Origin of the sequence: Acetanaerobacterium sp. MSJ-12 (genome assembly GCF_018917875.1) — a bacterium.
GTDB classification, from domain to species: Bacteria; Bacillota; Clostridia; order Oscillospirales; family Ruminococcaceae; genus Bittarella; species Bittarella massiliensis.
Map to the genome: position 1 here is coordinate 1 of NZ_JAHLPK010000001.1, position 228,688 is coordinate 228,688.

At 63.8% G+C, this 228,688-nt stretch carries 208 protein-coding genes, 1 tRNA gene and 3 pseudogenes; 103 read left to right on the top strand and 109 right to left on the bottom strand.

The features are described 5' to 3' along the window. Both KQI11_RS00005 and KQI11_RS00010 read right to left on the bottom strand, forming a co-directional pair. Positions 1-1,031, bottom strand: a 1,031-nt coding sequence (locus KQI11_RS00005) for a hypothetical protein (protein ID WP_216400619.1), incomplete at its 3' end; no start/stop codon positions are given. A 530-nt stretch (positions 1,032-1,561) separates the two neighbouring features. Then, positions 1,562-1,789 (bottom strand): hypothetical protein, encoded by a 228-nt coding sequence (locus KQI11_RS00010; protein WP_216400620.1) that lies wholly within the window; start codon positions 1,787-1,789, stop codon positions 1,562-1,564. On the opposite strand from KQI11_RS00010, the gene KQI11_RS00015 reads away from it, so the two are divergent. The 4 genes from KQI11_RS00015 to KQI11_RS00030 all read left to right on the top strand — a co-directional run bounded on the left by KQI11_RS00015 (position 1,772) and on the right by KQI11_RS00030 (position 6,206). Next, a complete protein-coding gene (locus KQI11_RS00015) occupies positions 1,772-2,938 on the top strand; it encodes an RNA polymerase sigma factor (protein WP_216400621.1) in 1,167 nt (388 codons plus the stop codon). The genes KQI11_RS00010 and KQI11_RS00015 overlap by 18 nt on opposite strands. A gap of 159 nt (positions 2,939-3,097) precedes the next feature. Further along, entirely contained in the window at positions 3,098-4,027 is a 930-nt protein-coding gene (locus KQI11_RS00020) for a DUF1848 domain-containing protein (protein ID WP_216400622.1), read from the top strand. Positions 4,028-4,292: 265 nt separating this feature from the next. Continuing rightward, a complete protein-coding gene (locus KQI11_RS00025; RefSeq protein ID WP_216400623.1) occupies positions 4,293-5,243 on the top strand; it encodes a nucleoside hydrolase in 951 nt (316 codons plus the stop codon). Positions 5,244-5,261: 18 nt separating this feature from the next. Next, a complete protein-coding gene (locus tag KQI11_RS00030) occupies positions 5,262-6,206 on the top strand; it encodes a nucleoside hydrolase (RefSeq protein ID WP_216400624.1) in 945 nt (314 codons plus the stop codon). 79 nt (positions 6,207-6,285) lie between these two features. Here KQI11_RS00030 and KQI11_RS00035 read toward each other — a convergent pair whose 3' ends face one another. The 10 genes and pseudogenes from KQI11_RS00035 to nifJ (KQI11_RS00080) all read right to left on the bottom strand — a co-directional run bounded on the left by KQI11_RS00035 (position 6,286) and on the right by nifJ (KQI11_RS00080) (position 24,213). Beyond that, entirely contained in the window at positions 6,286-6,636 is a 351-nt protein-coding gene (locus tag KQI11_RS00035; protein WP_216400625.1) for a DsrE family protein, read from the bottom strand. A gap of 456 nt (positions 6,637-7,092) precedes the next feature. Next, on the bottom strand, positions 7,093-9,402 hold the full coding sequence (locus KQI11_RS00040; protein WP_243164325.1) for a vitamin B12-dependent ribonucleotide reductase: 2,310 nt from the start codon (positions 9,400-9,402) through the stop codon (positions 7,093-7,095). A 581-nt stretch (positions 9,403-9,983) separates the two neighbouring features. Continuing rightward, positions 9,984-11,378: an NADPH-dependent glutamate synthase gene (gltA, locus tag KQI11_RS00045; protein ID WP_216400626.1), complete on the bottom strand. Its 1,395-nt coding sequence runs from the start codon at positions 11,376-11,378 to the stop codon at positions 9,984-9,986. Between the two features lie 2 nt (positions 11,379-11,380). Continuing rightward, positions 11,381-12,223: a sulfide/dihydroorotate dehydrogenase-like FAD/NAD-binding protein gene (locus tag KQI11_RS00050; protein ID WP_216400627.1), complete on the bottom strand. Its 843-nt coding sequence runs from the start codon at positions 12,221-12,223 to the stop codon at positions 11,381-11,383. 208 nt (positions 12,224-12,431) lie between these two features. Next, positions 12,432-13,622, bottom strand: a complete 1,191-nt coding sequence (locus KQI11_RS00055; protein ID WP_216400628.1) for an iron-containing alcohol dehydrogenase — start codon at positions 13,620-13,622, stop codon at positions 12,432-12,434. A 233-nt stretch (positions 13,623-13,855) separates the two neighbouring features. Further along, the gene (locus KQI11_RS00060) at positions 13,856-14,788 is read right to left on the bottom strand and encodes a LysR family transcriptional regulator (RefSeq protein WP_353653894.1); all 933 of its coding nucleotides are present in this window, start codon (positions 14,786-14,788) and stop codon (positions 13,856-13,858) included. A gap of 168 nt (positions 14,789-14,956) precedes the next feature. Beyond that, positions 14,957-15,214, bottom strand: a pseudogene (locus tag KQI11_RS00065) (DUF6514 family protein); the annotation flags it as partial. Next, on the bottom strand, positions 15,144-15,401 hold the full coding sequence (locus tag KQI11_RS13380; RefSeq protein WP_185915350.1) for a helix-turn-helix domain-containing protein: 258 nt from the start codon (positions 15,399-15,401) through the stop codon (positions 15,144-15,146). The gene KQI11_RS13380 and the pseudogene KQI11_RS00065, both read right to left, overlap by 71 nt. A gap of 403 nt (positions 15,402-15,804) precedes the next feature. Continuing rightward, positions 15,805-19,350, bottom strand: coding sequence for a pyruvate:ferredoxin (flavodoxin) oxidoreductase (gene nifJ, locus KQI11_RS00075; RefSeq protein ID WP_216400631.1), 3,546 nt, complete (start codon positions 19,348-19,350; stop codon positions 15,805-15,807). A 1,317-nt stretch (positions 19,351-20,667) separates the two neighbouring features. Continuing rightward, positions 20,668-24,213 (bottom strand): pyruvate:ferredoxin (flavodoxin) oxidoreductase, encoded by a 3,546-nt coding sequence (gene nifJ, locus KQI11_RS00080; RefSeq protein WP_216400632.1) that lies wholly within the window; start codon positions 24,211-24,213, stop codon positions 20,668-20,670. Positions 24,214-24,834: 621 nt separating this feature from the next. Here nifJ (KQI11_RS00080) and KQI11_RS00085 point away from each other — a divergent pair. Together KQI11_RS00085 and KQI11_RS00090 are read left to right on the top strand one after the other, a co-directional pair. Beyond that, positions 24,835-26,190, top strand: coding sequence for a hemolysin family protein (locus KQI11_RS00085; RefSeq protein ID WP_216400633.1), 1,356 nt, complete (start codon positions 24,835-24,837; stop codon positions 26,188-26,190). A gap of 14 nt (positions 26,191-26,204) precedes the next feature. After that, positions 26,205-26,630, top strand: coding sequence for an acyl-CoA thioesterase (locus KQI11_RS00090; RefSeq protein ID WP_256135452.1), 426 nt, complete (start codon positions 26,205-26,207; stop codon positions 26,628-26,630). Between the two features lie 87 nt (positions 26,631-26,717). On the opposite strand, the gene KQI11_RS00095 is transcribed toward KQI11_RS00090, so the two are convergent. Continuing rightward, a complete protein-coding gene (locus tag KQI11_RS00095) occupies positions 26,718-27,251 on the bottom strand; it encodes a methylated-DNA--[protein]-cysteine S-methyltransferase (protein WP_216400634.1) in 534 nt (177 codons plus the stop codon). 361 nt (positions 27,252-27,612) lie between these two features. Here KQI11_RS00095 and KQI11_RS00100 point away from each other — a divergent pair, with 361 nt between their 5' ends. From KQI11_RS00100 to KQI11_RS00110, 3 genes are all read left to right on the top strand, one after another. Continuing rightward, positions 27,613-29,136, top strand: coding sequence for a hypothetical protein (locus KQI11_RS00100; RefSeq protein WP_216400635.1), 1,524 nt, complete (start codon positions 27,613-27,615; stop codon positions 29,134-29,136). Between the two features lie 138 nt (positions 29,137-29,274). Further along, positions 29,275-29,802 carry a GNAT family N-acetyltransferase gene (locus tag KQI11_RS00105; RefSeq protein ID WP_216400636.1) on the top strand — a complete coding sequence of 176 codons (528 nt, stop codon included), beginning with the start codon at positions 29,275-29,277 and terminating at the stop codon, positions 29,800-29,802. A 13-nt stretch (positions 29,803-29,815) separates the two neighbouring features. After that, a complete protein-coding gene (locus KQI11_RS00110; RefSeq protein WP_216400637.1) occupies positions 29,816-30,589 on the top strand; it encodes a GNAT family N-acetyltransferase in 774 nt (257 codons plus the stop codon). A gap of 50 nt (positions 30,590-30,639) precedes the next feature. Here the strand turns inward: KQI11_RS00110 and KQI11_RS00115 are convergent, their stop codons facing one another. Continuing rightward, the gene (locus tag KQI11_RS00115; RefSeq protein WP_216400638.1) at positions 30,640-32,166 is read right to left on the bottom strand and encodes an FGGY-family carbohydrate kinase; all 1,527 of its coding nucleotides are present in this window, start codon (positions 32,164-32,166) and stop codon (positions 30,640-30,642) included. 106 nt (positions 32,167-32,272) lie between these two features. Further along, positions 32,273-33,133: a BtpA/SgcQ family protein gene (locus KQI11_RS00120; protein ID WP_353653873.1), complete on the bottom strand. Its 861-nt coding sequence runs from the start codon at positions 33,131-33,133 to the stop codon at positions 32,273-32,275. A gap of 245 nt (positions 33,134-33,378) precedes the next feature. Here KQI11_RS00120 and KQI11_RS00125 point away from each other — a divergent pair, with 245 nt between their 5' ends. After that, complete coding sequence (locus tag KQI11_RS00125) at positions 33,379-34,488, top strand: M42 family metallopeptidase (RefSeq protein ID WP_216400639.1); 1,110 nt, start codon at positions 33,379-33,381, stop codon at positions 34,486-34,488. Positions 34,489-34,571: 83 nt separating this feature from the next. On the opposite strand, the gene KQI11_RS00130 is transcribed toward KQI11_RS00125, so the two are convergent. The 16 genes from KQI11_RS00130 to KQI11_RS00205 all read right to left on the bottom strand — a co-directional run bounded on the left by KQI11_RS00130 (position 34,572) and on the right by KQI11_RS00205 (position 48,803). Continuing rightward, positions 34,572-35,489, bottom strand: coding sequence for a hypothetical protein (locus KQI11_RS00130; protein WP_216400640.1), 918 nt, complete (start codon positions 35,487-35,489; stop codon positions 34,572-34,574). 5 nt (positions 35,490-35,494) lie between these two features. After that, positions 35,495-36,202, bottom strand: a complete 708-nt coding sequence (locus tag KQI11_RS00135; protein ID WP_216400641.1) for a hypothetical protein — start codon at positions 36,200-36,202, stop codon at positions 35,495-35,497. Between the two features lie 24 nt (positions 36,203-36,226). Beyond that, positions 36,227-36,910 carry a hypothetical protein gene (locus KQI11_RS00140; RefSeq protein WP_216400642.1) on the bottom strand — a complete coding sequence of 228 codons (684 nt, stop codon included), beginning with the start codon at positions 36,908-36,910 and terminating at the stop codon, positions 36,227-36,229. Then, on the bottom strand, positions 36,907-37,404 hold the full coding sequence (locus KQI11_RS00145) for a signal peptidase I (RefSeq protein WP_216400643.1): 498 nt from the start codon (positions 37,402-37,404) through the stop codon (positions 36,907-36,909). Before KQI11_RS00145 ends, KQI11_RS00140 begins: the two co-directional genes overlap by 4 nt. A 69-nt stretch (positions 37,405-37,473) precedes the next feature. After that, positions 37,474-38,175, bottom strand: coding sequence for a SipW-dependent-type signal peptide-containing protein (locus tag KQI11_RS00150; RefSeq protein ID WP_216400644.1), 702 nt, complete (start codon positions 38,173-38,175; stop codon positions 37,474-37,476). A gap of 41 nt (positions 38,176-38,216) precedes the next feature. Further along, positions 38,217-38,828, bottom strand: coding sequence for a hypothetical protein (locus tag KQI11_RS00155; protein WP_216400645.1), 612 nt, complete (start codon positions 38,826-38,828; stop codon positions 38,217-38,219). A gap of 77 nt (positions 38,829-38,905) precedes the next feature. Next, the gene (locus KQI11_RS00160; protein ID WP_216400646.1) at positions 38,906-39,424 is read right to left on the bottom strand and encodes a signal peptidase I; all 519 of its coding nucleotides are present in this window, start codon (positions 39,422-39,424) and stop codon (positions 38,906-38,908) included. Between the two features lie 19 nt (positions 39,425-39,443). After that, positions 39,444-40,031, bottom strand: a complete 588-nt coding sequence (locus KQI11_RS00165; RefSeq protein WP_216400647.1) for a hypothetical protein — start codon at positions 40,029-40,031, stop codon at positions 39,444-39,446. Positions 40,032-40,049: 18 nt separating this feature from the next. After that, positions 40,050-42,731, bottom strand: a complete 2,682-nt coding sequence (locus KQI11_RS00170) for a DUF7601 domain-containing protein (protein ID WP_216400648.1) — start codon at positions 42,729-42,731, stop codon at positions 40,050-40,052. 52 nt (positions 42,732-42,783) lie between these two features. Beyond that, a complete protein-coding gene (locus KQI11_RS13070) occupies positions 42,784-43,251 on the bottom strand; it encodes a hypothetical protein (RefSeq protein ID WP_243164326.1) in 468 nt (155 codons plus the stop codon). A gap of 170 nt (positions 43,252-43,421) precedes the next feature. Further along, a complete protein-coding gene (locus KQI11_RS00180) occupies positions 43,422-44,579 on the bottom strand; it encodes an AfsR/SARP family transcriptional regulator (RefSeq protein WP_216400649.1) in 1,158 nt (385 codons plus the stop codon). 586 nt (positions 44,580-45,165) lie between these two features. Next, complete coding sequence (locus tag KQI11_RS00185; RefSeq protein ID WP_216400650.1) at positions 45,166-45,891, bottom strand: PHP domain-containing protein; 726 nt, start codon at positions 45,889-45,891, stop codon at positions 45,166-45,168. Continuing rightward, on the bottom strand, positions 45,891-46,229 hold the full coding sequence (locus tag KQI11_RS00190; protein WP_256135438.1) for a DRTGG domain-containing protein: 339 nt from the start codon (positions 46,227-46,229) through the stop codon (positions 45,891-45,893). The genes KQI11_RS00185 and KQI11_RS00190 overlap by 1 nt, the downstream gene beginning before the upstream one ends. After that, the gene (locus KQI11_RS00195) at positions 46,226-47,536 is read right to left on the bottom strand and encodes a [Fe-Fe] hydrogenase large subunit C-terminal domain-containing protein (RefSeq protein WP_021659028.1); all 1,311 of its coding nucleotides are present in this window, start codon (positions 47,534-47,536) and stop codon (positions 46,226-46,228) included. Before KQI11_RS00195 ends, KQI11_RS00190 begins: the two co-directional genes overlap by 4 nt. A 56-nt stretch (positions 47,537-47,592) precedes the next feature. After that, a complete protein-coding gene (locus KQI11_RS00200) occupies positions 47,593-48,015 on the bottom strand; it encodes an ATP-binding protein (RefSeq protein ID WP_021659027.1) in 423 nt (140 codons plus the stop codon). A gap of 437 nt (positions 48,016-48,452) precedes the next feature. Next, the gene (locus KQI11_RS00205; RefSeq protein WP_044992276.1) at positions 48,453-48,803 is read right to left on the bottom strand and encodes a DRTGG domain-containing protein; all 351 of its coding nucleotides are present in this window, start codon (positions 48,801-48,803) and stop codon (positions 48,453-48,455) included. Between the two features lie 309 nt (positions 48,804-49,112). Between KQI11_RS00205 and KQI11_RS00210 the strand changes: the two genes are divergently transcribed. The 7 genes from KQI11_RS00210 (at position 49,113) to KQI11_RS00240 (ending at position 56,111) form a co-directional block, all read left to right on the top strand. Beyond that, complete coding sequence (locus KQI11_RS00210; protein ID WP_185915371.1) at positions 49,113-49,613, top strand: NADH-quinone oxidoreductase subunit NuoE family protein; 501 nt, start codon at positions 49,113-49,115, stop codon at positions 49,611-49,613. 1 nt (position 49,614) lies between these two features. Then, complete coding sequence (locus KQI11_RS00215) at positions 49,615-50,169, top strand: ATP-binding protein (RefSeq protein WP_216400651.1); 555 nt, start codon at positions 49,615-49,617, stop codon at positions 50,167-50,169. Then, positions 50,166-50,540 carry a (2Fe-2S) ferredoxin domain-containing protein gene (locus KQI11_RS00220; protein ID WP_021659022.1) on the top strand — a complete coding sequence of 125 codons (375 nt, stop codon included), beginning with the start codon at positions 50,166-50,168 and terminating at the stop codon, positions 50,538-50,540. The genes KQI11_RS00215 and KQI11_RS00220 overlap by 4 nt, the downstream gene beginning before the upstream one ends. 17 nt (positions 50,541-50,557) lie before the next feature. After that, positions 50,558-52,345 carry an NADH-quinone oxidoreductase subunit NuoF gene (nuoF, locus tag KQI11_RS00225; RefSeq protein ID WP_059003068.1) on the top strand — a complete coding sequence of 596 codons (1,788 nt, stop codon included), beginning with the start codon at positions 50,558-50,560 and terminating at the stop codon, positions 52,343-52,345. An 18-nt stretch (positions 52,346-52,363) separates the two neighbouring features. Further along, positions 52,364-54,100 carry an NADH-dependent [FeFe] hydrogenase, group A6 gene (locus tag KQI11_RS00230; RefSeq protein WP_185915373.1) on the top strand — a complete coding sequence of 579 codons (1,737 nt, stop codon included), beginning with the start codon at positions 52,364-52,366 and terminating at the stop codon, positions 54,098-54,100. A 196-nt stretch (positions 54,101-54,296) separates the two neighbouring features. Then, on the top strand, positions 54,297-54,638 hold the full coding sequence (locus KQI11_RS00235) for a magnetosome magnetite crystal formation protein family (RefSeq protein WP_021659018.1): 342 nt from the start codon (positions 54,297-54,299) through the stop codon (positions 54,636-54,638). A 213-nt stretch (positions 54,639-54,851) separates the two neighbouring features. Continuing rightward, a complete protein-coding gene (locus tag KQI11_RS00240; RefSeq protein WP_216400652.1) occupies positions 54,852-56,111 on the top strand; it encodes an MDR family MFS transporter in 1,260 nt (419 codons plus the stop codon). Positions 56,112-56,259: 148 nt separating this feature from the next. Here the strand turns inward: KQI11_RS00240 and KQI11_RS00245 are convergent, their stop codons facing one another. Next, complete coding sequence (locus tag KQI11_RS00245; RefSeq protein ID WP_216400653.1) at positions 56,260-56,802, bottom strand: hypothetical protein; 543 nt, start codon at positions 56,800-56,802, stop codon at positions 56,260-56,262. A gap of 104 nt (positions 56,803-56,906) precedes the next feature. On the opposite strand from KQI11_RS00245, the gene KQI11_RS00250 reads away from it, so the two are divergent. Next, a complete protein-coding gene (locus KQI11_RS00250) occupies positions 56,907-57,593 on the top strand; it encodes a Crp/Fnr family transcriptional regulator (protein ID WP_216400654.1) in 687 nt (228 codons plus the stop codon). Between the two features lie 165 nt (positions 57,594-57,758). Here the strand turns inward: KQI11_RS00250 and KQI11_RS00255 are convergent, their stop codons facing one another. After that, positions 57,759-58,472, bottom strand: a complete 714-nt coding sequence (locus KQI11_RS00255; RefSeq protein ID WP_216400655.1) for a tRNA 2-thiocytidine biosynthesis TtcA family protein — start codon at positions 58,470-58,472, stop codon at positions 57,759-57,761. A 625-nt stretch (positions 58,473-59,097) separates the two neighbouring features. On the opposite strand from KQI11_RS00255, the gene rplM reads away from it, so the two are divergent. From rplM to KQI11_RS00270, 3 genes are all read left to right on the top strand, one after another. Beyond that, a complete protein-coding gene (gene rplM, locus KQI11_RS00260; protein ID WP_044992274.1) occupies positions 59,098-59,526 on the top strand; it encodes a 50S ribosomal protein L13 in 429 nt (142 codons plus the stop codon). Between the two features lie 17 nt (positions 59,527-59,543). Continuing rightward, complete coding sequence (rpsI, locus tag KQI11_RS00265; RefSeq protein WP_021659011.1) at positions 59,544-59,945, top strand: 30S ribosomal protein S9; 402 nt, start codon at positions 59,544-59,546, stop codon at positions 59,943-59,945. A 481-nt stretch (positions 59,946-60,426) separates the two neighbouring features. Then, complete coding sequence (locus KQI11_RS00270; protein WP_185915379.1) at positions 60,427-61,479, top strand: resuscitation-promoting factor; 1,053 nt, start codon at positions 60,427-60,429, stop codon at positions 61,477-61,479. A 123-nt stretch (positions 61,480-61,602) separates the two neighbouring features. Here the strand turns inward: KQI11_RS00270 and KQI11_RS00275 are convergent, their stop codons facing one another. Both KQI11_RS00275 and KQI11_RS00280 read right to left on the bottom strand, forming a co-directional pair. Beyond that, the gene (locus tag KQI11_RS00275) at positions 61,603-62,307 is read right to left on the bottom strand and encodes an ATP-binding cassette domain-containing protein (RefSeq protein WP_216400656.1); all 705 of its coding nucleotides are present in this window, start codon (positions 62,305-62,307) and stop codon (positions 61,603-61,605) included. 69 nt (positions 62,308-62,376) lie between these two features. Beyond that, positions 62,377-63,489: a DUF3048 domain-containing protein gene (locus KQI11_RS00280; protein WP_216400657.1), complete on the bottom strand. Its 1,113-nt coding sequence runs from the start codon at positions 63,487-63,489 to the stop codon at positions 62,377-62,379. 225 nt (positions 63,490-63,714) lie between these two features. On the opposite strand from KQI11_RS00280, the gene KQI11_RS00285 reads away from it, so the two are divergent. Together KQI11_RS00285 and KQI11_RS00290 are read left to right on the top strand one after the other, a co-directional pair. Continuing rightward, a complete protein-coding gene (locus KQI11_RS00285) occupies positions 63,715-64,443 on the top strand; it encodes an ABC transporter ATP-binding protein (RefSeq protein WP_185915382.1) in 729 nt (242 codons plus the stop codon). Then, positions 64,440-65,765 (top strand): ABC transporter permease, encoded by a 1,326-nt coding sequence (locus tag KQI11_RS00290; RefSeq protein ID WP_216400658.1) that lies wholly within the window; start codon positions 64,440-64,442, stop codon positions 65,763-65,765. Before KQI11_RS00285 ends, KQI11_RS00290 begins: the two co-directional genes overlap by 4 nt. A gap of 73 nt (positions 65,766-65,838) precedes the next feature. Here the strand turns inward: KQI11_RS00290 and KQI11_RS00295 are convergent, their stop codons facing one another. Beyond that, positions 65,839-66,828: a 3-oxoacyl-ACP synthase III family protein gene (locus tag KQI11_RS00295; protein WP_216400659.1), complete on the bottom strand. Its 990-nt coding sequence runs from the start codon at positions 66,826-66,828 to the stop codon at positions 65,839-65,841. 35 nt (positions 66,829-66,863) lie between these two features. Next, a complete protein-coding gene (locus tag KQI11_RS00300; protein ID WP_216400660.1) occupies positions 66,864-67,697 on the bottom strand; it encodes a phosphatase PAP2 family protein in 834 nt (277 codons plus the stop codon). Positions 67,698-68,096: 399 nt separating this feature from the next. Here KQI11_RS00300 and KQI11_RS00305 point away from each other — a divergent pair, with 399 nt between their 5' ends. The 3 genes from KQI11_RS00305 (at position 68,097) to KQI11_RS00315 (ending at position 70,070) form a co-directional block, all read left to right on the top strand. Beyond that, complete coding sequence (locus KQI11_RS00305) at positions 68,097-69,236, top strand: iron-containing alcohol dehydrogenase (protein WP_286172429.1); 1,140 nt, start codon at positions 68,097-68,099, stop codon at positions 69,234-69,236. Positions 69,237-69,412: 176 nt separating this feature from the next. After that, positions 69,413-69,676 (top strand): helix-turn-helix transcriptional regulator, encoded by a 264-nt coding sequence (locus KQI11_RS00310; RefSeq protein ID WP_216400662.1) that lies wholly within the window; start codon positions 69,413-69,415, stop codon positions 69,674-69,676. Then, positions 69,660-70,070 carry a hypothetical protein gene (locus KQI11_RS00315; protein WP_216400663.1) on the top strand — a complete coding sequence of 137 codons (411 nt, stop codon included), beginning with the start codon at positions 69,660-69,662 and terminating at the stop codon, positions 70,068-70,070. The genes KQI11_RS00310 and KQI11_RS00315 overlap by 17 nt, the downstream gene beginning before the upstream one ends. 152 nt (positions 70,071-70,222) lie before the next feature. On the opposite strand, the gene KQI11_RS00320 is transcribed toward KQI11_RS00315, so the two are convergent. The 4 genes and pseudogenes from KQI11_RS00320 to KQI11_RS00340 form a co-directional block, all read right to left on the bottom strand. Further along, complete coding sequence (locus KQI11_RS00320; RefSeq protein ID WP_216400664.1) at positions 70,223-71,011, bottom strand: alpha/beta fold hydrolase; 789 nt, start codon at positions 71,009-71,011, stop codon at positions 70,223-70,225. Beyond that, positions 71,008-71,547, bottom strand: coding sequence for a PadR family transcriptional regulator (locus KQI11_RS00325; RefSeq protein ID WP_216400665.1), 540 nt, complete (start codon positions 71,545-71,547; stop codon positions 71,008-71,010). The genes KQI11_RS00320 and KQI11_RS00325 overlap by 4 nt, the downstream gene beginning before the upstream one ends. A 110-nt stretch (positions 71,548-71,657) precedes the next feature. Continuing rightward, positions 71,658-72,031, bottom strand: a pseudogene (locus KQI11_RS00335) (TnpV protein). 427 nt (positions 72,032-72,458) lie between these two features. Then, positions 72,459-73,211, bottom strand: coding sequence for a MerR family transcriptional regulator (locus tag KQI11_RS00340; RefSeq protein ID WP_216400666.1), 753 nt, complete (start codon positions 73,209-73,211; stop codon positions 72,459-72,461). 219 nt (positions 73,212-73,430) lie between these two features. Between KQI11_RS00340 and KQI11_RS13385 the strand changes: the two genes are divergently transcribed. Continuing rightward, positions 73,431-74,579, top strand: coding sequence for a GGDEF domain-containing protein (locus KQI11_RS13385; protein ID WP_216400667.1), 1,149 nt, complete (start codon positions 73,431-73,433; stop codon positions 74,577-74,579). A 56-nt stretch (positions 74,580-74,635) separates the two neighbouring features. Here KQI11_RS13385 and aspS read toward each other — a convergent pair whose 3' ends face one another. The 13 genes from aspS to KQI11_RS00410 all read right to left on the bottom strand — a co-directional run bounded on the left by aspS (position 74,636) and on the right by KQI11_RS00410 (position 88,980). Further along, positions 74,636-76,420, bottom strand: a complete 1,785-nt coding sequence (gene aspS / locus KQI11_RS00350) for an aspartate--tRNA ligase (RefSeq protein ID WP_243164327.1) — start codon at positions 76,418-76,420, stop codon at positions 74,636-74,638. Positions 76,421-76,432: 12 nt separating this feature from the next. Beyond that, entirely contained in the window at positions 76,433-77,698 is a 1,266-nt protein-coding gene (gene hisS, locus KQI11_RS00355) for a histidine--tRNA ligase (protein ID WP_286172408.1), read from the bottom strand. A 386-nt stretch (positions 77,699-78,084) separates the two neighbouring features. Beyond that, a complete protein-coding gene (locus tag KQI11_RS00360) occupies positions 78,085-78,486 on the bottom strand; it encodes a methylglyoxal synthase (RefSeq protein ID WP_185915391.1) in 402 nt (133 codons plus the stop codon). Positions 78,487-78,512: 26 nt separating this feature from the next. After that, complete coding sequence (locus KQI11_RS00365; protein ID WP_216400668.1) at positions 78,513-79,244, bottom strand: nucleotide-binding protein; 732 nt, start codon at positions 79,242-79,244, stop codon at positions 78,513-78,515. A 147-nt stretch (positions 79,245-79,391) separates the two neighbouring features. Further along, positions 79,392-81,473, bottom strand: a complete 2,082-nt coding sequence (locus KQI11_RS00370) for a penicillin-binding transpeptidase domain-containing protein (protein ID WP_216400669.1) — start codon at positions 81,471-81,473, stop codon at positions 79,392-79,394. 42 nt (positions 81,474-81,515) lie between these two features. Then, positions 81,516-82,034, bottom strand: coding sequence for a rod shape-determining protein MreD (gene mreD / locus KQI11_RS00375; RefSeq protein WP_216400670.1), 519 nt, complete (start codon positions 82,032-82,034; stop codon positions 81,516-81,518). A 60-nt stretch (positions 82,035-82,094) separates the two neighbouring features. Next, complete coding sequence (gene mreC, locus KQI11_RS00380) at positions 82,095-82,922, bottom strand: rod shape-determining protein MreC (protein WP_216400671.1); 828 nt, start codon at positions 82,920-82,922, stop codon at positions 82,095-82,097. Positions 82,923-83,082: 160 nt separating this feature from the next. Beyond that, a complete protein-coding gene (locus KQI11_RS00385; RefSeq protein ID WP_021658302.1) occupies positions 83,083-84,102 on the bottom strand; it encodes a rod shape-determining protein in 1,020 nt (339 codons plus the stop codon). A gap of 242 nt (positions 84,103-84,344) precedes the next feature. Next, entirely contained in the window at positions 84,345-84,929 is a 585-nt protein-coding gene (locus KQI11_RS00390) for a Maf family protein (protein ID WP_216400672.1), read from the bottom strand. A gap of 24 nt (positions 84,930-84,953) precedes the next feature. Further along, the gene (gene dut, locus KQI11_RS00395) at positions 84,954-85,403 is read right to left on the bottom strand and encodes a dUTP diphosphatase (RefSeq protein WP_216400673.1); all 450 of its coding nucleotides are present in this window, start codon (positions 85,401-85,403) and stop codon (positions 84,954-84,956) included. A gap of 28 nt (positions 85,404-85,431) precedes the next feature. After that, positions 85,432-87,543, bottom strand: a complete 2,112-nt coding sequence (locus KQI11_RS00400; protein ID WP_216400674.1) for a U32 family peptidase — start codon at positions 87,541-87,543, stop codon at positions 85,432-85,434. Next, positions 87,543-87,887 carry a cell division protein ZapA gene (locus KQI11_RS00405; RefSeq protein WP_059003115.1) on the bottom strand — a complete coding sequence of 115 codons (345 nt, stop codon included), beginning with the start codon at positions 87,885-87,887 and terminating at the stop codon, positions 87,543-87,545. Before KQI11_RS00405 ends, KQI11_RS00400 begins: the two co-directional genes overlap by 1 nt. A gap of 190 nt (positions 87,888-88,077) precedes the next feature. After that, on the bottom strand, positions 88,078-88,980 hold the full coding sequence (locus KQI11_RS00410) for a M14 family zinc carboxypeptidase (RefSeq protein ID WP_059003117.1): 903 nt from the start codon (positions 88,978-88,980) through the stop codon (positions 88,078-88,080). 98 nt (positions 88,981-89,078) lie between these two features. Between KQI11_RS00410 and KQI11_RS00415 the strand changes: the two genes are divergently transcribed. Further along, positions 89,079-89,630: an NUDIX domain-containing protein gene (locus KQI11_RS00415; protein WP_216400675.1), complete on the top strand. Its 552-nt coding sequence runs from the start codon at positions 89,079-89,081 to the stop codon at positions 89,628-89,630. After that, entirely contained in the window at positions 89,627-90,298 is a 672-nt protein-coding gene (locus KQI11_RS00420; RefSeq protein ID WP_216400676.1) for a rhomboid family protein, read from the top strand. The genes KQI11_RS00415 and KQI11_RS00420 overlap by 4 nt, the downstream gene beginning before the upstream one ends. A 1,050-nt stretch (positions 90,299-91,348) precedes the next feature. Here KQI11_RS00420 and KQI11_RS00425 read toward each other — a convergent pair. Next, positions 91,349-91,729, bottom strand: a complete 381-nt coding sequence (locus KQI11_RS00425) for a RidA family protein (RefSeq protein ID WP_185915403.1) — start codon at positions 91,727-91,729, stop codon at positions 91,349-91,351. Between the two features lie 584 nt (positions 91,730-92,313). On the opposite strand from KQI11_RS00425, the gene deoD (KQI11_RS00430) reads away from it, so the two are divergent. The 9 genes from deoD (KQI11_RS00430) (at position 92,314) to KQI11_RS00470 (ending at position 100,485) form a co-directional block, all read left to right on the top strand. Continuing rightward, positions 92,314-93,018: a purine-nucleoside phosphorylase gene (deoD, locus tag KQI11_RS00430; protein ID WP_044991917.1), complete on the top strand. Its 705-nt coding sequence runs from the start codon at positions 92,314-92,316 to the stop codon at positions 93,016-93,018. A gap of 28 nt (positions 93,019-93,046) precedes the next feature. Continuing rightward, positions 93,047-93,751 (top strand): purine-nucleoside phosphorylase, encoded by a 705-nt coding sequence (gene deoD / locus KQI11_RS00435; RefSeq protein WP_185915404.1) that lies wholly within the window; start codon positions 93,047-93,049, stop codon positions 93,749-93,751. A 567-nt stretch (positions 93,752-94,318) separates the two neighbouring features. Further along, a complete protein-coding gene (locus KQI11_RS00440) occupies positions 94,319-94,813 on the top strand; it encodes a YbhB/YbcL family Raf kinase inhibitor-like protein (RefSeq protein WP_216400677.1) in 495 nt (164 codons plus the stop codon). Then, positions 94,806-96,026 carry an FUSC family protein gene (locus KQI11_RS00445; RefSeq protein WP_216400678.1) on the top strand — a complete coding sequence of 407 codons (1,221 nt, stop codon included), beginning with the start codon at positions 94,806-94,808 and terminating at the stop codon, positions 96,024-96,026. The genes KQI11_RS00440 and KQI11_RS00445 overlap by 8 nt, the downstream gene beginning before the upstream one ends. Before the next feature lie 111 nt (positions 96,027-96,137). Next, on the top strand, positions 96,138-96,713 hold the full coding sequence (locus tag KQI11_RS00450) for a hypothetical protein (RefSeq protein WP_216400679.1): 576 nt from the start codon (positions 96,138-96,140) through the stop codon (positions 96,711-96,713). 2 nt (positions 96,714-96,715) lie between these two features. After that, on the top strand, positions 96,716-97,276 hold the full coding sequence (locus KQI11_RS00455) for an ATP-binding protein (RefSeq protein ID WP_216400680.1): 561 nt from the start codon (positions 96,716-96,718) through the stop codon (positions 97,274-97,276). Next, complete coding sequence (locus KQI11_RS00460) at positions 97,273-97,749, top strand: GNAT family N-acetyltransferase (RefSeq protein WP_353653875.1); 477 nt, start codon at positions 97,273-97,275, stop codon at positions 97,747-97,749. Before KQI11_RS00455 ends, KQI11_RS00460 begins: the two co-directional genes overlap by 4 nt. Positions 97,750-98,070: 321 nt before the next feature. Next, the gene (gene serC / locus KQI11_RS00465; protein WP_216400681.1) at positions 98,071-99,168 is read left to right on the top strand and encodes a 3-phosphoserine/phosphohydroxythreonine transaminase; all 1,098 of its coding nucleotides are present in this window, start codon (positions 98,071-98,073) and stop codon (positions 99,166-99,168) included. Positions 99,169-99,312: 144 nt separating this feature from the next. Next, positions 99,313-100,485, top strand: a complete 1,173-nt coding sequence (locus tag KQI11_RS00470; protein ID WP_216400682.1) for a phosphoglycerate dehydrogenase — start codon at positions 99,313-99,315, stop codon at positions 100,483-100,485. A gap of 96 nt (positions 100,486-100,581) precedes the next feature. On the opposite strand, the gene KQI11_RS00475 is transcribed toward KQI11_RS00470, so the two are convergent. Continuing rightward, positions 100,582-101,853, bottom strand: a complete 1,272-nt coding sequence (locus KQI11_RS00475; protein ID WP_216400683.1) for an FAD-dependent oxidoreductase — start codon at positions 101,851-101,853, stop codon at positions 100,582-100,584. Positions 101,854-102,114: 261 nt separating this feature from the next. On the opposite strand from KQI11_RS00475, the gene glpK reads away from it, so the two are divergent. After that, on the top strand, positions 102,115-103,611 hold the full coding sequence (gene glpK / locus KQI11_RS00480) for a glycerol kinase GlpK (protein WP_216400684.1): 1,497 nt from the start codon (positions 102,115-102,117) through the stop codon (positions 103,609-103,611). Between the two features lie 35 nt (positions 103,612-103,646). Here glpK and KQI11_RS00485 read toward each other — a convergent pair whose 3' ends face one another. Further along, positions 103,647-105,317, bottom strand: a complete 1,671-nt coding sequence (locus KQI11_RS00485; RefSeq protein ID WP_216400685.1) for a 6-pyruvoyl-tetrahydropterin synthase-related protein — start codon at positions 105,315-105,317, stop codon at positions 103,647-103,649. A 239-nt stretch (positions 105,318-105,556) separates the two neighbouring features. On the opposite strand from KQI11_RS00485, the gene KQI11_RS00490 reads away from it, so the two are divergent. Then, positions 105,557-106,504: a 2-hydroxyacid dehydrogenase gene (locus KQI11_RS00490; protein WP_216400686.1), complete on the top strand. Its 948-nt coding sequence runs from the start codon at positions 105,557-105,559 to the stop codon at positions 106,502-106,504. Between the two features lie 66 nt (positions 106,505-106,570). Here the strand turns inward: KQI11_RS00490 and KQI11_RS00495 are convergent, their stop codons facing one another. The 5 genes from KQI11_RS00495 to KQI11_RS00515 all read right to left on the bottom strand — a co-directional run bounded on the left by KQI11_RS00495 (position 106,571) and on the right by KQI11_RS00515 (position 110,446). Continuing rightward, positions 106,571-107,848, bottom strand: a complete 1,278-nt coding sequence (locus tag KQI11_RS00495; RefSeq protein ID WP_216400687.1) for an HD-GYP domain-containing protein — start codon at positions 107,846-107,848, stop codon at positions 106,571-106,573. 194 nt (positions 107,849-108,042) lie between these two features. Beyond that, the gene (locus KQI11_RS00500; RefSeq protein WP_216400688.1) at positions 108,043-108,717 is read right to left on the bottom strand and encodes a hypothetical protein; all 675 of its coding nucleotides are present in this window, start codon (positions 108,715-108,717) and stop codon (positions 108,043-108,045) included. A gap of 405 nt (positions 108,718-109,122) precedes the next feature. After that, positions 109,123-109,199, bottom strand: a tRNA-Met gene (locus KQI11_RS00505). A gap of 89 nt (positions 109,200-109,288) precedes the next feature. After that, positions 109,289-109,588: a hypothetical protein gene (locus KQI11_RS00510; protein ID WP_216400689.1), complete on the bottom strand. Its 300-nt coding sequence runs from the start codon at positions 109,586-109,588 to the stop codon at positions 109,289-109,291. Positions 109,589-109,675: 87 nt separating this feature from the next. After that, a complete protein-coding gene (locus KQI11_RS00515) occupies positions 109,676-110,446 on the bottom strand; it encodes a TatD family hydrolase (protein WP_216400690.1) in 771 nt (256 codons plus the stop codon). Between the two features lie 501 nt (positions 110,447-110,947). Here KQI11_RS00515 and pyrB point away from each other — a divergent pair. From pyrB to carB, 7 genes and pseudogenes are all read left to right on the top strand, one after another. Beyond that, positions 110,948-111,862, top strand: a pseudogene (gene pyrB, locus KQI11_RS00520) (aspartate carbamoyltransferase); the annotation flags it as partial. 209 nt (positions 111,863-112,071) lie between these two features. Next, positions 112,072-113,262 (top strand): dihydroorotase, encoded by a 1,191-nt coding sequence (locus KQI11_RS00525; RefSeq protein WP_216400900.1) that lies wholly within the window; start codon positions 112,072-112,074, stop codon positions 113,260-113,262. Positions 113,263-113,318: 56 nt separating this feature from the next. After that, the gene (gene pyrF, locus KQI11_RS00530) at positions 113,319-114,197 is read left to right on the top strand and encodes an orotidine-5'-phosphate decarboxylase (protein ID WP_502757121.1); all 879 of its coding nucleotides are present in this window, start codon (positions 113,319-113,321) and stop codon (positions 114,195-114,197) included. Then, positions 114,172-114,915 (top strand): dihydroorotate dehydrogenase electron transfer subunit, encoded by a 744-nt coding sequence (locus KQI11_RS00535; RefSeq protein WP_216400692.1) that lies wholly within the window; start codon positions 114,172-114,174, stop codon positions 114,913-114,915. Before pyrF ends, KQI11_RS00535 begins: the two co-directional genes overlap by 26 nt. 5 nt (positions 114,916-114,920) lie before the next feature. Then, positions 114,921-115,826 (top strand): dihydroorotate dehydrogenase, encoded by a 906-nt coding sequence (locus KQI11_RS00540; RefSeq protein WP_216400902.1) that lies wholly within the window; start codon positions 114,921-114,923, stop codon positions 115,824-115,826. Positions 115,827-115,872: 46 nt separating this feature from the next. Continuing rightward, the gene (locus KQI11_RS00545) at positions 115,873-116,991 is read left to right on the top strand and encodes a carbamoyl phosphate synthase small subunit (RefSeq protein ID WP_216400693.1); all 1,119 of its coding nucleotides are present in this window, start codon (positions 115,873-115,875) and stop codon (positions 116,989-116,991) included. 3 nt (positions 116,992-116,994) lie between these two features. Then, positions 116,995-120,186: a carbamoyl-phosphate synthase large subunit gene (gene carB, locus KQI11_RS00550; protein ID WP_216400694.1), complete on the top strand. Its 3,192-nt coding sequence runs from the start codon at positions 116,995-116,997 to the stop codon at positions 120,184-120,186. 72 nt (positions 120,187-120,258) lie between these two features. On the opposite strand, the gene KQI11_RS00555 is transcribed toward carB, so the two are convergent. Both KQI11_RS00555 and KQI11_RS00560 read right to left on the bottom strand, forming a co-directional pair. After that, positions 120,259-121,494 carry an RNA polymerase sigma factor gene (locus KQI11_RS00555; RefSeq protein WP_216400695.1) on the bottom strand — a complete coding sequence of 412 codons (1,236 nt, stop codon included), beginning with the start codon at positions 121,492-121,494 and terminating at the stop codon, positions 120,259-120,261. A gap of 41 nt (positions 121,495-121,535) precedes the next feature. Further along, positions 121,536-121,754, bottom strand: a complete 219-nt coding sequence (locus KQI11_RS00560) for a hypothetical protein (RefSeq protein WP_185915423.1) — start codon at positions 121,752-121,754, stop codon at positions 121,536-121,538. Between the two features lie 697 nt (positions 121,755-122,451). On the opposite strand from KQI11_RS00560, the gene KQI11_RS00565 reads away from it, so the two are divergent. The 5 genes from KQI11_RS00565 (at position 122,452) to KQI11_RS00585 (ending at position 127,928) form a co-directional block, all read left to right on the top strand. After that, positions 122,452-125,661 (top strand): Ig-like domain repeat protein, encoded by a 3,210-nt coding sequence (locus tag KQI11_RS00565; protein ID WP_216400696.1) that lies wholly within the window; start codon positions 122,452-122,454, stop codon positions 125,659-125,661. Beyond that, positions 125,648-125,830, top strand: coding sequence for a hypothetical protein (locus KQI11_RS00570; protein WP_216400697.1), 183 nt, complete (start codon positions 125,648-125,650; stop codon positions 125,828-125,830). Before KQI11_RS00565 ends, KQI11_RS00570 begins: the two co-directional genes overlap by 14 nt. 243 nt (positions 125,831-126,073) lie before the next feature. Continuing rightward, the gene (locus tag KQI11_RS00575; protein WP_216400698.1) at positions 126,074-126,592 is read left to right on the top strand and encodes a nucleoside 2-deoxyribosyltransferase; all 519 of its coding nucleotides are present in this window, start codon (positions 126,074-126,076) and stop codon (positions 126,590-126,592) included. Next, positions 126,593-127,198 carry a nucleoside 2-deoxyribosyltransferase gene (locus KQI11_RS00580; RefSeq protein ID WP_216400699.1) on the top strand — a complete coding sequence of 202 codons (606 nt, stop codon included), beginning with the start codon at positions 126,593-126,595 and terminating at the stop codon, positions 127,196-127,198. Positions 127,199-127,322: 124 nt separating this feature from the next. Then, positions 127,323-127,928, top strand: a complete 606-nt coding sequence (locus tag KQI11_RS00585; RefSeq protein WP_216400700.1) for a nucleoside 2-deoxyribosyltransferase — start codon at positions 127,323-127,325, stop codon at positions 127,926-127,928. An 86-nt stretch (positions 127,929-128,014) separates the two neighbouring features. On the opposite strand, the gene KQI11_RS00590 is transcribed toward KQI11_RS00585, so the two are convergent. Continuing rightward, a complete protein-coding gene (locus KQI11_RS00590; protein ID WP_216400701.1) occupies positions 128,015-129,013 on the bottom strand; it encodes an NAD-dependent epimerase/dehydratase family protein in 999 nt (332 codons plus the stop codon). Positions 129,014-129,242: 229 nt separating this feature from the next. Between KQI11_RS00590 and KQI11_RS00595 the strand changes: the two genes are divergently transcribed. From KQI11_RS00595 to abc-f, 3 genes are all read left to right on the top strand, one after another. After that, entirely contained in the window at positions 129,243-130,175 is a 933-nt protein-coding gene (locus KQI11_RS00595; protein WP_216400702.1) for a nucleoside hydrolase, read from the top strand. Positions 130,176-130,195: 20 nt separating this feature from the next. After that, entirely contained in the window at positions 130,196-131,143 is a 948-nt protein-coding gene (locus KQI11_RS00600) for a nucleoside hydrolase (protein WP_216400703.1), read from the top strand. A gap of 319 nt (positions 131,144-131,462) precedes the next feature. Next, positions 131,463-133,124: a ribosomal protection-like ABC-F family protein gene (abc-f, locus tag KQI11_RS00605; protein ID WP_216400704.1), complete on the top strand. Its 1,662-nt coding sequence runs from the start codon at positions 131,463-131,465 to the stop codon at positions 133,122-133,124. A 357-nt stretch (positions 133,125-133,481) separates the two neighbouring features. Here the strand turns inward: abc-f and KQI11_RS00610 are convergent, their stop codons facing one another. The 4 genes from KQI11_RS00610 to galE form a co-directional block, all read right to left on the bottom strand. Next, positions 133,482-133,961, bottom strand: a complete 480-nt coding sequence (locus tag KQI11_RS00610) for a hypothetical protein (protein WP_216400705.1) — start codon at positions 133,959-133,961, stop codon at positions 133,482-133,484. Between the two features lie 62 nt (positions 133,962-134,023). After that, on the bottom strand, positions 134,024-134,368 hold the full coding sequence (locus KQI11_RS00615) for a PAS domain-containing protein (RefSeq protein WP_185915434.1): 345 nt from the start codon (positions 134,366-134,368) through the stop codon (positions 134,024-134,026). A gap of 29 nt (positions 134,369-134,397) precedes the next feature. After that, positions 134,398-135,090 carry an AAA family ATPase gene (locus tag KQI11_RS00620; protein WP_216400903.1) on the bottom strand — a complete coding sequence of 231 codons (693 nt, stop codon included), beginning with the start codon at positions 135,088-135,090 and terminating at the stop codon, positions 134,398-134,400. 647 nt (positions 135,091-135,737) lie between these two features. Continuing rightward, positions 135,738-136,751, bottom strand: coding sequence for a UDP-glucose 4-epimerase GalE (gene galE, locus KQI11_RS00625; RefSeq protein WP_216400706.1), 1,014 nt, complete (start codon positions 136,749-136,751; stop codon positions 135,738-135,740). A gap of 230 nt (positions 136,752-136,981) precedes the next feature. Here galE and KQI11_RS00630 point away from each other — a divergent pair, with 230 nt between their 5' ends. The 10 genes from KQI11_RS00630 to KQI11_RS00675 all read left to right on the top strand — a co-directional run bounded on the left by KQI11_RS00630 (position 136,982) and on the right by KQI11_RS00675 (position 147,176). Further along, positions 136,982-138,022, top strand: coding sequence for a glycosyltransferase family 2 protein (locus KQI11_RS00630; protein WP_216400707.1), 1,041 nt, complete (start codon positions 136,982-136,984; stop codon positions 138,020-138,022). Between the two features lie 41 nt (positions 138,023-138,063). Continuing rightward, positions 138,064-138,939 (top strand): LicD family protein, encoded by an 876-nt coding sequence (locus KQI11_RS00635; RefSeq protein WP_216400708.1) that lies wholly within the window; start codon positions 138,064-138,066, stop codon positions 138,937-138,939. Between the two features lie 3 nt (positions 138,940-138,942). Next, positions 138,943-139,656 (top strand): IspD/TarI family cytidylyltransferase, encoded by a 714-nt coding sequence (locus tag KQI11_RS00640; RefSeq protein WP_216400709.1) that lies wholly within the window; start codon positions 138,943-138,945, stop codon positions 139,654-139,656. Then, positions 139,649-140,662 (top strand): zinc-binding dehydrogenase, encoded by a 1,014-nt coding sequence (locus tag KQI11_RS00645; RefSeq protein ID WP_216400710.1) that lies wholly within the window; start codon positions 139,649-139,651, stop codon positions 140,660-140,662. The genes KQI11_RS00640 and KQI11_RS00645 overlap by 8 nt, the downstream gene beginning before the upstream one ends. 34 nt (positions 140,663-140,696) lie before the next feature. After that, positions 140,697-141,692 (top strand): glycosyltransferase family 2 protein, encoded by a 996-nt coding sequence (locus tag KQI11_RS00650; RefSeq protein WP_216400711.1) that lies wholly within the window; start codon positions 140,697-140,699, stop codon positions 141,690-141,692. An 18-nt stretch (positions 141,693-141,710) separates the two neighbouring features. Beyond that, positions 141,711-142,799 (top strand): glycosyltransferase family 4 protein, encoded by a 1,089-nt coding sequence (locus KQI11_RS00655; RefSeq protein ID WP_216400712.1) that lies wholly within the window; start codon positions 141,711-141,713, stop codon positions 142,797-142,799. Further along, positions 142,772-144,322, top strand: a complete 1,551-nt coding sequence (locus KQI11_RS00660; protein WP_216400713.1) for an O-antigen polysaccharide polymerase Wzy family protein — start codon at positions 142,772-142,774, stop codon at positions 144,320-144,322. The genes KQI11_RS00655 and KQI11_RS00660 overlap by 28 nt, the downstream gene beginning before the upstream one ends. Further along, complete coding sequence (locus KQI11_RS00665; RefSeq protein ID WP_185915443.1) at positions 144,301-145,101, top strand: GumC domain-containing protein; 801 nt, start codon at positions 144,301-144,303, stop codon at positions 145,099-145,101. Before KQI11_RS00660 ends, KQI11_RS00665 begins: the two co-directional genes overlap by 22 nt. Before the next feature lies 1 nt (position 145,102). Then, entirely contained in the window at positions 145,103-145,594 is a 492-nt protein-coding gene (locus tag KQI11_RS00670; protein WP_216400714.1) for a P-loop NTPase family protein, read from the top strand. A 163-nt stretch (positions 145,595-145,757) separates the two neighbouring features. Further along, positions 145,758-147,176 (top strand): lipopolysaccharide biosynthesis protein, encoded by a 1,419-nt coding sequence (locus KQI11_RS00675; RefSeq protein WP_216400715.1) that lies wholly within the window; start codon positions 145,758-145,760, stop codon positions 147,174-147,176. Positions 147,177-147,246: 70 nt separating this feature from the next. Here the strand turns inward: KQI11_RS00675 and gpmI are convergent, their stop codons facing one another. The 7 genes from gpmI to KQI11_RS00710 all read right to left on the bottom strand — a co-directional run bounded on the left by gpmI (position 147,247) and on the right by KQI11_RS00710 (position 154,054). Beyond that, entirely contained in the window at positions 147,247-148,761 is a 1,515-nt protein-coding gene (gene gpmI, locus KQI11_RS00680) for a 2,3-bisphosphoglycerate-independent phosphoglycerate mutase (protein ID WP_216400716.1), read from the bottom strand. A gap of 82 nt (positions 148,762-148,843) precedes the next feature. Further along, entirely contained in the window at positions 148,844-149,611 is a 768-nt protein-coding gene (tpiA, locus tag KQI11_RS00685; protein ID WP_216400717.1) for a triose-phosphate isomerase, read from the bottom strand. Positions 149,612-149,752: 141 nt separating this feature from the next. Beyond that, positions 149,753-150,943, bottom strand: a complete 1,191-nt coding sequence (locus KQI11_RS00690) for a phosphoglycerate kinase (protein WP_279287183.1) — start codon at positions 150,941-150,943, stop codon at positions 149,753-149,755. Positions 150,944-151,119: 176 nt separating this feature from the next. Continuing rightward, positions 151,120-151,989: a DegV family protein gene (locus tag KQI11_RS00695; protein ID WP_185915448.1), complete on the bottom strand. Its 870-nt coding sequence runs from the start codon at positions 151,987-151,989 to the stop codon at positions 151,120-151,122. A 44-nt stretch (positions 151,990-152,033) separates the two neighbouring features. Further along, a complete protein-coding gene (locus KQI11_RS00700; protein ID WP_216400718.1) occupies positions 152,034-152,540 on the bottom strand; it encodes a tRNA (cytidine(34)-2'-O)-methyltransferase in 507 nt (168 codons plus the stop codon). 27 nt (positions 152,541-152,567) lie between these two features. Next, positions 152,568-153,131 carry an ECF transporter S component gene (locus tag KQI11_RS00705; RefSeq protein WP_216400719.1) on the bottom strand — a complete coding sequence of 188 codons (564 nt, stop codon included), beginning with the start codon at positions 153,129-153,131 and terminating at the stop codon, positions 152,568-152,570. 56 nt (positions 153,132-153,187) lie between these two features. Then, on the bottom strand, positions 153,188-154,054 hold the full coding sequence (locus tag KQI11_RS00710; protein ID WP_216400720.1) for a pyridoxamine kinase: 867 nt from the start codon (positions 154,052-154,054) through the stop codon (positions 153,188-153,190). Positions 154,055-154,233: 179 nt separating this feature from the next. On the opposite strand from KQI11_RS00710, the gene KQI11_RS00715 reads away from it, so the two are divergent. Beyond that, positions 154,234-154,413: a hypothetical protein gene (locus KQI11_RS00715; protein WP_185915451.1), complete on the top strand. Its 180-nt coding sequence runs from the start codon at positions 154,234-154,236 to the stop codon at positions 154,411-154,413. Between the two features lie 88 nt (positions 154,414-154,501). Here the strand turns inward: KQI11_RS00715 and KQI11_RS00720 are convergent, their stop codons facing one another. Then, the gene (locus KQI11_RS00720) at positions 154,502-154,999 is read right to left on the bottom strand and encodes a DNA-deoxyinosine glycosylase (protein WP_216400721.1); all 498 of its coding nucleotides are present in this window, start codon (positions 154,997-154,999) and stop codon (positions 154,502-154,504) included. 154 nt (positions 155,000-155,153) lie between these two features. Between KQI11_RS00720 and KQI11_RS00725 the strand changes: the two genes are divergently transcribed. The 7 genes from KQI11_RS00725 to KQI11_RS00755 all read left to right on the top strand — a co-directional run bounded on the left by KQI11_RS00725 (position 155,154) and on the right by KQI11_RS00755 (position 160,012). Then, complete coding sequence (locus tag KQI11_RS00725; protein ID WP_216400722.1) at positions 155,154-155,912, top strand: NAD-dependent protein deacylase; 759 nt, start codon at positions 155,154-155,156, stop codon at positions 155,910-155,912. Beyond that, the gene (locus KQI11_RS00730; RefSeq protein ID WP_185915454.1) at positions 155,909-156,118 is read left to right on the top strand and encodes a YwbE family protein; all 210 of its coding nucleotides are present in this window, start codon (positions 155,909-155,911) and stop codon (positions 156,116-156,118) included. The genes KQI11_RS00725 and KQI11_RS00730 overlap by 4 nt, the downstream gene beginning before the upstream one ends. After that, positions 156,111-156,698 carry a hypothetical protein gene (locus KQI11_RS00735; RefSeq protein WP_216400723.1) on the top strand — a complete coding sequence of 196 codons (588 nt, stop codon included), beginning with the start codon at positions 156,111-156,113 and terminating at the stop codon, positions 156,696-156,698. The genes KQI11_RS00730 and KQI11_RS00735 overlap by 8 nt, the downstream gene beginning before the upstream one ends. A 158-nt stretch (positions 156,699-156,856) precedes the next feature. Beyond that, a complete protein-coding gene (locus tag KQI11_RS00740) occupies positions 156,857-157,288 on the top strand; it encodes a zinc-ribbon domain-containing protein (protein ID WP_216400724.1) in 432 nt (143 codons plus the stop codon). 63 nt (positions 157,289-157,351) lie between these two features. Beyond that, positions 157,352-157,849 (top strand): CD225/dispanin family protein, encoded by a 498-nt coding sequence (locus KQI11_RS00745; protein ID WP_185915457.1) that lies wholly within the window; start codon positions 157,352-157,354, stop codon positions 157,847-157,849. 182 nt (positions 157,850-158,031) lie between these two features. Further along, positions 158,032-158,529 carry a GNAT family N-acetyltransferase gene (locus KQI11_RS00750; RefSeq protein WP_216400725.1) on the top strand — a complete coding sequence of 166 codons (498 nt, stop codon included), beginning with the start codon at positions 158,032-158,034 and terminating at the stop codon, positions 158,527-158,529. Positions 158,530-158,563: 34 nt separating this feature from the next. Further along, complete coding sequence (locus KQI11_RS00755) at positions 158,564-160,012, top strand: alanine/glycine:cation symporter family protein (protein ID WP_216400726.1); 1,449 nt, start codon at positions 158,564-158,566, stop codon at positions 160,010-160,012. A 55-nt stretch (positions 160,013-160,067) separates the two neighbouring features. Here KQI11_RS00755 and KQI11_RS00760 read toward each other — a convergent pair whose 3' ends face one another. Continuing rightward, positions 160,068-161,441 (bottom strand): glutamate synthase-related protein, encoded by a 1,374-nt coding sequence (locus tag KQI11_RS00760; RefSeq protein ID WP_216400727.1) that lies wholly within the window; start codon positions 161,439-161,441, stop codon positions 160,068-160,070. 232 nt (positions 161,442-161,673) lie between these two features. On the opposite strand from KQI11_RS00760, the gene KQI11_RS00765 reads away from it, so the two are divergent. From KQI11_RS00765 to KQI11_RS00775, 3 genes are read left to right on the top strand one after another with little or no spacing between them, the layout of a single operon-like run. Then, a complete protein-coding gene (locus tag KQI11_RS00765) occupies positions 161,674-162,270 on the top strand; it encodes a P-loop nucleotide/nucleoside kinase family protein (RefSeq protein ID WP_216400728.1) in 597 nt (198 codons plus the stop codon). Between the two features lie 30 nt (positions 162,271-162,300). Next, entirely contained in the window at positions 162,301-163,731 is a 1,431-nt protein-coding gene (locus KQI11_RS00770; protein WP_216400729.1) for a glycoside hydrolase family 1 protein, read from the top strand. Between the two features lie 44 nt (positions 163,732-163,775). After that, complete coding sequence (locus KQI11_RS00775; protein ID WP_216400730.1) at positions 163,776-164,429, top strand: HAD family hydrolase; 654 nt, start codon at positions 163,776-163,778, stop codon at positions 164,427-164,429. Between the two features lie 349 nt (positions 164,430-164,778). On the opposite strand, the gene KQI11_RS00780 is transcribed toward KQI11_RS00775, so the two are convergent. Further along, positions 164,779-165,600, bottom strand: a complete 822-nt coding sequence (locus tag KQI11_RS00780; RefSeq protein ID WP_216400731.1) for a MerR family transcriptional regulator — start codon at positions 165,598-165,600, stop codon at positions 164,779-164,781. A 107-nt stretch (positions 165,601-165,707) separates the two neighbouring features. Here KQI11_RS00780 and KQI11_RS00785 point away from each other — a divergent pair, with 107 nt between their 5' ends. Both KQI11_RS00785 and KQI11_RS00790 read left to right on the top strand, forming a co-directional pair. Next, positions 165,708-166,634: a nucleoside hydrolase gene (locus tag KQI11_RS00785; protein ID WP_216400732.1), complete on the top strand. Its 927-nt coding sequence runs from the start codon at positions 165,708-165,710 to the stop codon at positions 166,632-166,634. Between the two features lie 54 nt (positions 166,635-166,688). Next, on the top strand, positions 166,689-167,636 hold the full coding sequence (locus KQI11_RS00790) for a nucleoside hydrolase (protein WP_216400733.1): 948 nt from the start codon (positions 166,689-166,691) through the stop codon (positions 167,634-167,636). A gap of 151 nt (positions 167,637-167,787) precedes the next feature. Here the strand turns inward: KQI11_RS00790 and KQI11_RS00795 are convergent, their stop codons facing one another. Together KQI11_RS00795 and KQI11_RS00800 are read right to left on the bottom strand one after the other, a co-directional pair. Then, the gene (locus KQI11_RS00795) at positions 167,788-168,588 is read right to left on the bottom strand and encodes a nucleoside phosphorylase (RefSeq protein ID WP_185915467.1); all 801 of its coding nucleotides are present in this window, start codon (positions 168,586-168,588) and stop codon (positions 167,788-167,790) included. 169 nt (positions 168,589-168,757) lie between these two features. Then, positions 168,758-170,176 (bottom strand): MATE family efflux transporter, encoded by a 1,419-nt coding sequence (locus tag KQI11_RS00800; protein ID WP_216400734.1) that lies wholly within the window; start codon positions 170,174-170,176, stop codon positions 168,758-168,760. 313 nt (positions 170,177-170,489) lie between these two features. On the opposite strand from KQI11_RS00800, the gene KQI11_RS00805 reads away from it, so the two are divergent. Further along, positions 170,490-171,443 (top strand): CPBP family intramembrane glutamic endopeptidase, encoded by a 954-nt coding sequence (locus KQI11_RS00805; protein ID WP_216400735.1) that lies wholly within the window; start codon positions 170,490-170,492, stop codon positions 171,441-171,443. 59 nt (positions 171,444-171,502) lie between these two features. On the opposite strand, the gene KQI11_RS00810 is transcribed toward KQI11_RS00805, so the two are convergent. Both KQI11_RS00810 and KQI11_RS00815 read right to left on the bottom strand, forming a co-directional pair. Further along, positions 171,503-172,516 carry a hypothetical protein gene (locus tag KQI11_RS00810; protein ID WP_243164330.1) on the bottom strand — a complete coding sequence of 338 codons (1,014 nt, stop codon included), beginning with the start codon at positions 172,514-172,516 and terminating at the stop codon, positions 171,503-171,505. Between the two features lie 270 nt (positions 172,517-172,786). Next, positions 172,787-173,524: a M48 family metallopeptidase gene (locus KQI11_RS00815; protein ID WP_216400736.1), complete on the bottom strand. Its 738-nt coding sequence runs from the start codon at positions 173,522-173,524 to the stop codon at positions 172,787-172,789. 130 nt (positions 173,525-173,654) lie between these two features. Between KQI11_RS00815 and KQI11_RS00820 the strand changes: the two genes are divergently transcribed. Together KQI11_RS00820 and KQI11_RS00825 are read left to right on the top strand one after the other, a co-directional pair. Continuing rightward, positions 173,655-174,878 (top strand): MFS transporter, encoded by a 1,224-nt coding sequence (locus KQI11_RS00820; protein ID WP_216400737.1) that lies wholly within the window; start codon positions 173,655-173,657, stop codon positions 174,876-174,878. 71 nt (positions 174,879-174,949) lie between these two features. Beyond that, positions 174,950-175,156 carry a DUF896 domain-containing protein gene (locus tag KQI11_RS00825; protein ID WP_185915472.1) on the top strand — a complete coding sequence of 69 codons (207 nt, stop codon included), beginning with the start codon at positions 174,950-174,952 and terminating at the stop codon, positions 175,154-175,156. A 64-nt stretch (positions 175,157-175,220) separates the two neighbouring features. Here KQI11_RS00825 and KQI11_RS00830 read toward each other — a convergent pair whose 3' ends face one another. Next, the gene (locus KQI11_RS00830) at positions 175,221-176,117 is read right to left on the bottom strand and encodes a LysR family transcriptional regulator (RefSeq protein WP_216400738.1); all 897 of its coding nucleotides are present in this window, start codon (positions 176,115-176,117) and stop codon (positions 175,221-175,223) included. Positions 176,118-176,266: 149 nt separating this feature from the next. On the opposite strand from KQI11_RS00830, the gene KQI11_RS00835 reads away from it, so the two are divergent. The 3 genes from KQI11_RS00835 (at position 176,267) to recQ (ending at position 181,220) form a co-directional block, all read left to right on the top strand. Beyond that, the gene (locus tag KQI11_RS00835) at positions 176,267-177,556 is read left to right on the top strand and encodes an amidohydrolase (protein WP_216400739.1); all 1,290 of its coding nucleotides are present in this window, start codon (positions 176,267-176,269) and stop codon (positions 177,554-177,556) included. 171 nt (positions 177,557-177,727) lie between these two features. After that, on the top strand, positions 177,728-179,233 hold the full coding sequence (locus tag KQI11_RS00840; RefSeq protein ID WP_216400740.1) for a polysaccharide deacetylase family protein: 1,506 nt from the start codon (positions 177,728-177,730) through the stop codon (positions 179,231-179,233). Between the two features lie 175 nt (positions 179,234-179,408). Further along, positions 179,409-181,220 carry a DNA helicase RecQ gene (gene recQ / locus KQI11_RS00845; protein WP_216400741.1) on the top strand — a complete coding sequence of 604 codons (1,812 nt, stop codon included), beginning with the start codon at positions 179,409-179,411 and terminating at the stop codon, positions 181,218-181,220. A gap of 1,328 nt (positions 181,221-182,548) precedes the next feature. On the opposite strand, the gene KQI11_RS00850 is transcribed toward recQ, so the two are convergent. The 3 genes from KQI11_RS00850 to KQI11_RS00860 form a co-directional block, all read right to left on the bottom strand. Continuing rightward, complete coding sequence (locus tag KQI11_RS00850; protein WP_216400742.1) at positions 182,549-183,739, bottom strand: hypothetical protein; 1,191 nt, start codon at positions 183,737-183,739, stop codon at positions 182,549-182,551. Positions 183,740-183,831: 92 nt separating this feature from the next. After that, positions 183,832-185,190: an MATE family efflux transporter gene (locus KQI11_RS00855; RefSeq protein WP_185915478.1), complete on the bottom strand. Its 1,359-nt coding sequence runs from the start codon at positions 185,188-185,190 to the stop codon at positions 183,832-183,834. A 112-nt stretch (positions 185,191-185,302) separates the two neighbouring features. Then, on the bottom strand, positions 185,303-186,115 hold the full coding sequence (locus KQI11_RS00860; protein ID WP_216400743.1) for a BtpA/SgcQ family protein: 813 nt from the start codon (positions 186,113-186,115) through the stop codon (positions 185,303-185,305). 212 nt (positions 186,116-186,327) lie between these two features. On the opposite strand from KQI11_RS00860, the gene KQI11_RS00865 reads away from it, so the two are divergent. From KQI11_RS00865 to KQI11_RS00885, 5 genes are all read left to right on the top strand, one after another. Then, a complete protein-coding gene (locus KQI11_RS00865) occupies positions 186,328-187,041 on the top strand; it encodes a M24 family metallopeptidase (RefSeq protein WP_185915480.1) in 714 nt (237 codons plus the stop codon). Further along, complete coding sequence (locus KQI11_RS00870; RefSeq protein ID WP_216400744.1) at positions 187,041-187,754, top strand: M24 family metallopeptidase; 714 nt, start codon at positions 187,041-187,043, stop codon at positions 187,752-187,754. Before KQI11_RS00865 ends, KQI11_RS00870 begins: the two co-directional genes overlap by 1 nt. Positions 187,755-188,861: 1,107 nt before the next feature. Next, a complete protein-coding gene (locus KQI11_RS00875; RefSeq protein ID WP_185915482.1) occupies positions 188,862-189,827 on the top strand; it encodes a nucleoside hydrolase in 966 nt (321 codons plus the stop codon). A gap of 13 nt (positions 189,828-189,840) precedes the next feature. Then, positions 189,841-190,824, top strand: coding sequence for an ornithine cyclodeaminase family protein (locus KQI11_RS00880; protein ID WP_216400745.1), 984 nt, complete (start codon positions 189,841-189,843; stop codon positions 190,822-190,824). Between the two features lie 145 nt (positions 190,825-190,969). Continuing rightward, a complete protein-coding gene (locus KQI11_RS00885) occupies positions 190,970-191,392 on the top strand; it encodes a DUF2871 domain-containing protein (RefSeq protein WP_185915484.1) in 423 nt (140 codons plus the stop codon). Positions 191,393-191,489: 97 nt separating this feature from the next. Here KQI11_RS00885 and KQI11_RS00890 read toward each other — a convergent pair whose 3' ends face one another. From KQI11_RS00890 to KQI11_RS00905, 4 genes are all read right to left on the bottom strand, one after another. Beyond that, positions 191,490-192,239, bottom strand: coding sequence for a BtpA/SgcQ family protein (locus KQI11_RS00890; protein ID WP_216400746.1), 750 nt, complete (start codon positions 192,237-192,239; stop codon positions 191,490-191,492). A 142-nt stretch (positions 192,240-192,381) separates the two neighbouring features. Then, positions 192,382-194,115 carry a proline--tRNA ligase gene (locus tag KQI11_RS00895; protein WP_216400747.1) on the bottom strand — a complete coding sequence of 578 codons (1,734 nt, stop codon included), beginning with the start codon at positions 194,113-194,115 and terminating at the stop codon, positions 192,382-192,384. A gap of 221 nt (positions 194,116-194,336) precedes the next feature. Next, positions 194,337-196,538 (bottom strand): sensor histidine kinase, encoded by a 2,202-nt coding sequence (locus tag KQI11_RS00900; RefSeq protein ID WP_216400748.1) that lies wholly within the window; start codon positions 196,536-196,538, stop codon positions 194,337-194,339. Beyond that, positions 196,513-197,211, bottom strand: coding sequence for a response regulator transcription factor (locus KQI11_RS00905; RefSeq protein ID WP_044993066.1), 699 nt, complete (start codon positions 197,209-197,211; stop codon positions 196,513-196,515). Before KQI11_RS00905 ends, KQI11_RS00900 begins: the two co-directional genes overlap by 26 nt. A 285-nt stretch (positions 197,212-197,496) precedes the next feature. On the opposite strand from KQI11_RS00905, the gene sfsA reads away from it, so the two are divergent. Continuing rightward, positions 197,497-198,195, top strand: a complete 699-nt coding sequence (gene sfsA / locus KQI11_RS00910; protein WP_185915488.1) for a DNA/RNA nuclease SfsA — start codon at positions 197,497-197,499, stop codon at positions 198,193-198,195. 78 nt (positions 198,196-198,273) lie between these two features. On the opposite strand, the gene KQI11_RS00915 is transcribed toward sfsA, so the two are convergent. Next, positions 198,274-198,624, bottom strand: coding sequence for a helix-turn-helix domain-containing protein (locus KQI11_RS00915; protein ID WP_216400749.1), 351 nt, complete (start codon positions 198,622-198,624; stop codon positions 198,274-198,276). An 81-nt stretch (positions 198,625-198,705) separates the two neighbouring features. Next, positions 198,706-198,831 carry a hypothetical protein gene (locus KQI11_RS13085; protein WP_286172413.1) on the bottom strand — a complete coding sequence of 42 codons (126 nt, stop codon included), beginning with the start codon at positions 198,829-198,831 and terminating at the stop codon, positions 198,706-198,708. 723 nt (positions 198,832-199,554) lie between these two features. On the opposite strand from KQI11_RS13085, the gene KQI11_RS00920 reads away from it, so the two are divergent. Further along, complete coding sequence (locus tag KQI11_RS00920) at positions 199,555-199,785, top strand: helix-turn-helix domain-containing protein (RefSeq protein ID WP_052537707.1); 231 nt, start codon at positions 199,555-199,557, stop codon at positions 199,783-199,785. 4 nt (positions 199,786-199,789) lie between these two features. Here the strand turns inward: KQI11_RS00920 and KQI11_RS00925 are convergent, their stop codons facing one another. From KQI11_RS00925 to KQI11_RS00985, 13 genes are all read right to left on the bottom strand, one after another. Beyond that, on the bottom strand, positions 199,790-200,056 hold the full coding sequence (locus KQI11_RS00925; protein WP_216400750.1) for a chorismate mutase: 267 nt from the start codon (positions 200,054-200,056) through the stop codon (positions 199,790-199,792). 42 nt (positions 200,057-200,098) lie between these two features. After that, positions 200,099-201,169 (bottom strand): chorismate synthase, encoded by a 1,071-nt coding sequence (aroC, locus tag KQI11_RS00930; RefSeq protein WP_216400751.1) that lies wholly within the window; start codon positions 201,167-201,169, stop codon positions 200,099-200,101. Next, positions 201,159-202,436: a 3-phosphoshikimate 1-carboxyvinyltransferase gene (gene aroA / locus KQI11_RS00935; protein WP_216400752.1), complete on the bottom strand. Its 1,278-nt coding sequence runs from the start codon at positions 202,434-202,436 to the stop codon at positions 201,159-201,161. Before aroA ends, aroC begins: the two co-directional genes overlap by 11 nt. Further along, a complete protein-coding gene (aroB, locus tag KQI11_RS00940) occupies positions 202,433-203,491 on the bottom strand; it encodes a 3-dehydroquinate synthase (protein ID WP_216400753.1) in 1,059 nt (352 codons plus the stop codon). Before aroB ends, aroA begins: the two co-directional genes overlap by 4 nt. Further along, positions 203,454-204,317, bottom strand: a complete 864-nt coding sequence (locus KQI11_RS00945; protein WP_216400754.1) for a prephenate dehydrogenase — start codon at positions 204,315-204,317, stop codon at positions 203,454-203,456. The genes aroB and KQI11_RS00945 overlap by 38 nt, the downstream gene beginning before the upstream one ends. After that, positions 204,314-205,330 carry a 3-deoxy-7-phosphoheptulonate synthase gene (gene aroF, locus KQI11_RS00950; protein ID WP_216400755.1) on the bottom strand — a complete coding sequence of 339 codons (1,017 nt, stop codon included), beginning with the start codon at positions 205,328-205,330 and terminating at the stop codon, positions 204,314-204,316. The genes KQI11_RS00945 and aroF overlap by 4 nt, the downstream gene beginning before the upstream one ends. Positions 205,331-205,654: 324 nt before the next feature. After that, on the bottom strand, positions 205,655-206,794 hold the full coding sequence (ytvI, locus tag KQI11_RS00955) for a sporulation integral membrane protein YtvI (protein ID WP_216400756.1): 1,140 nt from the start codon (positions 206,792-206,794) through the stop codon (positions 205,655-205,657). A 191-nt stretch (positions 206,795-206,985) separates the two neighbouring features. Next, the gene (locus tag KQI11_RS00960) at positions 206,986-208,155 is read right to left on the bottom strand and encodes a M20 metallopeptidase family protein (protein WP_185915497.1); all 1,170 of its coding nucleotides are present in this window, start codon (positions 208,153-208,155) and stop codon (positions 206,986-206,988) included. Positions 208,156-208,279: 124 nt separating this feature from the next. After that, on the bottom strand, positions 208,280-209,446 hold the full coding sequence (locus tag KQI11_RS00965) for a M20 metallopeptidase family protein (RefSeq protein WP_216400757.1): 1,167 nt from the start codon (positions 209,444-209,446) through the stop codon (positions 208,280-208,282). Positions 209,447-209,508: 62 nt separating this feature from the next. After that, positions 209,509-210,675 carry a M20 metallopeptidase family protein gene (locus tag KQI11_RS00970; RefSeq protein ID WP_353653895.1) on the bottom strand — a complete coding sequence of 389 codons (1,167 nt, stop codon included), beginning with the start codon at positions 210,673-210,675 and terminating at the stop codon, positions 209,509-209,511. 498 nt (positions 210,676-211,173) lie between these two features. Next, positions 211,174-211,911 (bottom strand): RsmE family RNA methyltransferase, encoded by a 738-nt coding sequence (locus tag KQI11_RS00975; RefSeq protein ID WP_216400759.1) that lies wholly within the window; start codon positions 211,909-211,911, stop codon positions 211,174-211,176. Between the two features lie 48 nt (positions 211,912-211,959). Beyond that, entirely contained in the window at positions 211,960-212,877 is a 918-nt protein-coding gene (gene prmA / locus KQI11_RS00980) for a 50S ribosomal protein L11 methyltransferase (protein ID WP_216400760.1), read from the bottom strand. 59 nt (positions 212,878-212,936) lie between these two features. After that, entirely contained in the window at positions 212,937-213,599 is a 663-nt protein-coding gene (locus KQI11_RS00985) for an HAD family hydrolase (protein ID WP_216400761.1), read from the bottom strand. Between the two features lie 275 nt (positions 213,600-213,874). Between KQI11_RS00985 and KQI11_RS00990 the strand changes: the two genes are divergently transcribed. The 12 genes from KQI11_RS00990 (at position 213,875) to KQI11_RS01045 (ending at position 226,078) form a co-directional block, all read left to right on the top strand. Continuing rightward, on the top strand, positions 213,875-215,305 hold the full coding sequence (locus KQI11_RS00990; protein WP_021660751.1) for an amidohydrolase: 1,431 nt from the start codon (positions 213,875-213,877) through the stop codon (positions 215,303-215,305). A gap of 70 nt (positions 215,306-215,375) precedes the next feature. After that, positions 215,376-216,113 (top strand): DUF5058 family protein, encoded by a 738-nt coding sequence (locus KQI11_RS00995; RefSeq protein ID WP_185915504.1) that lies wholly within the window; start codon positions 215,376-215,378, stop codon positions 216,111-216,113. 21 nt (positions 216,114-216,134) lie between these two features. Continuing rightward, entirely contained in the window at positions 216,135-216,869 is a 735-nt protein-coding gene (locus tag KQI11_RS01000; protein ID WP_021660753.1) for a hypothetical protein, read from the top strand. A 160-nt stretch (positions 216,870-217,029) separates the two neighbouring features. Continuing rightward, on the top strand, positions 217,030-218,178 hold the full coding sequence (locus KQI11_RS01005; protein WP_021660754.1) for an aldo/keto reductase: 1,149 nt from the start codon (positions 217,030-217,032) through the stop codon (positions 218,176-218,178). A 3-nt stretch (positions 218,179-218,181) separates the two neighbouring features. Beyond that, positions 218,182-218,676: an HNH endonuclease gene (locus KQI11_RS01010; RefSeq protein WP_216400762.1), complete on the top strand. Its 495-nt coding sequence runs from the start codon at positions 218,182-218,184 to the stop codon at positions 218,674-218,676. Then, complete coding sequence (locus KQI11_RS01015) at positions 218,673-219,224, top strand: pyruvate kinase alpha/beta domain-containing protein (protein WP_021661014.1); 552 nt, start codon at positions 218,673-218,675, stop codon at positions 219,222-219,224. The genes KQI11_RS01010 and KQI11_RS01015 overlap by 4 nt, the downstream gene beginning before the upstream one ends. A gap of 429 nt (positions 219,225-219,653) precedes the next feature. Beyond that, complete coding sequence (locus KQI11_RS01020) at positions 219,654-220,736, top strand: BMP family ABC transporter substrate-binding protein (RefSeq protein WP_216400763.1); 1,083 nt, start codon at positions 219,654-219,656, stop codon at positions 220,734-220,736. Between the two features lie 360 nt (positions 220,737-221,096). Further along, positions 221,097-222,179 carry a BMP family lipoprotein gene (locus tag KQI11_RS01025; protein WP_216400764.1) on the top strand — a complete coding sequence of 361 codons (1,083 nt, stop codon included), beginning with the start codon at positions 221,097-221,099 and terminating at the stop codon, positions 222,177-222,179. Positions 222,180-222,287: 108 nt separating this feature from the next. After that, a complete protein-coding gene (locus KQI11_RS01030) occupies positions 222,288-222,986 on the top strand; it encodes a formylglycine-generating enzyme family protein (protein WP_021661007.1) in 699 nt (232 codons plus the stop codon). A 1-nt stretch (position 222,987) separates the two neighbouring features. Then, on the top strand, positions 222,988-224,814 hold the full coding sequence (locus KQI11_RS01035) for an alpha-amylase family protein (protein ID WP_216400765.1): 1,827 nt from the start codon (positions 222,988-222,990) through the stop codon (positions 224,812-224,814). Positions 224,815-225,012: 198 nt separating this feature from the next. Continuing rightward, positions 225,013-225,675 carry a tRNA (guanosine(46)-N7)-methyltransferase TrmB gene (gene trmB / locus KQI11_RS01040; RefSeq protein WP_216400766.1) on the top strand — a complete coding sequence of 221 codons (663 nt, stop codon included), beginning with the start codon at positions 225,013-225,015 and terminating at the stop codon, positions 225,673-225,675. Positions 225,676-225,697: 22 nt separating this feature from the next. Beyond that, a complete protein-coding gene (locus tag KQI11_RS01045) occupies positions 225,698-226,078 on the top strand; it encodes a cytidine deaminase family protein (protein WP_216400767.1) in 381 nt (126 codons plus the stop codon). Between the two features lie 190 nt (positions 226,079-226,268). On the opposite strand, the gene KQI11_RS01050 is transcribed toward KQI11_RS01045, so the two are convergent. From KQI11_RS01050 to KQI11_RS01060, 3 genes are all read right to left on the bottom strand, one after another. Continuing rightward, positions 226,269-226,583, bottom strand: coding sequence for an ABC transporter permease (locus tag KQI11_RS01050; protein WP_216400768.1), 315 nt, complete (start codon positions 226,581-226,583; stop codon positions 226,269-226,271). A 250-nt stretch (positions 226,584-226,833) separates the two neighbouring features. Further along, positions 226,834-227,619: a BtpA/SgcQ family protein gene (locus KQI11_RS01055; RefSeq protein WP_185915515.1), complete on the bottom strand. Its 786-nt coding sequence runs from the start codon at positions 227,617-227,619 to the stop codon at positions 226,834-226,836. Beyond that, positions 227,620-228,603 carry an IF-2B domain-containing protein gene (locus KQI11_RS01060; protein WP_216400769.1) on the bottom strand — a complete coding sequence of 328 codons (984 nt, stop codon included), beginning with the start codon at positions 228,601-228,603 and terminating at the stop codon, positions 227,620-227,622. Positions 228,604-228,688 lie beyond the last annotated feature (85 nt).

The window sequence follows — 228,688 nt, forward strand, 5'->3', positions numbered from 1 at the left end:
TTGGTGGAGACGGCGCCGGTGCTGGTGTCCTTGGCCTGGTAGGTGGTGGGGCTGTAGATCTGCTCCTGGTCGTAGAGCTGGCTCTCCCGGTCCGCCAGGGTGACGGCGGAGCCGGTCTGGGGGGTAATGGTGAACTGGTCGAAGTCCCCGGCGAAGAACTGCACCGTCACGTCGTCTTTGTTCCAGCCGTTTTCGTTGGCTTTGGGCAGCCGGGTGTAGTGGTAGTCGCTGCCGGGGGCCTGGGTGTTCGAGGCGGGGTCGTCCGGGTCCAGCGGCTCCAGGGGCCGCTCGTTGAGGAGGGTCTTGCCCATATAATCCTTGTTTTGGAAGACATCGTCCTCCAACATCTGGCCCAGCTTCACCGCCTGGCCGTTGCTCTCGGTGACCTTGACATAGTAGACCACCTTGTACTCGGTGTTCCCCACCATGGTCAGGGGGATGCCGCCGCTGCCGTTGATTGCCTGGCCGACTTTGGTGCCGTTGACGGTCACCGGGTAGGTGCTGTCGTTGAGAAAGTTGATGCCCTGGGTGGGGTAGTTTTGGGCGTCGTCCGAGTTCTTGAGGTGCAGATTGAACGTCTGTCCGGCACAACTGCTGCTCTTGTTTTTGATAACCGATTCCACCCGCAAGACCGTGCCCGGAGCGACCACCGCATTCGGTGTGACCACCGTGTTGCTCGTCCCGTCGTAGAGGGTCATATTGACCAACTGGGGGTCAAAATCGTTGTATTGAAATGCGTCAAAGGAAGCCGATATCTGCAGGTTATCGGGCATATCGTTGGTCATGGCAGGGTCCCAGCAGATACTGCCGAGAAACCCCAGGTAGAATGAAGTACCCCCCATGGTGGCTGCCATGTTTTGGCGAAACGGCGTTTCCTGAATGGAGTAGCCCCCCACAGTGAACGTCATGGTGTCGCTGGAATAGTCGTATGAGCAGGAGATGCTGCCGCTGTTAAAATTGAGATACCAAGAGGCCAGTGGTTCTTGGTGTAGCGGTAGGTTGTTGCCACTGGTGGGCATATAGTCGCTCATCATGGTGGCCGTCGAAGTATTAAACTCGCGTTGGAAGCGGAACCATACATACGGTTTTGTATCACACGGCCCGGGTTTGGAATTGAAAGAAAAGCCACAGATATAGGCAAAATACCGGTTGGAGGGGTCTTGATAGGGAGCGGAGGTGTAATATGTGCCCTCGAGGGTCCAGTCACAGAGGAGAGAGACCTTTTGCTTGCTCTGGATCCCTCCCCAACTCAGGTAGTGCCCGAATTGGTCTGTCCCATAGTAAGAGGGCGAGCTATTTCGCCCAAAAATGATGTTGCTCCCGTTGAATGCCGCCGGACTGCCGCAGCACTGGTGAATATTGAAAATTTTGCTGTAATCGGTGGTCCCTATCGACCGCAGGGGACCCTCGCCCGCCGCTACGCCGGTTACGGCCCCTCGAGGTATCGCGGCCAGTGCGATCACCGCCGCCAGCAGTAGTGCGGATATGCGAATGGATACCCGCCTCTTTTTCTGTCTCATAAAATATACCTCCCTTTATTTGGCACTTTGCACAGTGCAGTTCAATCCTCATCGGCAAAAATGTGAACAGCTCTACAAATAAAATCCCACTCAAAAGGGTAAGGGTCGCCACCCCCAAAAAGTCTGTCATCTTTTTTGGAAATATTTATTTCTCCCAAATATTCGACAAAAAATGCTAAAATACCATTAGATGATACCGCATATTTGCTGTTAAAAGAAGCTTCTTTTGACAGGAAAAAGGAGGAAATTTTGTGCAGCTTTTGTCCCACCAGCAATTGGGAAAGCTCCTCGTGCGCGCCCAACAGGGCGACAGCGCCGCTTTTGACGCCCTCTACCGCGCCACCGCTCCGAGCCAGATCTGTCTGTATATGGGCACCTCGCAAGGGGTGGAGGACCTCTTGCAAGAGGTCTACCTCACCCTCTGGAAGCACCTGCCCGAGATCCAGCGCCCCGAAGCGCTGGTGGCCTACCTCAACCGCACCACCTACCACCTCTGCCAAAACCAGCGCCGCCTGCAGGGGCGGCGACAGGCCATTGCTCCCCAATACGCCCTGCGGGAAGACGACCTCCCACCCGCCGAGGACCCGGCCGCCCAAAAGGACTGGGAGATATCTCTGCAAGTGGCCCTGAAAACCCTCTCCCCCGCCCAGAGGCGGGCGGTGGAGCTGCGCTATTTTCAGGGAAAGACCATTCGGGAAATCTGCGAGGAGACCCACCAGTCCGCCAGCACGGTGCACCGCCTTCTCCGGGCGGCGCTGGAAAAACTCCGCCTGACGGTGTTGCCGGCAGTGGTGCCCGTCCTGGCGCTGCCCCATACAGGTGCTTTGCCCGCTGCCGTCGCCCCCCGGCGGCCCCGTCCCGCGCGCCGGGTGGGGATCGGGGCGGCCGTCACCTGCGCGGCGGCGGTGGCGGCTGTCTCACTGGCTGCCGTGCCGGTGGAGATCGCTGGGGTGGAGGTGGGGACGGAGCCCGCACGGGAGCAGACGATCTCTGTTCGGGTCGAGAGCTCCCTCCCCCTGCGGCAACTCGCCCTCACCGGCCCCGAGGGGGAGGCTGTGGCCCTGGTGAGGGACGGCAAACACTACCGGGGAACGGTCACCCGCAATGGCCTCTACCTGCTCACTGCGGTGGGGGTCACCGGTGCGCGGGCGGAAGAGACCTTTTCGGTGGAGGAGGTGGACCGGGAGGGCCCCGCCCTCGCCCAGTGCCGGCAGGAGGGGGAGTACACCTGGCTGGTGATGGAGGACCCGGCGGGGGTGGCCTCCCTGGTCTGCGGGGAGGAGGGGGCAGAGTATGCCCCCCTCCGGCGGGAGGGGGACGCCTTTGCCTTCTCCCTCCCCGCTGGGAACCACCGCATCCGGGCGGAAGACCGGCTGGGCAACCGCTCCAGCGGCACCGTCGCGGTGGAGGAGCGGTAAAGCGTTTCCCCTCTTTTCTAAAAAAGGAGACTGTTTTCTGTTTTTTCTGGCAAAAGCGCTAGCATCTGTTCCCTTTTTTGCGGTACAATGGGGGTAGAAAATAAACGTTTTGCCGTCGCGGGCCTTTTCCCGCCGCCGGCCGTCAGGAGGTGCAGAGCCGTGATCGTCAGCGCCAGCCGCCGCACCGATATTCCCTGCTATTACAGCCGCTGGTTCATCAACCGCATCAAGGCCGGCTCGGTCTGGGTGCGAAACCCCTTTCACCCCCGCCAGATCAGCGAGATCTCCCTCTCCCCCCAGGTGGTGGACGGGGTGGTGTTTTGGAGCAAAAACCCCGCCCCCCTCCTCCCCCTGTTGGGGCAGGTGCCCTACCCCTTCTACTTTCAGTTCACCCTCACCCCCTACGGCAGGGATCTGGAGCCCGGCCTCCCCGAAAAGCGGCAGCTCATCGACCTGTTTTGGCAGCTCTCCCGGGCCACCTCCCCCAAACAGGTGGTCTGGCGCTACGACCCCATCCTTATCAGCCCCACCTACACGGTGGCCTACCACCTGCGCTCCTTTGACGCCATGGCCCGCCGGCTGGCCGGGGCCGCCGACAGCTGTGTCATCAGCTTTCTCGACTCCTATCAAAAGACCGGCCGCGCCGGCCGCGACCTGGGGCTGCGGGCCCCCAACCGGGCCGAGATCGAGCAGCTGGCCCCCGCTTTTTCGGAGACGGCCGCCGCCTGCGGCTTTGCCCTCTCCACCTGCTGCGAGAGCGTCGACCTCTCCCAATGGGGCATCTCCCACGGCCGCTGTGTGGACGCGGGCCGACTGGCCGCCATCTCCGGCATCCCCCTGCGCCACCTGCCCGACCGGGGACAGCGCCCCGGCTGCGGCTGCTGTGAGAGCGTGGATGTGGGCGTCTACGACAGCTGCCTGAACGGCTGCCGCTACTGTTACGCCGGCGGGGGCGGCCAGTCGGCCCTGCGCCGGTACGAGCGCTACGACGAGTACAGCCCCCTGCTCTGCTCCGCCCTTGCCCCGGGCGACCAGGTCGCCAAGAGGGAGGCCGTCTCGCTGGTGGACGACCAGCTGCGGTTTTTCTGACGCCCGACAGTGGGCGCTCTGCCCGCCGTTTTGTCCTGAAACACATTCTTTCGGCCGGCCCGAATGGGCCGGCTCTTTTTATGGCCATTCGCTTTTTCGCGATAACAGGGCAAAGTTTAGCCCCTGGAAATTGTTCACATCTCACAGAAAAAGGGGGAAAACTTCTATTTGCCAACCCCCGGGGGGTAGGGTACAATGATTTTGTAATATGCGGATCTATGTGCAAAACGCCGTATCAAAATAGAAGATGGAGGTATCCGAAGTCATGGAAAACACCAAGAAAATCCCCATTATCATCGACTGTGACCCCGGCATTGACGACGCCATCGCCATCATGCTGGCCCACTCCACCCAGAAGTTCGACATCCTGGGCATCACCCCGGTGGCCGGCAATGTCGAGGCCAAACACACCCGGCGCAACGCCCGCGACCTGTCCGAGTACCTGGGCATCAACTGCCCGGTGGCCTACGGGGCCGAGAAGCCCCTCCTCTCCTACGACATCTATCGCCCCGCCTCCGGCACCCACGGCGTCAACGGCCTGGGCCCGGTCACCCTGCCCCCGGCCAAAAACCCGGTCTACCCCAAGCCCGCCTGGGACTTTATCTATGAAAAGGCAGTCGAGTGCAAGGGTGAACTGGTCATCGTCGCCACCGGCCCCCTGACCAACATCGCCATCGCCCTCCTCAAATACCCCGAGCTGCCCAAGATGATAGGGGGCTTTTACATCATGGGCGGGTCCACCACCACCGGTAACGCCAACCCCACGGCCGAGTTCAACATCCTGGTGGATGTGCACGCCGCCGACATCGTCTTCAAATCCGGCCTGTTGGTCAACATGGCCGGCCTCAACGTCACCCTCAAAACCGGCCTGCCCCTGGACTTTCTGGCCGAGCTCTCCCAGATGGAGAGCCGGGTCAGCGACGTGCTCGCCGGGCTGGTGGAGGGCTACAAGGACGTCAAGCCCGACCGCAACGGCAAACTCTCCAGCATCATCCACGACGCCATCCCCTTTCTGATGCTCATCGACCCCGACATGGTCACCTACAAGCCCTGCCACATCGACATGGAGTGCCAGAGCAAGATGGGCGGCTACGGCGCCACCCTGCCCAACTACGTCATCAGCGAAGAGGCCCCCCACAACTGCAACGACATCCAGGACGTGGATATGGAGAAGTACATGCAGCTGTGCGTGGACATGGTCAAATTCTACAAATAAACGGGAGGGAAAACGAACATGAGCAAGATTCCTGTCATCATTGATTGCGATCCGGGCCACGACGACTTTATCGCCCTGGCCCTGGCCCTGGCCAGCGACAAGCTGGACGTCAAGGGCATTGTCACCGTCGCTGGCAACCAGACGCTGGAGAAGGTCACCGTCAACGCCCTCAAGGCCGTTGAGCTGATGGGCCGCACCGACGTGCCGGTGGTGGCCGGCAGCGCCAAACCCATGCGCAAGGCCCATGTGCCGGTGCCCCAGGTGCACGGCGAGTCGGGTCTGGACGGCCCCTCTCTCCCCGCCCCCACCACCCAGGTGCTGGACAAAAACTTCGTCGATTTCTACGCCGACATCCTGCGCGAGAGCAGCGAGAAGGTCACCATCCTCGCCGTCGGCCCCCTGACCAACATCGCCACCCTCTTTTACTGCCACCCCGAGCTGGTGGAAAAGGTGGCCGCCATCAACGTCATGGGCGGGGCCAACCGCGCCGTCGACTTTAAGGACTACCCCTGCAAGGGGGCCGAGTTCAACATCTGGCAGGACGCCGAGAGCGCCCACTTCGTCTTTGATTTAGACGTGCCGGTGACCATGTTCGGCCTGGACATGACCTACCAGACCTGCGTCACCCCGGCCGAGTTTGAGCGTTTTGCCGCCGAGGGCGGCAAGGTGGGGAAGGTGGTCTCCCAGCTGCTGACCTTCTTCTACCGCTGCCAGGAAAAAAACGGCATGAAGGCCTGCCCCATCCACGACGCCTGCCCGGTGGCCTACACCATCGCCCCCGAGATGTTCCAGGTGGAGCACCGCGACATCACCGTCGAGTACGAGGGCGAGCACACCTACGGCTTTACCTACGTGGACATGCGGGTCTACAAGGAGCCCAGCAAGAAAAACTACTGGTGCGTCTCCACCGACCGCGACGCCTTTGTCGAGATGCTCATCAAGGCCTGCAAGTCCTACGACTAGGAGAGACGGGCGCTGTACTCAAAGAAAAAAAGAGAGCCGCCGGACCGAAGTCCGGCGGCTCTCTGCCGTATATGTAGCCCTAGGGGCGAATGTAGGCGTATCCCTCGCTCTGCCTGCGGGTCAGTTCCAGAGCTGTTGACAGCACCACCACCGCGTAGGAGGGGATGTCTTTGTTCCCCAGTCCCAGGTGACGGAGGGTGTTTTGGCTGATCGCCACATTGACCCCCCGCTTTACCAGGTCCTGCAGGGCGGTCCGTATCGGCTCTCCCGTCTCGTCGTGCAGGTTCAGCGGGGTGACAGCCGGTCCGTTGACCATGAACTCAATGACAATGTCGGTCTTGGTATCCTTCCCGTAGTTGAGCATGTGGATGGCATTTTTGATTGCCAGTTCCCACTTGGACGCGTCGCTCACATGAAAAATCGTGCGCATACTTCCCTCCTGACCCAATCGATGGATGGCTTCTATCTTTAAGATATATGAACAATATGTCTGTATTTGTGTTATATAGTGAATAATATATAAACACTATTTTTAAATTTTTGTTTTTCAACAGGGTTTTCCACAGGTGTTGAAAACTGCCCTGTTGGGTGTTTGGGGAAAATGGAGAAAAGGGGAAAAAGCCCATGGAAAAAGCGTTTTGACAGCGTGATGAGTCGAAAAGAGAGAAGGCATTTCCAGGGCGTTTGGCAAGAAATCCACATTGGCTATGTGGAAAAGGTTGAAAACCCGGCGTCCCTTGTCCAATTACAGGGAAAAGCGGCCTGCGCACCGATTTCTCGAGTGCGCGGGCCGCTTTTCTTTTGCAGAGGTTTTCCCCCCGCCGTCAGAGGGGGGAAAGGGGCGAAGTTGCCATCACAGCTTCTCCGGCGGTGAAATGCCGCGGCATCAGCCGCACTTGGAGAAGCCGCAGTTGCGGCAGGTCACGCAGCCGCCCTCATGCTCCAGGGCGCTGCCGCACTCGGGGCAGGTGCGCAGGGCGTGGGTGGGCAGGTGGTAGCCGATCCAGGCCTTTTCGGCGTGGGGGGTCTCGGTGCGCTTGGCGGGGGCCTCCGGGTGCCGGGTGGAGCTGGGGATGGTGGCCCCCTGCTCCGCGCCGCCGCTCTTCAAGAAGTCGTCCACCTTCTTGACGATCTTGGCGATGGCGTCCGGGCAGGAGGTGCAGCTCATCCCCTGCTGGCGGATGGTGGAGGGGCAGCGGATCCCCTTGAGCTGGTCGATGATCTCGTCCGCCGAGATGCCGGAGCGCAGGGCAATGGAGGTGAGGCGCGCGGTGGCCTCCGACTGGCTGGGGCAGCCCCCCGCCTTGCCGGTGTTGGTGAACACCTCCACGATCCCCTCTTTGTCGTAGTTGACGGTGATGTAGAGGTTGCCGCAGCCGATCTTCATCCGCTCGGTGAAGCCGTTGACCACCTCCGGCCGGGGCCGGGGCCCGATTTGACGGGTGGGCAGGGCGGGGACCTCCTCCTCTTTGGAGCCGTCGTTGACCTTGCCGATGTTGAGCACCTGGCTGTCCCGGCTGCCGTCGCGGTAGATGGTCACGCCCTTGCAGCCCAGGCGGTAGGCCAGCATGTACACCTGGGAGACGTCCTCCAAAGTGGCGGTGTGGCCGAAGTTGACCGTCTTGGAGACGGCGTTGTCGGTGTACTCCTGGAAGGCGGCCTGCATCTTCACGTGGTATTCAGGGGTCACGTCGTGGGCGCAGACAAACACCCGGCGGATGTCCTCGGGGATCTCCTCGATGTGGGCGATGGTCCCCTCCTTGGAGATGCGCCGCATCAGCTCGTCGGAGTAGAGGCCCCGCTCCTCCAGCAGCTGCTTGAGCACCGGGTTGACCTCGATGAGCTCGGTCCCGTCCATCACGTTGCGGATAAAGACATAGGCGAACACCGGCTCCACCCCCGAAGAGCACCCGGCGATGATGGAGAGGGTGCCGGTGGGGGCGATGGTGGTGACGGTGCCGTTGCGGCGGGCCGCCCCGTCTTTGAGGATGCTCTCTTCAAACAGGGGGAATGCGCCCCGCTGTTTGGCCAGCTCCTCGCTGGCTTCGTGCCCCACCCGGTTGATGAAGGACATGATCTCCCGAGCGGCCTCCACCCCCTCGTCGGAGTTGTAGGAGATGCCCCGCAGCAGCAGCATGTCGGCAAAGCCCATCACCCCCAGGCCGATCTTGCGGGTGGCCTTGGTGGTCTCGTCGATCTTGTCCAGGGGGTACTTGTTCACGTCGATGACGTTGTCCAAAAAGTGGACGGCGGTGCGTACCGTCTTCTCCAGCTTCTCCCAGTCCACCTCGCAGCCGTTTTTGTCTTTGCCCTGTTTGAGCATCTTCACCAGGTTGATGGAGCCCAGGTTGCAGCTCTCGTAGGGCAGCAGGGGCTGTTCGCCGCAGGGGTTGGTGCTCTCGATCGGCCCCTGGCCGGGGACCACGTTGTCCCGGTTGAGCCGGTCCAGGAAGATGATGCCGGGCTCGCCGTTTCTCCAGGCTCCCTCCACGATCTTGTCGTAGACCATCTTCGCCCCCAGGGAGCCCACCACCTTTTTGGTGGAGGGGTCGACCAGGTCGTACTCGCCGTCGGCGATCACCGCGGCCATAAACTCCTCGGTGATGCCCACGCTGATGTTGAAGTTGGTGATGTCGGCATTGTTCTTCTTGCAGTCGATGAACTCCAGGATGTCCGGGTGGTCCACCCGCAAGATCCCCATGTTGGCCCCCCGCCGGGTGCCGCCCTGCTTCACCGCCTCGGTGGCCATGTTGAACACCCGCATAAAACTGATGGGGCCGCTGGCCACCCCGCCGGTGGACTTGACGGCGCTGCCGCAGGGGCGCAGCCGGGAAAAGGAGAAGCCGGTACCGCCACCCGATTTGTGGATCAGGGCCGCCTGCTTCACCGCCTCGAAGATGTCCTCCATCGAGTCGGCCACCGGCAGCACAAAGCAGGCCGACAGCTGGCCCAGGGGGCGCCCGGCGTTCATCAGGGTGGGGGAGTTGGGCAGGAACTCCAGGTTGGTCATCGCCTCGTAGAATTCCTTTTCCAGCGCCTCGGTGGAGGCGCCGCCGGTATAGGGCTTGTCCGCGCCGGCGATGGAGCCGGCCACCCGGTGAAACAGGCCCTCCACCGTCTCGGTCACCTTCCCGCTCTCGTCGCGTATCAAATACCGCCGCTCCAGGACGGTCTCTGCGTTCTTTGAAACTGGCATCTCGCTTCTCTCCTCTTTTTTCGATCCGGGGCTTTGCCGCCCCGCAGAAAACCGCCGGCCGGCCATAACACCATATATTGTATCACTGCTGGGGTACAGGGGCAATATCTGTTACCGATCTGGCGGTCCGAAAAACAGAGAAGATTCTCTCCCCCTTTTGTGCAGAAGGGAAAATATTCAGTTTCCAATATTTTCTTGACCGGTTTTGCCCGCGGGCGAGGATGGGAAAGAGAGACAGGGCCGCGCCGGTTTGGGCGGGCCGGTGGCGGCGAGGAGGGCGCAAGGGAGGGCGGAAGGGGTGGAGAGAAGCGATGGAAGGGGGTGGCGAGGAGGCGTTCCGGCAAACCCGGTCCTGCGCGGCGTAGGGCCCCCTGAACTGCCCACCCAACTTCGCCTGTCAATGGCCTGGGGGAGGAGAGGCCGCTGGGGGAGAAAGGGGCGCTCTTCCGGCAGCTCCCCTCCAGCCTCTTTTCTCAAAAAGTGCCCTTCCCCTCCTCCCTGCCCCCTTTTGCGGCAAAAAGAGAGGGCGCGGCCTCCTCTCCCAGGAAGTCGCGCCCTCTTCTATTTCTTGCGGGGGAAACTCAGCTGTTTTTCCCCTGGATGTACTCGTCAATGGCGGTGGCGGCCTTTTTGCCCGCCCCCATGGCCAGGATGACGGTGGCTGCACCGGTCACCGCGTCGCCCCCGGCGTAGACCCCCTCGCGGGAGGTGAGGCCGGTCTCCTCGTCGGCGATGATGCCGCCCCACTTCTGGGTCTCCAGCCCCGCGGTGGTGGACTTGATCAGCGGGTTGGGGGAGGTGCCGATGGCCATGATCACGCAGTCCACGTCCAGCACGAACTCCGAGCCCTCTTTTACCACCGGGCGGCGGCGACCCGACTCGTCGGGCTCGCCCAGCTCCATCTCCACGCACTCGATGCCGCCCACCAGCTTGTTCTCGTCGGGCAGGATCCGCACCGGGTTGCACAGCAGCTTGAAGATGATGCCCTCTTCCTTGGCGTGCTCCACCTCTTCGCGGCGGGCGGGCAGCTCCACCTCAGAGCGGCGGTAGACGATGTAGACCTCTTCGGCGCCCAGCCGCTTGGCGCAGCGGGCCGCGTCCATGGCCACGTTGCCGCCGCCCACCACGGCCACCTTTTTGGCGTGCTCGATGGGGGTGTCGGCCCCCTCTTTGTAGGCCTTCATCAGGTTGACCCGGGTCAAGAACTCGTTGGCCGAGTAGACCCCCTTCAGGTTTTCCCCGGGGATGCGCATGAACCGGGGCAGCCCCGCGCCCGAGCCGATAAAGACCGACTCGAAGCCCTGCTCGAACAGCTCGTCGATGGAGAGCACCTTGCCGATGACCATGTTGGTCTCCACCTTGCAGCCCAGGGCCTTCAGGCCGTCGATCTCCTTTTGTACGATGGCCTTGGGCAGCCGGAACTCGGGGATGCCGTAGACCAGCACCCCGCCGGCCAGGTGGAGGGCCTCAAACACGGTCACGTCATAGCCCTTTTTCACCAGGTCGCCGGCGCAGGTCAGGCCCGAGGGGCCCGAGCCGATGACGGCCACCTTGTGCCCGTTGGGGGCGGGGCGCTGGGGCGCCTCGGTGCTGTGGCTGTTGTGCCAGTCGGCCACAAACCGCTCCAACCGGCCGATGGCCACCGGCTCCCCCTTGATGCCCCGCACGCATTTCCCCTCGCACTGGGTCTCCTGGGGGCAGACCCGGCCGCAGACGGCGGGGAGGGAGCTCTGCCGGGCGATCACCTGGTAGGCCCCCTCAAAATCCCGCTCCTTCACCTTGTCGATGAAGGCGGGGATGTCGATGGCCACCGGACAGCCGCCCACGCAGGGGGCGTTTTTGCAGTGCAGGCAGCGGTTTGCCTCGTCCACGGCCTGCTCCTCGGTGTAGCCCAGGGCCACCTCCAAGAAGTTTTTGTTGCGCACGTCGGGCGCCTGGGAGGGCATTTCATTTTTCTTTAAAGACATGTTGGGCACGGTCACTGCACCTCCTTGGCAAACAGGTTGCAGGTCTCTTCCCGGGCCTGCTTCTCAAAATCGCGGTACATGCTCGAGCGCTCGATGGCCTCGTCAAAGTCCACCAGGTGGCCGTCAAAGTCGGGCCCGTCCACGCAGGCGAACTTGGTCTCGCCGCCCACCGTCAGCCGGCAGCCGCCGCACATCCCGGTGCCGTCGATCATGATGGGGTTCATGCTCACCACCGTCTTGATGCCGTAGCCTTTGGTGAGGGCGGCGACGAACTTCATCATCACCAGGGGGCCGATGGCGATGACCTCGTCATACTGCTCCCCGCTCTCGATGAGCTCTTTCAGGGCGTCGGTCACCAGCCCCTTGCGGCCGCTGGAGCCGTCGTCGGTCATGATGACCAGCTTGTCGCTGACCGCCTCGAACTCCTCCTGCAAAATCACCAGGTCGGTGTTGCGAAAGCCCACCACCGAGTGGACCTCCGCCCTCTGCTGGTGCAGTTTCTTGGCGATCGGGTAGGCGATGGCGCAGCCCACCCCGCCGCCGATGACGGCGACCTTGTGCAGCCCGTCGGTGTGGGAGGGGGTGCCCAGGGGGCCCACAAAGTCCTGCAGGCACTCGCCCTCTTCCAGGTGGTTCAGCTTTTCGGTGGTGGCCCCCACGATCTGAAAGATGATGGTGACCGTCCCCTTTTCGCGGTCGTAGTCGGCGACCGTCAGGGGGATGCGCTCCCCTTCGGCGTCCACCCGCAGGATGATGAACTGGCCCGGCTGGGCCTTTTTCGCCACCAGCGGCGCGTCGATCTCCATCCGGGTGACGGTGGGGTTGAGCACCTCTTTTTTGACAATTTTGTACATAGGTGTGTCGCTGCTCCTTTCGCGGGCCCCGGCAGTTGGCCGGGCGCGGCAGATTGGTTGGCTCTTCTCACTTCTAATACTATACACGATATCGGCAAAAAAACAAGGTGCGGCCCTCCGGGGCAGCAGGCGAGGGGGACTTTTGCCAAGCCCCCCTCGCGCCAGCGCGCGCCCCGCCGAGGGGCCGCCCTTTTTCTGTGTGCAGTTGTTAGAAGTCGATCTCCAAATCGTAGTAGCAGGCCTTCAGCAGCTTCTCCATCTCCTCCTGGGTGGGGATGCGGGGGTTGGACCCGGTGCAGGCGTCGCTGATGGCCAGGGCCGCCACGTCGGCCAGCTTGTCGTTAAACTCCTTCTCGTCGATGATACCGCCCTCGTAGTCCTTGATGCAGGTGGGGATGTTCAGAGAGGCGTTCATGGCCTTCAGTTCGGCGATCAGGGCGTCGGTCAGGGCGCAGTCGCTCTCCCCCTGCAGGCCGATGAAGCGGGCAATCTCGGCGTAGCGGGCGCAGGCCTCGGGGTTTTTGGCGTTGTACTTGATGACCTTGGGCAGGTACATGGCGTTGGCGCAGCCGTGGACGATGTGGCCGCCGCTGTAGGCCGCACCGGTCTTGTGGGCCATGGAGTGGACGATCCCCAGCAGGGCGTTGGAGAAGGCCATCCCGGCCAGGCACTGGGCGTCGTGCATCCGGTCGCGGGCTTCCATGTCGCCGTCGTAGGACTTTTTCAGGTCCTCGTGGATCATCTTGATGGCGTGCAGGGCCAGGGGGTCGGTGTAGTTGCAGTGCAGGGTGGAGACGTAGGCCTCAATGGCGTGGGTCATGGCGTCCATCCCGGTGTGGGCGGTCAACTTCTGGGGCATGGTCTCGGCCAGATCCGGGTCGACGATGGCCACGTCGGGAGTGATGTTGAAGTCGGCCAGGGGGTATTTGATCCCCTTCTGGTAGTCGGTGATGACGGCGAAGGCGGTCACCTCAGTGGCGGTGCCGGAGGTGGAGGGGATGGCGCAGAAATGCGCTTTCTGCCGCAGGGTGGGGAAGGAGAAGGGGGTAATCAGGTCCTCGAAGGTGATCTCGGGGTACTCGTAAAAGGCCCACATGGCCTTGGCGGCGTCGATGGGGGAACCGCCGCCCATGGCGACGATCCAGTCGGGCTCGAACTCCCGCATCATGGCGGCGCCCTTCATCACCGTCTCCACCGAGGGGTCGGGCTCGACGCCCTCAAAGAGCTTGACCTCCATCCCGGCCTCGTTCAGGTAGGAGACCGCCCTGTCCAAAAAGCCGAAGCGCTTCATGGAGCCGCCGCCGACCACGACGATGGCCTTGTTTCCCTTCAGGTTTTTCAGCTCTTCCAGAGCGCCTTTTCCGTGATACAGGTCCCGGGGCAGTGTAAACCGTGCCATAAAAAATACCTCCTTGAAATAGGTGGATCAAATTGGTTGGTTAAAAGCAAGGAAGAGGGGTGGTCAGGGGTGATGGCCTGCTCCCGGCCGCCCCTTTCTCGCTTCGTTAATAGTTTAACACTCCGCCCCTCAAATGGGAAATGAATTCGTGGCATGGCGGTATGCCTTCCGGTGCATAGGCCCGTAGCGCAGAGAAGACCCCGTCGCACAGCGACGGGGTCGGTCCCTCTTTTTCAGTGGTATTCGGTCTCCCCCAGCTCCCGGATGGTGGCGGTGAGCTTGGCGATAAAGGCGCGGTCCAACTCGCTGAAGCGGTAGCCCTTGGCGTAGACGATCAGGTCCTTGTAGCGCTCACTCTTGCGGTGGCAGCGCCGCTGCACCAGGCGGCAGCGGGACAGCACATCCTGGGGGACGGGGGAGGCCCAGATGTAGGAGGAGGGGACGGCCTGCAGCAGGTCAAACTGGCTCCCCCGCTCGTAGAGGGCGATCCGCCGCGCGGGGAGGGGCTCCCCCTCTCTTCCCGCCGACCGGACGGCGGTGGGATGGCTCAAGTCCCCGTGTTCCAGCAGGATGGAGGAGGCCAGATCCCGCTCGTAAATGGTCTCCTGCCGGGCCAGCGGGTGGTCCTGGGAGAGGAGGAGCAGGGGTTCAAACTCCCAGAGGAGGTGGTGCTGCAGTTCCCGCTCGTAGAGCAGGCGGAGAAAGTACTGCTCCTGCTCCGGCGAGGTGCGCAGGATGCCCAGCCGGTAGTCCCGCCCCGCCACACAGCCGACGGCGTCCAGGGAACCGGTCTCTTTGAAGTCGATCTCCATCCCCCCGGTGCTCCCCAGGGAGTGGACGAACTTGGTGAAGGCGTGGGTGATATAGCTGGCCCGGGGCACTGCTACGCTAAAGGAGATGCGCTCGGTCTCCCCCGGGCGGTAGCGGGCCTCCAACTGGTCCACCTGTTCCAAAATCGAGCGGGCCCGCTCCAAGAAATCGGCCCCCTGCTTGGTGGGGAGCAGCCCTTTGGGGGTGCGCTTGAAGATGGCCATCCCCAGGTCGGCCTCCAACTTTTTCACGGCTTTGCTCAAGTTGGGCTGGGTGGTGTAGAGGTTGTCGGCCGCCTGGGTCATGGAGCCGGTCTTCTCCACCTCGAGCGCGTAGCGAAGATGCAGCAGGTTCAGTCAAATCGCCCCCTTCCAGCAGATCGTCTTACCCTACCAGTATACCACAGCCGTCCCGATTTTCACCCGCGCGGGGCCGATATTTTTCCCCGATTTGCCGCTGTATCCCCGCGCAGAAAATAAAAAGACCCCGGCAGAACCTGCCAGGGAAAGGGAGAGACCGGCCGGTCAGGAGATGGCGTCGAGCACGACGTCATACAGATGACAGGAGTACAGCTGCAACTGGGTGCAGAGCGCGGCCAACTGCTCGACGAACGCCTGCTCACAGGAGACGTCCGAGACAAAGGCCACCTCCTCGCTCCCGCTGGAAGAGACCTTCATCGCCCGGATGCCGTAGCCGGTGTAGGGACCGATTTCACAGTGTTGTAGGGTCTCTTTGACCACTGCGTACTGGAACACGCAAACCCACCTCCTCCCGGAACACCTCGACGTCGAGTTGCAAAAACAGAATCAGCCGAAGCAGGATTTCAGAGTTGGGAAGGGCGATCCCCTTTTCAATTTTTTGGTACCACCGCACAGAGATGCAAACGGCCTCTGCGACCTGCGCCTGGGTGAGGCGTCGCTCGCTGCGGGCGTGCAGGATTTGGGTCGAAAAGGCAGATTTCAAAGACAAAACGACGACCTCCCCTATAAAGGAAGTTTATATTTGTTTTTCCGCCTTTACCACGAACTATGCGTTCACCTTGTGAGAAGTGTGCTTCTCCCCTTTCGCCCGTTTTAAGAAATGGTGTAATCTGTCTAGCAGGTTTTGTCGAATGGTGTCAAAATAAGCTCTACCGCACTTCTGGTGGAAAAGAATACCCGGCGGGAAAACCCAAAGCCCCTTCCCTTTTATTGTACTTGATGGGTGGAGAAAAGAGACGCGCTCTCAACATATAGAACAGAAAATGTCGAGATACGATCAAGAAAAAAAGGGGAACAATAAATTTTTTTTATTGTTCCCTAGTCTCTGTTTTCTCTCAAAAGCAGAGGGAGCTGCGCCGGTCAGCGCAGCTCCCTCTGTCGGGAAAGACGGTTTAGTTTTTGGGCGCATAGAGCTCTCGCAGCCCTAGCAGGCGGCGGTATTTCTCCCCGGCGGCCGCCCCGGCCCGCTCAAACAGGGCCTCCGCCCGCTCGGGAAAGGCTTTTTGCAGGGCAGTGTAGCGGATCTCCCCCTCCAAAAAGTCGCGGTAGGTGAGGGTCGGCTCCTTGCTGTCGAGCGCGAAGGGGTTCTCCCCCACCGCCCGCCGGCGGGGGTCAAAGCGAAACAGCTGCCAGTACCCAGTCTCCACCGCCCGCTTGATTTCGCTCTGGGCGTTCACCAGCCCGCCCTTGATGCCGTGGCTGATACAGGGGGCGTAGCAGATGACCAGCGAGGGGCCGGGGTAGCTCTCCGCCTCCACCAGGGCCTTGACGCACTGGTTGTAGTCGGCCCCCATCCCCACCTGGGCCACGTAGACGCTGCCGTAGCTCATGGCCATGGCCGCCAGATCCTTTTTCTGGGCCTCTTTTCCAGCGGCGGCAAATTGGGCCACCGCCCCGGTGGGGGTCGCCTTGGAGGCCTGGCCGCCGGTGTTGGAATAGACCTCGGTGTCAAAGACCAGCACATTTACATCCGCGCCGGAGGCCAGCAGGTGGTCCAGCCCCCCGAAGCCGATGTCGTAGGCCCAGCCGTCGCCGCCAAAGGCCCAGCAGGACTTTTTGCCCAGAAAATCCCCCTCGGCCAAAATGGCCTTGGCCAGTTCGCTCTCCTCCCCCTGCAGGGCCTTTTGCAGGGCGCGGGCCGCGGCCGCGTTTTCCGCCCCCTGCTCCAGGGTGGACAGATAGCGCTCGCAGGCCTCTGCCAGCGGTCCGGCGGCCTGCTGCCGCAACTGCTCCACCCGGCTGATCTGGCGGCGGCGCACCGTGTCCAGGGCCAGGTAGATGCCGTAGCCGAATTCGGCGTTGTCCTCAAAGAGGGAGTTGGCCCAGGCCGGGCCCCGCCCCTCCTCGGTCACGGTGTAGGGGGTGGCGGGATAGCTGCCGCCCCAGATGGAGGAGCAGCCGGTGGCATTGGCGATCACCATCCGCTCCCCGAAGAGCTGGGTCACCAGCTTGGCGTAGGGGGTCTCCCCACAGCCGCCACAGGCCCCCGAAAACTCCAGCAGAGGGCGCCGGAACTGGCTGCCCTTGACGGTGGTGGGCTTAAACTTCTCCAACACCTCCGGCTTGGGGGACAGCTCCTGCCCGTAGTCGAAATAGGGCTGCTTTTCCCGCTGGCTGTCCAGAGGGCGCATCACCAGCGCCTTCTCCCCCTTTTTGCCGGGGCAGACGTTGGCGCAGGAGCCGCAGCCGGTGCAGTCCAGCTGGGAGATGGTCACCGCAAAGGAGAGCCCCGGCATCCCCGTCATGGGCACCGCCTCCATCCCCTCGGGGGCCGCTTCCAGCTCTTGGGCGCTCATCACCGCCGGGCGGATGACGGCGTGGGGGCAGACGTAGGAGCAGAAGTTGCACTGGATGCAGTTTTCCGGCACCCAGGTGGAGACGTCCACCGCGATCCCCCGCTTTTCAAAGGCGGCCGACCCCTGGGGCAGGGTGCCGTCCTCCCGCCCGAGGAAGGCCGACACCGGCAGGGAATCCCCCCGCTGGGCGGCAATGGGGTCTTGGATGTCCCGCAGGTAGCGCTCCATCTCCGCCCCGGCGTGGTGGCTGTTTTGGTCCCTCTCCTCCCCTGCGGCCTGTGCCCAGTGGGAGGGAACCTCGACGCGGCGCACCGCAGCAAAGCCCTGGTCGATGGCCGCCTGGTTCATGGCCACCACCTGTTCCCCCTTGCGGCCGTATGAGGCCTCGGCAGCGGCCTTCATGTAGCCGATGGCCTCCTCGGCGGGGATGATTTCGGTCAGCTTGAAAAAGGCCGCCTGCAGGATGGTGTTGATCCGCCCCCCCAGGCCGATTTCCCGGGCAATCTTCACCCCGTCGATGGTGTAGAGGGCGATGTTGTGCGCGGCCATATACCGCCGGTCGGCGGCGGGCAGGTGGCGCTCTAACTCCTCGGGGCCCCAGCTGCAGTTGAGGAGGAAGGTCCCCCCGTCGGCCAGGTCCTCCACCATGGGGTAGCGGCCCAGGTAGGCGGGGTTGTGGCAGGCCACAAAATCCGCCTTGCGCACCAGATAGGTGGACTTGATGGGTGCCTTGCCGAAGCGCAGGTTGGAGATGGTCAGCCCGCCCGATTTCTTGGAGTCGTAACTGAAATAGGCCTGTACCCGCAGGTCGGTGTGGTCGCCGATGATTTTGATGGCATTTTTGTTGGCCCCCACCGTCCCGTCGGAGCCCAGCCCCCAGAACTTGCAGTTGACCGTCCCCTGGGGAGTGGTGTCGGGCAGTTCGATCTCCCGGAGGGAGAGGTGGGTCACGTCGTCCTCAATGCCGATGGTGAAGCGGGGCTTTTCCCCCCGCTTGCCGTTGGCGAACACGGCGGCGATCTGCCCGGGGGTGGTGTCCTTGGAGCCCAGGCCGTAGCGCCCCGAGTAGAGGGGGATGTGGGCAAAAGGGCTTTCCCGCAGGGCGGCGGCCATGTCCAGCCAGAGGGGCTCCCCCACCGAACCGGGCTCCTTGGTGCGGTCCAGCACCGAAATGGCCTTCACCGTCTCCGGGATGGCCGCCACCAGCCGGTCGGGACAGAAGGGGCGGTAGAGCCGCACCTTCACCACCCCGGTCTTTTCCCCCTGGGCGTTCAGGTAGTCCACCGTCTCCTCGGCGGTGTCGCAGACCGAGCCCATGGCCACGATGACCTGCTCGGCGTCAGGGGCGCCGTAGTAGTCAAAGAGGTGATAGTCGGTGCCCGCGGCCCGGTTGACCTTTTCCATCTGCGCCTCCACCACCTGGGGGAAGGCGTCGTAAAAGGGGTTGGACGCCTCCCTGTTTTGGAAGAAGACATCGGGGTTCTGGGCGCTCCCCCGCAGCACCGGCCGCTCGGGGTTGAGGGCCCGGCGGCGAAAGGCGTCCACCGCCTCCCAGTCCACCATCTCCCGCAGGGTCTCCCGCTCCCAGACGGCCACCTTCTGGATCTCGTGGGAGGTGCGAAACCCGTCAAAGAAGTGGATCACCGGCACCCGCCCGGCAATGGCCGAGAGGTGGGCCACCGCCGCCAGGTCCATCACCTCCTGGGGGTTCTGGGCGCAGAGCATGGCCGCCCCGGTCTGGCGGCAGGCGTAGATGTCCGAGTGGTCGCCGAAGATGGAGAGGGCGTGGCTGGCCACCGCCCGGGCAGACACGTGGATCACCCCCGGCAGCAGTTCTCCCGCCATCTTGTAGAGGTTGGGCAGCATCAGCAGCAGCCCCTGGGAGGCGGTGTAGGTGGCCGTCAGTGCCCCCGACGCCAGGGAGCCGTGCACCGCCCCGGCGGCGCCCCCCTCTGCCTGCATCTCCACCACCCGCACCGGCTGGTCAAAAAAGTTCTCCCGCCCCTCGGCGGCCCAGCGGTCGGTCACCTCCGCCATGGGTGACGAGGGGGTGATGGGGTAGATGGCCGCCACCTCGGTAAAGGGGTAGGCCGCATAGGCCGCGGCGGTGTTCCCGTCCATGGTCATGGTTTTTCTCGCCATATTGGTTCCTCCTTTTGCGGGCCGCACCCTTTGGGGTGTGGCTCTCTTCTAATAGGGAGGATGGCCGTTTTGCCCCCCGTTCAGACCGGCGGGGAGGAAAAAATGCGCCGTTCCGCCTTCCCTGTCTTACTCCGCCTTATCCCGGCTTGGCCGGTGGGCTCTTTTCTCTCTAAGCCCCGCGTTCCCTCCTTCTAGATTGCTCTCTTTTTCTTCTAGTCTGCTTTTTTCTTTTCTGGCCTGTTCTCCTCTCATCACCCCCTCCTCTTCTCCGGGCTGCTCTCCTCATTCCCGGCCTGTTTTCCTATTTTTCGGGTTGCTCCTGTCGCCCTCGGCTCGCTTTCGCCTGTCCTCCTCCTCTCCGGCTCGCCCTCCTCTTTCCCCAACCCGCCGCACCCCCCTTCTGCCGCTCTTTCCTTGAGCATCCGCCCCGCAAAGGGAGGGCTCCCGCCCAAAGGGCATAAATATTTGCAGAAAAAGAGGGCTGACACCGACGTCCCCAAAGGGAAAACATCGCCTCCCCCAGCTCTGCGCCGTTTTGGGAAAAGGGAGAGGCGAACGGAAACGTGCGCCCTTACAAAAATCACGGGCTCATCATCTGGGCACTGGCGGTTGCCAACAGAGACGCGGCGTCTTGCCTTTAACAATACAGAGCGGAGAGGGGGACGGAGAATGTACACTTGCAGGCTCTATTTTGGCAAAGAGGAAAGAGAAGACTTTGCAGGAATTCCTGCTGTCGAGCCGCGCAAGGATGAACAGGCGGAGGATTGCCTCTGCTGCGCCCTCTTTCCATGTGCGCGCCCTGTGGACATTCAACCTTGCAAAAGCGAGCCTTGTCCGCCGGCGGCGCGGGAATGGTGCCCCCCATCTCGCCGCCGCCCTTTGCTTTTAAGAGGAGATTTTATTCGGGGGAATTTCGACGTCTCTGTTTGCCGCCTTTTTTGCGGCAGTCCTTGGCGGGGCAGAGGACTTTCAAAGGGTGAGGAGGAGGCCAGGCAAGTCTCCTGTATTCGGGTGTGCGGGAGCACTTCTTCGACAGGCGCCGTGGTCCAGGCCATAGCGGAACTGGGCGTGGAAAATCGCTGGCGCGCCTTCCAATACTGGGGGGAGCGAACGCGCGCCCTATTCCGAGCAGCTGGGCAGCCAAGCAGTGCCGGCGGGCGGAGAAAAGCTGTCGGCAGAGGAGCGCCGGGAGATAGAGGGCCTTCTCGCCGCCGTCGCTCGGGAGCAGTGCCCCCCTCTGCCCCGCCCACTGGCATAAAAAGAGAGCTGCCTCTCGGCAGCTCTCTTTTTTTAGCAGTCTATGTAGCTTTGGTGAGCCTACTCGGCCTCGTACATCTTCTGCAGGTTTAGCAGGTGGTTGTACCGCTTGATGGCGTTCTCCGCGGCCTCTTCAAACAGCTTCTCGGCGCGCTCGGGGAAGGAGCGGGTCAGGGAGGAGTAACGGGCCTCGTTCATGATGAACTCCTTGTAATCGGTGGTCGGGGCCTTGCTGTCCAGGATGAAGGGGTTCTTGCCCTGCTCTTTGAGAGCGGGGTTGAAGCGGAACATGTTCCAGTAGCCGCAGTCCACAGCCTTCTTCATCTCGGCCTGGCAGTTGACCATGCCGCCCTTGATGGAGTGCATCTCGCAGGGGGCGTAGCCGATGACCAGCGAGGGGCCGGGGTAAGCCTCGGCCTCGGCCAGGGCTTTGATGGTCTGGTTCATGTCGGCGCCCATGGCGATCTGCGCCACGTAGATGTAGCCGTAGGACATGGCGATCTCCGCCAGGCTCTTCTTTGCGATGGTCTTGCCGGCAGCGGCAAACTGGGCCACCTGGCCGATCTGAGAGGCCTTGGAGGCCTGGCCGCCGGTGTTGGAGTAGACCTCGGTGTCGAACACCATGATGTTGATGTCCTCGCCGGAAGCCAGCACGTGGTCAACGCCGCCGAAGCCGATGTCGTAGGCCCAGCCGTCGCCGCCAAAGGCCCAAACCGACTTCTTGGCCAGGTACTCTTTCTTCTTCAGGATGTCCTGGCAGTCGGGGCAGGTGGGATGTTTCTCCAGCTCGGCAATCAGGGCGGCGGTGGCGGCCTTGTTGGCCTTGCCGTTGTCCTTGCTGTCCAGGTAAGCCTTGGCAGCGGCCTTGAAGCCCTCGTCCTCGCTGTTGGCAGCCATCTCGGCGACCTTGGCGATCAGGCTCTCGCGGATGGCCTTCTGGCCCAGGTAGAGGCCAAAGCCGTGCTCGGCATTGTCCTCAAACAGGGAGTTGGCCCAGGCGGGACCGTGCCCCTCTTTGTTCACGGTGTAGGGGGAGGTGGCAGCGGGGCCGCCCCAGATGGAGGAACAGCCGGTGGCGTTGGAGATGTACATCCGGTCGCCAAACAGCTGGGTGATCAGGCGGGCGTAAGAGGTCTCGGCACAGCCGGCGCAGGAGCCGGAGAACTCCAGCAGCGGTTTCTCGAACTGGCTGCCCTTGACGGTCTCGGCAGCGGGCATGCCCTCTTTCTTGCCGACTTTCTCCACCAGGTAGTCAAACACAGGCTGCTGGTCGATCTGGCTCTCCTGAGCGACCATGGTCAGGGCTTTCTCCTTGGCCGGGCAGACGCCGACACAGACGCCACAGCCCATGCAGTCCATGGGGGAGACGGACATGGTGAACTGGTAGTTCTCCATTCCCTTGCCGACCATCTTGGCGCTCTTGAGCCCGGCGGGAGCGGCTTTCACCTCATCCTCGTTCAGGGCGAAGGGGCGGATGGTGGCGTGGGGGCAGACATAGGCGCAGCGGTTGCACTGAATGCACTTGTCCGCATCCCACTGGGGAACGGTCACGGCCACGCCGCGTTTCTCGTAGGCGGAAGCGCCCTGCTCGAAGGTGCCGTCGGCGTGCTCCACGAAGGCGGAGACCGGCAGGCTGTCGCCGTCCATCTTGCCAACGGGCTGGAGGATGTTCTTCACCATGTTGACCAGCTTGCCGTTGGTGCCGGCGAGAACGGTCTCGTCCACCGCGTCGGCGGCGTCGGCCCAGTCGGCGGGCACGTCGATCTTCACGTAGTAGTCAAACCCGGCGTCGATGGCGTCGTGGTTCATCTTGACGATGGCCTCGCCCTTTTTGGAGAAGCTGCGGGTGGCGGCGTCCTTCATGTAGGTGATGGCGTCCTCTTTGGGCAGAACACCGGCCAGGGCGAAGAAGGCCGACTGCAGGATGGTGTTGGTGCGCTTGCCCAGCCCGATCTCAATGGCCTTGTCGATGGCGTTGATGGTGTAGAGCTGGATGTTGTTCTTGGCGATGTAGCGCTTGGCCTCGGCGGGCATGTGCTGGTTGAGCTCGTCGAAGTCCCACTGGCAGTTGATCAGGAAGACGCCGCCGGGCTTCACGTCCCGCACCATCTTGTAGCCCTTGATGACGTAGGAGGGGTTGTGGCAGGCCACAAAGTCGGCCTTGTTGATGTAGTAGGGGCTCTTGATGGGCTTGTCGCCGAAGCGCAGGTGGGAGATGGTCACGCCGCCGGTCTTCTTGGAGTCGTACTGGAAGTACGCCTGCACGTATTTGTCGGTGTGGTCGCCGATGATCTTGATGGAGTTCTTGTTGGCGCCGACGGTGCCGTCGCCGCCCAGACCCCAGAACTTGCACTCGATGGTGCCCTCAGCCGCGGTGTTGGGGGCCTCGTGCTCGGGCAGGGACAGGTGGGTCACATCGTCGTTGATGCCGATGGTGAAGCGGGCCTTGGGGGCGTCCTTGGACAGCTCCTCATAGACGGCGAAGACGCTGGCCGGGGTGGTGTCCTTGGAGCCCAGACCGTAGCGGCCGCCGACGATGGTGGCCTTGCGGCCGGCCTCGGCCATGGCGCTCATGACGTCCAGGTGCAGGGGCTCGGCGTAGGCGCCGGGCTCTTTGGTGCGGTCGAGAACGGCGATCTTGGTCGCGGTCTCGGGGATGGCGGCCAGCAGGTGCTTGGCGGAGAAGGGCCGGTAGAGGCGGACCTTTACCAGGCCGACCTTCTCGCCCTTGGCGCAGAGGTAGTCGATGACCTCTTCCGCCACGTCGCAGATGGAGCCCATGGCGATGATGACGCGCTCGGCAGCGGGGTCGCCGTAGTAGTCGAACAGGTGGTAGTTGGTGCCCAGCTTCTCGTTGACCTTGCCCATGTACTCCTCGACCACCTCGGGGATGGCGTCGTAGTAGCTGTTGCAGGCCTCGCGGTGCTGGAAGAAGATGTCGCCGTTCTCGTGGGAACCGCGCATGGTGGGATGCTCGGGGTTGAGGGCGCGCTGGCGGAAGGCGGCCACGGCGTCCATGTCCACCATGTCCTTCAGGTCCTCGTAGTCCCAGATGGCGATCTTCTGGATCTCGTGGGAGGTGCGGAACCCGTCAAAGAAGTTGATGAAGGGGACCCGGCCCTTGATGGCGGCCAGATGGGCGACAGCGCCCAGATCCATGACCTCCTGGGGGTTGGTCTCGGCCAGCATGGCAAAGCCGGTCTGGCGGCAGGCGTAGACGTCGGAGTGGTCGCCGAAGATGTTCAGCGCGTGGGACGCCACGGTGCGGGCAGACACGTGGAAGACGGCGGGCAGCAGCTCGCCGGCGATCTTGTACATGTTGGGGATCATCAGCAGCAGGCCCTGCGAGGCGGTGTAGGTGGTGGTCAGCGCACCCGCGTTCAGCGAGCCGTGCACGGTGCCGGAAGCGCCGGCCTCCGACTGCATCTCGACGACCTTGACGGTGTCGCCGAAGATGTTCTTCTGGCCCTGGGCAGACCACTGGTCAACGTAGTCGGCCATGGGGCTGGACGGGGTGATGGGGTAAATGCCAGCCACTTCTGTGAACGCATAGGACACATACGCGGCGGCATTGTTGCCGTCCATGGTCTTCATTTTTCTTGCCATTGTGTTTCCTCCTTTTGATTAAAGAGAACCTCTTTGCTTGCTGGGGCACGCCCGCTGGGCCGCCCGGCCCGGACAAGTGCGCAGATGCGCTGCGCCCGGCCCTGGCCCCTCGCAAAGGCGCAAAAGAGCGCGACGAAAAGGCCGGAGAAGGCCTTCTTCTGCGGAAGCTATTGTTTTGGCGGGCAAAAGAAGGGGAATTTTCTCCCCTCTTTACTTCAAAATTCTAACACGTTTATCCCCTATTGTAAAGGAAAAGCGGGACAAATCTTCCCCCCGGCGGAAAAAGAAAATTCCACCTGTGGGGCGGCGGGACAGGCTTTTTTCCCGGCGTTCGCCCCCGTTTGACAAGGGCGGCCGATGCCGGTATGATAAAAGATATATATCTTGCCAAAAATGCCCTCGCTCCCCCCTTTTTTGCCGCGGCGAAAAATCCACACAAATTGAGAGGGAGCCCGCCCCGCCGCGCGAAAGGGGGTGGGAAACGCGCTGCCGAACGCGCCGCCTCCCCCTTTTTCGAGGGGAGGGGTCTCTCCTGCCCTGCAAAGGGGCGGGGCGGGGGAAACGCGATCACCGCCCCGGCGGGCTGCCGCCGAGGGCGCTCATAGAGGAGGATAAAACAGAATGGACCCTGACGGGACTTGTTGGCTATTTCTCGCCCTTGGCTGTGCGCTGGGGGCGGCCCTACTCACCGCCTTTTACCACGGCGCCCTCGCCGACTGGGATGACCGGCTGCGCAAACAGACCGACCTCACCGGCGCCGACGCGGCCCTGGCCCGGCTGATGCGCGCCCCCCGCCGGACGGAGGCGGCGGTGCTCACCGGCACCCTGGCCCTGGGCTTTGGGGGGCTGCTGGCCGCACTGGCCGCCGCCCGCCCCGCCCAGCGGGCGCTGGAGGCAGTGACCGCTGGCGGGGCCTGGTTTGCCCCGGTCTGGCTGCTGGGGGCCGCCCTTGTCTGGAGCGCCCTCTTCGCCGCCCTCTGCCGCTTCTTCCCCGCCGCCCTGGGGCAGCGGTACAGCCGCGCCTGCGCCAGGGGGTTGCTGCCGGTCTACCGGCTGCTCTCGCTGCTGGCCCTCCCCCTGGGGCTGTTGGCCGCCGGTCTGGGGCGGGCCCTGGCCGCCCTCTTTGGCGCCAGGACCCCCAAGGGGGCCGAGACGGTCACCGAAGAGGAGATTTTGATGATGGTGGACGAGGGGGGCGAGACCGGGGTCATCGAGCAGAGCCAGAAGGACATGATCGCCAACATCTTCGAGTTTGACGACACCACCGCCGAGGACATCATGACCCACCGCACCGAAATCGAGGCGGTGGAGCGGACGGCCACCGTTCACGACCTGGTGGAGGCGGCCATCCGCTCCGGCTTTTCCCGCATCCCCGTCTACGACGGCGACCTGGACAACATCGTCGGGGTGGTGATGGTCAAGGACCTGCTCCCCCTGGTCGAGAAAAATGACGCCGCTGGGCAGCGGGCCGCCGACTATGTCCGCCCGGTGCCCTACGTGCCCGGCTCGGTCAAGTGCCGCGACCTCTTTCAGTCCCTCACCCAAAAACACGCCCAGCTGGCCATCGTGGTGGACGAGTACGGCGGCACCGCCGGGCTGGTCTCGATGGAGGACATCCTGGAGTCGATCGTCGGCAACATCCAGGACGAGTACGACCGCGAGGAGGAGGAGATCCGCCGGGAGGGGGAGGACGCCTACTTGGTGGACGGCTCCACCGATCTCGACGACCTCTGCGAGGAGCTGGGCATCGAGATCGACTACGACGACTCGCTCTACGACACGGTGGCGGGCTTTCTCACCGACCGGCTGGGCTTCATCCCCGACGACGGGGAGACCCCCTTTGTCGACTGCGGGGGCTACCACTTCCAGGTGGCCCGGGTCGAGGAGCGGCGCATCGCCCTGGTGCGCATCACCCGCCTTCCCCCCGAGGGGGAGACGGGCAAAAAACCGGCCGGCGCCCCTGCCGGCCAACAGTAGAGGAGGAGTTGCCTGTGCGCTATCGCACCCAAATCGCCGTTCGCTACGCCGAGACCGACCGGATGGGCATTGCCCACCACTCGGTCTACCCCATCTGGTATGAGCAAGCCCGCAGCGAGTTTGTGGCCGCCCTGGGCCTCCCCTACTCCCAGATGGAGGAGGAGGGGGTCCTCACCCCCTTGAGCGCCCTGGAGTGCCACTTCAAGGGCAGTTGCACCTACGAGGACCGCCTCTGTGTCGAGGTCTGGGTCGAACGCCTGACCCCGGCCCGGGTGGTCTTTGCCTACCAGATTTTTAAGGAGGGGGAGGAGCGGCCCATCAACACCGGCAGCACCACCCACGGCTGGACCGGGCCCGACCTGCGCCCCCTCAATTTAAAAAAGCGCCGGCCGGACATCTACCAGCTCGTCCTCTCCGCCATGGAGGGGGAAGAGGGCTGACCGGCCGGCAGACCAGCGCGCAAAAGGGCGGGGCATATCGGAAGATATGCCCCGCCCTTTTTTGTGCCCGCCCGGAAGGGGCTGCCGTCACAGCGCCGTCCCCCTTTTGGGGAGGAAGAGCCCGCCCATCTCCACCCCCTCCAGGGCCAACAGGGCCGCCTTTTTGGCGATGCCGCCGGCGTACCCCGTCAGGCTGCCGTCCCGGCCCACCACCCGGTGACAGGGGATGATGAGGGAGATGGGGTTGTGCCCCACCGCGCCCCCCACCGCCTGGGCGGACATCCGCTCCCGCCCCTGGGCGCGGGCGAGGGCGGCGGCAAGCTCCCCATAGGTGGCGGTCTGGCCGCGGGGGATCTGCAGCAATATGTCCCACACCGCCAGGCGGAAGGGCGAGCCGCTGGGGGCAAGGGGCGGGGTGAAGCCCGGAACGCCCCCCTGAAAGTACTGGTCGAGCCACTGCCGGGTCTCCTCAAAGACTGGCAGCTCCCGCGGCCGGTGCTCGGCGGCCAGGGTCGCGGCAAAATATTTTCCCCCGTCGAACCAGAGGCCGCAGAGGTGTTCCCCATCGCTTGACAGGGTGATCCCCCCGAGGGGGGATCGATAGGTGGCGGTGTACTGCATAAAGGCCCCTCTCCCAATAGGTGTTTGCGGTGCGATACCCTATTTTACCACATTTTCTCGAGGAGGTCCTTCTCCTTTTCTTTTCTTCTCCCCCTCTTCTTTTCCCACCCGGTCGAGGGGCCCCGCAACTGAAAAAACGGCTGTTTTTGGAAGATTTTTGTCCCATTACGGCGGAAAAAACAGAAAAAATAAGAACAAATTGTGCACAAAACGTGAATATATGTTAAAATAAGGGCAATGAACCCCCTTTCTGCCCGGAAAAACATCACCCTTCGCAGGGCGGGGGCCGAAAGAAAATCAATTTGTTCGGCTGACGGGACCGCCCCGGCGGCCGCTCCCACGCAAGGAGGACATTTTGCAGATGGAAAAATTGAAAAAGTATCTGACGCCGAAGGCCACCGGTTGGCTGGCCATCGGCATGGGCGGCGGCGCTCTGCTCTGCTGGATCGCCCTGGGCATCGTCTACGGCAGCATCAAGAGCTACTTTACCAGCTTTGGCGCAAACGAAAAGGGCTTGGGCCTCATGGTGATCCTGCTGTTGGTGCTGATGGTGGCCTTCTTTATCTCCCTGCTGGCCACCCTCGTGTCCGGCGCGGGCAATGGCATCCGCCTGTTTGCCTGGAAGGACCGCCGCCCCTTCACCATTGCCGCCTTTGCCGTGGCCTGCCTGAACCTGCTCTTTCTCTGCTTCAATTTCCGGGTCATCGGGTTCTGCTTCAGCCTCTTCTCCGGCAATGTCTACGGGGCTTTGGGCAGCGGCGCCAGCCTGATCACCACCCTTTCGCTGCGGCTGGGACTGCTGCAGTTCGGCATGTTCCTGCAGATCGCCCTCGCCGGCTACCAGGTGTTTTTGATGGTCTGGGCGAAGAAGCACCCGGCTGCCGCCCAGGGCTCCAGCGCCGTCGGCGAGATGCCGGCTGCCGCTGCTGCCGGCGCTGTGGCGGGCGCGCCTGTCCCCCCGCAGGGCGGGTACACCGTTCCCCAGGGCGGATACGCCCCGGCTCCCCAGGCGCCCAAGGGCGAGGGGCTGAAGAAATTTAAAGAATTCGCCAAGAGCAAAGCCGGCAAGCTCACCTTTATCGGGGTGGCGGCGGCGCTGGTCCTCCTCATCGGCGGGGGCATCGCCATTTCGATCCTCACCCAGACCCGGCTGGACCTGGTCTCCAATGTGGAGTACACCCTGGAGGGCGAGTCGGGAGACGCCTACATCCTCCTCGACCGCGCCAATGTGGACTACGACTACAACGACAGCGACGTGGCCAACTTCGTCTCCTCCATCAGCTACCAGTTTGAGCCCAGCGACGGCCTGAAAAACGGCGACAAGGTGGTCGTGCGGGCAGTCTACTCCAAAGAGACCGCCAAGCGGATGCGCATCAAAATCAAGGAAGACGTGCGCGAAATCGAGATCACCGGCCTGACCGAGCGGTACGACAGCGCCGCCAGCATCCCCGCCGAGACGGTGAGCGCCGCCAAGAACCAGGCGGAGTCGCTCCTCTCCTCCAAGAAGAGCTCGATCCTCAGCAGCGCCTACGGCTTCTCCTACAAAAAGGACAAAACCATCGCCGGGCAGAAGTTGGTGGGCTCCTACTTCGTCCACGACGAGCCGGGCAGCTACTCCGACGACGAGATCGTGCTGGTTTACGCCATCACCGTCAAGGGTCAGCAGCAGACCTCCTACTACCCCGAGGAGGAGTTTGAGGACATCGAGAAGGTCTACTACTACATGGTGAAGGTCGGCCCCATCAACGACCAGTTCTCGGCCACCGACGCCAGCGTGAGCGGGTCCAACATCTCCTACCGGGTGGAGAGCGACCAGGAGGTCGCCGCCTATGTCAAGAGCAACTTCAGCGGCTACGACAAGGTAGAGGCTCTGCCGGTCCAGTAGGCGAAAAAAGAGAGCATTCCCAGAGGGGGGCGGCCGGTGCCAACCGACTGCCCCCCTCTCTTTGCACCGCCGAGCAAGGGGATTTCCCCCTGCCTGTGGTATAGTGGAAAAACAAGAAGGAAAGAGGAGGCGCGAGAGATGGATTGGAAGATCGTCAAGGGGCGGGAAGAACAGGTGAAGGAGATCGCCGCCCTCTACGCCAGGACCATCGACGCCCTGGTGGAGGGGGTCAACTATACCGGCTGGCAGCGGGGCGGGTACCCCGGCGAGGGGACCGCCCGCGAGGGGGTCGCCGCCGGGACCCTCTACGTCGCCCAAAAAGAGGGGGTGATCGGGGGGACCGTCATCCTCAACCACCTCTACGAGGGGGCCTATGAAAAGGGCGAGTGGGCTGTCGACTGCCCCTACAGCGAGGTCTTTTGCGTCCACACCCTGGTGGTGGACCCGGCCTGCCGGGGGCAGGGGATCGCCTCTGCCCTACTGGACTTCGCCGCCGCGGAGGGCCGCCGGGCGGGGATGCGGGCGCTGCGGCTGGACGTCTTTGAAGAAAATGCGCCGGCCATCGCCCTCTACGAAAAGAAGGGGTTTGAGCGCCGCACCCGGGTGGACCTGGGGCTGGGCATCCCGGGGCTCAAGTGGTTTTACCTCTGTGAAAAGCTGCTTTGAGGAGGGGGAGCGGGTGACCAATGAACAGATTTACCAGACAGCCCTGCGCCAGTCGGCCATCGACTGCAGCTGCCGGCCGGAGGACTTTTTGTCGGGGGAGAACCGGATCGTCCCCTCCCGCCCCCACGAGAGGGCGCGGCGGTACCTCACCCTCCCCTTCTCCTGCAACCTGGTCTCCTACGGGGGCGGGGTGGTGGCCTCGGTCAGCGGCGGGTTGGAGGGGCTGGTGGCCGATTACCTGAACCGGTTTGACCCCGTCCACTGCTTTGAGACCCCCAACCTGCACGTCTTGAACGACGCCTTGGCACCCCACGGGCAGCAAATCTGCTTTATGGCCGAGTACTTTCTCCCCGACCTGCGGGCGCTGCGGCCCCTCCCCTCCCCCCTGCCCACCCGGCTGTTGGGGACGGAGGAGTTGGCCCCCCTCTACCTGCCCCGGTGGAGCAACGCCCTCTGCAAAAAGCGGCGGGAGCTGGACGTGTTGGCGGTGGGGGCCTACGACGGGGCGGAACTGGTGGGGCTGGCCGGCTGCTCGGCCGACTGCGAGGAGATGTGGCAGATCGGCATCGACGTGCTGCCCGGCTACCGCCGCCGGGGGATCGCTGCCGCCCTCACCAGCCGGCTGGCGGCAGAGACCCTGCAGCGGGGCAAGGTGCCCTTTTACTGCGCGGCGTGGTCGAACATCCGCTCGGTGCGAAACGCCATCAAGAGCGGGTTTCGCCCCGCCTGGGTGGAGATGACCGCCCGGGAGCGCGCCTTTGTGGAGGCGTGCAACGGCAACCCATGACAAAAAGAGCGCCGGCTTTTTAGCCGGCGCTCTCGCTCCTTCTGTGGGGTTTACTGGTCGTCTGCCGCCAGGGCGGTGGTGTCGTGCATCCAGTCCTTTAACTGGGGGTAGAGCTTGCGGTACTGCTCGAAAAACGCCTGGTAGCGGGCGTGGCGCGCGGGGTCGGGGAGGATCCGCTTTTCCATCGCCACCATGGCCTCCGAGGCGGTGGGCAGGTCGGGGTACGCCCCCAGCCCCACCGCCGCGCAGATGGCCGAACCCAGGCAGGAGGCCTGTTTGTCCCGGGGGACGAGGATCTCCACGTTGCTGATGTCGGCGTGGATCTGCAAAAAGAGGTCGCTCTGGGCGGTGCCGCCGCTGATGTGCAGCCGCTCCACCGCAAAGCCGTTCTCCCGCAGCTGGCAGAGGAGGTTTTCGGTGCCGTAGGCGATCCCCTCCAGCAGGGCGCGGTAGAGGTGGGCCCGGGTGTGGTGGAGGGAGAAGCCGTAGACCAGCCCCCGCACGTTCCCGTCCAGGTAGGGGTGCTGGTTGCCCTGCCAGTAATCCAGGGCGATGAGGCCGCCGCTGCCGATGGGCAGGTCCTTTGCCTCCCGGTCCAGCAGGGCGTAGACCGACTCGCCGCTCTCCTCGCAGCGGGCGCTCAAGTCCTTGCAGAACTCGCCGATGAACCACTTGAGGATAGAGCCGGAGCTGACCTGGCCCCGGTAGGCGGTGTAGTAGCCCTCGATGAGGTTGTCCGGCCCGGCGTTGACGGTGGCCTCGCCGAAGGGGGGCGGGTCGGGGGTGAGGACCATGGCCAGGTTGGAGGAGCCGGTGATCAGCGCCACCTGGCCGGGGCGGCAGGCGCCCATCCCCAGAATGCCGATAGAGGCGTCGATCCCCCCCTGGCAGACCAGGGTGCCGGGGCAGAGACCCAACTGGGTCGCCGCCTCCTCGGTGAGCCCGCCGATGGGCTGCCCCACCCGAAAGACGCGTTTGTCGGGGAATTTGTCCAGGGCGTCGGCCAGGCCGATGGCCCGGTAGAAATCCCGGTGAAAGTCCCCCAGCCGGGCGTCGTACCCCCAGTTGCAGCTGCAGTTGACGTTGATGCTCCACAGGCCGGTGAGGCGGTAGGTCATCCAGTCCTGGTACTCGCAGAAGACCTGGGCCCCCTCGTAGTGTTCGGGCTCGTTCTCCTTGAGCCAGAGCAGCTTGGAGGGCATCCACTCGGGGGAGAGGTTTTCCCCCGTCAGCGCGCGGATGCGCTCGGCCTGGGGGGCGCTGCGCACGTCCATCCAGATCAGGCAGTCGCGCACCGGGGTGCCGTCGCGCTGGCAGAGGAGGACGCTGCAGTTGGTGGTGTCCACCCCCAGCGCGGCGATCTGCCGGGGGGAGATGCCGCTTTTCTGCAGCGCCTCCCCCACCGACTGCACCAGCGCCCGCCACCAGTCGGCGGGGGCCTGGTCGGCCCAGCCGGGGTGGAGGTGGGTGGTGGGATAGGGCGTGCTGGCAAAGCAGGCGGGGTTCCCCTGCAGGTCGTAGATGCCCACCCGCATCCCCCCGGTGCCCCCGTCGATGCCCATGACGTACTGTTTCATCAAAGTCCCCCTTTCGCAAGCCCGCCGTGACGCGCGGGCAGAGACCAAAAGGGCCGGCGGCGAACTGCAAGTTCGCCGCCGGCCACTTGCGCGCAGGAAGCGAGCTCTATTTCCGGAATGCCTTGACTGTATTCATAAAGTCGACCACCCGGTCGTAGTCGGTGAAGTTGTCAAACTTCCCGTCCTTTTTAAAGGTGGTCCCCACCACCGCGCCGTCGGCGATGGAGAGCTGGGTCTCGATGGTCTCTTTCTTGCAGCCGGTGTTGCAGAAGACCGGGGTGTCGGGCAGGGCGTCCTTCACCTTTTTGAGCACCTGGGTGTCGGTGGACTCGCCCGCGGTGAGGCCGGAGACCAATATGGCGTCGGGCTTGTCGTTAAAATTGGTGGAGCGGGCGATGTCCACGATGTCCCGGTCCCCCAGGTAGGCGGCGGCCTCGGGGAAGATGTTGAAGAGGAGTTTGACCTTCCCCCTCAGCCCCAGGTTGCGGTGGTGGCGGACGATTTCGCCGGTGTTGGTGTTCCACAGTCCCAGGTCGCCGGCGTAGACGCCGGACATGACCTCCCGCACAAAGCAGGCGCCGGTGGCGGCGGCCAGGTCGAGGGAGGCGAAGGGGTCCCACAGCATGTTGACCCCAAAGGGGATGTGGATGTCCTTTTTCAGCTCGCCGATGACCCGGGCCATGGCGGCGGTGGTGGCGGGTTTGACGGTGGTCAGGTAGGGCAGGGAGAACTCGTTGGAGAACATGACCGCGTCAACGCCGCCCTCCTGCAGGGCCAGGAAGTCCTCCCGGGCGCGCTCGACGACCCAGTCCATCCCCTTTTCCTCGTCGAAATAGGGGTCGCCCGGCAGGGCGCGGACATGGCACATGGCGATGATCGGCTTTTCGGTGGAAAACAGCTCTTTGACCCAGGACATGAAACTCCTCCTCACAGACAGGCCCCGCAGGGCGTTTGGTTGATTTGTCATTTATTATACTCCTGTAAAAAAGCGGGCGAAACCCTTTTACCGCCTATCAAATTGACGAAATTGCAGGAACAAAAGGCAGCAACTTTCACAGTCTCGGGGAAAAAGAGAGCAAGCGGCCGATTTGTCGAGATTTTGACCCCGCAATTGGGAATGTTGAAAAAAGAAAACAGGGCAATTGCAAACTGGCGCCAGTTTAGTATAATGGGAGCAGAACCGGCCACGCGAGACTTGAAAGGGGTGCGCACATGCTTGACAAACAAGAGATGAGACCGATCCTGCGGGAGTTTATGGAGACCCCCCGCCTCTCCGGCTTTGAGGGGCCGATGGCCCGCCGCTTCTGCGAGGAGATGAAAAAATACACCGACTCGGTGCAGATCGACCGGCTGGGCAACGCCATCGCCACCTTCCCCGGCACCGACCCCCAAGCGCCCAGCGCCATGGTCCTCTCCCACCTGGACACCATCGGCTTTATCCTCACCCGCATCGACGAGGGGGGCTTTCTCTTCTTCGACCGGATGGGCGGGGTGCCGGAAAAGGTGCTCCCCGGCATCGCCGTCGAGGTGGGGGACGAGGACGGGGGCTTTCACCACGGCATCATCGGCTGCCGGGCCTACCACATCCAGAGCCCCGAGCAAAAGAGCAAGGTCGACCCCATCGGCAACCTCTTCATCGACATCGGCGCCAAGAGCCGGCAGGAGGTGCTGGCGATGGGCATTCAGGTGGGCTGCCCCGCTATCTACGCCCCCCGCTACATCGAGCTGGTGGGCGACCGGATCGCCGGCTCCTACATCGATGCGGCTGCTGGGCTGACCAACCTGGTGCAGATCGCCTCGGCCCTGGCCGAGCAGCCGGCCCGCGCCACCGTCCACCTGGTGGGCACCGTCTGGGAGGAGTTTTCGGCCCGGGGGGCGATGATGGCGGCCCGCACCGTCAAGACCGACCTGGCCTTTTCCCTGCTGGGGCCGGGGGCGGCCGACACTCCCGACCAGCGCGGGGCGGTGAGCAACGTGGCCATGGGCGGCGGCCCCGGGGTCACCCTCTTCAACTTTCACGGAAAAGGGACCCTCAACGGGAACATCGCCCACCGCGGCCTGCTGAAACTGCTGCGGGAGGCGGGCGAGGAGACCGGCATCCCCATCCAGCGGCACGCCGCAAGGGGCGCCCTCTCGGACACCGCCTACCTGCAGTTGGAGGGCGAGGGCATCCCCTGCATCGACCTGGGGGCGCCCGACCGCTACAGCCACTCCCCCATGGAGACGGTGGACCTGGGCGATCTGGAGCAGGTGGGCCGTTTGGTGAGCGCCGCCCTCTACCGGTTGGACAGGGACTTTGACCTGGGCAGATACCCCGTTTGACCCCCTGCAGAGACAGACAAAAAGAGCGCCCGAACGCGGCATTGCCGGTGTTCGGGCGCTCTCTTTTTTGCAAAGGGGTCTTGCTACTGCGCGGCGTCTTTGCGCCCGCGGCGCTTGAAAATCAAGACGACGGCCAGGGTGGTCAGGGCGATGGCACCCACGCCGATCCCCGCGATCGCCACGGGGGAGAGCTGGCTGCCGCCGGGGTTCTGGGCCTCGGGGACCTCGGGGTCGGGGATATTCTCCCCCTGGGTCTCATCGCCGGGTCTGGGGGTCAGCGGGGTCTCCTCCTCGGGGATCTCCTCCCCCTCGGGGGCGGCGGGGGTGGTGTCTGGCGTGGTGCCCGGCGTTGTCCCCGGGGTGGTGCCCGGCACCTGCTGGTACTGGGGCACCTCTTCGGTTACGGTGTTGGTGTGCACCACCGAATCGTAGTAGAAGGTGAGGACGTTGGCGCTGCTGTCGGCGCCGATGGTCAGGGTCTGGCTGGCTGCCAGGGCGGTGAACTCGGCCACGGTGGGGGCGCTGAAGGTGACGGTGGCCGCGTTGCTGGCCACCCCCTGCAGGGCGGGGGCCACCTCGGCGCCGGTCTCCCGGTCGACAAAGCGGACGGTGTAGCCGTAGGTGTCGCCCTGCTTGGTCAGCCCATAGCTGGCCACGGTGGTGATGTCGCCGGTGGCCGACTGTCCGTTCTGGTAACCGGGGGCGGCGTCGAGCACCTCATAGCGGGTCTCGGTCAGCTGGATCTCGCTGGGGTTGGGGGCGTCGGGCAGGGCGGCCCCGACCGGCACCAGGATGGAGAGGCTGCCGGTGGCCTTGCTGAGCTGGTAGGAATAGCCGGTGGCCTCGATTTTTTGCAGGTAGCTCTGGGAGAACCGCCCGTACTCGCCGGGGCGGAAGGTCACCACATAGCCCTTGTTGCCGGCGGCGTGAACGGGCAGCGCCATCAGCGACAGCAGAAAGGCCAGCGCCAGGGTGCAGAGCCGCTTGGTCAGGTTGCGCATCTCGTTCACTCCTCTTCTCTGTGTTTCTTTTTCAGGATGATCAGCAGAGGCAGGGCGATGATGGTGGCCGCTGCCAGCAGAAAGATGGGGGCGTAGTCGCCGGTGAAGATGGTTTCGCCCGGCACCCGGTTGACCACCGTCTCGGTCTGGGGGGTCACCTCGGCGGCCTGGAAGGTGAACTGGATCAGCCCTTCACTGGCCTGGTAGGGGTTGCCCAGCGAAGCCGCGTCCGGGAGGAGGGAGAGGGTCACTTCGGCCCGCTCCCCTGCCTTTAGGGTGGCCACCAGGCGGTAGCCCTCCAGCTGGCTGTTGAGCTCTTTTAACTCCTGGCTGTCGCGGCCGCCCACCAGCGCGCCGGTGGTCTCGCCGGTGGCGGGGTCGTAGCCGTAGAGGACGCTGGTGGTCTCGCCGCTCTTGCAGGTGAGACGGACGGTGTACCCCGCCCCGGCGGCGCCGGCCTTCTCAAGGGTGTTGAGAACGTCGGTCTTCATGTAGAAGTTGGCGGTCGCCCCGCTCTTGTTTTCGAGCAGGAGGGTGTCGCTTGCCTCCACCCCCGGAAGGATGGAGGAGAAGCCGCTCATCTGACCGGTGCAGACCAGCGCGTCGCCGGTGTAGGCGACTTCGCCGCGCTCGGCGGCAAAGCCGGTCGCCGGCGCAGCCACGGCCAGAAGCAGGGAGAGGATAAGGCTCACTGCGCCCATTCGTTTTTTCATCTCTTGTCACCTGTCTTTCTGCCGTTACTGCTCAATGGCTGTGATGTTGCCGCTCTCGTCCAGCTGGGCCAAAACGCCCCAGCTGGTGAGGATGCCCTTCTGGTTGACATCGCCGTGCGCGGCCCCGGCGAACTGGACGCCCTCGGCCACCGCCTCTAAGCGGATGGTCTTGTCGGTGTACTCGTTGCCCAGCGCGGCGTCCACCGCGAGGGACTGGAGAAGGTCCTCGCTCGCCTCCTGGGGGGAGATGGGGCGGCGGAAATAGAAGGTCTGGGTCTCCCCGCTGGAGAAGGGGGGATTGGACTCCAGCCAGCCGCTGTCGGCCGGTGCGCTCACCTGGATGGCCGAGCCGTCCAAATCGGTGCGCTTGCCCTTCCCTTCGCCCTCTTCGTCTGCCCAGTACTTGGTCACCGTGACCCGCACGTAGGCAGCCACCGAGCCGGTGTTTTGCACGCTGTACACCCCGGCTTTGCCGGTGGCGTCTGCCAGGGCGACGGTGTCGCCGGGCATCACCGGCTGGCTCAACTGGTACTCGGCGGCCGGGGATCGGGTCTGGCCGTCGGCCCAGCCGATCTGCAGGGTGGTGGCGGCCAAGGGGGCGCCCACTGCCCGGTCGCCTTCGATCTGGCCGGCGGCCAGAGAGCCGCCGACGGCGGTTGCCGCAACCAGGACCAGCGCCGCACCCATCAGCAAAAATCTCTTTTTCACTTGAAACGCTCCCTCTTCTTGATCTTGTCTGCAAATGCCCACAGCAGGCACGCCAGGGCGAAGATTGTGATGCAGACCGCGATGCCGCCGACGGAGTGTAAAGCCGTGGAGACGGCGCCTAAAAGCGGAATGGAAAACAGGACTTCACCGGTCACCCGGCCGTAGGCGACCGGGGTCACGTCGGGCTGCGCGTTGGCGTCGCCCTTGGTGGTGATCTCCCTTTTCTGGGTGTCGTTTTGCACCACCCGGTGCACCTCCACCAGTTCGGTGGCGCTGCCCAGGGAAAAGGTGATGATCGCCCCTTCTTTAAGCCCCTCCGGTGCGCAGGGCTTGGTGTAGATGGCGCTGCCCACCGGAAGGGCCGGCACCATGCTGGGGGTGAGGACCGAGTAGACCTGAAAGCCCAGCAGCCGGGGCAAAACCAGGGGAAGGGTGAGAAGGGAGAGGCCGATCAGCAGCGCCGCTGCCGTGGCGCTGAGAACCTTTGCCTTCACGGCCTTCCCTCCTCTCTCACTTCAATTGGTTTGCTCTGCCCATCCGCGGGGACGGGGCAAAGGGTGGAACTAGTTGAACAGGCCCTGGAGTTGGATCGCCGCGGTGTTGGCGGCGGGGGTGAGGCTGGGGGCCTCCAGGTTCTTTTGCTGCACGGCGGCGGCCGAGACATTCAGGGAGAAACCGGCCTGGGCGTAGTTGTTGTCCCACGCCTCGCCGGGGATAGCGAAGTGCTCAAACAGGGTCACCTGGTTGGCGGGGTTGACGGTCTCGCCGGCGGCGGGGGCGGTGTAGCTGACGGCCTCTTTGTAGTAGCAGAGGAGGGCGTCGCCGTCCCGGCTGACGATCCACTTGTCGGTGTCGATTTCAGCGGCGACCAGGTCCAGCAGCTGGCTGCTCACCGACGCGCTGTTGATGTTGGCGTCTTGGCTGTTGGGGACCTCGGCCTGGGCGGTCACCCGAATGGCCAGGTAACAGGGCTGCGAGCCCTCCTCCACGGTGGCGCCCACCGTCTTGCTGATCAGGTCGCCGGGCATGATGTCGACATAGCCCAGGCCTTTGCCCTCGTTGTCGTTCACGGCGGTGACCATCTCTTTGCCGTCCACCGTGCCGGCGGGCGAGGCGTCGACGATGCCGATGTCCACCTTGCCGGTGGTGAAGACGTTGTCGCGCTGGGCGGTGGTGTCAGTGAAGTAGGCCAGGGTCCCCCCCACGGCAATAACGGCGACCAGCAGCAGGCTGGCGGCGGCAATCAGTGCATTTTTGCGTTTCATCATTCAAACCCCTTTGCTGTTTTGGTGTGGTTGGCCTGGCGTTAGGCCAGGGTGAAGTTGGTGCCGGCCTTGGCGTTGAGGGCGGTCAGGGCCAGGGCGCTGGTGGTGTCGTTGCCGCTCATCCCCTCGGACTGGATGCCGTAGGCGTAGAGGGAGATGGAGGGAATGCTGGCGGGCTTTTCGCTGTAATTGGCAAAGGTGACCTTGCTGAAGACAGGGGTCAGGTCGCCGGTGGCCTTGACGGAATCGTTGTACTTGTAGACGCCGTTGGTGCCCTCTTCAGCGGTGATCTTGGTCCAGTTGGCGGTGTCGATGTTCAGGCTCATCAGATCGTCGTCCGCCCCGCTGATGATCACAAAGATGTCAGCGCCGGTGGTGGGGACGGTGTCGACCGAGACAAACGGGTCTTTGGGGACGACCTTGTTGGGGTAGATGTCCTTGTAGGTGTTGGCCTTGACCTCGTCGGTGCCCAGCTGGTTGGTGTTCTGAATGTAGTTGTGCTCGTTGAGGTCGATGGCGAGTCCGTCGCTGGCGGAGAAGGCGTTTTCCACCTTGTTGGTGGTGCTGACGAAGTAGGCCAGAGTGGCGCCGATGGCGACCACGGCGACCAGGGCCAGAGAGAGGGTCATGACGAGGATGTTTTTCTTTTTCATATTCGGTTGCTCCTTTTCAAGTTGGCGTTGAAACGGTTTATGTGAGGGGCGCTGGGGCCCCGCGTTCCGATAGGGGATCAGGCGTCGCCCGATTTGGGGGCGCCTGCCTTCTCCGCCTCCCCCGCGGCGATGATGGCGGGGACGAAGTTGAGAAGGATGATGAGGATGACCAGGCCGCAGGCGGCAAAGATGCCGGTGGGGGTCTTGATGCCGGTGGTGAGATAGCCCAGCAGGGGGAGGTGGAAGGCGGCCCGGCCGAACACCTGGGAAAAGGCGATCTCCCCGTCAGGGGCGTCGTTGGCGTCCCCCTGGGTCACCAGGGTGCGGGCCTCGCTGTCCACGCTGAGGACCCGGTGGGTGACGTAGGTGCTGCCGTCGGGCAGCAGGTAGGTGCAGACGTCGCCGGCCTGCAGTTGGGACGCCTCGGTGGGCTTGACACAGACGATGCTGCCCACCGGGATGGCCGGCTCCATGCTGCCGCTGAGGACGGCCATCTCCCGGTAGCCGAGCAGCATGGGGATCAGGATGGCCAGTGCCACCGCCGCCAGGGCGGCCAGCAGCAGGGCGGAGAGGGTGTTGCAGATTTTTTTTGCCATCGGTCTTCTCCCCCGCGCCCTAGAACAGGGCCGCGATGGCGGGGAGGGAGGTCAGGCCGCCGGGCTCTGCGAGGACGCTCTCCTGGTAGATGGTGACCGAAAAGCCGGTCTGCTCCAGAAAGTCGCTTAAAGTCTTGGGCTGCCCCTCGTCCCCGTAGAGGTCTTTGCCGATTTTCACGCTGTACATCAGCGGCGGGGTGGCGCTTCCAGCGGGGAGGGGGGCACAGTAGTAGAAAAAGCCCGATTTCGAGGTGTCGCCGCTCACCCGGCCCCAGTCGGTACGGTTGATCTCGATGTAGACCTTGCTCTCATCTTCCATCGAGCTGCCCTTGGGGACAAACAGGAGATCGCTCTCGGCCACACCGGAGACCATGATCCGGGCCCGCACATAGGCGGGGGACTTGCCGGTGTTGACAATGGACACCGTCTTGTTGCCCAGGGAGTCGTCCTCCTCGATCTCGGTGGTCATGTCGGCGGGAGAGAAGCGGTTGGTGACCGCGCCGGTGCCCGACGCCTCATAGGCCAGGGTCGAGCCGATGCCAAAGACCAGCGCCGCCGTCAGAAGGGAGAGCAGCAATTTTTTGCGGTTTTTCCAAAATGCCTTCATGGGTTTCTCCTTTCTGCACTAGTTCTCGTCTCGGTCGTCGGGGGAGGGGATCAGGTCGTCCTGCTTGGGGACGATAAAGACCAGTTTCCCGTCCTCCACCTTGAAGACGTTGCGGGTGGCGCTGCTGTCGGTGGGGATGTCTCCGCCGCTGTACCGGTTTTGGAAGGTCACCTCCCGGTCGAGGGCAAAAGCGTTGTACTGCCGGCAGTCGCCGTCGTCAAAGCCGACACAGAGGGTGGCGGCGGCGCCGTTTTGGGCAAAGTGACCGGGGCGGTCGGCGGTGATGCCGGCCAGGGTGTAGTTGAGGTTTTCCAGCTCCTCCACCCGGTAGCTGCCGATGGGGACCGCGATCTCGGCCACCAGCTGGCGGCCATTCCCGGCGGCGTTTCTCATGTCGATGTGGTAGTAGTGGGTCACGCCGTCCTCGCCGGTGAGTTTGAAGCTAAAGACGGGGTCGCCCTTTTCCAGATTTACCTGGTCGAGCTGCTTGTAGATGCGCAGGGTGCCGTGGTTTTGCCGGTAGCTGTTGACCAGGGTGAGGGTGGCGGGTCTGCCGGGGCGCAGGGTGACGGTGGCCTTCGAGGAGTCGACGCTCACGTCGTATCCTTCCACCTCCTCCCCCGTCTCGGAGAGGGTGTACTGTCCGGGCAGCAACTGCTGGGTATAGGTGAAGGTGTTGCCGTCCCAATGGCCGCTGGGGTTGTCGCCCTTGACGGTGAAGGCGGTCTCGCCGTCGCCGTCGGTGACGGTAAAGGTGAGGGACTTTTTGAGGGCGGCCAGCTCTTGGTCGCTCAAGGGCCCTTCGATCACCTTGCGGATGGTGAGGTCGGCCTTTTTTAACTGGTTGGTGACGGTGACGGCGCTGACCCGCTCGGCCTGCACCACCCCTTCGGGGATCTTGCCGGCGCCCTTGCCGTCGGTGTCGATGGAGGTGGCGTTTTTGACCTGGTACTGGGGGGCCAGGTAGTTGTCTCCGGGGGAGACCTCCACCACCTGGAAGCTGCTGCCCCAGATGACCCCGGGGATGACCGCCTTTTCGTCGGCCTTCAGGGGGATGACGCCGTTGGACGTGCTCTTTTTCACCCCGCTGTCCAGATCGAGACTGCTGTCCTCGCGGCTCATCAGGTAGTACTCGCCCGCGTAGGCCTTGCCGCCGATCTGCACCTGCATGTCAAAGCTCTCGTCAGAGGACGCGCCCTGCATCACCTTTTCCACTGAGAGGTTGTAGAGGTTTTGCACCAGGCAGCGGTTTTCAAAGGTGACGGCGGGCCGTTCCTCCACCACCAGGTCCTCCGACTGGTAGACCTGGGTGGAGCCGTCGGGTCCCTCCGCCTTGGCGGTGGTGCTGTTGACGATGACCTCGTACTTGTCGGAATAGGCGCCGATCTCGCTGGCGCGGTAGACGGTATTTGCCTTGATGTTGTCGGCCAGGGCGGCATACTGTCCGTGTTTGAGGGTGAAGGTGCCGTCGCTGGTGGTCCCCTCCCGCACCTTCTGGGCGCTGCCGTTCACATCGGTGTAGACGGTGTAGCGGCCGGTGTAGGGGGTGTAGCGGCCGCCGTCTTTCAGCTCGACTTTAAACTGGAAGTCGGCGTCGGCAAAGTCGGCCATGTTGGTCTCGGTGATCTGTTTGCGCACCAGGATGGTCTCGTCGGGGATGGACTGGAGGTTGAACTTGATGCGGCAGTTGGAGCCGCCGGCACCCCGCTCCATGTAGTAGTAGCGGAAGGAGTGGGAGCTGTAGTTCTGAAAGATCCAGTTGCCGTTTTTCTTGACGAAGTTCTTGTTTACGTAGTCTTGGCCCTTGGCCGCTCTCATGATTTCGTAGAGGCTCTTGGTGACCACCTGATTTCCGCCCTTTTGGGTGTAGACGTGGTCGATGGCGACCTGCCCGGTGGCGAAGTTGATGGAGCCGCTCATGGCGTCGTGGATGCCGCCCATGTCCAGCACCAAAACCCCGTCGATGTAGATCCAGACGTCGTCGTCGCCGGTGAACTCAAAGACCATGTCCCGGCTGCCGATCTTGCCGTTTTTCGGCTGCATGAAGTTGAAGTCCATGGAGAGGCCGAAGTGGTAGTTGGCGTTGCTGTTCAGCGTCTGGCTGTTTTTCAGGTCGTTGAGGGGCAGGAACTTGGGGGTGGAGGGAGCGGTGTCCCCCGGCTTGTAGGGGGTCCTATAGACCTTGAAGTTCTTGTCGTTATTGTCCACGATGGTGGCGAAGTTCTTGGCCGCATCGTAGATGTAGTAACCCTCGCCGTCCTGGTAGAACAGGTGGTTGAGTCCGGTGCGGGCCGAGACCATCCCCTCGCCGTCATTGACGGCCTTGGGGCTAAACAGGTAGCTCAAACTGGTGCCGTTGGCCAGGCGGGGGTAGGCGGTGTTGCTGTTTTGCATGGTGGGCTGCACCACCCCTTGGATCACACCGCGGCCGCTCTTCCAGCCGTTCCAGAGTTTTCTGCCGTCGATGTGGGTGGCATTGGAGCCGACAAAGGAGAGGTAGTTGTCGTATTCGTTGGCCTCGGTGCCGTTGTAATCAAATAAGTTGAGGTGGATCCCCCGCGAGGCGCTGTCCACGGTTTGGATGGTGTCCAGAGAAGGACCGTCGCCGGGGGCGGCCAGAGCGGTGGCGGGCGCCAGATTTGCCAGCATGGCGGTGGCGAGCGCCGCGCTGAGTAAACGGCTGAACAGTTTGCGTTTCATCATTGCTGCCTCCTAAAGGGATGGTGTAGATGGGGCTTTTGGAACGCCGGCTTCAGGAAAAGGCGGCGGAGGGCTTGTCGCTGGGGGGAGAGGTCTCTTCCAGGGCACTGTCCATCAGTTTGATCAGCTCCAGCGCGCTGCGGAAGTGGCTCTGCTTGCCCTCTTCCAGCCAGGTGACGGTTCCCTGCCAGGTGGCGTTTTGCCGGTAGGTGACCTGAACGGTAAAGGTGGCGCGGCCCCCAGCGTGCTCGGACAACCTCTCGATCGGCTGTCTGTCCATACGTGTGTTCCCCCTTTTTGCCGGCCGGGGGGAGAAGCTGCGGGCGAGCAGCCCCGGCTGCGGGTAGTTCCAGGTGTCAAAAAGTGATTCTGCGGCGAGGAGCAACTGCTCTGCGCCCGCAAACAAAATGGGGGTGGGCGCGTACCGGTGGTAGAGTCGGCCGCGAAAGGTGCCGCTGCCCACAGCGTCCACGCAGATGCGGATGGCATTTTTTGCGCGGCTGATGTCTGGTGCGGGCATTTCCCCTCTCCCCTTTCTATCTGTATGGTTTTACCATAGCAGCGGCAGGTCAAAAAACGGTTAAAATACAGGGAAAATCGGGGTGACATTTTTCGACCCTTCACCGGCGACAAGGCGACAAAAAGCGCCCCCGCGCACAGGGCGCGGGGGCGCAGAAGGGGCAAAAGAGACTATTTCCAGCCCGGGTCGGCGCCCATCATCTGGGTGCAGCCGGGGCTGCCCACGGGGGTGGATTTGTAGTGGAGAACGACGCCCCTGACCCGTTCGGGTGCGCTTTGAAAGCGGGCGTCGATGCGGTCGCTGATGAGGGTGCAGTTTTCGCGGGTGAGCCCCAGCAGCAGGATGAGGAAGCGCCCGGCGCAGGGCTGGGTGTAGGCGTCCCCCCGCCGCAGGGCGTTTTGAATGGCCGCGCTCACCTGGGGGATGGCCTTTTCCAGGCGGCCCCTATCCCCCAGGGGCTGGCCCTGCCGGTCGGTGAGCCAGCAGAGCATCAAGTAGGCCGACTGGCCGCTGCGCTCGAGCATCCGCCCGACGGCCCGGTAGGTGTCGATAAAGCTGGGAAAGGGGCAGTAGTAGGCCCCGTGGGCGGCGGTGTCCTCGGCGAGGACCGTCTGCAGCTGCTCCATCGAGACCGCCCGCTCAGGGGCCACCTGCTCGATCTTGCGCAGCGCGTCGATGAGCTGTTCTGACGGCTTGACGCCGAAGGTCTCCTCCAGACGGGTGGCGGTCTCCTCGTAGACGTCCTTGGCCTCCTGATAGCGCTCCAGCGCCAGCAGGCTTTCGATGCGCAGGGCGTCCCACTCCTCCTGCGGGCAGAGGGCCGAGGCGCGGGTGGCCACCGTCAGCACCTGGGCGTCCTCCCCCTTCGCCCGCAGCAAGTCGGTGAGGGCGCGCACGCAGCGGGCGTAGAGCTCCCGGCAGTGGACTGCCACCGCCACCGCCCACTCCTCCCCCTGCAGGTGGGGCAGAAAGTCGCCGGTGTAAAGGGCGCAGGCCCGCCGCAGGGCCTCCTCCCGCCCGGGGCCGGTCTCGGCCAGGGCCGCAGCGGCCTGCCGGTAAAAGCAGTCCACGTCCACCTCGGTGGGCAGGCTGCTCTGCCAGCGGTAGCTGCCGCCGGAAAACTGGATGGTGGTCCCCGGCAGCCCCGCCTGGGCCAGCCGTTTGCGCAGGTTGCTGATGGTGACTTTTAAGTTGTTGGCCGGGTCGGTCACCCGCTCGTCTCGGCCGTAGAGCCGGTCCATCAGCACGGCGCGCGAAAGGCCGTGCTCCCGGTCGTACAGAAGCATCTGCAGCGCCTGCATGGCGCGGGTGTTGTTGTTTCGCTCCAACTTGAGGGCGGTTTCCCCGAAGCGAATGGAAAACTATCCCAACATGGTGACTGTCAGGCACTTTGAAGGTTCCATTGCCATCTGTCCTCCTTGCCGCAATTTGCGCTCCCGCCGGCCGGGAACGGCTGCCAGTGGCGATCCCAGCGGTGACAGGGCAAGACCCATCCCGCCGCTGGGTAAAACGACTGCACAGCGATCTTTAAAGAGATATAGAGTGAACGCGAGAAAAATGCGCTTTCTGTAAAATTACACCCGCCCGAACGCACGGCAAAAGGCTGGAAAAGGCGGGTCTTCGCGGGGCCGTACAGCGCCGCCCTTTCCGAACAGCACTGCCGACTCGCTGTGTGCAAGCTGGCTTTTTTGTTGCACAGGCACAAAAAACAGGTCGAAAAGAAAAGGCGTACTCTATTTTCATTATAGAGAAAAAATCCCGAAAGAAAAGCCCTGGCGGGGAATTTTCTTTCGGGAAAAATTCGGTCTATTTTTTTAAGCGGGCGAAAAAACGGCGCAACTATGCGATTTTTTCTCGCTTTTTACTCCGCGAAGTATCACGAAAGGCGGACTATAAACGCCTGTTTGTGACCAGTTAGCCACAGGCGGTTTCCAGCAGGGAGCGGATCTCGCCGGGCAGGTACTCCCCCTGCGCGGGGTCCTTGATGTCCTTGAGGTAGTGGGCGTCGGAATTGGTGATGGCCTTGATGTCGGCGGGCACCAGCCCGTCGGCGATCATCTGCCCCGCCCGCTCGATGCGGGCGAATTCGCCGATGGAAAAGCCCATGTCCCCGCTCATGATCCCCAGGTTGCTCACCAGGCTGTTGGCGCCCTTGTCCAGGTGGGCGGGCCAGCAGACCCCGCCCCCTGCCGCCACCCGCTGGGGCACCTGGGAGAGGGGGATGGAGCAGGCGTTGATGAGCAGTTTGTCCACCCGGCCGACGACCTGGTCCTCGGTGTCCATCACCAGCTGGTCGCCGAAGATGGCGGGGTCGTTTTGGATGGGGGGCAGGGCGGCATAGACCTCCTCCCCAAAGGCGAGGGCGGCCTCAAGGGTGGGAAAGAGGCAGACCACGTGCACCTCTTCCGCGGTGCAGAGCTCCATCCCCGGCAGCACCGGTATCTGGTAAAACCGCCCGGCCTCCAGGGCGGCCGGGCAGTTGAGGGAGCTGTTGTGGTCGGTGAGGGCGATGAAGTCGAGCCCCAGGGCCTTGGCCATCCCCACCAGGGTGGCGGGGGTCATCTCGTTGTCCCCGCAGGGGGAGAGACAGCTGTGCAGGTGCAGGTCGTACTTGTAGGCGGGGGCGGAGAAGCGGCCCATCAGAGACCGCCGCCCAGCTGCTCCACCAGCCGGGCCGCCTCGTAGACGGGCAGTTCGGTCCGCAACAGGGCGATCCCCTGTTGGCGGGCCCGCTCCACCGCGGCGGGGTCGAAGGCCATCCCCTCGGCCAGGAGGATGCAGGCGGCGTCGGCCAGGGTGGCCACCGCCACCGCGTTGACGTTGCCCATGACGGTGACCCAGCAGTCGCCGGCCTTGGCGCGGCCCATCACCAAACTCAACAGGTCGCAGCAGTAAATGCCCTCCACCGGCCGCTCCTCCCCCCCGCAGACCGGGGAGAAAGAGGGGCAGGACAGCAGTTCTTGGGTGGTCAGTTTCACGAGTGGTCCTCCTTTCTAAAGGGGAGAGGGACGAAGCTCTTCATCTCGCCGCTCTCGAACTCCTCCAGCTCCTCCCGCATCCGGAAGATGCAGTCGCCCTCCTGGGCGAAGCCCCGCACCACGTCCTCGGCAAAAGCCCGGCAGGAGGGGGCCCCGCAGGAGCCGCAGTCCAGCCCCGGGAGGGAGGCGGCGAAGGCCTCGATCTTCTCCATCTTCTCCAGGGCCACCGAGAAGTCGGGGTCCAGCCGCATCACCGGCTCGTAGGTGAGCTCCTTCTCCCAGCGGAAGCTGTCGGGGATGGGGGTGGTGAGCCGGTTGCAGGCCACCGGCAGGTACTTGCGCAGCCGGGCCAGCTTGGTCTTGGCCACATAGGGGTTTTCCACCGTGAGGACCCCGCCCACGCAGCCGCCGGAACAGGCGTTGAGCTCGACGAAGTCCAGGCGGTCGAATTTCTCGTCCTCCATATCCTCCAGCACCCGGATGACGTTTTCGATGCCGTCGGCGGCCAGGTAGCTGTCCGAGAGGAGGGCCGAGGCCTCCCCCCCACTGCTGCCCCAACCCACCCCGATGCGGCCGGTGGAGATGACAGAGGGATTGCCCTCCTCGGTCATCTGTTCCAGCAGGGCCGGGTAGAGGTCCTTGACGGCCAGCACGTAGTCCACCGCGCTGCGCTCCACCCCAATGGGGGACTTGGAGGCGGTGACCTTGGCCGGGCAGGGGGAGATAAAGGCGGTGCAGATCTCCTCCTCGGGGATGCCGGTCTTTTCTGACGCCTCCCGCTTGGCCATCCGCGCGGCCACCTCCACCGGGGCGTTGAGGGGGAGCACGTGGCTGACGAGCTGGGGAAAGCGCACCCGGATGAGCCGCGTCACCGCCGGACAGGCCGAGGAGATGACCGGCTTTTTGATGTCGCCGTACTTCATGATCCGCCGGGTGGCGTCGCTGACGAGCTCGGCGGCGCGGGAGACCTCGAACACCCCGTCAAAGCCCAGGCGCAGCAGGGCGCCGGCCACGATGTCCATGTCGCTCAAGTTGTTGAACTGGGCGAACAGGGCCGGCGGCGGCAGGGCGATCTTGTACTTGTAAGGGGCGCTTTGTAGCGCGGAGAGCGAGTCATAGGTGGCCTGTTTGGCGTGGTGCGGGCAGATGCGGATGCACTCGCCGCAGTCGATACACTGCTCCTTGATGATGTGGGCCTTTCCCTTGTGCACCCGGATGGCCTCGGTGGGGCAGCGCTTGATGCAGTTGATGCACCCGCGGCACTTCTCCGGGTCCAGGGAGACCGAATGGTAGAACGCTTCGGCCATGAAGGCGCCTCCTCTCCTGATGTGCTGAATCGGCAAAACGAATCGCGGGCAGGGGGTCAGATCCGCACCGTCATGTAGACGGTGGTGCCCACCCCCAGCTCGGTGTCGATGTGGATGTCGTCGGTGTACTTTTTCATGTTGGGCAGCCCCATGCCGGCGCCGAACCCCAGGTTGCGCACCTCGTCCGGGGCGGTGGAGTACCCCTCGGTCATGGCCAGCTCCACGTTGGGGATGCCGGGGCCGGTGTCGGCCAGGATCATCTGGATGTGGTCGGGCTCCACCGTGACGGTGACCGTCCCCCCGTGGGCGTGGATGACCATGTTGATCTCGCCCTCGTACATGGCGATGGCCACCTTGCGAATGGCCTCGGGGTCCACCCCCAGGGCCTTGAGTTTTTTCTTCACGTCGGAAGAGGCCTCTCCCGCCCGGGTGAAGTCGTCCCCCGGCACGTCGTAGTGAAGGGTCAGCAGTGCTGCCATGTCCGTGTACCTCTCTTGTCGTCATAATAGCCGCCGCTGGCGGGCGTGCGGCAGATGCGCCGCTGGCCGGCAGGAGGACCTGCCGGCTGGATAAAAGCTGTGAAAGAAGGGCCGCCTCTCCTCGCTGGGGGGGGCGGAGAGGGACTGTGCGGGAGCCGGGGGAAAGCCGGTTGAGCCTTCACACCGCCGCCCAACCCAGAGGGCGATTTTTGCAGGCGGGAAATCGGGTCCGGTGCCGCGATGGCGGCAGGCGTGGCGACTGCCCCGCCAGGGGCCGGTTTCGGGGAGCCGGGGGAAAGCCGTCTGGGCTTTCACACCGCCGCCCAACCCGGCGGACGATTTTTGCAGGCGGGAAATCGGGGCCGGTGCCGCGACAGCGGCAGGCGTGGCGACTGCCCCGCCAGGAGCCGGTTTTAAGGAGCCGGAGGGAAAGCCGTCTAGGCTTTCACACCGCCTCCCAGCCCGGCCGCGTACAGTTTGCCGCAGGCGGTGAACATCCGCTCCGGGGTGGAGAGCAGGGCGATCTCCCGCTGCTGGGCCAGGGCGATCATGGCGCTGTCGGGCACCTTCCCCCGCACGAAGACGACGCAGACCATGTCCATCATCTCGGCGGTGCGGATCACCTGGGGGTTGACGAGCCCGGTGAGGAGGACCGACTGGTTTTTGACAAAGGCCAGCACATCGCTCATCATGTCGCTGCCGCAGGCGGTCTGTACCTCGTGGTCGCGCCACTCCTCCCCGCAGATAAAGTCGGCGTTTAATATGGTTTGAATCTCGGCAATGGTCAAGGCTGTTCCCTCCCTGTAAAAGGGCGGAGGCCCGGTTCCCCTCCCCCGGAGGAGGGGGGCGCGCCGCCCGCTTGGTACCTTCTATGATAAGCCATTGCGCGCCAATTTGGAAACGGATTCTTATCAGCAAAACAACCAAATTCCATTTTAAAAATTGATGGTTCCGTCAAAATTTCAGAAAATTGCCAGGATTTGCCGGTTTTGGTGGATTTGAAACCGGGAGTTTGCTATAATTTTTAGAGCTAATGGTCTGCGCCAGACGGCGCATTTTCCAATTCTTTTGGGGATCATTCATAGGAGGTACGATTGATGGCCAACAAAATTTCGCCGGTGCCGTTTAGCGGCACCAAAGAACAGGAGCAAAAGCTGCTGGAAGTCATCGCCGCCCACAAGGACACCCAGGGCGCGCTGATCTCGGTTCTCCAGCAGGCGCAGGATATCTACGGATACCTGCCCATTGAAGTGCAGAAGATCATCGCCGAGAAGATGGGCGTGCCGCTGGAAGAGGTCTACGGCGTTGTCTCCTTTTACGCACAGTTCTCGCTCAACCCCAAAGGCAAATACAAGATCTCTGTCTGCCTGGGCACCGCCTGCTACGTCAAGGGCTCGGGCGACGTGTTCGACAGACTCAGCCGCACCCTGGGCATCTCCTCCGGCGAGTGCACTCCCGACGGCCGCTTCTCGCTGGAGGCCTGCCGCTGCGTGGGCGCCTGCGGTCTGGCCCCGGTCATGACCGTCAACGACGAGGTGTACGGCCGCCTGGTGCCCGACGACATCGACGGCATCATCGCCGACTACCAGAACCGGTAAGGTGCAGGAGCTCTCCCTCAACATCCTCGACATCGCCCAGAACTCCATCAAGGCCGGGGCCACCCTGGTGCGCATTGAAATCGAGATCGACCGGGCGAAAAATGGGATGCGCATTGCCGTCATCGACAACGGCTGCGGAATGGATGAGGCCACGCTCAAGCGGGTCGTCGACCCCTTTTACACCACCCGCACCACCCGCAAGGTGGGGCTGGGCGTCCCCTTTTTCAAGATGGCCAGCGAGATGGCGGGGGGGCAGTTCTCCATCCGCTCCGCCCCCGGCGAGGGGACGGCGGTGGAGGCCACCTTTCAGTGGGACAATGTGGACCGCATGCCCCTGGGCGACATGGCCGCCACCTACTGCAGCTTGGTGATGGTGTCCGAGGGGACCGACTTTGTCTACACCCACACAGTGGACGGCCGCTCCTTTACGGCCGACAGCCGGGAGTTTCGGGCCGTGTTGGAGGGGGTCCCCCTCTCGACACCGGACGTACAGGCGTTTATACGGGACTATATCCGTGAGAATACGGAAGAGATAAGCGGAGGTGCTTACGAATGAAAAGTTTAGCGGAACTGCAGGCTATCAAAGAGAAGATGAAGGGCAGCATCGGTCTGCGCGAAGAGGATAAAAACTGCAAGCGGATCGTGGTCGGGATGGCCACCTGCGGCATTGCCGCGGGCGCCCGCCCGGTGCTCACCGCCTTTGCCGACGAGGTGGCCAAGCGCGGCCTCACCCAGGACGTGATGGTCTCCCAGACCGGCTGCATCGGCATCTGCCAGTACGAGCCGGTGGTGGAGGTCTTTGTCCCCGGCGAGCAGAAGGTCACCTATGTGAAGATGACGGCTGAGAAGGCGGCCCGCGTGGTGGAAGAGCACATTGTGGGCGGCAACGTGGTCAAGGAATACACCATCGGCGCCAACGCGAAATAAGTGAGGAGGAAAGAAGGATGTTTCGTTCCCAAGTTCTAATCTGCGGGGGTACTGGGTGCACCTCCTCCGGCAGCGATGAGATCAGCAAAGTATTTGAGCAGGAGGTCGCCAAGGCCGACTTGCAAGACGAGGTGAAGATCGTCCGCACCGGCTGTTTCGGCCTGTGCGCCCTGGGCCCCATCGTCATCATTTACCCCGAGGGCTCCTTTTACAGCCGGGTCCAGGTCTCCGACGTGGCCGAGATCGTGGAAGAGCACCTGCTCAAGGGCCGCCCGGTCCAGCGGCTGCTCTACGACGAGACCGTGACCGACACCGGGGTCATCTCCCTCAACGACACCAACTTCTACAAACAGCAAAAGCGGGTGGCCCTGCGCAACTGCGGCGTCATCAACCCCGAGAACATCGAAGAGTACATCGCCATGGACGGCTACCAGGCGCTGGGCAAGGCCCTCACCGAGATGACCCCCGAGCAGGTCATCGAGGAGATCAAGCGCTCCGGCCTGCGGGGCCGCGGCGGCGCCGGCTTCCCCACCGGCAGAAAGTGGGAGCTGGCCGCCATGTACCACGCCGACCAGAAATACGTGGCCTGCAACGCCGACGAGGGCGACCCGGGCGCGTTCATGGACCGCTCGGTGCTGGAGGGCGACCCCCATGCCCTGCTGGAGGCCATGGCCATCGCCGCCTACGCCACCGGGGCCGACCACGGCTTCATCTATGTGCGGGCCGAGTACCCCATCGCCGTCAAGCGGCTGCAGATCGCCATCGACCAGGCCCGCGAGTACGGCCTGCTGGGCGAGAACATCTTCGGCACCGACTTCTGCTTTGACCTGGAGATCCGCCTGGGCGCCGGCGCCTTTGTCTGCGGCGAGGAGACCGCGTTGATGCGCTCGGTCGAGGGCAAGCGCGGCGAGCCCCGCCCCCGTCCCCCCTTCCCGGCGCAAAAGGGCATCTTCGACAAGCCCACCCTCCTCAACAACGTTGAGACCTACGCCAACGTGGCCCAGATCATCCTCAACGGGGCCGACTGGTTCGCCTCCATGGGGACCGAGCGCTCCAAGGGCACCAAGGTCTTCGCCCTGGGCGGCAAGATCAACAACACCGGCCTGGTGGAAGTCCCCATGGGCACCACCCTGCGCACCATCGTCGAGGAGATCGGCGGCGGCATCCCTGGCGGCAAGAAGTTCAAGGCCGCCCAGACCGGCGGCCCCTCCGGCGGCTGCATCCCCGCCCAGCACTTCGACGTGGCCATCGACTACGACAACCTGATCGAGATCGGCTCGATGATGGGCTCCGGCGGGCTGATCGTCATGGACGAGGACACCTGTATGGTGGACATCGCCAAGTTCTTCCTGGAGTTCACGGTGGACGAATCCTGCGGCAAGTGCACCCCCTGCCGGGTGGGCACCAAGCGGCTGCTGGAGATGCTGACCAAGATCACCAAGGGCCAGGCCACCATGGAGGACCTGGACAAGATCGAGGAGCTCTGCTACTACATAAAGGACAACGCCCTCTGCGGCCTGGGGCAGACCGCCCCCAACCCGGTGCTCTCCACCCTGCGCTACTTCCGGGATGAGTACGTGGCCCACATCGTGGACAAAAAGTGCCCCGCCGGCGTCTGCAAAGCCCTCCTCACCTACACCATCGACCCCGAGAAGTGCAAAGGCTGCACCCTCTGCGCCCGCAACTGCCCGGCCGACGCCATCACCGGCTCGGTCAAGCAGCCCCACGTCATCGACCCGCAGAAGTGCTTGAAGTGCGGCGCTTGCATCGAGAAGTGCAAATTCGGCGCCATTTCGATTCAGTAGTGAAGGAGTGTGCAAACAGTGGAAAACGTGAACATTAAAATCAACGGCATGCCCCTGTCGGTGCCGAAAGACGCCACCGTTTTGGAAGCCTGCCGCCTCGCCGGCATCCAGGTGCCGACCCTGTGCTACCTCAAGGAGATCAACGAGATCGGCGCCTGCCGCATCTGCGTGGTGGAAGTCAAGGGCGCCCGCACCCTGGTCGCCTCCTGCTGCGCCCCGGTCAACGAGGGGATGGAGGTCTACACCAACACCCCCAAGGTGCTGGATTCCCGCAAAAAGACCCTGCAGCTGATCCTCTCGACCCACAAGCGCGCCTGCCTATCCTGCGTGCGCAGCGGCAACTGCGAACTGCAGAAGCTGGCCAAGGACCTGGGCGTGGAGGACGAGAGCTACTACGACGGCGAGAACGTCGAGTACGACATCGACGATTCGGCCGCCCACATGTACCGCGACAACTCCAAGTGCATCCTCTGCCGCCGCTGCGTGGCCGCCTGCCAGATGCAGAAAGTCGGGGTCATCGGCCCCAACGACCGCGGCTTCGACAGCCACATCGGCTGTGCCTTTGACCTGAACCTGGGCGACACTGCCTGCATCTCCTGCGGGCAGTGCATCGTGGCCTGCCCCACCGGCGCCATCGCCGAGAAGGACCAGACCGACCTGGTCTGGCAGGCCCTGGCCGACCCCGAAAAGACCGTCATCGTCAACACCGCCCCCTCCATCCGCGCCACCCTGGGCGAGGCCTTTGGGATGCCCATCGGCACCAACGTGGAGGGCAAGATGGTGGCCGCCCTGCGCCGCCTGGGCTTTGACCGGGTCTTTGACACCGACTTCTCCGCCGACCTGACCATCATGGAAGAGGCCCACGAGTTCCTCGACCGGGTGAAAAACGGCGGCAAACTGCCCCTGATCACCTCCTGCTCCCCCGGCTGGATCAAGTTCTGCGAGCACTACTACCCCGAGATGATCGAGAACCTGTCCTCCTGCAAATCCCCCCAGCAGATGTTCGGCGCCATCACTAAGACCTGGTACGCCGAGAAGGAGGGGCTGGACCCGAAGAACATCTTTGTGGTGAGCATCATGCCCTGCACCGCCAAAAAGTTTGAGGTGGGCCGGGACAACCAGGCCGCGGCCGGGGTCCCCGACGTGGACGTGGCCCTCACCACCCGCGAGCTGGCCCGGATGATCGAGCGCGCCGGCCTCAACTTCACCCTGCTGCCCGACGAGGCGTTTGACAACCCCCTGGGCGAGTCCACCGGCGCCGGCGTCATCTTTGGCGCTACCGGCGGCGTGATGGAGGCGGCCCTGCGCACCGCAGTGGAGACCCTGACTGGCGAGGAGCTGGCCGACGTGGCCTTTAAAGAGGTCCGCGGCACCCAGGGCATCAAAGAGGCCACCTACCACGTGGCCGGGATGGACATCAACGTGGCGGTCGCCTCGGGCACCAAGAACGCCGACGAGCTGCTGAAAAAGGTGCAGTCGGGCGAGAAGCAGTACCACTTCATCGAGATCATGGGCTGCCCCGGCGGCTGTGTCAACGGCGGCGGTCAGCCGGTACAGCACGCCTCGGTCCGCAACAATGTGGACCTGAAGGCCCTGCGCGCCAAGGCCCTCTACGACGCCGACGAGGCCAAGACCATCCGCAAATCCCACGACAACCCGGTCATCAAAGAGGTCTACGAGACCTACCTGGGCGAGCCGGGCAGCGAGAAGGCCCACCACATCCTGCACACCACCTACGTAAAGCGCGGGCTGTAAGCAAAAGAGAAGAAGCGACGAGAGGGCGTCCCCACCGAGGGCGCCCTCTTTTGCCGCCTCCTGTGCAAAAGGGGAAAGGAGGTGGAGTGCACAACCAAAACGGGTTTGTCAAAAGGGGGGCACAGTGCTATACTGGTGACAGTATTTTGGCCCCGGCCCCCGGGGCGACAACTGTGAGAAAGGGCGGTATCCCGCTATGAATCAGCAATTTTCCCCTGCCGATGTCAATCAGACCAAGAGCCTGGCCTGGATGTCCTACCTGGGTGTTCTCTTCTTTGTGCCGCTGCTGGTGTACCAGCAGTCGCCCTACACCAAGTTTCACGTCAACCAAGGGCTGGTGCTCTTTATCGTCGAGGTGGGGAGCGGCATCCTGCAAAGGGTGTTTCACTTTATCCCCCTGGTGCGGATCTTTTCCGGCCTCGCCCTGGGCATCGTGGGGATCTTCACTCTGGTGCTCTCCATCATGGGGATCATCTACGCCGCCCAGGGGCAGGCCAGAGAGCTGCCGCTGGTGGGGCAGATCCACATCATTAAATAGAAAAACCGAACAAGAGGGCCCCGGCGCAATTGCCGGGGCCCTCTCTTTTTTTCTGTTTTGCCCCGCCTTTTCCGCAGACAGCACTTTCTCCACATCTTATATTAAAAATAATACAGGATTTGTGGCTTCTGCATCTGGGAGAAGAGACAATCTTGTGCTATAATTGATACAAGTTTAGAGGGGCAGAGAGCGTCCAAAAAGGGAGTGGAAACAGTGGGTGAAAAGCGGTACAAGATCGTGGTTTTGCTGATGCACGCCAACACCTTGGTGATGGGCATCGGCTTTTTTATGCTGATCCCCATTCTCAACAACTACCTGGTCAACGGGTTGGGGATGGCGACGGCCATGGTGGGCTATATCACCGGGGTGCGGTTTTTGGGGCAGGACCTGACCAGCATCTTTCTGGGGGCGGTGGGCGACAAGATCGGCTGCAAGCGGGCCATGGTCATCGGCGCCGCCATCCGGATGTTCGGCCTCCTCCTCTGCGGGTTCATGAGCGACTTTTGGGGCTTTTTTCTGTCCAGCTTCTTTGTGGGGCTGGGGGGCGCGCTGTTTGTCCCCTCCTGCTACTCCTACTACGACCTGCTGGCAAACGACCAAAACCGCACCGCCCTCTTTTCCATGCGGGAAATGCTCAACAACTGCGGCAACATCGTCGGCCCCGCCGTGGGCACCTTTTTGATGGTGATGGGCTTTCGCTGGGTCTGTATCGTCTCGGCCGGGGTCTTTGCCCTGACCATCGCCCTGTCGATCTTTCTTCTCCCCGACCTGAAGGCCGATGGGAAAAACGGGGCTGCCCCCGCCCAGACCAGCGCCATGGAGACGGTGCGCACCTGCCTGAAAAACAAGACCTACATCCTCTTTTTGCTGATCACGGCCATCACCACCGGCCTCATGAGCCAGAAGGACCTGACCATCCCCACCCGCATCAAGGCCATCGACCCCAGCTACGCCTATGTGGGCTTTATCTACACCCTGGCCTCGGTCGTCGGGGTGGCGGTGCAACTGCCCTTGGTCAAGTGGTGCAAGCAACACCTGCACGCCAACGAGTCGCTGGCCCTGGCCAACATCCTCTACGGGGTGGGGCTTGCGATCATGGGGTTCGTGCCCGCCCTCCCCGCCCTCTACGCGGGGACGGTCATCTTCACCCTGGGGCAGATGATCTACCAGCCGGTGCGGAATATGCAGGTGACCGACTTCGCCGAGCCGGGAAAGGTGGGGGCCTACTACGGCTTTCAGGGCACGTCGCTAGCGGCGGGCACGGTGCTGGGGAACTTTCTCTCGGGGTACCTCTACGACCTGGCGGAGAACCCTGCCCTGCGCCATCTGCCCTGGGTGGTCTGGTGCACCCTGGCGGCGGTGGCCTGTGTGCTGTTTTGGAAGTTTCTCAGGGGAATGCCCACCCGAGACCTGCCCATCTACCGCACAAGGGCGGCAAAAGCCCTTTCTCTAAAAGAGGCGGAGGAGGGCTGAGGGCTGAGGGCCAAGGCCCGGGGAGAAAAGAGCGAGGGTCAAGGGAGCGGGGAGCGGGGCTGCATGTCTGCGGGACCCTCCCCTTTTGGGTGGCGGGGCCCCCGTCGGGAGATGGGACCCCGCCGCTTTTTTATAGGGGTGCGTCGGGTCAGCTGCGCGAGGGCGGCTCGGGAACGGCCCGGCGCAGGATGGGAAAGAGGGCCACCGCTGCCGCCCCACCCACCAGGGCGGTCACCAGTTGGGGCAGGGAGAAGAGGGCGGAGACCGCCGCCGCCTGTTGGGGCGGCAGCTTCAGGAGGATGGGGATGGCGAACTGCACGATGCCCAGATAGAGGGTGGCTGTCTTGGCGGGCGCGGCGAGGAGGGCGGCCCCGCCCAGTGCGAGCCAGCCCTGCCCCCACCTGCGAACGACTGCCCGCCAGACAAAGATCAACACCAGATTGCCGAGGGCAATAAAGGGGATGAGGGCCCACAGGGGGCCGATGCCGAGAAATTTGGCCACTGCCGGGGAGAGAAGGCCCACCGCCGCAGCGGCGGGAAGGTCCAGAAAGAGGGCGGCGAGGATCAGCAGCAGGTTGACCACCGAGCCGGTGACCAGGGTGTTGCCGAAGGGCAGGGTGGCGGCCTGCAGGGCCACCAACAGGGCGGTGAATAGGGCGGTTCGGGTGATGCGGGTAACGGCTTTGTCCATCAAAAGTACCTCCAAATGGTTGTGGGTCTGTCCTTTTTGGGCCCATTGTACTACAATAGAGAATAAAGATATGTTGCACATGCAACGAAAGGGAGCGGTAACAGATGGAGGTCGCACTGGCGGAGACCGAACTGTTTGCGGGGGTCGATGAGGGGGAGCTCGCCGCCCTCCTGCAGGGGGTGGGGGCGATTCCCCGGAGCTACCCGGCGGGGGCGCAGATTTTGGGCGAGGGGGAGGCGGTCTCCTCCTTTGGGCTGCTGCTGTCGGGGCGGGCCCAGGCGGTGAAGGGGGACGCCCAGGGCCGGTCGGTCATCCTGGCGCTGCTAAAACCGGGGGACGCGATCGGCATCCTCCTGGCGGCCAGGCCGGGAAGGCCGAGTCCGGTGACGGTGCGGGTCACCGAGGGGGCGGGGGTGCTCCACCTCCCCTTTGAGGGGCTGATTGCTGGCTGCCAAAGGGGCTGTCCCGGCGCGGACAGGCTGCTGCGCAACTACGTGGGGATCGCTGCGGAGAAGGGGCTGCTGCTCCACGAGCGGATCGACTGCCTGCTCCGCCCAACGGTGCGGGAGAAGGTGCTGGCCTACCTGCGCCGGGAGACAGCGCGGGCGGGACGCAGTGCCGTCGCCCTGCCCCTGGACCGGGCGGCCATGGCCGACTACCTGCACGTGGAGCGCAGCGCTCTCTCCCGAGAGCTGTCGAGGATGCGGCGGGACGGACTGATCGATTTTTGCAAAAACCGATTTCAACTCCTCGAAGCCGAGGGAGAGGACGACCTTCTTTCCTATATATAGGAGGAGAGAGGGCGGCGTCTGGAGAGGGAGTTTTCGGGCGCCCCCCTTTCCCTCACGAAAAAAGAGCAAAAAAGAAGAGCCCTGCGGCAGAAACTGCCCGCAGGGCTCTAAAGACAAAAAATAATACAAAAAGTATAAATAGATGAAGGTATTGCAAATGGGAAATCAAAATCCGTCCAGATGGGCCCGACAGATGGCGCCGAAGATGCGGTCTTTAAATCCGTGGTCCAGCCGCTCCTGCTGGCGGATGTACTCCTTCATCCGCTCGCGGTTGGTGTGGCCGTCCACCGGGCAGCTGCTCTTGACCACCGGGAAGTCCAGCCGCCGCGCCGCCGAGCTCACCAGAAATTCATCGGCCAGCACCAGGGGGCGGATGACGGTGAGGTCTTTGCGGGAGAGATAGGTCACCGGCTGAAAACAGCCCAGCCGCCCCTCGTTGAAGAGGTTCATAAAAAAGGTCTCCACCGCGTCGTCCTTGTGGTGGCCCAGGGCCACCTTGTTGCAGCCGGCGGCCTTGGCCGCGTCGTGGAGGGAGCCGCGCCGCATCCGCGCGCAGAGGGAGCAGGGGTTTTTCTCCTGCCGCACGTTGAAGATGATGTCCCCGATCTCGGTGCGCTTGACCTGATACTCTACCCCCAGTGCGCGGCAGAAGGCTTCGACCCTGCCCCAGTCGGGGGTGGGGACTTTGGGGTTGCCCATGTCGATGGTGATCCCCATCACCCGGTAGTCGATGCCGATGTAATCGCGCAGCCCGGCCAACCCGGCCAGCAGGGCCAGCGAGTCCTTGCCGCCGGACACCCCGACAGCCACCCGGTCGCCGTCGGACAGCATCCCGTAATCCTGAATGGCCTTGCGCATTGCCCCCATGAGTTTTTGCATGAGCGCTCCCTCCCCTGTGTCGGTCTGCCGGTGTGGGAAGGCGGTGCTCCTCCCCTGCGGGCGCTTCCTATTATAAGGCCTGGGGCGTGATTTTCCTAGTGCTTTTTTTACCCCCACTGCGGCGAGAGAGAGGGGCTGGACACATCCCCCAAGGGGAGATGTCCGGCGGGCGGCGCGGGAAAGGGACTGCCGCCCTGCCGCTGCGGCCACTGTGCTTCCCGCCCGGAGAAGACCTGCCCGGCAGCAGGCCGCTCCACTGGCGCTGCCCTACCGCCGGGCCTTCGCGTGTCCCCTCGCCCCACCGCCGCGTCGAGGGGCGTCTGTGGCATAGGGGTGCAAAGAGGCCATGCGCTGCGGGGTGGCCGGCAGTCCCCCTCCAACGGGGCAGGCAGGGGCGCGATTCTCCACCCCACCAGCTCTCAAAGTGAAATGGAGGTTTCGCAATCGAGAGGATGAGGGAGAATAAGGGCGAAAACAGAAGGTGCGCAGATGCAGATTGAAAAAATCGAATTTTGGTGTTGACAGCGCCGGTGCGGGTGGCTATAATGATACTTGTACGTTTGTGTAACCGGCCGATTGGCCATTTCATACAAGCGAATGAAACCAAAATTCAGGAGGAAAGACCATGTCTACTACCATGCCGAAACCCGCCGAGATCACCCGCAAATGGTATGTAATCGACGCGGCTGGCAAACCGATGGGCCGCACCGCTGCCATTGCCGCCAACCTGCTCAGAGGGAAGAACAAAGTCACCTTTGCCCCCCATGTCGATTGCGGCGACCACGTGATCATCATCAACAGCGACAAAGCGATCCTCACCGGCAACAAGCTGGACCAGAAGTTCTACCGCCACCACAGCGGCTGGGTCGGCGGCCTGAAAGAGGTCAACTACCGCACCTTCATGAAGGCCCACTCTGACCGCGCCATGACCCTGGCGGTCAAGGGGATGGTTCCCGACACCACCATCGGCCGCGCGGCCATGACCCGTCTGCGCGTCTACAAGGGCGACGCACACAAGCACCAGTCTCAGAAGCCTGAAGCTTACAACGGTTAACAAGGAGGAACGCATCCATGTACGATAAAACTCCCTACTACTACGGCACCGGCAGAAGAAAGAATTCGGTTGCGAGAGTGCGCGTCTACGACAACGGCACCGGCAAGATCACCATCAACGGCCGCGACATCGACGACTACTTTGGTCTGGAGACCCTGAAAGTCATCGTGAAGCAGCCCCTGGCCCTCACCGGCCTGGAAGGCAAGTTTGACATCGTCTGCACTGTCTCCGGCGGCGGCGTTTCCGGCCAGGCTGGCGCCATCCGCCACGGCCTGTCCCGCGCCCTCCTCCTGTTCGACGCCGAGCTGCGCGGCGACCTGAAGAAGGCCGGGTTCCTGACCCGCGACCCCAGAATGAAAGAGCGCAAGAAATACGGCCTCAAAGCCGCCCGTCGCGCTCCCCAGTTCTCCAAGAGATAGTTTTTTCTCCGCTATTCAAACAGCACAGGCAGATTGCCTGTGCTGTTTTTTTGCGCCTGTTTGGCAGCGTGTAAATGAATAAGTATTCCCTATATATGAATGTAAACGGGCCGAACAGAGAAGTAGAAAACAATATGTACTATAAATACGGAAATATCCTGTTAGGATAATTAGAGAGAGGCAGAAGGGAGGGACAGGCTTTCAAAAGGGCGGAAAAACTGTTCGACAGAAACCAGTCTGTTTTTTTAAAATGGCTTAACAATCGCGTTTTTGCGCTAAATGTTACAAAATGGTTACAGCGAAAAACGGACCATGGCAGAGGAAACGAGAATGATTGGGGGGCTAAATGGGAATCCTTCCAGGTAAGGAGATTTTTCCTTCAGAAACGGCCCAAAGCCCGGTTTGACTGGGAAATTGGCCATCGGGTATACTAGGACGTACTTTGGCAAAGGAAGCAATTTGCTTTGGTAAAGGAGAATCTATGATACAGAATGCACGAATGATTATAAAGCGGGTGGGCCAGAGCAGCCGGGCGCTGTTCTGCGCCAGCCTTCTGTTGGCACTGTTGATCGTCTCGACCTTCGTCACCGCGCAGACCGACGTGGTCTTGGTATCGGACAGCAGCCGCACCACCGCCGTCCTCTGTGTGGGCAGCGCCCCCGAGTCGATCCTGCAAAAGCAGGGCATCTCGGTGGGGCCCGGCGACCTGGTGACCGCCAAATCCCACGCCGCAGGGGGGCTGCAGAAGATCACCATCCAAAGGGCGTTCCCGGTGGCGGTGCAGGTCGAGGGTGGCGAGACGGTGGTCTGGACCACTGAGGCCACCGTCCGCAGCGTGTTGGAGACCGCCGGCATCCCCCTGGGAGAGGAGGACGTGGTCGTCCCCGCCCGGGGCGAGCTGGTGGAGGATGGGGCGGTCATCGCCATCTCCCGGGTGACCTATGCCGAGGCCCAGCACACCGAAGAGGTGCCCTACGGCACCCAGTACGAGGAGACCTCTCTCCTGGGGCCGGGGCGCACCCAGCTGCAGTCAGAGGGACGAAACGGGGAGAAGTTGGTCACCACCCGCACCCGCCTGGTGGACGGGACGCCTGAGGGCGAGCCCCAGGTGGTGGCCGAGGAGGTCACGGTGGAGCCGGTGGACGAGGTGGTGCTCAAGGGCAAGGAGCGGGCGATGGTCTCGACCCTGCGCTTTGGCGACGTGCCCATCGGCGACGACGGCATTCCCCTCTCCTACTCCCGGGTGATGAAGGGGGCCATCACCACCGGCTACAGCGTCAAGCCCGGCCAGGGAACGGCCAGCGGGCGCAAGCCGGTGCCCGGTATCGTCGCGGTGGATCCGTCCAAGATCCCCTATGGGACGCGGATGTACATCGTCTCCAGCGACGGCTCCTTTGTCTACGGGTACGCCATTGCCGGCGAGACCGGTTCGGCCATGAAGGAGGGGCGGGTGGACTTCGACCTGCTCTACGCCACCTATGCCCAGAGCTGCGCCCACGGCAAGCGGGCGCTGGACGTCTACTTTTTGGATTGAGTGAAACAATGACAGGGGGCGCACCCAGCCGGTTCGGCGGGCGCGCCCCCTGCCTTTGCGCCCGGCGGCTGAGCGCAAAAAAAGGGCCGTCAGGCCCTTTTTATATCGGTGTTTGGCGGCCGGTCAGGCCAGCCGGGTGCCGCGCTGTGAGGGGGTGGCGATGTCCCCCACCAGCCGTCCCCCCTGCAGCAGGAGCTGCCGGGGGGCGCAGGCGGCCAGCTGCTGGTCGCGGGTGAAGAGGACGATGGAGAGCCCCTCTCTCCCCAGCTGGCGGAGAACGGCCCCCACGTCGGTGTGGGCGTCGGTGTGGCTCTCCCCCGGCTCCTCCACCAGCAGCAGGGACGGTTCGGCGGCGATGGCCCGGGCGATGACGGCCCGCCGCAGCTGGCTGTCGTTCAGGCTGTCCGGCAGGCTGCCGGCGCGCCCCTCAAGCCCGACTTTGGCGAGGGCGCGCAGGGCCATCTCCCGTCGTCGGGCGGTGGGGATGCCCCGGCTCATCAGGGGGTGGGAGACATCCTCCAACAGGCTGGCCCCCTTTTCCAGGGGGGCCCACTGCAGGGCAAATCCCATCTGCGCCCGCAGCCGGGCCAGGCAGCACTCCCCCATCCGGGTCACCTCTTCCCCCCGGAACTGGTAGCGGCCGTGGGTGGGGGCCTCCAGCCCGCCCAAGATGTCCAGCAGGGCGGATTTGCCGGAGCCGGCCTCTCCCAGCACGGCGGTGAAGGACCCCTCTTCCAGGGCAAAATTGACGTCCCAGAGGGCGCGGACCTCCCGGGGGCCGCAGCCGTAGATTTTGGTCAGGTGGTTGACAGAAAGCAAACGGGACATACCATCTCTCCTTTTTTTCTTTGGAGATAGTATGCCCCGCTCTCCCCCGCGCAACGGGGAGAGGCACAATTATTCTGCCGCGGAGGAGGCCCCAGAGGAGGTGGCTTCGGGCTCCTCTGTCTTGCCGGGAGCGATGTCGAGGGAGGACTCGTTTTTGTCGCTGACGACGGCCACATAGGTCTTGCCGGCGTTGAGGGTCAGGGGCGAGCCGTCCTCTTTGGTAAAGGTGAGGGGGTCGCTGACCCCGCCCTTTTTCCACCGGATGGGCTCGTACTGGCCGCGGGTGAAGTAGTAGCCCGTCCCGCTGTCCAGGTCCACGTCCACATGGCCGATCTGGTCGACGACCCGGATGGAGGTGTAGAGGAGCAGGGCGTTGTCAAAGGAGAGGGTCTCGCCGGTGGCGGCGTCGATGTGAGGCTGGCCGAACTGGTACTTTTCGTACCTGCAGGTGGCGGCGTTGTAGCGCAGGGTGTCGCTGACATACCCCGAGAAGGGGAAGGAGACCTCGTCGGCCTTGCCGTAGCTGGGGGCGTAGAGCTCGCCGCTGAACTTGGACTGCTCGCAGAAGGAGAAGCCGCAGCGGGGCGCGCCCGAGAGGCTGATGGACTTTTTGTCCAGCCCCTTTTGGATGAGTTCGCCCGAGGTGAAGGTGCAGTGCTCCCGCGAGTAGGTCTTGTGCCGCACCTCGTCAAAGGAGAAGGCCACGGTGGAGAGGGCCATCCCGTCCACCGTCTTGATGCCGTTTTTCTGCAGCAGGGCGTCGGCCTGGGTGCTGGTGCCGTAGTGGATGAGGGTGGCGTCGTGGCCGGTGGCCAACTCGATGTAGACGGGCCGGGCCGAGCGCACCGAGCCGATTTTGGGCACCTGCCGCGCATCGGAGTAGATGGCCAGCAGCCGGGTGATCCCCCCCTCGGCCACCACCTCATAGAGGATGTCGGCCTGTGCCAGCCCGTACTGGGGCAGGGCGGCCTTCAGGTTGTTGATCATCACCCCCACCGGCCGGTGGGTGGTGGCGTAGTCGTCGTCGACGCGCAGCCCGGTGAGGGGGTTGGTCGGCCGCAGGTCGACCTGGGCGGAGGAGATGGAGCCGCCCGCGGCGACCGCGCTCTCGTCCTTGTTGCAGCCGGCGAAAAGACCCAGGGCCAGAAGGCAGGCCAGGGCTGTGCAGAGTGCCTTTTTCATTCTTGTTTCCTCCAAATGTGAAGTTTGGTGGCTCTATTATACGCCCATCCCCTGCCCTTTGCAAAAAAATGAGAAAAAGAGGGATTAAAGGGGAGAAATGACCAGTGCTGAAGGTGGCGCCGCAGGGGGCAGATATGCTATACTGTCTCTACATCCGCAGATGGAAGCCGCCAAGGCGGCCATTGCATGTTTGCCCCACTGGGGAGAAGAGAAGAAGGAGAGCGTATGGAGAAGACACTAGAAGTGCGCCAACTGCGAAAGCGGTACGGCCAGGTAGAGGCGGTCAAGGGCATCAGTTTTGACGTGGGCAAGGGCGAGGTCTTTGCCCTCATCGGCCCCAACGGGGCCGGCAAGACCACCACCATTCGGATGATTGCCACCCTGCTGACCCCCACTGACGGGGACGCGGTGGTGGCCGGACACAGCCTGCGCGCCGAGCCGGAGAAGGTGCGGGAGTCCATCACCTACCTGCCCGACGAGGCGGGGGCCTACAAGTCCATGACCGGGATGGAGTACCTCAAGTTCATGGCGGGGCTGTTTGTGGCCGACCGGGAGCGGGCCAAGGCTTGCGTCGAGTACGCGGTGGAGCGCTGCGGCCTGGGCGAGCGGCTGGGCGACAAGATCGGCACCTATTCCCGGGGAATGACCCGCAAACTGCTCCTCTCCCGGGCGGTGATGACCCGCCCGTCCCTGGCCATCCTCGACGAGCCCACCAGCGGGTTGGACATCATCAACGCCCTGGAGATCCGGCGGATGATCAAGGGGCTGGCCGCCGAGGGGATGAGCTTCCTCCTCTCCAGCCACAACATGTTGGAGATCGAGTTCCTCTCCGACCGGGTGGGGATCATCGACAAGGGGATCCTCCACGTCACCGGCAACTGCGAGGAATTGTTGGAGCGCTATCAGGCGCAAAATCTGGAAGAGGTATTTGAGAGGGCGGTGAGCGGCCGATGAGAAAGTTTTGGATCCTTTTGAAAAAAGAGCTGCGGGAGATGATCACCCTGCAGTCGGTCCTCTCCATCGTCCTCTGCGCGGGCATCTTTGTGCTGCTGGGCAACTTTATGGGCTCGGTCACCGAGGAGGCCGCCAAAAACGCGGGCGAGGTGGCCGTCATCGACCTGGACGACAGCGAGCTGACCCGGTCGCTGCTGGGGGGGATCGAGCAGTCGGGCTTTGTGGTGCACCGCACCACAAAGGCCTATGAAAACCCCATCGACTACGCCCGGGAGCTGGGCCGGCAGAGCGCCATCGTCATCCCCGAGGGGTTTGGCGCGGGGATCCTGGCCGAAAAGCCGGTGGCCCAGAAGATCCAGCTGTACAGCGAGATCAAGAGTGCGGCCATCACCGCCAACATCTCCGCGGGGGTGGACAGCCAGGTGGTGCAGCAGCTGGGGTCGATCCTCTCCCGCACCCTGGTGGAGAAGGCGGGCATCGCCGACCCGGGCCCCATTTTGGAGCCGGTGCAAGCAGAGGACTACACCGCCGTGGGGGAACACACCCAGCAGGTGCCGGCGAGCACGGTGTCCGGCTTTCTCAGCAGCCAGACCATGATGGTCCCCATCATCGTCTTTTTGCTGCTGATGTTCGCCTCGCAGATGGTGGTCTCCACCATCGTCAATGAGAAAAATGACAAGACCCTGGAGACCCTCCTCTCGGCCCCCATCAAGCGCACCAGCATCCTCTCCTCCAAGATGATCGCCGCGGGGCTGGTCTCCCTCCTCAACGCGGCGGTGTTCATGGTGGGCTATTCGGGCTACATGGGCAAGCTGATGGGGGGCAGCGGCCAGAACGCCGCCGGCGAGGTGCTAAAGGCCCTGGGCCTCTCCCTCTCCACCGGGCAGTACCTCCTCATCGGGGTGCAGCTGTTCGCCACCATCCTCACGGCGCTGACCATCTCCATCCTCCTGGGCTCCCTGGCGCAGGACATCAAGGCGGCCCAGACGGCCATCATGCCGGTGATGGTGATGGTGATGATCCCCTACTTCATCTGCCTGCTGGCCGATGTCAACGGGCTGCCCACGGTGGCGCGGTTCCTGGTCTACGCCATCCCCTTCACCCACACCTTCATGGCCATCCCCAACATGATGTTTGGCAATTACCCCCTCTTCTTCTTTGGGCTGGGGTATCAGGTGGTCTTCTTCGCAGTCTGCATGTTCCTGGCTGTGCGCCTCTTTTCCAGCGACAAGATCCTCACCGCCAAGCTGCAGTTTGGCAAGAAAAAGAGCGCGGGCAAGAAACCCGCCTTCGCCGCCCTCGGCAAAAAGAGCGGCCGCTAAAAATCGCCGCAGGCGACAAAAAAGGGCGCTGGACCAGACGGTCCAGCGCCCTTTTTGCGCGGGAGAGAGGGGGCTACCACTCCAACAGGCAGCCGGCGTAGACCAGCCCGCCGCCAAAGCCCACCAGGCAGATCTTGTCCCCCCGCTTGAGGAGCCCTTCCCTGCTGGCCTCGGCCAGGCAGATGGGGATGCAGGCGCTGGACATGTTGCCGTAGCGGTCGATGTTCAGGTAGAAGCGCTCGAAGGGCAGCCCCAGGTTCTGGGCCGCCGTCTCGAGGATGCGCCGGTTGGCCTGATGGGGAAAGACCCAGTCCAGCTGTTCCAGCGGCAGCCCCGCCCTCTCGCAGACGGTCTTGACGCAGAGGGGGAGAACGCGGGTGGAGAACTTGTAGACCTCCCGCCCGTTCATGTGCAGGGCATGGCCCGCCGACGGGCCCCAGCCGTCGCCCAGGGGGTCAAAGGGCTGCTGGCGGAAGGGGCTGGCGGGGGCGACGCCCCGGGCAAAGAGATGGCGGCCGCCGCTGGGGTCCGACCCGGCAAAGCTCTCGTAGAGGCCGTCGGCGGCCCGCAGGACCACCGCCCCGGCCCCGTCGCCAAAGAGGACGCAGGTGCCGCGGTCGGAAAAGTCGGTCAGCTTGGTGAGCATCTCGCTGGAAACCACCAGCGCGCAGCGGTATTGGCCGCCGGCCAGGTAGTGCTGGGCCAGGTCGACGGCGGCCACAAACCCGGCGCAGGCGGAGTTGACGTCCAGACAGAAGGGGCTGTCGAGCCCCAGCTCCCCCGCCACCAGGCAGGCGGTGGAGGGGGTGAGGTAGTCGCCGGTGACGGTGGAGCAGACCACCAGGTCGATTTCGGCAGGCGCGACCCCGGCGTCCTCCACCGCCTCTCTGGCGGCGCAGGCCGCCATCTGCCAGGTGGCCTTTTCGGTCTCGACCCGGCGGGTCTTGATGCCGGTGCGGGTGGTGATCCACTCGTCGCTGGTGTCCACGATCTGCGCCAGGTCGTCGTTGGTGACCACCCGGTCGGGCAGGTATTTTCCGGTGCCGATGATTTGAATTCCCATGTTGATCGTCCTTTCCGGTCAGTTGTTTTGGCGGTCTAAAGACTCATTTTTTTGAAGAGCAGGGGGATGAAGCCGACGGCGGCAAAGACCATCGTGCCGTAGCGCAGGGCGCCCCCCACGGCCGTCTGGGGCAGGACCAGGGAGAGCCCCCAGTCCAGCAGCCAGAGGAGCAGGGCCCCCAACAGGACCCGCGCCAGCTTTTTGAGCAGGGAGGTCTCGCAGGTGAAGCGGACGGCCGCGTCCTCAAACCAGGCGCCGGCGGCCAGCCCCACAAAGGCGCCGGTGAGCTTGTAAAACGCGGCGCTCCCCTTGGTGGGCCAGGCCAGCAAAAAGAGGGCCGCGGCCGCCACTGTAAAGAGGAGCCAGGGGCGCTTGGTGGTGATGAAGAGCCGGTAGCAGACTTCGGACACCAGCATCGCCAGCAGGAAGCCGGCCACCACGTCGGTGGGCCAGTGCAGCCCAAGGTAGAGCCGGGAGAGGGCCACCGCCACCCCGATCACCACCGCCACCGCCAGCATGGACTTCTGCTTGACGAATTTGTAGATGGAGTAGAGCAGGGTGACGGCCCCCTGGGTGTGGCCGCTGGGCATAGAGGAGCCGCCGGCAGTCTGGGTGCGCAGGCTGCGGATCCCCGGCTGACCGATGGGCCGCCCCCGGCCGACAAGGGCCTTGACTCCGGCGTTTACCCCCTGGGAGGTGAGGCTGGAAAAGGCCAAAAAGAGCCCCATCTTCTTGTTGTAGCAGTAGTAGATGACCAGGATGGGCACCAGAATGGCTACCGGTTCCCCCAAAACGGTGATGGCGAGGAAGACGTTGTCCAGCAGCGGGGTGGCAAAGCGCTGGATAAAGTGCAGGATCGACAGTTCCAAAAGCGGTTCCCCTTTTCAAAAACAGACTGCTATTATGATACCACAGGGGCGGGGGCTTTTCAAAAAAAGAAAGGGGAAAGATCTGCTCTTTCCCAAATTTCCCCTTCCTGCGCCGGGGGATGTGGTATAATGGCCACAAAGTGGCGATCATGCCGGGGTGGCCGCGCAGGTGCGCAAACGCCGTTTGCTCCCTGTCTCATGCCAAATCCCACTGCTCGCTCGGCACTTGTGGTATAGTGGCCACAGTACAGCCGTTATGCCGAAACGGCCGGCCGTCGGGTGGATGGGCCGCGGTTGTCCCTGTCCGGCGGTCCGATTTTACCTTGCGATACAATGGCCGCGAATGACCGCGCCGCCGCTCCAGGGCGGTGCGCGCGGCGAGGGGAGGAATCTGCTGTGATGCGTTCGGTGAATTTTTACATGCCGGTCCAGGTGTATTTTGAGAGCGGGTGCGTGCTGCTGCACTCCCAGCAGCTGGCGTCGCTGGGGGACAGGGCGCTGCTGGTCACCGGCAGGAGCGGGGCGGTCAAGAGCGGCGCCCTGGAGGACGTGTGCACCGCCCTGAAGATGCACCGGGTGGAGTGGGAGGTCTTTTCCCAGGTGGGGGAAAACCCCCTTGTCTCCACCTGCAAGCGGGCGGGCGAGGCGGCCCGGGCCTTTGGCGCCGACTTTGTGGTGGGCATCGGGGGCGGTTCGGCCATGGATGCGGCCAAGGCGGCGGCGGTCTTTGCCGCCAACCCCCAACTGGACGAGAGCGCCCTCTACGACAGGGAGTGGCAGGCCCCCGCCCTGCCGGTGGTCTGCGTCCCCACCACCGCCGGCACCTCCAGCGAGCTGGACCAGACGGCGGTGCTGACCATCGACGAGATCGGCCGCAAGCAGAGTGTCGGGCGGGAGGACACCTTCCCCCGCCTGGCCCTCATCGACCCCAAGTACACCTATTCCCTCCCCTACCGGCAGACCGTCTCCACGGCGGTGGACGCCTTCTGCCACGGGGTGGAGAGCTATTTTGCCCAGAATGCCGACGGGGTGAGCCGGATGTTCGCCCTGCGGGGGATCGAGCTGCTCTACGAGGGGCTCTGCCGTCTGGCCGACGCCTGGGAGGACAGCGCCCGGGGCGCGGCGGTGGAGATCCAGCCCCAGCTGCGCGACCAGATCAGCGAGGGCTGCCTCTGTGCCGGGTTCTCCCTCAACCACTGCGGCACCTGTTTCCCCCACCGGCTGGGCTATCTGCTCACCGAGCGTTACGGCATCCCCCACGGAACGGCGTCGGGCGCTTTTCTGCCGGCCTTTATCCAGCGGGCCAAGAGCTGTTCGCGGGAGCTGTTCCGCCCCTTCTTAAAGGCCCTGGGCGAGCCGGACGAGCGGGCGGTCTGCCGGCTTTTGCAGCGGTTTTGCCGCACCGGCTGCACCATGACGGCGCAGGAGGTGGAGGGCTGCCGCAGCCGCTTCGAGGCGGTCTCCAACTTTCACCGCACCCCCGGTGGCTACACGGCCGACGAGGCGGTGGAACTGCTCCGGGCCATGTTTGTCAAATAGCAGCTGTCCTTTGGGGCCGGGCGAAATCGCCCGGCTTTTTTTGCGCCTCCCGGCGGACAGCCGCGCAAAAAAAGAACGAAAAAAGGAAGAATTCGTAGAAAATGTAAAACGGGCGTTGTAGACGGAGGGGGGACGGGGCGTTATAATGGGGCAAACGAACAGAGGGGGAAAGCCGGATGGCAGAGAAGAAGACGGCGCGGGAGCTGGGGTGTTTTGGCAAGAATTTGGCGGTGATCCGCGCAGCGCTGCACCTGTCGCAGGAGCAGCTGGGGGAAAAGGTGGGGCTCTCCCGCCAACAGGTTTACCGCTATGAGCAGGGATTGGCCTTTGAACCGCTGCACTCGACGGTGGAGAGGGTGGCGGCCTTTGCCGGGGTGAGTCAGGAGCAGCTGACCCACGCCCTTTTGCGGGAGGGGGATATCCATGTCGATGGCAGGTGAGATCCGGCGGGCCGCCCGCCATGTGTACGCCGACGGCCAGGCGCACGAAAACGCCGAGGTCAGGGACGAACTGGCCCGGCGGGGCTTTCCCGTGCCGTCGGACAGCGCGGCCCTGCGCTCGGTGCTGCACCAGATGAAGGAACAGGGAGAGATCGAGCTGTTGCGGCCGGGGGTCTACCGCCTCGCCGCCGCAATGGAGGGGGACGAGACCGCGCCCGTCACCCCCTTCTCCCTGGAGGAGCTGGCGGCGGAAAAACGGCGGTTGGAGCGGACCATCCAGGAAATCAAGGCCTTTGACTGGCTGCGCTGCAGCGACGCCGAGCTGCAGCGAGCGCGGGAGAAGGCGGCCCTGCTGCGGCAGATGGCCGACCTCCTCCGGCGCGCGGACCTGTAAGTCAAACTCTAGAAGGGCATGACGCCGACAGGCCACCCGAGAGGCGCGGAAAGTTTTTCGCCTGTATCACCTGCCCCACAGCCTGTAAACGGGCAACTGCGCGCTGGAAAAATATTTTGTTGCTGTAAATTACTAATTTACAATCAGTCTTTTTATTCTGCACTTGTCCAAAAATCCTCCATAGTTTCATTAAACTCCTGTGGCACATCCATATTGGCGCAGTGTCCCGCATTTTCAAAAATAACTACCCTGCAATTTGGTTCATTTATTTTCCATTGTTTGATTGCCTCTAATTCCATTGGAATATCAAAACTTCCGCATCCTATCAACAAAGGGTAATTTCGTTTTCCGGTTTTATGCTTATTTACCATACTATTGAGTGTTGTCAAAAACATAAATGACTTTTTCGAAAAAAGTATATTCATATCAAAAAACTCATCTTGCGCCTGTGAAGTATAGGCAGAAATTTTCTTATTTGCTTTTGCAAACCATTTAATGGAAAAAATGGATTTTAACATCATCAACATCTGTTTTGCACCATTTTTCTTTTGCATTTTAATATCAAAATTATTGATGTCATATCCTCCAAAGCAAGCCAATGAGCGCACTAAGTTTGAGTAACGATTAGCAAAATCCTGCGCCAAGACTGCTCCCAACGAAACACCTACAATATGTATTTTTTCAATATTTTCTACCTTTAAGATGTCGAATATCCATTCTGACATCTTATCTATACTATCTCCTTTTCGGGTATCCGTTGACTGTCCGTGACCAATGATGTCAATAGCCATAACATTATATTTGTTCTGAAAGTACTCAAACTGTGCCTTAAACATATTGTGATTGACAAAAGCGGCGTGAATAAAAAGTATCCATTCAGTATGCTCTGTTCCACTGATAAAATATGTAATTGGCGAATTAGCTAACTTTATTGATTTCATATTTTGTTTCCTCTTATTTCATCAAAAAGTTTTTGATACCACTCAATATTGAATTTCATAAAATCTTTGCCATATCGGGCAGCGGCAAGCTGATAATGGAGAATGTCCTTGTTTTCATCAGGAATTTTGACATTTTCTGCTTCCTTGCAAATAGCATTCAATACGTCATACTGTTCTTTTAACTTTGATACATACTCTTGTAACACTGCTTTACGCTTTTCTTTTGTTGAAAAACCCATAAAATACAATTTAGCCAATTCAGGATTTTTGCTACTCTGTATTTCCATTGGCGTGGATAACCACTCAATAAAATTTTGTTTCCCTCTATCCGTTATGGAATAAATCTTTTTATATTTTCCATTCTCAACGACCTCTTTATACTGAATATATTCACAATTAAGCAATTTCTTTATAGCAGCCTGTATACTTCCCATACTGCTGCTATACATCATATTAAGCCCTTTATCTATTCTCTCACGCAACTGATAAATGGTTCTGCTGCTCAACAGCAAAAGGCCAAGAATAATGTTATCCATACGCCCCTCCTTTATATTACTATTAGTAACATTTCAATTATGTTTGATTTCCCTAACAATGTCAATAGATAATAAAGGAGGCAGGAAGTAAAGCCCTGCCTCCAAAATAGTTATGCGTAGATTATCTCGTTATTTACAGTCTCCATAGCACACGCCCTTATGTTATTCATTCGCCCTACCCATTCTAAAGCGTTTTCAGTCTTTTCTTTAAATACCCTGTGCCTGTTTCATCTGCTCTGTGAGCGTTTCAAAGCGTTCCTGCGCCTGGCTGTCAATGTCTGTAAGATAAGTGTTGAGTTTGCCATTGGTTAAAAGCGTTGTGTAGGTCGCTTTTTTTATGCTCTTTCAGGCAGCGTTTGTGCCGCTGTCCCCAAATGCCAATAGGTCTTTCTTCTTCGGCTGGTAATCCAAGACATGGGATATAGTAATCGCCTTTAAGCTCATACCACAGCTCGTTGTTTTCATCATAGATATGCTTGTCCATTTATAAATCCTCCATTATAATATATCCGCACATACATCACAGTTCTCTGATTGCCACACTCTTTTATATCTTGTTATCAGATTACTTGCCCTTGAATTTGCCCTTATGAGCAGTCAGGGAAAGAGTAAACTTGTGTGAAATCATATAAAGGGATAAGGCGAACACATTGTGATAAATCCTTCGTTTTCAAGGCTTTTGGAGGATTTTATTGATAATTTATAATCTCTGTTAAGAGGTCATAATTTGTTGTAATTCAAATTCCCGTTTATTTCTCGCTTTGCCTGCCGCCTGGCTCCAACAATTTCTTTGCTCTCTCCGGTCCAGTCGGGGACTGTCGGCCGTCGTCTCGCGAAAGGACAGCAAGGGAGAAAGAGAGGGCGCTTCGCACAGTGGCGGAGCGTCCTCTCTTATCTAGGCAATCCGGCGGCTACCGGCTTTTGGCGGCGATGCACCGGGCCACAAAGGCGGCGGTGCCTGCGCCGGCTTTGTCCATGCTCTCGGCAAAGCGGGGGTCGGCGGCGTACATCTCCCCCAGGCCGGCCAGTATCTCGTCGGTGCAGGGGTAGTAGTGCGCGGTGATAAAGTCCTGCCAGCGCTGCACCGCGGCGGCGGCCTCCGGGCTGTCTGGGGCAACGTCCTCTGCCATCAGGCGGGAGAAGGCGGCGAAAATCTCCTCCATCTCCGCTGTGAGGGCGGCCCAGTCGTCGGGGGTGTAGGCGGCGGTGCGCCGCTGGCTTTCCCGGTAGGCATCGGTGTCGCCCCAGCGGGCGCGGGCTTCCTCGCGATAGGCCTCTTTGGCCCGATCGATTTTGTCCATTGAAAATTCCTCCAAATTGAGGGAGGCGTCCCCCTCCACCGCCCGGTCCAGCAGGGCCAGCAGCCCGTCCAGCCGCTGCCGCTTGAGCAGCAGCAGTTCCCGCTGGCGGCGCATGGCCTCCCTTCGGTCGTAGGCGGGGTGATCCAGAATGGCGGCGATCTCGCCGAGGGGAAAGTCCAGCTCCCGCAAAAAGAGGATCTCCTGCAGCCGCTCCCGCTCGGCCCGGCCGTAGAGCCGGTAGCCCGCCTCGGTCTTCTGGCCGGGGCGCAGCAGGCCGATGCGGTCGTAGTGGTGCAGCGCGCGCGCCGTGATTCCTGCCTGCCGGGCCACCTGGGCCACCGTCCACAGGGTCTCGTCCTCCATCCCAGATATGCCTCCTCTTTGCTGTTCTGTCTCGACCGGTCTGACTTTAGCATACCCTATGACGTAGGGGCAAGGTCAAGGGGGCAGCGAAAATTTTCGCAAAAACATTTTTGCATCGGCGGGGTGGATTGCGCGGCGGTGGACAGCGGCGGTATAATGGTAAAATAAAAGGGCTTCGGGGCGGTCGCCTGGGAGCGGCGAAAGGGGGGGGGAGAACCAGTGAAGATCGACTGCAGCATTGCTCTGGACATTCTGTCCATGGCCAACCTCTTCATCCTGCTGTTTGGCCTGCGGGGAAGAGAGCGGAGCGACAGGGCCGGCCGCGCCTACTTCCAGATCATTTTGCTGGTATTGGCCTTTTTGTCCCTGGATGTCGCCTATCTGGCCCTCTACGGCCGCCCCTGGGCCCGCGCCGCCATTGCCGCGGTCAAAAGCGCCTACTTTGTGGTGAATGCCGCCATTGTCTGGACCTGGGCGCGCTTTGTGCTGCACACCCTCTTCCCCGGCGCGGCGGGCGGGCACTCCGCCCTCTACACCGCCCTCTTTGCCGCGGACGCGGCCATCGTCTTGGTCAACTGTGTTTGCGGGTGGATGTTCTCCATTTCAGAGGAGGGCACCATCGTCATCGGCTATGTGGCGATGTGGGTGTTCACCCTCTTCAACTACCTCTCCACCGCCGCGGTGATGCTGCTCCTCTATAGAAACCGCAACTGGGTCAAGCGGGAGACCCTCCTCCCCTTTCTTCTCTTCCCCGTCCTCCCCCTCTGCGCGGAACTGGTGCAGATCGCCGTTCGGAGCGTCTCCCTCATCTGCACCTACGCCCTCTCCACCCTCATGCTCTACCAGGTCTCCCAGGGCAGCTTGATCTACACCGACGCCCTCACCGGCCTGGGCAACCGGCGGCTGCTGGACGAATACCTGGGCCGCTGGTTTGACGGCGCCGGTTCGGGGAAGGTCTGCGGGGTGATGATCGACTTAGACGGGCTCAAGGACATCAACGACACCCGCGGGCACCTGTGCGGCGACCAGATGCTGGTGCGGATGGCAGAGGTCATCCGCCGGAGTGAGCGCAAGGGGATGGTGGCCACCCGGTACGGGGGCGACGAGTTTGTGGTGGTCTGGCGGGATGGGGAGGAGCGGATAGGCGACCTGCTCCGCCGGCTGGAACAGGCCCGAACGGCCCTCAACGGCCAGTCGTCCGGCGAGGGCGGGCAGCTCTCCTTCAGCACCGGCTCCCTCTGCTGCGAAAGGGGCGGATTGGACGTTGCAGACTTCTTGCGCCGGCTGGACGGGGAGATGTACCGGGTCAAAAACGCCAAAAAACAGGGGGTCTCCCCTTCTGCTGCAGATCCCCCCTGCCCCCAATAAAACAAAAGCAAAAAGAGTGCCGAAGACCGGCACTCTTTTTTGGTTGCAATGGGGATTTATTCGGGCTGTACCAGGGCGATGGAGAGCTCCTCCAACTGGCTGGGGTCCACCGCGTCGGGGGCGCCGCTCATCAGCTCGCTGGCATTTTGCACCTTGGGGAAGGCGATGACGTCGCGGATGGAGGACTTGCCCAGCATCAGCATCACCAGCCGGTCGAGGCCGTAGGCCATGCCGCCGTGGGGGGGGACGCCGTAGGAGAAGGCGTCGATGAGGAAGCCGAAGCGGCGGTGCGCCTCCTCCTCGGTGAAACCCAGGGCCGCAAACATCCGGTCCTGCAGCGCGGGGTCGGAGATGCGGATGGAGCCGCCGCCCACCTCGCAGCCGTTGAGCACCATGTCGTAGGCGCGGGCCCGGGCGTGGGCGGGGTCGCTCTCGATCTTGTCCACGTCCTCCAAAGCGGGGGCGGTGAAGGGGTGGTGCTTGGCCACGTAGCGGTCCTCCTCCTCGCTGTACTCGAAGAGGGGGAAGTCGGTGACCCAGAGGAAGTCAAAGCGCTCGGGGTCGATGAGGCCGTGTTTCTCGGCCAGTTCGCAGCGCAGGGCGCCCAGGGCGGTCTGCACCGTCTCCTCGCTCTGGTCGGCCACCACCAGCAGCACGTCGCCGGGCTGCAGATCGGCCGCCTGGCGGACAGCCGCCACCTCCTCCTCGGTGAGGAACTTCTCAAAGCTGGAACTGGCGGTGCCGTCCTCCCCCAGCCGGGTGAAGGCGAGGCCCTTGGCCCGGTAGGTCTTGACAAAGTCGGTCAGCTTGTCGATCTGCTTGCGGCTCAGTTCGCCGTAGAGGCCCTTGGCGTTGATGGCCATCACCCGGCCGCCGGCCTCCAGCGCGCCGGAGAAGACCTTGAAGGTGCAGTCCTTCAGCGCCCCGCCCAAATCGCACAGCTCCATCCCAAAGCGGGTGTCGGGCTTGTCGCTGCCAAAGCGCTCCATGGCCTCGCGGTAGGGCATCCGCAGGAAGGGGGTCTGGATGTCCCGGCCCAGGATCTCCCGAAAGACGTACTTCATAAAGCCCTCGTTGACCGACATGACGTCGTCCTCCTCGACAAAGGACATCTCCAAGTCGATCTGGGTGAACTCGGGCTGCCGGTCGGCCCGCAGGTCCTCATCCCGGAAGCACTTGACCACCTGCATGTAGCGGTCAAAGCCCGAGAGCATCAGCAGCTGCTTGTACATCTGGGGGGACTGGGGCAGGGCGTAAAAGGCGCCGGGGTGCACCCGGCTGGGCACCAGGTAGTCCCGCGCCCCCTCGGGGGTGGACTTGATGAGCATGGGGGTCTCGATCTCCAAAAAGTCGTTGCGGTCAAAGTAGTCCCGCGCGGCCTTGACGATCTTGTGGCGGGCCAGCAGGGGGGCCATCACCTCAGGGCGGCGCAGGTCCAGGTAGCGGTAGCGCAGCCGCACCTCGTCCTTGACGTTGATGGAGTCGTTGATTTCAAAGGGCGGGGTCTTGGCCTTGGCCAGCACCCGCAGCTCGGTGACGTAGATCTCGATGTCGCCGTTTTTCAGGTCGGGGTTCTTGCTCTCCCGCTCCCGCACGGTGCCGGTGACGGCCAGCACAAATTCCGCCCGGGCAGAGAAGGCCTTTTCAAAGATGTCGCGGTCGGTGCCGTCGTCAAAGGCCAGCTGGACGATGCCGGTGCGGTCGCGCAGGTCGATAAAGATCAGGTTGCCCAGGTCTCTCTGTTTCTGCACCCAGCCGCAGACTTTTGCCTGCTGGCCGATCTGGGCGGCGGTGACTTCGCCGCAGTAACTGGTCCTCTTAAAGCCGTGAATGGTCTCCATCAGCAATTCCTCCTATTTTTCACACAGCAGGGCGGGCAGGGCCTCCAGGGTGGTCTCCTCCACCTGGCCGTCGTCCATCCGCTTCAGTTTGATCTGCCCGGTCTTGACCTCGTCGTCCCCCAACACCACCGTGTAGCGGGCGCCCAGCTTGTCGGCGTACTTCATCTGCGCCTTCAGGCTGCGGCCCTGCACGTCGCTCTCGGCGTGCAGCCCGGCCCGGCGCAGTCGCAGAGCCAGTTTCTGCGCCTCCACCGAGGCGCCCTGGCCGATGGAGGCCAGGAAGATGTCGCAGGCGGGGGGCGCGCCTAGGGAGGCGCCGTCCTGCTCCATCACCGCCAGCAGCCGCTGCAGCCCCACCGCAAAGCCGATGGCCGGGGTGGAGGGGCCGCCCAGGGTCTCCAGCAGGCCGTCGTAGCGGCCGCCGCCGCAGACGGTGCCCTGGGCGCCGATGGAGGTGGAGACAAACTCAAAGACCGTCTTGGTGTAGTAGTCCAGCCCGCGGACGATCTGGGGGTTGACGGTGAAGGGGATGCCCATGGCCGTCAGCCGCTCCTTGAGGGAGGCGAAGTGGTCGGCGCACTCGTCGCAGAGGTTGTCGATCCCCAGCGGCGCGCCCTTGGCCACCTCTTTGCAGCTGTCGTTTTTGCAGTCGAGGATGCGCAGGGGGTTTTTCTCCAGCCGCTCCCGGCAGGTGGGACAGAGGGAGTCGATGTGCTGGGCGAAATAGGCCCGCAGCTTTTCGTGGTAGGCGGGCCGGCAGTGGGGGCAGCCGATGGAGTTGAGCTCCAGGGCGATGTCGGAGATGCCCAGGGTGGTGAAGATGTCGGCCACCAGGGCGATCACCTCGGCGTCCACCGCCGGGTCCTGGCTGCCGAACACCTCGGCCCCGAACTGGCGAAACTCGCGGAAGCGGCCCGCCTGGGGCTTTTCGTAGCGAAAACAGCTGATGAGATAGCTCAGTTTCAGGGGCAGGGGGTTGTTGAGCAGGCCGTGTTCCAGCACGCAGCGGGCGACCCCGGCGGTCCCCTCCGGCCGCAGGGTGATGGAGCGCCCCCCCTTGTCAGTGAAGGTGTACATCTCCTTTTGCACGATGTCGGTGGTGTCGCCCACCCCCCGGTCGAAGAGGCCGGTGTGCTCAAAGGTGGGGGTGCGCACTTCCGAAAAGCCGTAGCGGCGGGCCAGGTCCATCAGCTTGCCCTCGATGAAGTGCCACTTGTAACTCTCCTGTGGCAGCACGTCCTGGGTGCCGCGGGGGGCGGTGGTGATCAGTTTTGCCATGTTGGTTTCCTTCCTTTCTCTCGGGCGGTTTGATGGGGGCGAACAAAAATAAAAAGAACCCCATCCCCAAAGGGACGAGGTTCGTACTCGCGGTGCCACCCTTGTTGGAGGGGACGCTGTGCGCCCTCTCCCACTCAAGACCCGGTAACGGGGGTCAAACGGGACCCCCTCTCGCCGCGGGCGATTGCGGGGGACCGGCTCCCAGGACGTCGTTCAGCGCGGCGGCCCGGTCCCCCTTGCAGCCGATGGGGGGACTCTCTCGGCGGGCGTGATCGCGCCTACTGCTCCTGTTCGCAGCCATTTTTCTGTCGGTTTTCAGTATAATCCAAACCCCGCAAAAGCACAAGGCCCCGGGGCAAAAAAAGCGGTCTCTCGGCGGGAAAAGCCTATTTGGGGTTGACGATGTTGCGCCAATCCAGGTCGCCCCGGTCCAGGCCGTGGATCAGCACCTCGGCGGTGGCCATGTTGGTGGCGACCGGGATGTTGTGCACGTCGCAGAGCCGGAAGAGGTTGTCGTCCCCCTCCCTGTTCTTGCGCTGGGTGATGGAGTCGCGGAAGAACAGCACCAGGTCGATCTCGTTGGAGGCGACCAGCGCCGCGATTTGCTGCTGGCCCCCCTGGGCCCCGGCCAGATACTTCTGGATGGGCAGGCCGGTGGCCTCTGCCACCAGGCGGCCGGTGGTGCCGGTGGCGCAGATGTTGTGGCGGCTCAAGATCCCGCAGTAGGCGATACAGAACTGAACCATCAGTTCTTTTTTGGAGTCGTTGGCGATGAGCGCTATGTTCAAAGTAGACCCTCCCGTCTAATTATTCTCTACTGTACTGCCAGGGGAACCTGCTCCCCCTCCAACCGCCTGGCGATGTTTGCAAAGGCGGTGGCGGCTTTCCCTTCCGGCAGGGCGCGGCCGGACACGGCCGCCAGGTGCAGGGCGGTGCTCTCGGGCAACACCCCCAACAGCCGGGCCCCCACGGTGTCGATGACCTCGTCCAGGTCGGAGATGGGGCCCCGCGCTACGGCCTTGGCGTCCACCCGGTTGATGATGAGGCGGCGGCGGGTGATGCCCGCCTCTGCCAGCAGGTCGCAGACCACACCCCCGTCCCGCGCGGAAATGGGGTCGGGGGTGGCGACGATCAGCGCCGAGCGGGCGGCGGTACAGCCCACCTTGAAGCCGTAGCCGATGCCCGCGGGCGCGTCCAAAAAGGTGTAGTCGTAAAACCGGTCCAGCCCCTGGCAGAGCCAGGCCAGCCGGTGGGGCTCGATGCGGTCCTCCGGGGAGAAGGGGGCGCAGAGAAGTTGCAGGTTTTTGCAGAGGGGGGAGGAGACGATGGCCTCGCTGGGCTTGACCCGGCCGGCCGTCACGTCCCCCAGGTGGTAGACCGTCTGCTCGGAGATGCCGGCGATCACGTCCAAAGAGCGCAGACCGGTGTCCAGCTCGATGATGAGGACCTTTCGCCCTCGCAGGGCGAGGGTCAACCCGGTGTAAAACGAGACGGTGGATTTCCCCACCCCGCCCTTGCCGGAGGTGACCAGCATCAGTTCTCCCATCGCTTCCCTGTCCTTTTTGCCTTAAAATTATGGCTTTTGCCCAATTTTTTCAAGAAAAGCCCTATTAGCATTGTAGCATAGCGAAATTGGTTCCGTCAAATTTTTCTGCGCGCCCCCTGGAAAAGGGGACCGCCTGCCAAACCCCGGTCAGCCCTGGGGCTGCTGGGTGTCGGCGGCAGGGGCCTCCTCCTGCCCGCTGTCGGCGGCGCTTTCCTCCTGCGGGGGGAAGAAGTAGGCGTTCATGATGTCCCGCGCCAGGGTGGGCAGATAGACGCTGTCGCCGCCGTGCTCGATGATGATGCAGACGGCGATTTCGGGGTCGCCCACCGGCCCGAAGCAGATGAACACGGCGTTGGGGCTTCCGCCGGGCACCTGGGGGGTGCCGGTCTTGGCGCCCACCGTGTAGGTGTAATTGGCAAAGCCAGAGCGGCCGCTGCCCACCCTCGCCACGGCCACCATCCCGGCCTCAACGGCGGCAAAGTCCTCCTCTGAGACGTCCACCTTGGTAGACTGAACGGGGGTCTCGTAGACCGTTTCGCTGCCGTCGTGCCGCTCAATGCTCTTGACCACGTGGGGGGTGTAGTGGGTGCCGTGGTTGGCGATGGTGGCGGCGTAGTTGGCCAGCTGCAGCGGGGTGACGGTGGTGTAGCCCTGGCCGATGCCGGCCTGGATCACGTCGCCCGGGCCCCACTTCTCGGTGGGGTTGAGCTGGGATTTGACGTCGGGGCTGGAGATCTGGCCGGAGGATTCGGCCAACTCGACCCCGGTCTTGACCCCCAGGCCCAGCTGGTTGGCGATCTTGCCGATGGGGTCGATCCCCACCCGGCGGGCCACGTCGTAAAAGTAGATGTTGCAGGAGACCTGCAGCGCCCTCGTCAGGCTGATGTTCCCGTGGGTGCCGAGGCACTGGGGCTGGTAGTCGCTGTAGTAGGTGTAGGTGTGCCCGCAGTAGACGGTGGAGGAGGGGGTGATGATCCCCTCGCTGAGCCCTGCCAGGGCCACCGCGGGCTTGAAGACCGAGCCGGGGGTGTAGGTGCCCTTAAAGGCCCGGTTGTAGAGGGGGCGGCGGCTGTCCTCCAGCAGTTCGGTGTAGTTTTTTTGAAAGGTGTTCACGTCGTAGGTGGGGGAGTTGACGGCCGCCAGGATCTCGCCGGTGCGGGTGTCGATGACCACGGCGGTGCCGGCGTTGGCGTCCCGCCCCTTGTCCACCCCCTTGGTGGCGGCGATCTCCTTGATTTTGGCGTCCAGCAATTCCTGCACGGTGGCCTGCAGCCGGGCGTCGATGGTGAGGCGGACGGTGTTGCCGGCCACCGGCTGCTGCACCTCCTCCACCGAGAGGATGTTGCCCTGTTTGTCACGGGAGACCTGGGTCTTGCCCGGGGTGCCCTTTAAATAGGATTCGTAGAGCTTTTCAATGCCGTCTTTGCCCACGGTGGCGTTGAGCTTGTACCCCTGCTGGGAGAGCTCGGTGTACTCCTCGGCGGAGATGGGGCCGATGTAGCCCAGCAGGTGGGGGGCCAGGGTGCCGCCCGGGTATTCCCGCACCGTGTCCTCGACGATGTCCACCCCGGGGTAGGTGACGTTTTTCTCCTGCACCATGGTGACGGTGGTCATGGACACGTCCTCGGCAAAGGTGTAGGGGGTGCCGTTGGAGTAGCCCCGCTCCACCATCTCGTAGCGCACCCCGGCGATCTTGCGGGCGGTGGCCCGGTCGTACTCCTGCAGGTCGTAGGTGTCGATGAGTTTGTCCATCACGTTCTCGGCAGTGGCGTAGACGTTGAGGTTGTTCTGCCGCTTGACCTTGGCGATGGTGGCCTCCACCTTCTCCTCGGAGGGCTCATCCTCCCCGTCGGGCACCTGGTAGGGGGCAAAGGCGAAGGGCTCGGTGAGGGTGATGGGGAGGGTGTCGTTCCAGCTGTCGCCGTTTTGCTCTAAGATCTCGATCATGGCGAGGATGGTGGCGTTGAGCTGGTCGGCGGGCAGGTAGAGGCGGTTGAACTGCACGTTGAAGCACATGCGGTTGCGCGCCAAGGCCACGCCGTTGCGGTCGACGATCTCCCCCCGCGCCGCCTCGGTGGTGTTGGTGTAGACCGAGGTGGAGCGGTTGAGCTCGGCGTACTCCGCCCCCTTGACGATCTGGGTCTTAAACAGGGAGACCGAAAAGAGCCCCCCCACGAGAAGGATGAGGATGGCCAGGTAAAAGAGGCGGTTTTTCAGCAGGTTTCGCAAGGAAGGTCCCTCCTTTTGGCGCGCCCGGCGGGCAGGCGGGGCTTACTCCTCCACGGCGTAGCGGCGGGCGATCCGCCGGGCCAGCCAGAAGAGGGGCGGGCAGTAGACCAGGGTGTACCCGGCCATGGGCAGCAGGGTGTGCAGCAGCAGGTAGAGGCTGCCCCCCTGGTAGAAGATCAAGAAGTTGAAGAGGTAGTCCAGCCCCACCGCCACCAGCAGGGCGACGGCGCAGGCGAGGGTGAAGTTGACGGTGTTCTGCCGGATCCAGAAGAGGAAGCAGAAGCTGACCGCCACGCAGAGGACGCAGAGGATGATCCCGAAAAAGCCCGAGATGCGGGAGGCGGACAGGTCCCACATCAACCCGGCCAGGGCGCCGAAGATGGCGCCCGCCAGCTCGTTTTCGAGGACGGCCACCGCCAGGCAGACCGGTACCACCAGCACCGGCTGGATGGAGCCGATGGCCAGCAGCCCCGGCGTGGTCTGCACGATGTAGCAGAAAAAGAGCAGCAGGGCGTAAAAGAGCCACTTGAGAAAGCGCTCTTTCCCCTTTTTGGTGGGCATCTCTCGCCCCCCTTTCCCTTCACAAATCGGTGTTCTTGCAGGCGATTTTGCCCGGCGGCATCAGTAGGCTTTGACCACCATCACCGAGGTCACCTCCGACGCGTTCACCGCCGGCTGCACCACCGCGTATTTGGAGATGCCGGAGGACTCCATCTGCACCTCCAGCACGGTGCCGATGAGCAGGTCGGCCGGATAGGTGCCCCCCAAATCGGAACTCATCACCAGCTCGCCCGCCTTCACCTCCGAGGTGGGGGCCAGGTAGCGTAGCTTGGTCTTCCCCTCCTGGGCGAGGGCCACGTCCCCCTCCACCATGCCGGGGTCCCGGCTGGCGGTGGCGGTGGCCCCCACCTTGAAGGCCGGGTCCAGCAGGGTGGTGACCACCGCGTAGTTGGGCCCCACCTCGCTGATGATCCCCACCATCCCCGCCTGGGTGATGACCGGGTCCTGCAGGGCAATGCCCTGGTCGCTGCCCCGGTCGATTTTAAAGGAGTAGAAGCGGCTGCCGGAATCCCGGGCGATGACGCTGGCCGCCTCCATCTCAAAGGTGGGGTGCTCCTCCTGGATCTGCAGCATCTCCCGATAGGTCTCGTTCTCGCTCTTGTAGCGGTCCAGGTCGGCCAGCTGCCCCTGCAGCTGGCGTACCTGTTGCTGCAGCTGGGTGTTCTCCTCCAGCAGCTCGTCGGCCAGGGTCAGCCGGTCAAAGAAGCCGCCGAACCAGCCGGTCACCGCAGAGGAGACGGCCTGAAAGGGGGTGGAGACAAAGCCGATGGCCTTGCTCGCCACCGAGCTGAGGGTGCCGCTGTATGCGGCCTGGATCATAAAGCCCAACAGAAGGGCCAAAACGCAGAGGATTACCTTGAAGCGGGTGGTCTTGAAGAAGTCACGCATGGCCTTCCCTCCTACCGACAGGTTGTGGAAAACGGTCTAAAATAGGCGGGCCGACGGCGGGCGCTCGTCGCCCTGGCCGCCATTTCCCGCCTATCCGTTTACATGGGTTGCCGGATCGCCGATCCGCGGCGGCCCCTTCCCTCAAAGAGGGCGCGCCCGATCAGTAGCTGCTGTCGCCGTCGTCGGACAGCACTTCTTTGAGCAGATCCAGGTTTTCCAGCACCTTGCCGGTCCCCTCGGCCACGCAGTCCAGGGGGTTCTCGGCAATGTGCACCGGCATCCCGGTCTCCCGGGTCACCAGTTCGTCCAGCCCCCGCAGCAGCGCGCCGCCGCCGGTCAGGGTGATGCCGTGGTCGATGATGTCAGAGGCCAGCTCGGGAGGGGTCTTTTCCAGGGTGGTCTTGATGGCGTCCACCACCTCCTGCAGGGGGGCGGCCAGGGCCTCGCGCACCTCTTTGGCGCTCAGGGAGATGTTCTTGGGCAGCCCGTCGGCCAGGTCGCGGCCCTTGATCTCCACCTCGCCCTCGCCCTCGTAGGAGGAGGCCGAGCCGATCTCGATTTTGATCATCTCGGCGGTGCGCTCGCCGATGAGCAGGTTGTAGGCCCGCTTGACGTAGTTGATGATGGAGGAGTCGAACTCGTCCCCGCCCACCCGGACGGATTTGGCCGAGACGATGCCCCCCAGGGAGATGACGGCCACCTCGCTGGTGCCGCCGCCGATGTCCACCACCATGCTGCCCATGGCCTCGGCCACCGGCAGCCCGGCGCCGATGGCGGCCGCCATCGGCTCCTCGATCACCGACACCTGCTTGGCGCCGGCCTTGAGGGCGGCTTCCCGCACGGCGCGGCGCTCCACTGCGGTAACCCCGGAGGGGATGCAGATGATGATGCGGGGGCGGGCGAACATCTTGCCGTTAAAGACCTTTTTGATGAAGATCTGCAGCATGCTGGTGGTGATGTCAAAGTCGGCGATGACGCCGTCTTTGAGGGGGCGCACGGCCACAATGGAGCCGGGGGTCCGGCCGATGACGTCTTTGGCCTCCTGCCCGACGAAGCGGACGGTGTCAGTCTTTTTGTCCACGGCGACCACCGAGGGCTCCCGCATGATGATCCCCTTGCCCCGCATGAAGACGAGGGTGTTGGCGGTGCCCAGGTCGATGCCGATATCGCGTGAAAACATGGAAATACCCCTTTCAAAGCGCGCGCCGAAGAGTGCGGGCGGGCGCCTGATGTTGTCAAAAAAATTGGTTCCCCCTGCCAAAATGCAGGCAGGCCATATCTTTTCCTATTATAAACGCTGGCCGGGCAAACCTCAACTGGATTTTATGAAGATTTTCCAACAATTTGGCCCTGCCGGCCCCTTTTTCCCAGAGAGAATGCCCCGGTTGGGTAGCCGGCAAGCGGCCGGGGGCAAAAATCTGCTTATTTTGGCGCGGGCAGCTCCTGCAGCGCCTGGCAGAGGTGGGCCACCGGCAGCCCCAGCACGGTGAAGTAGTCCCCCTCCACCCGCTGGCAAAAGGCCGCCGCCGCCCCCTGGATGCCGTAGGCCCCGGCCTTGTCAAAGGGCTCGCCGGTGGCCAGGTACCGCTCGATCTCCCAGTCGGCCAGGGGGCGGAAGGTCACCCGGCAGCTCTCCACAAACGAGCGGCCCTCCCCCTGTTGCAGCAGGCAGACCCCGGTGTGCACCCAGTGGTCCCGCCCCGAGAGGGCGCGCAGCATGGCGCGGGCCCCCTCCTCGCCGTGGGGTTTGCCCAGGGCCCTGCCGTCGAGGTCCACCAGGGTGTCGCAGCCCAGGACGGTGTGGCCGCCCCCCAGCTCGTCCAGCACCGCCTGGGCCTTGATGCGGGCCAGGTGGGTCACCGCCTCCCGCGGGGGCATGGGGCGGGGCAGGGTCTCGTCGGCCCCGCTGACGCGGATGGAAAAGTCGTCGGTGATCAGGTGCAGGTACTCCTGCCGCCGGGGCGAGGAGGAGGCCAGCACCAGGTGCAGGTGTTTGCAGTCGTACATCCCGTTTCCCCCTCTCACAGCGCCCTAGCGCTTTCCGGTGGAGCCGAAGCGCCCCTCGCCCCGGCCGGTGGCCGCCAGTTCCTCCACCTCCTGGATGGGGGGGGTGAAGATGGGGGTCAGCACCAGCTGGGCGATGCGGTCCCCGTGGCGGACGGTGTAGGGGGCGTCAAAGGTGTTTTGCAGCGAGACCAGCAGCTCGCCGGTGTAGTCGGCGTCGATGACCCCCACGCAGTTGGTGGGCACCACCCCGTGGCGGACGGCCAGCCCGCTGCGGGCGTAGATGAGCCCCACCATCTGGCCGTGGGGCATCCCCACGGCGATCCCGGTGGGGAAGATGTGGGCCTGGCCGGGCGCAAGGGTGATCTCCCCCTCCTCGGGCAGGCAGGCGCACAGGTCGTACCCGGCGCTGGATTCGGTGGCGCGGCGGGGGAGGTTTGCCCCCTCCCGCAGCCGTTTGATCTGCAACTTGTCCAATGGCTTCTCTCCTCGCTTGTGGCGGGCGCTAGACCGCCCGGAAATAGAGCCCCCGGGTGTACCCGCCCTGGGGGGTGCTGCGCTGCCCGGCGGCGTAGCGGCGGATGGTGGGGGCGATCTCCCCCGGGGCCTCGACGGTGAACCAGAGCAGCTCGCTGTCGGCCAGGGCCAGGGCGTCCCGCCGGTCGCCCATGTCCAGGGGAAGGCAGTTGAGCAGCTGCGACCAGCCCCCCTGGCACAGCAGGGGGAAGAGGCGGCCGGTGCGGTCCACCACCCCGCCGGTCCGGCGGCAGGCGGCGCAGCCGCCCCGGTTTTGCAGGGGACAGGCCCGCAGGTTCATCACCGGCAGCCGCCCGTAGCCCAGGGCCCGCAGAAAGACCGCCTGGGGGAACTGGGCGATCTCGGCGGCCTGCACCTCGGGCGAGAGGGTCGCCCGCACGGCCCCCATCTCCTGCAGGGCGAGGGCGGCGGGGCCGGAGAAACAGCTCAGCCCCGGACCGGCCGTCACCTCTGCCCCGCAGCCGCGCAGCAGTTCCAGGTGGGCCAGGTTGTCCCCCTCGACCCGGGGCAGGCCCCGGGCCGCCCAGCGGCGGGCCCGCTGGGCCTCCTCCCCCTCGCCGGTGAAGAGGAGCCGGGGCAGGCAGCCGGTGAGTTTGGGCAGCAGCTCGTCCAGAAAGGGGGCCAGCCGCCGGTCCTCCAGCGCCCGCAGGGGGAGGAGGATCTCGTCCAGCAGGGGCCAGGCCTCCCTCGCCCCCAACAGCTGCTCCACCGTCTCGAAGCGGGCGGCCAACTGCCGCCGGGCCGGGCGCCCCCTGCGGCAGGCGGGCAGGTCCACCGGGCACTCCCGCCGCGCAGGAGCTGGGGCGGCGCAGCGCTCGGCCAGCTCCCCGTAGACCTGCCGGCGCAGGGCGTTGCAGGCCGAGACGGGGACAAAGAGCCCCTCCTCCACCTCGCAGCTGCCCTCGGCCAGGGAAAAGGGGGTGTCGCCGGTCTTTTCCAGGCAGTGCAGCAGGGCCTCGCGCCCGGTGGGCTTGGCCCTCGCCTCCTGGGCGGGGACCGAGCCCTGAGCCCGCGCCTCCCCACAGCGGGCGGTCAGGGTGAGCCCCTCCCCCCGGCGCAGGGTGAAGCGGGCGCGCAGGGGCAGCTTGTCCCCCCGCTCCCGCCGGGGGAAGAGGGGCTCGGTCGCCAGCCGGGCTAGGGCCTTTTGGCTGGCCCTGGCGTCGGCCTCCCGCCGGTGGCCGAACATCTGCGGCCCGATGGTGCCGGTCAGATAGCCGTCGGTGAACCCGCTGCGGGAGAAGAGGTCTTGCAGCAGGGCCTTGTCGTACCCCTGCCCCGCCCGGGCGCGCCAGATGGCGGCGGTGACCTGCCCCACGTACTCCGGCCGCTTGAGCCGCCCCTCGATTTTCACCGAGGCGACCCCCAGCGCCTGTAGCTGGGGGAGGTGGTCGATGCCGCAGAGGTCCTTCAGGCTCAAATCGTAGCGGTCGCCGGCCCCGCCGGGGAGGGCGGCTGCCTCCTCCGGCGAGGAGACGGCGCAGAAGGGCAGCCGGCAGGTGCCCGCGCAGTCCCCCCGGTTGCCCGAGCGCCCGCCGATGACGGCGCTCATCAGGCACTGGCCCGAAACCGACATGCACAGCGCCCCGTGGATAAAGACCTCCAGCTCCAGCGCCCCCTCCCGAGCGATGGCGGCGATTTCCTTTAAAGAGAGTTCCCGCGCCAGGATGGCGCGGGAAAATCCCAGCCGCGCCAACTGCCGCGCCCCGGCCGGGGAGTGGATGCTCATCTGGGTGGAGCCGTGCAGGGGCAGGTCGGGGAAGGCCCGGCGCACCAGAGAGACGAGCCCCAGGTCCTGCACGATGAGGGCGTCGATCCCCGCCCGGTAGGCCTGGCGCACCACCTCCAGCGCCCGCGGCAGCTCGCTCTGGCGCAGCAGGGTGTTCAGGGCCAGGTAGACCTTGACCCCCCGCCCGTGGCAGTCGTCCACCGTGCGGCCCAGCTCCTCCTCGTCAAAGTTCTGGGCGCCGCTGCGGGCGCTGAAGCGCTTGGCCCCCAGGTAGATGGCGTCGGCCCCGTTGAGGATGGCCGCCCGGGCCTGGGCGGGCCCCCCGGCGGGGGCGAGGATCTCGATGGGCGCCATCACTGGATGTCCAGCCGGGTCTTGAGGGAGGCGATCTCCCGCTTGAGCCGCTCGATCTCCCGCTTCTGCTCCTCGCACTCGATGCGGGCCTTGGCCGCATCCTCCAAATAGTCCTTGATCTGCAGCCGCATGTTGTCGGTGCTCTCCTGGGCCTTGACGCTCTCGTCCAGGTGGTCCAGCGCCGCCAGCACCGCGGCGGTCATCACCGAGATGCGGGGGTTTTGCGCCATCATCTTCTTCAGCTCGGCGTCCAGCTTCCGGGCCAGGTTCAGCACGTACTCCTCGTCCTCGTTCCCGGCGATCACGTAGTCAATGCCGCAGATGGTGATTTTGACTTTGTTCATTGCCCGTCTCCTCCTTGTTGCGCGTCCCTGTATGGCGGGGTGTTGCTGTGCCTTTTTCTTTTCCCCGCAACGGCAAAAATGCCATGACAGATTGAATCGGACCCAGACAAAATGGGTCGAACCTATCATAGCACAGTTTGCCGCAGATGTGTGAAGTTTTTGCAAAGGGAGAAGGGGCAAAAATGCCCGCCTAGGCGATGGAGAGGACGGCCAGCATCGGCCCCAATTTTTGATAGGCCCCCTCAAAGCCGTCCAGGGGCAGTGGGTTCTCCCCCAGCCCCACTTCCAGGGTGTAGCCGGGGCGGCCGGTCTCCTGAATAAACCAGTCCTTGAACCCGGCGTGGGAGGCGGTCCCCCCCGGCTGGGCCACCCGGTAGCCCCCCACCGAGGCCAGCATCTGGGCGACGAGGGCGCTCTGCTTGGGGGTGCGGGGGCCGTACTGGTAGTAGATCTCCTCCCCCTGGCTGTGCAGGGCCACCACCTGCCGCGGGGCGTAGAGGCGGCAGAAGTCGGCCAGGGCCCGGGTCTCCGGCTCGGAAAAGGGGAAGGGGCCGCCGTACTTGGTGGGCCCCGGCAGGTAGATGCCGGTCTGCTCCACCTGGCGGCGGGCGATGTCGAAGCCGGCGTCGAAGTTGTGGTTGAGGTCCACCCCCCGAGCGTTGGCCTGCCAGTGGCTCAAGTCCCCGCCGCAGTGGGCGAAGACAAAGGTGCGCAGGGGGCCGGCGGTGTCCACGCCCCCCACCCAGAGCTCCAGTCCGTCGGGGTTGAGGCAGGGGATGAAGAGGAGCCCCCGCTCCCCGATGGCCTTGCCCATGGGGGTGTCATAGGGGAAGGTGCCACTCTCCAAGCTCTCGAGCACCTCTTCGCAGAAGCGAAAGCACCCCAGCACCCCGTAGTACTCGGTGGCGTGGGTGCCGCCCACAATGCAGGTGGCGCTCTGCAGGTTGCCCACCCCGATGGCGTAGATTTCCCGCCCCAGCCAACTGCGGCCAATGGAGAACACCTTGGCGGCCGGGTAGCGGATGGCGATCCTGGCAAACCGGGCCATGGTTGTGGTATACTGTGGATATTCCTTGTAAAACAGGTCGGTCATGACGTCACCTCCCTGCAGTATATGCGCCCTTTGGGCGCAACTTGCCCGGCGGGGGGCGGCTGGCCGCCGAGCTCGATGCGCGATGGAGGGATTGTCCCATGAAACTAAACGAGACGACTGTGGCCCAAAACACGGTGTTTTCCGGCCGCATCATCACCGTCCGCGACGACGAGGTGGTGCTGGAAAACGGCAAGCGCACCCGGCGGGAGGTGGTCTACCACCACGGCGGGGTCTGCGTGGTCCCCTTTGACGGGGAGAACACCTATCTGGTGCGGCAGTTCCGCTACCCCTACAAAGAGGTGGTGCGGGAGTCCCCGGCCGGCAAGTTGGAGCCGGGCGAGGACCCGCTGGAGTGCGGCAAGCGGGAACTGGAGGAGGAGCTGGGGGCGGTGGCCGGCCGCTACACCGATTTGGGCCGCTTCTACCCCTCTCCCGGCTACACGTCGGAGGTGATCCATCTCTACCTGGCGGAGGAGCTCTCCTTCACCCAGCAAAACCTGGACGAGGACGAGTTCTTGGAGGTGGAGAAACTGCCCCTGCGCCGGGCGGCGGAGCAGATCCTCTCGGGGGAACTGGTGGACGGCAAGACCCAGGCGGCCATCCTCAAGGCTGCGGCCCTGCGGGGACTTTTGGGGGAGAGCGACCGATGAACTGGCTGGACAAGCTGGAGCGAAAGGCCGGCCGCTTCTGCATCCCCCGGCTGATGTGGTACCTCTCCGGGCTGATGCTGGTGGTCTTTCTCATCGACCTGCTGCTGCCCCAGGTCGGCTTTTCGGGCTACCTGATCTTTGACCGGGCGCTGATTTTGCAGGGGCAGGCCTGGCGGCTGGTGAGCTTCCTCATCGTCCCCCAGGGAAACACCGTCTGGGTCCTCTTGAGCCTCTACTTCTACTGCGTCCTCAGCGACGGGCTGGAAGCCTGCTGGGGCAGCTTCAAGTTCAACGTCTTTTACCTGGTGGGGGCGGTGGGGGCCATCCTCTCGGGGATGATCACCGGCCTGGGGTGGAGCGCCTACCTCAACATGTCCATCTTCCTGGCCTTTGCCCTGGTCTACCCCGAGTACGAGGTCAACCTCTTCTTCCTCCTCCCCATCAAGGTGAAGTACCTGGGCTTTTTGGGGGCGTTTTACTACTGCATCGCCCTCATCGGCGGCAGTTGGTCGACCCGGCTGTCCATCGTCATGGCCTTTTTGAACCTCATCCTCTTTTTCGGAGGGGACTTCTGGGGCCGCATCAAAAGCCGCTGGAAATACCGGGAGAGCCGCAGGGCCTTTCGCCAGTACCAGCAAAACCGGCAGCGGGGCCCCTGGGGACAGTAGGCGGCCGTCCGCTGCGACAAGGGGGATACGGGGCTAGACGGCGCTGTACAGAACAGAAAAGGGGGCCTGACACGGCGGGTTTTCCTCCTCTTGGCGGGGTGGCTCGTCGCCGTGGCGATGGTGGGGGCGCCTTTGCACTCCGCCCCTACGCCCTTCCCGGGAGCCGGGTCGTCAAGTGGATCGCATTGCACCTCCACTGCGCCCTCCTCGTCTCCGCCCTTTCTCGGGCCGTGTCCAGGGGGAGAGGGGCGGTGGCAATGCCTGCTGGCGCCCCTCCTCGCCCCTGCCCCCGCTGACAGGGTATCTGGGGTCGTTTACCGAGCTGGCCCCCCCTCCTCGCCCCCTGATGTCCTTTCACAGCGCGCTGCTGCTGGCAAGGCCGATCTGGCTCTGGTTCTCGGCCTGCGCGCGGGGGAGCTGTTGGCAGGCCCCCGCAAAGGGGAGGGTTATCGCCCTGGTTGCCCTGGTGCGGGGCTGTGCAGCCGTCGCCTTTTCCCGGGCCTGACGGCCGCCTTTGCCCGGCAGTGCCGCTTCCCCCCTGTGGGGGGTGTAGCTGGCCCGCCCCGGCCTTTCGGTCTCCGGCTTATTGGGCGGGGTGAGCGGCCGTCTGCTCTCCCAATGCCCCGCGAAAAGGCCGGTGCGAGTGTGGGCTGTGGCCGCCATCGCGCTCGCCTGCGCGCTGTTGTCGCTGAGCGGGCAGACGCAGGACGCCGCCCTGGCGCGCCTTCTCTTTGGCGGCTGGTATCTCTTTCTCTAGCGCCGCCGCGATCAAAACCACTGGGGGAACGGGCGGTATGCACCAGCCTTAAAGGGCGTGAAACAGGGCTGGCCCCTCAAGGGGCGTCGGAATTTTTTGTCGCACTACACGCGCTGCCACCAGTAAACTGGTGGTCAAGAATACCGCTTCGTGTCATCTTTACACCTTCTGCGCCCCTCCTTTCAGGGGGCTTTCTGCGAAAGCAGGTTGCCTTCCCCGGCAAAACGGGGGGCGCTGGAGTTACAAAGAAAAAAGCCCCCGCCTCAAGGCGGGGGGCTTTTTTTGTGCGTGGGTCAGCCGCGCACGGCGACAGCCTCGATTTCCACCAGGCCGCCCTTGGGCAGGGCGGCCACCGCCACGCAGGAGCGGGCGGGGAAGGCCCCATCGAAGTACTTGGCGTAGACCTCGTTGACCGCGGCAAAGTTGCCCATGTCGGTCAAAAAGATGGTGGTCTTGACCAGGTTGGCGGTGCTCATCCCCTCGGCGGCGAGGATGGCGCAGAGGTTTTTCAGCGAGCACTCGGCCTGCTCGGCCACCCCGGCGGGCATCTCCCCGGTCTGCATGTCGATGCCCAGCTGGCCGGAGATGTAGAGGCTCTCCCCCGCCATGACGGCCTGCACGTAGGGCCCGATGGGGGCCGGCGCCTGTTCGGTGAGTACGGTTTTGCGCTCCATAACGATTCTCCCTTTCTCTTCTGGCGCCGGCCGGCAGCCGGTCGCCCGTCTCGCCCGGGCCCTGGGGGCAGGGGTTCTTCCCCTCTCCGCCGCGGCGCCGGTGTCTAAAAAAAGTATAGCAAAAATTGCCCTTCAGGGAAAGGACGGCCGTCCATGTGGAGAGAATTTTTTCTGCAAAAAGGGCCAAAAGGGGGAGGGAGAATTTGTGCATGCGGTTGCGTTTTTGAATCTTCTGGGAGAAGTGCATAAATTTAAAAGGGGATTGTTATGGAAAGGCACAAATCGCCCCATGGAAACAAAACTTCTCTTAACAAACGCCGGCAAATGTTGTATCATACACAGTAGGATGTTGTACCAATCCAGACAGTCGTGTGGAAGCGTTTTGCGCGGCTTTCCGCCCCTTTTTATGCCCTTTGCGGGCCGAAAAGAGCGCCCCTTGCTAGCCGGGGGCCGGCGGGCCGGAAAACGGGTGCACCACCGGGTAAACGGTCTGCTGCCCAGGGGGGATCTGCCCTTCCGGGGGCTTGTTGCCGTTTGGGAAAAAACAAACCGCAAAGGGAGGAAAACAATCAATGGAGATGAAGATTACACCGCATATCAATCCAAAAGCTGAGATCGCGCCCCGCATTCTTCTGCCTGGCGATCCGCTCCGGGCGAAATACATCGCCGAAAACATGCTCGAGAACGCCGAGCAGTTCAACGAGGTCCGTGGGGCCCTGGGCTTCACCGGCACCTACAAGGGCGAGAAAGTCTCGGTCATGGGCACCGGCATGGGCATGCCCCAGGTCTCCATCTATGTCACCGAGCTGATGAAATTCTACGGCGTCAAGACCCTCATCCGCATCGGCACCTGCGGCGGCATGCTGCCCGATATGCAGCTGATGGACCTGATCCTGGGCACCGGCGCCTGCACCACCAGCGGCATCAACCGCCACATCTTCAACGGCGATTTTGCTCCCACTGCCGATTTTGAGCTGCTCAACAAGGCCTACGAGATCGCCAAGGAGAGAGAGATCAAGACCTACACCGGCCTGATTCTGTCCAGCGACATGTTCTACGGCGAGAACAAAAAAGAGGATTCCGAGATGTGGAAGAAGTACGGCGTGATTGCCGGCGAGATGGAGGGCGCCGCCCTGTACACCATCGCCGCCAAGTACCGCTGCAGAGCCCTGACTATGCTGTCGGTCAGCGATGGCCCGTTCATCGACAGAGACCTGACCTACGAAGAGAAAGAGAAGGGCCTCAAGAATATGTTCGAGGTCGCCCTCGACACCGCTATCGCGTTTTAAGACAACATAAAAAGGGAGGAATTCGATTATGAGTTTACATATTGGCGCCAAACCCGGCGATATTGCTGAAAGCATCCTGCTCCCCGGCGATCCCAGAAGAGCGAAGTACATTGCCGACACCTTCTTCGAGAACCCCGTCAAATTCAACGACGTGCGCGGTATGTGGGGCTTCACCGGCACCTACAAGGGCAAGAGAGTCTCCGCCATGGGCACCGGCATGGGCATTCCCTCCATCAGCATCTATGCCAACGAGCTGATCAGAGAGTATGGCGTAAAGAACTTGATCCGCGTGGGCACCTGCGGCGCCATGCAGGATCATGTCGGCCTGAAAGACGTCGTCCTGGGGATGGGCGCCTGCACCGACAACGATTTCAACCACCATGTCTTCAAGGGCATCTACTGCCCCACCGCTGACTTCGAGCTCATCCGCGCTGCCTACTACACCGCCAAAGAGACCGGCGTCGACGTGAAAGTCGGCAACATCTCCTCCGGCGATATGTTCTACGGCGAGCACGACGAGAAGTCTGACCGCTTCACCGAGTACGGCGTTCTGGCCGGCGAGATGGAGGGCGCTGCCCTGTACACCATCGCCGCCCGCGAGCACGTTCGCGCCCTGACCATCCTCACCGTCACCGATCACCCCAGTGGAAACCTGACCCCCGAGGAGCGCGAGCTGACCCTGAACACCATGCTGCAGCTGGCCCTGGACACCGTCATCAAATTCCAGGATTAGTTTTCCGCCTGCCAAGGGGCGCGGCCATCCGGCCGCGCCTCTTTTTTTTGTCTTCTCTCGCCTGCCCTTTCCTCCCTGTTCTGCTTTCCCCTGCCCCACCGCACGTTGCCTTTGCTGCACCCACTCTGCCCTTGTCCCGCCGATTTTTTCCTCGCGTCGCCTCTGCCCCACGCCCGCTTCACCCCTGCGCCCGTCTCGTGTTGTCTCGCCTTCCCCTTTGCCCCTCGCCCTTTGCCCTTGCCTCGCCTTCATCCCTATTTCCCTTTGTCTCGTCTCACCCCGTCTTGGCCTGCGCCACCGCACTCTGTCCTCCCTTTGTCCCGCTTCCTTCGCCTCACTCTGCCCTGTCCTCCCCTCCCTTTGCTCCCCTTTTTCTTTCGCTCTATCCACTTTGCCTCGCTGTGCCTTCCCCTCGCTTCGCCCCCCTGCCTCGTCCTCGCTCCGCTTTGACTTGCTCCTCCGCCCTCGCCTCTGCCTCTGCCCGCCCCCTTCTCTTTTGGAGGGCAGCGAGGTATAATAGAGGGCGAAAAAACAGGGCGCGGCAGCGCCGGAAAGGGAGTGGGCGCGGTGTATGTGATCAGCAGCGGCGTGGTGGAGGGGATCATTGCCGACCGCTTCGGCAAGCGGGGGGAGCAGTTTGGCCCGGGAGAGGTGCCCACCTACTCCCTCCCCCTGCAGATCTGCGAGCCGCCGCAGGGCACCCAGAGCTACGCCCTGGTGCTGGAGGACCGGGACGCCTTCGCGGTGACCCCCGGCTTCTCCTGGATCCACTGGACGGCGGCCAACCTGCAGCGCGATTTTCTCGAGGAGAACGAGAGCGTCTCCGCCCGCGACTTTGTGCAGGGGGTCAACAGTTGGATCAGCGAGGGTCTGCCGCTGGAGGACTGCACCGGCTACGGCGGCATGGCGCCCCCCGACTGCCCCCACCAGTATGAACTGCGCGTCTACGCCCTGGACTGCCTCCTCCCCCTGGAACAGGGCTTTCTCTATGGCGAACTCTACCGGGCGATGGAGGGGCACCTGCTGGACAGCTGTGCCCTCAGGGGCTGGTACCGTGCGTGAGCGGCTGGCCCCGCCCCGGGTGGGGATGCGGATGGTCAAGACTGCGGTGGCGGTCTTTCTCTGTTTTGCGATCGACGCCTTTCGGGGCGGAGGGATCCCCTTTTACTCGGCCATTGCGGCGGTGCTCTGTCTGCAGCCCAGCTGGCAGGGCAGCACCCAAAAGGCCCGGGAGCGAACGGTGGCCACCTTTCTGGGCGGCCTGGCGGGGATGCTGGTGCTGGCGGCGGAGCGCAGCTGGTTCCCGGCCATCCCCGCCCTGGGGTGGTACGCCCTGGTGGCGGCCTGTCTCATCCCCCTGCTCTCCCTGACGGTGGTCCTCAAAAAGCCGGGGTCCGCCTATCTCTCCTGTGTGGTGTTTATGAGCGTCACCGTCAGCCACGGCGGAGATGAAAACCCCTACCTCTTTGCCTTCAACCGGATTGTGGACACCCTCATCGGCATTCTGGTGGCGCTGGCGGTGGGCGGCATCCGCCTGCCCCGCCGGGGCGGCGATTGCCTGTTGGCGGCCGATCTGGAAGGGCAGTTGGCGCCGGGAGGGGCGCTCTCTCCCGCGGCGCGGGTGCGGCTGACCCGGCTCTGCGAGAGGGGGATCCCCCTGACTGTCTGCACCGCCCTCTCCCCCTCGGTGGCGCTGGGCCGGTTGGCGGGGGTCCCCCTCACCGCCCCCCTGGTCGTACTGGGCGGCGCGGCGGTCTGTACACAGACGGGGGACGACTTTCTGTGGTCGGCCCCCCTCACGCCGGAGGCGGAGCGGGCCGCCAGATTACTCCTGGACGGGGTCGGGGCCGCCGGGTTTTGCTACTTTCTCGACCGGGAGGGACTGCAGATCAGCTATGGCCCCAGCTTGCGGCCGGGAGAGGAGGAGCTGCGCCGGGCGACCCGCGCCCTCCCCCACCGGCACTACCGCTTCTCCCCCGGCGGGGCGAGGGGCGAGGGGGCGGTGCTGGGCTGGCTCGCCCTCCTGCCCGAAAAGCAGGCCGAAGCCGTCCGGCAGGGGGCGGCCGGCGAGGTGAGGACGGACGACTATCCCAGCGGGGAACCGGGGGAGCGCTGGGTGTGGCTGCACAGCCCGGCGGCGGGCTACGGCCCTGCCCTGGACGAGGTTGTCCGCCGGCTGGGATCGCCCGCCCCTGCCCCCTTCTGGCCCCCCGATGGCCTGACGGGGGAGCGGGCGGTGCGCGCCCTGGAAAAGCGGGTCTTTGGCGACCGCTGACCCTTCCCGAAGGGCGACTGGCTGTGGTATCATAGAAAAAAAGAGCGGGCGGCATGGCCCGCCTGTGCGCCCGGCCGCAGAGGCTTGGACGCGGGAGAGGAGTGTGCGGCGATGCCCGGATGGGGTTGGGCCCTGCTGGCCCTGGTGGCGGTTGCCATCTTAGTTTTTGCGGCGGTGAAGGGGCTGCAGCGGCTCTGGTGGGGGGTGCGCCACTCGGCGGTCGGCCTGGCTGCCGACGTCATCCGCGCGGCGGTGGGGCAGGAGGGAGAACTCCCCCCGGAGCCCCGCTCCCTGCAAAATGGCGACAGCATCTACGGCCCGCAGATCCAGCGGGATTTCACCGGCTTCAACATCGCCCACGCCAAGGAACTGGCCGAGGGGGCAGTGCGCCGTGCCTGCCCCGGGGGCACCGTCCGCAAGACGGTCATCAGCGGCTACGACCGGCGGGCGGAGCGGCGGGTCATCACCTTTCAGTGCGGGGTGAAGGACGGCCAGCGAGAGCGCAAGTTTGAGGTGGACTACTGCTACCAGGCCCCGGGCTTTGGGCAGGGCGAGACGCCGGAGGTCTGCCCCCGCTGCGGCGGCCCCATCCCCGCTGTCCACGGGGGAAACTGCCAGTTTTGCGGGGCGAGGTTGGACTCGGCCATGGAGGGCAGCTGGGAATGGACCCCCTGCCGGGAGGTGTAGCGGTGAAGCTGGTCATTTTGACGGGCCCCCACGCGGTGGGAAAGATGACGGTCGGCCAGGCCCTGGAGCGGCGCACCGGCCTGCGCCTCTTTCACAACCACGAGAGCTTGGAGCCGCTGCTCCACCTCTTCCCCGACCGGCCCAACATCTGGGGACCCTTGAGCGACCAGTTCCGCTGGCAGGTGTTCGACGCCTTCTCCCAGACCGACGCCGCCGGGCTGATCTTCACCTATATGTGGGCCTTTGATGCCCCCGAGGACCGGGCCTATATCGAGCGGGTGCGGGCGCTGTTTGAGGGGCGGGGCGCGCCCGTCTATCTGGTGGAGCTGGCGGCGGACCGGGCGGTGCGGCTGGCGCGGAACCGCAGCGAAAACCGGCTGCTCCACAAGCCCTCCAAGCGCGATCTCCGGCAGTCGGAGGCCCTGTTTTGCCAGTTGGAGGGGGCGCACCGGCTGAACTCCCTGCCGGGGGAGATCGACTGGCCGCACTACCTGCGGCTGGACAACACCGCCCTCTCCCCCGAGGAGGCGGCCGACCGCATCTGCGAGGCCTTTGCGCTGTGAGGCCGGGGAGAGAAGGGGCCGGTGGAGGGGCGCTGGCGATCCGGCCGGTCACGGCAGAATGCCTGCCCGCGGTGCTCGCCCTGCGGGTGGCCCCCGGGCAGGAGGGGTTTATCGAGACCACCGCCCAGTGCCTGGCAGAGGCGGCGGAGGAGCCCACCTGGCGGCCGGTGGCCCTCTGCGACGGCGGGCAGGTGGTGGGCTTTGCCATGTACGGCCGCTTTCGCAACCACCGGCGGGTCTGGCTGGACCGGCTGCTCATCGACCGCGCCTACCAGGGCAGGGGCTACGGTCGCGCCTTTTTAGGGCTGCTGTTGGAGTGGCTCTTTGCGGAGTACCGGTGCGACAGCATCTACCTCAGCCTGTTTGACGACAACCGGCAGGCACTCGCCCTGTACGAGTCCTTTGGCTTTGTGTCCACGGGCGAGCGGGACACCGGGGGCGAAGCGGTGATGCGGCTGCGGCGGACGCCGTGACAAAAAAGACAGCCTGGAAAAAAGACAGCCCTCCCTCGGGGGGCTGTCTTTTTATTGCGGACAGAGATGGGGGCCAAACGGGAAAGTCCGCCTGTGAAGGACAAATTTGCACAAACTGTGAACGAATTGTCTGGAATGCGGGCGAAATGTGAGGGCTTTTTTAGGGAGAAAGCGGATGGACGGTGGAATCGGCCCACCGTATAATAAGGAACAACCCCCGGGCAGAAAGGCCGCCCGGGACAGAGGACCGGCCCCGCCATCCCCGCCCCGTCGGGAGCGGGCGGAGCCGCGCACTCCATCACTTTTTTAGGAGGGACATCAATGGCAACCAACCGCGTGTACAACTTCAGCGCAGGCCCGTCTATGCTGCCCGAGTGGGTATTGGAGCGGGCTTCTTCAGAGATGCTCTGTTACGGGTCTTCCGGCCAGTCAGTTATGGAGATGTCCCACCGATCTAGTGCCTTTGAGCAGATCATCGGCGACTGCGAGGCCTCTCTGCGCCGCGCGCTCTCCATCCCCGAGGGGTACAGGGTCCTGTTTTTGCAGGGGGGCGCGTCCAGCCAGTTCGCTATGGTGCCCCTAAACCTGCTCACCCGTTCAGGCAAGGCCGACTATGTCATCACCGGCCAGTGGGCCAAAAAGGCCTGGCAGCAGGGCCGCGTCTACGGCGAGTGCCGGGTGGTGGCCAGCTCAGAGGACCGCACCTACAGCTATATCCCCCAGGTGGACCCCGCCCAGCTCGACCCGGCGGCCGACTACCTGCACATCTGTTACAACAACACCATCTACGGCACCACCTTTTCCCCCCGCACCCTGCCGGTGTCCGGCAGCGTGCCGCTGGTGGCGGACATGTCCTCCTCCATCCTCAGCGAGCCGGTGGACATCTCCCGATTCGGCCTCATCTACGCCGGCGCCCAGAAGAACATGGGCCCCGCCGGCCTGACGGTGGTCATCATCCGGGAGGACTTGATCGGCCATGCCATGGAAAAGACCCCCATCATGTTTGACTACAAGACCCACGCCGAGGCGGGCTCCATGTACAACACCCCGCCCACCTACGCCATCTACATCTGCAAGCTGGTCCTCGACTGGCTGCAGGGCCCCATGGGCGGCCTGGAGCAGATGGCGCAGCGAAACCGCGAGAAGGCGGAGCTGCTCTACGACTACCTCGACCAGAGCCGCCTCTTCTCCCCCACCGTACAGGGGGAGGACCGCTCCCTGATGAACGTGCCCTTTGTCACCGGCGACCCGGCGCTGGACGCCGCCTTTGTGAAGGAGGCGGAGCAGGCCGGGCTGGTCAACCTCAAGGGACACCGCTCGGTGGGCGGGATGCGGGCCTCCATCTACAACGCCATGCCGGTCGAGGGCGTGAAAAAGTTGGTGGCGTTTATGCAGGCGTTTGAGTCGGATCACCGCTAAATTTGGCAGGGGGTGCTTGGCCGCAGGGCGAAGCGCCCCCTTTTTGTCCCCCGACAGCACCCCACCTCACCCCGCCGCGCCGGTCACCGGTGCGGCAAACACAGCACCCCAAAATCAGACAGATGAGAGAGGAAGCGCATATTGATGTATACTGTAAAAACCCTCAACCAAATCAGCCCCGCGGGCCTTCGCGCCTTTGACCCCGACCGCTTTGTCCTGGACGACGGCGCCGAGCGGCCCGACGCCCTGCTCTGCCGCTCGGCGGACCTGCACCAGTACCCCTTTGACCCCTGTCTGGCCGCCATCGGCCGGGCCGGCGCGGGGGTGAACAACATCCCGGTGGAGGAGTGCAGCCGCCGGGGGATCGCCGTCTTCAACACCCCCGGGGCCAACGCCGGCGCGGTGAAGGAGATGGTTCTCTGCGCCCTGCTGCTGGCCTCTCGCAAAATTCCCGCCGCTCTCGCCTGGGTGCAGGGGCTCAAGGGGGAGGCGGATCTGCAGAAGCGGGTGGAGGCCGGGAAGAAGGCCTTCATCGGCCCCGAGTTGGGCGGCAAGACCCTGGGTGTCATCGGCATGGGGTCCATCGGCATCCAGGTGGCCAACACCGCCCGCCACCTGGGGATGGAGGTCATCGGCTACGACCCCTACATGTCGGTGGAGGCCGCCTGGAAGGTCTCCCGCCAGATCGCCCACGCCGCCAGCCTGGAAGAGGTCTACCAAAAAAGCGACTACATCACCCTGCACGTCCCCTACACCGCCGCCACCAAGGGGATGGTCGACGCCGCCGCCCTGGCGCAGATGAAGGACGGGGTGCGGCTGCTCAACTTCGCCCGGGGCGAACTGGTGGAGGCCCCGGCCCTCCTCGCGGCCGTCGAGGAGGGGAAGGTCGCCTGCTACGTGACCGACTTTGCCCAGGAGGAACTGCTGGGGGTCGAGGGGGTCGTCGTCCTCCCCCACCTGGGTGCCTCCACCCCCGAGAGCGAGGACAACTGTGCGGTGATGGCCGCCCGGGAGTTGATGGACTACCTGGAAAACGGGAACATCAAGAACGCGGTCAACCTACCCACCTGCCGGATGGCCCGCTCGGGCCGGGTGCGGGTCTGCGTCATCCACAGAAACATCCCCGCCATGATCACCCAGATCTCCAGCGCCCTCAGCGGGGCGGGACTGAACATCGAAAACCTGGTCAACAAGTCCCGCGGCGAGTACGCTTACACCATGCTGGACCTGGCCGACGAGCTGCCGGAGCCGGTAGAGGGGGCGATCCGGGCAATCGAAGGGGTCGTCCGGGTGCGGGTCTTGTCCCGCTGCGAATAGATTGATTGGCGGAAACGACCGCGCAAAAGGGCCGAAAGGAATGTTCCTTCCGGCCCTTTTGTTGTATTTTATTGTAATTATACAAACAGGAATACTCTATTCTGCAAAGACGCCGGTCAAACCAGTGCGCGCGACCCGCTCGGCGATCTCTCCGCCGTCCACCGAGCCGAGGCCCAATTGCCCCAGCCGCTCCCAGAGGACCGAGCCGGAAAAGGTGTATTTTTTCCGCCGGCCCTCGCCGGTGGCCATCTGCTCTCTCACATAGGCGATCGCCTCCCCCACCGCCAGGGCGCGGGGGAGGACCAGCGGTGGCCGGCCCGCCAACTGGCGGGCGGCGTTGTGCCCCGCCAGGGTGCCGGTGACGATGGCCTCGGTGTGCCCCACCAACAGACCGGCCTTTTCGCCGGCACAGTAGAGGTTCTCCACCCCCTCCACCCGCAGGGCGTCGTCCCGGGGGGCCATGGCGAAAAAGCGGAGGGAGTTCCCCTTTCCCCCGGCGTAGGGGTCCTCGTAGCGGGCATTTTCAAACCCCGGCACCTGCCGCAGCTTTTCCAGGGGGAAGGTGGGGGTCATCAACTTGGCGTGGCCGGTGTCCAGCAGGACGAGGTTGTCGCGGTAGCTGGCCTGCGCGTACTGCTGGCAGGCCTTTTGGGCGAGGTGGTCCTCCCGCAGCGGCGGGGGCAGGGGGATCACCGCCACCCCGTCCCGCTCCAGCTTCTCCTGCAGCCGCCGACTCAAGGAGCCCTTGTGCAGCTTGCAGGAACCGCTCATGGCGCCGGGCCCGCCGCCCGCCTTCTCCCCCACCCATTCGGCCACCCCGCAGAGGCCGGTGAGGCTGACCCGTCCCCCGAAGCTGGGGCAGCGCAGAACGCACATGGCGCAGCCGTTTCCGTAGCGCTGGCAGTTGGCCATCGGCCCGGCGGTGCCGGTGGCGTCGACAAAGGCGTCGGCGGGAAAGCGGCGGCCGTCGCTGCAGAGCACCGCCTGCAGGCAGTTCCCCTCCCGCTCGACCCCGCTCACCCGGGCCTGAAAGACCACCTCCACCCCCAGGGAGCGCAGGTGCTGGAGCACCTCTCCCGGAACCAGCCCCACGTCGTAGAGGGTGGCGTGGGCGTGGCCGGGGAAGGAGACGTTCCGGTGCCGGGCACAGCGGTCGGTGAGAGCGAAGAGCTCCCCCGCCCCCAGGGCCTCCATCTCCAGCGCTGCGGCGAGGCGGCCGTTGTTCTGCATGATCCCCCCCACCAGCCCGGTCCCCAGCAGCATGTCGGTGCGCTCCAACAGCACCGCCCGCGCCCCGGCCCGGCGGGCGCTGCAGGCCGCGGCGCAGCCGCCCCAACCGCCCCCGACGATCACAACTGTCTTTTCCATTTGCAGGCACCTCCCATTCCCCACCAGTATGCGCCGGCGCCCCCGCGCAATTTGCCGAAGGGGCGGTGGCCGATTTGCCCGGTTTGTCTGTGGGGGATTTGTGCCTTGTGCCAAAACTGCCGTGCCGCCGTTGACACCCCCGCAGAGGGGCCGCTATACTTGAAAAAACGGCGGCTTTTCCCCGCGTCCGGCGCGGGGAGGGCCGCCCTGCGCCGGTCCCCCGCCTGAGGGGGCCGGGCCAGAGGAAGGGGAGAGGCGGCAATGAGCCGTTACATCATGGCGCTGGACCAGGGGACCACCAGTTCCCGCTGCATTTTGTTTGACCGCGAGGGGAAGATGGTCTCCCTGGCGCAGAAGGAGTACACCCAGCACTTTCCCCGGGCGGGCTGGGTCGAGCACGACGCCATGGAGATCTGGTCCACCCAGATCGGGGTGGCGCAGGAGGCCATGTACAAAATCGGCGCCACCCACCGGGACGTGGCCGCCATCGGCATCACCAACCAGCGGGAGACCACGGTGGTCTGGGACCGGCGGACCGGCGAACCGGTCTACAACGCCATTGTCTGGCAGTGCCGCCGCACCGCCCCCTTCTGCGACGAGTTGAAGGCCCAGGGGTTGGAGGGGTGGTTTCGCGCTAAGACCGGGCTGCCCATTGACGCCTACTTCTCCGCCACCAAGGTGCGCTGGATCCTCGACACGGTGCCAGGGGCGCGGCAGAAGGCGGACGCCGGCCAGCTTGCCTTTGGCACGGTGGACAGCTGGCTGATCTACAACCTGACCAAGGGGCGCTGCCACCTGACCGACCTCTCCAACGCCTCCCGCACCATGCTCTTTAACATCCACACCCTGGACTGGGACGACGAGATTTTGGAGAAGTTGCAGATCCCCCGCTCCATGCTGCCCCGGGTCTGCCCCTCCAGCGGGGTGTTCGGGTTCACCGACCCCTCCATCTTCGGCGGGGAGATCCCCATCGCCGGGGCGGCGGGGGACCAGCAGGCGGCCCTGTTCGGGCAGACCTGCTTTGCGGCGGGCGAGGCCAAAAATACCTACGGCACCGGCTGCTTCCTCCTCCTCTGCACCGGGGAGAAGCCGGTCTCCTCCAGCCAAGGGCTGATTACCACCATCGCCTGGGGGCTGGGCGACCGGGTGACCTACGCCCTGGAGGGCTCGATCTTTGTGGGGGGCGCGGCGGTCCAGTGGCTGCGCGACGAGATGAAGTTGGTGGAGTCAGCTGGGGATAGCGAGTACATGGCCCAAAAGGTGCCCGACACCGGCGGGGTCTATGTGGTGCCTGCCTTTACCGGCCTGGGGGCCCCCCACTGGGACCCCTATGCCCGGGGCGCAGTCTTCGGGCTCACCAGGGGGTCAAACAAATACCACTTCATCCGCGCCACATTGGAATCCATCGCCTACCAGGTGACCGACGTGCTGGGGGCCATGAAGGCGGACGCCGGACTGGAGCTGCAGGCCCTGCGGGTGGACGGCGGCGCCTGCGCCAACGACTTTTTGATGCAGTTTCAGTCCGACATCATCGGCGCGCCGGTCCACCGGCCCGCCTGCATCGAGACCACCGCCCTGGGGGCCGCCTATCTGGCCGGTCTGGCGGTGGGCTACTGGAAGAGCCAAGAGGAGATCCGCGGCAACTGGCAGCTGGCCCGCATCTTTGAGCCCGGGATGGACGAGGCCGGCCGGGCGCGCCGGCTGGAGGGCTGGTCCCGGGCGGTGGCGGCCGCGCGGGCGTTTCGGGGGGAGGAGTGAAAAACAGCCGGAGCCAATGGGCTCCGGCTGTTTTTTTACTGGGGCAAACCGCTCTTTTTCCTCTTTTGGCTGCGGTAGAGGAAATACGCAATCAGGGCTGCGGCGGTGCCTCCACTTGTGATGAGGGAGACTACCTGCACGGTGGTCTTTCCGTACCGAACGGTGATGGTGCCTTCGAGATGCTGGGGGTTTTGGACGCGCACAAGGTTGTTGTTGGGCGATCTTTCAACTGTCAGGGGCGTTTTTCCATCCTCTGTTTCGATTGAAGCGCGATACCCCAGATAGTACAGCAGAGGAACGTCAAAATAATCGGATTCGGCCTGTTCTTCATTTGAGAAGGAGAGGGTGCACCCGGTCTTTTGACTTTCCGACAGGGAGATGGTCCCCCCAGAGGCAAAGACGGTGTAAGGGGTGTTGAGTGCGTCTATGTCTGTTTCGACTGGGAGCCATTCCCCCATGCCGATGCTCAGCGTTCGCTCCGGCGAGGAGAAGTAGTTTCCGGGAATGACCTCCAGGTCCCCCAGCCGGCTGTTGAGGGTGACGATGGAGAACGCGGCGTTGACGGTCAAAACCAAAATCAGGGCGATGGTGCGCTCTCTTCGGCGAAACAGTTGATGGCAGACGATCCCGCAGCCGATGGACAGGAAGAGGGTGGCAAAGCCCAACAGCCGCCAGGGGAATTGGAGAAGGCTAAAGGGGGTCTCCTCCAACCGACCCCAGGGGAAGAGCCCGGTGCTCATTCCCAGAAGGACGATGCCCGCGATGAAACAGCCGTCCGCAATTTTGAGAGATCGGCTGTTCGAGGGCTTTCGCCGCAGGAACAGGCGCAGAAAGGGGAAGAAGAGAAGGGGAAAGCCGATCCCCTTGTAGTAAAAATCAAATAGGCGGGTGACGGAAAGGGCGGAGGCATTCAAGTAGTTTTCTGTGGTGGAGACGAGAAATTTGCCAGAGGCAAACTGCTCCAGCATGGGAAGCCAGAAAAAGCTGGTGACAGCCAGCACGCAGACGGCCGTGACGACGAGTTTGAGAAAGTATCCCTTGTTTTTAAAGAGGGTCGGCAGGTGGAAGAGGAGGATGACAAAGGTGATGACCAACATCGCCGCCAGGGAGATGGAGTGGGTGAGCATGAGCCCCGCAAAGCCCAAGCCCAGCAGCCAGGGGCGGTGAAATCCGCAGTAGAGGAGATCGATGATCCCGCAGAGGACGATGGGGAAGAAGATCATCGCCAAAAATTCCCCGGCCGCCCCTCTGGTGTAGATGTTGATGAGACGGTACTGTGCCAACATGTAAAAGGCAGAGGCGACCAGAGCGGCATATCTGCTTTTGCAGATGTATTTGGAGCAGAAGTAGATGGACAGACAGGTCGCGATATTGACCAGGATGAGGAAGAGCTTGTAAGAGGCCATCACGCTAAAGCCGAGAATGCGAAACAGGGCGGGGATATAGAGAAAGAAATTGGGGTAAAAGAGTCCCGCCCCGTACCCGTAGCCGCGCAGGGTGGTCTCGTGGATGTAGACGGGAAACTGGTGATGGAGAAGGCCGTCTTTGATGGCCTCGATGCGGGTCAGGTGAAAGGTCTGGTCGTGGCAGTAGAGCAGGTCGGACTGCAAAATCGGGTAGAGCGAAAGGGCAATCATTGCGGCCAAAGCAAAGAAAATAAACAACCTGGACGGTCGGATGGTTCGCAAAAGGCGGTTCTTTTTCATTCTCGTACTCCTTTGATGCACCTAGCTGGCATGTCCATTTGACAGGCCAGTATTTTACACGATTTCTATATTACCAGTTTTGGTGCCAAAAATCCACTGTATTTTGGGAGAGCGAGCGGGGAACGCTCCCCCTTTAGAGCCGGCAAATTGTCTGGAAAACATCCTTGCGGGAGGAGGGAGGGAATGGTATCATAAAAGCAAAAAGTTGAAAATTTATTTGCAAAAGGAGTGCTTTCCCTGTGAATATCGTGTTGCTGGAATCCCTGGGCGTCTCTGACGAGACCCTGAACGCCTGCGCCAAACCCCTGGTGGAGGCGGGCCACACCTTTGCCGCCTACCCCAAAGACACCGATCCCGCGGTGATGATCCAGCGGGCCAAGGACGCCGACATCGTCATGCTGGCCAACATGCCCCTGCCCGGCGAGGTGATCGCCGCCTGCGACAAGTTGAAGTTCATCGACGTGGCCTTCACCGGCGTCGACCACGTGGATCTGGAGGCTGCCCGCGCCAAGGGGATCGCGGTGAGCAACGCCGCCGGCTACTCCACCCAGGCGGTGGTCGAGCTCTGCGTCTGCATGGCCCTCTCCCTGCTGCGCAACCTGCCCCAGGTGTCCCAGCGGTGCCGGACCGGCGGCACCAAAGACGGCCTGGTGGGCAGCGAGTTGGGCGGCAAGACCGTCGGCATTGTGGGCACGGGGGCCATCGGCTTGCGCACCGCCCAGCTGTTTGCCGCCTTCGGCTGCAAGATCCTGGCCTATGCCCCCCGCCCCAAGGAAAACGCCAAGGGGATCGTGGAGTATGTCTCCCTTGAGACCCTCCTGCGGGAGTCGGACATCGTCTCCCTGCACTGCCCCCTCAACGACTCCTCCCGCGGCCTGATTGACGCCCAGAAGCTGGGGCTGATGAAGTCCAGCGCCCTTCTTCTCAACGCCGCCCGCGGCCCGGTGGTGGATTCGCAGGCCCTGGCGGAAGCCCTCGACAGCGGCGCCATCGCCGGCGCGGGGATCGACGTCTTTGAGGTGGAGCCCCCCCTGCCCACCGACCACCCCCTGCTGCACTGCAAAAACATCCTGGTCACCCCCCACGTGGCCTTTGCCTCCCGCGAGTCGATGGAGGCCCGGTGCAAGATCGTCTTTGAAAACATCGAGAAATGGCTGGCCGGAGAGCAGGTCAACACCATTTTATAGCGGCAAAAAAGCGCCGTCCCGCCTGGGGCGGCGCTTTTTTGCGCGGTGGGGGCGAAGGGGGCGCTTTCAAGTCAGGTCGGGCCCTGTCCGGCCCGCTGCCCAAATCTCGGTGGAGAGGGCGCGGTACTCCCCCAGCACCCCCCGGTAGAGGGCCAGCACAGGGGCGCTGCCGACGCGGGCGCTCTCCATGAGCTGGTCGTAGTGGCTGCAGACGAGGGCGGTCACCCGCGGGCAGATGGCCCCATCTGCCTGCATCTGCCCCAGAATGGCCAGTACCCGCTCCCGGTCAAAGGCCTCCTTGTAGCTGCGCTTGCGCGCCAGAGCGCTGACGATGTCCGCCACCGCCACCACCCGTTCGGGCAGGCTCAACTCCTCCCCCCGCAGCCCCAGCGGGTAGCCGGAACCGTCCAGCTTTTCATGGTGGCGCACGGCGATGCGGTAGATGTCGTCGCGGACAAACCCGCCCAGGATCTCGCCGGTGACCGACGCGTGTGTTTGCATGACGGCCATCTCCTCCTCGGTGAGCCGACCCGGTTTTTCCAGAATGGAGAGGGGGGTGGACACCTTGCCCAGGTCGTGGAGAAGGGCGCCGTAGTAGATGCGCTGCTGGGCGTCCTCGTCCAGCCCCAGCAGCCGGGCGATGGCGAGGCTGATACTGACGGTGGTGATGGTGTGCAGTACCGTGTACTCGCTGCGAAAATCGATGGAGTAGGCGAGCATCTGCAAAAAGGAGCGCTTCTCCCCCTCGTCAAAGGAGAGGCGGGAGGCGGCCACCCAGAGGGGGACGCAGAGGGCGCCCTCCCCCTGGTCCAAAAGCTGCCGCTCGCCGTCGGCGCGCAAAAAGAGGTCCACCAGCAGCGGGTCAAAGAGATCGCCCCGCTCCCGCGCCAACAGGGCGGGGATCTCCGCTTTTCGCCCCGCCTGCACCAGCACGTCCACCCGGTCGCACAGGCAGATGAGGGCGGCGCCCATCTGGTGGGGGGTGTCGATCTGGCGCAGCTCCCGGTAGGGGCAGTGGTGGTAGAGGACGGCGTCGGCCACCGCCCCCAGGGGCGAGAAATTTTTGAGGAAGAGGTACCCGTAGACGGCGTGGTTCCAGCCGCCCTCCCGCTCAAAGGAGAGGAGGCCATCGATCTCGTCGGTCTTGTAGGCCCCCACGTCGTGAAAGAGGGCCGCCAGCACCAAGTCCATCTCCTGGCGGGAGAGCACCCCTCCCTTTTGGGTGAGGAGGAGCTGTAAAGCCAAGCTGGCGACCCGTTCCCCGTGGCCGGTGAGCCGCCGGTCGACCCGCCCGAGGGTCCGGCAGACGATATCCACCACGTGTTTGCTGCTGATAATCTCCATCTGTCGCCGCCCTTCCCCCGCCAGGCGAGGTGTTCTAAATCTATACTTTAGTTAGTATACAGCTTTCCCCCCAAATTAAAAAGGGGATGCGGGAAGAGGCGGCAGAGTTTTTGCAGGGGACCGCTATACAGCAGGGGGAGTGGAGTTCCTGCGCCTGCTGAAGAGAGCGCACCTGGGTGCGCTCTCTTCGACTTTTATTCGTCTAAAATGGCATTGACGGTCTTGACCGCTCCGTTGTCGACAATGACCATCACGGTGCTGTTGCTGCCCTCGTCAAACCAGACGGAGGTGTTGGCGGAGGTGTGCGGCGCAAAGCCCATGATGGCGGTGGCCTCCGCCAGCGTCATCCCCTCTTTGAGCTGTTTTGCGTGCTCTATAAAGAATTTGCCGTAAGCGTATTGGTTTTGGTGCACCGAGGCGGAGGGGGAGTGGTACAGGGTGCCGCCAATGGCAGCGGTGTAGTCGGCCACCTGCTCCTCCGTAAAGGCGCTGTTCAGGCGGATGAGCACGTTGCCCTTGACGATTTGGTACTGCAGCAGGTCCAGGGCGCTGAAGGAGTTGAGCTTGTCGGCGCGGGCCTTTGCCGCGGCCTCACTCTTGTAGATCTCCACAGAGCCGCTCTCGGGCTCGCTTTCGTCGTATGCCGTCTCCAGGCGGCTGTCGGCAAAGTTGCCCTTCTCCTTGTAATCGTGCGGCCCCTCGCCGTTGGGGTCGGTCGCGTCGTCATAGACGATGGAATAGGAGATGGGAACGCCCTTTTCCTTTAAATCCGCAATGACCGAGGCGGCGGTCTCCCCACCTGTGCCGCACCCCACGAGCGCGGCACAGATCAGGCATACGGCGATGGCTCCACTCAGCAATTTTTTCATCATATAAGCCCCCTTTTTCAACAGTGTAGCAGAAACTTGTCGAAAAAGGAAGAATGGCGCGATATTTCAAGAGAAGAGGAGGGTGGTTTTGCAGAGTGGGTTTTGCCGGGCGACCGGCCATCCCCACCGGCAAGGCCGGGGGATCGAACCGCCCCCATAGGGGACTGGTGGCGGCGGGCGTATGAAGGCGCACCGAGATTTTTTCACCTGTCTGCCCTGCGGCCTGCAAATGGGCGGGATTGTCCTTTTGCGGCGTCCCCTTCCCAACGCCCTGCGGCCCTTGGCAGTCTGCTTTTCCGGCGATTGCAGCGAATGCTTTTGGGGGGAGCGCCCCACCGGCGGGACCGGCGACTCTTGCCGGCAAAAAAATTACACCACCAGCGCTGTGCTGATGGTGTAAATACATGGTTGCGGAGGCAGGATTTGAACCTACGACCTTCGGGTTATGAGCCCGACGAGCTACCAGACTGCTCCACTCCGCGATATCTATTTCTCAAGTGCAAGATTTATTATATCACAGGACAAAAAAAAGTCAACACCCAAATGCGGGTGTTGACCAAAAACATTTCGACTAATATTTCTCTTCTTCGTCCTCTTCCTCTGCGGAGGCGTCGCTCTCCTCGGCCGGGGTCTCTTCGGCGGCGCATTCGTCGCAGCAGCAGTCCTCGTCCTCTTCGCCACAGCAGCAGCCGCACTCGTCGGCATACTCGTCATCCTCGCCGAACTCGTCGGTGTAGGCGTCCAGGTATTCGCAGCCGTCGTCGTCGCAGCAGCAGACACAGTGTTTTTTGAAGAACTTGTATGCCAGGTAAATGACCCCCGCGGCAGAAGCCAGCACCGCCAAGGTCGAGAGCAGCTTGCTGAATTTCATAGTCGTTCCTCCCTTTCACCTTCAGTAGGTTAAACTCATTATAGTATGTGCAGCCCAAAAAAACAATACCCGCCTGTGTACAGTTTGTTAATTTATACCATAAATTTCGCGCGCATTTTTGGCGGAGATGTCACAGACCTCCTGCGGGTCGAGCCCCTTGACCTGGGCGATCACCTCGACGATGTGGGGCAGCATGGCCGAGTCGCAGAGCTGCCCTTCCAGCACCTTGGGGGGCATGTAGGGGGCGTCGGTCTCAATGAGCAGCCGCTCCATGGGGGTGGCTGCCAACACCTTGAGGGCGGTCTCGTTGTACTCCGGCCAGGTGATGTCGCCGTTGAAGCTCACGTACATCCCCCAGTCCAGCACCCGGCGCAGCCCCTCCACATTGCCGGAAAAGCGGTGGACGATCCCCGGCAACTTGTACTCCTCCAACACCCGGTAGGTGTCCTCGTGGGCCTCCCTGTCGTGGATGATGACCGGCAGCTTCAGCTGCTGCGCCAGATCCATCTGCCCGCGGAAGATGCGCTCCTGCAGGTCCCGGGGCTCGTCGAAGAAGTAGTCAAACCCCATCTCCCCCAGGGCCACCACCTTGGGCGAGCGGGCCAGCCGCTCCAGCTGGTCCAGATAGTCCTCCGGCGTCTCCAGCACCCAGTGGGGATGCACCCCCACCGAGCCGTAGACAAAGTCGTACTGCTCGGTCAGCGCCACCACCAGCGGGGCCACCCCCAGGTCGGAACAGCAGTTGAGCACCCACTCGACCCCCTGGTCGGGCAGGCCGGCGAGGATGCGGTGCCGGTCCTCGCCGAACAGGGCGTCCTCGTAGTGGGCGTGCGAGTCAAACAGGTGTTGCAGTTTCACAGGAAAATCTCCTCTCCCGGGCAGCCGGGATCCCCGGTCCACCCAAAAGCGGCCGGGCGGCCCGTCCCCCTGGGGGAACAGCCGCGCCAGCCGCTGACTTGCCAAAATGCCCCTCTCTGAAAAAGGGAAATAGCTGTTTACACTATATCGGAAAAAGGGGAGAGGCGCAACCCAAACCGGGCAATTTGCAAACACTCTGGAACTTTTCACAAAAAAAGCGGTTGTCCTTACCGCATTTTCCCCGGGAAAAAGGTTTCCACACCGTTGCAAAATCGGGCACGACTTGCTAAAATACAACTTAATATGTGGCGCTCTGCGCCGGACAGGAGGGAAAAACAAAACCGGGTTTTGTTCTTCCTTTTCTTTTGTCCGCCGCCTTTCCTTTATAAAGGGCGCCCGACAGGAACGCGAGCGGCTGGTGACGGCCGCCTTTGTTGAGACAGGGCCGGTTTTGTTTGCAAAAGACCTCCGGCCCTGCCGCTGCGCAGAAAGGAAATGCCCATGCTTGCAGGAAGAAACCTCATCTCCCCGTCCGACTTCTCCCCCCGGGAGTTGGACGAGCTCTTTGCCCTGGCCGACGACATCGTCAAAGACCCGGCAGCCTACGCCCACGCCTGTGACGGCAAGCTGCTGGCCACCCTCTTTTTTGAGCCCAGCACCCGCACCCGCCTCAGCTTTGAGGCGGCCATGCTCCGCCTGGGCGGCCGTGTCTTTGGGGTGCAGAGCGCGGCGGCCTCCTCCACCTCCAAGGGGGAGACGGTGGCCGACACCGCCCGCATGGTCAGCTCCTATGCCGACGCGATCGCCATGCGGCACTTTTTAGAGGGGGCGCCCCGGGCGGCCACCCTTTACGCCGGCATTCCCGTCATCAACGCCGGGGACGGCGGGCACCAGCATCCCACCCAGACCCTCACCGACCTCTACACCATCCGCACCGCAAAAGGCCGACTGGACCACCTGACCATCGGCCTCTGCGGCGATTTGAAGTTTGGCAGAACAGTTCACTCCCTCATCGAGGCCATGTGCCGGTACGAAGGCGTCACCTTCTACTGCATCTCGCCTGAAGAACTGTCTTTGCCAAACTATATTATTGCCCAAATGGAGGCGGCGGGGGCGGCTTTCCACCAGGTGCGCACCATCGAGGAGTGCATCGGCCGGCTGGACGTCCTCTACATGACCCGGGTGCAGGGGGAGCGCTTTGCCGACCGGGCCGAGTACGAGCGGCTGCGCGACTGCTACATCCTCGACGCGGCCAAGATGGCCGGGGCGGGGGCCGACACCATCGTCCTGCACCCCCTGCCGCGGGTAAGCGAGATCGCCACCGAGGTGGACGCCGACCCCCGCGCCTGGTACTTCAAGCAGGCCCAGTACGGGATGTTCGCCCGGATGGCCCTTCTCTGCAAGGTGCTGGGGGTCACCGACGGCCACCCGGTCACCGGGGCCCGCAACCACCTGGAGCCCACCCGCACCCCGGCGGGGGACCACCCCGGCCACCGCTGTCAAAACCCCAAGTGCGTGGCCTGTGCCGAGCCCACCCAGCCCCCCCGCTTTGTGGAGGAGGGCGGCCGGCTGCGCTGCTGGTACTGCGACCAACTGGCCGATTGAGAGAGGAGAGACCGATGGACCTGCTGGTGAAAAACGGCGTCCTCTGCGACGCGAACGGGCGGCTGCGCGCCGACCTCTACATCCGCGGCGGCCTGATCGAGGCCGTCGGCCGGGAGCTGGCCGTCCCCGCCGGCTGCCCGGTGCTGGACGCGGGGGGAAAGACGGTGCTGCCCGCCTTTGTGGACCTGCACTGCCACTTCCGCGATCCGGGCTATACCCAGAAGGAGGACATCGCCACCGGCAGCCAGGCCGCCGCCGCCGGGGGATACACCGCCGTCAACTGCATGGCCAACACCGACCCGGTCTGCTCCTCCATGGAGGGGGTCCGCTACGCGGTGGAGCGGGCCCGGGCCGTGGGGCTGGTGGACCTGCACCAGTGCGTCAGCGTCACCGAGCACTTTGACGGCGAGACCACCGAGCACCTGAAGGCCCTCACCGACGAGGTGCGCTGCATCAGCGAGGACGGCCGGGGGGTCGCCCGCGCCGCGGTGATGGAGCGGGCCATGCGCATTGCCCGGGAAAAGGGGATGGCCGTCCTCTCCCACGCCGAGGAGATGGAGATCTCCCCCTACGACTACCGGCTGGCGGAGAACCTGGCCACCGTGCGGGATATCGCCCTCGCCGCCCACACCGGCGCCCACCTGCACCTGTGCCACGTCAGCACCCGGGAGGCCATGGCCGCCATCGCCGCCGCCAAGGGCGCCGGGGTCTGGGTGACCTGCGAGGTGGCCCCCCACCACCTCTATTTCAAAGACAGCGGCTACCGGGTCAACCCCCCCATCCGCCAGGGGGCCGATGTGGAGGCCCTCATCCAGGCCTGCCTGAAAGGGGAGGTGGACGCCATCGCCACCGACCACGCCCCCCACACCGAGGCGGACAAGGCCGCCGGGTCGCCGGGGATGGTGGGGCTGGAGACCGCCTTTTCGGTCTGCCACACCGTTCTCTGCCGGGAAAACGGGCTGCCGCTGGAGGCGCTCTCCCGGATGATGAGCCAAGCCCCCGCCCAGCTGTTGGGGATGAACAAGGGCCTGCTGCGCCCCGGTTTTGACGGGGACCTGGCCCTGGTGGACGAGGCGGCCCCCTACCGGGTCGAGGCGGCCAAGCTGCACAGCAAATCCAAAAACACCCCCTTTGACGGCAAGACCTTCACCGGCCGGGTGGAGTGCACCGTCAAGGCGGGAAGGGTCACCTACACCCGGGACGGGGAATGACAAATTGAAATAAATAGATAAAATACAACGGACTGTAAAACAAGGAGGAACCTGCTGTGAACATCTGTATTGCCGACAAACTGTACGAATCGGTGGCGGCCCGCGGCCCCATCTGCGTCGGGCTGGACACCGACATCTCCTACGTGCCCCAGTGGCTGGCCGCACAGTACCAGACCCCGGGGGAGGCGGTCTTTGCCTTCAACCGGCAGATCATCGACGCCACCGCCGATGTGGCGGGCTGCTTCAAGGTGCAGATCGCCTACTACGAGTCCCTGGGCCTTGACGGGCTGCGCGCCTACAAGGACACCCTGGCCTACCTGCGGGAGCGGGAGCTGGTCGCCATTGCCGACGTCAAGCGGGGCGACATCGCCAAGACCGCCGAGATGTACGCCAAGGCCCACTTCACCGGCGACTTTGAGGCCGACTTCGTCACCCTCAGCCCCTACATGGGGCTCGACAGCGTCACCCCCTACCTCCCCTATGTGGAGCAAAGCGGCAAGGGCCTCTTCATCCTGGTGCGCACCTCCAACCCCGGGCGGGAGGACTTTCAGTACCTGCAGAGCGAGGGGGAGCCCCTCTACGACATCGTCGGCAGAAAGGTGCAGGAGCTGGGCAAGCCCTACATCGGCACCTACGGCTACTCCCCGGTGGGGGCGGTCATCGGCGGCACCTCCTCCCTGGAGGCGGAAACCATCCGCGCCGCCCTGGACTCCACCTTCTTCCTGATCCCCGGCTACGGCGCCCAGGGCGGCAAGGCCGAGGACATCGCCCGCTATCTCTGCCGGGGCAACGGCGGGGTGGTCAACTCCTCCCGCGGGGTGCTGCTGGCCTACAAGAAGGACGGGGATGAGAGACAGTTCGCCGAGGCCTCCCGCAAAGAGGTCCTCCGCGCCAGAGAGGAGATCGCCAGTGCCTGCAGCGTATACGGTAAATAAGATCCTGCAAAACGACCGGGTGACCGAGACCGTCTACAAGATGAAGGTCGATTTGGGGGGCGCCCCCCAACCGGCCCCCGGCCAGTTCTACATGGTCCGCGGCTGGGAGGGGAACGACCCCCTCCTCTCCCGCCCCATCAGCGTGAACGACGCCGGCGAGGGGACGGTCACCTTCCTCTACGAGGTGCGGGGGCGGGGCACCCACCTCCTCTCCCAGCTGCCGGCGGGGGGACAGGTCTCCCTGCTGGGCCCCGCCGGCACCGGCTTCCCGGTGGGCGAGGTCAGCGGCCGGGTGGCAGTGGTCACCGGCGGCATCGGCCTGGCGCCCATGGTCTACACCGCCAAATCCCTGCAAAACTGCCAGGTGGATTTCTTCTGCGGCTTTCGCGACCAGAGCTATGAGCTGGAGAGCCTGCAGGGCGCGGTGCAGCGGGTGGCGGTGGCCACCGACAGCGGCCGCGAGGGGCAGAAGGGGTTTGTCACCGACCTCTTCTCGGTGGCCGACTACGACTGGGTGCTGACCTGCGGCCCCCAGGTGATGATGGAAAAATTGGGCCGGGCCTGCCTGGACGCCGGGGTCCGCTGCCTGCTCTCCCTGGAGCGGCACATGGCCTGCGGGGTGGGCGCCTGCCTGGGCTGCACCTGCAAGACCGCCCACGGGGCGAAGTGCGTCTGCAAAGAGGGCCCGGTCTTTCGGGCCGAGGAGGTGATCCTGTGAGCGATCTGCGAACCGACCTCTGCGGGGTGGAGCTGAAAAACCCGGTCATCGCCGCCTCGGGGACCTTTGGCTTTGGGCAGGAGTTCGCCCCCTTCTTCGACGTGGGCCGGCTGGGGGGCATCTCCTCCAAGGGGCTCACCATGGGGGGCAAGTACGGCAACGAGGGGCAGCGCATCTGCGAGACCCCCAGCGGGGTCATCAACTCCATCGGCCTGCAAAACCCCGGGGTCGAGGCCTTCCTCCGGGACGACCTCCCCTTCATGCGCCGCTGCGGGGCCGCGGTCATCGCCAACCTGGGCGGCAGTGACCTGCCAAGCTATCTGGACGGGGCCGCCCTCTTGAGCGAGGCGGACATCGACATCCTCGAGCTCAACATCTCCTGCCCCAACGTCAAGGCGGGGGGGATGGCCTTCGGCATCCAGTGCCAGTCGGCCCACCAGGTGGTGTCGGCGGTGCGCAAGGTCTGCAAAAAGCCGCTGATGGTCAAGCTCTCCCCCAACGCCGAGAACATCGTCGAGATGGCCCGGGCCTGCGAGGACGCCGGGGCCGACGCCCTGAGCCTGGTCAACACCTTCCAGGCCATGGCCATCGACGTGGAGCGGCGGCAGCCGGTCTTTGCCAACCTCTTTGCCGGCCTCTCCGGCCCGGCCATCCGCCCCATTGCCCTGCGGATGGTATATCAGGTCTGCGGGGCGGTCAAAATCCCGGTGGTGGGCCTGGGGGGGATCGCCTCCGCCAGCGACGCCCTGGAATTTCTGCTGGCCGGTGCCACCGCCGTGCAGGTGGGGACCGCCAACTTCGTCAAACCCGACATCTGCCTGGACATCATCGACGGCATCGACCGGTATCTGGAGCGCCACGGATTTGCCGCGGTGAGCGAGATCCGCGGCCTGGCCCGCACCGACCGGTAATATACAAATAAGAATACAAACACCGCTTTATACAGGGAGGCATCACATGCAACAGAATGAAACCAAGAGAGCCTGGCTGGTCCTGCAGGACGGCTCGGTCTACCCCGGCGTCTCCTTTGGGGCCGAGGGGACCACGGTGGGCGAGACGGTCTTCAACACCGGCATGACCGGCTATCAGGAGGTGCTCACCGACCCCTCCTACTACGGGCAGATCGTCACCCAGACCTACCCCCTCATCGGCAACTACGGCATCAACAACGACGACATGGAGTCGGGCCGCAGCTGGGTCAAGGGCTACATTGTCAGCGAGTGGTGCGAGACCCCCTCTAACTTCCGGGTGGCCATGGACCTGGACGCCTTTCTCAAATCGCAAAACGTCATCGCCATCGCCGGCATCGACACCCGGGCCCTCACCAAGAAACTGCGGGAGTCCGGGGTGATGAACGGGGCCATCACCACCGAGTACGACGAGTCGAAGAAGGGCGCCCTCCTCGAGCAGATCCGCGCCTACACCATCGCCGACGCGGTGGCCGCCGTCTCCTGCACCGCGCCCGCCTCCTTCCCCAAGGCCGAGGGGACCGAGGGGGACTACCACGTGGTCCTCTGCGATTACGGCTACAAGCGCAACATCGTCCGCTCTCTGCAAAACCGGGGTTGCCGCGTGACCGTGGTGCCCGGCCACACCTCGGCCGAGGAGATCTTGGCCCTGCGGCCCGACGGCATCATGCTCTCCAACGGCCCCGGCGACCCGGCGGAAAACACCGCCATCATCGCCGAGATCGCCAAGCTGCTGCCCTCTGGGGTGCCCATCTTCGGCATCTGCCTGGGCCACCAGCTCACCGCCCTGGCCACCGGCGCCGCCACCTGCAAGCTGAAATACGGCCACCGCGGCTCCAACCAGCCGGTCAAGGACCGGGATCTGGACCGCACCTTCATCACCTCCCAAAACCACGGCTACGCCGTGGAGGGGGACAGCTTTGACACCAACCTGGGGCGCATCAGCCACGTCAACGCCAACGACGGCACGGTGGAGGGCATTCGCTACGAGCGCTACAACTGCTTCACCGTGCAGTTCCACCCCGAGGCCAGCGCCGGGCCCAAGGACACCGCCTATCTCTTCGACGAATTCATTGACCGCATCAAAGACGCGAAAGGGGACAGATAAGCCATGCCAAAGAGAAGCGACATCAAGCGGGTTTTAGTCATCGGCTCCGGCCCCATCGTCATCGGCCAGGCGGCCGAGTTCGACTACGCCGGCACCCAGGCCTGCCGGGCCCTCAAGGAGGAGGGGCTGGAGGTGATCTTGGTCAACTCCAACCCGGCCACCATCATGACCGACAAGGCCATGGCCGACAAGATCTACATCGAGCCCCTGCGCCCCGAGATCATCAAGAAGATCATCCGCAAGGAGCGGCCCGACTCCATCCTCCCCACCCTGGGGGGGCAGACCGGGCTCAACCTGGCCATGGAGCTGGCCGAAGAGGGCTTTTTGGAGGAGGAGGGCGTCAAGCTGCTGGGCGCCAACCCCGAGACCATCAAAAAGGCCGAGGACCGACAGGCCTTTAAGGACACCATGCTCTCTATCGGCGAGCCCTGCATCCCCTCCCAGGTGGAGACCACCGTCGAGGGGTCCCTGGCCTTTGCCGCCGAGATCGGCTACCCGGTCATCGTCCGCCCCGCCTACACCCTGGGCGGCTCGGGCGGCGGCATTGCCCAGAACGAGGAGGAGCTACGGGAGATCGCCGGGAACGGCCTGCGCCTCTCCCCCATCACCCAGGTGCTCATCGAGAAGTGCATCTCCGGCTGGAAGGAGATCGAGTACGAGGTGGTGCGCGACGGCAAGGGCAACGTCATCACCGTCTGCAACATGGAGAACATCGACCCGGTGGGGGTCCACACCGGCGACAGCGTGGTGGTCGCCCCCTCCCAGACCCTGACCGACAAAGAGTACCAGATGCTGCGCTCCTCGGCCATCAACATCATCTCCACCCTGGGCATCGAGGGGGGCTGCAACGTCCAGTACGCCCTCTACCCCAACAGTTTTGAGTACGCGGTCATCGAGGTCAACCCCCGGGTCTCCCGCTCCTCCGCCCTGGCCTCCAAGGCCACCGGCTACCCCATCGCCAAGGTGGCGGCCAAGATCGCCATCGGCTACAGCCTGGACGAGATCCCCAACGCCGTCACCGGCAAGACCTGCGCCTGCTTTGAGCCCACCCTGGACTACTGCGTGGTCAAGTTCCCCCGCTGGCCCTTTGACAAGTTCGTCTACGCCGAAAAGACCCTGGGCACCCAGATGAAGGCCACCGGCGAGGTGATGGCCATCGCCCGCAGCTTTGAGCAGGCCATGATGAAGGCGGTGGTCTCCATCGAGTTGGGGATGGAGACCCTCACCCTCCCCCAGCTGGAGGAGCAGAGCGACGAGGAGATCGTCCGCCTCCTCTCGGTCACCGACGACGAGCGCCTCTTCGTGGTCTACGAGGCCATCAAGCGGGGGATCTCCTTCGACCAGATTTTTGAGATCACCAAGATCGACAAGTGGTTTTTGGCCAAGTTTGCAAACCTGGCCCGGATGGAGCTGGCCCTGAAGGCCGGCCAGCTGGACGCCGAGAGCTACCGCCGCGCCAAGAAGCTAGGCTTTTTGGACGCGACCATCGCCCGTCTCTCCGGCAAAGAGCTGCCGGAACAGTGGCTCCCCGGCTATCAGATGGTGGACACCTGCGCCGCCGAGTTCACCGCCGAGACCCCCTATTTCTACTCCTCCTACGGCGACGAGAACGAGGCCGCCGAACACATTGCCCGGGAGCAGAGCGGCAAGAAGAAGGTGGTGGTCTTCGGCTCGGGGCCCATCCGCATCGGCCAGGGGATCGAGTTTGACTACTGCTGCGTCCACTGCGCCTGGGCCCTGAAGGAGAAGGGGTACGAGGCCATCATCGCCAACAACAACCCCGAGACGGTCTCCACCGACTTCGACACCGGCGACCGTCTCTACTTCGACCCCCTCAACCCCGAGTACGTGAAGGCCCTGCTGCAGACCGAGAAGCCCGACGGGGTGGTGGTGCAGTTCGGCGGGCAGACCGCCATCAAGCTGACCAAATCCCTCAAGGAGATGGGGGTCCCCATCCTCGGCACCTCCCCCGACGCCATCGACGAGGCCGAGGACAGAGAGCGCTTTGACGCCCTGTTGGAGCGCTGCGGCATCCCCCGGCCCCAGGGGCACACCGTCTTCACCACCGAAGAGGCGGTGGCGGCCGCCGGGGAGCTGGGCTACCCGGTGCTGCTGCGCCCCTCCTACGTGCTGGGCGGGCAGAACATGATCATCGCCCACTCCGAGGCCGACGTGGTGGAGTACATGCGCATCATCACCGCCCACGAGCTGGAAAACCCGGTCCTCATCGACAAGTACCTCATGGGGACCGAGACCGAGGTGGACGCCATCTGCGACGGCAGGGACTACCTGATCCCCGGCATCATGCAGCACGTGGAGCGGGCGGGCGTCCACTCGGGCGACTCCATCTCGGTCTACCCCAGCCAGACCCTCTCCCCCTCCATCAAGGAGACCATCGTCGACTACACCGGCCGCCTGGCGCGGGAGCTCGGGGTGGTGGGGCTGATGAACATCCAGTACGTGGTGCACGAGGGGCAGGTCTATGTCATCGAGGTGAACCCCCGCTCCTCCCGCACCGTCCCCTACATCAGCAAGGTCACCGGGGTCCCCATGGTCGACCTGGCCACCCGCTGCATGCTGGGCGAGTCCCTGGCGGAGATGGGGTACGGCACCGGCCTCTTCCCCGAAAAGGACTTTGTGGCCGTCAAGGTGCCGGTCTTCAGCTTTGAAAAGCTGCACGACGTGGACACCCAGCTCGGCCCCGAGATGAAGTCCACCGGCGAGGTGCTGGGGGTGGCAAAGACCTACGAGGAGGCCCTTTTCAAGGGGCTCTGCTCCGCCGGCTACCAGTTCAAGCACCACGGCGGGGTGCTCATCACCGTGCGCGACCAGGACAAGCACGAGGTAGTGCCCATCGCCGACCGCTTCAGCCAGATGGGCTTTGACCTCTACGCCACCGGCGGCACCGCCCTGCGGCTGAACAAGAACATGGTCCCCACCACCGCCGTGAAGAAGATCGGCGAGGGCTCGCCCGACGTGCTGGACCTGCTGGAGAGCGGCAAAATCGACTACGTCATCTCCACCTCGGCCAAGGGGCGCACCCCCGAGCGCGACGGGGTGCGCATCCGCCGCAAGGCGGTAGAGCGGCAGATCCCCTGTCTCACCGCCATCGACACCGCCGACGTCCTCTCCAAGATGCTGGCCAGCGGCCGCACCGTCGAGGGCATCGAGGTGGTGGACATCACCAAAATCTAGCGGGTCTCCCGCAGAAATCAAAAACCAGCCGGGCAGAAGGAGTGATCCCTCCGCCCGGCTGGTTTTTTCCCTCTACTGCTCCGCTGGGGGCGAAGCGAGGGACAGGGGGGTCTCGGACTGGTTGCCCAGCCGGTCGGTGAGCACCAGCAGGTAGTCGCCGCTGGGCAGGGTCTGCTCCAACACCAGCTGTTCCCCCTTCGGCTGCAGGGGGTAGCGCGCCTCCCCCCGGCAGAGGTAGCAGCCCTCCGCGTCAAGCCCTGCCGGGTCCTCCTCCAGGGCCACCGACAAGCGCCCCTCCTGCAGGGCGGCGCTGCGGGGAACCGGCCCCTCCCGGTCGATGCAGCCCACCGTCACCGCCGCCGAGCAGACCGCCCTTTCACCGGCAAAGGCCGTGAGGGTGTAGCGCCCGTTCTCCCCCACCGGGAGGGTATAGCGTCTGCCTTCCGGCCCGACCATCCAGGCTCTCTCGCCCCCTGGGCCTTCGACCAACACCCCATCCACCGGCCCTCCGCGGATCACGGCCTCCAACATGGCAGTGCGCGCGGGTGTCTCTCCCGGCGCGACAGCGGTGAGGCCGGGCGCTGCCAGCAGCTGGGCGGCCAACAGGGTGACAGCGGCGGTCAGGGTGGCGCCGGCCCCCACCGCCCAGCCCGATATCCGCCCCTGGACAGGGGCGGGGGGGAGGGCTGCCCGGCTGCCCAGGGTGTGGGCGGCCGTCTGCAGCTGGCGGGGCAGGGCCAACCCCAGCGGCACCACCGCCAACTGGCCCAGCCCCCGGCGCAGCCGGGCCTTTGCCTGCCGCAGTTGGCGCTTGACGGTGGAGAGGGACATCCCCATCTCAGCGGCGATGTCGGCGAGCCGTTCCCCCAGGTAGTAGTGGCGGATGACGATCAGCCGCTGCTCCTCCGGCAGCCGCGCCAGCTCCTGCTGCAGGGCGAGGGCGGTCTCCCGCCGACCCAGCTCCTCCGTGCTGGCGCGCTGGGGCAACTGCTCCAGCGCCTCCTCTCCCACCGGGACCACCCGCCCCGCCTTTCGCTGCAGCCGCCGGCAGCACTGAAAGGTGCAGCGGTTGAGATAGGCCACCACCGCCTGCGGCTTTTCAATGTCCGGCAGGGCGTGGTGCAGGGCCAGGTAGCTCTCCTGCACTGCGTCCATGGCCAGGTGTTCGTCCCGCAACAGGGCGACCGCCTGAAAGTACTGCGCCTCCGCAGTGGCCCGGTAGAGCGCCTCAAAAGCCGCCCTGTCCCCCTCGGCGGCCTGGCGCGCCAGCTCCCCCAGAGAGCGGTGGTCTTGTTTGACCACTGGCATGATCCCCTTTCTCCCCCTCTTTTTTCGACAAAATCTGCTATTCAGTATACCACAAGGCGGGGTAAATGGCGCACTGGAAAAATTTTTTGCGAAGATTTTGAAAAAGTTGACCCCTTTTTCTCTATTTCGACCTTCTTATTGAGAATCGAGCTGCAAAAGAATGCAAGGGAGCGTGAAATAGAGATGAAACGGGAAAACAGAGGTTGGCGACAGGGGGCGCGCAGGGTGGCGGCCACGGCGCTGGCAGTCTGCCTTGCCACCTCCGCCCTCCCGACGACGGGGCTGGCGGAAGGGCCGGCAAAAGAGGCCAGCGATGTGCTGATACAGGGTTTTTACACCCATTTGCCCACCGCCACAATGGCGGCGAGATTTGAAGACCAGAAGGTGTCTGCGGGCACACCCTCGGGGTCATCGGGAAGCACGCTGATCCTGGGAGATGGAGATGTCGCAGCTGCCCTTGACTATAACTATGAGGGCAATTTTAGTGAGGACAAGAAACCCTGGGCGACGGGGGCCAACTGTAAGTTTAACGGCAAAGTCCCCCTGTCCGCGAGCTGGACTGTTGAGACTTCGTACAGTACGCCTCCCGAAGGGGGAGACAACGCAGCCACCTCTTTGGATGCCAACAACTTCTTTTACAAATTCCAGCAGGATAGCGGCAGAAATATCATGCCTGCCATCACCAGTGGTTGGGTTTACAATGCCAGCTCGAAGTCCTATATGAAGTGGCATCCCATGGGGATCGGCGAGTGGTATGCAGGAATAGGTCTTGCATCCTGGAAAAACAGTTATGCATTTGTTAAAGATGGGGCCAACGGCTGTTACGGCACTGGGAAGTACAGCAGTGTCAAGTGGATCCCTGCTGGAGACGGCGTTTTGACGGCGACATTTGGCGACCGAACGGTCTCCGCCAACAACGCCAGTGGCCAGAAGGCTGAGGAGGTCGATTTGCCTCCTATGAATTTAGAGACAGACAAGCGGGTGGAATTTTATATCAGCGGCTGGATGTGCAGCCGCAGTAGCAGGGCGGGCACCGTCATGCCCGGCAAAAAGATGAGTGTCGACCTCCTCTCCATCGGCTACGACCACTTTGCCCCCGAATTTGTAAAGGTGGAGTACCTCGACCCCAAGGACCAGACCCGGGTCATCACCGGCGGCATCGGCCGGGGACAGGAGGCGGTGGTCCGGGTCACCCTCAAAAACAGCGATTTGGCCGCCGCCGGCGAGACCATCCCCGCCTTCCTCTCCCTCGGCGACCAGGCGGGCTTTGTCAGCGAGGGGTTCGAGACCACCCAAATCAGCGGCACCAAGAAGATCGCCCTCAACTTTGTGGGCAACGACGAGGTCTCCACCACCTTTAAAATCAAGGTCACCGGCGACCCCGAGACCCAGTTCAAGCTGGGGCTCAAGGTGGAGGACGACCCCTTTGGCAGCTACCGGTCGGCGTATGTCCTGCACGACATCGGCCCCGACATGGTGAAGGGCGGCGTCTTCCCCGGCGATGTCAACTACACCCTCACCGGCACCGCGGGCAACAACAGCTGGTACACCAGCAATGTGGATTTGAACATCCAGACAAACGACTACGACCTGGCCTACTTCGACGGGGTTCTCGCCGACAGGATGGGCAAGACCTTCACCAAAGAGGGCAAGACCACCACCAGCTTCTACGCCCAACAGGACGGCAGCCGCTTCTCTTCCAAGTGGGGGACCACCGGCATCATGAGCGAGAGCTTGGGGATCGACAAAACCGCCCCCACCCTGGCCCTCACCGACCGCTCCACCCTGTCTCTGCGGGCGCAGGACGGGGTCTCGGGCGTCTGGAAGATCCAGGTCAAGCGCCCCGGCGCCACAAGTTGGGAGGACATGACCACCTACACCCTGACCCCGGGCGGGATCAAGCCGGGGGACACCGGCGCCTCCTCCCGCGACTACCAGGCGCTAAACGACTGCGATGCCCTGGGCACCTACCAGTTCCGGGCGGTGGACGCGGCCGGCAACGCCACGCCGGACGACAAGGTGCTCACCGTCACCCGCACCGACGTGGCCCCTGTCATCGTGGCCGACGACAGCCTCGTCTTTTACGGGGAGAAGCTGCCCAGCGGCTTTGTCCCGCGAACGGCCTTTGACATGATCGCGGGGGACGACGCCCCCATCACCCACCTCTCCACAAACGGCGTCAAGACCCCGGCTGTCCACAACGCCCTGCCCCAGTACACCGATTTGAGCGGGCGGCTGCAAGATCGGGTGCAGCTGCCGGACGACCAGATCAGCTGGAAGTTGGAGCGCCTGGGCCTCACCGCCTCCTCCTTCCCGGTGCAGCGCGGCAACCGTTCCACCCAGCCGGTGGCGGTGGAGCTGCCGGCGGGCAGCTACAAGCTGACCTTCTCCCTCAAGGGGGTGGACGACGACGGCAACGCCGCCCTGCCCAAGGAGTGTTTCCTCTACATCCTCCGCGGCGGCTCCCCCGACGTGGGCGGCCCCACCCCCTCGGGCGAGGGGGAACCGGGCTATCACCCCGACGTCCCCAACGACCAGCTGCCCGACGAGCAGCCGGACCCCTCCATTGACGACGAGGGGAAGATGCACCGGGACATCTACGACGAGATCACCGAGCTGATCACCACCCCGGCCGCCGGCGGCGGCAGCTACGGAAAGGCAGAGATGGAGGCCCTCTTTGCCCGCCGGTACCAGGTCACCTCCACCCTGCCCGCGCCGGACGACGCCTTGAGTTGGGGTGAGCTGACCATCTCCAAGGGCGAGGTGCCCACCGACACTATGGACACCGCCCGCCAGGGCACCTATCTGGTGGAGCGCACCGCCACCGACAAAGCGGGGAACACCACCACCATCCATCTGACCTATCACTTTGTCTACGACAGCGGCATCGAGCCGCCGGTGGTGACCCCTGGCGGCGAGGAGGGGAACGGGTTCCCCCCTCTCCCGGATGAGCTGCCCGACGGCACCCTCAAACCCGACGAGACAGACCCCAACCGCCTGCACCGGGACATCTACGACGAGGTAGTGGAGTATGTCCGCCCCAACCCCTCCTTTGGGGGACTGCTGACAGAGGAGAAGGCAGAGGCCTGGCTGGCACAGCGCTACCAGATCACCTCCTCCCTCCCCTGGCCCGCCGACGCCCTTTCCCGGGGGCCGGTCTCCATGAGCGGCGACCTGCGGGGCGGGTCCTTCCCCACCGGAGAGGTGGGCAGCTGTGTGATCGCCCAAACGGTGACCGATGAGGCGGGGAACACCACCACCATCCACCTGACCTACCGCATCATTGAGGCGGCGCAGCCGCCGGTGGTGATCGTGCCCGACCGCCCGGACGGCGGCTCGGGCGGCGGTTCCGGCGGTGGCTCAGGCGGCCAGGGGGAGAACGGCGGCGACAACTCTTCCGGCGGCGGCCAGGGGGAAAACGGCGGCGAGAATTCCTCCGGCGGCGATCAGGGCGAGAACGGGCGCCCCGCCCCGGACGGGTGGCCCGACACCGACTCCCCCGACGGCGGGGAAGGGGGGCTCTACCCCCTGCCGCCCACCGTTGAGACCGACGAGGAGGGGCTGCGGCACGCCCTCATCCGGGACAAAATCACCGTCCTCATCGGCCAGGAGCCGCCCTATGGCGGCAGTCTTGCCAGCGAAGAGGCCAGGGAGCTGATGGAGGGGCGCTATCAAATCGTCAGCGGCCTGCCGGCGCCCGACGATGGCCTCACCTATTTCCCGGTGGAGATGAGCGACCTCTCGGGCTGCCCCATCGCCGCCATCGACACCGCGCACCCGGGGGATTACCTCATCCGCTGGGGGGCGGCGGACGCCCAGGGGAACACCACCACCATCCTCCTCTGGTACCAACTGGTGGAAGAGGACGAGGGGGACACCCCTGCGCCCCCGCCCTCTCCCACCCCCGGCGAGGGGGAAGGGGGCGACGCCCCCGGCCCGGATGGCGGCGGGCAGACAGTCGACCTGGGAGAGACCACCCAGGCGGGCAGCGCCCCCTACACCGGGGAGCAGTTGCCCTTTGGCGGCGGTGCTCACGCCGGGCATGCGCCCGGCAGCTGCATCGTCCACTGGCTGGCCCTGCTGGGCGCCGCCATCACCGGCGTCTATGTTGCCCTGCGGCTGGTGTGGGAGCGCAGAGAAGAGGAGGAAGAACATGAAGTGGTGTGACCTGCTGTTTTTCTCCGCTGGGGCCGGCCTGGCCGCCGTCCTCTGGTGGATGCGGGGCTGCCCTCTGGACAGCCTGCTGATCCTGGCCCTCCTGGCGGCCCTGGCCGCCGGCGCCCTCGCCATTGCCCTGCGCGGGTGCAAAAAAGAGCGGGAGAGCGACCGCCCCTAGATTTGAGCGCCCCGCAAAAGCGAACCCCCTGTGCCGCAGATACAGCGGTGCAGGGGGTTCGTGTACTTGAAAGAAAGCGCTTTCGGCAAACGCTTGCGAAATCGTTTTCATCAAAGTGACGGGAATTTTCCTTTTTCTTTGGCCCTTTCGTGCATTTACTTTGTTGGAAGGGGACAGGTATACTGAACTTGTATTTCTTTTATGGGTCAAGAAACCAAAGGAGAAGAAAAAGGAGTGTGTAGCATGAACAAGAAGCCCAAGGTGTATATTGCCGGGCCAGAGTGCTTTTTCCCCAACAGCGAGGAGATTTTTGCCGCCAACAAGGCCATCTGCGAAGAGCTGGGGTTTGAGCCGTCGGTGGCGGCCGACTACGATTTCAGCAGCTGCAAGACCAAGCGGGACACCGCCAAGGTGATTTTTGAAAAGAACATCGAATCCATCAAAAACTGCGACTTGATCGTGGCCGATATGAACAATTTCCGCGGGTGGGAGCCCGATTCCGGCACCTCCTTTGAAATTGGCGCGGGCTATATCTGGGGCAAGAAGATCTATGTCTACCTGGACGACCTGCGCGGCTGCGGCGAGAAGTTCACCGAGGAGACCTACCTCGACGAGCAGGGCCGCCGCCGCGACAAGGACGGCCTCACCCTGGAGGGCGGCCCCCTGAACCTGATGATCTCCGGCCACGCCACCATAGTGGAGGGGACCTTCCGCGACGCCCTGCTCCGGGCCAAAGAGGACATGGAAAAGGAGGGCTGCTAGATGTTTATCGACAAAAATGGCGTTGTCCGCCGCCCGGTGGCCTACCTGGCCGGCCCCGACATGTTCTGGCCCAACGGGGATGAGATCGGCGCCCACTATGTGGAGTTGAGCCACAAGTACGGCATCGACGGCATCTTCCCCCCCGACCCCGCCCGGGAGGACGAGTTCAAAGAGTACGAGCCCAAGGACGACAGCTCGGAGGAGATGGAGAAGAAGATCTTCATCCACGACATCAACCACGTCCGCCGCTCGGACATGATCATCGCCAACCTCAACGACTTCCGCCGCGGGCAGGAGCCCGATTCCGGCACCTGTGTCGAGTGCGGGGCCGCCTACGCCCTGGGTCAGCGCTGCTACGCCTTCATCGACGACGCCCGCCCCATGATCGAGCGCTTCTCCGGCGCCAAGCACCAGAACGAAGAGGGCAAGTGGGTGGACGAGAACGGCTGCACCATCGAGGACTTCGACTCCCCCCTCAACCTGATGTTCGGGGTGCCCTTCACCATTGTCGAGGGCACTATGGAGGACGCCATGAAGCGCGCTCGGGCCGACTTTGACGCCGAGCTCATCGCCGCCGGCTACGAGCCCTTCCAGGTCGAGGAGTAATTGCACCGGGCCCTTCACTGGGCCCTCTGGAGGGGGCGGTCGACAGCCGGCCCCTTTCCCTCCCCGGCCGGCGCGGCTGCGCGCGACCGACCGGGAAAACCCCGAAAAAGGAGGCGTGTTTGCCTTGTTTATCGACAAAAACGGCGTTGTCCGCCGCCCGGTGGCCTACCTGGCCGGGCCGGACATGTTCTGGCCCAACGGGGATGAGATCGGCGCTCACTATGTGGAACTGAGCCACAAGTACGGCATCGATGGCATCTACCCCCCCAACCCCGCCCGGGACGACGAGTTCAAGGACTATGTCCCCAAGGACGACTCCCGCGAGGAGAAGGAGAAGCGCGGCTTCATCCACGACATCAACCACGTCCGCCGCTCGGACATGATCATCGCCAACCTCAACGACTTCCGCCGCGGACAGGAGCCCGATTCCGGCACCTGTGTCGAGTGCGGGGCCGCCTATGCCTTGGGCCAGCGCTGCTACGCCTTCATCGACGACGCCCGCCCCATGGTCGAGCGGTTCACCGGCGCCAAGCGCCAGAACGAAGAGGGCAAGTGGGTGGACGAGAACGGCTGCACCATCGAGGATTTCGACTACCCCCTCAACCTGATGTTCAGCGTGCCCTTCACCGTTGTCGAGGGCACCATGGAGGACGCCATGAAGCGCGCCCGGGCCGACTTTGACGCCGAGCTCATCGCCGCCGGCTACGAGCCCTTCCAGGTCGAGGAGTGACCGGCGCTGCCCGACCTGCGGGCCCGCTGCGAGACGCACCCAAAAAGGCCGCCGGTTCTTGACCGGCGGCCTTTTGTCGATGGCTGTCAAAAGCGGCCCTGTACCCGCATGAAGTGCACGGTGTCCCGCAGGGTCTCCTCCATGGGGCGGGTGTGGTAGCCCAATTCGTCGGCCGCCTTCTGCCAGGAGAAGACGGCGTTTGTCTCCAGCGTGTAGAGGGAGTAGCGGGTGTAGAGGGGCGGGGCCTTGCGGATCTTGTAGTAGAGTTCCGACAGGGGGGCGGTGGCCCGGGCAAACCAGAGGGGCAGGGTGTGGCGGATGGGCTTGCAGCCGGTGGCCAGGTGGCAGCGCTCCAAAAATTCCGGCACGGTGAAATAGCGGTTGGCGAGGATGTAGCACTCCCCCACCCGCCCTCTGTCGGCGGCGGCGACCACCCCGGCGGCCACGTCCCGCACGTCCACGAAGTCGTAGCCGCCCTCCACGCCGGCCAGTAGCTTGCCCCGGGCGCAGTCGGCCACCAGGGCGTTGAGGTGGCCGTGGCCAAAGTCCCAGGGCCCCACGATCCCCGAGGGCTGCACCACCACCGCCGGCAAGCCGTCCTTGGCGGCTTCCAGCACCAGGGAGGTGGCCTCCGCCTTGGTCTTGGCGTAGAGCCCCTCCACCAAGTCGGGGTCGAAGTGGTCGGTCTCCACCACCACCTGCCCCTCCGGCCGCTCGGGGATGGCGTGGACAGAGCTGACATAGACCATCTTCTCCACCCCGTACTGGCGGCAGAAGGCCAGCAGGTTGGCGGTGCCGCCCACGTTGACGTCCCACACCTTCTGCTGGTATTTGGAGGCGATGCTCACGATCCCCGCCGTGTGGATCACCACCCGGCGGCAGGGGCTCTCGGTCTCAAAGAGGGGGTGGAGGCTGGCCGGGCAGCAGATGTCGCCGCGGACGATCTCGATCCCGTCGGGCAGGGGGATAGCCGGGTCGTCCGGCAGGGCCAACCCCCGCACCCATTCGCCCCGTTTGGCCAGCAGCCGCACCACCACGTTGCCCAGGTGGCCATAGGCGCCGGTTACAATGTACAGTGTTTTCATCGCAAGCACCCCTTTCATCTGCTGTTAGTATAGTCCGTCTTTGTGATTAATAGATGGACAATTTGTAAAACGCCCGCCCCTCGGCCAGAGAATCTGGCCGCCGGCTTTTGTGCGTTTTGGCTGTTTTTTTCAGCGTATCTTCTACGCTTCCATCCCCTATACGCGCCCCCGATTCTAAAGTATAATGATTTGGTAAAGCCATATGCCAAGAAATGGAGGAGTCTGCACAATGAGCAAAAAAGTGTTATTTGACTGCGACACCGGCGGAGACGACGCCTGCGCGGTCGCCCTGGCCGTCGCCAGCCCCGAACTGGAGGTGTTGGGTATCACCACCTGCATGGGCAACCAGCCCATCGAAAACACCACCCAGAACACCTTAGAGCTGGTGCGCTACCTGAAAGCCGACATCCCGGTGGCCCGGGGCTCGCAAAACCCTCTGGTCCGCCAGCGCTGGGTCGGCAACCCCGAGGGGCACCGGCTGCCCATCCCCGATTTGAGCGAGGAGGTGGGTCCCCTGCAGGAGAAATCCGCCGTCGAGTTCATGGTGGACGTGCTCCACTCCAGCGAGGAGAAGGTGACCCTCATCCCCCTGGCCCCCCTCACCAACATCGCCAAGCTGATGCTCCAACACCCCGACTTGGTGCGGGAGAAGGTGGAGGAGATCGTCCTCATGGGCGGCGGCATGTATTTCGGCAACACCACCGGCGCAGCCGAGCTCAACTTCTACGCCGACCCCGAGGCGGCCCAGGCCGTCTTCTCCTTTGGGCTGCCGGTGGCCATGTGCGGGCTGGATGTCTGCACAAATGCCTATATCACCCCCGCCGACAACGACAGCTGGAAGGGCTTTGACAACCCCTGTGCCAAGGCGTTTTACAGCATTACCCACCACTCCCTGAACGACGGCTGGGGCGAGTTCCCCGGCGAGCGCACCCTCATCTTCGACACGGTGCCGGTGATCTACCTGTTAAAGCCCGAGCTCTTCACCGCCGTCAAAGCGGACATCCAGATCGAGTGCGCCTCCGACCTCTGCGACGGGATGAGCGTCTGTGACGCCCGCACCGGTCTGCACCAGAGCGACCGCCCCCACATCCACACCGTGGTGTTGGACGTGGACCGCCAGGGCTATGTGGACGCAGTGCGCGAACTGCTGAAAAACGCCTGAGAAAGGGAGGAGAGAAGAGAATGGAACAGAACAAACGCCCCATTATTCTGGACTGCGACCCGGGCACCGACGACGCCATCTGCCTGTTTATGCTGCTGGGGGACGACCGCTTTGACATCAAGGGGATCACCCCGGTCTGCGGCAACAAGCCCCTGTCCTTCTGCGAGAAAAACGCCCTGCAGCTGTGCGAGCTCACCGGCAGGGAGGACATCCCCGTCCTCAAAGGGGCCAGCCAGTCCCTCTTCTGCGGGGAGCGCACTGCCGGCAACGTCCACGGCGCGGGCGGCCTGGGCTCGGTCACCCTGCCGGAGCCCCACAAGCAGGTGGAGGACCAGTACGCCTGGGACTTCATCTACCAGCAGGCGGTGGCCTGCAAGGGCGAGCTGGAGATCGTGGCCATCGGCCCCCTGACCAACGTGGCCAATGCCCTGTTGAAATACCCCAACTTAAAAGACTATGTCAAGCGCATCTCCATCATGGGCGGGGCCAAGGGCCTGGGCAACTGGACGGCCGCGGCCGAGTTCAACATCTGGGCCGACCCCCACGCCGCCAAGATCGTCTTTGCCAGCGGCATCCCCATGGCGATGATGGGGCTGGACATCTGCTTTAAAGCCTATGTCACCGCCGACGATTTGGCGCGCATCCGCGCCGCCGGCGGCCCGGTGGCAGAGGTGGCGGCCGAGCTCATCGGCGAGCGGGTCGGCTACGCCGAGAAGAACGGCCGCCCCGGCGGCATCCTCTGCGACGCAGTGACCGCAGCCTACGTGATGGACGAATCGGTGGTGCAGACGGTGGATGTCCACGTGGATGTGGAGACCCGCGGCATCCTCACCGAGGGCAAGACGGTCATCACCTACAAGCACACCGAGGACCGCCACTTCCCCCCCAACACCAAGATGGGCGAGGATGTGGACCGCCCCCGCTTCATCGATCTGATCGTCAACAGCCTGGCCAATTTAAACCGCTGACATCGAGGGCGGACCCCGGCAGAATGGCGCCGGGGTCCGCCCTTTTTCTCCCCTTGCAGCCCGGGGGGATATCTGGTATACTCGTACTCGAAGAAACGAAGAAAGGCGAGGTAACCACACCGCGAATGAGACTGTTTTGACCTTTGTGCGCAACCACTGAAAACGGACAAAACGCCCTCTCTCAATAGGGGGCCGTTTGGTCACCTGCGCGGCAAAGGGGAAAACAGCACGGTGTGCGGTGGACGCAAGTCCCCCTTTTTTCGCGCGCCCTCTGTCTTTTCCCTCCCTTGCAGATGACCCTGCAAGGGAGGTTTTTCACTTGTCTGAACGAAACGTGCTGGTCTCGATCCGCGGGCTGGCCTATTTTATCGGGGAGCGGCGGCTTCTCGACATCCCCGAACTGACGGTTTTGGCGGGGGACCACATCGGGATCGTGGGGGAGAACGGGTGTGGCAAGACTACCCTCCTCGACCTCATCGCCGGTGTCCGCCAGCCGGAATCCGGCCGGGTGGAGCGGCGGTGCCCCCTGGCCTACTGCCGGCAGTTGGAGGCGGCCGACCCCGCGCAGATGGCCGGCCCGCTGGCCGCCCTGGGGGCGGGGCCCCTGGCCCGCCAGGCAGGCCGCAGCGGCGGCGAGGAGACCCGCGTCAAGCTGGCCGCCGCCCTGGAGGAGGGTGCCCCCCTCCTCCTCTGCGACGAGCCCACCGCCAACCTGGACGAGCGGGGGCAGGCGGAGATCCGCCGCCGGTTGGCAGAGGTGGAGTCGCTGCTGCTGGTCAGCCACGACAGGGCCCTGCTGGACGCCCTCTGCGACACCATTTGGGAGGTTCGGGACGGCCAGGTGAGGGCCTATCCCGGCAACTACGCCGCCTACCGCCGCCAGCGGGCACGGGAGGAGGAGCGGGCCCAGCAGCAGTGGGAGGAGTACACCGGCGAGCGGGCCCGGCTGCTGGCCGCCACCCGCCAGGTCTCCCGCCGGGCCGACGGCGTGAGGAAGGCCCCCAGCCGGATGGGCAATTCCGAGGCCCGCCTCCACAAGCGGGAGGCCACCCAGAAGTCGGCCAAGATCGCCCGCCGCAAAAAGGTGTTGGAGGGCCGCATCGAGCGGATGGAGCGGGTGGAGAAGCCCTTTGAGGCGGACGGCATCGCCCTGCGCATCGACCCGGCCCCGCTGCGGGCCCGCACCGCCCTCACCGCCGCGGATCTGGCGGTGGGTCACGCCGGCGTCCCCCTCTTTGAGGGGGCTTCCTTCACCCTTCCGACCGGCAGCAAAACCGCCCTCATCGGCCCCAACGGGGCGGGCAAGACCACCTTGCTGCGCACCCTGGCGGGGGAGATGGCCCCCCTGGCCGGCGAGTGCCATCTCTCCCCCCAGGCCAAGCTGGGATTTTTGCGCCAGGGGTTTGAACAGCTGGACGAGGGGCGCACCGTCCTCGAAAACGCCCTTGAGGGGGCCCTCCAGTCCCCCACCCTGGTGCGCACGGTGCTGGGGCGGCTCCTCTTTCGGGGGGAGGCGGTCAACAAGCCCCTGGCGGTGCTCAGCGGCGGGGAGCGGATGAAGGTCGCCCTCTGCAAGCTGCTGGTGGGTGGCTGCAACCTCCTCTTTCTGGACGAGCCCACCAACTACTTGGACCTCCCCGCGGTGGAGGCCCTGCAATCCCTGCTCCAGGGATACACCGGGACCCTGTTGCTGGTCAGCCATGACGAGGCGTTTGTGGAGGGGGTGGCCGACCGGCTGCTCTATATCGGCGGGGGCGGCCTCACCGCCTTTGCGGGCGGGCTGGCCGACTGGCGCCGTCAGCAGGAGAGGCCCGCCCGCAGGGCAGGGCAGAGCGCCGCCCTGCGCAAAACGGTGCTGGAGATGCGGTTGAGCCAGCTGGCAGTGGAGATTTCCGCCGCGCCGCTGGAGAGAAAAGCCGCCCTGGAAGAGGCCTACCGGGAGGCGGCGGAGGAACTGCGCGCCCTCAGGGAGGGGGATTGACCCCCCTTTTGCAAAAAGCCATCCCCGGCAGAACATTCTGCCGGGGATGGCTTGCGGTTTGTCAGGAGAGGGAGAAGACAAAGGGATCGAAGTCTGCGGCGCAGTCTTCAGACAGAATCTGAAAATAGATCTGCAGTGCTCCAGGATCCTTTAGGACGGGAAAAACCACTACCCCGGTGGCGGTGACGCCGGGCAAAATGTCGCCGGGAATGACCTCGTAGCGGGCCTCGGCGTTGTGTGTTTCAGCGTACTGGGTCCCCCTTGCACCAGATAGCCGTTCCAGTAGGAGATGCTGGCGCCGCCCGTGTTTTGAATGCGCAGGTAGAGCCGCGTCTCCTCTTTTGCAAATTCGACCTTTTAGACGGTGACCGAACAGCCCTCCTGTGTCTGGTTGAGGGCGGGACTGATTTCTTTGAGGGTGGGGCGGAAGGCGTCTTTGTAGGTGGAGTGGGTCAGACTGGCCGCTGCGAGGTGGGGCAGGTCGGTGCCGGTGTTTTTGGTGGACCAAAACTTCCCGTCAACCAGGAGGATGTCCCCCTCCTCTATCTGCAGGGAGGAGTCGGCGGAGTGGACGGCAATGGGGGAGCTGTACCCTTCGGGGATAAAGAGAAAGAACGATTCGCCGGTATGGCGCTCCAGCGTGCTGATGGCGCGGCCGACCAGCTTGACGTATTTCCCCCGGTAGCCGGCCGGGTCGGCATAGACGCGGGGCAGCTCTGCCGTGTCGATATACTCGCTCCCCTCTTCGGGAAAAGAAAAGGCCTCGCTCTTTTCCCCACAGCCGGTCATCAAAAGGGCCAGGGTGAGACACAACAGGGCGATCAGGTGTTTTTTCACAGGGTTTTCTTCTCTCTGACAAGGGCACTGTCCCGCCGGATCCGGCGGCACCGCGCGGCGCGCTATTTCTGCAAGTTCAGCTCAAAGCGCTCGAAGTACCCCAGCAGCTCCCCCTCCTCGTTTCGCACCGGGTTGATGTAGTAGCGCTGGTTGTCCGGGGTCACCCCCAGGTAGATTTCGTTGCCGTGGTGGCGCAGCTTTTCCACCGCCGCCTCGATGCGCTCCCGCGAGAGCTCCTGGTGGCAGTCAAACAGGGAGCGGCCAATCAGATCCCGGTACCCCCGCACCTGGTAGTAGTGGTATTTGGCGGCCCGGTTCAGGTAGCGGATGACGTGGTCGCAGTCCACAAATACCACCCGGTAGGGGTAGCTGTCGAGAATGGCTTCTAACATTTCCAATTTTTCCATCGTGTGTTCCTCCTTGGATTACAGTGTGGTCACTCCCCGTCCAACAGTTCCCGCAGCATCCGCTCCGGCGCCTCCAAGAAGGCGCGGGTGACCTGGTAGTAGCTGGTCTCCCGATAGGCCGTGGGGCGGATGGCGCCCCCCTCTTCAAAGGAGAGGACGGCGGCGCCGGGCAGGGCCATCAGGATGGGGGAATGGGTGGCGATGATGAACTGGCTGCCCCCTTCGGCCAGCAGGTGGATCTGCCGCAAGAGGGCCAGCTGCCGGGAGGGGGAGAGGGCTGCCTCCGGCTCGTCGAGGAGGTAGAGCCCGCGCGGGGGAAAGCGCCCCAGCACCAGGGAGAGAAAGGCCTCGCCGTGGGACTGGCTGTGCAGGGAGCGCCCCCCGTAGCTGTCAAAGAGGCCGGGGGCACCGATCTCCTCCAGCCGGTCCACCTCGGAGGCCAGGTTGTAAAAGCTCTCCGCCCGCAGAAAGTAGCTGGTTTGGGGGCGGTAGGGTCCTTTGGTCACCGTCAGGCAGCGGTGCAGGGGGGAGTGGGTCTCCTTAGAGACAAAGTGAAAGTTGCGCCCGCCCCCTTCCGGGTTGAGGCCCAGGGCCACGGCCAGCCCTTCTAGTAGGGTGGACTTCCCGGTCCCATTCTCCCCCACAAAATAGGTGACCGGGCGGTGAAAGGCCAGCGCCCCCAGCTCCCGCAGGCAGGGCAGGTCGTTCAAATAGCCGCCCATCTGTCGCAGAGCGGCCCGGTCCAGCGCCACCTCGGTGACAAACAGTTCGTTCACAGCCCTTCCCCCCTTGGGCCCATTATACCCCCTGTCCGCCCTGTTGCGCAATCGCGGCGGGCGGGGCGAAGGGGGTGGAGGGGGTGCAGGCAAAAAAAGAGGGCCCCGTACGGGGCCCTCTTTTCCGATTCGTCCGATTTCAGAAATCAGGCTGCCAAACTTGACCACCCCTTTGGGGGAATGGCCCTGAGCAGTTCCAAACGGCGGTCCTGCTCTTTCTTACGCACACCTGCAAACTCCTTTTTGCATCTGTTGGCAAAGACAAGCTATGGGCGGAGTTTGAAATCAACTGGGGTTGCCTGTCTTTCAGATTTGAGACCTACCCATTGGACAATACCTCCTGTGCGCACTGCACATTTGCCTTGAACGGTGGATAAGGCTCCGTCTTGAAGGGCCTTGGTACACGAATTTCCTCACCTATTATCTGTTTTGGTATACAACCAAAGGAGGTTTGGTACGAAACCCTTTTCTTACCTATAATATATAATTTGACTGCACGAAAATCAATATTTTTGTTGAACAATCCTTCTGTCTGTTTTTTGTGCAAAAAGCAAAAGGACCCCAAAGAGGCCCTTTTGCAGCTGTTTTTTCGTCTAGTCGTCGTAGCCGTTGGGGTTTTGGCTCTGCCACCGCCAGGAGTCGACGCACATCCGCTGGATGTCGTACTCCGCCTCCCACCCCAGCTCGGCCTTGGCCTTGGAGGCGTCGGCCCAGCACTCGGCGATGTCGCCGGCCCGGGGCGGGGCGATCTTGTAGGGGACCTTCTGGCCGCTGGCCTTTTCAAAGGCGTCCACCACCTGCAGCACCGAATAGCCGTTGCCGGTGCCCAGGTTGTAGACGTGCACCCCGGCCTTGCCCGCCAGCTTCTCCACCGCCTTGATGTGGCCCTTGGCCAGGTCCACCACGTGGATGTAGTCGCGCACCCCGGTGCCGTCCACCGTGGGGTAGTTCTCCCCGTACACGTTCAGGTACTGCAGTTTGCCCACCGCCACCTGGGTAATGTAGGGGATCAGGTTGTTGGGGATGCCCTTGGGGTTCTCCCCGATGCGGCCGCTCTCGTGGGCGCCGATGGGGTTGAAGTAGCGGAGGATCACTAGGGAGAAGCGGGGGTCGGCCCGGTAGAGGTCCCGCAAAATCTCCTCAGTCATCAACTTGGTGGCGCCGTAGGGGTTGGTCACCGAGAGGGGAAAATCCTCAGTGATGGGGACGGTGGCCGGCGAGCCGTACACCGTGGCGGAGGAGGAGAACACCAGGGTAAAGACCTGGTACTTTTGCATCAGCTTGAGCAGGTGCAGGGTGCCGGTCAGGTTGTTGTGGTAGTATTCCAGCGGTTTCTCCACCGACTCCCCCACCGCCTTGAGCCCGGCGAAGTGGATGACCCCGTCGAACTGGTGGGCGCGAAAGACCGCCTCGGTGGCGGCGTAGTCCAACAAGTCGACCTGGCAGAACGTCACCTGTTTGCCGGTGATCTCCTGAATGCGCTCCACCACTTTGGGGCTGGCGTTGCAGAGGTTGTCCAGGATCACCACCTCGTGTCCCGCGTTCAGCAGTTCCACGCAGGTGTGGCTTCCGATGTAACCGGCGCCGCCGGTGATCAGCAGTTTCATAAGATGTCCTTCTTTCCCTTTCATCTGGTTTTGGCAGATAGAAAACTGCCTATATTATAATGGGAGAGCAGCGGTTTGTCCAGCCGCCAAAAATGTGAAGAAACCCTGAATAAACGGGCATCCAGAGGGGAAAGCGGGCCTGTCCTATTGAATTTGAGGGGGGCTTAGAGTATAATTGATAAATAAATTTGCCCTTTTTCGTGTAAAAAGACAGTTTGTGGAGGAAAACCATGACAGACCTGACCGAGCAGAGAGAGACAGGATCTCAGGCAGACCCTGCCATTGAGGTTTCTGTGGTCGTCCCCATCTTAAATGAGGAGGCCTACATCGGCCCCTGCATAGAGTCTATTCTGAAGCAGGACTTCCCCCGTGAGCGGATGGAAGTCTTGTTTGTTGATGGCGACTCGGAGGACAAGACCACCGCCATCATCGCCCAGTATCAAGAGAAGTACCCCTTTATCCACTGCCTGCGCAATCCGGGCAGGACGGTGCAGTTGGCCCTCAACATCGGCATCCGCGCCGCTGTGGGGGAGTATATCGTCCGTCTGGACGCCCACTCGGAATACGCCGACGACTACATCTCCCAGTCCATCGCCACCCTCAAAAAGACCGGCGCCGACAACGTGGGCGGCCCGATGATCGCCTGCGGCAAAAACGCGGTGCAGAAGGTGGTGGCGGCCGCCTACCACTCCCCCTTTGCCCTGGGCGGAGGGAAATTTCACATTGCGGACTACGAGGGCTATGTGGACACCGTCTTTCTCGGCGCCTACAAGCGCCAGACCATCCTCGATTTGGGCCTCTACGATGAGGATTTCCCCCGCAGCGAGGACGACGAGTTCAATATGCGGCTGCACGCCCACGGGGGCAAGGTGTACATGACCCCCGCTATCAAGAGCCGCTACTACCCCCGCGACAGCTACCGCAAGGTCTTCAAGCAGTACTACGAGTACGGCGTCTGGAAGGTGGCGGTCATCAAAAAGCACAAAAAACCCGCCCGTCTCTCCCATCTGGTACCCATCAGCTTTGTGCTGTTTATCGCCGTGTTCGGGCTCCTCTCCCTCTTCTTCTCGCCGGCCCGCTGGGTTTTTGGCGGGGTGATGGGCCTCTATCTGCTGCTGGACATCTACTTTTCCTTCTCCAACAAGCGGGTGAAGGGCTTTGTCAACAAGCTGCGGCTGATGTGGGTGCACTTCATCCTCCACATCTCCTATGGACTCGGCTTTTTGCAGGGGATCTTTCAGTTCGCCGGCAAGACCTTTCAGCCGGTCTAGAGGGGATTTGAGGCAGCCAATATAGAGAGGAAGGCGAGAGGATGGGCGAAAGCTATACCTTTACCCCGGAAAAATTGCGGGAGCTCCAGCTAAAGGGGTTGGAGATGGCCCTCTACTTCAAAAAAATATGCGATGAAAACGGGCTGCTCTTTTACTTCTGTGGCGGCTGCTGTATTGGGGCGCTGCGCCACCAGGGGTTCATCCCCTGGGACGACGACGTGGACGTCTTTATGCCCCGCCCCGACTACGAGCGGCTCAAGGAAGTCTGGCCCCAGAAGGCCGACACCCGCCGGTACAGCATCTGCTATCCCACCCGGGAGCGGGTGGACGGCAATCTCTTCATCACCATCAAGGACAACGAGACCACCTATATCAAGCCCTACCAAAAGCAGATGGACATCCCCCACGGGGTGGTGCTGGACATCCTTCCCCTGGACGGCTGTCCCAGCGACCCGGGGAAGCGCAAGCGGCAGAAGTTTTGGGCCCTGCTCTACTCCCTCTACTGCGCCCAGCAGGTGCCCACCAACCATGGCAAGAAGGTGGCGGCGCTGGCGAAGATCGCCCTGACCTGTGTCCCCTTTAAAGGACTTCGCTATAAGCTCTGGAAGCTGGCCGAGCGGAAGATGACCCAGTACCCCATCGCCCAGTGTGAAAAGATCACCGAGCTCTGCGCCGGGCCCCACTACATGCAGAACGAGTACCCCCGGGCGGCCTTTGACAGCGCCGTCTACCGGGAGTTTGAGGGGTACCCCATGCCCCTGCCGGCGGGGTATGACCAGTACCTGACGATCGCCTTTGGCGACTACATGCAGCTGCCCCCCAAAGAAAAACAGGTGGCCCACCACGACTGCCTCTTCTGCGATTTGGAGCACGGTTACCAGCAGTACAAGGGAATTTACTACTGCACGGAGGATTGAATCATGATTTTTGGCGCGATTTTGGCCGGCGGCACCGGCTCCCGGATGAACATTGCGGACATGCCCAAGCAGTTTCTCCCCCTGGGGGACAAGCCCATCATCCTGCACACCCTGGAGAAATTCCTCCTCTGTGACAAGATGGATAGGGTCTACGTGGGGGTCCACCCCGACTGGGTGGGCCACATGCAGGACCTGTTGGAGCGCCAGGTGCCCCAGAGAGAGCGGGTCATCCTGGTCCCCGGCGGGGGAGACCGCAACAGCACCATCTTCAACATCGTCGACAAGATCGAGGCGGACTGGGGCCAGTCGGACGATCACCTCATCATCACCCATGACGCTGTGCGCCCCTTTGTCACCCTGCGCATCCTCGAGGAGAACATCGAGGCCGCCCGCACCTTTGGCGCCTGCGACACGGTGGTCTCTGCGGTGGACACCATCGTCGTCTCCGAAAACGGCGAGACCATCTCCCAGATCCCCGACCGGCGGCTGATGTACCAGGGGCAGACCCCCCAGAGCTTCCGCATCTCCCTGCTCAAAAAGCTCTACCAGAGCCTCAACGAGGAGGAGAAGGCGGTCCTCACCGACGCCTGCAAGATCTGCGTGGTGCGCCAGACCCCGGTGCGGCTGGTGGAGGGGGATGTCTCCAACCTGAAGATCACCACGGTCAGCGACTACAAGATCGCCCAGGCCATGGTGGGGGGACAGGTCGTTGATTAACCACATCTACCAGCTGGTCAGTCCAGGGGTGTTCTCCATCGAGTACGCCTCCACCGACCTGGCGGACAAGGTGATCCTCCGCCCCCAATTCATGGCCCTCTGCCATGCCGATCAGCGGTATTTTCTGGGGCAGCGCAGCCAGGACGTGCTCCGCAAAAAGCTGCCCATGGCCCTGATCCACGAGTGCTGCGGGCGGGTGCTGCAAGACCCCACCGGGACCTTTGCGCCGGGGGCGCGGGTGGTGGCCATCCCCAACAGCCCCCAGAGCCCTGACCCCATCATCTCCGAAAACTACCGGCGGGACAGCCGGTTCCTCTCCAGCGGGTACGACGGCTTTATGCGGGAGTATATCGACCTGCCGGCGGACCGGCTGGTCTCCTGCGACGGGGTGCCCGACCACATTGCCGCCATCACCGAGTTTGTCAGCGTCACCGTCCAGGCGGCCCGCCGGTTTGACCGGCTGGCCCACGCCCGGCGGGACCGCGTCGGCATCTGGGGGGACGGCAGCATGGCCTTTGTGTTGGCCTGCACCCTCCGCTCCCTCTTCCCACAAATCGAGCTGCACGTGGTGGGGAAGAACGCCCGCAAACTGTCCATGTTCTCATTCGTAGGGGCCACCCACTTCGCCGACGACCTGCCGCAGGGCTTCTCGGTGGATCACGCCTTTGAGTGCGCGGGGGGTGAGGGCAGCTACTACGCCATCGACGACATCATCCGCACCATCGAGCCCCAGGGGGCGGTCATCCTGCTGGGTGTCAGCGAGAACAAGGTGGCCATCAACACCCGGGACGTGCTGGAAAAGGGACTCACTTTGGCCGGCAGCAGCCGCTCCGGGCGGGAGGACTTTGTCGAGGCCATCCGCCTGATGGGCGACCCCGCCGTGCAAAACCGCCTCAACCGCATCATCAGCATCGACGACCCGGTCTGCCAGATGGGAGACATCGAGCGGGTCTTTCGCACCGACCTGAACACCCCTTTCAAAACGGTGTTCGAGTGGAGGATGTAAGAGAAACCCGTCCAGGGGAAAGGAGCGTTTGCCAATGGAAGAGGCCACCCCCACCATCAGCATCATCGTGCCCGTCTACAAGGTGGAGGCCTATTTGGACCGGTGTGTGCAGTCCATTCTCAACCAGACTTTTTCCGACTTTGAACTGATTTTGGTGGATGACGGTTCGCCGGACCGCTGCGGTCAGATGTGTGACGCCTACGCGCAGGGAGATCGGCGGGTGCGGGTGATCCACAAAAAAAACGGCGGCTTGAGCGATGCGCGCAACGCGGGGATCGACGCCGCCCGGGGCGAGTATCTGGGCTTTGTGGACAGCGACGACGAGATTGCCCTGGACATGTACGAGAGCCTTCTGCAAGATCTTGTTCAGGCCAAAGCCGATATGGCGGTCTGCGGTCTCTATGACTGCTATGGAGACGTCAAGGTGCCGCAGGACATTCAGCAAGGGCACTTTCTCTACACGGCGGAGGAGGCGGTGGAATACCTTCTCTCCGGGCGGAGTGTGGGACTCTTTGCCGTCAACAAGCTGTATAAGCGCGCCCTGTTTGGCGAAGTCCGCTATCCGGTTGGGCGACTTTATGAGGACGCCTTTGTCATTGTGGACTTGCTGGTTCGGACAGACAGGGTGGTGGTGGACACCGCACCAAAGTATCTCTATCAGCGGCGCCAGGACAGCATCACCATCGGCGCCTTTCAGCCAAAGGTATATGATGTGGTTGCCGCACACGAGCACAATCTGCAGTTGATACGGGAGCACTTCCCCGCGCTGGAAGCGGTGGGGCAGTTTCGCCTCTGGTGGGCGAAAAAGCAGGTGCTAGAGCGCATTTCGCAAGTTGACCCTGCGCACTGGGGCGACTACCGCCGGGAGGTGGGAGAAATCGCCGGCCAGGTGCGCAAAAATCTCCTTTCCATCCTGAAAAATCCTTACAATTCCCGCAATCAGAAGATCGCCTATTTGATGATTGCCGTCGATCCCCGGCTGTTTTTGCGACAGATTGCGAAGAAACGCCGCCAGACGGCGAGGGGATGAGGAGGCGTGTGTTCTCAAATGAAATCCATCTGCCTGGTAAAAGATGATTTGTCGATCTTCGGCGGGAGGGAAAAAATCCTCTCTGTCATGGCCAACGCCCTCTGCAAGGACTACTGTGTTCATGTGGTGGGACTGTGGAATTCCCTGCAGACGCCCCCCTATTTCCCTTTTGACGAGCGGGTGCGCTGCTTTCAAATTTTGGATCACAATGCCCGTGTGCGGGAGGCGCTGACCAAGACCATCTCCCCCCTGCACCGCTATTTGAAGGAACAAAAAATTGACGTGGCCCTCTCGGTTGGGGTCAATACCAATGCCTATTTGTTGGCAGCAGCGGTGGGGACGAAGGTCAAGACTGTCTGCTGCGAGCACTCCAATTTGCAAAACAGCTATTACGGTTGGTTCGGCCATCTCAACCAGTGGTTGTCGGCGCGCTTTGCCGATAAGATAGTGACCCTCACCAAGCAAGATCAGGCGGCCTATCGCAAAAAGTTTCACCTGGGGGAAGAGCGGGTCGACTACAACTACAACTGTATTGACCCCGCCTGGCTGAAAGGGAAAAAGCCCTATGACATGGCATCGAAGAAGCTGCTCTCTGTGGGGCGATTTGACCCGGTGAAAGGGTACCCTCTGCTCGTAGATGTGGCCAAACGGGTACTGCCTGACCACCCTGACTGGCAGTGGCACATCTATGGCGATGGGGAGGAATTCTCCACTGTACAGGAAAAAATTAGAGATCAGGGGTTGGAGAAGCAGTTGATCTTAAAGGGGTCAGTCAAGTCGATGGAGGAGATCTACTCCCAATATGCCGCCGCCGTTCTCACCTCCTATCACGAGGGCCTGCCCATGGTTTTGCTGGAGGCAAAGGCAAACAGCCTCCCCATTGTCAGCTTCGACTGCGCGACCGGGCCGAGAGAGATCGTTCGCGACGGCGTAGACGGCTACCTGGTCCCAGTGGGGGACGTGGAGGGGATGGCAGAGCGGATCGAGCGCTTGGTTGAAGATGAAGAACTTCGCCGTTCTTTTTCAGAGAATAGTCTGCAGAATATAGCTCCATTTTCTCAGGAAGTCGTGATTGAGAAATGGAAGGATATACTGGAGTCTGTGTAGAAATTCCAGTCGATCCAATTGGGAGGGGGGATCATTTGAAAAAGTATCTTCAGTACAGCAGCTTTATAGCCTCTCTGGCGGTATTTGGAATTGGCCATGTGGTTGACCGCTACAACATCATTTTAGTGGGCGTACTGCTCATGCTGTTGAGCAACCTCATCTACGGGTTTGCCAGCGCCAAAAAACGGGTGTTCTTCCTGGTATTCAACTTTACCTTTTTTGTCTTTTTGCTGGGCAGACCGACAGTCTCTATGTTTAGGGGAAATGAATGGTGGTACTTTGAGAGCAGCGCTGTGCACTTTGCCCTCAACGCCTGTTTCCTGTCTCTGATGGCCTTACAGATTGGTACGGCAATGTTTGAAAGGCTGCACAGACCTATTAAAAGGCCGCCCTCCAACCCCCGCTGGGAGGAGAGCAAGAACGAGTCGGTTCAGGTGGTGTCCCTCTGCCTCTTCTATCTGGCAATGTTCTTTTATCTCGTGATGGAGCTGGAGAAGCTCCTCTTTATGCGCGGGAAGGAGTACACAGACTTTTACATTGCGTTTGCCTCGCAGATGCCCTTTTTGGTCCGCTTTTTGTCGGGGCTGATGAAACCGGCCCTCTGCATCTTCCTCAGCACGCTGCCCAAAAAGAGCCGCACAGTGTTCCCCCTGGTCCTGTATGTGCTCTCTGCGGTGCCGATGCTCATCATCGGCGCGAGAAACCCCATTGTCCTCAACCTGCTCTTTGCCCTGCTCTATTACTATATCCGGGATGTGCTGCAAAAGTATCCCCGGGAGAAGTGGATTGGGCGGTTTGAGAAGACGGCCATCGTATTGGCCATCCCCGCGGCCATTATCTTTTTGGCCATGTACAATTTTATCCGGGCCGACGTGCAGGTAGAGCGGATGGGACTGTTTTCCGCCCTGGTCGAACTCATCTACCGGCAAGGGGTGTCCTTTGATGTGCTCTGTATGGCCTTTTTGGCTCTCCCCAATTTGCCGAATGTGGTCCCCAAGTGCTATACTTTTGGCGGGTTTATTGACGAGTTTCAGCATGGCACCATTGCACAGGCCCTATTTGGCGCCACCCCGTTGGGGGAGAGCAACAGTGTCTACAAGGCCGTGTACGGAAACAGTTTTGCCCACAGTATGTCCTATGTGGCCAAAGACACCTATCTAGAGGGCGAGGGTTGGGGCTCCTCTTATATTTTAGAGACCTATGCCGACTTTGACTACGTTGGAATGTTCTTGTTTGGCATTCTGCTCGGCGTTGCCCTGGGATATCTGGTGTACCTCATCTACCAGGGTGGCTTTCGCTCTGTCTTGGGCTGGATGGCCGCCACAACTCTGTTTTTGGTCCCCCGCGATTCTGCCACGGGCTGGATAGAGTTTATCATCACTCCGCGGTTTTGGGTAGCGGTGGTATTTTGCTATATTGTAGGAAGTTTATGTGCGAAGTCGTATCGCCAGCTGCCACATATGCAGGCAGAGTATTTGACAAATAGGAGGAAAGACACGAGATGTTTGAGAGATTCGGCTTGAAAGATGCGTTTTATACCATCTGGAAGCACAAGCTTCTGATCATTGCGATCGCCCTAGTGACTGGACTGCTGGGCGGTCTGGCCCTATCCGGCAACCCCAAGCGGGTCACGGGGCAGACAGTGCCCGGCCAGTACAACGAGACCATCACCTATTACGTAAAGCTCAGCGATAGGGCCTACCAGAGCAAGGGCTTGTCGACCTCCTCCCTAAGCGCAATGCAATTGGACTATACCAAGAGCTATACTGCCATTCTGACTTCTGATGTCTGCCTTGATTACGTGGTTACCTCTGCCGAGGAAATTGTGGGCAAAGAGAAGATGGAAAAGCAGCTCCGCGCTGTCAACCCCGACGGGGCGGTAGAGAAACACCAGGCCCTGAAAAATCTGGTGAAAGTCGAGCAGGTCAAAGACAGCTATCTGATCACCGTTTCCATCACTTCGGTGGATACCGATTTTGTCAAGGCGGTTTCTCAGGGGTATTACAACTATGTCAACCAGGCGAACAACGACTTTGACTTTGCCCAGCTGCAACACATCAAAACGGTAAAATCGGACAGTGAGACGCTGCAACTTCGCGAAAAGAGCAACGCCTTTAGCAAGACGGGGTTTGTTAAATATACCGTGGTCTTTGGCATTGCCGGTGCCGCAGTTGCAATCATTGCCGTGATGGGCATCGCCCTGTTCTTCCCGACAATCAACCGCAAAAGCGATTTTCAGATGTATGACGTGCCTGTATTGGGAGAATTGCCCAAGTTGAAGGGCGACAGAGGAGGGGTTTGAGATGGCACAGAGACGCGTCCGCCTGACCAGAGAGGAAAAACTGGCAGAGAGCAGGCAGTTTGCCGCCAACCAGATTTTGCAGTTTTACCGGGAGAAGGAGGCGCGCTGTCTAGCGGTCACCACCAGCACTCGGCTGCAAAGCGAGAAAGAGCAGGTTTTCCTCGACCTGGGAGAGCGGTTGGAGAGTCAGGGCGTTCGCCTGATTCGATTCACCGACGGGAAGGAGTCGCTGGCTCAACCCGTTCCCAGTGTCGAGCAGATCGCCGATTTGGCGGAATTAAAGCAGTTCTTGGCAGAGAATGCGGAGACCTGCTATCTGTTGGATGTCCCACCCCTCTCCCTCTTTGCCAATGCGGTAGAGGCTGCCCGCCTGACAGACGGGGTCGTCTTCATCGAAAAGTACGGTTCGACCAAGCACGATTCGTTCGAGCGCTGCCTGGCCCTGCTGAAACAGGAAGCCGTTCAGGTGTGTGGAGTCGTCACCTACCGATGACCGTTTTGGTACAGAGAGAAGGCGGTGCAGTGTGAGATCAAAAAATTCATTTGTCAATATTCTTGTCAGTTGCTTTTCTTATGTCTTTTTAATGCTCAACTCATTTCTCACCCGGGCGGTGTTTTCCCGCCAGCTGGGATTGAGCATTGCAGGCATTGAGGGGATGTTTCTAAACGTCGTCTCCATGTTGGGCATTGTCGAAATGGGGATCGGAACCGGCATTGTCTACAAGCTGTACAAACCCATTGCGGAAAAGAACTATTCCCAGATTGCCGTTTTGCTGAAGTTTTATAAAAAGGCATACAGCATCATCGCCTCGGTGGTTTTGGGCTGTGGGTTTGTCGCCGCCTTTATCGTCCCCTTCCTGGTGACCGAGGACTACTCGAAGCCCTGGCTGGGCGCCATGTTCATGATGTACGTTTTTGACGTACTGGCGTCCTATCTCTTCGCTCACAAGCGGGCCATGTTCATTGCCGATCAGAAAAACTACGTCAACACCCTGGCGCACACAGGGGGCCAGCTGGTCTCCTGTATCCTTCAAGTGACCAGTTTGACCCTGTTTCACTCCTATTTCCTCTATCTGATCATTAAGGTGACCTGCACGGCTCTAGAGAACGTCTTCATTGCCCTCTGGTACCGCAAACACTACCCGCACATCGACCTCAAGACCACAGTGGAGATGGATGAAAGAGAGCGCAAAGGGCTTTTCAAAAACATCAAGGCGCTTCTCTTCCACAAAATTGGCGGATTCAGTCTCAACTCCACCTCCAGTATGATCATCATCAATGGCGCCGGCAGTCTTGCCAGCGGCCTGTACAGCAACTACATGATGATCGTCAATGGGCTGTTTCGCATCTCCGATCAGGTGTTCACCGGCATCATCGCCAGCTTTGGCAACCTGATGAATACTACCTCAACAGAAAAGTCCTATAAAAACTTTAAATCCCTCTACTTTATGAATTATCTCATCTACTCCTTCTTCACCGTCTCCTTCTTTACCCTGGCGACTCCCTTTGTCCGCCTTTGGATCGGGGAGAACGGCGTCTTTCCCCTCGACACGTTGGCCCTGCTCACCCTGTATTTTTACATTATGGGAATGCGGCAGTCGGTGCAGATGGTCCGCACCAGTGCGGGGATTTACCGGCCCGATCAGTACCTGCCCCTGGTCGAGGCGGCCATCAACGTCATTATGGGTATCATCCTGGTCAAGCCCTTTGGGGTCAACGGGGTGCTGATGGCAAACCTCATCGAGATGTTCATCATCCCTTTCTGGACTCATCCCTATATCATCTACAAAAATGTCTTTTTCCAAAGCGTCAAGACCTATTATCAGAGATATGTGCTCTATGCGGGCATTACCTTTGGCTCGCTGTTGGCGACACAGGGTCTTTGTTCCCTCCTGCCTGCCATGGGACGGTTTGTGACCCTAGTCGTCTATGCAGTTATCTGTCTGCTCGTCCCCAATGTTATCAACCTGGCTTTGTTTTATAGGACAGACGAGTTCCAGTATCTGTTCCGCACGACCACAGGGTTGCTCTCCCAGTTCAAAGAGGCGCTGAAAAAGAGAAAGCAGTCTGCTTAAGAGTGTACTTTCCCCAAAATAAAAAACTGGCCGTCGCCATGGCGACGGCCAGTTTTTTATTTGAAAGGATTTACAGAATGATGCTCTCCCCGGTCATCTCTTCGGGCTGGGGCAGCTCCAAAATCTTTAACATGGTGGGAGCGATGTCCGCCAGGCGGCCGCTCTCCCGCAGCTTGCAGTCGCCGCAGCCAATCACCGCAAAGGGCACCGGGTTGGTGGTGTGGGCGGTGAAGGGGGACCCGTCGGTGTCGTAGAGCTTATCGGCATTGCCGTGATCGGCAGTCAGCAGCACCGCGCCGCCCTTTTGCAGAATGGCGTCCACCAGCTGGCCCACGCCGTCGTCCACCGCCTCGACCGCCTTGACGGCCGCGTCGAAGACACCGGTGTGGCCGACCATGTCGCAGTTGGCGTAGTTGAGGATGATCACGTCGTACTTGTCCGAGGCGATCCGGGCCAGGGCCTCTTTGGTGACCTCCGGCTCACTCATCTCGGGCTGCAGGTCGTAGGTGGCGACCTTGGGCGAGTTGATCAGGGCCCGGTCCTCCCCTTCACAGACCTTTTCCACTCCGCCGTTGAAGAAGAAGGTGACGTGGGCGTACTTCTCGGTCTCGGCGATCCGCAGCTGGGTCAGCCCCTTCTGGGAGATGTACTCGCCAAAGGTGTTGGCCAGAGACTGGGGCTTAAAGGCCACATGGACCCCGGGCATGGTGGCGTCGTACTGGGTCATGCAGACGTAGTAGAGGGGGAAGCAGCCCTTGGCGCGGGCAAAGCCGTCAAATTTCTCGTCCACCAGGGTGCGGGTGATCTCCCGCGCCCGGTCGGGGCGGAAGTTGAAGAAGATCACCGAGTCGTCGGCGTTCATCCCGGTGTAGCCGGTGCAGACGGCGGGCACCACGAACTCGTCGGTCACCTCGCCCTTGTAGGAGTTGGGCATCACTTCCAGGGCGTCGGCGGCGACCCCTTTGGCGTCCACCATGGCCTGGTAGGCCTTCTCCACCCGCTCCCAGCGGTTGTCGCGGTCCATGGCGTAGTAGCGGCCCATGATGGTGGCGATCTTGCCCACGCCGATTTCCCGCAGCTTCTCGTCCAGGACCTTCACGTAGTCAGCGCCGGAGGAGGGGGGCACGTCCCGCCCGTCCATGAAGCAGTGGACCCAGACCTCTTTGAGGCCCTTCTTCTTGGCCAGCTCGATGATGGCGTAGAGGTGCTCGTTGTGGCTGTGGACCCCGCCGTCCGAGAGCAGCCCCATCACGTGCAGGGCGCTGCCCTTTTGCAGGCAGTTGTCCATAGCGCCCACCAGGGCCTCGTTTTCAAAGAAGTCGCCGTCGGCGATGGACTTGGTGATCCGGGTCAGCTCCTGGTAGACGATCCGCCCGGCGCCGATGTTGGTGTGTCCCACCTCGCTGTTGCCCATCTGCCCGTCCGGCAGGCCCACGTCCATGCCGGAGGCGCCGATCTCGGTGGTGGGATAGGTGGAGAAGATCTTGTCCAGGTTGGGGGTCTTGGCGGCTTTGATGGCGTTGCCGTAATCGCTGCCGTTGATGCCAAAGCCGTCCATGATGATGAGGGCCAGAGGTTTTTTCATAGTTGCGCTCCTTTTCAATGGATTGCGGCCGCGCCGACGGCGCGGCCGCAATCCGCTCTTTGTTGCTTTCCCTGTGGGGGATCTATTTGCTGGCGGCCTCCACGATCTGGCTGAAGGCGTCGGCCTTCAGGGAGGCGCCGCCGATCAGGCCGCCGTCCACGTCGGGCTGGGCCAGCAGTTCAGCGGCGTTGCCGGCGTTCATCGAGCCGCCGTACTGCACCACCAGGTGGCTGGCGGCCTCTTCGCCGTAGAGCCCGGCCACGGTGGCGCGGATGACGGCGCAGACCTCGCCGGCCTGCTCGGCAGTGGCGGTCTTGCCGGTGCCGATGGCCCAGACCGGCTCGTAGGCGATGATGATGGACCGCAGGCCCTCGGCGTCGATCCCCTGCAGGGCGACTTTGGTCTGCAGCGCCACCACCTCGGCGGTGATGCCCTGCTCCCTTTGGGCCAGCAGCTCGCCCACGCAGACGATGGGCTTCAGCCCGGCGGCCAGGGCAGCCTTGGTGCGCAGGTTGACCGTCTCGTCGGTCTCGGCAAAGTACTGGCGGCGCTCGCTGTGGCCCAGCACTACGTACTCGACCCCCATCTCGGCGAGCATGTCCGCGGCGATTTCGCCAGTGAAGGCGCCTGACTTCTCAAAGTGGCAGTTCTGGGCGCCCACCTTGACGTTGGTGCCGGCGGTGGCGGCCAGGGCGGTCTCCAAATCGGTGAAGGGCACGCAGACCACCACGCCGCAGTCGGCGCCTTTCACCAGGGGGCAGAGCTCCTCCAACAGGGCCTTGGCCTCGGCGCGGTTTTTGTTCATCTTCCAGTTCCCGGCGATGACCGGGGTGCGCAGGTTCTTATTCATACAGCAAATTCCTTTCTGGCGGTTTCCCTCTGTGAAAATGGCACGAAGGAAACCCCTCGTGCCATCTCTTCGCACAGCACAAGCCGGCCGGTTGGGCCGCGGTGCTCCCCCGCCGCAGCGAGCGGCGGGCTACTCGTCGATTTATTTGTCGTTGAGGCAGGCGATGCCCGGCAGCTCTTTGCCCTCCAGGAACTCGAGGGAGGCGCCGCCGCCGGTGGAGATGTGGCTCATCTTGTCGGCAAAGCCCAACTTGGTGACAGCCGCCACCGAGTCGCCGCCGCCGATGATGGAGATGGCGCCGCTGTCGGCCACGGCCTTGGCGATCTCCAGGGTGCCGTCGGCGAACGGGGCAAACTCAAACACGCCCATGGGCCCGTTCCAAATCACGGTGCCGGCGTCTTTCACGGCGTCGCAGAAGAGAGCGATGCTCTTGGGTCCGATGTCCATGCCCATCCAGCCGTCGGGGATGTTGTCGGAGTCCACCAGCTTCTTGCCGCAGTCCTCGGCAAAGTGGTCGCCCACCTGGTTGTCGATGGGCAGCAGGAACTTGACGCCCTTGGCCTCGGCTTTGGCCATCATCTCTTTGGCCAGCTCGACCTTGTCGTCCTCGCAGAGGGAGTCGCCGATGGTGAAGCCCTTGGCCTTGAAGAAGGTGTAGGCCATGCCGCCGCCCACGATCAGGGTGTCGACCTTTTCGAGGAGGTTGTTGATGACGCCGATCTTGTCGGAGACCTTGGCGCCGCCCAGGATGGCGACCAGCGGGCGCTTGGGGTTCTCCAGGGCGCCGCCCATGAAGTTGATCTCCTTCTGGATCAGGTAGCCGCAGACGGCGGGCAGGTACTCGGCCACGCCGGCGGTGGAGGCGTGGGCCCGGTGGGCCGCGCCGAAGGCGTCGTTGACGTAGACGTCGGCCAGAGAGGCCAGCTCTTTGGCGAAGGCGGGGTCGTTCTTCTTCTCCTCTTTGTGGTAGCGCACGTTTTCAAGCAGCATCACGTCGCCGTCTTTCAGCTCGGAGGCCAGTTTCTTGGCGTCGTCGCCGATGACGTCTTTGGCCATCTTGACCTCTTTGCCCAGCAGCTCGCTGAGGCGGGCGGCCACCGGGGCCAGGGAGAACTCGGGCTCCCAGCCCTCTTTGGGACGGCCCAGATGGGAGCAGAGGATCACCTTGGCGCCCTGGTCCACCAGGTATTTGATGGTGGGGAGCGCAGCGACGATCCGCTTGTCATTGGTGATGACGCCGTCTTTCAGGGGAACGTTGAAGTCGCAGCGGGCGAGAACCTTCTTGCCGGCTACATCGATGTCTTCAATGGTCTTTTTGTTCAGAGAGGTCATGTGTTTGCCACCCTTTCGTCTTTTCTTTTTATTGTGAATAAAAAAACAAACCGAGATACAGGGCCGCCCGCCGGGGCAGGCTGGTCCTTTTCTATTTTACACGATATCAGTGGGCTTTTCAAGGCGGTTTTCCCCTCGAAAGAGGGGCTTTTTTCGGGGATCCCGGGAGCCCGGACTCACCGCTTTTTGGCGCCCTTGACCAGCACTCCCACCACCTTGGGCCCCGCGTTGATGGCGATGCTGGCCCCGGCCTTGTAGCGGCCGGAGCAGCTGTAGCGGAATTTCTTCTCCAACTGCTCGGTCAGCTCGTCCCCGGGGGCGTCCAACTCCCCGCTGATGACCACAAAGGGGCTGCGCTCGGCCATCCGCTTCTCGGCCCAGCGGCAGAGGCCGGGGATGATGTTGGCGTCCCCCCGCACCTTCTCCACGATGTTCATCTCCCCCTGGGAGATCTGGAGGATGGGCCGCAGCCCCAGCAGTTCGCCCACAAAGGCGGCCGCGCAGCTGATGCGCCCCGACTTTTTGGCAAATTGGAGGGTGTAGACCGAAAAGTAGACCTCGGCGGTGTCAAACCAGTCCAACAGGTAGTCCCGCACCGCGGCGTAGCCCACCCCTTTTTGCACCATCCGCGCCGCCTCGGTCACCGGGAAGCCGTAGCCCAGGGAGTAGGTCTTGGAGTCGATGACCTTGATCTTCATCTGCGGCGCGTCGGGCTCCTCTTTGAACATGGCCTTGGCCTGCAGGGCCGCCTGGTACATGTTCGAGCCCTTGGAGTTGATGGTCACGTGGATCACGTGGGTGTACCCCTCCTGGGCGGCCCGCTCGTACTCCTCCAAAAACTGGTGGGCGGGGATGTGGCTGGTGGTGGGGATCTTGACGCAGCGGTCGAGCACGCCGTAGAACTCCTCCTTGGTGAAGTCCACTCCCTCCAAATACCCCATCCCGTCCACCTCGAGGGGGATGGGGAGGATGCGGATGCCCAGCTCCTCGGCAGTCTCCTGGGGGATGTCGCAAGCGGTGTCGGTGAGGATCAGCAGTTTTTCCATTTGGCACAACCTTTCGCAATCGGTTCTTGTGGTGGGGAGGGGGCCTAGCGGGCGTCCTCCCAGTTGTAGCGGGTCAGCTTTCCTTGCGAGTGCAGGGTGGGATAGCCCCACTGGCGCAGGACTTCGTACACCCCGATGGCCACCGTGTTTGACAGGTTCAGGCTCCGCGCCGCCGCCAGCATCGGCAGCCGGACGCAGGTGTCGGGGTGGGCGAAGAGCAGCTCTTCGGGCAGCCCGGCGTCCTCCCGGCCAAAGACCAGGTAGCAGCCGTCCGGGTAGGCCACGTCGCTGTGGACGGTCTGCCCCTTGGTGGTGAAGTAGTAAAAGGGGCCCTCGTTCTGGGCAGCGAAGTCCGCCCAGCCGTCGTAGTGGCGGATGTCCAGCAGATGCCAGTAGTCCAGCCCCGCCCGCTTGAGTTTCTTGTCGTCGATCTGAAAGCCCAGCGGCCCCACCAGGTGGAGCCGGGCGTTGGTCGCCGCGCAGGTGCGGGCGATGTTTCCGGTGTTTTGTGGGATCTGCGGTTCCACCAGCACGATGTTCAGCTCAGCCATGGCCGGCCCTCCTCTCCTCTCGGCAAATCAGTCGCCCGTCTTCCCCAGCCGCTCAAAGATGCCGGCCTTTTTGAGGATGGGCTCCAGCAGCGAGTAGAGCAGCAGCGAGACCACCACCGCGATGATCGCGTTGACCCCCGAGGTGAGGGCCTTGGTCCCCGCGGCCACCAGCACCGAGTCGAGCATCTTGCCCTGGAGCAGGGTCCCCATGAGGATGTTTTTGACGGTGTAGAGGACCACGTACAGCCCGGCGCCGGCAACGGCCCCGGCGGCGCGGCTGCCCTTGCCGCCCCGCTTGGCGATGGCGCCGCAGGTGGCGCCCATGGCGAATTTCATCAAAAAGGTGATGGGCGACTCGGCGATGTAGGCCGGGTCGAACAGGTCGTAGACCGCCGAGCCCAGGCCGGCCGAGAGGCCGCCCTTCAGGGGGCCGAGGATCATCCCCGACAGCAGGCACATCACGTTGCCCAGGTGGATCATGGTCTTGCCCAGCGGGGTGGGGATGTCGATGTGCAAAAAGGTGGCCACAAAGCACATGGCCCCCATCAGCCCCACCAGGGTCACGGTGTAGATCGAACTCTTGCGCTTCATTTTTACTCCTTCTTTTCGTGCAGAGATAGGGTTTGGCCGCTCCGCGGCCGGGAATGCTAAAAGGGTTCGGCCCGAGAGGGGCCCAGCGGCTCCAGCAGCTTGGGGAGGGCGGCTTCCACCAGCACCCCGTGCCGGGGGTCGGTGCCTGCGGCGGCGGTGAGGGAGATGGCCTCCTCCACAAACTGGGTGGCCCGCTGGGCGGCCTCGGCCAGGCTCTGCCCCGCCAGCAGCCCGCCGGTGAGCACGGCGGTGAAGATGTCGCCGGTGCCCGGGTAGGAGCCGGAGGCATACCGCCCGCGGATGCGGAAAAAAGTCTCCCCGTCAAAGAGCAGGTTGTAGCGGCCGCCGTCCATCTCGGCGCTGGTGATCACCGCCCGGCCCGCCCCCTGGGCGCAGAGGGTGCGCAGCCACTTTTTGGCGCTGAGGGGGGTGAAGCGGACCGGCCGGGTGAAGTCCATCCCCAGCAGCATGGCCGCCTCGGTGGCGTTGGGGGTGATCACGTCCCCCGCCCGGGCCAAACTCTTCATCTTGGCCCGCAGCGGCGGGGTGCAGGTGCGGTAGGGCTTTTGGTGGTCCCCCATCACCGGGTCCACCACCTTGAGCGCCTTGGGGTAGGCGTCAAAAAAGGCCTTGCAGCACTCGATCTGGCGGCTGTCCCCCAGAAAGCCCGAGTAGATGCAGTCGAAGTCCAGCCCCAGGGACTGGTAGTGGCGCAGGGCCGGCAGCAGGGAGTCGGTCAGGTCGGTGATGACCGGATTCCCCAGCCCCCCTGTGTGGGTCGAGAGGATGGCGGTCGGCACCGGGCAGACCTGCACCCCCATCACCGAGAGCACCGGGGTGATGGCGGTCAGAGAACAGCGCCCAAACCCCGACAAATCGTGAATGGCCAGCACCCGCTTGGGCGGGGAAACCAGGTGTTCCATAGGGCGCCTCCTTCCTTTTGTTCCAAAATTTACCTGCCCTTGACGGGCGGCGAGACTCTTTCATACACAGCCAGTATATCACAAAAGGGGTGGGCAATACTAGTTGTATCTCGACCTCGGCCGGCTCCGCCGGCGCGGGGCCGCAGGTACAAATGAAGGAACGTGGGGAGGCATTTTCTATGAAACACAGCGGACACACCGCCCGCAACGTGGCCATCGGCATGGCGCTGGGCGCCGTGGCGGCCACCGTTGGCACCGAGCTGATGCACACCAACAAGCGGCAGCTGAAAAAAACGGCCGGTCGCGCCATGAAGACCATGGGCAACGTGGTGGGGGAAATCTCCACCATGATGCGGTAGCTACACTGCCGAGAGACGGGCGAGGGAGAGGGCCGGATGACATGTCACCCGGCCCTCTTTTTTGCTAAGGCGAAAAGGTCTGCGCCGATCAGCCCTCCAGCGCTTCTCTCAGGGGGCGGTAGGCGGCGATCAGCCGCTCCAGGGTGAAGCGGGCGTTGGCAGGACTGGTGGAGGGGAGGGGGATGTCCTCCACCCCGGTCTGGGACAGGCAGTGGCGCTGGTAGAGGGCGTGCGCCTTGGCCCCGGTGGTGAAGACGGCGCGCACCCGAGTCTTTTGGAGCAGTCCGGCGATGTCGTTGGCCCGGGGGCGGCGGATGGTGGCGTCCGCCGCCCCTTCTATCTCGCAGGCGGCCAGCACGTCCCAGAGGGCGATGTGCCGGCGCAGGCAGAGCTGCTCTTTTGCCGCGTTCCCCTCGGGGACGGGCTCCCCCAGCACCCCGGCCACCACCCGCCAAAAGCGGTTTTGGGGGTGGCCGTAGTAAAAGCCGTTTTCCCTCGATTTGGGCGAGGGGATGGTCCCCAGGATCAGCACCTCGCTCTCGGGTGACCAGACCGGCAAAAAGGTGTGTTCTACCAACTGTCCCACAAAAAAACCTCCCTCTGCCGGGGCTGTCTATTCGCCCCGGCCCTCACATAGAAGTAGTATACCCCCCTTTCTGCCCCCGCGCAATCGGCGCAGGGCGATTGTGCAAACCGCCCCGCCGGGGTATAATGGGGAAAACGCCATGGGAGGGGATCGGATGAGCGAGCACAATGAGAGAGACGGGGTCGAGCGGCTGCGCCGCTGGGTTGACAGCTGTGACAACATCGTCTTTTTTGGGGGAGCGGGGGTCTCGACCGAGAGCGGCATCCCCGATTTTCGCAGCGAGGATGGCCTCTACCGCCAGCACTACGACTGGCCCCCTGAGACCATCCTCAGCGCCGGGTTCTTCGCCGCCCACCCGGAGGAGTTCTACCGCTTTTACCGGGAGAAGATGCTGGTCACCGGCGCCCAGCCCGGCCCGGCCCACCTGGCGCTGGCCGAGTTGGAGCGGCGGGGCAAGCTGCGGGCGGTGATCACCCAGAACATCGACGGGCTGCACCAAAAGGCCGGCAGCCGCCGGGTATACGAGCTGCACGGCACCATCTACCAAAACCGCTGTCTCTCCTGCGGGGCCCTCTGCGGGCCGGAGGGGCTGGGGGAGAGCGGCCTGCCCCGCTGCCGCTGCGGGGGCCTCATCAAACCGGAGGTGGTCCTCTACGGCGAGTCGCTGGACGGGGCGACCCTGCAGGAGGCGGTGGACGCCATCTCCCGCTGTGAGATGCTGATCGTGGGGGGCACCTCCCTGGCGGTCTACCCGGCGGCGGGGCTGCTGCAGTACTACCGGGGTCGCCGGCTGGTGCTCATCAACAGGAGCCCCACCCCCCAGGACGGGCGGGCAGACCTGCTCCTGCGGGGCTCCATCGGCCCGATCCTCACCGAGGCCATCCGCCCCCTGGGCGGGGAGGCGGCCCTGTGAGCGGGCAGCGCCGGGCCGATATCCGCATCGGGGCCCTGGTGGACATCGTCCTCAAAAAGGACCAGCGCACCGGCCGCCTGACCAGGGGACACGTCAAGCGGATATTGACGGGCAGCGCCACCCACCCCCACGGCATCAAGGTGATGCTGCGGGAGGGCGACCAGGTGGGCCGGGTGCAGGCGATTTTGGAGGAGAGCGATGAATAAGCTGCAGGGATTTTACAGGTTGCGCCAGGGCGGGCTGCCCGCCGTGCCCTGGCGGACCTTTTCCCCCGACACCCGGCTGGAGGAGGGCATCCTCTGGACGGTGCGCAGTGCCGTCGAGCGGGGGGACGACCAGAACCTGCCTCGGCTGGTGGGGGCCCCCGCCGCCGAGGCGGAGGCCTTTGCCCAGGGGCTCTTGGGGGAGTTGGGCCCCGGCGGGCTGGTGGTCTACTACCCCTATTTTGTGGCGGAGAAGAGCGGGGTGATCGAGCTCTCCCCCTTTCGCACCGTCATCGAGGCGGTGCGGGGCGACCTCTGGAACTTGGCCACCGGCGGGGAGCACGACGAGACGGTGGTCATCACCGACGAGGACGTGGAGGTGATGGGGGACGAGGGCTTTCTCTCCCCCGCCGAACTCGACGAGTTGGCCGACTGCGCCCTGCGGGCCCGCCGCCGCTTTCGGGGGGAGCTGGGTCGGGCCAGCGCCCTCTATCTGGAGTGGAGTTACGCCTGCAAGAGCGACCTGCAGAAGCGGCCTGCCGGACCAGCCCAGCTGGTTTTTTACGAGTTGCGGGCGGTCTGACCCCGCCGCTTTGGGAAAGTGTCTGTCAAATTTCTGACAAAGGTTTGTCGAAAGCGGGAATATTGTTGCGAAAAAGCCCTTCCTTGTGTATAATAGGGGTATTCTGAAGCGGGTTTGGCGGCGATCGCCCCCGCTTTGGGGAAAAGGAGGTCGATTTTTTGACTTGCCCGAATTGCGGCGTCGACAACGCCGAAAACAGCGCCTTTTGCAAGGCCTGCGGCGCCTCCCTCACCGGGGAGCAGCCCGCATCGCAGGCGGCATGCCAGGGCGAGGCGATGCCCTCTCCCTACCAGCCGCCGGTCTACTCGATGTACGCCCCCTACCTGCCCGCCCCCCGGCGGGAGTACACCTGGAAAGACATCTGCACCATTGTCGGGTTCATCAGCTCCATTGCGGGGCTGTTCACCTTCTGGGTGGTGCTCTGCCCCATGGGGCTGCTCACCAGCTGCCTGGGGTACCGGGGCAACCGCACCAGGGGCCTGGCTGTGGCGGGCATCATCATCTCGCTGCTGGCCATCGCCATCAAGATCGGCTTTATCCTCTACCACCTGGACGTTCTCCCCTCCTGGCTCACCGACGGAGCTTTGTAGGGGGATTGACTGTCAGACACCCGCCGCCAATGGGGCGGTGGCTTTTGAAAGGAGAAAATGCAGATGAAATGTAACAAATGCGGCAGTGAGCTGGAGAGCGGCGCCAAGTTCTGCGCCGTCTGCGGCGAACCGGTCCCCCAGGCCCCCGAGGGCGACGGCGCGGCCCAGCAGCCCTACCAGAGTGCCCCCCAGCAGCAGCCCACCTACAACTACGGCGCCCCCCAGCAGGACGCGAGCTACAGCTACGGCGCGGCCCAGCCCCAGGCATCCCCGGTCTACGCCAACGTTCCCCCGGTCAGCGGCACCGCCTACCTGGTGTGGTCCATCATCGTGACCATCTTCTGCTGCCTGCCCCTGGGCATCCCCGGCATCGTCTTCGCCTCGAAGATCGACAAGCTGGCCGCCATGGGCGACCTGGCCGGCGCGCAGGACGCGGCCAAGAAGTCGAAGATGTTCTCCATCATCGGCGCCGTCGTGGGCGCGGTGGTCATCATCGTCTCGATCATCTTCTACGTGGCCGTCATCAGCGCTGCGGTCAGCGGCAGCTATTACTACTATTAAACACCCGGGGCCGTCGGGCCCCTCGGCAGGTGCCGCGGCGGCTTTCCGCCGCGGCATTTTTGCGCCCGTTTGCCCCTGGAGGGGTGGGGCAGTTGCCAAAACGGCGCACTTTCGGGTATACTAACACGGTATGTTCTTTGGCCCGGCAGCCGGTTTTGCCGGGCGGAAAGGGAGTGTTTGCAGTGACAGGAGAGACTGCGCGGCTGCGGCTGCGCCCCCTGACCGAGTCGGATGCCGACGCGGTGTTCTCTCTGACCAGCGACGCCGAGGTGGCCCGCTTCATGCGCTTTTCGAGACAGCGGGAGCGGGGTGAGGCGGTCCAGCTCATCCGGGGCTACCTCGCCTCGGGCGGCTGGGCCTTCGCCATCGAGCGAAAGGCGGACGGGCGGTTTGTGGGGGTCTACGCCGTCCGCCCCAGCGAGGGCGACCCCGCCCGCTGGGACATGAGCACCTTCACCGCCAAGGACTGCTGGAACCAGGGCTATTCCAGCGAGGTGCTGGGCGAGATCGTCCGCCTGGCAAGGGAGGAGCTGCCGGGGATCACCCTGGTGGGCCACGTGGTGGCCGAAAACCGGGGGTCGCGCCGGGTACTTGAAAAAAACGGTTTTTCCCACACCGAGACCCTCCATTTCCCCAACATGGAGGGGGAGGGGCTCTGCATCTACCAGCTCGCCCTCTGACCCCCGCCCGAACCATCTTGCAAAGGAGTTTTCTATGAGCGCCCTCTTCGCCTTTTTCGACGCCGTCTCCCAGGCTTTTCGCAGCTTCCTGGGGGCTGCCAACGACTTTTTGTACAGCTTTATCCTCATCTTTTTGCTGGTCATCGCCGGGCTCTACTTCACCGTTCGCACCCGGTTTGCCCAGTTTCGGCTGCTGCCCGACGCCATCCGCTCCATGACCGAGCGCCGGGAGAAGGGGACGGTCTCCTCCTTTCAGGCGCTGATGATCTCCACCGCCTCTCGAGTGGGCACCGGCAACATCGCCGGGGTGGCCACCGCCATCGCCCTGGGGGGTGCGGGGGCCGTCTTCTGGATGTGGGTCATGGCCCTGGTGGGGGCCGCCTCCGCCTTTGCCGAGAGCACCCTCGCCCAGATCTACAAGGTGCGGCGGGACGGCGAGTACCGGGGCGGCCCGGCCTACTATATTCAAAAGGCCCTGGGCAAGCGCTGGCTGGGGGTCCTGTTTGCCGTCCTCCTCATCGCCTGCTTTGCCTTTGGCTTCAACGGGCTGCAATCCTACACCATCACCTCGGCCTTCGCCCCCTACTTCGGGGCCTCGCTGGCCCCCTACGCCCCGGCCATCATCGGCCTGGTGCTGGCGGCGGGCACCGCCCTGGTCATCTTCGGCGGCACCCAGCGCATCGGCTTCATCACCTCCTTCATCGTCCCGGTGATGGCCATCATCTACATGGCCCTGGGCTTTGTCATCATCGGCCTGAACATCCAAAAGCTGCCCCAGGTCCTCTCCCTCATCCTCTCCCAGGCCTTTGACCTGCGGGCCATTGCCGGCGGCTTTGCCGGCTCGGCCATCGTCATCGGCATCAAGCGGGGGCTCTTCTCCAACGAGGCGGGGATGGGCAGCGCCCCCAACGCCGCCGCCACCGCCCAGGTCTCCCACCCGGTGAAACAGGGCACGGTGCAGGTTTTGAGCGTCTTTATCGACACCCTGCTCATCTGCACCACCACCGCTTTCATCCTCCTCTTCTCCGGGGTGCAGGGGTCGGAGAGCCTCAACGCCCTCCCCTTCGTGCAGGCGGCGGTGGGCAGCCAGGTGGGGCAGTGGGGCGTCGGCTTCATCGCCTTTTCGGTGCTGGCCTTTGCCTTTAGCTCCATTGTGGGCAACTACTGCTATGCGGAGGGGAACCTCCTCTTCATCCGGGACAACAAGGCCCTCCTCACCGCCTTTCGCTGGGTGGCGGTGGCCGCCGTCTTCTTCGGCGCCCAGGCCGACTTCGCCACTGTCTGGGACCTGGCCGACGTCCTCATGGGGCTGATGGCCATCGTCAACATCGTCTCCCTCTTCGCCCTGTCGAAGACCGTCTCCCTGGCCGAGCGGGACTACACCCGCCAGAAGAGGGAGGGCAAGGGCAAAGACCCGGTCTTTCGCCCCGCCCAAATCGGCATCACCGGCACCGACTGCTGGGAGGATGGCACCCAGCAATGACCCGCTTTGCAAAAAAGGGGGGCCGCTCATCGCGAGCGGCCCCTCTCTTTTTGTTTTAGGCGTGGCGGATTCCTGCGTGGCGGGCGATCTCCTCGTCCAGGGTGCAGAGGTCGTCGACCGACAGCTCGTCCACCCGGCGGTGGCCGCAGATGCGGCAGAAGGTCTTGATCTCCTCGCAGCTGCCCCGCAAAAACCGCTCCACCCGCCGGGCGCCCTCCTCCCCATCCAGCCGCTTGCGGAGGACGGGGTCCTGGGTGGCGATCCCCATGGGGCAGCGACCGCTGCCGCAGATGCGGTACTGGCGGCACCCCAGGGCCATCAGCGCCGAGGAGGCGATGGCCACCGCGTCGGCCCCCATGGCCAGGGCCTTGGCGAAGTCGGGGCCGGTCCGCAGCCCCCCGGTGATCACCAGCTCCATCTCCAGCCGGTGGCTGTCCAGGAACCGGCGGGCCCGGTGCAGGGCGTAGATGGTGGGCAGGCTGGTGCTGTCCCGCAGAAAGCGGGGGCTGGCACCGGTGGCCCCGCCCCGGCCGTCAATGGTGATGAAATCCGCTCCCGACTGGGCGATGAAGGCCAGGTCCTCCTCCAGGTGGCCGGCGGCGATCTTCACCCCGATGGGCCGCCCCTGCGAGCGGTCGCGCAGCCGGCTCACCAGGGCCCGCAGGTCGCCGGGGGTCTCGATGCCGGGGAAGCGGGAGGGGCTGTGGATGTCCTCCCCTACGGGCTTGCCCCGTAGGGCGGCGATCTCGGCGGTTACCTTCTCCCCCGGCAGGTGGCCCCCCATCCCCGGCTTGGTCCCCTGGCCGATCTTGATTTCGATGGCGGCGGCCCGGCGCAGGTTCTCGTCGGTGGCGCTGTACCCGTTGGGGGGGTACTCGTAGAGGTAGGTGGCGGCGGCCGCCTGCTCCTCGGGCAGGATGCCCCCCTCCCCCGAACAGGCGGCGGTGCCGGCGGCAGTGGCCCCCTTGGCCAGGGCGACCTTGGCCTCCCGCGACAGGGCGCCGAAGGACATGTGGGAGATGTAGAGGGGCATGGAGAGGACCATCGGCTTTTGGGCGTGCCGCCCGATCACCGTCTCGGTCGCCACCGGCTCCTCGTCGAGCAGGGGCAGCCTCGCCAGCTGCCCGCCCAGGAAGAGGATGTCCTCCCACCGGGGCAGGGGCAGGGTGGTGGCCATGGCCGCCGTCTCGCTCACCCCGGTGCGGGCCAGGCGGTCGATTTCCGCCAGGTGGGGGTCGGCGTCGGGGCTCCCCGGCGCCGACCCCTCCTCTCCGCCCGCCGGCGGTGGCGCTTCCTCCACCCGCTCAAACAGCGCCTTGGGGGCGGTGCAGCGGGGGCAGCGCCACCCCTCCTCCAGCTGGGCAAAGGGGCGGCCCTCCTCCCCCTCGTCATAGATATATCCGCAGACAGAACACCGGTATTTGGCCATGGGGACATCCCTCCTTTTGTCCATTGTACCCCGCCCCCGCCCAAAGCGCCAGGGCGCCGGCCGCACCTTGTGGAGAAGGGCGAAAAGCGTCCCCTCTTTTTGGGCAGAACGCGCTGATTGGGCGTTTGTCCCCTTTTTTTGCAAAGGCCGATTGCGCCCCGGCGTTTTTCCGTGCTATCATAGAACCGGCAATACCCCAACCGGAAAAAAGGACAGGAGGAAATAGGCAGAAATGAGCACCCTCTACATTGTCGCCGGGCTGCCCGGAACCGGCAAGACCACCCTTTCCGAGTACCTGCAAAGGGAGCTGGGCGTCCCCCTCTTTTGCAAGGACAAGATGAAGGAGATCCTCTTTGACGTGGTGGGCTTTCAGTCCCCCCAGGGCAAGGAGCAGCTGGACCGCGCCAGCACCGAGATCCTCTACTACGACGCCCGCCGCTGCCTGGAGGCCGGGGGCGACGCCATGATCGAGAGCAACTTCAAGGCCTGCGATCTCCCCGACGTGGAGAAGCTGGCCGCCGAGTTTGGCTGCCGCTGCGTCACCCTCTATCTCACCGGCAACCTGCGGGTCATCTTCGACCGGCTCTGCGCCCGCAACCACGCCCCCGACCGCCACCCGGCCCACGCCATCGACGACCACTACCCCCTCCTCCCCGGCGAGAGCGACCCCGCCACCATCTTGGAGGACTGGGACGAGTTTGAGGCCATGGTGACGAGCTGGGAGGTGGAGAAATTCCACCTGGGCCCGGTGGTCACGGTGGACACCACCGACTTTTCCAAAGTCGACTTCCCGTCCGTGCTGGCAGAGCTGCGGGCCTGCCTGCAATAACCGTACAGAGAAAAAGGAGGAACCAGACCAATGGCAATCAACTACCGCCCCTTCCCCAAGGACTTCATGTGGGGGGCCTCCACCAGCGCCTACCAGGTGGAGGGCGCCGCCGAGGAGGACGGCAAGGCCCTCTCCCAGCAGGACGTCATCAACCGCCGCCCCGGCGTGGCCGACGCCTCCCTGGCCAGCGACCACTACCATCGCTTTAAGGAGGACGTGGCCCTGATGAAAGAGCTGGGGATGACCTCCTACCGCTTCTCCATCTCCTGGTCGCGGGTCTTCCCCCAGGGAAATGGGGAGCCCAACCCCAAAGGGGTGCAGTTCTACCGCGACCTCATCGACGAGCTGCTGGCAAACGGCATCACCCCCATCCCCACCCTCTACCACTACGACATGCCCCTGGCCCTGGTCGAAAAGTACGACGGCTGGATCAGCAGGGAGAGCGTGAAGGACTTTGCCCACTACGCCCGCTTCATCATCAACGAGTTCAAGGACAAGGTCAAGTACTGGACCACCATCAACGAGCAGAGCATCATCGTTCAGTTCTGGACCCAGAAGTGCCTGATCCCCGAGAAGTACCTGGACGACCCCCAGATCCGCTACCAGATCAACCACCACCTCAACCTGGCCCACGCCATCGCCTGCAAGCTGGTGCACGAGCTGGTCCCCGGCGGCATGGTGGGCGCGGCCATCAACACCGCCCCCATCTACGCCCTGACCTCCAAGCCCGAGGACGCGCTGGGGATGCTCAACGCGGTGGACTTCCGCACCCTCTTCTACTTAGACGTCTACTTCAAGGGGGAGTACAGCAAGGCCTCCATGATCTACCTGGAGGAGCACAACATGGCCCCGGTGATCGAGGAGGGGGATCTGGACCTCTTTAAAGAGGGGTACTCCGACTTCCTGGCCTTCAACTACTATTCCAGCGACTGCGCCCGCAGCGCCGGCGACGCCACCGAGCGCACCGAGCAGGGGGTCAACTGGACCGGCAAGAAGGGGGAGATCGAGTCCTACGAGACCGAGCCCGACTTCTTCCAGATCGTCCGCAACCCCGCCTGCGACACCACCGATTGGGATTGGGCCATCGACCCCGTCGGCCTGGAGTTCATCCTCCGCGACATCTACGCCCGCTACGGCAAGCCGCTGATGATCACCGAAAACGGGATGGGCGCCTACGACACCCTCACCGACGACAAAAAGGTGCACGACAGCTACCGCATCGACTACCTGCGTGCCCACATCCAGGCCATCCAGCGGGCCATGCACTACGGCGTCGAGGTGTTGGCCTACAACCCCTGGTCGTTCATGGACCTGCTCTCCACCTCCAACGGCTACAAAAAGCGCTACGGCTTTGTCTACGTGGACCGGGACGAGGAGGGCGGCAGCTGCGAGCGCATCAAGAAAGACAGCTACTACTGGTACCAAAAGGTCATCGCCACCAACGGCGCCGACCTGGACTAAAAGCCCCGCCCCTGGCGGCGGGGCCGAGAGAGGAGGGGACAGCTGTGCCCAAGCGCTGCGTCATCTGGGACTGGAACGGCACCCTCTTTGACGACCTGGACGTCTGCATCCGGGTGGAAAACGAGCTGCTGGCGGAGCGGGGACTCCCCCGCATCCCCAGCCGGGAGGCCTACCTGCAGGTGTTCACCTTCCCGGTGCGGGACTACTACCAGCGGCTGGGGTTTGACTTTTCCGCCGAACCCTACGAGGCGGTGGCGGCCGACTACATCCGCCGCTACGAGGCCGCCTGCTCCGCCTGCGCCCTCTGCCCGGGGGCGGAGGAGGCGCTTGCCGCCTTAGAGGAGCGGGAGCTCTGCCAGGTGCTGATCTCCGCCTCCGGGCGGCGGAGTTTGGCCCACCAGATGGCGCCCTTCTCCATCGCCTCCCGCTTTTCGGCCATCCTCGGGGTGGAGCACGACCTAGCCCACGGCAAGCGCGGCCTGGCGGAGGGCTGGCTGGCCCAGAGCGGTTTTTCGCCCGACCAGCTGGTGGCTGTGGGGGACACCCTTCACGACCTGGAGGTGGCCCGCGCCCTGGGCTGCGACTGCATCCTAGTGGAGGGCGGCCACCAGAGCCCCGCGGCGCTGCGGGCCTCGGGGGCGCCGGTCATCCCCACCCTCGTCCAGCTGCCCGCCGCAATTGACAGCCTAGGAAAATAGCGGCCTTTTGCCCAAAAATAAAGAGAGAGCCGGCGGTCAAAGGACCGCCGGCTCTCTCTCTTTGTGGCATTCACGCCCCCCTCTCCAGTTTTGCCGGGAGAGACAAATGGCATTGGTATACGGTTTTTATGAAGGGAAGGGGGTCGAGAGCGCAAAGGAAGGCAATTCGCTGGGGATGGGCGGCGCGAACCGCGCTCCCGGATCGCTGGGCTGCCGGTGTCAGCGGGTGCAGCGCGCTCCCGAAATTTCGGTGCCCCTTGCGGCGCAGAGGCGGTACGAGCCCCTTTTCGGACTTGTGCCGGCCAGCCGTTTCACCGGCGGCTTTGTTTTTTTGCAGACAAAAACCTCTTCACTCCACCCGGATTTCGATGCGGGTCAGGTAGCGCTCGGGGTCCCTGGTCGAGTCCGCCGACAGCAGCCGCGACTCGTAGCTGCCGCTGGCGATTTGCAGCCCCTTCCGGGCGATGTAGGACAGCAGCAGGCCGTAGCTCTCCCAGGCCGAGTCGTAGTACCCCCGGTGGTGGATGATGGCCCAGCGACCCGCCGGTTCCAGGTGCTCCTTCTCGTCGCCGGTGGGGGCGGGGTGCTCCATGGCGTAGTAGCTGGCGCTGAAATAGTCCCCCGCCTCCAGCCGCTCCCGCGAGACCCCGGCCCCCGACGAGTTGCCCTGCCCGTACTGGTGGGCCCGGCAGTAGCGGGAGAGGACGGCGGCGGTCTGGGCGTAGCTGGCCGGGGTGATGGGGGCGGAAAAGGGCTCCAGCAAAAAATGGCGCGGCCCCCGCCGCTCCACCCAGGGGGAGAAGGGCGGGTGGCTCTGGGCCAAGAGGGCCAGCTGTCGCTTCCGTCGCACCGATTCCCGCAGGTACTCCAGCCGCTCGATCTCCCGGTCCAGGTGGCGCTCCTCCTCTTCCAGCAGGGGGAGGAGCCCGCCCCCCTCCCCCTCCAACAGGCGGCTGCGGATCTCCGCCAGGGGGGCCCCCAGGTCCCACATGGTGAGGATGGTCTCCAGCTCGTCGTACTGCAGGTGGGAGTAGTAGCGGTAGCCGTTTTCACCCACCACCTGGGGGGAGAAGATGCCCTCCCTGTCGTAGTAGATTAAAGTTTGGCGGGAGACCCCGCACATCTGGGCGAACTGGCTGACGGTAAAGAGGGAGCGCCTGCCTTTTTCCACAAAATCCCCTCCGATTCTTTGTGCAAAAAATATCCGTAAATCCGATTGACTGTATAGTTCCTATATAGTTTATCATACATTCAGGAAAAGAAAAAGGAGGATGCTCGATGAAATCGATTCCCGCCGTTTTGTTGGTGGACACCGGGGTGGACGACGCCTTTGCCATCGCCCTGGCGGCCCGCAGCCCGCAGATCGACCTGCTGGGGCTGGTGGCCTCGTTTGGCAACAGCAAGCTGGAAAACACCCTGCAAAACACCCTCTGGCTCACCCAGCTGCTGGGGGTGCAGACGCCGGTCTGCAAGGGGTCGGCCCACGCCTTTTGCGAGCCCGACTGGGTGCCGGAGGAGGGGGTCGTCAACTGCCACGGCGACCGGGGACTGGGCCCGGTGGTGGCCCCCGCCACCCTTGCCGCCACCCCCGCCAGCGAGGACGCGGTGGCCTTTTTGGCCGGTATCCTGGAGAGGAGCGAGGAGCCGGTGGCCCTCATCCCGGTGGGCCCCCTCACCGACGTGGCCCGCTTTGTGGTGGCCCGCCCCGACCTCATCCCCAAGATCCGGGTGATCTCCCTCATGGGGGGCGCGGGCCGGGGCGGCAACGTCACCCCCTTTGTCGAGGCCAACATCTCCAGTGATCCGGAGGCGGCCGCCACCGTCTTTGGCTGCGGGGCACCCATCGTCATGTGCGGCCTCGACTGCACCCGGGACTGCGTGGTCACCGCCGCCATGGTCGAGGAGCTGCGTGCCGAAAGCGAGGGCGAACTGGCCCAGGTCCTCTGCGACAGCGGGGCCTTCTACCTCTCCATCGACGAACTGCTCCACGACCCCCTGGCCGTGGCCTGCCTCATCGACGAGGGGGTGCTGCGGACGGAGGAGCACTACGTGGACATCTGCCTGACCCCCGGCGAGCACCGGGGTCAGACGGTGGTGGACTGGGAGGACCGGCTGGGCCGCCCTGCCAACGTGCAGGTGGGGGTCGCCGCCGACCCCCAGCGCTTTTGGCAGCTGGTCTCGGCCGCGGTCAAGGGCACCCTCTAGACGGGCACACCGCCTGTTTTGCGGCGGGCAGCCGCCGGAAAGGAATGTGAAAAGATGAAACCGATCCCCGTTATTTTGGACGTGGACACCGGAGTGGACGACGCCGTCGCCATCACCCTGGCCGCCCGCTGCCGATCCATCAAGCTGCTGGGGCTGGTGGCCTCCTTCGGCAACCGCCCCCTGCACTACACCCTGCGCAATACCCTCTGGCTCAAGGAGCTATTGGCCCTGGATGTGCCGGTCTGCAAGGGGGCGGCTGTCCCCCTCTGCCAGCCCGACCGCCCCGAACCCGAGGACAGCGAGCACATCTTCCACGGCAAGGAGGGGATGGGGAACGCCGTTCCCCCGCCGTCCCTCGCCGCCGCCCCCGACAGCGACGACCCGGTGGCCTTTCTGGCCGACTTGCTGGAAAAAAGCGAGGAGCCGGTGGCCCTGGTGCCGGTGGGCCCCCTCACCAACCTGGCCCGCCTGGTCACCGCCCGCCCCGACTTGATCGAGAAGATCCGGGTGATCTCCCTCATGGGGGGCGCGGCCAAGGGGGGCAACGTCACCCCCTATTCCGAGGTCAACATCTACAACGATCCCGAGGCGGCCGCCACCGTCTTTGCCTGCGGGGCCCCCATCATCATGTGCGGGTTGGATTGCACCAGAGACTGTTACCTCACCGACGGGGAGCGGGCACAGCTGCGCCAGGCCCACCGGGACCCCCTCTCCCAGGTCCTCTGCGACGGGCTGGAGTGGTACGCCGCCTCCAACGCCCGCTTTGGCGAGAACTGCGTCATCCACGACGCCCTGGCGGTGGGCTGCCTGGCCTACCCCGAACTGCTGCACACCAGCCCTTACTATGTGGACATCTGCCTGACCCCCGGCGAGCACCGGGGCCAGACGGTGGTCGACTGGGAGGGCGCCACCGGCCGGGCGGCCAACGTCCAGGTGGGTCTGCGGGCCGACCGCGACCTCTTCGTCCAGCTGGTGCAAAAGAGCTTTGAAGGCGCCTTCTAGCGCCCTTCAAATACACAATCACCTCTCCCATATCAGGGGGCGGGGCCTGCCAGCCCCGCCCCCTCTCGCGTTTGCCGAAAAAGGGACAAAAAAGGGGGGCGCGACAGCAGTTGTCGCGCCCCCCTTTACAGGTGGCAATTTGACCGGTGGCTTACTTGCCGGCGGCCTGGTCCATCTCGTAGAGCTTTTTGATGGTCTCGCAGCCCATCAGGGACAGGGTCTTGATGTTGTCCTCGCTGTGGTCGAGGGCCTGCTCGGGCTCGTACTCGCCCTCGTCCTCCTGGGAGTCGATGATGTTGTCCAGGGTCACGGCCATGGCGCCGCCGCGCAGCCCCCAGATGCGGGTGAGCACCAGCACGATGCTGGTCTCCATCTCGCCGCCCATGACGTTGAGTCTCTTCAGGTCGGGGTAGAAGTTCTCCCAGCGGGACTGCCAGAAGCCGTTAAAGGCGCTGCCCGGCTTCGGGTAGTTGGCATAGAAGGTGTCCTGGGTGCGGGTGGTGCCCACGTGGTAGGGCAGGCCCAGCTCCTTGGCGGCCCGGACGGCGGCCTCGACGGTGTCGTGGTCGGCCACGGCGGGGAAGGGGCCGGGGGCGTAGTGGTAGGAAGTTCCGTCGTAGCGGCAGGCGGAGTCAAAAATCTGCATGTCGCCCTTCTTCACGTAGTCCTGGAAGGTGCCGCAGGTGCCGATACGGATGAAGTTCTTCACCCCGCAGCGGGCCAGCTCTTCCATGGCGATGGCGGTGGAGGGGCAGCCCATACCGGTGCTGGTGCAGGAGATGGGGACGCCCTTGTAGACGCCGGTGTAGGTCACGTGCTCCCGGTTGTCGGCCACGAAGTGGGCCTCATCCCAGTAGCTGGCAACGATGGGTACCCGCTTGGGGTCGCCGGGCAGCAGCACGTAAGGGGCCACATCTCCCTCTTTGATTTTCAGGTGGTATTGAAGAGACATTGAATCTTCCTCCTAGACGTTTTATTCCAGGCGGTCGCCCGCCCGTTTTACAAAGTGAGACGCCATCTTCGCAAGCGTTTTCTCCACCTCCATCATAGCCGGAGAAGGGGCGTTTGTAAAGACGAAAAAAGAGACTTTTTGTTTTTGAAGGGAGAATTTGCCGGGCCGTCTAGGCCTCGGCTCCCGCCTCTTCGGGGGCCTCTTCCCCGCTGTCGGAGACGATGGCCTTCTCCTTCCAGCCGCCCTGGAAATACCGCCAGAAGGCGATGATCACCTCGGTCAGAGAACCGAGGGCGATGGAGAACCAGATGGCGGCAAAGCCCACCTTGGGGGCCAGGGCGAAGACGCAGATGGTGCGCAGCACCATCCCCGTGAGGGTGCAAAAGACCAGCAAATTCATATCTCCCGCGCCCTTGAGCATCCCCTCGCCGGTGAACATCAGTCCCTGGATGAAGAGGACAAAGGCCATGTGCACCAGGTGATAGGTGCCCCAGTTGATGACCTCGGCGGCGCCCTCCACCTCGCGGTTGACGAAGATGCCCACCAGGTTGGGCCCAAAGAGGAGCAGCAGCACACAGGAGGCGGCGGCGAAGATCAGCACCATGATGAGGGCGCTCTTGAAGCCCTTTTTCACCCGCTCCATCTTCCCGGCACCGATGTTCTGCGCCACAAAGGTGGAGACGGCCATCCCCAGGTTCATGATGGGCATGCCGGCGATAGACTCGATCTTGTTGGCGGCGGTGTAGCCGCTCACCAGCATCGGCCCAAAGCCGTTGATCACCGTCTGGCAGAGGACCGAGCTGATGGAGACCGAGAGCTGCTGCAGCATGGAGGGGATGGCCAGCCGCACGATGGTGCGCAGCATCTCGGTGCTGAAGACCAGGTGGTCCGCCCGCTTTTCAAACTGCCCCAAGCGGTTCATCAGGTGGATAAAGGAGAAGACCGCGCAGATGCCCTGGGCGATCATGGTGGCCCAGGCCACCCCGGCGACCCCCATCCCGAACTGGATGACAAAGAGCAGGTCCAGCCCGATGTTCAGGAAGGAGGAGAGGATCAGGTAGTACAGCGGGGTCTTGGAGTCCCCCAGCGCCCGAAAGGTGCCGGCGATGGTGTTGTACATGAACATGAAGGTCAGGCCGAGAAAGTAGATGAACAGGTACTCGGTGGCCATGTCGATGGTCTCGGGGGAGGTGCGCATCCACTTGAGCACCGTCCCCGAGGCGGCCATCCCCAAAATCGAGAGGGCGATGGAGACCACCAGGTTGAAGATCAGCGAGGTGGTCACCGACATCCGCACCGAGCCGTAGTCCTTGGCCCCCAGATACTGGCTGGTGACCACCGAACAGCCCATCCCCAGGCCGCTGGCCACCGCGATGGCCACAAAGACGATGGGGAAGGTGCAGCCCACGGCCCCCAGGGCGCTGGGGCCCACAAAGTTGCCCACCACGATGGAGTCGACCATGTTGTACAGCTGCTGGAACAGGTTGCCCAGGAACATGGGCAGGGTAAAGAAAAACAGGGTTTTGGCAATCGGCCCCTTGGTCATGTCGGTATGCCGTTTTTTGGGCCGGGCAATCGCTTCTGCCATTTCACATCCTCCTCTTTTTTCCGCCTGTCGGCGCGCAGACCGCCCCTCCCCAAAGGGGTCTTTCCACAAAAAGGGGGCGGGCGCCCGGGCGCAGCTGCGCCAGATGCCCGCCACCATACCGTCTGCGATCGCGCCGCCCTCTGCGGGCGGAAATTGCGTTGTTTTTACGTTCTCTTCTATGATATCAAGTTGGACAAACCCTGTCAACGGCAAAACCCCAGACTTGTGCTTTCGCCAAAAACTGGTACAATGATTTTATCCAACTGTACAAAAAATTGCCCTGCTTAAAAGAGGGGAGAGGGGGAAGAGCGCCGTGAGGAGAAGGGGGGAGCGCGCCCGGCTGCTGTGCGAGGGGGCCCGCCGCCGCTACCAGCTGGTGGGGGCGGCGCTGTTGGGCTACGCCCTCCTCCCCCTGGCGCTGGGGTTCCTCTCCCTCCTCGGCTGGGAGATCACCTCCCTCCTGGGGGGGAACACGGCCCCCGGCGACCCCAGTCCCACCTGGCAGGGGGCGGCCGGGCTGCTCTCGGCCCTCCTTTCGGGCGCATTGCCCTTTTGGTGGCTGCGCCGGCAGTTGGGGCTGGCCCCCGTCTGGCGCCGGACCCAACTGCCGGCGGGGATGTGGCGGCGCTTTGGGGGGCGCTGTCTGGTGCTCTTGGGGCTCAACACCCTCGCCACCGCTGCGGCCGAGGCGCTGGCCGGGCTGCTTCGGGGGTGGGGACTGGCCCCCGTCAGCCCCGACTTCTCCCTCACCGGGGGTGCGCCCGCTCTCTTTTTGCTGCTGACGGCGGTGGCGGCGGCCCCCCTGGTGGAGGAGTACGCCTTTCGCGGGGTGCTGCTGCGGGCCCTCGCCCCCTGCGGCCGCCGCTTTGCCATTGTCGTCTCCGCCCTCCTCTTCGCCCTGGCCCACGGCAACCTGCCCCAGGGACTGCCCGCCTTTGTCATCGGGCTCTATCTGGGGTATCTGGCCGACCAGACCGGCTCCCCCCTCTACACCGCCGCCCTCCACCTGCTCAACAACGCCGTGGCCCTGGCCCTCCCCCTGCTGGAGGGGGGCTGGGCCCTCCTCTACCTGTTGGTCACGGCCGGGGCGGCGGCGGTGGCGGCCGTCCTCTACGGCGGCAGGCTCTTCTGCCGGGAGGTCGCCCTTCCCCCAAACGACCCCGCTGTCCCGCGGGAGTGGCGGTGGCCCGCCCTGCTGCGCAGCCCGGCGATCTGGCTGGCCCTGGGCTACTACCTGCTGGGCTTCATCCTCTCCACCCTGCCGTGAGAGAAAGACAAAAAAGGGGGGGCGCCTGCAGGCGCCCCCCTTTTTTGTCGTTTTTTTCTCTATTCCGGCATCTCCGGCACCTTGCCGGCGGCAAATTCTTTGACCATGATCCCCTTGATCAGCTCGGTGGCGCGCTCTTTTTTGCAGGAGCAGAGGTAGCGCACCCCCTGCAACAGGTACATCAGCCGGGTGTCCGGGTCGTCGGGGAAGTAGGTGCGGCTGTCGCGGTAGGCGGCCATCAGCCGGTGGCAGTTGGGGTCGCCCATGCCGATGTCCTCGATGGACATGATGACCATCCGCTTGAAGAAGTACTCCTCAAAATCCCGCCCGGAGAGGAAGCCGTCGCAGGCCACCATCAGGGCCTCGTGCTCCATGGCCCGGCGGATGCACTTTTGGAAGGCGGCCAGGATCAGGTCGGCGGAGACCCCGCTGCGGGCGTTGAAGTGCTCCCAGGCGATGTAGCCGGGGGCCTTGTACTTTTCGCCGTGGCCGTATTCGGGGGTCAGGATCTCCCGCAGCCGGGCGATGTAGGGCTCGGCCACCCCCTCCAGGGCGGGCACCACCTTGGAGCCGCCGTCGGGGTCGAGGAAGTCCAGCGGGGTGCGACCCCACTCTACCCCCAGGCGGGTGTGGTGGTCGTAGCAGAAGTCGGGGATCACCGGCTGCGCGCCCCCGTCCAGGGCGCTGCGTATCTCTTTCGCCACCGCCTCCAGCGAGTCGTCCCGCCCGCAGGCGCAGAGGTAGCGGATGGCCTGCACAAAGCAGAGGCAGTGCATCCCGCCGCCGGCGGGGTTGTAGATCTCGGTGGTCTCCTTGATCTTGCGCAGGCTGTGCACCTGCTCCACCGCGTAGGGGTCTGCCAGCCCCACCTCCCGCAGGGCGATCTGCATCAGCTCGTCCCAGATGCGGCCCTCCCAGTCCTCGCTGGTGCGGTACATGTCAAAGGCCACGTCGCAGGCGCGGTCCACGTCCCCCGCCACCACGTAGTGGCGCAGGGCTTGCAGGGCCTTGGGGCCGGGGATGCCGGCGCGCGTCAGGGTGTGGGCGAGCATATCGTAGGCTTTTACAGGCATAGGGGTTCCCTCCGTTTCAAAATCGGTGCGGCGGGCGCAAAAAAAGGCGCCTCTGGCGCCGGTCGATCCCACTTCGCACCGCGCGGCGGCGCCCGCAAAATTGCCCGGCAGGGGGCCAGATGGGCAGCGCGCAGTCGCACTGTGTCACCTGCATGGTAACACGTCTGTTTCCCCAGCACAACCGCTCCCCCCCATTTTCAGCGCTTTGGCCGGGGCGGGAGCAGGGGTTTTGTGCAATTTGTGCAAACGTTTTTACAAGGGAGAAGCCCCCTAAAAGTGGGGCGAGTACCCCCGCAGCAGCGCCTCGGTCTGGGGATTTTGGGGGTCGAGGTGGCGCACCAGGGCCCAAAACCGCTCCCCGTGGTCGGGGTAGAGAAAGTGGGCGTACTCGTGTACCAGCACCCCACAGAGGCATTGGCGGGGCAGGTGGAGGAGAAATTTGTTGAGGGTGATCTGCCCCTTTTGGGTGTGGCAGGTGCCCCAGCGGGCGGTCATCCGCCGCCCTCGCACCTCGGCCCGGGGCACCCCCAGGGGGGCAAAGAGGGGGGCCACCTGGTCGTTGGCGTCGGCAAAGACCCGGGCGCTGCAACAGTCCACAAAGCGGGCGAAGGCGGCCTTGCGGCTCTCCTCCCGCGCGGGGTCCTCCACCTTTAAAAAGAGGATGCCCTCCCAGGCGAGGCCGGGCCCGTCGGGCTCGCTCGCCACCGGGGGCAGGGCCTGGCAGATGCGCAGGGTGTAGGGCTTGCCCAGCAGTTCCACCCGCTCGCCGGTCTGCACGTGCCGGGGCTGTTGGGCCTGGGCGGCGCGGCGGGCCATCCGCTCCTGGGCGCGGGCGATCCAGCGGGACTTCTGGCGCAAAAACGCCTCCACCGCCGACAGGGGGCAGCCTGCCGGGTAGGAGACCAGCACCTGCCCCTCCCGGTCGATGCGCACGTTGATGTTTTTGACCCGCTTGCGCTCGCAGCGGTAGCGGAGGATCCCGCTCTCGGTCTCCAGGCTGCGCTCCATCGGCGGTCCCCCCTTTCCCATTTGGCGGCCTCTGCGGGCCGCGGTAAAAACAGACTGGGTCTATTGTATAGCAAAAGCCGGTTTGACACAATATGGAATCAGAGAAACCGGCGGGAAAGGGGCGGTACAGGTGAACAAGCAGCGGCAGCAGGGGAGGGGCGGGCCCTGGGCGATCGGCGCGGCCTACGGCTTTTACTACATGGCCTACACCGCCTCCTTCTCCTTTATGGCGGTCTTTTTGAAAAGCCGCTCCATCACCGACGCCCAGGTGGGCGTCGTCTACTCGCTGATGGCGGCGGTCAGCCTGGTGGCGCAGCCCCTCTTGGGCTATCTGGCCGACAGCAAGATCCCCGTCAAGTGGATCGTCCTCGCCCTCATGGGCGGGGCCATCCCGGTGGGGTTTCTGGTGCCCCTGGCCGCCTCGTCGTTCCCCCTGGCGGCAGCGGCGGTGCTGGCGCTGGCCTTTTTCGACCAGTCCCTGGTGACCCTGCTGGACTCCTGGACCACCCAGGCGGCCGAGAAGAACGCCCGCATCGTCTACAGCGTGGCCCGGGGGATCGGGGCCTTTACCTGCGCGGTGGCCGGCTTTTTGGTGGGCAGGGCCATCTCCGCCTGGGGGGAGGGGACCATCTTCTGGCTGCACGCGGCCTTTATGGCCCCGGCCCTGGTGGCGGCCTCCCTCTTTGCCTCGGTGCCCTGCAAAAACCGCGCCGGTCAGCGGCGGGGGGAGGGGCACTACACCTTTTGGCAGGCGGGCAAGGCCCTCCTCAAAAATCGGGCTTTCGCCCTGCTGCTGGGGGGGCTGCTCCTGCTCAACATCGGCAACCGGGCGGTGGTCACCTACCTGCCCATGCTCATCGGCCAGTTCGGGGGCACGGCCGGCGACCAGGGGATGGCCGTCACCATGATGTCGGTGGGGGTCTTCCCCTTCATGCTCCTCTACCCCAAACTGGAAAAGCGGTTTTCCAACAAGAAGGTGCTCTTCTTCGCCTGCGTGCTGGTGGTGGGGCGCAGCCTCTCCTTCGCCCTGGCGAACTCCCTGCAGGTGGCCATCTACATGCAGCTGTTGGAGGCCGCGGCCCTGGGGCTCTACAACCCCGCCCTCATCCGCTACACCGCCTCGGTCACCCCCCAGCGGCTGCGCTCCTCGGCCATCGCCCTCTCGGCGGCGGTGCAGGTGGCCGTCTGCGGCATTGTGGGCAACGCCCTGGCCAGCCTCTTTCTGGCCTACGCCAGTCTGCGGATCATGTTCATCGTCTACACCGCCCTGGCGGCGGCGGGGCTCTGCCTGGTGGGCTTCAGCCTGCGCCAGAAGCCGGCGTCCGACCCCGGCGAGCACCCCGCGGGGGCTTGAAAACGGGGGCCGCAGGCGCTACAATGACCAGTGAAGGCCCGCCCCGGGCCGGGAAAGGAGCCCGCCCCAAGATGGAGAGAGAAAAAATCGAGCGGATCAACGAGTTGGCCCACCTGGCCAAAGAGCGCCCCCTCACCGCGGAGGAGAGCGCCGAGCGCCAGGCCCTGCGCCAGGAGTACCTGGCCTACTGCCGCGAAAACCTGCGCAGCCAGCTCGACCGGGTCGTCCTGGTGGACGCCCAGGGAAACCAGACCCCTTTGAAAAAGAAGGGCGAGTAAAATCGCAACACCCAAGAGGGGGCGCTGTCTTGTGACAGCGCCCCCTCTTTTTGTCGCCTGCGGACTAATGGCCCATCTCCTCGCACACCAGCTGGGCAAAGCGCCGGGCCACCGGGTCCTGCGCCCGCTCCCGCCGGCAGAGCAGGGCCATCTCGCAGCCGGCCCCCGGCAGTTCCCGGCTCACCAGGCGGTACCCCTCCAACTGGCTGGGGTGCAGGGGGATCCCCACCAGGTACCCCACCTGTTCGGCGGCCAGCCGCAGCCGCACCTCCCGGTCCTCCACCTCGATGCGGCGGGCGGCCGCCAGGCAACAGCGGTAATCGGCGGGGAAGTACCCCTCCAACTGGCCCAGGCCGCCGTAGAGGATGCAGGGGTATTCCAGCAGCCGCTCGGGGGTCAGCGGCCCCTCTGCCAGGGGGTGTTCCCGGGCGACGGTCAGGGCGAAGGGCTGTCTTCCCAGGGGGGTGCGGGCGATCTGCCGCCGCTCCAGCAGGGCGGCCTGCCCGGCGGCGCTGTCCCTGGGGGGGCAGAGGACCACCGCCGTGTCCACGGCGCCCCGGGCCAGCTGCTCCACCGCCTCGCCCCACCCGCCCCGCTTCAGCTGCAGCAGGAGGGGGTGCCGCTCCCGGCACTCCTCGCACAGGCGGGCGAAGGCCCGCTCGGCGCGCAGGCTGGCCGGCGCCATCACTGACAGACGGCAGGGCTCCTCCCCGCCGGCCAGGGCGGCGATGGCCCCGGCCTCCTCCAAAATCACCTGGCCCCGGCGCAGCAGTTCCTCCCCCCTTGCGGTCACGGCGATGCCCTGGTTGCTGCGGGCAAAGACGGCAAAGCCCACCTCCTCTTCCAGCGCGCGGATCTGCTGGCTGACGTGGGGCTGCGAGAGATAGAGCTCCCGCGCCGCCTTGGAGATGGAGCGGTTTTTGGCCACTGCCGCCGCAATGATGAGCTGTTGTGTATTCATCTGGACCCCTCCTCTGCCGGCCCGCCCCCAATGGGGGGATAAAACATCCGTATGCCCCGCCCGGCCGCGGCGGTGGTATACTTCTCCTACACCCATCGTACCACACTTTTCCCCCAAAGGGAAAGGACCAGACAGAAAGGAAGAGAGAGATGGATCTGGCACAGCAAAAACAGCGGACCCTGGCCGCCCTTGACCTCCGCGTCCCCCAACTGGCCGCCCTGGGCGACGCCATCTGGGACCGGCCCGAAACTTCGTTTGAAGAGCACTTTGCCCCCGACCCCCTTGTCCCCGGCGGGCCCGGCCACGGCTGTGGTCACAACCTGCTGGGGGTCGGCTCCCTCGGGGCGGCCCTGGCGGTGAAGGAGTACCTCGCCGCCACCGGCGCGCCCGGAAAGGTCGTCTACTTCGGCTGCCCGGGGGAGGAGGCGGGGGCGGGCAAGGCCTTCATGGCGCGGGACGGCGCCTTTGACGGGCTGGACTGCGCCCTCTGCTGGCACCCGGGCGAACTCAACGCCGCCACCTCCGTTCGCTGTCTGGCCAACTGCGAGGTGCTCTACCGCTTCACCGGCCGCAGTTCCCACGCCGCCAGCGCCCCCCACCTGGGGCGCAGCGCCCTGGACGCCGTCACCCTCCTCAACACCGGCGTGCAGTTTTTGCGCGAGCACATCATTCCCGAGGCCCGCGTCCACTACGCCGTCACCGACACCGGCGGCTATTCCCCCAACGTGGTGCAGGCCTATGCCGAGGCGCTCTACCTCATCCGCGCCCCCCAGCGCAGCCAGGTGGAGGAGATCCGCGCCCGGGTGGACGACGTGGCCCGGGGCGCGGCCCTGATGACCGGCACCCAGGTGGAGTGCCGGTTTGTCAAGGCCTGCAGCGAGCTGATCCCCAACCACACCCTGGCCGGGGTGATGGGGGAGAACCTGGCGACCGTCCCCCTGCCCCTGTACAGCGAGGAGGAGCTGGCCTTTGCCCGGGCCTACCGCGACACCCTGCCCGCGGGCGGCGGCACCCTGGCGGCCATGGCCGGGCAGCTGGGCCCCGCGGGGAAGGCCCTGGCCGAGGCCCACCGGGCGGCACCCATCCACAACTTTGTGGTCCCGGCGGTGGGGGGCGAGGCGTTTCTCTCCTCCTCCACCGACGTGGGGGATGTGAGCTGGCTCTGCCCCACCGCCCAGATCATGGCCGCCACCATGGCCGCCGGTACGCCGGGGCACTCCTGGCAGCGCACCGCCCAGGGCAAGAGCAGCATCGCCCACAAGGGCACCCTCTACGCCGCCAAGGTGATGGCCGCCTCGGCCATCGACCTGTTGCAGGACCCCGACCTCCTGCGCGCCGCGAGGGAGGAGCACCGCGCCCAGTTGGCGGGCCGGCAGTACCTCCCCATCCCGCCGGAGGCGCGGCCCGTCGCCGTCCGGGGCGCCCAGTCCGAGAGCTGATCCCCCCGGCGCCAGTCCCTTTTTCTGGCGGATAAATGAAGAAAAAATGACAAGAGTTTACAAACTATTACAATCTGTAAAACCCACTTGTGGGGCCAAATGGGGGAATGCTACAATGGGACTCTAAGAAGTGGACGAGGTCCACAATGTGAGTGGGAGGCAGAGCAGAGAGTGAACAGAAAATCGGCGAAAAAAAGACAAAATCGCGGGGCCAAACGGGTGGCTGGCCTGGGCGTTCTATCCCTCCTCCTCGCCGCCCTCGTCCTCTCCCTGAACTCCCTGGCCTTTGCCCTCTCCCCCCGCCCCTCTTCCGACGAGCAGCTGGCCCAGGGCCCCTTTGCCGCCGGGGAGGAGACCCGGCAGGTGGGGAAGATCCGCTCCAAAATCGAGTACCAGGAGAACACCGCCTACAGCGTCCACTACCCCCACCTGGGCAATGAGGCCGCCGACGGCGCCATCGCCGAGGCGGTCGGCTCCTTTATCAACACCTTTTTGAGCGACCTTGCCGACTACCGCGCCCCCTCCCCCCAAGAGCGGGCCATCCTCACAGTGGACTACGAGAGCTACCGGGCCGGGCCGGTGGTCTCGGTGGCCTTTCACATAGAGATGAGCGAGCCCAACATGGCCCACCCCTCCACCGGGGTGGAGACCCTGGTCTTTGACAGCCGCGACGGCCGCCGGCTGGGGGAGGGGGACTTTTTTCAGGGGGACTACCGCCCGGCCCTGGAACAGCTGGTGGGCGACTTTTTTCGCGAGAGCGACGACTACCGCCAGGGGGCGGAGGACGCCGACATCCTGGCGGAGGGCTTTGCCCAGGAGGATATCTTCAGCCGCTTTGCCCTCACGGCTCAGGGGGTCCGCTTCTACTTCCCCCGCTACCTCCTCCTCCCCGGCGCCTACGGCGTTCCGGTGGTCGACCTGTCCTACGACCAGCTCAAGCCCTACCTCGCCTGGGACCGGGACGAGCTCACCGAGAAGGAGAGCGCCAAATCCCTCGCCGGCACCCTCTCCCCCATGGGCACCTCCGCCCTGGTGGAGCGGGTGAAGACCGGCCGCTACGTGGACCCCAACAAGCCGATGATCGCCCTCACCTTTGACGACGGCCCCCGCCCCGACGTGACCGACCGCATCCTCGACCGGCTGGGGGAGGTGGGCGGCCGCGCCACCTTCTTTGTGCTGGGCAACCGGGCCGGCAGCTACCCCGACACCCTGGCCCGCGAGTACGCCGAGGGGCACATGGTGGCCAGCCACACCTACAGCCACAAGTCCCTGCCCAAGTGCGACGAGGGGGAGTTTTCCCAGCAGGTGCAGGGGGCCGACGAGGCCATCGGCGCGATCTTGCCCGGCCAGCCCAAGGCCCTGCGCCCGCCCTACGGCGCCTACGACGACACCACCCGCGAGAAGGTGCCCCACCCCCTCATCATGTGGTCGGTGGACACCCTGGACTGGAAGAGCCGCAACGCCGACGCGGTGATCCGGGCAGTGCGCCAGAACGTCCGCGACGGGGACATCGTCCTCATGCACGACATCCACCCCACCACCGCCGACGCCTGCGACACCCTGATCGCCGAGCTGGCCAAGGACTACCAACTGGTCACGGTGGAGGAGCTCTACCGGGCCAAGGGCATCCCCCTGGAGGCGGGCAAGGTCTACTTCAGCGCCCGCACCGTCCGATGACGGATTTTGCGCCGACCCCTTTCGTCCCCGCCGCCCAGCGGGTCGAAAGGGGTTGTTTTTTGCCGCCTTTTGTACTACTCTAAAAAGAGTCTTTACTTTGCTTTGCCCCTTTGCCCCCTTGGCCCAGCGGAACGCCGGGGGAAAACGGGACAATCTGCTTCGGGAAGGAGCCCCCATGAACCCCAACGAAATCCTCAGAAAGTACTACGGCTACCCCTCTTTTCGCCCCGGGCAGGGGGAGGTGGTCTCCGCCATCCTGGAGGGGCGGGACGCCCTGGCCATCATGCCCACCGGGGCGGGAAAATCCATCTGCTACCAGGTCCCCGCCCTGGCCATGGACGGCGTGGCCCTGGTCATCTCCCCCCTCATCTCCCTGATGAAGGACCAGGTGGGGGCCCTTCTGCAGATGGGGGTGCGGGCGGCCTACCTCAACAGCTCCCTCACCTTTCCCCAGTACCGCAAGGCCCTGCAAAACTGCAAGGACGGGATCTACAAGATCATCTACGTGGCCCCCGAGCGGCTGGGGACCGAGGGGTTCCTCTCCTTTGCGCAGCAGGCCAACATCTCCCTGGTGGCGGTGGACGAGGCGCACTGCGTCTCCCAGTGGGGGCACGACTTCCGCCCCAGCTACCTGCAGATCCCCGCCTTTCTCGAGGCCCTGCCCCGCCGCCCGGTGCTGGCGGCCTTCACCGCCACCGCCACCGCCGCCGTCCGGGGGGACGTGCTGAAGATCTTGGGGCTGCAAGACCCCCTCTGCATCACCACCGGTTTTGACCGGCAAAACCTCTACTTCGGGGTGGAGACCCCCAAGTCCAAGATGGACTATGTCCGCCAGTACGTCCGCCAGAACGGGGAGAAGAGCGGCATCGTCTACTGCTCCACCCGCAAGGCGGTGGAGCAGGTCTGCCAGTCCCTGGTGGCCGCCGGGGTGGACGCCACCCGCTACCACGCCGGCCTCCCGGACGAGGAGCGCCGCCAGAACCAGGAGGACTTCCTCTACGACCGCAGCCGGGTGATGGTGGCCACCAACGCCTTTGGCATGGGGATCGACAAGTCAAACGTCTCCTACGTGCTGCACTACAACATGCCCAAGAACATGGAGAGCTACTACCAGGAGGCGGGCCGCGCCGGGCGGGACGGCAGCCCGGCCGAGTGCATCCTCCTCTACAGCGGACAGGACGTGCGCACCGCCCTCTTCTTTATCGACCAGAGCTTTGAAAACCCCGACACCGACCTCGCCCCCCAGCAGGTCGAGCAGCTGCGGGCGAAGGAGTACGACAAGCTCCGCCAGATGCAGGGCTACTGCACCGCCACCGGCTGCCTGCGCCAGTACATCCTGCGCTACTTTGGGGAACACGCCCCCGACCGCTGCGGCAACTGCTCCTCCTGCCTGGGAGATTACACCGAGGAGGACATCAGCGAGGCGGCCTCCCTCATCTTGCAGGCGGTGCGCAGCGTCCGCGGCCGCTTTGGGGCCGGGGTCATCGGCGAACTGCTGAAGGGGAGCGAGACCGCCCGCATCCAGCGCTTTTCCCTGGCGGAAAACCCCCTCTTCGGCAGCCTCTCCCACCTCTCGGGAGTCAAAATCAAGGGCTACATCTCCGCCCTCTGCGAACAGGATATCCTCCAGACCACCGAGGGGCAGTACCCCCTGCTGCGGCTGGGGGAGGGGGCCAGGGCGGTGCTGGAAGAGGGGGGACCGGTCATCATCCGCCAAAAGCGGGTGGAGCGCCGGGCCGCGGCCGACGACTTCTACGACCCCGCCCTCTTTCAAAAGCTGCGGGCCCTGCGCGCCCAGATCGCCCGGCGGCAGAGCGTGCCCGCCTATGTGGTCTTTACCGACGCCACCCTCAAACAGATCAGCGCCCTTCAGCCCACCACCCCCGCCCAGCTGTTGGAGGTGCCCGGCGTGGGCGAGTCCAAGCTGAAGCGGTACGGCGAACTCTTTCTGGAGGCCATTGCCGCCTTCCGGGAAGAGGAGGAGTAGCTGTATTGTTTACCATAAAAATACTAAAGGTATAAAATGCTGTTGACAGCTGTTCTGTGTGACGGCAAAAAGGGGAAGACGCCTGGCGCAAGGGAGCGGGTGTCTTCCCCTTTTCCTCTGTCTGGCCTTCCTGCGCCCCCTGCCCTGCGCCCTGTTGATGGGGCGCATCGGGCCGCACCGTGCTGGAGCCCCTGCTCTGCGGGGCGGTCGTCACCCTCAGCGCTGCCGCTTAGCCGGCCTCTGTGAGGGGTGGGCAGGGGTGCGCGCTTTTTGGCCCGCTGTTTCCCCCGGCTGCAGGGGGGATGTCTTGCCCTGCCCTTGCTGCAATTCCTGCTGCCCTGGCGGCTGTCGTGCGCTGTGGCCGGCGCACCGCCGGCCGTTGCCCGCTTTTCAGGGGGCCGTCGTCCTCTGGACCCCGGCAGCGGAAGGGGGCTGGCGCGGCCTGTTGCAGGGGGCGTTGACCCAGCGGCGTCCCGCCCGCTGGGTGCCGCCGGCGGTGGGGCGATTTGGGCGCTTTGGCATTGCCGCTTCTACCTCGCCGGGCGGATGGAGGATCCCCGTTTCCCCTGCTGGACGTCTGCTGCATCCCTGGACAGCCATCTCTATGATTGGCTGTGGCGGCGGAGAGGGGGGAACCTGCTGCCGGCCACGCTCTACCAGCGCGCGGGCAACGGGTTTCTCCACCTGTTTGCCTCGGTTTCTGCATCCGGCAGCGGCGTTTTTGCCGCCCTTCTGCCTCTGGTCCCAGAAGGGGCAATGCTCGCCTCTCTTGTCCGCCGGCGGCCCCTGGATGCGGCGCCCCCCTTTGCGAAATAGAGGAGCCCGCCGGTGAGAGCGGGCGCTCTGCGGCGGCGGGCTATTGTTCTGATATATACGATTTGTATATTGTAAATATGAAATTACAAATTTTGCTTTTTGCCAACTCTGCACAGGGGGCGTCCCATCAGCGGCAGAAAGGGGGAGCGGAAGAAGGAGTCAGTGGCAGAAAATCGGGTAGGGCCCCTATGCTCCTTTCGCCCACTGTGCCCCTCGCCGCCCACTGTGCCAATACAAAAGCCCCCCGCGCGGAAGGGGAATGCAGTCGTGTCGCTTTGGCGGGAACATCCGCCTTTCGCTCTTGGACGGGACGGGAGGAGACCCCCTGAAGCGGTACAGGGCGCCCTTTTGGCGTCAGCCAGACCTGCGCCGGAAAGGCGAACGATCCGCTCTATCGGTGGGCGGCTGGGCGGCTGGGCTGCGGTGAGGGAAGGGTTTTCTCGCCCACTTTCTAAAAAAAGAGCCCTGCATCCGCAGGGCTCTTTTTTGCGCTCTGATTTTTGGAGATGTGCTTACCAGCGGAAGAACTCCTCGATGGCCTCGGTCTCGTCGCCCAGGCAGACCAGGTGGTGGTTGCCGATGGGCTCCCGGGTGAAGTAGTCCACCCCGCCGGGCAGCCGCACCCGGATCTGAGTCCGGCAGAGGGTCGGGTCCTGCAGGTTCTCCACAATGGTGCCGGCGGCGGCAAAGTGGCGGCTGAAGTCCCCCGCGCACTTGAAGACGGTGCAGGGCCCGGGGGCGATCTGCCCGTCCAGGGCCACCCCCAGCCCCGACTCGAAGTGGGTGGTGAAGGTGTAGCTCTGGGGCATCTGCATGGGCAGGGTGCAGTGGGCCAGCACGATCTCGCTCTCCTCCACATTCAGGCGGGAAGGGTTGCACATGAAGACCGGTTTGCCGGTGAGCTGCCCCATCACCGCCATGGAGATCAGCGAGGTCATGTCCCCCTCGCAGCCGGCGTAGATCCCCTCGGCGTTGAGGATGGCCAGGGCCAGGCAGCTGGTGCCCTTGACGGTGGGCAGCAGGTCAAAGCAGCGCACCGTCACCCCCAGCAGGCCGTACTTCTCGCACAGCCGCTTGAGGGCGCCGTAGATCCAGAGGGACTTCTCGGTGTCCTCCGGGCTGTACTTTTTGGCCAGGGCCTCCTCGGTGAAGGCGTTGGGGGTGTATTCGTGCCGGTCGATCTCCTGCATGAACTCCTCCATCGAGATGTCCACCAGCTCCAGTCCCGACACCTGTTTGACCGACTGGGGGTTGACCCCGCTGGCGATCAGCCAGTCGCTGGGGGCGCCCACCGACCCCAGCTTGGCCCCCCGCAGGGAGCGCCGCGCCCCGAACACCCTTGCCAGCAGCAGGATGCGGGCGGCCACCTTTTCGCAGCTGCCGTGCAGGATCTCGCCGCTGCGGCCGTGGCGCTGCAGGTAGGAGAGGATCTCCAGCGAGGCCGCCAGGGAGTTGTTCCCCCCGGTGGTCAGCAGAAAGACCGGTCCCTCCAACTTGGGCAGCTGCTGGAGGAAGAATCCCTCGCTGCCGCCCCCGCCGATAAAGACCAGGGGCAGGTCGCAGCTGGCCAGTTCCTCCGGCTGGCAGTGGATGAGGGGTTGGCCCAGGGCCTTTTCCAGTTGGCTGAAAAAGGAGTCGCTGTCCCGGCCGGGGCGGTCAGCGGTCAGGTTGGCGGTCTGCAGGTCATACACACCGATTTTCATTGCGCACCTCCAAATAATTGTGTTTGGTCGCTCATACACTTCTATATTACCCGCTCCCCCACCCCCAGCACAAGGGGTGGAGTACACAGGGTTTACCCCGCCTTTTTGGGCAAATCTTCCCCGGCGGGTCCCCGCAGGGAGCGGCCCATCTTGGCAAAGCCCACCAAGTCGGCGCAGAGCCAGCCGATGGGGATCGACCACCAGATGCCAGCCGGACCAAAGGGGATCGAGAGGGCGGCCGCCAGCGCCACTCGCAGCCCCAGCGAGATCACCGTCAGCAGGATGGACATGGGCAGGTCGCCCAGCCCGCGGTAGAAGCCGTAGTGCATGAAGAGAAAGCCGATGAGGGCGTAGAAGGGGGCCACCACCCGCAGATAGCCCACCCCGGTGGCGATGACCGCCCCCTCTTCCGGGGAGAGGAAGATGCCCATCAGCGGCCGGGCAAAGACCACCACTGCCAGCGAGATGACAAAACAGGCGCAGAGGATGGTGCCGATGCAGACCCGGGTGCCCTGGCGGATGCGGTCCATCCGCCCGCCGCCCTTGTTCTGGGCCACGTAGGTGGAAAAGGCATTGCCGAAATCCTGCACCGGCAGGTAGGCGAAGGCCTCGATCTTCACCGCCACCGTAAAGGCGGCGATCACATTGGTGCCGAAGGTGTTGACGATCCCCTGCACTGCCAGGATGCCCAGGTTCATGATGGACTGCTGCACCGAGGTCAGCACCCCGTAAGAGGCGATCTTGCCGAAGATGGCCCGGTCAAAGCAGAACTCCCCCTTGGCGTAGCGCAGCAGGGTCAGCTTTTTGAGGCAGTAGAGGATGCAGCACACCGAGGAGACCGCCTGTGCCGCCACCGTCGCCAGGGCAGCCCCCTGCACCCCCATGCCAAAGCCCACCACAAAGAGGAGGTCCAGGACGATGTTCAGGGCAGTGGAGAGGATGAGGAAGTACAGCGGCACCTTGGAGTTGCCCAGCGAGCGCAGAAGAAAGGCCCCCGCGTTGTAGAGGAAGACAAAGGGCAGCCCCCCGAAGATGATGAGGATGTAGCCCCGGGTCATTTCAAAAATTTCCTCGGGGATTTGAATCAGCCGCAGCAGCGGCCCGGCAAAGGCCAGGGAGAGGGTGGTGAGCACCACCGTCAGCCCCCCGGCAAAGAGCAGGGCGGTGCTCACCGCCCGCTTGAGCCGGGGGATGTCCCCCGCCCCGAAGTACTGCGAAAAGACCACCCCGCACCCCATGCAGATGCCGATGAGGATGGCGGTGATGAAATTCATCAGCGAAAAGGAGGCCCCCACCGCCGCCAGGGCGTCTTTGCTGACAAAGCGCCCCACCACGATGGAGTCCACCACGTTGTACAGCTGCTGAAACAAGTTGCCCACAAACAGGGGCAGGGTAAAGCGCAAAATCAGCTGCAGGGGTTTCCCCCTGGTCATATCGGTCACACTGCTCATTTGATCCCTTCCTCTCGGCCGCGCAGGGCCCCAGGCCGCAAAAGGGGCGCCGCTCCCCGGTCTCCCAGGGCACAGCGCCGCTTTTTCGGTTCGCTTTGGTTTTTATAGGGCTCTATACCTGATAGCCCGCCTCGGTGAGGGCCCGCATGAACGACTGCACCCGCTGGGGGTCCACAGGGTTCCAGACATTGCCCTCCTCTTTGAAGCTGGAGCCGATGATGGCCCCGTCCGCCACGGCGAAGAACTCGGCGGCGTTTTTCTCGTTGACCCCGCTGCCCAGCAGGACCGGGGTGTCGCCGGCGGCCGCGGCAAATTCCTGCACCTGCTCCAGGGTGGGGTTCTGGCCGGTCACCACCCCGGTGACGATGAGGGCGTCGGCCCCCTCTTCAATGGCCTCGTGGATGCTGTCGGCAATGGGCACCGGCACCAGGGGTTCGGTGTGCTTGGTGTTCACATCGCAAAACAGCAGTGTGGGGGCGGGGTAGCGCCCCTTCTCGCGCATCAGGGCCGGGGCGGCCGGGTAGGTGATGCCGTGGGTGCCCACCCGGGTCTCCACAAAGGCCTCGACCCGAATGAAGTTGGCGCCGGAGGCGTAGGCCATCCCCCACTCCTCCACCGCGCAGTTGTACTGCACATTGATGCCCAGTTTCATGGTGGTGCGCTCCCGCAGCTGGGCGGCCACCGAGGTCATGCAGGCCAGGGTGATGAACTCGTTCTCGGTGCCGTAGGGCACGTCGCCGAAGTTCTCGATGATGGCCGCCTTCACCCCGGCGCCCTCCAGGGCCTTCAGGTCCCGCAGGGCCGCCTCAAAGACGGCGCGCATGCTGCCGCCGTAGCGGGGCGAGCCGGGCAGGGGCAGCAGGTGCACCATCCCGATCACCGTTTTTTCACAGCCCATCAGCTGGGCGAATTCCGCTTTTGTCAAACCAAACACCCCTCTATCTCGATCGGTCGAGAAATATTGCCAAGAAAGCTGCCTTCATTCTAGCATTTTTGGAGATTTGCCGCAATGCCCATTTCCCGCTATTGCGGCGAGGGGGCAAAATGTACTACTATAAGACCAGAAGTCGTTGCCCGCCAAAGGATCCGGCGTCCCGCCCGGGGCGGGGAGAGAAACATTGCGAAAGGGGTTTTTCTATGTCCACAGTGGATCGCCTGCGCTGCAACCGCGAGGCGCAGCAAATCGCCAAAAGGGCCTTTGCCGAGGTCGCCCGCCAGATTTGTCCCGGCATGACCGAGCGGGAGATCAAGCGCCGGGTCGAGATGCTCCTCGTCCAGTACGGCTCGGACTCGTTTTGGCGCTACGGCATCGGCGCCACCGTCCACGTGGGCCCCCGCACCACCCTCTCGGGCAGCACCCGCACCTACCGGGTCACCGATTTGGCGGTGCAGCCCAACGACTGCGTGGTGATGGACCTGGCCCCCTCCCGCAGCTTTTACTGGGGGGACTACGCCCGCACTGTCTTTCTGGAGGAGGGGCGCCCCATCACCGAGCCGGAGGAGCTGACCATCCCCGCCTTTCGCGAAGGGCTAGAGGCGGAGATCGAACTGCACCGGGCCCTGCGCCGCGTCGCCCGCCCCGACATGACCTTCGCCGAGCTCTACTGGCGGATGAGCGAGGAGCTGCGGAAATTGGGCTTTGAAAACCTCGACTTCTCCCGCAACCTGGGCCACTCGGTGGAGCTGGACGCCAAGAACCGCCGCTTCATCGACGAGAACTGCCATCAACCCCTCTCCGCCTGTGAGGCCTTTACCTTTGAGCCCCACATCCGGCGGCCAACCGGCCGCTACGGCTTTAAGCGAGAGGACATGTACGCCTTTGGCAAAGGCGGCAAATTGGAGGTGCTTTAATGAATATCCAACAGCTCAAGTGCTACACCGAGGCGCAGAACATCGCCCGCCGCACCATGGAGGATTTGGAGCAGTACGTCGCCCCCGGCATGAGCGAGGACCAGATCAAGCGCCAGGCCGAGATCCTCCTCATCCAAAACGGCTCCACCTCTTTTTGGTACCACGGGGTGGGGGCGCTGGTGCATGTGGGTGAGCGCACCCTGGTCTCTCAGGGGGGGCGGGAGTACCGCTCCGGCGACACCCGGGTGCAGGAGACCGACGTGATCACCGTCGACCTGGCCCCCACACTGGGCACCTGCTGGGGGGACTTTGCCCGCACCATCTTCGTGGAGGACGGCCGGGTGGTCAGAGAGCTCAGCGAATTGCAGACCCCCGCCTATAAGGCGGCCATCGAGGCGGAGTTCAAACTCCACAGCTTTTTGCTGGAGGTGGCTCGCCCCGAGATGACCTTTGAGGAGCTCTATTTCTCCGCCAACGCCCTCATCGACGGGCTGGGGTGCAAAAATCTCGACTACTCGGGCAACCTGGGGCACTCTATCAACGTCCTTCAGCAAGACCGCATCTACATCGAAAAGGGGAACACCACCCCCCTCAAGGACGCCGAGTGCGAGTGCTTCACCTTTGAGCCCCACATCTGCAAACAGGGCGGCGCCTTTGGCGTCAAGCGGGAGAACATCTACTACTTTGTCGACGGGCGGCTGAAGGAGATGTAACAACTTCATGGGTCCCCATCCCATGAAGTTGTCAAACCCGCCGATGGCGGGTTTGGGTCTACGGCTGTGGGGAGAATCTATCGTGTCCTGAACTCTTATTATCTGGACGGAAAAACAGGTGTGGGGTCCCCATCCCCCGAAAAATTCAAACTTCCCTTGGGCCAGTAAACTGTCTCATTTTTCCTTCGGAAAAAGCGGGAAGTTTGACCCTACGGCTGCAGGAGGAGCTCGGTATCTGTGGTGTTCTCATTGTCCGGATGAAAAAACGGATGCAGGATTCCATCCCATGAAGTTGTCAAACCCGCCGGGGGCGGGTTTGGGTCTACGGCTGTGGGGAGAATCTATCGTGTCCTGAACTCTTATTATCTGGACGGAAAAACAGGTGTGGGGTCCCCATCCCCCGAAAAATGCAAACTCCCCTTGGGCCGGTAAACTGTCCCATTTTTCCTGCGGAAAAAGCGGGAAGTTTGACCCTACGGCTGTAGGAGGAGCTCGGTATCTGCGGTGTTCTCATTGTCCGGAGGAAAAAACGGATGCGGGCCCCCATCCCATGAAGTTGTCAAACCCGCCTCCGGCGGGTTTGGGTCTACGGCTGTGGGGAGAATCTATCGTGTCCTGAACTCTTATTATCTGGATAGGAAAACAGGTACGGGGTCCCTATCCCCCGAAAAATTCAAACTCCCCTTGGGCCAGTATACTGTCCCATTTTTCCTGCGAAAAAAGCGGGAAGTTTGGGCCTGCGATTGTGGGAGAAGCCCGACATTTGCGGCGCTCTTACTGTCTGGGCGGCAAGACGGCTGTGGGAAAAACAGGCGCTTGCCGAAGCATGTAATGTTGGGGTGACAAAACGCCGGGACGCCGCGTGCTGAAAAGCGCAAACTCCCCTTGGGCCAATGAGCATCCCTGTTCCCCTTGCGGGGAGAGAGGGGGTGCTTGGCCTCGCAAGGGCAGGGGGGTAGACACCCATCGCCCCCTTTATCCAAGTGGGAGACGCAGAAAGATGCGGCTCCCAAAGACCGCCTGCTTCTCATGTAAGGACAAAATCAAAATAAACAAATTGAAATATATTTAATAAATAAACAATTTGTATAAATAGGAGGACATCCCATGCACAAGATCATCATCGACTGCGACACCGGAACCGACGACGCCATCGCCCTGGTGGCCGCCCTCAACAGCCCGGACATCGACCTGCGGGCCATCACCACCGTCTCCGGCAACGTGGACCTCTGCTACACCGCCCCCAATTCCCTCAATCTGGCGCGGATGTTGGGCTTCCCGGTGAAGGTGGCCAAGGGCGCACCCCAGCCCATCCTGCGGGACCTGCACAAAATCCGCCTGATGGACGCCGACGAGGCGGGCGGCCTGCCCACCCACGGCCAGACCGGCATGGGCAACGTGGTGTTGCCCGAGTGCGGCGAGCCCTTCTACGAGAAAAATGCCGTCGAGACCATCTGGGAAGAGGCCCAGGCCTGTGGCGGTGAACTGGAGATCGTGGCCGTCGGCCCCCTGACCAACATCGCCCACGCCCTGATGGTCTACCCCCAGCTCAAGGAGGGGCTCATCAAGAAAATTTCCTTCATGGGCGGCGCGGCCTACGGCGGCAATACCACTGCCGTGGCGGAGTTCAACATCCTCTGCGACCCCGAGGCGGCACGCATCGTCCTGCGCTCCGGCATCCCCCTGGTGATGGTCGGCCTCGACGTGACCGAAAAGGCCGCCGTCCCCGACGAGGACTGTGAAATCATCCGCCGGATGGGCACCAAAGACGCCGTCTTGGTGGCCGACATCCTCGACTTTATGCGGATGCGCCGGGACGAGTTTGGCGGCGAGGACACCCTGATGCACGACGCCCTGGCCTTGGCTGCCGCCGTCCTGCCCGGGGTGGTATCCGGCCACGACTACTATGTGGACGTGGAGTGTGCCGGCGAGTACACCTTTGGCCACACCTATGTGCAAAAGGACCACCGCCTGACCAATAGCGCCCCCAACTGCTGGGTCGCCGAAGAGGTGGATATGAAGTGCTTTATGGACTGGCTCAAGGGTTGCCTCGAGCAGAGCAAGAACCGCTAGGGGAGGGGTCGAGATGAGCGCCAGCACCCGCCTTGTCGACCGGGAGACGGTCGCCCGGCTGCTGCGGATGGGGGACTGCATCGCCGAGATGGAGCGCACCCTGATAGAGGTCTCCGCCGGCCAGTCGGTCAACCTGCAGCGGCAGATGATCCCTCAGCCCGAGGGCAATATGTTCGCCATCATGGGCTCGGCCCTCACCGCCCAGTCCCTGGTGGGGAGCAAGGTCATTGTATTTCCCGGGCAAAAGGCCAAGGAAAACGGCACCAGCCAGGGGATCATCCCCCTCTTTGACGGGGGCACCGGCGCCCTCTTGGCCGTTGTCGACGGCGAGGGGATCACCGGGGTGCGCACCGCCGCCACCAGCGCCGCCGCCACCAAGGCCCTGGCCCGCGCCGATGCGTCCGCCCTGGCCATCCTCGGGGCCGGGCGGCTGGGGCGGCTGCACATCGAGGCCATCTGCAGCGTCCGCCCCATTGCGACAGTCTACGTCTGGGACATCGCCCCCGCTACCACCGAGAGCTGCTGCGCCTGGGCCGAGCAGGCCTTCGGCGTCAAGGTCGTCCCCTGCAAGACGGCGAAGGAGGCGGTGGTTTCCGCCGACATCGTCTGCACCGTCACCCAGTCGGCCCAGCCGGTCCTCCTGGGGGAGTGGCTGAAGCCGGGCGCCCACGTCAACGCCGTCGGCGCCTGTGCCCCCCATGTCCGCGAGGTGGACACCGCCGCCGTCTGCCGGGCCCGGGTCTTTTTGGACTGGACCGAGGCCGCCCTGCGGGACACCGGCGACCTGGTCATCCCCGTGCAGGAGGGGGCCTGGAGCCCCGAGGACGCGGCGGGCGAGATCGGCCGTGTCCTTGCCGGAGAGCTCCCCGGCCGCCGGGACAAAGGCGAAATCACCCTCTTTGAGTCGGTGGGGATCGCCGTCGAGGACTTGGCGGCGGCCGCCCTGGTCTACCGCCTGGCCGAGGAGCAGGACCTGGGCACCCTCGCCAGCTGGTAATTCCTCTGTCCCTCGAGGAGGGGGCGCGTTTGACAAACTGGATAAAATAGGTTTAGAATAGCCCTGTACAGAGACCACCTGTCCGTACAGGGTTATTTTTGGCCGCACCACCGGCCCGGCAACCTTTACAAGGGGGAGAATATTTGTGAAAAAGTGTATCGACACCGCCTTTTTTTACGCGGTGGCCGCCCTGGCGGGCGGAGTCTACTTCCGCGAGTTCACCAAGTTCAACCAGTTCACCGGCGTCACCGCCCTGGGCAAGCTCCACACCCACCTGTTTTTGCTGGGGATGGTGATCTTTCTGCTGTTGGCGGCCCTGGATGCGCCCCTCTCGCTCACCCGGGCGCCCGGTTTTGGGCGGTTTTACCTGCTCTACAACGCGGGGGTCGCCCTCACCGCTGTGATGATGGCCATCCGCGGCACCGTCCAGGTGCTGGCACTCCCCCTCTCCCGCGGGGCTGATGCCGCCCTTTCGGGGGTCGCCGGTATCGGGCACATCCTCACCGGTATCTCCCTTCTCCTCCTCTTTCTCCTCCTCCGCCGGGCGGCTGCCCAGCGCCATCGCTAGGAGGGGCTTGACGACAAAAAAGAACAGGCGCAGGCCGGGAAAACACCCGGCTTGCGCCTGTTCTGTTATTTTTGATAAAATATATACTTGCAGTAAATTACTGGGCGCTCCGCACCTGCCGGACGGCCGCCATAAAGTTGGCCACGTGGGCGGGGCAGAGCTCGTTTTCGGCATTGTGGCCCTCTTTGAAATAGCTGCCTACAATGGCCCCGTCGGCCAGGGCCAACTGTTCGGCGGCGGTCTCGGCAGTCAGCCCGGCCCCCACGATCAGGGGGGTCCGCCCGGCAATCAGCCGCCCAAACGCCCGGATTTTTTCCAGTCCGGTGTCCAAGCCGGTGCCCGCCCCGGTCACCACAATGCCGTCGCAGCGCTCCAGGGCCAACTTCATGTCCTCCTCCAGCGGCCGGCCGGAGAGATAGGGCTGGTACTTAAAGCGCACCCCGCCCAGCAGACAGGCGCTGCTGGCCGCCCGCAGGGCGGCCAGGTGCTCGGCAAAGGCGGGCTCCTCCTCGGGCTTCAGGTGTCCGGCCACCGAGTCCCACTGGATGAACTGGGCCCCGTACGCCTCGGCGAGGGCGAAGGCCCTGTCCAGGTCGTGGAGGACGTTGACCCCCCGCACAGCCTGGGGCCGCTCGGCGGCGATGCGGGCGAGCACCTGCTCCACCTCGTCGGCGGTGCCGTAGTAGTCCTCCACGATCACCCCGTCGACCCCGTTTTCCAGCAGGGTATCCAGTTCCCGCATGGCCCGCTCCACCGTCTCCTCCGGGGTGTCCCCCTTCAGGTGGAGCATCCCCAAAATCGGCTTTGACGCCGAAAAGAGGGAGAGAAATCGGCTGTTTTTTGGCATGGCGGCTGCCTCCTTTTGTCCGTCGGGCAAAAAAGCGGCGGCGGGGCGATCACCCCGCCGCCGCTTCTCTGCGCACCCATCCCTCCGCCCCGGCGCGCCGGGCGGGAGGGACCGCTCTTCTATTGCTTTTGTCGGGCGGCCTTTACAGCTGGTCGTCCAGGCGCTTTTGCAGCATGGCGGCGATCTCCTTGACCCGGCCGGCAGCCTCGGCCACCGGCACCGTCTCGGCGATCGACTTGTCCCGGGTCTTGAGCTCCACCACGCCCTGCTTCAGGTTGCGGGGGCTCACCACCACCCGGATGGGCACCCCCAGCAGGTCGGCGTCGGCGAACTGCACCCCGGCCGAGAGGTCGCGGTCGTCGTAGAGCACCTCGAAACCGGCGCCGCAGAGCTGGTCATACAGGGCGTCGGCCTGCTCCTTCACCGACTCGTCGGCCCGCTTGATGGCGTTGATGTGCACCTGCCAGGGGGCGATGGAGATGGGCCAGACCGGGCCGTAGTCGTCGGCCCCGTCCTCGATGACACTGGCCAGCAACCGCCCGACGCCGATGCCGTAGCAGCCCATGATGGGGGTCTTGAGCTGGCCGTCCTTGTCGGCGTAGGTCATCCCCATGGACTTGGTGTACTTGTCGCCCAGCTGGAAGATGTTGCCCACCTCGATGCCGTTTTTGAGGGTGATGTGGGCCTTGCCGCACTGGGGGCAGATCATCTCCTCGGTGACCTTGCACAGGTCGGCAAACTGCTCGTCGGGGTAGACGCGCAGGTCGAAGTTCTTCACGTGGACGTCCACCTCGTTGCCGCCGCAGACCACGTTGTACATCCCCTTGAGGGAGTTGTCAAACCAGACCTCGATCTCCTCGTCCAGGCCCTGGGGCCCGATGTAGCCGTAGGTGATGTGGTCGCTACCGTCCTCGTCCACCCGCTGGGCGATGTTGGTTCCCAGCAGCCGGCGGACCTTGGCCTCGTTGACCTCCAGGTCGCCCCGCACAAAGACCACCACCGCCTTGCCGGTGTCCTCCCGGGTGAAGACCACCGCCTTCACCAGCCGGTTCTGGGGGATGCCCAAAAAGTCACACAGGCTCTCGATGTCCTTGGTGCCGGGGGTGGGGATCCGCTCGGGCTCTCTGCACTCGCCCAGGTCCTCCACCGGGGCCAGCACCCCAGTGGCCACCTCCATGTTGGCGCGGTAGCCGCACTCGGGGCAGATGGCGATGGTGTCCTCGCCGTCGTCGCAGAGGAACATGAACTCGTGGGCGATGGCGCCGCCCATCATCCCGCTGTCGGACTTGACCGAGACCACGTGTCCCAGCCCGGCCCGCTTGTAGATGCGCTCATAGGCCTCGTGGCAACGGTAGTAGTATTTCTCTAGATCTTCCCAGTTGGTGTGGAAGGAGTAGGCGTCCTTCATGGTGAACTCCCGCACCCGGATCAGCCCGCCCCGGGGCCGGGCCTCGTCGCGGAACTTGGTCTGGATCTGGTAGATCATGAAGGGGTATTTCAGGTAGCTCTTCCCCTCGGTGCGGGCCAGGTGGACGGCCGCCTCCTCGTGGGTCATCCCCAACAGCATCCCGTGGCCGGTGCGGTCGGTAAAGCGCAGCAGCTCTTTGCCCACGCTCTCGTAGCGGCCCGACTCGTCCCACAGCTCCCGGGGCAGCACCACCGGGAAGAGGACCTCCTGCCCGTCGATGCGGTCCATCTCCTGGCGGATGATCTTCTCGATTTTGGCGGCCACCCGCTTGGCGGGGGTCAGCAGGGAGTAGATGCCCGCGCCGACCTGGCGGATGTAGCCGCCCCGGATCAGCAGCCCGTGGCTCTTGAGCTGCGCCTCCGAGGGCCACTCCTTGTAGCGCTCGCCGATGAGTGCACTCATTTTCATTTTTCGCACGATCCTTTCTAGCCCTCTCCGGCCCGGCCAAAGAGGGGGCGGCCGGGCCGCCCATTTTCAGTCTCACAGATAAAATAAGTGTAGCATCTTCCCAAGGCCCCTGTCAAACCCCAAAATGCCGCTGCCAGGCCCTTTTGGGGCGGTTTTTCCCGCCCTGCGCCAAAGAAAAGGTCGCCCCGCCTTTTCCGCGGCGGGGCGACCTTTTGCAGTTGTCAGGGATCGGCCGGACGGGGGGCGGGTCCCCCCTCGCCGGGCTCGGGGGCGTCAGGCGCTTCGGGGGCCTTTTCGGGGGCTTCCGGCAGGGCGACTTCCATCTGCTCGGCCAGCTCCCGCTCGGTTTTGGGGGCGGGGATCTGGGGGAAGGTGACGATGGCCTTGAAGAGGTCGCCGTCCACCAGGATGGTGAGCTTGCCCCCCAGCCGGTCGACAAAGGTGTCGGCAATGGCCAGACCCAGACCGCTGCCCTCGGTGGTGCGGGAGAGGTCGCCCCGCACGAACCGCTCCTTCATCTGCTCCCCGGCGAAGTTCATCTGGTAGCTGGAGATGTTTTTGAAGATGACCGACACCGTCTTTTCGCTGTCCACAATGTCGATGTAGGCCCGGGAGCCGGGGAGGGAGTACTTGGTGATGTTGACGATCAGGTTTTCAAAGACCCGGTAGAGCTTCACCCCGTCGGTGAGCACGTAGAGGGGCCGCTCGCTGTGCCCGGGGATCAGCTCGATGCCGCTGCGCTCCACCACCTCTTCCAGCTCGCCCACTGCCTGCTCCAGCAGCTGGCAGATGTCCAGGGGGGCCAGCTGCAATTCCAGGTTGCCGCTGGTGGCCTTGGAGAGGTCGAAGATGTCCTGCACCAGGCTCTTGAGCCGCTGGGACTTCTGGTCGATGATGGTGACGTAGTCGTTTGCCTCGGGCGGGTCGAGGGCCTGCTGGCGCAGCAGTTGGGTGTAGCTGATGATGGAGGTCAGGGGGGTCTTGAGGTCGTGGGAGACGTTGGTGATCAGGTCTACCTTCATCTTCTCGCTGTGGATGCGGGTCTCGATAGCACCCTTCACGTTCTCCTGCATATCCCGCACCGCGTGGAAGAGGGGGTAGAGGTCGTCCTCCGGGTCCAGGGAGATGGTCTGGTCCAACTCCCCCCGGGAGATGGCGCCCACGTAGTCGATGACCTGGCCCAGCTGGCGGATGATCTTGAAGTAGTCGAAAATCAGTTTGCCCACCAGGGCCACGGCCAGCACCGCCAGCCCCATCCCCACCAGGACGAAGAAGCCCGACGAGCTCATCAGCGCCAGCGCCGCCGAGAGGAAGGCCAAGATCCCCAGGAAGATGGCCACCAGCAGGCTGGTCAGGAACTGGCGGCGGATTTTCTGCTGAAAGGGGAATTGCAGGTTGTAGCGCCGCACCAGGGAGAAGATGACCGAGGGGATGTTGACCCGAAAGGTCTTGAAGCCGTTGTACTTGAGATCCCAGTAGAGTCCCAGCACCGACAGCCAGAAGAGGATGGCCATCATCCAGGGGTTGCCCTCGGTGAGGATGGAGGAATAGGCGATGGCGTAGCCGTCCAGCAGGCTGCCCGCGGCGGCGACCGCCAGGAGGATGCCCAGCACGTACTTGAACTCATAGGGGATGCGGCGGATGCGGCGGGCCACCCCTTGGCCGAAGCGGCGCAGGGCGCGGTGGAGCACCAGCGAGAGCCCCAGCCCGATGAGGGAGAGGCTGATCCAGAGGGGCATGGCCCGAAAGAGGACCAGACTGTCGTGCCAGTTGGTGTAGTTCACCGTGGACGAGAGCCCGGAGTTGGAGTAGGTGCGGATGTCGGGGATGGCGATGAGCACCATTCCGTCCCCGTCGGTGGAGGGGTTGAAGTAAAAGGGGTAGCTCTCGCCGTAGTAGCCGGTGTACTCCACCTGCTGGGGCGGCTGCCCTTCGCCGCTGCCCTCCAGGCGGTAATAGGCGGTGGTGGTCCCCCGGTCGTAAATCAGCCAGAAGTCGTACTGGTTTTGCCGGCAGGAGGCGAGAAAGGCGTCCTGGTCGGGGTAGGAGGTGTTGGTGTAGACCGCCCCGTTCTTGGTGTTTTTGGCGTAGACCTGCATCCCGTAGGAGAGGGAGTCCAGGTAGTTGGCGTTGCTGCCGAAGGTGATCAGGCTGGAGGATTCCTCCGCCGTCCCCTCCGCCGCGGCGTTGGGGGCGGTGCCGCTCAGCCCCTCGTTGCAGAGGTTGATGACGCTGTTGATGGAGTAGGTGAAATCCCTGGTCTGGTAGAAGTTGTCACTCCCGTCCCCGGTGTGGTAGTGGGCGTATTGCAGCAGGGAAAAGCCCGCCAGCGTCAGACTGATGACCGAGGAAAAAAACAGCAAAAAGGCGACCAGGGCCAGGGCGCGGCCCCGCGCATCAGAGTTTTTCGATCTTGTATCCAAGTCCCCACACCACCTTTAAATACTTGGGCTTTTTCGGGTCGAACTCAATTTTCTCGCGGATGCGGCGGATGTGCACCGCCACCGTGTTTTCGGCGTTGAAGCTGGGCTCGTTCCACACCTTCTCGTAGATCTCGTCGATGGAGAAGACCCGCCCCTGGTTTTGCATCAACAGGTGGAGGATCTTGTACTCGATGGGGGTCAGCCGCACCGGCTCGCCGTCCACCAGCACCTCTTTGGTGGTGTTGTTGATGACCAGCCCGTCGCACTGGAGCACGTCGTCCCGCTCGCCGAACGAGCCCGAGAAGGTCACGTACCGCCGCAGCTGGCTCTTGACCCGGGCCACCAGTTCCAGGGGGTTGAAGGGCTTGACGATGTAGTCGTCGGCCCCCAGGTTCAGGCCGATGATCTTGTCGGTGTCCTCCCCTTTGGCCGAAACCAGGATGATGGGGATCTGGTTTTGCTCCCTGATTTTGAGGGTGGTCTGGATGCCGTCGAGTTTGGGCATCATGATGTCCATCAAAATCAGGTGGATCTCGTTTTCCCGCAGCTGCTGAATGGCCTGAATGCCATCGTAGGCCTTGAGGACGTTCAGCCCCTCGTTTTTCAGGTAAATTTCGATGACGTTGACGATTTCCCGGTCGTCGTCCACCACCAGAACGTTCAGATCCTGCATGCTGTTTGCCGCTGCCATATTGTCCTCCTCCGCCCGGGGGGCGTGTTTTTTGATTTGGGGGCGAGCACGAGAGCGGTTTTCGCCGCGCGCTCACTTCCAATTAGTATACCACACGCCCTGCGTTTAGGAGTAGTGTAAACCCCGTTTCTTACCGGGGCCCCGCCAAAAAAGTGACGATTTTCTTTCGCTTTTTTGCCCCTCCGGCCCGGCGGCGCGCCGCTGTTTGTGCTACAATAAATACAGTCTGCCGCCCGGCGGGAAATACAGGAAAGAGGGGATGAGCGAATGCGCTATGAGACCGTCTGCCGCGCCACCTTTTTGGAGCGGCCCAACCGCTTTGTGGCCTGGTGTGACCTGGCAGGAGAGCGGGTGCGCTGCCACGTGAAGAACACCGGCCGCTGCGGGGAGCTGCTGCTGCCCGGGGCCCAGGTCGTCTTGCAGGACCGGCGGGGCCGGGCGGAGGGGCAGAAGACCCAGTTCTCCCTCGTCTCGGTCTACAAGGGGGAGATGCTGGTCAACATCGACTCCCAGGCCCCCAACGCCGTGGTGAAGGAGGCCCTCCTCTCGGGGGCCCTCGCCCTGCCCGGCTACCAGTCCCCCGACCTGGTGCGGGCCGAGTACCCCTTTGGCGCCTCCCGCATCGACTTCTACCTGGAGAAGGGCGGCCGCCGCGCCCTGGTGGAGGTCAAGGGGGTCACCCTCGAGGAGGGGGGCGGCCTCTACTTTCCCGACGCGCCCACCCAGCGGGGGGTCAAGCACATCGAGGAGTTGGAGCGGGCCCATGCCCAGGGGTGGGACGCCTTTCTCCTCTTTGTGGCGCAGCTCTCCCCGGCCCGCTTCCTCTCCCCCAACGACCGCACCCACCCCCAGTTTGGGCAGGCCCTCCGCCGGGCCGCCGCGGCCGGGGTCACCCCCCTCTGCTACGACTGCCGGGTGACGGAGGACAGCCTTGTGCTGGGGCGGCCGGTGGAGGTGCGGTTATAAAAAACAGACGGCAAAAAAAGAGCGCCGGCGGCCAATTGGGCCGCCGGCGCTCCTGCTTTTGAATCGCTGCAAAAAAGCCTATTTGAGAGGGAGGCCTTCCCCATCTGCGGACATCCCGCGCTGCGCCTCTAGCAGCTCTCTGGCAGATTTGACGAGATAGTCCTGCAAGGAGGGAGTGAGCTGCCCAAACGCTTCAAGGAGCTCTTTCTTCCGCCCTTCACCCGGCACAAACATCCCGCCACTCCCCGTGCGCAGCCAGGTCTCACTGGCGCTGAACTGGCTGCAGATGGCCTTGATGTTCTGCTCGGTGACCGTCGAGCCGCTCTTTTCCAGATAGCTGACGGCGCTCTGCTTGCGCCCAATGCGCGCGGCGAATTCCTGCTGACTGAGCCCCAGCGCCTTGCGCAACTGACGGATGCGATCGTTCACAGCATTTTCTCCTTTACTGTATCTCTTACCTGCCTTTGGGGGTCTTTGGGGTCGTCTTCTCCTGCTTGACGACCTCCAACCTCAGCAAATCAGCTCCGCCGCGGCCTGCGAGTGGGTGGGGAAGCGCCGCTCAAAGCGAAAGGCCTCCATTTCTCGAAGCATCTCTTCGTCTACCGAAATCATGCAGCGGAGGCTCTTGGTCGCCATGTTGTCGCCTCTTTATATAGGCACCATAACACAGTGGGATGCCGGTGTAAAGACCAGGGGGAAGGTAGTGGCGGACAGACTGGCGGTGCTTGGCTTTCTGCCGCAACGAGAGGGAGCGCGGCGTTTTCACAGGGCGGAGAGGGGGTGTTCCAGTGCGCACAATTAAAGTATCCCTGTCTATAAAATAGGGTCTTTCGCCCGGGCTGTCTCAAAATAATATTGTAAGTTTCTCCAGACCTCCTGTTCATGGAACATGGTGAGTAAAATTTGCTCCTCCAGTACTTGAGAATCCTCTCTGTCCAATTCCTTCATAAAGAGCTGTAGAAATACCCTGTTTGCCGTCCGCCTAACAACAATGTCGCGGGAGAACATCAGCAAGAGGGGGAGAAGCAGTTCGCTGTCACTAAGGGTCTCTCGAAAATACCGAACTTCTCGAAAGGTCTCCCCATCCCCCAATTGCAAAAAATCCTCCCTAAATTTTCGAGTTGCGACTTATGGGTCTCAATTATACCATTGAATCCCCTATATCATTAAGGAAAGGTTTGTGACTGATTGGTCACAACTGGTGAGAGGGGAAAAACTTGAAAAAATTGAGCATATTTTGTAGATTGAGTATGGTGACCATGGGAACAAAAGTACCAGCTTTTGCCCCATCTGTGTATAGCGACAGGATGAAAAGGCGCAAAAGTGAAAAACATGAACAGTGATAGGGAGGGAGCGCAGGTGAAAACCCAATACCCCGAAAATTTCAAGGCCCTGGGCCAGAACCTCGCCTATTACCGCAAGCGGGCGGGCTACACCCAGGAGGCCTTTGCAGAGTACATCGGCAAGAGCGCCAACTTTATCTCCCAGATAGAGGGTCCGGCGACCTTGAAGGGGGTGTCGCTGGAGACCCTCTTCAAAATGGCGGACACCCTGCACATCCCGCCCGGCCAATTGCTGGACGGGCGGTGAGGGGCTAGCCCCGCAAAATCTCCTCCTGGTAGGCCCGGCTCAGGCGGATGGCGGTGGACAGCAGTTCGCAGGCCGCGTCCCCCATCTCCGGCGGCACCTGGGCCCGGGCGCGGGCGAGGATGGCGTCCTCCCGCCCCTGGTTGAGCACCGGCAGCCCCCGTTCTTTTTTGTACTGCCCCACCTGGGCCACCACCTCCATCCGGCGGCAGAAGAGGGAGAGCAGCTCCCAATCGATTTGGTCGATTTCCTCTCGCAGTTTGTCCAGTTCCACGGCGTATTCCTCCCTGTTTGTTTTGGTTTGCCCCTCAGCCCTTTAGCCCAGCAGGTCTGCCAGGGCGATGGCGGCGGCTGCCTCCACGCAGACGGCGGCCCGGGGGACGATGCAGGGGTCGTGCCGCCCGCGGATTTCGGCGGTGAGGGCCTCTCCGGTGACAAAGTTGACCGTCTGCTGCGGCTTGGCAATGGAGGGGGTGGGCTTGAAGGCCGCCCGAAAGAGGAGCGGCATCCCGTTGGAGATGCCCCCCTGGATCCCCCCGGCGGCGTTGCGGCTGGTGCGGATCTTCCCCCCTTCACTGACAAAGGGGTCGTTGCTCTCGCTCCCCCGCATGCGGGCGGCGGAAAACCCGGCCCCAAACTCCACCCCTTTCACCGCGGGGATGGCGAAGAGGAGGTAGGCCAGCCGGCTCTCCAGGGTGTCGAAGAAGGGGTCGCCCACCCCGGCGAGCAGCCCGGTGACGGCGCACTCCACCACCCCGCCCACCGAGTCGCAGTCGGCCCGGGCGGCGGCAATGGCGGCCTGCATCCCCTCGCCGGCGACGGGGTCGAGCACCGGAAAGTCGCGGCTGTGCAGGGCGTCGAATTCCCGGGGCCCCACCGACACCGGGTCAAAGGGGGTGTCGGCCACCCCGGCGATCTCCGCTGCGTGGGCGCCGATGGCGATGCCCTGCCGCCGCAGCATCAGGCTGGCCACCGCCCCGGCGTAGACCAGGGGGGCCGTCAGCCGCCCTGAGAAGTGGCCGCCCCCCCGCACGTCGTTAAAGCCGCCGTAGCGCAGGTGGCCGGTGTAGTCGGCATGGCCCGGCCGGGCGATCTGCGACTGGGGGCCGTAGTCGCCCGAGCGAGTGGAGGTGTTTTCGATCACCACTGTCAGAGGGGTGCCGCAGGCCACCCCGTCCACCGCCCCGCTGACGACGTGGGGCAGGTCGGGTTCGCGGCGGGCGGTGGAGTAGGCCCCCCGCGCCAGCCGCCGGGCGCAGTAGGCGCGGATGTACCCCTCCTCCAGGTGCAGGCCGGGGGTCACCCCCTCGATCACCGCGCCGATGGCCGGGCCGTGGCTCTCCCCAAAGAGGGTCACCCGAAACCGGCTGCCAAAACTAGAAGACATGAACGCTTCCCCCCAACATCTCGTAATCGCGGAAGAAGTCGGGGTACGACTTCTCCACGCACTCGGCGCAGTCCAACTCCACCGGCCCCTCGCACCAGAGGGCGGCGACGGCCGCGCTCATGGCCATGCGGTGGTCGCGGTGGGTGGCGGCCGGCCCGCCGGGCCGCAGCCCTTCGGCCAAGGGCTGGCCCTCCACCGCGAGCAGGTCCCCCTCGCCCCGGCAGCGGCCCCCCAGGCCACTGATGAGGGCGGCGGTGGCGGCCAGGCGGTCGCACTCTTTGATGGTCAGGCGGGCGGCGCCGGTAAAGGTGGTCTCCCCCTGGGCGGCGGCGGCGGTCACCGCCAGGATGGGCAGGATGTCGGGGATGTCCTCCCCCGCCACCGGGCCGCCGGTGAGGGGGGCCGACTGCACCCGCACAAAATCCCTGCCCCGGGTCACGGCGGCGCCCCAGCGCTCCAGCACGTCGCAGACTGCCCGGTCCCCCTGCAGCGAGAGGGGGGAGAGCCCCTCCACCGTCACGTCGCCGGAGATGGCCCCGGCGCAGAGGAAGAAGGCCGCGCCCGAGTAGTCCCCCTCCACCGCGGTGTCGCAGGGGACAAACCGCTGTCCCCCGGGGATGAACCAGCCCAGGGGGGTGCGCTGGGCCCTCACCCCGAAGGCGGCCATGGCCTGCAGGGTCATCTCCACATAGGGCCCGGAGTGCAGCGGGGTGGTGAGGAGGATCTCGCTGTCCCCCTCCAGGGCGGCCAGGGCGAAGAGCAGCCCGGTGATGAACTGGCTGGACACGTTCCCGGCGATCTCGTACCGACCCGGCTTCAGCTGCCCGCCCAGGGTGAAGGGGAGGGTGTTTTCGTAGTGGAAGGCGGCCCCGCCTGCCGCGAGACAGGGCAGGACGGGGGAGAGGGGACGGCTGGGCAGCTGCCCGGCCCCCGAAAAGGTGGTCTCCACCCCCAGGGCGGCGGCCACCGGCACCAAAAAGCGGAGGGTGGAGCCGCTCTCCCCGCAGTCGATGGCGGCCTGTCGGGGCCGCGCCCCGGTGGGGATGCCCAGGATGGAGTAGGCCCCCCCGTCCATCCGCCGCACCCGGGCCCCCAGGGCGGCGATCCCCCGCAGGGTGGCCTGCACGTCCTTGGAGGCGGGGACGTTTCGCAGCACCGTCTCCCCCTCGGCCAGGGCCGCGCAGAGGAGCAGCCGGTGGGCCATGGACTTGGAGGGCGGCGCGGCGATGGCCCCCCGCAGGGCCCGGGCGGCGACCCGCGCCCTCACGCCCGGCTCCCCCCGGCGGCCATGAACTGCGCGAAGGCGCCCCACTCCATCGACACCGGCTCACAGCGGCCGATGGCGCGGATGAGCACCGGGGAGATGCTCATCCCAGCCCGCTTTTTGTCTCCGGCGGCAATGGCCAGCAGCTCTTCCAGGGGGGCGTCGTAGCGCCAGGCCAGGCCGTTTCGCTCCAGACAGTCGCGGATGGCGGCCGGCACCTCGGGGGCGCAGAGGCCGTTTTGGGCGCAGGCGTCGGCCATCATCTGCATCCCGATGGCCACCGCCTTGCCGTGGGTGACGGCAAAGCCGGAGTGCTTTTCGATGGCGTGGCCCAGGGTGTGGCCAAAGTTGAGGACCATCCGCTCCCCGGTGTCCCGCTCGTCGGCCTCCACCACCGCCGCCTTGATGGCGATGCAGCGGGCGACGATGGGCAGCAGGTTGCGGCGAAAGTCCCCCCGCATCTGCTCGAAGAGCTGCGCGTCGCGGATGGCTCCGTACTTGATGGCCTCCCCCACCCCGTCGGCAAAGGTCTCCTCCGGCAGGGTGTCGAAGAAGGCGGTGTCGCAGAGCACCGCCGAGGGCTGCCAGAAACAGCCCACCAGGTTTTTCCCCCCGTCGATGTTGACGGCGGTCTTCCCCCCCACCGAGGAGTCGATTTGGGCCAGCAGGGTGGTGGGGATCTGCACGTACTCCACCCCCCGCAGGTAGACGGCGGCGCAAAAGCCGGTCACGTCCCCGGGGATACCGCCCCCCAGGGCCACCAGAAAGTCGCTGCGGGTGATGCCCTCACGGTGGAGAAACTCGCAGATCGCCAGGGCGGTCTCCATCCGCTTGTGGGGCTCCCCCCCGGGGAAGGCGAACTTGCAGCAGGGGATGCCCCGCCCCTCCAGCGCCCGGCGCACCGATTCGCCGTAGAGGCCGTCCACCGTCTCGTCGGTGACGATGGCGGCCCGCTTGCCCCGGTGGCACGCGGCCAACTGGTCGTAAAAGGCGTCGGCGCAGCCGTGGCCCACCGTCACCTCATAGGCTCTCCCGGTTTTGACTGGTATGATTTCCAAGGGTCAGGCCCTCCTTTATTTCGCGCCCCTCCCGCAGCAGCCCCTCCAGGGCGCTGTCGTCCCCCTGGGCAAGGGCCGCCCGGTACCGGGCGAGGTTGTCGATGAAGATGTCCAGTTCGGCCAGCAGGGCCGCCCGGTTCTGGGAGAACAGGTCGGTCCACATGGCCTCGTTGAGTTTGGCCACCCGGGTCAGGTCCTTAAAACTGCCCGCCGAAAAACCGCCGAAGTCCCCGGCGGTGGGGCTTTTGACAAAGCAGTTGCTGACGATGTGGCACAGCTGCGAGGTCAGGGCGATGATGCGGTCGTGCTCCTCGGGGGTGGAGAGGACCACCTGCCGAAAGTGCAGGGAGAGAAAGAGGGCCCGCAGCCCCTCGATCACCGCCTCGTCGCACCCGGGCCCGGGGGTCAAGATCATACTGGCCCGGTGGAAGAGGTCGGCCTGGCTGGCCCGGTAGCCCGAGAGCTCCCGCCCGGCCATGGGGTGGCCCCCCACAAAGGTGAACCCCTCCTCCCGGGCGATGGGCCAGACCTGCCGGCAGATCTCCCCCTTGACCCCGCAGCAGTCCACCACCAGCCCCCCCTTGGGGAAGGCGGCCCGGTTTTCCTCTATATAGTCTACCGTTTTTTGCGGCCAAAGGCAAACCAAAATCAGCTCGCACCCGCCAAAGCGAGCGAGGGTCAGCTCCCCCTGTGCCGCCCCGTCGCGCAGGGCGGCGGCCATGGTCTCGGCGTCCCGGTCGCAGGCGAGGACCCGGTGGCCGTGCTGGGCAAAGCACTTGGCCAGGCTGCCGCCGATGAGGCCCAGCCCCACGATCCCCACCGTCATCTGGCCCACTCCTTCCCGCACAGCTTCACAAAGGGCCGCAGCCCCTCCACCAAGTCGGCAAACTCCTGCGGGCGCAGGGACTGGGCGCCGTCGCAGAGGGCCTTTTCCGGTGCGTTGTGCACCTCGATGATCAGCCCGTCGGCCCCGGCGGCCACCGCCGCCCGGGACATGGGCTCGATCATCCAGGGGATGCCGGTGGCGTGGCTGGGGTCCACCACCACCGGCAGGTGGGAGAGCCGCTTGAGCAGGGGGATGGCCGAGAGGTCCAGGGTGTTGCGGGTGGCCGTCTCAAAGGTGCGGATGCCCCGCTCGCAGAGGATCACCTGCTCGCAGCCGCCGGCCATCACGTACTCGGCGCTCATCAAAAACTCCTCGATGGTGGAGGAGAGCCCCCGCTTGAGCAGCACCGGCTTGCCCATCTCCCCCACGGCCCGCAGCAGGGTGAAGTTCTGCATGTTGCGGGCCCCCACCTGGATGATGTCCACGTCGGCGAAGTGGGGCAGCTGCTCCCTGTCCATCACCTCGCTGACGATGGGCATCCCGGTCTTCTGGCGGGCGACCCGCAGCAGGTCCAGCCCCACCGGCCCCAGTCCCTGAAAGGCGTAGGGGGAGGTGCGGGGCTTGAAGGCGCCGCCCCGCAGCACACAGGCCCCGGCGCCCTTGACCGCCTGGGCCACCTCGGTGATCTGCTCGGCGCTCTCCACCGAGCAGGGGCCGGCGATCATGCAGAAGTGCCCGCCCCCCAGTTTGCGCCCGCTGACATCCACCACCGTGTCCTCGGGGTGGAACTTTCGGTTGGCCTTTTTGTAGGGCTCGGAGATGCGCTGTACCCGCTCCACAAAGGGGAGGGAGGCCAGCTGCTCGGCGTCGAGGGACGAGGTGTCCCCCACCAGCCCCAGCAGGGTGGTCTGGGTCCCCCGGGAGAGGTGCACCTCCATCCCCTGGTCGTGCAGCCAGTGGGTGAACTGGTCGATTTGTTCCTGGGTGGTTCCCTTTTTGCAGATGACGATCATCCTGTTTTCCTCCATTCTCGGCCGGGCCCGCTCCCCGCGCGGCGGCCCTCTTTGCGGCAAAGGCGCAAAAAAAGCCGGCACCTGGGATGCGAAGCCCAGGTGCCGGCAAAAAAATCGCTCTGTGGTTTTCTTTTACCCGCTCTACCCGCGGCCCCTCTTCACTTTTCCATACGACAAAACGCCCGCGCCATAAAAATAGCCCAGGTAGCGGTAGCCGTAATAGGAGACCGAAGAGAGGGAGACCGCGTTGTTCATGTTGCTTTACTCCTTTAAAGGACGACTGCATCGCCTTCGTACCCAATATACGCCGCCGCCGGGGATTTGTCAACCGCCTTTTTCCGGTTTTTCCCCGCGCCCTTCCCGGTCGGCCCGGCCGCGGCGGCGCGCCTCCCGCACCCGGCCGGGCAGGCGGATCACCCCGTGGGCAATCAGATCCTGGGCGACAATGGCCCCCAGCGGCCCCAGGAAGATGCCCCAAAACCCCAGCACTGCCCCGCCCAGGTAGGCGCTGGAGAGGGCCACCAGCGGGTGCAGCCCCACCTGGTTGCCCAGCACCTTGGGCTCCAGCAGGCTGCGTACCATCGAGATGACCGCGTAGAGAAGGGCCATCTGCAGCCCTAGCCCGGTGTTCCCCGAGAGGAGCAGGAAGGCCGCCCAGGGCACCAGCACCGCCCCGGTGCCCAGGATGGGCAGCAGGTCGACAAAGGCCACCAGCAGCGCCATCGAGACCGGGTGGGCGATGCCCAGCAGCCAGAACCCGGCCGCCAGTTCGGCAAAGGTCACGGCCATTAAAATCAGGTAGCTCTTGGCCATCTGTAAGGCCGAGCGCTGGACGCAGTCCTTCACCAGGTAGAGCACCTGAGCCAGTTTGGGCGGGGTGCAGCGGGCAAAAAAGCGGGTGATGCTTCGGTAGTCGGCGGCGAAGAAGAGCCCCGAGATCACCGCCACCGAGCACCAGAGAAAGACCGCGGGCAGGGCCGCGGCCAGCCGGGTCACCGCCCCCATGGCCCAGGCGGAGAGCTTTTGCAGACAGGCGTCGATGGAGCCCCCCGCCAGGGCGAAAAAGTCCTCCCAGTAGATCGGGGCGCCGGGGGAGAAGCCCTCGATAAAGCCCAGCAGCCACTCCTGGAACCGGGACAGCAGGGGGGCTATCTCCTGGGCGTAAAACCCCGGCAGGGAGGAGAAGATGCTCCCCAGCGAGACCACCAGCCGCGCCCCAAAATACCAGATGGCCGCCCCCAGCCCCAGGTAGAGCAGGGCGGTGAGGGCGCTCTGGCAGCCCCGCTGGGGCAGGCGCCAGCGGCGGTGCAGCCAGCGGGCGGGCCGGGCGGCGACAAAGGCCACAAAAAAGCCCGCCAGCAGGGGGGAGAGCAGGGGCAACAGCCAGCGCACCCCCAGCAGGCCAAGGGCCAGCACCAGGGCGAAAAAGAGGGTGTTTTCCAAAAAAGCGTGCCGCTTCTCCACGGCCGTCCCCCCTTTTTTCGCTCATTTTCAAGAGGATGGGCAGTTTTGGGTGGGATATGCAGGCCCGGCCCCCTGGCAGGATATGCGGGGGAGCGGGCAAAAAGAATCCCCGCGCGGCCAGAGACCGCACGGGGATTTCAAAAGCTATGTACGCGCGCGGAGCGCGCCTCCAAAACCCGACAGGGGGGAAGCTATTTGGTCAGGAAGTTGTAGGCGTACTCGCCCATAAAGGTGGCGCCCACCTTCAGGCTGGCCTCGTCGATGGCGAAGTTGGCGTTGTGGTGGTTGCCGGAGGTGCCGGGCAGGTCGCTCTTGGCGCCCACCACGCAGTAGAAGCCCTTGAAGGCGTGGACAAAGGCGGCGTAGTCGTCCGAACCGGTGGCGGGGTCGCCCTGGGGCAGAACGGTCAGCCCCTGCTCGGCGGCCAGGGCGCGGCCAGCGGCGGCGGCCTCCTTGTCGTTGACCACCGGCAGCGGGGCCATGACCACCCGCTCCACCTCGGCGGTGCAGCCGTAGGCGGCGGCCACGTTCTCGGCGATCTTGCGCATCAGGTCGATGACCTCAATGTCCTCCCCGGCCTTGAAGAAGCGCAGGTTGCCCTCGATCTCGGCGTCGTTGGGGATGATGTTGTTCTTGGTGCCGGCGTTGATCATGCAGGGGCTCACCACCACGGTGGAGAAGGGGTCGTGCCGGTTGACCGGGATGGCCTGCACCTTCAGCAGGATGTCGCAGGCCGGGCGGATGGGGTCGACCGCCAAGTCGGGGCGGGAGCCGTGGCCGCCCACGCCGTGGACCTTGATTTTGAAGCCGGTGTTGCCGGCCATCATCGCCCCGTCGGGGATGCCGATGAGACCGACGGGCATCTGGGCCATCAGGTGGGTGCCGATGGCCTGGTCCACGCCGCCGTGGGCCTGCAGGTACTCGACGCACTCCTCAGCGGCGCCGCCGCCGACCTCCTCGGCCACCTGGAAGCAGAGGTAGACCGAGCCGTTGAGCTCATCCTTGAGCTCGTTCAGGGACTTGGCGATGCCCAGCAGCATGGCGGTGTGCCCGTCGTGGCCGCAGGCGTGCATCACGCCGGGGGTCTGGGACTTGAAGGGCAGGTCGACTTCCTCGCAGACCGGCAGGGCGTCGATGTCGGCGCGGATGGCGATCTTCTTGCCCGCTTTGTTCTTGTTGATGATGCCGATGACGTTGCGGCGGCCGACGACCTCGTACTGGATGTTCATCTTCTCCAGCTCTTCGCAGATCCGGCGGGAGGTGCGCTCCTCCTGGTAGCTCAGCTCGGGGTGCATGTGGAACTCCCGGCGCATCTCGATGATGTAGTCTTCGTTTTGGGCGATCAGTTCTTTGATGGTCATGGAAAGATACCCTCCTTGATGATGGTAAAATAGACTCACTACTTTGTATTATAGAGGCAAAAAATGGGGCTGTCAAACCAACTTTCTGTGAACAGCGCACAGAAATGGCACACCTGTCCCGGGGCTATTTCAAAAATGCAAAGGCGTACCCGGCCATGAATTCGATGCCCAGTTTGATGCAGTCCTCGTTGAGGCAGAAGGTGGGGTTGTGGTGGTTGCCAGAGGTGCCGGGCATCTCGCTGTGGGCGCCCAGCATGGTGTAAAAGCCGGGGAAGGCGTTGAGGAAGTTGGCGTAGTTGTCCGACGCGGCCTGGGGGTCGGCGGGGGGCAGCACCGTCAGCCCCTGCTGGGCGGCCAGGGCGCGGCCCCGGGCGGCGGCTTCATTGTTGTTGATGACCGGGTAGGGGGCCATGGCCTCGCTGGTGACCTCCACCGTGCAGCCGCGGGCGGCGGCCAGGTGCTCGCTCATCCGGCGGATCTCCTCCACTGCGGCGTCGCCGTCGCCGTAGGCGAAGAAGCGGATGTTCCCCTCGATTTCGGCCTCGCCGGGGATGATGTTGTTCTTGGTGCCCGCGTGGATGGTGCAGGGGCTGACCACCAGGGTCTTGAAGGGGTCGTGCCGGTTGACCGGGATGGCGGCGATGGCCTGCAGGATCTCGCAGGCCGGGCGGATGGGGTCGACCGCCGCGTCGGGGCGGGAGCCGTGGCCGCCCACCCCGTGCACCACGATCTTAAAGCCCATGTTGCCGGCGTACATCGGCCCGTCGGGGATCCAGATGGTCCCCACCGGGGCCGCCCCGGCGATGTGGGTGGCGATCACCTGGTCGACCCCGCCCTTTTCCTGCAGGTAGGCCACGATGTCGTCGGCGCCGAAGCCGGTCTCCTCGGCCACCTGGAAGCAGAGGTAGACCTTGCCGGAAAACTGCTCTTTGGTCTCGTTGAGGATGCGGCCGATGGTTACCAGCATGGCGGCGTGGGCGTCGTGCCCGCAGGCGTGCATCTTTCCCTCAAACCGGGATTTAAAGGGCAGCTCCACCTCCTCGGTGAGGGGGAGGGCGTCGATGTCGGCGCGGATGGCGATGGATCTGCCGGCCCGGCCGGTGTCGATGAGGCCCACCACGTTGCGGGGGCCCACCACCTCACAGGGGATGTCCAGTTTCCCCAGCTCCTCGACGATGCGGGCGGAGGTCCACTCCTCCTGCAAGCTCAATTCGGGGTGGGCGTGTAGCTCCCGCCGCAGGTCGATGGCATAGGACTCGTACTTCTCGCTCAGCTCTTTGATGACAGACATCTCAAAACACTCCTTTTTATTCTTGATACATTTTGTATGCAAAAAAGTTGTCCCCTACTCCTTTACTCCTTGCCTCCCAGGAAATCAAACAGGCAGGCGGCAAAGAGGGCCAGCCCCTCTTCCAGGCACCCCTCGTCGATGCAGAAGGTGGGGTTGTGGGCGTTGCCGGAGGTGCCGGGCAGCTCACTGCGGGCCCCCAGCATGGCGTAGAAGCCGCCGAAGGCCTCGAGGAATTCCGCGAAGTTGTCCGACGCGGCCGAGGGGCCCTGGGCCGGGATCAGCGAAAAGCCCAGATCGGCGGCCAGGGCGCGGCCCCAGGCGGCGGACGCGGGGTCGTTGAGGACCGGCTCGGTGCACTGTTCGCCCCCGGTGACCCGGGCGGTGCAGCCGTAAGCCGCGGCGGTGGGCCCGGCCAGCCGGCGGATCTCCTCCACCAGGGCGGGCCCGTCCCCGTAGCGGAAAAAGCGGATGTTCCCCCCGATGGAGGCGCTGCCGGGGATGATGTTGTTTTTGGTGCCGGCGTGGATCAGGCAGGGGCTCACCACGCAGGTGGCGAAGGGGTCGTGCCGGTTGACCGGGATGGCCGCCGCCTTGAGAAGGATCTCGCAGGCCGGGCGGATGGGGTCGGACGCCAGGTCGGGGCGGGAGCCGTGGCCGCCCACCCCCTCCACCTCGATGTCGAAGCGGGTGGCGCCGGCGTACATCGGCCCGTCCTGCAGGTAGAGGCTGCCCACTGGGTAGGCGCCGTTGACGTGCAGGCTCACCGCCCGGTCCACCCCGCCCAAGGCCTTTAGGTGGGCGACGATGGGGCCGGCACCCTCGCCGGTCTCCTCTCCGGGCTGAAAGCAGAAATAGGCTGTGCCGCACAGGTGCTGGCGCTGCTCCCAGGCGATGCGGGCGGCCCCCAGCACCATGGCGGCGTGGGCGTCGTGCCCGCAGGCGTGCATCTTCCCCGCGACCTGGGACTGAAAGGGCAGCTCCACCTCCTCGGTCAGGGGCAGGGCGTCAAAATCCCCCCGAAAGGCCAGCCAGGGCCCCGGGCGGCCGCTGTCCACCACCGCGACGATGCCCCGGTTTTGCAGCACGGTGTGGGGGATGCCGAGTCCCTCTAGCTCCCGGGCGATGCGGGCAGAGGTCCACTCCTCCTCCATCGAGAGCTCCGGGTGGGCGTGCAGTTCCCGGCGAAAATCGGTGACGTATCCGGCGTGTTGATGGGCCAGTTCTCTCACTTGCAACAAAATTCCCCCTCTGCGCCCCGAAGGGCACCTCTTTTCTCAAAGTATAGCCTTTTCCCAGAGGGCCGTCAATCGAAGGGGAGGAGCAAAAAGGGCCGGATCCCGGCGAATAGTCGCCAAAAATATCCTCTTAAAAATGTGATAGACGCCAAAAAGAGCCCCGCTGATAGCGTTTTGCGCAGCAGAATGCTACCATAAAAGCAAAGATGGCGCGGCGCAGTCCGCGCCCAAGGGGGGGAGAGGGGAGCGCACCTTCCCCTCGGCGGAGGGCAACGTCTTTTATCCCTGGCCATTGCGCGTGGGGGCCGATTTCCCCCTCTGGCAGGGGCCGTGGCGCTATCCCCTCATCGCCGCCCTCGGCCTGGCCTTTCTGGCCATCGGCTCTTTCGTCGAATGGCGGCGCTCCCTCCTCAAGCGCTGAAGGGCTTAAAACGAAGAGCGCCCGGCGAGTTGGTCTCGCCGGGCGCTCTTCATTATAGATAAAACAGCCGTTTACAGGTTCCCCGTCAAATACATCACCACGGCTGCTGCCGCCAGGGGGGCGGTCTCACAGCGGAGGATGCGGGGCCCCAGGGAGGCGATGCCCACCCCGCGGCCCTCGGCCAGGGCCACCTCCTCGGGGGTCAGTCCCCCCTCGCTGCCCACCAGCAGCCCGCAGCTGCACACCGGCCCGGCCGCCTGGGCCTGGGCCAGCAGCTCGCCGATGGGGCGGCCGCCCTTCTCGTAGAAGAGGAGGGGGAGGTCCTTGCCCGCCAGTTCCTCCACCGCCCGCGCAAAGGGCAGGCAGGGCGAGACGGTGGGCAGCACCCCCCGCCCGCACTGCTTGGCCGCCTCCCAGGCGATTTTCTGCCAGCGCTCTGTCTTGTTTTGCAGGCTCTTGGGGTCGGGGCGGGAGACGCACCACTCGCTGATCACCGGCACGATCTCCCGGCAGCCCAGCTCAACGCACTTTTGCACCACCAGCTGCATCTTGTCCTGCTTGGGCAGGGCCATGTAAACGGTCAGGTCCAGGTCGGGCTCGGCGGGGCAGGGGCGCTTTTCCAGCACGGTGCAGACCACCTGACCATCCTCGACAGTTTCGATCTGGCAGTCGTAGTCAAACCCCGCCCCGTCGCAGAGGGTCACCGCGTCCCCCGGGCCCAGCCGCAGCACCCGGGTCAGGTGTTTGACGTCCCCGCCGCGCAAAATTCCCCGCTGCCCGGCGATGTCTTCGGTAAAAAACTTGGGCATCCCGCATACTCCTTTAACAAAGCTGTCCACCGCCCGCGCGGGCAGGCTTTAGGCCCGGCAGGTGATGGCGTACCAGCCCTTTTCCTCCCGCACGTCCAAAACGGTCAGCCCGGACTGCTCCATGGCCGCCAGCACTTCGTCCCGGCGCACGTCCACGATCCCCGAGGCCACCAGCACCCCGCCCTCGTTCAGGTGGGGCTTCACGTCCGGCAGCAGCCGGATCACGATGTCGGCCACAATGTTGGCAAAGATCACGTCAAAGCGCCCCTGCACCCCTGTGGCCAGGTCCCCCTGCACCACGGTGCAGCGCTCGGCCACCCCGTTGAGGGCGGCGTTCTCCCGGGCCACCTTGACCGCCGTCTCGTCGATGTCGCAGAGCACCGCCGAGCCGGCCCCGCACAGCAGGGAGGAGATGGCCAGGATCCCGCTGCCGCAGCCCACGTCCAGCACGCTGCAGCCGGGGCGCACCACCTCCTGCAGTCGCTCCAGGCAGAGCTTGGTGGTGTGGTGGGTGCCGGTGCCGAAGGCCATCCCCGGGTCCAGGGTCACCACCACCTGGCCGGGCGATTTTTCGTAGTGCTCCCAGCTGGGGCAGACCACCAGCCGCTGGCCGATGGGCAGGGGGTGGTAGTACTTCTTCCAGCCAAAGGCCCAGTCCTCCTCGGCGATCTCGCCGGTGGAGAGGGTGTGGCCGATCCCCTCCTCCTCCAGCCGCCCGGTCAAAAAGGAGACGGCCTCCATGGGCGCCTGGTCGGCGGGGATGTAGAGGTGGATGACCGCGTGCTCCCGGTCCCGGGCCAGCAGCTCCTCGTCGATCAAATCGATGTGGGCCACCTGGGGGGCGACCTCCTCCAAATCCGAGTAGTCCTCGATGTAGATGCCGTAGGGCACCACCATGTGGGCGATGGCCGAGGCCACCTCCACGTCTTTGGCGGCGACGGCGACCTGAATCTCTGTCCAGTCCATCTTCTCTGTCTCCTCTCTCCAAAAGAGCGCCCGCGGCAGACAGCCTGCGGGCGCCCCGGTCAACTGTTTTGCAGGTAGTCGGCCAGCTCTGCCACGCTGTGCACCAGCGCGTCGGCCTCGATCTGGCCCTCCTCCATCCCCAGGTAGCCAAAGCCGTAGGTGGCGGCGGCAAAGCGGCAGCCCACGGCGGCGGCCCCCTCCTCGTCGTAGGGGCTGTCCCCCACCATCAGCACCTTGTCGGCGTCGGCCTCGTCGATCCCCATCTCGGCCAGCGCCTCCCGGATGATCCCCTCCTTGGAGGGCGTCTTCTCCGGCACCGAGCCGCAGATGGCGTCAAAGAGGGGGGTCAGGCCGAAGTGGTCGGTGGTCTTGCGGGCAAAGCCCACGAATTTGAGGGTGGCCACCCCCAGCTTGACCCCCTGGGCCTTGAGGGCGGGCAGCAGGGTCTCCCACCCGGGGTAGAGCCTGCCGGCGGCGATGTGCTCGTCCCGAAAATGGGCCTTGTAGCTGGCCACTGCCCGGTCCAGCAGCGCCTCGTCCTCCACCCCGGCGACAATGCGGAAGCACTCCTTCAGAGGCGGGCCGATAAAGCGGTGGAAGGTGTCCTCCGGGGGGATGGGGATCCCCAGTTCCTCCATGGCCTCTTTGGCACAGGCGATGATCCCCCCCGAGGAGTCGATCAGGGTCCCGTCCATATCCAGTAGCAGCGCGCGATAGCGCATGGCAACGCCCTCCCCTTCTTTTCATGGGTTGATTCTACCATATTTCCCAGCAAATATAAATAGATAAATTCTGCAACATCCCTTTGTCCAATATTCATAAATCGTTAAAACACAATTGCTTGTTTGTTCATTTTATGTTACAATCCATAAATACAAGGGCGCTGTTCTGCAAGAAAAAGAAGGCATAGGTTGCATTTACTAAAAAAACCTGTTGTTTTCCGTCATTATCACCAATGACTGGCAGCCGCGCTTTAGATTAGGAGGCGATCAAAATCATGTCGGTACGGGACGACATCTGCAAGTTGGTGGACGACAAGGCCGCTCTCTTCACCCAGGTCAGCGACAAGGTCTGGTCTACGCCGGAGCTGGGCTTCAAGGAGTTCCAGTCCTCGGCTGCCCTCATCGAAGTGTTGAAGCAGGAGGGCTTCGCGGTGGAGACAGGGCTGGCGGGCATCCCCACCGCCTTCTCCGGCACATTCGGCAGCGGCAAGCCGGTCATCGGCATCCTGGGCGAGTTTGACGCCCTGCCCTCCCTCAGCCAGGAGGCGAGCTGCTCCTCGAAAAAAGAGGTGGTCAAGGACGCCCCCGGCCACGGCTGCGGGCACAACGCCTTGGGCGCGGGCAGTCTGGCGGCGGCCGTCGCCGTCAAGGACTACCTGCAGGCCACCGGCAAGAGCGGCACCGTCATCTACTACGGCTGCCCCGGCGAGGAGTTCGGCTGCGGCAAGGCCTTCATGGCCAGAGAGGGCTGCTTTGACGGCCTCGACTGCGCCTTCAGCTGGCACCCCGGCGACTGCTTTGCCCCCATGGGGATCAGTTCCCTGGCCAACATCAGCGTCTTTTTCAGCTTTGTGGGCAGGACCTCCCACGCGGCCGCGTCGCCCCAGCTGGGCCGCAGCGCCCTCGACGCCGCCGAACTGATGAACATCGGCGTGCAGTTCTTGCGCGAGCACGTCAGCCCCGAGGCCCGCATCCACTACGCCTTCCACGATGTGGGCGGCACCGCCCCCAACGTGGTGCAGGACCGGGCGAAGCTCCACTACTACATCCGCGCACCCAAGATCGCCGAGGCCAAAGAGCTCTTTGCCCGCATCGAGAAGATCGCCAAGGGCGCGGCCATGATGACCGAGACCGAGTCGATCGTTCAAATCAAAGACGGTCTCTCCGACTACATCCCCAACGAGGTGCTCACCACCCTGTTGACCGAGGCCATGAACGAGGTGGGCGAGGTCCCCTTTGACGAGGAGGACAAAGCCCTGGCCCAATCCTTCCGCGACACCCTCACCCCGGCCGAAAAGGCCGCCTCGGCCCAGCAGCTGGGGATGTTGGGCGGCCCGGAACTGGCGCAGAAATACGCCGACCAGGCCATCTGCGGCGAGGTCTTCCCCTACCGGCCCATGGGCAACATCGCCATGCCGGGTTCCACCGATGTGGGCGATGTCAGCTATGTCACCCCCACCGCCCAGATGACCGCCCCCACCGCTTGTTTGGGCACCCCCGGGCACTCCTGGCAGCAGACGGCGCAGGCCGGCTCCCGCCTGGCCCACAAGGGGCTGCTGCAGGCTGGCAAGGCTTTGGCGCTGGCCGCCGTCAAGGTCATTGAGGACCCCTCCGTCCTCGCCCCCGCCCAGGAGGAGTACCTGAAAAAGACCGGCGGCAAGTACAACTGCCCCTTCCCCGACGACGTCAAGCCCTATTTGGACTAACGGTCTCAAACAGCGAGCGGTAACTGCGCTGTTGCGATAAACTATGAAACAGAAATGAGGAGTGAATCAAATGACATTCAAAGAACTGTCAAACAGTGCCTGGCTGTGGATTTTGGTCATCGCCGGACTGCTGTACGTAGCCGGATTGGCCGCCGCCTTTATGGTGAAGGCCCGCAAGCGCTGCCTGGAGTTGGGCATTGAGAACACGACCATCAAAAAGGTCATCAGTTCGTCCTGCACCTTCTCCATCGTCCCCTCCCTGTCCATCGTCATCGGCCTGATTTCCCTGGCCGCCGTCCTGGGCACCCCCTGGGCCTGGTTCCGGCTCTCCGTCGTGGGCGCCGTCTCCTATGAGCTGATGGCCGCCGACATGGTCATCCAGGCCATGGGCCTGAACTTCGCCAGCGCCGGTGCGCAGCCCGCCAACGTCTTTGGCGCCGTGATGATCGTCATGAGCATCGGCATTATGTTCGGCATCATCACCAACATCATCGCCGCCAAGAAGATCACCACCAGCATGGCCGACTACAACCGCAAGAGCGGCGGCTGGGGCGCTGTCTTCTCCGGCTGTTTCATGATGGCCATGATGTCCGTCATGATGCCCCTGCAGGTCTACAACCCCGCCACCGGCTGGAACTTCGTCGGCACCCTGACCCTGCTCACCAGTGCCGGCATCGGCCTGCTGATCGCGACCATCGCCAAGAAGACCGGGGCCAAGTGGCTCAACGACTTCAACCTCGCCATCGTGTTGATTTTGGGCATGGCTTCCTCCGTGCTCTGGACCAACGTGGTCGGCATGTTCGCTTAATAGGGAAAGGAGGACTATACAATGAACAACGAGAAATACATAAAGTCCATCCATCGCCTGGGCCGGCTCGGCAGTATTGGCGCCCTCGGCTTCATGGTGGGTATCCCCCTGGTCATCTGTGCCATCTACAGCTGCTTCCCGGACTTCGGCCTGGTTTTGCAGAGCGGCACCGGCCTGCTGGCCATGTTCATCCCCATCGCCATCTCTGAGGTGTTCAGCTACGCCCCCGTGCTCGGCTCCGCCTCTTACATCACCTTCATCACCGGCAACGTCATGAACCTGAAGCTGCCTGTGGCCATCAACGCCATCGACATCGCCGGCGTGGAGCAGTCCACCGACGAGGGCGACGCCGTTGTCACCGTGGCCGTCGGCGCCTCCTCCATCGTCACCATGGCCATCATCGCCCTGGGCGTCATCCTGCTGGTGCCGCTGCAGCCCATCTTCGCCATCCCTGCCGTCAAGACCGCCACCGGCTACATGCTGCCCGCTCTGTTCGGCGGCCTGGCCCTGGGCATCTTCAACGGCCGGTCCGGCAAGTACAACATCAAGGGCAAGCTGCTGGGCGCTGTCCCCGCCGTCATCATCGTCATCATCCTGATGATCATGGGCGTGCCGCTGAGCACCTACCAGGGCTTTGTCATCGTGGGCATGATCCCCGTCACCATCCTGACTTCCTGGCTGATGTACAAAAAGGGCATCATCAAAGTTTACGAGCAGGGCAAGACCGAGCCCGAGCCGGTCGCGTCCAAGAAGTAATTACCCCCTTTTCGCAGTTGAAAAGGGCCGGGGCAACTGCCCCGGCCCTTTTTTGCGCCCTGCTCCTTGCGCCCTTTTAAAAGGAGGGGTATACTGAAGTTACAACAGCTCCTGCCGGGCCGGCCCGCCGCGCCCGCAGAGGAGAGAAGGAGGCCTTTTCATGGAGATGGAATACAGACAGCTGGGAAACACCGGGTTTTCCGTCAGCGCCGTGGGGGTGGGGGGCGAGCACCTCTGCACCCGCGACTACCCCACCGTCGAGGCCACCGTGGGCGCCGCTGTGGAGCGGGGGGTCAACATCTTCGACCTCTTCATGCCCGAGGTGGAGTACCGCCGGAAGATGGGGGACGCCCTGCGCCCCTACCGCAAAAACGTCTATCTGCAAGGGCACATCGGCGCGGTGCTCCAGGGGGGGCAGTACGCCCGCTCCCGCAAAGTGAAAGAGGCCGACACCTATGTGCGCGATTTTTTAGAGAAGTACCACACCGACTACATCGACCTGGGGATGGTCCACTTTGTCGACACCCAGAAGGACTGGGACGGCGTCTTTGAGAGCGACTTTATCGACTACGCCCTCCGCCTCAAGGAGAAGGGGGTCATCCGCAAGCTGGGGGTCAGCTGCCACATGCCCGCCACCGCCATCAAACTGGTAGAGACGGGGATCTTCGACCTCCTCCTCTTCTCCATCAACCCCGCCTACGACTTTGAGCCGGCCGAGAAGACCCTCGACCAGCTCATCGCCGCCACCCCCACCCAGGGCCAGCTCTCCCCCGAGCGGGAGCGGCTCTACCAGCTTTGCGGGGCCCGCGGGGTGGGGATCACCGTCATGAAGGCCCTGGCCGCCGGCAAACTGCTGGACCCGGCCACCACCCCCTTCCACCGGCCCCTCACCGTCACCCAGTGCATCCACTACGCCCTCTCCAAACCCGGGGTGGCCAGCGTGCTGCTGGGGGTGCAGAGCGTGGCCGAGCTGGAGGACGCCCTTGGCTACTTTGATGCCAGCGAGGAGGAGCGGGACTTCTCCTTCCTCGCCCAGGAGATGCAGGGCTCCCTCTCCCACCGGTGCATGTACTGCAACCACTGCCTGCCCTGCCCCCAGCACATCGACGTGGCCGCCGTCCACAAATACCTGGACCTGGCCGAGGCGGGGGAGGGGCTGTCGGTCCCCGCCACCGTGGCCGCCCACTACGAGGCCCTGCCCGTCACCGCGGGGGAGTGCATCGCCTGCGGCTCCTGCGAGAAAAACTGCCCCTTTGGGGTGCCGGTCATCGAGAACATGGCCAGGGCCACCCGCCTTTTCGGGAAGTAGCCGGTGCGCCCCTACGTCTTTGACAAGACCAAGCGCCGCTACTGCTATCTGCGGGAAGGGGGCCGCTGCTTCTACTGCGGCAAACCCCTCTCCTTTGGCGGCGGCACCCTGGACCACCACCTGCCCCGCGCCCACGGGGGTCCCTCGGCAGTCTACAACCTGGTCCTCTGCTGCCGAGCCTGCAACCGGGAAAAGGGGGACGCGGTCCCTCCCGACTGGGAGGGGACGGTCTGCGCCCTCTTTTCCCGGGCGGTGGGCGACGGGGCCCTTCCCCTCCCCCCAGGGGAGGGGAGACGGCTGCCCCCGGCGGTGGCGCAGGGAGTGGCGGGGGTGCGCCCCTGGTCGGAAGGGCTCTGCTTTTTCGGGCCCGCCTTTACCGCCTGGTGCGATGGACACCGGGTCACAAAAGTTCGCTATCCCCCGCCGCGGCGGGGGGAGAAGCGCCTGCCCGACACCCCTGCCGGCGGCGGGCGCACAGAATGGGAGGAAGACAATTGAAATTGGTACCAGTCGGCCCCGCCGGGGCAGAGGAAACCGCCCGCATTGCCGTTGAAGGGGCCAAGGCCCGGGGCATCCGCCACCTGGTGGTGGCCAGCTCCTCCGGCGCCACAGCCGAACTCTTTCGGGACTGCGGCTTACAGGTGACGGTGGTCACCCTGGCCTACGGCTCCAAGGAGCCGGGCAAAAACGTCATGGAAGAGGCCGAGCGCCAGAAGTTGAAGGACTGGGGCTTTTCGGTCTGCACCGCCGCCCACGCCCTCTCAGCGGCCGAGCGGGCCGTCTCCGGCGCCAACGGCGGGATGTATCCGCTGGAGATCGTCGCCAACGCCCTGCGGATGTTCTCCCAGGGCACCAAGGTCTGTGTGGAGTGCTCCACCATGGCCATGGACGGCGGCTACCTCCCCTTTGGTGAGGACGTGGTGGCGGTGGGGGGGACCAGCCTCGGCTGCGACACGGCCCTGATCCTGCGCCCCAGCTACTCGTCCAAACTCTTTGCCACCAAGGTCAAAGAGGTGCTCTGTCTCCCCGGCAAAGAAGGGGAGTAAGCGCCTCTAAAAGGCCCTCGGCGCCCGTTTGCGGCGGCGAGGGCCTTTTTTGGCGGTTTTCCCAGATTTCTCGGTGTTTTCCCCCGCATATTTTGTGCCGCCCCGTTCTTTATAGAGGAACTTCTAAAAAGAATGCAGTGTCGCTGTGAAGGCGGTACAAAAAAGTGCTTTATTGCGAGAAAGAGCAATATGTCTAAAAAATAAATAAATAGTAAAATTTAGTTGACAAATTCGATTGCTTTGTTTAAATTGGAAGGCGAGGAACAGTTTGGTATAGATTTTCATTCACTCTAAGAGAGGGGCGAAAAAAGCAAAAAAGGCCGACATTGCATCAACAATGCCAACCTTTCATGTAATTTTTCCCCTCTTTGAGGGCGAAAGAAATCCTATACCATTCTGAATGAAAAAAGAGAGCGAGGGAAACGAGCAATGAAAAAAGCGTTGGCAATCCTGTTGGCCGCCCTGACGGCGTCATCCCTGCTGATGACCGGCTGCGGCGAAAAGGACGAGGGCAACAAGGACGGGGAAAAGAAGTGCCGGGTGGTGATGATCTGTTCGGCCCTGGGGGACAAGTCCTACTACGACATCGCCTACGAAGGGCTGAAAAAGGCCGAGACCGACCTGGGAGTGGAAATCAAGGTGGCCGAGATCGGCACCGACAAGGCCAAGATGGAGCCCGCCATCCAGGACGTGGCCGACGCCGGCTACGATATCATCTTCTTTGGCAGCACCGAGTACATCCCCATCATTGAAAAGCACCAGGACGAGTACAAGGAGTCCAAGTTCGTGGGCTTTGACATCGAGCCCAGCACCGAAATCAAGATGTCCAACATGTTCTGCATCACCTATATGCAAAACCAGGTGGACTTTCTGGCCGGCGCGCTGGCGCAGAAGATGTCCAAATCGGGCACCATCGGCTTTTTGGGCGGCACCGAGGGCACCATCATCAACGACTTTTTGATTGGCTTCATCGAGGGCTCCCTTCTGGCCAACCCCAAGGGGAAGGTGGCCTCCTCCTACATCGGCAGCTGGACCGACGCCGCCAAGGGCAAAGAGATGGCCCTGGTGCAGATCAAACAGTTGGGGGCCGACCTGCTCCACCCCTGCGCCATGGGCGCCGGACTGGGTGTCATCGAGGCCTGCCGCGACAACGGTCTCTGGGCCATCGGCGTGGACGCCGACCAGCGGGAATTCTTTATCGACAGCAAGAAGGACATCGCCGACGCCATCCTCACCTCGGCCATGAAGCGGGGGGACATGGTGGTCTACAAGGTCATCAAAGACGAGCTGGCCGGCACCCAGACCTACGGCAGCCTGGAGAAGTGGGGCCTGAAGGAGGAGGCCGTGGGCCTGGCCAAGAACGACTACTACAAGGAACACACCCCGCAGGAGATCCAGGACTATGTGGACAAGGTGGAAGGGCAGCTCCTCGACGGCAGCCAGCAGGTCTCCACCGCCTACGGCATGAGCCAGGACGACTTTGTCGCCATCCGCGAGGGGGTCAAGCCCTAACGGCGAACGCGCCGTCTCCACTTAAAAAAAGAAAAAATTTTATTTTTTACCCCAAATGAAGCCCTTTGTCTGCCAGATTCTTCCTAGGTGTTTTTGCCAATAAAAAAAGGGGGCTTTTGTATCCCCACACAAAAGGAGGGCCGACCTTCCGCCAAAAGGGACAAATCCCGCCATCTGCAATTGGGAGAAACGGCGAAAAAATAGGGCTTTTATAAAACTGCAAAAGTCTGAAAAAAACATCCTCCCGCGGGACAATTGTCCTGGCTCCCCCTCTTTTCAAGGTCTAGGATGGGATTGTGAAGGGCGGGTGAACGCCCGTCGAAATCGTAAAAATCCAAATCAAGAGAGCGAGGGAAAACTGTGAAAAAGGCACTGGCAATTCTGTTGGCCGCCCTGACGGCGTCATCTCTGCTGATGACCGGCTGCGGCGAAAAGGACGAGGGCAAAAAGGACGATGAGAAAAAGTTCCGGGTGGTGATGATCTGCTCGGCCCTGGGCGACAAGTCCTACTACGACATCGCCTACGAGGGGCTGAAAAAGGCCGAGACCGACCTGGGGGTCGAAATCAAGGTGGCCGAGATCGGCACCGACAAGGCCAAGATGGAACCCGCCATCCAGGACGTGGCCGACGCCGGGTACGACCTGATCTTCTTCGGCAGCAGCGAGTACATCCCCATCATCGAAAAGCATATGGACGAGTACAAGGAGTCGAAATTCGTGGGTTTTGATATCGAGCCCACCACCGAGATCAAGATGTCCAACATGTTCTGCATCACCTACCTGCAAAACCAGGTGGACTTTCTGGCCGGCGCGCTGGCGCAGAAGATGTCCAAATCCCACACCATCGGCTTTTTGGGCGGCAGTGAGGACACCATCATCAACGACTTTTTGATCGGCTTCATCGAGGGCTCACAGCTGGTTGCCCCCAACGGCAAGGTGGCCACCTCCTATATCGGCAGCTGGACCGACGCCGCCAAGGGCAAAGAGATGGCCCTGGTGCAGATCAAACAGCTGGGGGCCAACCTGCTCCACCCCTGCGCCATGGGTGCCGGGCTGGGTGTCATCGAGGCCTGCCGCGACAACGACCTCTGGGCCATCGGCGTGGACGCCGACCAGCGCCAGTTTTTTATCGACACCAAAAAGGACATCGCCGACACCATCCTCACCTCGGCCATGAAGCGGGGGGACATGGTGGTCTACAAGGTCATTAAAGACACCCTGGCCGGCACCCAGACCTACGGCCACCTGGAGAAGTGGGGCCTGAAGGAAGAGGCTGTGGGTCTGGCCAAGAACGACTACTACAAGGAGCACACCCCGCAGGAGGTGCAGACCTACATCGACGAACTGGAGAAGAAGCTCGTCAGCGGCGAGCAGAAGGTCTCCACCATGTACGGCATGAGCCAGGACGAGTTTGTGAAGATCCGCGAGTCTGTCAAACCGTAGCGGACACCCCTGTTTTTTCAACGCGCAAAACGCACCGTCAGCGGCGGCCAGGGCCATTGGCCGGGGCCGCCGCTGCGCTGTTCAAAACCAATTTGAGGGAGGTACCCCATGGAACGCGAAAACACCGTATTCATTCCCCAGACCACCTACATCTACCGGGTGGTACACCGGGTGATGGAGGGGGACTGCCAGTGCGAGCACGGCCCGATGCCGGTCACCGTCGGCCCCCTTTACGCCGACGTCTACCCCGTCACCAACGCCCAGTACTACCAGTTTGTGCAGGACAGCGGCTACCGGCCGGAGGACGACCGGGGCTACCTGCGCCACTGGGTGGACGGCTGCTACAAGCCCGAGGACGCCGACAAGCCGGTGGTCTGGGTCAGCCTGGAGGACGCCAGGGCCTACGCCGCCTTTTACGGCAAACGGCTGCCAAAGGACTACGAGTGGCAGTACCTGGCCGCCGGGGACGAGTGTCTCGAGTGGCCCTGGGGCAACAGCCCCGACTACAGCCGGGCCAATGTGTACAGCCACGGCCTCACCCCGGTGGACGCCTTCCCCCAGGGGGTGTCCCCCACCGGCTGCATGGACATGTGCGGCAACTGCTGGGAGATGGTCGACGAATTCCACTTTGACGGCAGCCACTACTTCCAGCTGCTGCGGGGCGGCAGCTTCTACCGGGCCCACCACTACTGGCACGCCGAGGGCGGGCCGCAGAAGAACAACACCCACTTGAAGATGCAGTTTTTGAGCGGCGCCATGAGCCGCAACGCCACCGTTGGCTTTCGCTGTGTAAAGGAGGGAGACTGATATGCTGCAGTACGACCAGAACACCAAGCGGGCGGTCATCCGCAACAACACCCTCCAGATGACCCTGAATTTTGCCGACGGCATCCTCATTGAGGAGTGTTCCAACCTCCTCACCGGGGACCTGCAAAACCCCCGGCGGGAGCTCTTCAACCTCACCTTTATGGGGGGACAGTACTCCTCCCGCGACTTTGCGGTGGGCGAGGTGCTCACCTGCCAGGACCGGGTGCACCAGCTGCTGACGGTCCCCCTGGAAAACGAGGCCCTGGGCCTCTCCATCCGGGTGCACTTTCTCAACGACAAAAAAGAGACCATCTCGGTCATCGTGCAGATCCGGGACCGCTACATCCACGGCGTCCCCTACGAGCTGTTCCTGCACAGCCCCTTTTTGGCCCAACTGTCCATGCGGGGGGAGGGGGACCGCTACTACTACCCGGCCAACGCCGTCGAGAGCCCGGACGGCACCCCGCTGCTGAAGATGATGCGGGAGAGCTTTTACAACAACGACGTCAAGCTGCCCCTGGTCTGCTGCGACAAGGGCGGGAAGAGCGGCTTTGCCGTGCAGTTCCCCTCCAAGGCCGACTTGGACGACTGCGGCGCCATCCAAAACCGCAACATGCAGTTTTCCAAGATCGCCAGCGCCGAGGACCTGCACACCCACCAGATCCTCTGCAACCCCGACAACACCTACAACGACACCTTCGAGTTCGAGATCACCGGCCTCTCCGGTGGCTGGGTGGAGGCCTTTGCCCGCTTCCGCCAGCAGTGGGAGAGCGGGTACGACTTCTTCGAGTACGAGAAGGAAGATTTGAAGTGGTTCAACGAGAAGTTCCTCCACCAGTTCTCCTTCCTCTACGGCACCGAAGCCTATGATGCCGAGAACCAGAAGATCGACCCCGAAAAGCTGCTCAAGGAGGGGGAGGCATTCGGCGGGTTCGACACCGTCACCCTCTGGAACCAGTACCCCCGCCTGGGCGTCGACAAGCGCAGCCAGTGGGATTTTTACAACGACTTCCCCGGCGGGATGGCCGCCTTTAAAGAGGCGGTGGACGCCTTTCACGCCAAGGGGGTACAGGTCTTCATGCCCTACATCCCCTGGGATGCCGGGGCCGAGGAATCCCCCGAGACCCTGGGCGACCACTTTGCCGGGCTGCTGGAACAAACCGGCGCCGACGGCTACCAGCTGGATACCCTGGGCGACATCCCCGACTCCTTCCGCGAAAAGTGCGACGCGGTCCGCCCCGGGCTGGTGATGACCACCCAGCACCACCCCGACAAGAAACACCCCATCGAGAAGATCACCACCTCCTGGGACGAGTTCTGGGACACCCGCCCCATGCCCAAGGTGGACATCTTCCGCTTCCTCTGCCCCCGGCACATCGCCCCGGTCATCTCCCGCTGGTACCGCAAGGAGGACAAGGACCTGCTCATCCAGTACAGCCAGTTCGGCGCGGCCCCCCTGGTCATCTGGCAGGACATCTTCGGCCGCTGGATGCCCTTCTCCGCCGAGCAGAAGGCCGCCATCAAGGGCTGGAAGGAAGTCTACCTGGCCCACCGCCTCACCTACCAGTGCGCCCTGCCCACCCCCTTCTACCCGGTGGCCCCGCGGGAGGTCTACTGCAACCTCTTCCCGGCCGACAGCGGCAGCGAGCAGATCTACTCCCTCTACAACGATGGCGATCTGCCCTTTGACGGGGCCCTCTGCGAGCTCTTTGTCCCCGGCTCCACCGCCGAGGTGATCTTGGGCGGCGGCGAGGCGTCGGTCAAGAACGGCAAGCTCTACGCCCAACTGCCCCCCAAAGAGGTGGTGCACATCTCGGTCAAACCCTAGACACCCAGCCAAACCGACCCGCCGCGGCCGCCACACAGGCCGCGGAGAGGATCTCCATCCAAATGGGGAGGGGCGCTGCCGGCTTTTGCCGGCGGCGCCCCTCTGCGCTTTGGGGAAAGGGGCTGGCAAGCGCCCACCCGCTGTGCTATAATAGCCCAGGTAAACGACGCGAGAGAAGAAAGTGGGGAGCGATCGATCATGCGCATACGCAGAAAACCCTGGGCCCGCCCCGAATTGGAGGCCTGCCCCTTTTACGTCGCCCAGCCGGGCGAGAACCGGGGGCGCTGGCGGCAGCAGTTTGCCCGCCCCGACGCCCCCCTGCACCTGGAACTGGGCTGCGGCAAGGGGGGGTTCATCTCCCAGCTGGCCCCCCAGCACCCGGAAAACAACTATCTGGCCATCGACATCAAGAGCGAGATGCTGGGGCTGTGCAAGCGCAAGGCAGAGGCCGCCTATGCCGCCGCCGGGCGGCCGGTGGACAACCTCTACATCTTCGCCCAGAACATCGAGCTGCTGCCCCAGGTGCTGGCCCCCGAGGACAGGGTCGAGCGCATCTACATCAACTTCTGCAACCCCTGGCCCAAGGCCAAGCACCAGAAGCGGCGGCTCACCCACCCCCGCCAGCTGCAAAACTACCGGGCGCTGTTGGCCCCCGGGGGGGAGATCTGGTTCAAGACCGACGACGACCCCCTCTTTGCCGACACCATGGTCTATTTTGACGAGGGCGGGTGGCGGGTGCTCTACGCCACCACCGACCTGCACGCCCAGCAGCTGCCTGACAACATCGTCACCGAGCACGAGCAGATGTTTGTCGAGATGGGAAAGACCATCAAATTCTGCAAGGCCGCCCTGGACGGCTGAACACCGAGAGGAGGGATTTCCCGTGCAACCCGAATTCATCGCCCTCTACGAGCGGGCCAAGGCGGTGCTCCGCCCCCGGCAGCTCTCCAAAAACAGCTTTGCCGGCTCGGTGGCGGCCGCTCTTGAGACCCCCAGCGGGGCGGTCTACACCGGTGTCTGCATCGACACCCCCTGCTCCATGGGCTTTTGCGCCGAACACGCGGCGGCCGCCGCCATGGTCACCGCCGGCGAAAGCCGGGTGGTCCGGCTGATCGCCGTGTACGAGGACGGCTCGGTCATCCCCCCCTGCGGCCGCTGCCGCGAATTCCTCTGCCAGCTCCACGACGAAAACCCCGCCTGTCTGGTCCAGCTGGCCGACCGGTTGGCCACCCTGGATGAACTGCTCCCCGACCGCTGGGGATGAGCTTGCCGGAAAACCCGCAAAACGGCCGGGCCCGCAGCCGGAAAGACGGCGGCTTTGACCGAGCCAAAGCCGCCGAAATAGCAGGATATGTCTGCCGCGCGACAGCCCTCTGTGCTGTCGCGCGGCTGTTTCTTTCATTTTTGGCGGAAGGGCTGACTCTCTGTCTGTGCAGGGGGGACAAAAGCATTCTTTAGTTGCTGGGAAAACACCGCCGGCCCGGTCTGGCGCCCGCCGCCGGCAGATGGCTTTTCGATGCCCCGCCCCTGAAAAATTTCAGGGACAGGCAGATGCAGACCGCGGCGATGACAAGCGTGACCGCCAGCGGCACAAGGGCGCTGCCGGCCGGGGTGTTGAGAGAGGCCGCCTCGAGCAGCTTGCCCCCCTGCGTCAGCGGCAGGATGTCCGCCAGCCTCTGCAGGGCGGCGGGCATCCTCTCGTAGGGGAGGGTCGCCCCGGGGAAGAGCAGCATGGGAAAGTAGAGCGCGCCGGCAAGGACACCCGCCACCTCGGCTGTCTGGTCGGTTTTTATCGGCGGGAGCGCCCCCTTTCGGGATGCCGTCATGCCAGGGCAGGGGGGTGGTGACGCAGTGGAGGATTTTGGCGGGACAGCGGGTTGGGCCTTTGCACCGCCCCCGGCCGCCGTCCCGCTGCGCACAGGAATAAAAAGAGAGGGGAGGACCGGCCGGTCCTCCCCTCCCGCATTCTGTTTTTTATAGCCGCCCGGCAGAGGCGGGCGGGTTTTCTTTGGCTCGCTCTTAAGCGCGGGCCCGCTCCACCTCGGCCATGTAGCGATTGGCCCGCTCGGGATCGACCGGGTTTTGCAGGCTGCCGTTTTTGATCCAGGCGCCCACGCAGACCCCGTCATAGTGCTGCAGCAGCTCGTAGACGTTGTCGCCGGTGGTGCCGCCCCCCAAAATCAGGGGGACCTCCACCAGCCCCCGCACCGACTGGGCGTACTCGATGCTCTTTTCCGGGGTGGGGGCCGAGAGGAGCAGCCCGTCGGCATGGGCCCCGGTCACCGTCTCAAAGGCGTTTTGCGGCAGGGGGATGGGGTAGGCCGGGGTGCCGTGGAACTCGTAGATGTCTGCGTAGATGGGCATTTTGGAGCCCAGCTTCTTCTTGAGCTCCAGTACCTCGACGCACTGGCCCTCGATCATCCCGCAGAGGGTCATCTCCGCCCGGGTGTAGACGTGCTCCACCCGCACAAAGTCGCTGCCGGCGGCCTCGGCCACCGCCAGGGAGGCGACCCCGTCCCAGTTGACCAAAATGCCCTGGACCATCTCGGGGAAGGCCGCCTTCAGCCGGGTGGCCAGGGCGGTCATGCAGGCCACCGTCTCGGGCCCGCACTGCTGTTTGACCGGGCCGTCGGCGAAGTTTTGCAGGATGTAGCCGTCAAAACCGTATTTCTGCAGGGTGCCGGCCTCGTTCAGGGTGTAGTCCAGGATGGCGCCCATCCCGCGGCCGTCGTAGAGATAGCTGCCAGGCAGCGGCGGCGGCTGCACCATCCCCAGGGCGATCTTCTTCTTTCCAAACAGCTCCATTTACAGTTCCCCCTTTTCCAATTTTGCGGCGTATTCCCGGGCGACGCCGAACATGGCCGTCCCCGGCACGATGCCCACCTCGGTGATGTAGCCGGTGATGTACTCCGGCCCGATGATCGAGAGGTCGGGGCAGGTGAAGTCGGTGTGGGCGCGCAGGTTTTCGTCCCAGTGGGGGGCCAGCAGCCCCGACAGGTCCTGGGCCAGGTCCCGCTTCACGATCCCCTGCAGCCCCCGCATGTCCACCTTGATGAGGGTGGTGGGGATGTAGAAGGGGACCCCCGCCTGCTTGCAGAGGATGGCCAGCATGTCGGTGCCCACCGTGTTGGCGGCGCTGCCGTCGGGGTAGAAGGTCTCCACCCCGATGAAGGCCATGTCGCTTTTTTTGAGGAAGTGGTAGATGGCCACGTCGGGGAAGAAGTGCACCCGGTGCCCCATCTCCACCGCGGTCACCGCAAAGGGTTTGCCCCCGTCCAAGACCCGGCTCTCGGGGATGTAGATGTCCATGATCTGCCCGTTCAGGGCCGCCTGCTTGGCGATGGCGTCCACCGAGGAGGAGTAGTCGAACACCAAGATCCCCTTGCAGCCCTTGATGAGGTTGTAGCCGTAGGTGACGATGTTGTCCATCCACTCCCGGGCCTTTTCGCCGTAGCGGTTGCAGCTGTCGGTCACCCGCTTGCAGGCCTCGGCCAGGGGGGCCTCCCGCAGGGCGGGCAGGCCGCCGGTCATCAGTTTGATGGCGTTGGTCACGGCCACGGTGCTCTCGCCCCGCAGCTTGTCAAAGTACCCGGCGATCGCCAGCACCCGGTCGATCATCTCCCCGGCGGAGAGGCCGTTTTCGGCGGCGTGGGCGGCGATGTCCTTGAGCATGTTGCCGATGGAGACGATGTTGGCGCTGGCCCCCAGCTTTCGGGCGAGGACGATGTCGTCAAAATCGTCCTTGGCGCTGGGGGAGAGGTACTCTTTCAGGGTGTCGGGTTGGTACATGGGTTGTCCTCCTTTTTAAAGGGGCCGTCAGGCGGCGCCCGCAGTCAACAAGATTAAATATGTATTTTCATTTATACAAGTTGTA

What these genes read in the sequence shown, in the direction of transcription:
- KQI11_RS00025 (WP_216400623.1), top strand. Translation starts at nt 4,293, where the DNA reads ATGGAAAACACCAAGAAAATCCCCATTATCATCGACTGTGACCCCGGC.
- KQI11_RS00030 (WP_216400624.1), top strand. Translation starts at nt 5,262, where the DNA reads ATGAGCAAGATTCCTGTCATCATTGATTGCGATCCGGGCCACGACGAC.
- KQI11_RS00035 (WP_216400625.1), bottom strand. Translation starts at nt 6,636, where the DNA reads ATGCGCACGATTTTTCATGTGAGCGACGCGTCCAAGTGGGAACTGGCA.
- KQI11_RS00040 (WP_243164325.1), bottom strand. Translation starts at nt 9,402, where the DNA reads ATGCCAGTTTCAAAGAACGCAGAGACCGTCCTGGAGCGGCGGTATTTG.
- KQI11_RS00050 (WP_216400627.1), bottom strand. Translation starts at nt 12,223, where the DNA reads ATGTACAAAATTGTCAAAAAAGAGGTGCTCAACCCCACCGTCACCCGG.
- KQI11_RS00055 (WP_216400628.1), bottom strand. Translation starts at nt 13,622, where the DNA reads ATGGCACGGTTTACACTGCCCCGGGACCTGTATCACGGAAAAGGCGCT.
- nifJ (WP_216400631.1), bottom strand. Translation starts at nt 19,350, where the DNA reads ATGGCGAGAAAAACCATGACCATGGACGGGAACACCGCCGCGGCCTAT.
- nifJ (WP_216400632.1), bottom strand. Translation starts at nt 24,213, where the DNA reads ATGGCAAGAAAAATGAAGACCATGGACGGCAACAATGCCGCCGCGTAT.
- KQI11_RS00085 (WP_216400633.1), top strand. Translation starts at nt 24,835, where the DNA reads ATGGACCCTGACGGGACTTGTTGGCTATTTCTCGCCCTTGGCTGTGCG.
- KQI11_RS00095 (WP_216400634.1), bottom strand. Translation starts at nt 27,251, where the DNA reads ATGCAGTACACCGCCACCTATCGATCCCCCCTCGGGGGGATCACCCTG.
- KQI11_RS00100 (WP_216400635.1), top strand. Translation starts at nt 27,613, where the DNA reads ATGGAAAAATTGAAAAAGTATCTGACGCCGAAGGCCACCGGTTGGCTG.
- KQI11_RS00105 (WP_216400636.1), top strand. Translation starts at nt 29,275, where the DNA reads ATGGATTGGAAGATCGTCAAGGGGCGGGAAGAACAGGTGAAGGAGATC.
- KQI11_RS00115 (WP_216400638.1), bottom strand. Translation starts at nt 32,166, where the DNA reads ATGAAACAGTACGTCATGGGCATCGACGGGGGCACCGGGGGGATGCGG.
- KQI11_RS00120 (WP_353653873.1), bottom strand. Translation starts at nt 33,133, where the DNA reads ATGACAAATCAACCAAACGCCCTGCGGGGCCTGTCTGTGAGGAGGAGT.
- KQI11_RS00125 (WP_216400639.1), top strand. Translation starts at nt 33,379, where the DNA reads ATGCTTGACAAACAAGAGATGAGACCGATCCTGCGGGAGTTTATGGAG.
- KQI11_RS00130 (WP_216400640.1), bottom strand. Translation starts at nt 35,489, where the DNA reads ATGCGCAACCTGACCAAGCGGCTCTGCACCCTGGCGCTGGCCTTTCTG.
- KQI11_RS00135 (WP_216400641.1), bottom strand. Translation starts at nt 36,202, where the DNA reads ATGAAAAAACGAATGGGCGCAGTGAGCCTTATCCTCTCCCTGCTTCTG.
- KQI11_RS00150 (WP_216400644.1), bottom strand. Translation starts at nt 38,175, where the DNA reads ATGAAACGCAAAAATGCACTGATTGCCGCCGCCAGCCTGCTGCTGGTC.
- KQI11_RS00155 (WP_216400645.1), bottom strand. Translation starts at nt 38,828, where the DNA reads ATGAAAAAGAAAAACATCCTCGTCATGACCCTCTCTCTGGCCCTGGTC.
- KQI11_RS00160 (WP_216400646.1), bottom strand. Translation starts at nt 39,424, where the DNA reads ATGGCAAAAAAAATCTGCAACACCCTCTCCGCCCTGCTGCTGGCCGCC.
- KQI11_RS00165 (WP_216400647.1), bottom strand. Translation starts at nt 40,031, where the DNA reads ATGAAGGCATTTTGGAAAAACCGCAAAAAATTGCTGCTCTCCCTTCTG.
- KQI11_RS00170 (WP_216400648.1), bottom strand. Translation starts at nt 42,731, where the DNA reads ATGAAACGCAAACTGTTCAGCCGTTTACTCAGCGCGGCGCTCGCCACC.
- KQI11_RS13070 (WP_243164326.1), bottom strand. Translation starts at nt 43,251, where the DNA reads ATGCCCGCACCAGACATCAGCCGCGCAAAAAATGCCATCCGCATCTGC.
- KQI11_RS00185 (WP_216400650.1), bottom strand. Translation starts at nt 45,891, where the DNA reads ATGGGCCGCTTCTCCGCCCCCGCCTACAAGTACGACCTGCACCTGCAC.
- KQI11_RS00195 (WP_021659028.1), bottom strand. Translation starts at nt 47,536, where the DNA reads ATGGCCGAAGCGTTCTACCATTCGGTCTCCCTGGACCCGGAGAAGTGC.
- KQI11_RS00200 (WP_021659027.1), bottom strand. Translation starts at nt 48,015, where the DNA reads ATGGCAGCACTGCTGACCCTTCACTACGACGTGCCGGGGGACGACTTC.
- KQI11_RS00210 (WP_185915371.1), top strand. Translation starts at nt 49,113, where the DNA reads ATGGCCAACAAAATTTCGCCGGTGCCGTTTAGCGGCACCAAAGAACAG.
- KQI11_RS00220 (WP_021659022.1), top strand. Translation starts at nt 50,166, where the DNA reads ATGAAAAGTTTAGCGGAACTGCAGGCTATCAAAGAGAAGATGAAGGGC.
- nuoF (WP_059003068.1), top strand. Translation starts at nt 50,558, where the DNA reads ATGTTTCGTTCCCAAGTTCTAATCTGCGGGGGTACTGGGTGCACCTCC.
- KQI11_RS00235 (WP_021659018.1), top strand. Translation starts at nt 54,297, where the DNA reads ATGAATCAGCAATTTTCCCCTGCCGATGTCAATCAGACCAAGAGCCTG.
- KQI11_RS00245 (WP_216400653.1), bottom strand. Translation starts at nt 56,802, where the DNA reads ATGGACAAAGCCGTTACCCGCATCACCCGAACCGCCCTATTCACCGCC.
- KQI11_RS00250 (WP_216400654.1), top strand. Translation starts at nt 56,907, where the DNA reads ATGGAGGTCGCACTGGCGGAGACCGAACTGTTTGCGGGGGTCGATGAG.
- KQI11_RS00255 (WP_216400655.1), bottom strand. Translation starts at nt 58,472, where the DNA reads ATGCAAAAACTCATGGGGGCAATGCGCAAGGCCATTCAGGATTACGGG.
- rplM (WP_044992274.1), top strand. Translation starts at nt 59,098, where the DNA reads ATGTCTACTACCATGCCGAAACCCGCCGAGATCACCCGCAAATGGTAT.
- rpsI (WP_021659011.1), top strand. Translation starts at nt 59,544, where the DNA reads ATGTACGATAAAACTCCCTACTACTACGGCACCGGCAGAAGAAAGAAT.
- KQI11_RS00270 (WP_185915379.1), top strand. Translation starts at nt 60,427, where the DNA reads ATGATACAGAATGCACGAATGATTATAAAGCGGGTGGGCCAGAGCAGC.
- KQI11_RS00275 (WP_216400656.1), bottom strand. Translation starts at nt 62,307, where the DNA reads ATGTCCCGTTTGCTTTCTGTCAACCACCTGACCAAAATCTACGGCTGC.
- KQI11_RS00280 (WP_216400657.1), bottom strand. Translation starts at nt 63,489, where the DNA reads ATGAAAAAGGCACTCTGCACAGCCCTGGCCTGCCTTCTGGCCCTGGGT.
- KQI11_RS00285 (WP_185915382.1), top strand. Translation starts at nt 63,715, where the DNA reads ATGGAGAAGACACTAGAAGTGCGCCAACTGCGAAAGCGGTACGGCCAG.
- KQI11_RS00290 (WP_216400658.1), top strand. Translation starts at nt 64,440, where the DNA reads ATGAGAAAGTTTTGGATCCTTTTGAAAAAAGAGCTGCGGGAGATGATC.
- KQI11_RS00295 (WP_216400659.1), bottom strand. Translation starts at nt 66,828, where the DNA reads ATGGGAATTCAAATCATCGGCACCGGAAAATACCTGCCCGACCGGGTG.
- KQI11_RS00305 (WP_286172429.1), top strand. Translation starts at nt 68,097, where the DNA reads ATGCGTTCGGTGAATTTTTACATGCCGGTCCAGGTGTATTTTGAGAGC.
- KQI11_RS00310 (WP_216400662.1), top strand. Translation starts at nt 69,413, where the DNA reads ATGGCAGAGAAGAAGACGGCGCGGGAGCTGGGGTGTTTTGGCAAGAAT.
- KQI11_RS00315 (WP_216400663.1), top strand. Translation starts at nt 69,660, where the DNA reads ATGTCGATGGCAGGTGAGATCCGGCGGGCCGCCCGCCATGTGTACGCC.
- KQI11_RS00320 (WP_216400664.1), bottom strand. Translation starts at nt 71,011, where the DNA reads ATGAAATCAATAAAGTTAGCTAATTCGCCAATTACATATTTTATCAGT.
- KQI11_RS00325 (WP_216400665.1), bottom strand. Translation starts at nt 71,547, where the DNA reads ATGGATAACATTATTCTTGGCCTTTTGCTGTTGAGCAGCAGAACCATT.
- KQI11_RS00340 (WP_216400666.1), bottom strand. Translation starts at nt 73,211, where the DNA reads ATGGAGGACGAGACCCTGTGGACGGTGGCCCAGGTGGCCCGGCAGGCA.
- aspS (WP_243164327.1), bottom strand. Translation starts at nt 76,420, where the DNA reads ATGGAGACCATTCACGGCTTTAAGAGGACCAGTTACTGCGGCGAAGTC.
- hisS (WP_286172408.1), bottom strand. Translation starts at nt 77,698, where the DNA reads ATGGCAAAACTGATCACCACCGCCCCCCGCGGCACCCAGGACGTGCTG.
- KQI11_RS00365 (WP_216400668.1), bottom strand. Translation starts at nt 79,244, where the DNA reads ATGGGAGAACTGATGCTGGTCACCTCCGGCAAGGGCGGGGTGGGGAAA.
- mreD (WP_216400670.1), bottom strand. Translation starts at nt 82,034, where the DNA reads ATGCCCACCAAAAAGGGGAAAGAGCGCTTTCTCAAGTGGCTCTTTTAC.
- mreC (WP_216400671.1), bottom strand. Translation starts at nt 82,922, where the DNA reads ATGCGTGACTTCTTCAAGACCACCCGCTTCAAGGTAATCCTCTGCGTT.
- KQI11_RS00385 (WP_021658302.1), bottom strand. Translation starts at nt 84,102, where the DNA reads ATGTTTTCACGCGATATCGGCATCGACCTGGGCACCGCCAACACCCTC.
- KQI11_RS00390 (WP_216400672.1), bottom strand. Translation starts at nt 84,929, where the DNA reads ATGTACGACTGCAAACACCTGCACCTGGTGCTGGCCTCCTCCTCGCCC.
- KQI11_RS00400 (WP_216400674.1), bottom strand. Translation starts at nt 87,543, where the DNA reads ATGGCGCCCATCGAGATCCTCGCCCCCGCCGGGGGGCCCGCCCAGGCC.
- KQI11_RS00405 (WP_059003115.1), bottom strand. Translation starts at nt 87,887, where the DNA reads ATGAACAAAGTCAAAATCACCATCTGCGGCATTGACTACGTGATCGCC.
- KQI11_RS00410 (WP_059003117.1), bottom strand. Translation starts at nt 88,980, where the DNA reads ATGACCGACCTGTTTTACAAGGAATATCCACAGTATACCACAACCATG.
- KQI11_RS00415 (WP_216400675.1), top strand. Translation starts at nt 89,079, where the DNA reads ATGAAACTAAACGAGACGACTGTGGCCCAAAACACGGTGTTTTCCGGC.
- KQI11_RS00420 (WP_216400676.1), top strand. Translation starts at nt 89,627, where the DNA reads ATGAACTGGCTGGACAAGCTGGAGCGAAAGGCCGGCCGCTTCTGCATC.
- KQI11_RS00425 (WP_185915403.1), bottom strand. Translation starts at nt 91,729, where the DNA reads ATGGAGCGCAAAACCGTACTCACCGAACAGGCGCCGGCCCCCATCGGG.
- deoD (WP_185915404.1), top strand. Translation starts at nt 93,047, where the DNA reads ATGAGTTTACATATTGGCGCCAAACCCGGCGATATTGCTGAAAGCATC.
- KQI11_RS00450 (WP_216400679.1), top strand. Translation starts at nt 96,138, where the DNA reads ATGCCCGGATGGGGTTGGGCCCTGCTGGCCCTGGTGGCGGTTGCCATC.
- serC (WP_216400681.1), top strand. Translation starts at nt 98,071, where the DNA reads ATGGCAACCAACCGCGTGTACAACTTCAGCGCAGGCCCGTCTATGCTG.
- KQI11_RS00470 (WP_216400682.1), top strand. Translation starts at nt 99,313, where the DNA reads ATGTATACTGTAAAAACCCTCAACCAAATCAGCCCCGCGGGCCTTCGC.
- KQI11_RS00475 (WP_216400683.1), bottom strand. Translation starts at nt 101,853, where the DNA reads ATGGAAAAGACAGTTGTGATCGTCGGGGGCGGTTGGGGCGGCTGCGCC.
- glpK (WP_216400684.1), top strand. Translation starts at nt 102,115, where the DNA reads ATGAGCCGTTACATCATGGCGCTGGACCAGGGGACCACCAGTTCCCGC.
- KQI11_RS00485 (WP_216400685.1), bottom strand. Translation starts at nt 105,317, where the DNA reads ATGAAAAAGAACCGCCTTTTGCGAACCATCCGACCGTCCAGGTTGTTT.
- KQI11_RS00495 (WP_216400687.1), bottom strand. Translation starts at nt 107,848, where the DNA reads ATGGAGATTATCAGCAGCAAACACGTGGTGGATATCGTCTGCCGGACC.
- KQI11_RS00500 (WP_216400688.1), bottom strand. Translation starts at nt 108,717, where the DNA reads ATGAAAAAATTGCTGAGTGGAGCCATCGCCGTATGCCTGATCTGTGCC.
- KQI11_RS00510 (WP_216400689.1), bottom strand. Translation starts at nt 109,588, where the DNA reads ATGAAATTCAGCAAGCTGCTCTCGACCTTGGCGGTGCTGGCTTCTGCC.
- KQI11_RS00545 (WP_216400693.1), top strand. Translation starts at nt 115,873, where the DNA reads ATGCAACAGAATGAAACCAAGAGAGCCTGGCTGGTCCTGCAGGACGGC.
- carB (WP_216400694.1), top strand. Translation starts at nt 116,995, where the DNA reads ATGCCAAAGAGAAGCGACATCAAGCGGGTTTTAGTCATCGGCTCCGGC.
- KQI11_RS00555 (WP_216400695.1), bottom strand. Translation starts at nt 121,494, where the DNA reads ATGCCAGTGGTCAAACAAGACCACCGCTCTCTGGGGGAGCTGGCGCGC.
- KQI11_RS00565 (WP_216400696.1), top strand. Translation starts at nt 122,452, where the DNA reads ATGAATTTAGAGACAGACAAGCGGGTGGAATTTTATATCAGCGGCTGG.
- KQI11_RS00570 (WP_216400697.1), top strand. Translation starts at nt 125,648, where the DNA reads ATGAAGTGGTGTGACCTGCTGTTTTTCTCCGCTGGGGCCGGCCTGGCC.
- KQI11_RS00575 (WP_216400698.1), top strand. Translation starts at nt 126,074, where the DNA reads ATGAACAAGAAGCCCAAGGTGTATATTGCCGGGCCAGAGTGCTTTTTC.
- KQI11_RS00580 (WP_216400699.1), top strand. Translation starts at nt 126,593, where the DNA reads ATGTTTATCGACAAAAATGGCGTTGTCCGCCGCCCGGTGGCCTACCTG.
- KQI11_RS00590 (WP_216400701.1), bottom strand. Translation starts at nt 129,013, where the DNA reads ATGAAAACACTGTACATTGTAACCGGCGCCTATGGCCACCTGGGCAAC.
- KQI11_RS00595 (WP_216400702.1), top strand. Translation starts at nt 129,243, where the DNA reads ATGAGCAAAAAAGTGTTATTTGACTGCGACACCGGCGGAGACGACGCC.
- KQI11_RS00600 (WP_216400703.1), top strand. Translation starts at nt 130,196, where the DNA reads ATGGAACAGAACAAACGCCCCATTATTCTGGACTGCGACCCGGGCACC.
- KQI11_RS00615 (WP_185915434.1), bottom strand. Translation starts at nt 134,368, where the DNA reads ATGGAAAAATTGGAAATGTTAGAAGCCATTCTCGACAGCTACCCCTAC.
- KQI11_RS00620 (WP_216400903.1), bottom strand. Translation starts at nt 135,090, where the DNA reads ATGGGCGGCTATTTGAACGACCTGCCCTGCCTGCGGGAGCTGGGGGCG.
- galE (WP_216400706.1), bottom strand. Translation starts at nt 136,751, where the DNA reads ATGAAACTGCTGATCACCGGCGGCGCCGGTTACATCGGAAGCCACACC.
- KQI11_RS00630 (WP_216400707.1), top strand. Translation starts at nt 136,982, where the DNA reads ATGACAGACCTGACCGAGCAGAGAGAGACAGGATCTCAGGCAGACCCT.
- KQI11_RS00635 (WP_216400708.1), top strand. Translation starts at nt 138,064, where the DNA reads ATGGGCGAAAGCTATACCTTTACCCCGGAAAAATTGCGGGAGCTCCAG.
- KQI11_RS00640 (WP_216400709.1), top strand. Translation starts at nt 138,943, where the DNA reads ATGATTTTTGGCGCGATTTTGGCCGGCGGCACCGGCTCCCGGATGAAC.
- KQI11_RS00650 (WP_216400711.1), top strand. Translation starts at nt 140,697, where the DNA reads ATGGAAGAGGCCACCCCCACCATCAGCATCATCGTGCCCGTCTACAAG.
- KQI11_RS00655 (WP_216400712.1), top strand. Translation starts at nt 141,711, where the DNA reads ATGAAATCCATCTGCCTGGTAAAAGATGATTTGTCGATCTTCGGCGGG.
- KQI11_RS00660 (WP_216400713.1), top strand. Translation starts at nt 142,772, where the DNA reads ATGGAAGGATATACTGGAGTCTGTGTAGAAATTCCAGTCGATCCAATT.
- KQI11_RS00665 (WP_185915443.1), top strand. Translation starts at nt 144,301, where the DNA reads ATGTTTGAGAGATTCGGCTTGAAAGATGCGTTTTATACCATCTGGAAG.
- KQI11_RS00670 (WP_216400714.1), top strand. Translation starts at nt 145,103, where the DNA reads ATGGCACAGAGACGCGTCCGCCTGACCAGAGAGGAAAAACTGGCAGAG.
- KQI11_RS00675 (WP_216400715.1), top strand. Translation starts at nt 145,758, where the DNA reads ATGTTTCTAAACGTCGTCTCCATGTTGGGCATTGTCGAAATGGGGATC.
- gpmI (WP_216400716.1), bottom strand. Translation starts at nt 148,761, where the DNA reads ATGAAAAAACCTCTGGCCCTCATCATCATGGACGGCTTTGGCATCAAC.
- tpiA (WP_216400717.1), bottom strand. Translation starts at nt 149,611, where the DNA reads ATGAATAAGAACCTGCGCACCCCGGTCATCGCCGGGAACTGGAAGATG.
- KQI11_RS00690 (WP_279287183.1), bottom strand. Translation starts at nt 150,943, where the DNA reads ATGACCTCTCTGAACAAAAAGACCATTGAAGACATCGATGTAGCCGGC.
- KQI11_RS00695 (WP_185915448.1), bottom strand. Translation starts at nt 151,989, where the DNA reads ATGGAAAAACTGCTGATCCTCACCGACACCGCTTGCGACATCCCCCAG.
- KQI11_RS00700 (WP_216400718.1), bottom strand. Translation starts at nt 152,540, where the DNA reads ATGGCTGAGCTGAACATCGTGCTGGTGGAACCGCAGATCCCACAAAAC.
- KQI11_RS00705 (WP_216400719.1), bottom strand. Translation starts at nt 153,131, where the DNA reads ATGAAGCGCAAGAGTTCGATCTACACCGTGACCCTGGTGGGGCTGATG.
- KQI11_RS00710 (WP_216400720.1), bottom strand. Translation starts at nt 154,054, where the DNA reads ATGGAACACCTGGTTTCCCCGCCCAAGCGGGTGCTGGCCATTCACGAT.
- KQI11_RS00715 (WP_185915451.1), top strand. Translation starts at nt 154,234, where the DNA reads ATGAAACACAGCGGACACACCGCCCGCAACGTGGCCATCGGCATGGCG.
- KQI11_RS00725 (WP_216400722.1), top strand. Translation starts at nt 155,154, where the DNA reads ATGAGCGAGCACAATGAGAGAGACGGGGTCGAGCGGCTGCGCCGCTGG.
- KQI11_RS00735 (WP_216400723.1), top strand. Translation starts at nt 156,111, where the DNA reads ATGAATAAGCTGCAGGGATTTTACAGGTTGCGCCAGGGCGGGCTGCCC.
- KQI11_RS00745 (WP_185915457.1), top strand. Translation starts at nt 157,352, where the DNA reads ATGAAATGTAACAAATGCGGCAGTGAGCTGGAGAGCGGCGCCAAGTTC.
- KQI11_RS00755 (WP_216400726.1), top strand. Translation starts at nt 158,564, where the DNA reads ATGAGCGCCCTCTTCGCCTTTTTCGACGCCGTCTCCCAGGCTTTTCGC.
- KQI11_RS00760 (WP_216400727.1), bottom strand. Translation starts at nt 161,441, where the DNA reads ATGGCCAAATACCGGTGTTCTGTCTGCGGATATATCTATGACGAGGGG.
- KQI11_RS00765 (WP_216400728.1), top strand. Translation starts at nt 161,674, where the DNA reads ATGAGCACCCTCTACATTGTCGCCGGGCTGCCCGGAACCGGCAAGACC.
- KQI11_RS00770 (WP_216400729.1), top strand. Translation starts at nt 162,301, where the DNA reads ATGGCAATCAACTACCGCCCCTTCCCCAAGGACTTCATGTGGGGGGCC.
- KQI11_RS00785 (WP_216400732.1), top strand. Translation starts at nt 165,708, where the DNA reads ATGAAATCGATTCCCGCCGTTTTGTTGGTGGACACCGGGGTGGACGAC.
- KQI11_RS00790 (WP_216400733.1), top strand. Translation starts at nt 166,689, where the DNA reads ATGAAACCGATCCCCGTTATTTTGGACGTGGACACCGGAGTGGACGAC.
- KQI11_RS00795 (WP_185915467.1), bottom strand. Translation starts at nt 168,588, where the DNA reads ATGTCTCTTCAATACCACCTGAAAATCAAAGAGGGAGATGTGGCCCCT.
- KQI11_RS00800 (WP_216400734.1), bottom strand. Translation starts at nt 170,176, where the DNA reads ATGGCAGAAGCGATTGCCCGGCCCAAAAAACGGCATACCGACATGACC.
- KQI11_RS00810 (WP_243164330.1), bottom strand. Translation starts at nt 172,516, where the DNA reads ATGCCTGTAAAAGCCTACGATATGCTCGCCCACACCCTGACGCGCGCC.
- KQI11_RS00815 (WP_216400736.1), bottom strand. Translation starts at nt 173,524, where the DNA reads ATGGAGCGCAGCCTGGAGACCGAGAGCGGGATCCTCCGCTACCGCTGC.
- KQI11_RS00825 (WP_185915472.1), top strand. Translation starts at nt 174,950, where the DNA reads ATGGAGAGAGAAAAAATCGAGCGGATCAACGAGTTGGCCCACCTGGCC.
- KQI11_RS00830 (WP_216400738.1), bottom strand. Translation starts at nt 176,117, where the DNA reads ATGAATACACAACAGCTCATCATTGCGGCGGCAGTGGCCAAAAACCGC.
- KQI11_RS00835 (WP_216400739.1), top strand. Translation starts at nt 176,267, where the DNA reads ATGGATCTGGCACAGCAAAAACAGCGGACCCTGGCCGCCCTTGACCTC.
- recQ (WP_216400741.1), top strand. Translation starts at nt 179,409, where the DNA reads ATGAACCCCAACGAAATCCTCAGAAAGTACTACGGCTACCCCTCTTTT.
- KQI11_RS00850 (WP_216400742.1), bottom strand. Translation starts at nt 183,739, where the DNA reads ATGAAAATCGGTGTGTATGACCTGCAGACCGCCAACCTGACCGCTGAC.
- KQI11_RS00855 (WP_185915478.1), bottom strand. Translation starts at nt 185,190, where the DNA reads ATGAGCAGTGTGACCGATATGACCAGGGGGAAACCCCTGCAGCTGATT.
- KQI11_RS00865 (WP_185915480.1), top strand. Translation starts at nt 186,328, where the DNA reads ATGTCCACAGTGGATCGCCTGCGCTGCAACCGCGAGGCGCAGCAAATC.
- KQI11_RS00870 (WP_216400744.1), top strand. Translation starts at nt 187,041, where the DNA reads ATGAATATCCAACAGCTCAAGTGCTACACCGAGGCGCAGAACATCGCC.
- KQI11_RS00875 (WP_185915482.1), top strand. Translation starts at nt 188,862, where the DNA reads ATGCACAAGATCATCATCGACTGCGACACCGGAACCGACGACGCCATC.
- KQI11_RS00880 (WP_216400745.1), top strand. Translation starts at nt 189,841, where the DNA reads ATGAGCGCCAGCACCCGCCTTGTCGACCGGGAGACGGTCGCCCGGCTG.
- KQI11_RS00890 (WP_216400746.1), bottom strand. Translation starts at nt 192,239, where the DNA reads ATGCCAAAAAACAGCCGATTTCTCTCCCTCTTTTCGGCGTCAAAGCCG.
- KQI11_RS00895 (WP_216400747.1), bottom strand. Translation starts at nt 194,115, where the DNA reads ATGAAAATGAGTGCACTCATCGGCGAGCGCTACAAGGAGTGGCCCTCG.
- KQI11_RS00905 (WP_044993066.1), bottom strand. Translation starts at nt 197,211, where the DNA reads ATGCAGGATCTGAACGTTCTGGTGGTGGACGACGACCGGGAAATCGTC.
- sfsA (WP_185915488.1), top strand. Translation starts at nt 197,497, where the DNA reads ATGCGCTATGAGACCGTCTGCCGCGCCACCTTTTTGGAGCGGCCCAAC.
- KQI11_RS13085 (WP_286172413.1), bottom strand. Translation starts at nt 198,831, where the DNA reads ATGGCGACCAAGAGCCTCCGCTGCATGATTTCGGTAGACGAAGAGATG.
- aroC (WP_216400751.1), bottom strand. Translation starts at nt 201,169, where the DNA reads ATGTCTTCTAGTTTTGGCAGCCGGTTTCGGGTGACCCTCTTTGGGGAG.
- KQI11_RS00945 (WP_216400754.1), bottom strand. Translation starts at nt 204,317, where the DNA reads ATGACGGTGGGGATCGTGGGGCTGGGCCTCATCGGCGGCAGCCTGGCC.
- aroF (WP_216400755.1), bottom strand. Translation starts at nt 205,330, where the DNA reads ATGATCGTCATCTGCAAAAAGGGAACCACCCAGGAACAAATCGACCAG.
- KQI11_RS00960 (WP_185915497.1), bottom strand. Translation starts at nt 208,155, where the DNA reads ATGACCATCAAAGAACTGATCGCCCAAAACGAAGACTACATCATCGAG.
- KQI11_RS00965 (WP_216400757.1), bottom strand. Translation starts at nt 209,446, where the DNA reads ATGTCTGTCATCAAAGAGCTGAGCGAGAAGTACGAGTCCTATGCCATC.
- KQI11_RS00975 (WP_216400759.1), bottom strand. Translation starts at nt 211,911, where the DNA reads ATGCCCAAGTTTTTTACCGAAGACATCGCCGGGCAGCGGGGAATTTTG.
- prmA (WP_216400760.1), bottom strand. Translation starts at nt 212,877, where the DNA reads ATGGACTGGACAGAGATTCAGGTCGCCGTCGCCGCCAAAGACGTGGAG.
- KQI11_RS00985 (WP_216400761.1), bottom strand. Translation starts at nt 213,599, where the DNA reads ATGCGCTATCGCGCGCTGCTACTGGATATGGACGGGACCCTGATCGAC.
- KQI11_RS00990 (WP_021660751.1), top strand. Translation starts at nt 213,875, where the DNA reads ATGTCGGTACGGGACGACATCTGCAAGTTGGTGGACGACAAGGCCGCT.
- KQI11_RS00995 (WP_185915504.1), top strand. Translation starts at nt 215,376, where the DNA reads ATGACATTCAAAGAACTGTCAAACAGTGCCTGGCTGTGGATTTTGGTC.
- KQI11_RS01000 (WP_021660753.1), top strand. Translation starts at nt 216,135, where the DNA reads ATGAACAACGAGAAATACATAAAGTCCATCCATCGCCTGGGCCGGCTC.
- KQI11_RS01005 (WP_021660754.1), top strand. Translation starts at nt 217,030, where the DNA reads ATGGAGATGGAATACAGACAGCTGGGAAACACCGGGTTTTCCGTCAGC.
- KQI11_RS01020 (WP_216400763.1), top strand. Translation starts at nt 219,654, where the DNA reads ATGAAAAAAGCGTTGGCAATCCTGTTGGCCGCCCTGACGGCGTCATCC.
- KQI11_RS01030 (WP_021661007.1), top strand. Translation starts at nt 222,288, where the DNA reads ATGGAACGCGAAAACACCGTATTCATTCCCCAGACCACCTACATCTAC.
- KQI11_RS01035 (WP_216400765.1), top strand. Translation starts at nt 222,988, where the DNA reads ATGCTGCAGTACGACCAGAACACCAAGCGGGCGGTCATCCGCAACAAC.
- trmB (WP_216400766.1), top strand. Translation starts at nt 225,013, where the DNA reads ATGCGCATACGCAGAAAACCCTGGGCCCGCCCCGAATTGGAGGCCTGC.
- KQI11_RS01055 (WP_185915515.1), bottom strand. Translation starts at nt 227,619, where the DNA reads ATGGAGCTGTTTGGAAAGAAGAAGATCGCCCTGGGGATGGTGCAGCCG.
- KQI11_RS01060 (WP_216400769.1), bottom strand. Translation starts at nt 228,603, where the DNA reads ATGTACCAACCCGACACCCTGAAAGAGTACCTCTCCCCCAGCGCCAAG.